At 53.4% G+C, this 229,355-nt stretch carries 221 protein-coding genes and 2 tRNA genes (2 of these 223 running past the window's edge); 164 read left to right on the top strand and 59 right to left on the bottom strand.

What is annotated here, in order from left to right; genetic code table 11:
- The 3 genes from EAW52_RS14680 to EAW52_RS14670 form a co-directional block, all read left to right on the top strand.
- A protein-coding gene (locus tag EAW52_RS14680) for a GTP 3',8-cyclase MoaA (protein ID WP_122043045.1) crosses the window boundary here: on the top strand, nt 1-167 show its final stretch. Its footprint begins 802 nt before the window's first position; 167 of the gene's 969 nt are visible here — the last part of the coding sequence; the start codon falls outside the window, past its left edge; it ends in the stop codon at nt 165-167.
- 72 nt (nt 168-239) lie between these two features.
- Nucleotides 240-842, top strand: a complete 603-nt coding sequence (locus EAW52_RS14675) for a DUF4823 domain-containing protein (RefSeq protein WP_074827447.1) — start codon at nt 240-242, stop codon at nt 840-842.
- Between the two features lie 9 nt (nt 843-851).
- Complete coding sequence (locus EAW52_RS14670; RefSeq protein ID WP_122043044.1) at nt 852-1,418, top strand: DUF1285 domain-containing protein; 567 nt, start codon at nt 852-854, stop codon at nt 1,416-1,418.
- 33 nt (nt 1,419-1,451) lie between these two features.
- On the opposite strand, the gene EAW52_RS14665 is transcribed toward EAW52_RS14670, so the two are convergent.
- A complete protein-coding gene (locus tag EAW52_RS14665) occupies nt 1,452-3,104 on the bottom strand; it encodes an electron transfer flavoprotein-ubiquinone oxidoreductase (RefSeq protein ID WP_122043043.1) in 1,653 nt (550 codons plus the stop codon).
- A 440-nt stretch (nt 3,105-3,544) separates the two neighbouring features.
- Between EAW52_RS14665 and EAW52_RS14660 the strand changes: the two genes are divergently transcribed.
- The 7 genes from EAW52_RS14660 (at nt 3,545) to EAW52_RS14630 (ending at nt 9,165) form a co-directional block, all read left to right on the top strand.
- Nucleotides 3,545-4,294, top strand: coding sequence for an electron transfer flavoprotein subunit beta/FixA family protein (locus EAW52_RS14660; protein WP_122043042.1), 750 nt, complete (start codon nt 3,545-3,547; stop codon nt 4,292-4,294).
- The gene (locus EAW52_RS14655) at nt 4,294-5,229 is read left to right on the top strand and encodes an electron transfer flavoprotein subunit alpha/FixB family protein (protein WP_010797747.1); all 936 of its coding nucleotides are present in this window, start codon (nt 4,294-4,296) and stop codon (nt 5,227-5,229) included. The genes EAW52_RS14660 and EAW52_RS14655 overlap by 1 nt, the downstream gene beginning before the upstream one ends.
- Before the next feature lie 147 nt (nt 5,230-5,376).
- Nucleotides 5,377-5,733: a DUF4398 domain-containing protein gene (locus EAW52_RS14650; RefSeq protein ID WP_074827442.1), complete on the top strand. Its 357-nt coding sequence runs from the start codon at nt 5,377-5,379 to the stop codon at nt 5,731-5,733.
- Nucleotides 5,730-6,545: an OmpA family protein gene (locus EAW52_RS14645; protein ID WP_122043041.1), complete on the top strand. Its 816-nt coding sequence runs from the start codon at nt 5,730-5,732 to the stop codon at nt 6,543-6,545. The genes EAW52_RS14650 and EAW52_RS14645 overlap by 4 nt, the downstream gene beginning before the upstream one ends.
- Before the next feature lie 185 nt (nt 6,546-6,730).
- On the top strand, nt 6,731-8,170 hold the full coding sequence (locus EAW52_RS14640) for a PLP-dependent aminotransferase family protein (protein ID WP_122043040.1): 1,440 nt from the start codon (nt 6,731-6,733) through the stop codon (nt 8,168-8,170).
- 59 nt (nt 8,171-8,229) lie between these two features.
- Nucleotides 8,230-8,586, top strand: coding sequence for a hypothetical protein (locus EAW52_RS14635; RefSeq protein WP_125912962.1), 357 nt, complete (start codon nt 8,230-8,232; stop codon nt 8,584-8,586).
- Nucleotides 8,587-8,595: 9 nt separating this feature from the next.
- Nucleotides 8,596-9,165: a hypothetical protein gene (locus EAW52_RS14630; protein WP_122043039.1), complete on the top strand. Its 570-nt coding sequence runs from the start codon at nt 8,596-8,598 to the stop codon at nt 9,163-9,165.
- Between the two features lie 16 nt (nt 9,166-9,181).
- On the opposite strand, the gene EAW52_RS14625 is transcribed toward EAW52_RS14630, so the two are convergent.
- Genes EAW52_RS14625 through eat form a run of 4 tightly spaced genes read right to left on the bottom strand, consistent with a single transcriptional unit; the run spans nt 9,182 to nt 12,998 of the window.
- Nucleotides 9,182-9,349 (bottom strand): DUF2897 family protein, encoded by a 168-nt coding sequence (locus tag EAW52_RS14625; protein WP_122043038.1) that lies wholly within the window; start codon nt 9,347-9,349, stop codon nt 9,182-9,184.
- 48 nt (nt 9,350-9,397) lie between these two features.
- Nucleotides 9,398-10,174 (bottom strand): ethanolamine ammonia-lyase subunit EutC, encoded by a 777-nt coding sequence (eutC, locus tag EAW52_RS14620; protein ID WP_010797754.1) that lies wholly within the window; start codon nt 10,172-10,174, stop codon nt 9,398-9,400.
- Entirely contained in the window at nt 10,174-11,568 is a 1,395-nt protein-coding gene (locus EAW52_RS14615) for an ethanolamine ammonia-lyase subunit EutB (protein ID WP_122043037.1), read from the bottom strand. Before EAW52_RS14615 ends, eutC begins: the two co-directional genes overlap by 1 nt.
- A 59-nt stretch (nt 11,569-11,627) precedes the next feature.
- The gene (gene eat, locus EAW52_RS14610; protein WP_122043036.1) at nt 11,628-12,998 is read right to left on the bottom strand and encodes an ethanolamine permease; all 1,371 of its coding nucleotides are present in this window, start codon (nt 12,996-12,998) and stop codon (nt 11,628-11,630) included.
- Nucleotides 12,999-13,224: 226 nt separating this feature from the next.
- Here eat and pyrF point away from each other — a divergent pair, with 226 nt between their 5' ends.
- The 4 genes from pyrF (at nt 13,225) to EAW52_RS14590 (ending at nt 17,929) form a co-directional block, all read left to right on the top strand.
- On the top strand, nt 13,225-13,923 hold the full coding sequence (gene pyrF, locus EAW52_RS14605) for an orotidine-5'-phosphate decarboxylase (protein ID WP_074827430.1): 699 nt from the start codon (nt 13,225-13,227) through the stop codon (nt 13,921-13,923).
- 126 nt (nt 13,924-14,049) lie between these two features.
- Complete coding sequence (locus EAW52_RS14600) at nt 14,050-14,967, top strand: MoxR family ATPase (RefSeq protein WP_122043035.1); 918 nt, start codon at nt 14,050-14,052, stop codon at nt 14,965-14,967.
- 5 nt (nt 14,968-14,972) lie between these two features.
- A complete protein-coding gene (locus tag EAW52_RS14595) occupies nt 14,973-15,929 on the top strand; it encodes a DUF58 domain-containing protein (RefSeq protein WP_122043034.1) in 957 nt (318 codons plus the stop codon).
- The gene (locus EAW52_RS14590; protein WP_122043033.1) at nt 15,926-17,929 is read left to right on the top strand and encodes a DUF3488 and transglutaminase-like domain-containing protein; all 2,004 of its coding nucleotides are present in this window, start codon (nt 15,926-15,928) and stop codon (nt 17,927-17,929) included. The genes EAW52_RS14595 and EAW52_RS14590 overlap by 4 nt, the downstream gene beginning before the upstream one ends.
- Nucleotides 17,930-17,942: 13 nt before the next feature.
- Here the strand turns inward: EAW52_RS14590 and EAW52_RS14585 are convergent, their stop codons facing one another.
- The 3 genes from EAW52_RS14585 to EAW52_RS14575 form a co-directional block, all read right to left on the bottom strand.
- Nucleotides 17,943-18,152: a hypothetical protein gene (locus EAW52_RS14585; RefSeq protein ID WP_122043032.1), complete on the bottom strand. Its 210-nt coding sequence runs from the start codon at nt 18,150-18,152 to the stop codon at nt 17,943-17,945.
- Nucleotides 18,153-18,247: 95 nt separating this feature from the next.
- Nucleotides 18,248-19,711 carry a methyl-accepting chemotaxis protein gene (locus EAW52_RS14580; RefSeq protein WP_122043031.1) on the bottom strand — a complete coding sequence of 488 codons (1,464 nt, stop codon included), beginning with the start codon at nt 19,709-19,711 and terminating at the stop codon, nt 18,248-18,250.
- A 118-nt stretch (nt 19,712-19,829) separates the two neighbouring features.
- The gene (locus EAW52_RS14575; RefSeq protein ID WP_122043030.1) at nt 19,830-20,654 is read right to left on the bottom strand and encodes a TatD family hydrolase; all 825 of its coding nucleotides are present in this window, start codon (nt 20,652-20,654) and stop codon (nt 19,830-19,832) included.
- A 174-nt stretch (nt 20,655-20,828) separates the two neighbouring features.
- On the opposite strand from EAW52_RS14575, the gene EAW52_RS14570 reads away from it, so the two are divergent.
- Nucleotides 20,829-22,250 carry a transglycosylase SLT domain-containing protein gene (locus EAW52_RS14570; protein WP_122043029.1) on the top strand — a complete coding sequence of 474 codons (1,422 nt, stop codon included), beginning with the start codon at nt 20,829-20,831 and terminating at the stop codon, nt 22,248-22,250.
- Nucleotides 22,251-22,432: 182 nt separating this feature from the next.
- The gene (locus EAW52_RS14565) at nt 22,433-22,747 is read left to right on the top strand and encodes a hypothetical protein (RefSeq protein ID WP_122044815.1); all 315 of its coding nucleotides are present in this window, start codon (nt 22,433-22,435) and stop codon (nt 22,745-22,747) included.
- Here EAW52_RS14565 and greB read toward each other — a convergent pair.
- From greB to EAW52_RS14550, 3 genes are read right to left on the bottom strand one after another with little or no spacing between them, the layout of a single operon-like run.
- Complete coding sequence (greB, locus tag EAW52_RS14560) at nt 22,738-23,235, bottom strand: transcription elongation factor GreB (RefSeq protein ID WP_010797766.1); 498 nt, start codon at nt 23,233-23,235, stop codon at nt 22,738-22,740. The two genes, EAW52_RS14565 and greB, sit on opposite strands and share 10 nt — an antisense overlap.
- 25 nt (nt 23,236-23,260) lie before the next feature.
- Nucleotides 23,261-25,768, bottom strand: coding sequence for an ABC transporter permease (locus EAW52_RS14555; RefSeq protein ID WP_122043028.1), 2,508 nt, complete (start codon nt 25,766-25,768; stop codon nt 23,261-23,263).
- Nucleotides 25,769-26,449, bottom strand: coding sequence for an ABC transporter ATP-binding protein (locus EAW52_RS14550; RefSeq protein ID WP_010797768.1), 681 nt, complete (start codon nt 26,447-26,449; stop codon nt 25,769-25,771).
- Nucleotides 26,450-26,460: 11 nt separating this feature from the next.
- On the opposite strand from EAW52_RS14550, the gene EAW52_RS14545 reads away from it, so the two are divergent.
- From EAW52_RS14545 to EAW52_RS14535, 3 genes are all read left to right on the top strand, one after another.
- Nucleotides 26,461-27,090, top strand: a complete 630-nt coding sequence (locus EAW52_RS14545) for an arylesterase (RefSeq protein ID WP_122043027.1) — start codon at nt 26,461-26,463, stop codon at nt 27,088-27,090.
- 102 nt (nt 27,091-27,192) lie between these two features.
- Nucleotides 27,193-27,474 (top strand): hypothetical protein, encoded by a 282-nt coding sequence (locus EAW52_RS14540; RefSeq protein ID WP_010797770.1) that lies wholly within the window; start codon nt 27,193-27,195, stop codon nt 27,472-27,474.
- Between the two features lie 70 nt (nt 27,475-27,544).
- Nucleotides 27,545-28,525 (top strand): L,D-transpeptidase family protein, encoded by a 981-nt coding sequence (locus EAW52_RS14535; protein WP_122043026.1) that lies wholly within the window; start codon nt 27,545-27,547, stop codon nt 28,523-28,525.
- 93 nt (nt 28,526-28,618) lie between these two features.
- On the opposite strand, the gene EAW52_RS14530 is transcribed toward EAW52_RS14535, so the two are convergent.
- Nucleotides 28,619-28,870 (bottom strand): Lpp/OprI family alanine-zipper lipoprotein, encoded by a 252-nt coding sequence (locus EAW52_RS14530; RefSeq protein ID WP_026003970.1) that lies wholly within the window; start codon nt 28,868-28,870, stop codon nt 28,619-28,621.
- A 458-nt stretch (nt 28,871-29,328) separates the two neighbouring features.
- Here EAW52_RS14530 and EAW52_RS14525 point away from each other — a divergent pair, with 458 nt between their 5' ends.
- Nucleotides 29,329-29,613, top strand: coding sequence for a GNAT family N-acetyltransferase (locus EAW52_RS14525; RefSeq protein WP_010797773.1), 285 nt, complete (start codon nt 29,329-29,331; stop codon nt 29,611-29,613).
- A 53-nt stretch (nt 29,614-29,666) separates the two neighbouring features.
- Here the strand turns inward: EAW52_RS14525 and EAW52_RS14520 are convergent, their stop codons facing one another.
- A complete protein-coding gene (locus EAW52_RS14520; RefSeq protein ID WP_122044814.1) occupies nt 29,667-30,743 on the bottom strand; it encodes a 3-deoxy-7-phosphoheptulonate synthase in 1,077 nt (358 codons plus the stop codon).
- Nucleotides 30,744-30,927: 184 nt separating this feature from the next.
- Between EAW52_RS14520 and EAW52_RS14515 the strand changes: the two genes are divergently transcribed.
- The 4 genes from EAW52_RS14515 (at nt 30,928) to EAW52_RS14500 (ending at nt 34,245) form a co-directional block, all read left to right on the top strand.
- A complete protein-coding gene (locus EAW52_RS14515; protein ID WP_019365962.1) occupies nt 30,928-31,254 on the top strand; it encodes a thioredoxin family protein in 327 nt (108 codons plus the stop codon).
- 157 nt (nt 31,255-31,411) lie between these two features.
- Entirely contained in the window at nt 31,412-31,903 is a 492-nt protein-coding gene (locus tag EAW52_RS14510; RefSeq protein WP_019365963.1) for a universal stress protein, read from the top strand.
- A gap of 84 nt (nt 31,904-31,987) precedes the next feature.
- Nucleotides 31,988-32,962: an HTH-type transcriptional regulator CysB gene (gene cysB / locus EAW52_RS14505; protein WP_122043025.1), complete on the top strand. Its 975-nt coding sequence runs from the start codon at nt 31,988-31,990 to the stop codon at nt 32,960-32,962.
- Between the two features lie 125 nt (nt 32,963-33,087).
- Nucleotides 33,088-34,245, top strand: coding sequence for an aldose epimerase family protein (locus EAW52_RS14500; protein ID WP_122043024.1), 1,158 nt, complete (start codon nt 33,088-33,090; stop codon nt 34,243-34,245).
- Here the strand turns inward: EAW52_RS14500 and EAW52_RS14495 are convergent.
- A complete protein-coding gene (locus tag EAW52_RS14495) occupies nt 34,235-35,197 on the bottom strand; it encodes a LysR family transcriptional regulator (RefSeq protein ID WP_122043023.1) in 963 nt (320 codons plus the stop codon). The two genes, EAW52_RS14500 and EAW52_RS14495, sit on opposite strands and share 11 nt — an antisense overlap.
- Nucleotides 35,198-35,307: 110 nt before the next feature.
- Between EAW52_RS14495 and araD1 the strand changes: the two genes are divergently transcribed.
- Nucleotides 35,308-36,303 (top strand): AraD1 family protein, encoded by a 996-nt coding sequence (araD1, locus tag EAW52_RS14490; RefSeq protein WP_122043022.1) that lies wholly within the window; start codon nt 35,308-35,310, stop codon nt 36,301-36,303.
- A 212-nt stretch (nt 36,304-36,515) separates the two neighbouring features.
- Nucleotides 36,516-38,102 carry an aldehyde dehydrogenase (NADP(+)) gene (locus tag EAW52_RS14485; protein ID WP_010797781.1) on the top strand — a complete coding sequence of 529 codons (1,587 nt, stop codon included), beginning with the start codon at nt 36,516-36,518 and terminating at the stop codon, nt 38,100-38,102.
- 47 nt (nt 38,103-38,149) lie between these two features.
- Here EAW52_RS14485 and EAW52_RS14480 read toward each other — a convergent pair whose 3' ends face one another.
- Nucleotides 38,150-38,863, bottom strand: coding sequence for a FadR/GntR family transcriptional regulator (locus tag EAW52_RS14480; RefSeq protein WP_122043021.1), 714 nt, complete (start codon nt 38,861-38,863; stop codon nt 38,150-38,152).
- Nucleotides 38,864-38,949: 86 nt separating this feature from the next.
- Nucleotides 38,950-40,689 carry an IlvD/Edd family dehydratase gene (locus tag EAW52_RS14475; RefSeq protein ID WP_122043020.1) on the bottom strand — a complete coding sequence of 580 codons (1,740 nt, stop codon included), beginning with the start codon at nt 40,687-40,689 and terminating at the stop codon, nt 38,950-38,952.
- Between the two features lie 169 nt (nt 40,690-40,858).
- Here EAW52_RS14475 and EAW52_RS14470 point away from each other — a divergent pair, with 169 nt between their 5' ends.
- Nucleotides 40,859-42,154 carry an MFS transporter gene (locus EAW52_RS14470; RefSeq protein ID WP_122043019.1) on the top strand — a complete coding sequence of 432 codons (1,296 nt, stop codon included), beginning with the start codon at nt 40,859-40,861 and terminating at the stop codon, nt 42,152-42,154.
- 50 nt (nt 42,155-42,204) lie between these two features.
- Here the strand turns inward: EAW52_RS14470 and EAW52_RS14465 are convergent, their stop codons facing one another.
- From EAW52_RS14465 to EAW52_RS14440, 6 genes are all read right to left on the bottom strand, one after another.
- Nucleotides 42,205-42,825: a phosphoadenosine phosphosulfate reductase family protein gene (locus EAW52_RS14465; RefSeq protein WP_010797785.1), complete on the bottom strand. Its 621-nt coding sequence runs from the start codon at nt 42,823-42,825 to the stop codon at nt 42,205-42,207.
- Nucleotides 42,826-42,848: 23 nt separating this feature from the next.
- Nucleotides 42,849-44,252 carry an aminodeoxychorismate synthase component I gene (pabB, locus tag EAW52_RS14460; RefSeq protein WP_122043018.1) on the bottom strand — a complete coding sequence of 468 codons (1,404 nt, stop codon included), beginning with the start codon at nt 44,250-44,252 and terminating at the stop codon, nt 42,849-42,851.
- Between the two features lie 4 nt (nt 44,253-44,256).
- On the bottom strand, nt 44,257-45,249 hold the full coding sequence (locus EAW52_RS14455; protein WP_122043017.1) for an alpha-L-glutamate ligase-like protein: 993 nt from the start codon (nt 45,247-45,249) through the stop codon (nt 44,257-44,259).
- A gap of 1 nt (nt 45,250) precedes the next feature.
- Nucleotides 45,251-46,786, bottom strand: a complete 1,536-nt coding sequence (locus EAW52_RS14450) for an inactive transglutaminase family protein (protein ID WP_019365368.1) — start codon at nt 46,784-46,786, stop codon at nt 45,251-45,253.
- Between the two features lie 16 nt (nt 46,787-46,802).
- On the bottom strand, nt 46,803-47,324 hold the full coding sequence (locus tag EAW52_RS14445; protein WP_122043016.1) for an ATP-dependent zinc protease: 522 nt from the start codon (nt 47,322-47,324) through the stop codon (nt 46,803-46,805).
- A 119-nt stretch (nt 47,325-47,443) separates the two neighbouring features.
- Nucleotides 47,444-48,262: a pyruvate, water dikinase regulatory protein gene (locus EAW52_RS14440; protein ID WP_010797790.1), complete on the bottom strand. Its 819-nt coding sequence runs from the start codon at nt 48,260-48,262 to the stop codon at nt 47,444-47,446.
- Between the two features lie 206 nt (nt 48,263-48,468).
- On the opposite strand from EAW52_RS14440, the gene ppsA reads away from it, so the two are divergent.
- The 9 genes from ppsA to EAW52_RS14395 all read left to right on the top strand — a co-directional run bounded on the left by ppsA (nt 48,469) and on the right by EAW52_RS14395 (nt 56,709).
- On the top strand, nt 48,469-50,838 hold the full coding sequence (gene ppsA, locus EAW52_RS14435) for a phosphoenolpyruvate synthase (protein WP_122043015.1): 2,370 nt from the start codon (nt 48,469-48,471) through the stop codon (nt 50,836-50,838).
- Between the two features lie 55 nt (nt 50,839-50,893).
- Nucleotides 50,894-51,862 carry an alpha/beta hydrolase gene (locus tag EAW52_RS14430; protein WP_122043014.1) on the top strand — a complete coding sequence of 323 codons (969 nt, stop codon included), beginning with the start codon at nt 50,894-50,896 and terminating at the stop codon, nt 51,860-51,862.
- Nucleotides 51,863-51,920: 58 nt separating this feature from the next.
- On the top strand, nt 51,921-52,220 hold the full coding sequence (locus EAW52_RS14425; protein WP_010797793.1) for a Rieske (2Fe-2S) protein: 300 nt from the start codon (nt 51,921-51,923) through the stop codon (nt 52,218-52,220).
- Between the two features lie 20 nt (nt 52,221-52,240).
- Nucleotides 52,241-52,732 carry a ribonuclease E activity regulator RraA gene (gene rraA / locus EAW52_RS14420; protein WP_074827384.1) on the top strand — a complete coding sequence of 164 codons (492 nt, stop codon included), beginning with the start codon at nt 52,241-52,243 and terminating at the stop codon, nt 52,730-52,732.
- A gap of 20 nt (nt 52,733-52,752) precedes the next feature.
- Nucleotides 52,753-53,754 carry a zinc transporter ZntB gene (locus EAW52_RS14415; protein ID WP_122043013.1) on the top strand — a complete coding sequence of 334 codons (1,002 nt, stop codon included), beginning with the start codon at nt 52,753-52,755 and terminating at the stop codon, nt 53,752-53,754.
- A gap of 55 nt (nt 53,755-53,809) precedes the next feature.
- A complete protein-coding gene (locus EAW52_RS14410) occupies nt 53,810-54,058 on the top strand; it encodes a hypothetical protein (RefSeq protein ID WP_010797796.1) in 249 nt (82 codons plus the stop codon).
- Between the two features lie 2 nt (nt 54,059-54,060).
- Entirely contained in the window at nt 54,061-54,885 is an 825-nt protein-coding gene (locus tag EAW52_RS14405) for a mechanosensitive ion channel domain-containing protein (protein ID WP_019365376.1), read from the top strand.
- Between the two features lie 79 nt (nt 54,886-54,964).
- Nucleotides 54,965-55,549 carry an RNA polymerase sigma factor SigX gene (gene sigX / locus EAW52_RS14400; RefSeq protein ID WP_019365377.1) on the top strand — a complete coding sequence of 195 codons (585 nt, stop codon included), beginning with the start codon at nt 54,965-54,967 and terminating at the stop codon, nt 55,547-55,549.
- Between the two features lie 104 nt (nt 55,550-55,653).
- Complete coding sequence (locus EAW52_RS14395) at nt 55,654-56,709, top strand: OmpA family protein (RefSeq protein WP_074827376.1); 1,056 nt, start codon at nt 55,654-55,656, stop codon at nt 56,707-56,709.
- Between the two features lie 97 nt (nt 56,710-56,806).
- Here EAW52_RS14395 and gltA read toward each other — a convergent pair whose 3' ends face one another.
- Nucleotides 56,807-58,090, bottom strand: coding sequence for a citrate synthase (gene gltA, locus EAW52_RS14390; protein ID WP_122043012.1), 1,284 nt, complete (start codon nt 58,088-58,090; stop codon nt 56,807-56,809).
- Nucleotides 58,091-58,430: 340 nt separating this feature from the next.
- On the opposite strand from gltA, the gene sdhC reads away from it, so the two are divergent.
- The 10 genes from sdhC to brnQ all read left to right on the top strand — a co-directional run bounded on the left by sdhC (nt 58,431) and on the right by brnQ (nt 71,301).
- A complete protein-coding gene (gene sdhC, locus EAW52_RS14385) occupies nt 58,431-58,817 on the top strand; it encodes a succinate dehydrogenase, cytochrome b556 subunit (protein WP_010797801.1) in 387 nt (128 codons plus the stop codon).
- Nucleotides 58,811-59,179, top strand: a complete 369-nt coding sequence (sdhD, locus tag EAW52_RS14380; protein WP_010797802.1) for a succinate dehydrogenase, hydrophobic membrane anchor protein — start codon at nt 58,811-58,813, stop codon at nt 59,177-59,179. Before sdhC ends, sdhD begins: the two co-directional genes overlap by 7 nt.
- 3 nt (nt 59,180-59,182) lie before the next feature.
- Nucleotides 59,183-60,955: a succinate dehydrogenase flavoprotein subunit gene (gene sdhA / locus EAW52_RS14375; protein ID WP_122043011.1), complete on the top strand. Its 1,773-nt coding sequence runs from the start codon at nt 59,183-59,185 to the stop codon at nt 60,953-60,955.
- 11 nt (nt 60,956-60,966) lie between these two features.
- Nucleotides 60,967-61,671, top strand: coding sequence for a succinate dehydrogenase iron-sulfur subunit (locus EAW52_RS14370; protein WP_010797804.1), 705 nt, complete (start codon nt 60,967-60,969; stop codon nt 61,669-61,671).
- A 196-nt stretch (nt 61,672-61,867) separates the two neighbouring features.
- On the top strand, nt 61,868-64,699 hold the full coding sequence (locus EAW52_RS14365) for a 2-oxoglutarate dehydrogenase E1 component (RefSeq protein ID WP_026003888.1): 2,832 nt from the start codon (nt 61,868-61,870) through the stop codon (nt 64,697-64,699).
- Between the two features lie 36 nt (nt 64,700-64,735).
- Nucleotides 64,736-65,959 (top strand): 2-oxoglutarate dehydrogenase complex dihydrolipoyllysine-residue succinyltransferase, encoded by a 1,224-nt coding sequence (odhB, locus tag EAW52_RS14360; RefSeq protein ID WP_122043010.1) that lies wholly within the window; start codon nt 64,736-64,738, stop codon nt 65,957-65,959.
- A gap of 65 nt (nt 65,960-66,024) precedes the next feature.
- Nucleotides 66,025-67,461, top strand: coding sequence for a dihydrolipoyl dehydrogenase (gene lpdA / locus EAW52_RS14355; protein WP_010797807.1), 1,437 nt, complete (start codon nt 66,025-66,027; stop codon nt 67,459-67,461).
- A gap of 151 nt (nt 67,462-67,612) precedes the next feature.
- Nucleotides 67,613-68,779: an ADP-forming succinate--CoA ligase subunit beta gene (gene sucC, locus EAW52_RS14350; RefSeq protein WP_019365384.1), complete on the top strand. Its 1,167-nt coding sequence runs from the start codon at nt 67,613-67,615 to the stop codon at nt 68,777-68,779.
- Entirely contained in the window at nt 68,779-69,666 is an 888-nt protein-coding gene (sucD, locus tag EAW52_RS14345; RefSeq protein ID WP_003087428.1) for a succinate--CoA ligase subunit alpha, read from the top strand. The genes sucC and sucD overlap by 1 nt, the downstream gene beginning before the upstream one ends.
- Before the next feature lie 315 nt (nt 69,667-69,981).
- Nucleotides 69,982-71,301: a branched-chain amino acid transport system II carrier protein gene (gene brnQ, locus EAW52_RS14340; RefSeq protein WP_122043009.1), complete on the top strand. Its 1,320-nt coding sequence runs from the start codon at nt 69,982-69,984 to the stop codon at nt 71,299-71,301.
- 55 nt (nt 71,302-71,356) lie between these two features.
- Here brnQ and EAW52_RS14335 read toward each other — a convergent pair whose 3' ends face one another.
- Complete coding sequence (locus EAW52_RS14335) at nt 71,357-71,641, bottom strand: hypothetical protein (RefSeq protein WP_122043008.1); 285 nt, start codon at nt 71,639-71,641, stop codon at nt 71,357-71,359.
- A 277-nt stretch (nt 71,642-71,918) separates the two neighbouring features.
- On the opposite strand from EAW52_RS14335, the gene htpG reads away from it, so the two are divergent.
- A complete protein-coding gene (gene htpG, locus EAW52_RS14330; RefSeq protein WP_122043007.1) occupies nt 71,919-73,817 on the top strand; it encodes a molecular chaperone HtpG in 1,899 nt (632 codons plus the stop codon).
- A 63-nt stretch (nt 73,818-73,880) separates the two neighbouring features.
- Nucleotides 73,881-74,615 (top strand): dienelactone hydrolase family protein, encoded by a 735-nt coding sequence (locus EAW52_RS14325; RefSeq protein ID WP_122043006.1) that lies wholly within the window; start codon nt 73,881-73,883, stop codon nt 74,613-74,615.
- Between the two features lie 74 nt (nt 74,616-74,689).
- Here EAW52_RS14325 and bfr read toward each other — a convergent pair whose 3' ends face one another.
- The 4 genes from bfr to pyrC form a co-directional block, all read right to left on the bottom strand.
- A complete protein-coding gene (gene bfr, locus EAW52_RS14320; protein WP_019365389.1) occupies nt 74,690-75,166 on the bottom strand; it encodes a bacterioferritin in 477 nt (158 codons plus the stop codon).
- A gap of 186 nt (nt 75,167-75,352) precedes the next feature.
- A complete protein-coding gene (locus tag EAW52_RS14315) occupies nt 75,353-75,568 on the bottom strand; it encodes a bacterioferritin-associated ferredoxin (protein ID WP_073450677.1) in 216 nt (71 codons plus the stop codon).
- A 125-nt stretch (nt 75,569-75,693) separates the two neighbouring features.
- A complete protein-coding gene (gene rnt, locus EAW52_RS14310) occupies nt 75,694-76,341 on the bottom strand; it encodes a ribonuclease T (RefSeq protein ID WP_372238922.1) in 648 nt (215 codons plus the stop codon).
- Nucleotides 76,342-76,370: 29 nt separating this feature from the next.
- Nucleotides 76,371-77,414, bottom strand: a complete 1,044-nt coding sequence (gene pyrC, locus EAW52_RS14305) for a dihydroorotase (protein ID WP_122043004.1) — start codon at nt 77,412-77,414, stop codon at nt 76,371-76,373.
- 244 nt (nt 77,415-77,658) lie between these two features.
- Here pyrC and EAW52_RS14300 point away from each other — a divergent pair, with 244 nt between their 5' ends.
- Nucleotides 77,659-78,609, top strand: coding sequence for an OmpA family protein (locus tag EAW52_RS14300; RefSeq protein ID WP_122043003.1), 951 nt, complete (start codon nt 77,659-77,661; stop codon nt 78,607-78,609).
- 109 nt (nt 78,610-78,718) lie between these two features.
- Nucleotides 78,719-79,936, top strand: coding sequence for an argininosuccinate synthase (locus tag EAW52_RS14295; protein WP_019365393.1), 1,218 nt, complete (start codon nt 78,719-78,721; stop codon nt 79,934-79,936).
- Nucleotides 79,937-80,034: 98 nt separating this feature from the next.
- Here the strand turns inward: EAW52_RS14295 and EAW52_RS14290 are convergent, their stop codons facing one another.
- From EAW52_RS14290 to metG, 7 genes are all read right to left on the bottom strand, one after another.
- The gene (locus tag EAW52_RS14290; protein WP_010797819.1) at nt 80,035-80,214 is read right to left on the bottom strand and encodes a PA3496 family putative envelope integrity protein; all 180 of its coding nucleotides are present in this window, start codon (nt 80,212-80,214) and stop codon (nt 80,035-80,037) included.
- A 144-nt stretch (nt 80,215-80,358) separates the two neighbouring features.
- Nucleotides 80,359-80,997 (bottom strand): endonuclease III, encoded by a 639-nt coding sequence (nth, locus tag EAW52_RS14285; RefSeq protein WP_074827356.1) that lies wholly within the window; start codon nt 80,995-80,997, stop codon nt 80,359-80,361.
- Between the two features lie 44 nt (nt 80,998-81,041).
- Nucleotides 81,042-82,421 (bottom strand): RnfABCDGE type electron transport complex subunit B, encoded by a 1,380-nt coding sequence (locus tag EAW52_RS14280; protein ID WP_122043002.1) that lies wholly within the window; start codon nt 82,419-82,421, stop codon nt 81,042-81,044.
- A gap of 140 nt (nt 82,422-82,561) precedes the next feature.
- On the bottom strand, nt 82,562-83,344 hold the full coding sequence (locus tag EAW52_RS14275) for an ABC transporter ATP-binding protein (RefSeq protein ID WP_122043001.1): 783 nt from the start codon (nt 83,342-83,344) through the stop codon (nt 82,562-82,564).
- Nucleotides 83,344-84,417, bottom strand: a complete 1,074-nt coding sequence (locus EAW52_RS14270) for an iron ABC transporter permease (protein ID WP_122043000.1) — start codon at nt 84,415-84,417, stop codon at nt 83,344-83,346. Before EAW52_RS14270 ends, EAW52_RS14275 begins: the two co-directional genes overlap by 1 nt.
- Nucleotides 84,414-85,562 (bottom strand): ABC transporter substrate-binding protein, encoded by a 1,149-nt coding sequence (locus EAW52_RS14265; protein ID WP_122042999.1) that lies wholly within the window; start codon nt 85,560-85,562, stop codon nt 84,414-84,416. The genes EAW52_RS14270 and EAW52_RS14265 overlap by 4 nt, the downstream gene beginning before the upstream one ends.
- A gap of 133 nt (nt 85,563-85,695) precedes the next feature.
- Nucleotides 85,696-87,741 carry a methionine--tRNA ligase gene (metG, locus tag EAW52_RS14260; RefSeq protein ID WP_122042998.1) on the bottom strand — a complete coding sequence of 682 codons (2,046 nt, stop codon included), beginning with the start codon at nt 87,739-87,741 and terminating at the stop codon, nt 85,696-85,698.
- 162 nt (nt 87,742-87,903) lie between these two features.
- On the opposite strand from metG, the gene apbC reads away from it, so the two are divergent.
- The 4 genes from apbC to EAW52_RS14240 all read left to right on the top strand — a co-directional run bounded on the left by apbC (nt 87,904) and on the right by EAW52_RS14240 (nt 91,779).
- Complete coding sequence (gene apbC, locus EAW52_RS14255; protein ID WP_010797826.1) at nt 87,904-88,998, top strand: iron-sulfur cluster carrier protein ApbC; 1,095 nt, start codon at nt 87,904-87,906, stop codon at nt 88,996-88,998.
- A 125-nt stretch (nt 88,999-89,123) separates the two neighbouring features.
- Complete coding sequence (gene dcd / locus EAW52_RS14250; RefSeq protein ID WP_010797827.1) at nt 89,124-89,690, top strand: dCTP deaminase; 567 nt, start codon at nt 89,124-89,126, stop codon at nt 89,688-89,690.
- A gap of 256 nt (nt 89,691-89,946) precedes the next feature.
- Complete coding sequence (locus EAW52_RS14245; protein ID WP_019365402.1) at nt 89,947-90,876, top strand: chemotaxis protein CheV; 930 nt, start codon at nt 89,947-89,949, stop codon at nt 90,874-90,876.
- Between the two features lie 96 nt (nt 90,877-90,972).
- On the top strand, nt 90,973-91,779 hold the full coding sequence (locus tag EAW52_RS14240) for an MOSC domain-containing protein (RefSeq protein ID WP_122042997.1): 807 nt from the start codon (nt 90,973-90,975) through the stop codon (nt 91,777-91,779).
- A gap of 43 nt (nt 91,780-91,822) precedes the next feature.
- On the opposite strand, the gene rapA is transcribed toward EAW52_RS14240, so the two are convergent.
- Complete coding sequence (gene rapA, locus EAW52_RS14235) at nt 91,823-94,645, bottom strand: RNA polymerase-associated protein RapA (RefSeq protein WP_122042996.1); 2,823 nt, start codon at nt 94,643-94,645, stop codon at nt 91,823-91,825.
- A gap of 115 nt (nt 94,646-94,760) precedes the next feature.
- Here rapA and EAW52_RS26420 point away from each other — a divergent pair, with 115 nt between their 5' ends.
- The 4 genes from EAW52_RS26420 to ccoM all read left to right on the top strand — a co-directional run bounded on the left by EAW52_RS26420 (nt 94,761) and on the right by ccoM (nt 96,071).
- Complete coding sequence (locus tag EAW52_RS26420) at nt 94,761-95,027, top strand: hypothetical protein (protein ID WP_074827344.1); 267 nt, start codon at nt 94,761-94,763, stop codon at nt 95,025-95,027.
- A gap of 99 nt (nt 95,028-95,126) precedes the next feature.
- Nucleotides 95,127-95,708, top strand: coding sequence for an alpha-ketoglutarate-dependent dioxygenase AlkB (locus tag EAW52_RS14225; protein WP_122042995.1), 582 nt, complete (start codon nt 95,127-95,129; stop codon nt 95,706-95,708).
- The gene (locus EAW52_RS25970; RefSeq protein ID WP_162997644.1) at nt 95,705-95,863 is read left to right on the top strand and encodes a hypothetical protein; all 159 of its coding nucleotides are present in this window, start codon (nt 95,705-95,707) and stop codon (nt 95,861-95,863) included. The genes EAW52_RS14225 and EAW52_RS25970 overlap by 4 nt, the downstream gene beginning before the upstream one ends.
- A gap of 100 nt (nt 95,864-95,963) precedes the next feature.
- Nucleotides 95,964-96,071, top strand: coding sequence for a cytochrome c oxidase subunit CcoM (gene ccoM / locus EAW52_RS26660; RefSeq protein WP_019365407.1), 108 nt, complete (start codon nt 95,964-95,966; stop codon nt 96,069-96,071).
- Nucleotides 96,072-96,179: 108 nt separating this feature from the next.
- Here ccoM and EAW52_RS14220 read toward each other — a convergent pair whose 3' ends face one another.
- From EAW52_RS14220 to EAW52_RS14205, 4 genes are all read right to left on the bottom strand, one after another.
- The gene (locus tag EAW52_RS14220; RefSeq protein ID WP_010797835.1) at nt 96,180-97,415 is read right to left on the bottom strand and encodes a sugar MFS transporter; all 1,236 of its coding nucleotides are present in this window, start codon (nt 97,413-97,415) and stop codon (nt 96,180-96,182) included.
- Between the two features lie 225 nt (nt 97,416-97,640).
- On the bottom strand, nt 97,641-98,858 hold the full coding sequence (gene fabB, locus EAW52_RS14215) for a beta-ketoacyl-ACP synthase I (protein ID WP_122042994.1): 1,218 nt from the start codon (nt 98,856-98,858) through the stop codon (nt 97,641-97,643).
- 12 nt (nt 98,859-98,870) lie between these two features.
- A complete protein-coding gene (gene fabA, locus EAW52_RS14210; RefSeq protein WP_122042993.1) occupies nt 98,871-99,386 on the bottom strand; it encodes a 3-hydroxyacyl-[acyl-carrier-protein] dehydratase FabA in 516 nt (171 codons plus the stop codon).
- A 180-nt stretch (nt 99,387-99,566) separates the two neighbouring features.
- Nucleotides 99,567-101,450 (bottom strand): ATP-binding protein, encoded by a 1,884-nt coding sequence (locus tag EAW52_RS14205; protein ID WP_122042992.1) that lies wholly within the window; start codon nt 101,448-101,450, stop codon nt 99,567-99,569.
- 196 nt (nt 101,451-101,646) lie between these two features.
- Here EAW52_RS14205 and EAW52_RS14200 point away from each other — a divergent pair, with 196 nt between their 5' ends.
- The 7 genes from EAW52_RS14200 (at nt 101,647) to EAW52_RS14170 (ending at nt 107,255) form a co-directional block, all read left to right on the top strand.
- A complete protein-coding gene (locus EAW52_RS14200; protein ID WP_122042991.1) occupies nt 101,647-102,675 on the top strand; it encodes an NAD(P)H-dependent glycerol-3-phosphate dehydrogenase in 1,029 nt (342 codons plus the stop codon).
- A gap of 8 nt (nt 102,676-102,683) precedes the next feature.
- Nucleotides 102,684-102,977, top strand: a complete 294-nt coding sequence (locus EAW52_RS14195; protein ID WP_122042990.1) for a DUF4389 domain-containing protein — start codon at nt 102,684-102,686, stop codon at nt 102,975-102,977.
- Nucleotides 102,974-103,429 (top strand): phosphohistidine phosphatase SixA, encoded by a 456-nt coding sequence (sixA, locus tag EAW52_RS14190; protein WP_122042989.1) that lies wholly within the window; start codon nt 102,974-102,976, stop codon nt 103,427-103,429. Before EAW52_RS14195 ends, sixA begins: the two co-directional genes overlap by 4 nt.
- Before the next feature lie 96 nt (nt 103,430-103,525).
- Nucleotides 103,526-103,963 carry a hotdog fold thioesterase gene (locus tag EAW52_RS14185; RefSeq protein WP_122042988.1) on the top strand — a complete coding sequence of 146 codons (438 nt, stop codon included), beginning with the start codon at nt 103,526-103,528 and terminating at the stop codon, nt 103,961-103,963.
- 159 nt (nt 103,964-104,122) lie between these two features.
- Nucleotides 104,123-104,989: an alpha/beta fold hydrolase gene (locus EAW52_RS14180; protein WP_122042987.1), complete on the top strand. Its 867-nt coding sequence runs from the start codon at nt 104,123-104,125 to the stop codon at nt 104,987-104,989.
- Between the two features lie 248 nt (nt 104,990-105,237).
- Nucleotides 105,238-106,038 (top strand): DUF4892 domain-containing protein, encoded by an 801-nt coding sequence (locus EAW52_RS14175; protein WP_122042986.1) that lies wholly within the window; start codon nt 105,238-105,240, stop codon nt 106,036-106,038.
- Between the two features lie 164 nt (nt 106,039-106,202).
- Nucleotides 106,203-107,255: an AI-2E family transporter gene (locus tag EAW52_RS14170; protein ID WP_122044813.1), complete on the top strand. Its 1,053-nt coding sequence runs from the start codon at nt 106,203-106,205 to the stop codon at nt 107,253-107,255.
- A gap of 45 nt (nt 107,256-107,300) precedes the next feature.
- Here EAW52_RS14170 and EAW52_RS14165 read toward each other — a convergent pair whose 3' ends face one another.
- Entirely contained in the window at nt 107,301-108,506 is a 1,206-nt protein-coding gene (locus EAW52_RS14165) for an MFS transporter (RefSeq protein ID WP_122042985.1), read from the bottom strand.
- Between the two features lie 540 nt (nt 108,507-109,046).
- Here EAW52_RS14165 and selD point away from each other — a divergent pair.
- The 3 genes from selD to EAW52_RS14150 all read left to right on the top strand — a co-directional run bounded on the left by selD (nt 109,047) and on the right by EAW52_RS14150 (nt 111,518).
- The gene (gene selD / locus EAW52_RS14160) at nt 109,047-110,081 is read left to right on the top strand and encodes a selenide, water dikinase SelD (protein ID WP_019365417.1); all 1,035 of its coding nucleotides are present in this window, start codon (nt 109,047-109,049) and stop codon (nt 110,079-110,081) included.
- Nucleotides 110,081-111,172, top strand: coding sequence for a tRNA 2-selenouridine(34) synthase MnmH (gene mnmH / locus EAW52_RS14155; RefSeq protein WP_122042984.1), 1,092 nt, complete (start codon nt 110,081-110,083; stop codon nt 111,170-111,172). Before selD ends, mnmH begins: the two co-directional genes overlap by 1 nt.
- A gap of 64 nt (nt 111,173-111,236) precedes the next feature.
- On the top strand, nt 111,237-111,518 hold the full coding sequence (locus EAW52_RS14150; RefSeq protein ID WP_010797849.1) for a hypothetical protein: 282 nt from the start codon (nt 111,237-111,239) through the stop codon (nt 111,516-111,518).
- A 57-nt stretch (nt 111,519-111,575) separates the two neighbouring features.
- Here the strand turns inward: EAW52_RS14150 and EAW52_RS14145 are convergent, their stop codons facing one another.
- The 4 genes from EAW52_RS14145 to EAW52_RS14130 all read right to left on the bottom strand — a co-directional run bounded on the left by EAW52_RS14145 (nt 111,576) and on the right by EAW52_RS14130 (nt 115,144).
- On the bottom strand, nt 111,576-112,319 hold the full coding sequence (locus EAW52_RS14145) for a YciK family oxidoreductase (RefSeq protein WP_019365419.1): 744 nt from the start codon (nt 112,317-112,319) through the stop codon (nt 111,576-111,578).
- A 38-nt stretch (nt 112,320-112,357) separates the two neighbouring features.
- Nucleotides 112,358-113,029 carry an N-acetylmuramic acid 6-phosphate phosphatase MupP gene (gene mupP / locus EAW52_RS14140; RefSeq protein ID WP_122042983.1) on the bottom strand — a complete coding sequence of 224 codons (672 nt, stop codon included), beginning with the start codon at nt 113,027-113,029 and terminating at the stop codon, nt 112,358-112,360.
- Between the two features lie 4 nt (nt 113,030-113,033).
- Nucleotides 113,034-113,732 (bottom strand): bifunctional 2-polyprenyl-6-hydroxyphenol methylase/3-demethylubiquinol 3-O-methyltransferase UbiG, encoded by a 699-nt coding sequence (ubiG, locus tag EAW52_RS14135; RefSeq protein WP_122042982.1) that lies wholly within the window; start codon nt 113,730-113,732, stop codon nt 113,034-113,036.
- A gap of 89 nt (nt 113,733-113,821) precedes the next feature.
- Nucleotides 113,822-115,144, bottom strand: a complete 1,323-nt coding sequence (locus EAW52_RS14130; RefSeq protein WP_019365420.1) for a TRZ/ATZ family hydrolase — start codon at nt 115,142-115,144, stop codon at nt 113,822-113,824.
- A gap of 182 nt (nt 115,145-115,326) precedes the next feature.
- Between EAW52_RS14130 and mtnA the strand changes: the two genes are divergently transcribed.
- The 4 genes from mtnA (at nt 115,327) to pheA (ending at nt 121,522) form a co-directional block, all read left to right on the top strand.
- Nucleotides 115,327-116,403, top strand: a complete 1,077-nt coding sequence (mtnA, locus tag EAW52_RS14125) for an S-methyl-5-thioribose-1-phosphate isomerase (RefSeq protein ID WP_010797854.1) — start codon at nt 115,327-115,329, stop codon at nt 116,401-116,403.
- A 116-nt stretch (nt 116,404-116,519) separates the two neighbouring features.
- A complete protein-coding gene (gyrA, locus tag EAW52_RS14120; protein WP_122042981.1) occupies nt 116,520-119,339 on the top strand; it encodes a DNA gyrase subunit A in 2,820 nt (939 codons plus the stop codon).
- Nucleotides 119,339-120,424, top strand: a complete 1,086-nt coding sequence (serC, locus tag EAW52_RS14115) for a 3-phosphoserine/phosphohydroxythreonine transaminase (RefSeq protein ID WP_122042980.1) — start codon at nt 119,339-119,341, stop codon at nt 120,422-120,424. The genes gyrA and serC overlap by 1 nt, the downstream gene beginning before the upstream one ends.
- A gap of 3 nt (nt 120,425-120,427) precedes the next feature.
- The gene (pheA, locus tag EAW52_RS14110; protein WP_122042979.1) at nt 120,428-121,522 is read left to right on the top strand and encodes a prephenate dehydratase; all 1,095 of its coding nucleotides are present in this window, start codon (nt 120,428-120,430) and stop codon (nt 121,520-121,522) included.
- An 18-nt stretch (nt 121,523-121,540) separates the two neighbouring features.
- On the opposite strand, the gene bamE is transcribed toward pheA, so the two are convergent.
- Complete coding sequence (bamE, locus tag EAW52_RS14105) at nt 121,541-122,074, bottom strand: outer membrane protein assembly factor BamE (RefSeq protein WP_162997643.1); 534 nt, start codon at nt 122,072-122,074, stop codon at nt 121,541-121,543.
- 302 nt (nt 122,075-122,376) lie between these two features.
- On the opposite strand from bamE, the gene mgtE reads away from it, so the two are divergent.
- Nucleotides 122,377-123,810 carry a magnesium transporter gene (gene mgtE / locus EAW52_RS14100; protein ID WP_122042976.1) on the top strand — a complete coding sequence of 478 codons (1,434 nt, stop codon included), beginning with the start codon at nt 122,377-122,379 and terminating at the stop codon, nt 123,808-123,810.
- A 48-nt stretch (nt 123,811-123,858) separates the two neighbouring features.
- Here the strand turns inward: mgtE and EAW52_RS14095 are convergent, their stop codons facing one another.
- Nucleotides 123,859-124,176 (bottom strand): Arc family DNA-binding protein, encoded by a 318-nt coding sequence (locus EAW52_RS14095; RefSeq protein ID WP_010797860.1) that lies wholly within the window; start codon nt 124,174-124,176, stop codon nt 123,859-123,861.
- Between the two features lie 282 nt (nt 124,177-124,458).
- Between EAW52_RS14095 and EAW52_RS14090 the strand changes: the two genes are divergently transcribed.
- The 9 genes from EAW52_RS14090 to EAW52_RS14050 all read left to right on the top strand — a co-directional run bounded on the left by EAW52_RS14090 (nt 124,459) and on the right by EAW52_RS14050 (nt 133,202).
- Nucleotides 124,459-124,535, top strand: a tRNA-Arg gene (locus EAW52_RS14090).
- Between the two features lie 511 nt (nt 124,536-125,046).
- Nucleotides 125,047-126,072, top strand: coding sequence for a glycosyltransferase (locus EAW52_RS14085; protein ID WP_010797861.1), 1,026 nt, complete (start codon nt 125,047-125,049; stop codon nt 126,070-126,072).
- Nucleotides 126,073-126,086: 14 nt separating this feature from the next.
- A complete protein-coding gene (locus EAW52_RS14080) occupies nt 126,087-127,193 on the top strand; it encodes an FAD-dependent oxidoreductase (protein WP_122042974.1) in 1,107 nt (368 codons plus the stop codon).
- Nucleotides 127,174-128,823, top strand: a complete 1,650-nt coding sequence (locus EAW52_RS14075) for a hypothetical protein (protein ID WP_256680594.1) — start codon at nt 127,174-127,176, stop codon at nt 128,821-128,823. The genes EAW52_RS14080 and EAW52_RS14075 overlap by 20 nt, the downstream gene beginning before the upstream one ends.
- 5 nt (nt 128,824-128,828) lie before the next feature.
- Nucleotides 128,829-129,626: an NAD(P)-dependent oxidoreductase gene (locus tag EAW52_RS14070; RefSeq protein ID WP_122042972.1), complete on the top strand. Its 798-nt coding sequence runs from the start codon at nt 128,829-128,831 to the stop codon at nt 129,624-129,626.
- A complete protein-coding gene (locus tag EAW52_RS14065) occupies nt 129,626-130,465 on the top strand; it encodes a sugar phosphate isomerase/epimerase (RefSeq protein WP_122042970.1) in 840 nt (279 codons plus the stop codon). The genes EAW52_RS14070 and EAW52_RS14065 overlap by 1 nt, the downstream gene beginning before the upstream one ends.
- Entirely contained in the window at nt 130,462-130,821 is a 360-nt protein-coding gene (locus tag EAW52_RS14060; protein WP_010797866.1) for an EamA family transporter, read from the top strand. Before EAW52_RS14065 ends, EAW52_RS14060 begins: the two co-directional genes overlap by 4 nt.
- A 7-nt stretch (nt 130,822-130,828) precedes the next feature.
- A complete protein-coding gene (locus EAW52_RS14055) occupies nt 130,829-131,641 on the top strand; it encodes a glycosyltransferase family 2 protein (RefSeq protein WP_230382325.1) in 813 nt (270 codons plus the stop codon).
- 187 nt (nt 131,642-131,828) lie between these two features.
- A complete protein-coding gene (locus EAW52_RS14050; RefSeq protein WP_122042968.1) occupies nt 131,829-133,202 on the top strand; it encodes an MFS transporter in 1,374 nt (457 codons plus the stop codon).
- Here EAW52_RS14050 and EAW52_RS14045 read toward each other — a convergent pair.
- From EAW52_RS14045 to flgA, 4 genes are all read right to left on the bottom strand, one after another.
- Nucleotides 133,199-133,933, bottom strand: coding sequence for a flagellar brake protein (locus tag EAW52_RS14045; protein WP_122042966.1), 735 nt, complete (start codon nt 133,931-133,933; stop codon nt 133,199-133,201). The genes EAW52_RS14050 and EAW52_RS14045 overlap by 4 nt on opposite strands.
- Nucleotides 133,934-134,007: 74 nt before the next feature.
- Nucleotides 134,008-134,475 carry a flagella synthesis protein FlgN gene (locus EAW52_RS14040; RefSeq protein WP_122042964.1) on the bottom strand — a complete coding sequence of 156 codons (468 nt, stop codon included), beginning with the start codon at nt 134,473-134,475 and terminating at the stop codon, nt 134,008-134,010.
- A gap of 41 nt (nt 134,476-134,516) precedes the next feature.
- On the bottom strand, nt 134,517-134,843 hold the full coding sequence (gene flgM / locus EAW52_RS14035) for a flagellar biosynthesis anti-sigma factor FlgM (protein ID WP_010797871.1): 327 nt from the start codon (nt 134,841-134,843) through the stop codon (nt 134,517-134,519).
- A 146-nt stretch (nt 134,844-134,989) separates the two neighbouring features.
- Entirely contained in the window at nt 134,990-135,715 is a 726-nt protein-coding gene (gene flgA / locus EAW52_RS14030; protein WP_122042962.1) for a flagellar basal body P-ring formation chaperone FlgA, read from the bottom strand.
- A 98-nt stretch (nt 135,716-135,813) separates the two neighbouring features.
- Here flgA and EAW52_RS14025 point away from each other — a divergent pair, with 98 nt between their 5' ends.
- The 13 genes from EAW52_RS14025 to EAW52_RS13965 all read left to right on the top strand — a co-directional run bounded on the left by EAW52_RS14025 (nt 135,814) and on the right by EAW52_RS13965 (nt 149,201).
- Nucleotides 135,814-136,746, top strand: a complete 933-nt coding sequence (locus tag EAW52_RS14025; protein ID WP_122042960.1) for a chemotaxis protein CheV — start codon at nt 135,814-135,816, stop codon at nt 136,744-136,746.
- 43 nt (nt 136,747-136,789) lie between these two features.
- Nucleotides 136,790-137,617 carry a protein-glutamate O-methyltransferase CheR gene (cheR, locus tag EAW52_RS14020; protein WP_162997642.1) on the top strand — a complete coding sequence of 276 codons (828 nt, stop codon included), beginning with the start codon at nt 136,790-136,792 and terminating at the stop codon, nt 137,615-137,617.
- Nucleotides 137,618-137,843: 226 nt separating this feature from the next.
- Nucleotides 137,844-138,257, top strand: coding sequence for a flagellar basal body rod protein FlgB (gene flgB, locus EAW52_RS14015; RefSeq protein WP_026003857.1), 414 nt, complete (start codon nt 137,844-137,846; stop codon nt 138,255-138,257).
- Nucleotides 138,258-138,259: 2 nt separating this feature from the next.
- A complete protein-coding gene (gene flgC / locus EAW52_RS14010) occupies nt 138,260-138,703 on the top strand; it encodes a flagellar basal body rod protein FlgC (RefSeq protein WP_122042956.1) in 444 nt (147 codons plus the stop codon).
- A gap of 13 nt (nt 138,704-138,716) precedes the next feature.
- Nucleotides 138,717-139,433 (top strand): flagellar hook assembly protein FlgD, encoded by a 717-nt coding sequence (locus EAW52_RS14005; RefSeq protein ID WP_122042954.1) that lies wholly within the window; start codon nt 138,717-138,719, stop codon nt 139,431-139,433.
- 28 nt (nt 139,434-139,461) lie between these two features.
- On the top strand, nt 139,462-140,769 hold the full coding sequence (gene flgE / locus EAW52_RS14000; RefSeq protein ID WP_122042952.1) for a flagellar hook protein FlgE: 1,308 nt from the start codon (nt 139,462-139,464) through the stop codon (nt 140,767-140,769).
- Between the two features lie 174 nt (nt 140,770-140,943).
- Entirely contained in the window at nt 140,944-141,681 is a 738-nt protein-coding gene (gene flgF, locus EAW52_RS13995; protein ID WP_010797879.1) for a flagellar basal-body rod protein FlgF, read from the top strand.
- Between the two features lie 52 nt (nt 141,682-141,733).
- Complete coding sequence (gene flgG / locus EAW52_RS13990) at nt 141,734-142,519, top strand: flagellar basal-body rod protein FlgG (protein WP_122042950.1); 786 nt, start codon at nt 141,734-141,736, stop codon at nt 142,517-142,519.
- Between the two features lie 29 nt (nt 142,520-142,548).
- Complete coding sequence (gene flgH, locus EAW52_RS13985; RefSeq protein ID WP_122042948.1) at nt 142,549-143,244, top strand: flagellar basal body L-ring protein FlgH; 696 nt, start codon at nt 142,549-142,551, stop codon at nt 143,242-143,244.
- Nucleotides 143,245-143,255: 11 nt separating this feature from the next.
- Nucleotides 143,256-144,356, top strand: coding sequence for a flagellar basal body P-ring protein FlgI (locus tag EAW52_RS13980; RefSeq protein WP_122042946.1), 1,101 nt, complete (start codon nt 143,256-143,258; stop codon nt 144,354-144,356).
- A gap of 13 nt (nt 144,357-144,369) precedes the next feature.
- Nucleotides 144,370-145,596, top strand: a complete 1,227-nt coding sequence (flgJ, locus tag EAW52_RS13975) for a flagellar assembly peptidoglycan hydrolase FlgJ (protein WP_122042944.1) — start codon at nt 144,370-144,372, stop codon at nt 145,594-145,596.
- 9 nt (nt 145,597-145,605) lie between these two features.
- Nucleotides 145,606-147,597, top strand: a complete 1,992-nt coding sequence (flgK, locus tag EAW52_RS13970) for a flagellar hook-associated protein FlgK (protein WP_122042942.1) — start codon at nt 145,606-145,608, stop codon at nt 147,595-147,597.
- 11 nt (nt 147,598-147,608) lie between these two features.
- Complete coding sequence (locus EAW52_RS13965) at nt 147,609-149,201, top strand: flagellar hook-associated protein 3 (protein ID WP_122042940.1); 1,593 nt, start codon at nt 147,609-147,611, stop codon at nt 149,199-149,201.
- Between the two features lie 31 nt (nt 149,202-149,232).
- Here EAW52_RS13965 and EAW52_RS13960 read toward each other — a convergent pair whose 3' ends face one another.
- Both EAW52_RS13960 and EAW52_RS13955 read right to left on the bottom strand, forming a co-directional pair.
- Nucleotides 149,233-151,098: an FkbM family methyltransferase gene (locus tag EAW52_RS13960; RefSeq protein WP_122042938.1), complete on the bottom strand. Its 1,866-nt coding sequence runs from the start codon at nt 151,096-151,098 to the stop codon at nt 149,233-149,235.
- Nucleotides 151,099-151,128: 30 nt separating this feature from the next.
- Nucleotides 151,129-152,769, bottom strand: coding sequence for a tetratricopeptide repeat protein (locus EAW52_RS13955; RefSeq protein WP_122042937.1), 1,641 nt, complete (start codon nt 152,767-152,769; stop codon nt 151,129-151,131).
- Between the two features lie 219 nt (nt 152,770-152,988).
- On the opposite strand from EAW52_RS13955, the gene EAW52_RS13950 reads away from it, so the two are divergent.
- The 11 genes from EAW52_RS13950 to EAW52_RS13900 all read left to right on the top strand — a co-directional run bounded on the left by EAW52_RS13950 (nt 152,989) and on the right by EAW52_RS13900 (nt 165,400).
- Entirely contained in the window at nt 152,989-154,119 is a 1,131-nt protein-coding gene (locus EAW52_RS13950) for a flagellin (protein ID WP_122042931.1), read from the top strand.
- Nucleotides 154,120-154,368: 249 nt separating this feature from the next.
- Entirely contained in the window at nt 154,369-155,502 is a 1,134-nt protein-coding gene (locus EAW52_RS13945; RefSeq protein WP_122042935.1) for a flagellin, read from the top strand.
- Nucleotides 155,503-155,752: 250 nt separating this feature from the next.
- Nucleotides 155,753-156,892 (top strand): flagellin, encoded by a 1,140-nt coding sequence (locus tag EAW52_RS13940; protein WP_122042933.1) that lies wholly within the window; start codon nt 155,753-155,755, stop codon nt 156,890-156,892.
- A gap of 249 nt (nt 156,893-157,141) precedes the next feature.
- Nucleotides 157,142-158,272, top strand: a complete 1,131-nt coding sequence (locus tag EAW52_RS13935; protein ID WP_122042931.1) for a flagellin — start codon at nt 157,142-157,144, stop codon at nt 158,270-158,272.
- A 76-nt stretch (nt 158,273-158,348) separates the two neighbouring features.
- Nucleotides 158,349-158,705, top strand: a complete 357-nt coding sequence (locus EAW52_RS13930) for a flagellar protein FlaG (RefSeq protein ID WP_122042929.1) — start codon at nt 158,349-158,351, stop codon at nt 158,703-158,705.
- A 70-nt stretch (nt 158,706-158,775) separates the two neighbouring features.
- A complete protein-coding gene (fliD, locus tag EAW52_RS13925; RefSeq protein WP_122042927.1) occupies nt 158,776-160,227 on the top strand; it encodes a flagellar filament capping protein FliD in 1,452 nt (483 codons plus the stop codon).
- A gap of 171 nt (nt 160,228-160,398) precedes the next feature.
- The gene (gene fliS / locus EAW52_RS13920; protein ID WP_122042925.1) at nt 160,399-160,782 is read left to right on the top strand and encodes a flagellar export chaperone FliS; all 384 of its coding nucleotides are present in this window, start codon (nt 160,399-160,401) and stop codon (nt 160,780-160,782) included.
- 20 nt (nt 160,783-160,802) lie between these two features.
- Nucleotides 160,803-161,099 carry a flagellar protein FliT gene (locus tag EAW52_RS13915; RefSeq protein ID WP_122042924.1) on the top strand — a complete coding sequence of 99 codons (297 nt, stop codon included), beginning with the start codon at nt 160,803-160,805 and terminating at the stop codon, nt 161,097-161,099.
- Nucleotides 161,100-161,224: 125 nt separating this feature from the next.
- On the top strand, nt 161,225-162,706 hold the full coding sequence (locus EAW52_RS13910) for a sigma-54 dependent transcriptional regulator (RefSeq protein WP_122042922.1): 1,482 nt from the start codon (nt 161,225-161,227) through the stop codon (nt 162,704-162,706).
- Between the two features lie 91 nt (nt 162,707-162,797).
- Nucleotides 162,798-164,003: a PAS domain-containing sensor histidine kinase gene (locus EAW52_RS13905; RefSeq protein ID WP_019365173.1), complete on the top strand. Its 1,206-nt coding sequence runs from the start codon at nt 162,798-162,800 to the stop codon at nt 164,001-164,003.
- On the top strand, nt 164,000-165,400 hold the full coding sequence (locus EAW52_RS13900) for a sigma-54 dependent transcriptional regulator (RefSeq protein WP_122042920.1): 1,401 nt from the start codon (nt 164,000-164,002) through the stop codon (nt 165,398-165,400). Before EAW52_RS13905 ends, EAW52_RS13900 begins: the two co-directional genes overlap by 4 nt.
- 29 nt (nt 165,401-165,429) lie before the next feature.
- On the opposite strand, the gene EAW52_RS13895 is transcribed toward EAW52_RS13900, so the two are convergent.
- From EAW52_RS13895 to EAW52_RS13885, 3 genes are all read right to left on the bottom strand, one after another.
- Nucleotides 165,430-166,947: an amino acid permease gene (locus EAW52_RS13895; protein WP_177411913.1), complete on the bottom strand. Its 1,518-nt coding sequence runs from the start codon at nt 166,945-166,947 to the stop codon at nt 165,430-165,432.
- 271 nt (nt 166,948-167,218) lie between these two features.
- Nucleotides 167,219-167,294: transfer RNA gene (locus tag EAW52_RS13890), tRNA-Asn, on the bottom strand.
- A 66-nt stretch (nt 167,295-167,360) separates the two neighbouring features.
- Nucleotides 167,361-168,557 (bottom strand): amino acid aminotransferase, encoded by a 1,197-nt coding sequence (locus tag EAW52_RS13885; protein ID WP_122042918.1) that lies wholly within the window; start codon nt 168,555-168,557, stop codon nt 167,361-167,363.
- Between the two features lie 297 nt (nt 168,558-168,854).
- Between EAW52_RS13885 and uvrB the strand changes: the two genes are divergently transcribed.
- The 32 genes from uvrB to flhB all read left to right on the top strand — a co-directional run bounded on the left by uvrB (nt 168,855) and on the right by flhB (nt 202,014).
- Complete coding sequence (gene uvrB, locus EAW52_RS13880; protein ID WP_122042916.1) at nt 168,855-170,864, top strand: excinuclease ABC subunit UvrB; 2,010 nt, start codon at nt 168,855-168,857, stop codon at nt 170,862-170,864.
- Nucleotides 170,865-170,983: 119 nt separating this feature from the next.
- Nucleotides 170,984-172,465: a glutamate--tRNA ligase gene (gene gltX / locus EAW52_RS13875; RefSeq protein WP_122042914.1), complete on the top strand. Its 1,482-nt coding sequence runs from the start codon at nt 170,984-170,986 to the stop codon at nt 172,463-172,465.
- Nucleotides 172,466-172,676: 211 nt separating this feature from the next.
- On the top strand, nt 172,677-173,789 hold the full coding sequence (gene hisC, locus EAW52_RS13870) for a histidinol-phosphate transaminase (protein WP_122042913.1): 1,113 nt from the start codon (nt 172,677-172,679) through the stop codon (nt 173,787-173,789).
- A 16-nt stretch (nt 173,790-173,805) separates the two neighbouring features.
- Nucleotides 173,806-176,013 carry a bifunctional prephenate dehydrogenase/3-phosphoshikimate 1-carboxyvinyltransferase gene (locus EAW52_RS13865; protein ID WP_256680829.1) on the top strand — a complete coding sequence of 736 codons (2,208 nt, stop codon included), beginning with the start codon at nt 173,806-173,808 and terminating at the stop codon, nt 176,011-176,013.
- On the top strand, nt 176,010-176,696 hold the full coding sequence (gene cmk, locus EAW52_RS13860; protein WP_074825215.1) for a (d)CMP kinase: 687 nt from the start codon (nt 176,010-176,012) through the stop codon (nt 176,694-176,696). Before EAW52_RS13865 ends, cmk begins: the two co-directional genes overlap by 4 nt.
- A 147-nt stretch (nt 176,697-176,843) precedes the next feature.
- Entirely contained in the window at nt 176,844-178,523 is a 1,680-nt protein-coding gene (gene rpsA / locus EAW52_RS13855; protein ID WP_010797902.1) for a 30S ribosomal protein S1, read from the top strand.
- A gap of 200 nt (nt 178,524-178,723) precedes the next feature.
- Nucleotides 178,724-179,005, top strand: a complete 282-nt coding sequence (gene ihfB, locus EAW52_RS13850; RefSeq protein WP_019365163.1) for an integration host factor subunit beta — start codon at nt 178,724-178,726, stop codon at nt 179,003-179,005.
- A gap of 299 nt (nt 179,006-179,304) precedes the next feature.
- Nucleotides 179,305-179,523 carry a hypothetical protein gene (locus EAW52_RS13845; RefSeq protein ID WP_122042909.1) on the top strand — a complete coding sequence of 73 codons (219 nt, stop codon included), beginning with the start codon at nt 179,305-179,307 and terminating at the stop codon, nt 179,521-179,523.
- A gap of 125 nt (nt 179,524-179,648) precedes the next feature.
- Entirely contained in the window at nt 179,649-180,662 is a 1,014-nt protein-coding gene (locus tag EAW52_RS13840; RefSeq protein ID WP_256680590.1) for an SDR family oxidoreductase, read from the top strand.
- Nucleotide 180,663: 1 nt separating this feature from the next.
- The gene (locus EAW52_RS13835) at nt 180,664-181,680 is read left to right on the top strand and encodes a glycosyltransferase family 4 protein (protein WP_122042907.1); all 1,017 of its coding nucleotides are present in this window, start codon (nt 180,664-180,666) and stop codon (nt 181,678-181,680) included.
- Between the two features lie 37 nt (nt 181,681-181,717).
- Nucleotides 181,718-183,694: a nucleoside-diphosphate sugar epimerase/dehydratase gene (locus EAW52_RS13830; RefSeq protein ID WP_122042905.1), complete on the top strand. Its 1,977-nt coding sequence runs from the start codon at nt 181,718-181,720 to the stop codon at nt 183,692-183,694.
- 306 nt (nt 183,695-184,000) lie between these two features.
- Nucleotides 184,001-185,065 carry a dTDP-glucose 4,6-dehydratase gene (gene rfbB / locus EAW52_RS13825; RefSeq protein WP_122042903.1) on the top strand — a complete coding sequence of 355 codons (1,065 nt, stop codon included), beginning with the start codon at nt 184,001-184,003 and terminating at the stop codon, nt 185,063-185,065.
- Between the two features lie 60 nt (nt 185,066-185,125).
- Nucleotides 185,126-186,007 (top strand): glucose-1-phosphate thymidylyltransferase RfbA, encoded by an 882-nt coding sequence (rfbA, locus tag EAW52_RS13820; RefSeq protein ID WP_122042901.1) that lies wholly within the window; start codon nt 185,126-185,128, stop codon nt 186,005-186,007.
- The gene (gene rfbC, locus EAW52_RS13815; RefSeq protein ID WP_010797915.1) at nt 186,007-186,543 is read left to right on the top strand and encodes a dTDP-4-dehydrorhamnose 3,5-epimerase; all 537 of its coding nucleotides are present in this window, start codon (nt 186,007-186,009) and stop codon (nt 186,541-186,543) included. The genes rfbA and rfbC overlap by 1 nt, the downstream gene beginning before the upstream one ends.
- On the top strand, nt 186,540-187,469 hold the full coding sequence (gene rfbD / locus EAW52_RS13810; protein WP_122042899.1) for a dTDP-4-dehydrorhamnose reductase: 930 nt from the start codon (nt 186,540-186,542) through the stop codon (nt 187,467-187,469). Before rfbC ends, rfbD begins: the two co-directional genes overlap by 4 nt.
- A gap of 153 nt (nt 187,470-187,622) precedes the next feature.
- On the top strand, nt 187,623-187,991 hold the full coding sequence (locus EAW52_RS13805; protein ID WP_256680589.1) for a ComEA family DNA-binding protein: 369 nt from the start codon (nt 187,623-187,625) through the stop codon (nt 187,989-187,991).
- Between the two features lie 326 nt (nt 187,992-188,317).
- On the top strand, nt 188,318-188,656 hold the full coding sequence (fliE, locus tag EAW52_RS13800) for a flagellar hook-basal body complex protein FliE (RefSeq protein ID WP_010797918.1): 339 nt from the start codon (nt 188,318-188,320) through the stop codon (nt 188,654-188,656).
- A gap of 11 nt (nt 188,657-188,667) precedes the next feature.
- A complete protein-coding gene (fliF, locus tag EAW52_RS13795; protein WP_122042897.1) occupies nt 188,668-190,479 on the top strand; it encodes a flagellar basal-body MS-ring/collar protein FliF in 1,812 nt (603 codons plus the stop codon).
- Nucleotides 190,466-191,479 (top strand): flagellar motor switch protein FliG, encoded by a 1,014-nt coding sequence (gene fliG / locus EAW52_RS13790; RefSeq protein WP_010797920.1) that lies wholly within the window; start codon nt 190,466-190,468, stop codon nt 191,477-191,479. Before fliF ends, fliG begins: the two co-directional genes overlap by 14 nt.
- A gap of 119 nt (nt 191,480-191,598) precedes the next feature.
- On the top strand, nt 191,599-192,381 hold the full coding sequence (gene fliH / locus EAW52_RS13785; RefSeq protein ID WP_122042895.1) for a flagellar assembly protein FliH: 783 nt from the start codon (nt 191,599-191,601) through the stop codon (nt 192,379-192,381).
- Nucleotides 192,371-193,717 carry a flagellar protein export ATPase FliI gene (gene fliI, locus EAW52_RS13780; protein WP_010797922.1) on the top strand — a complete coding sequence of 449 codons (1,347 nt, stop codon included), beginning with the start codon at nt 192,371-192,373 and terminating at the stop codon, nt 193,715-193,717. Before fliH ends, fliI begins: the two co-directional genes overlap by 11 nt.
- Before the next feature lie 6 nt (nt 193,718-193,723).
- On the top strand, nt 193,724-194,170 hold the full coding sequence (fliJ, locus tag EAW52_RS13775) for a flagellar export protein FliJ (RefSeq protein ID WP_010797923.1): 447 nt from the start codon (nt 193,724-193,726) through the stop codon (nt 194,168-194,170).
- Nucleotides 194,171-194,595: 425 nt separating this feature from the next.
- Nucleotides 194,596-194,949: an Hpt domain-containing protein gene (locus EAW52_RS13770; protein ID WP_122042893.1), complete on the top strand. Its 354-nt coding sequence runs from the start codon at nt 194,596-194,598 to the stop codon at nt 194,947-194,949.
- Nucleotides 194,950-195,023: 74 nt separating this feature from the next.
- Nucleotides 195,024-196,343 (top strand): flagellar hook-length control protein FliK, encoded by a 1,320-nt coding sequence (locus tag EAW52_RS13765; RefSeq protein WP_122042891.1) that lies wholly within the window; start codon nt 195,024-195,026, stop codon nt 196,341-196,343.
- Nucleotides 196,344-196,502: 159 nt separating this feature from the next.
- Nucleotides 196,503-197,015, top strand: a complete 513-nt coding sequence (gene fliL, locus EAW52_RS13760; protein WP_010797926.1) for a flagellar basal body-associated protein FliL — start codon at nt 196,503-196,505, stop codon at nt 197,013-197,015.
- Between the two features lie 8 nt (nt 197,016-197,023).
- Nucleotides 197,024-197,995, top strand: a complete 972-nt coding sequence (gene fliM, locus EAW52_RS13755) for a flagellar motor switch protein FliM (protein ID WP_010797927.1) — start codon at nt 197,024-197,026, stop codon at nt 197,993-197,995.
- A gap of 67 nt (nt 197,996-198,062) precedes the next feature.
- Nucleotides 198,063-198,518, top strand: a complete 456-nt coding sequence (fliN, locus tag EAW52_RS13750; protein WP_010797928.1) for a flagellar motor switch protein FliN — start codon at nt 198,063-198,065, stop codon at nt 198,516-198,518.
- Nucleotides 198,519-198,522: 4 nt separating this feature from the next.
- Complete coding sequence (gene fliO, locus EAW52_RS13745) at nt 198,523-198,936, top strand: flagellar biosynthetic protein FliO (RefSeq protein WP_010797929.1); 414 nt, start codon at nt 198,523-198,525, stop codon at nt 198,934-198,936.
- A gap of 82 nt (nt 198,937-199,018) precedes the next feature.
- Complete coding sequence (gene fliP / locus EAW52_RS13740; protein ID WP_026003850.1) at nt 199,019-199,801, top strand: flagellar type III secretion system pore protein FliP; 783 nt, start codon at nt 199,019-199,021, stop codon at nt 199,799-199,801.
- 13 nt (nt 199,802-199,814) lie between these two features.
- Complete coding sequence (gene fliQ / locus EAW52_RS13735; protein ID WP_010797931.1) at nt 199,815-200,084, top strand: flagellar biosynthesis protein FliQ; 270 nt, start codon at nt 199,815-199,817, stop codon at nt 200,082-200,084.
- Between the two features lie 3 nt (nt 200,085-200,087).
- Nucleotides 200,088-200,864, top strand: coding sequence for a flagellar biosynthetic protein FliR (gene fliR, locus EAW52_RS13730; RefSeq protein WP_010797932.1), 777 nt, complete (start codon nt 200,088-200,090; stop codon nt 200,862-200,864).
- 13 nt (nt 200,865-200,877) lie between these two features.
- Entirely contained in the window at nt 200,878-202,014 is a 1,137-nt protein-coding gene (gene flhB, locus EAW52_RS13725) for a flagellar biosynthesis protein FlhB (protein ID WP_122042889.1), read from the top strand.
- Nucleotides 202,015-202,047: 33 nt separating this feature from the next.
- Here flhB and sodC read toward each other — a convergent pair whose 3' ends face one another.
- The gene (gene sodC, locus EAW52_RS13720; RefSeq protein ID WP_122042887.1) at nt 202,048-202,575 is read right to left on the bottom strand and encodes a superoxide dismutase family protein; all 528 of its coding nucleotides are present in this window, start codon (nt 202,573-202,575) and stop codon (nt 202,048-202,050) included.
- A 279-nt stretch (nt 202,576-202,854) separates the two neighbouring features.
- Here sodC and flhA point away from each other — a divergent pair, with 279 nt between their 5' ends.
- From flhA to EAW52_RS13650, 14 genes are all read left to right on the top strand, one after another.
- A complete protein-coding gene (flhA, locus tag EAW52_RS13715) occupies nt 202,855-204,954 on the top strand; it encodes a flagellar biosynthesis protein FlhA (protein WP_122042885.1) in 2,100 nt (699 codons plus the stop codon).
- A gap of 10 nt (nt 204,955-204,964) precedes the next feature.
- Nucleotides 204,965-206,293: a flagellar biosynthesis protein FlhF gene (gene flhF, locus EAW52_RS13710; protein WP_122042883.1), complete on the top strand. Its 1,329-nt coding sequence runs from the start codon at nt 204,965-204,967 to the stop codon at nt 206,291-206,293.
- 175 nt (nt 206,294-206,468) lie between these two features.
- Nucleotides 206,469-207,296, top strand: a complete 828-nt coding sequence (gene fleN, locus EAW52_RS13705) for a flagellar synthesis regulator FleN (RefSeq protein ID WP_010797937.1) — start codon at nt 206,469-206,471, stop codon at nt 207,294-207,296.
- Entirely contained in the window at nt 207,293-208,033 is a 741-nt protein-coding gene (gene fliA / locus EAW52_RS13700) for an RNA polymerase sigma factor FliA (protein WP_019365144.1), read from the top strand. Before fleN ends, fliA begins: the two co-directional genes overlap by 4 nt.
- Before the next feature lie 79 nt (nt 208,034-208,112).
- The gene (locus tag EAW52_RS13695) at nt 208,113-208,487 is read left to right on the top strand and encodes a chemotaxis response regulator CheY (protein ID WP_173869067.1); all 375 of its coding nucleotides are present in this window, start codon (nt 208,113-208,115) and stop codon (nt 208,485-208,487) included.
- Nucleotides 208,488-208,506: 19 nt separating this feature from the next.
- The gene (locus EAW52_RS13690) at nt 208,507-209,292 is read left to right on the top strand and encodes a protein phosphatase CheZ (RefSeq protein ID WP_019365142.1); all 786 of its coding nucleotides are present in this window, start codon (nt 208,507-208,509) and stop codon (nt 209,290-209,292) included.
- Nucleotides 209,293-209,318: 26 nt separating this feature from the next.
- Complete coding sequence (locus EAW52_RS13685; RefSeq protein ID WP_122042881.1) at nt 209,319-211,544, top strand: chemotaxis protein CheA; 2,226 nt, start codon at nt 209,319-209,321, stop codon at nt 211,542-211,544.
- A gap of 28 nt (nt 211,545-211,572) precedes the next feature.
- Nucleotides 211,573-212,676, top strand: a complete 1,104-nt coding sequence (locus EAW52_RS13680; protein WP_122042879.1) for a chemotaxis response regulator protein-glutamate methylesterase — start codon at nt 211,573-211,575, stop codon at nt 212,674-212,676.
- Between the two features lie 85 nt (nt 212,677-212,761).
- The gene (locus EAW52_RS13675; protein ID WP_122042877.1) at nt 212,762-213,502 is read left to right on the top strand and encodes a flagellar motor protein; all 741 of its coding nucleotides are present in this window, start codon (nt 212,762-212,764) and stop codon (nt 213,500-213,502) included.
- A gap of 4 nt (nt 213,503-213,506) precedes the next feature.
- Entirely contained in the window at nt 213,507-214,328 is an 822-nt protein-coding gene (motD, locus tag EAW52_RS13670) for a flagellar motor protein MotD (protein ID WP_010797944.1), read from the top strand.
- 92 nt (nt 214,329-214,420) lie between these two features.
- The gene (locus tag EAW52_RS13665) at nt 214,421-215,212 is read left to right on the top strand and encodes a ParA family protein (RefSeq protein ID WP_122042875.1); all 792 of its coding nucleotides are present in this window, start codon (nt 214,421-214,423) and stop codon (nt 215,210-215,212) included.
- A 77-nt stretch (nt 215,213-215,289) separates the two neighbouring features.
- Entirely contained in the window at nt 215,290-216,177 is an 888-nt protein-coding gene (locus tag EAW52_RS13660) for a CheW domain-containing protein (protein ID WP_122042873.1), read from the top strand.
- A 93-nt stretch (nt 216,178-216,270) separates the two neighbouring features.
- Nucleotides 216,271-216,750 (top strand): chemotaxis protein CheW, encoded by a 480-nt coding sequence (locus EAW52_RS13655; RefSeq protein WP_010797947.1) that lies wholly within the window; start codon nt 216,271-216,273, stop codon nt 216,748-216,750.
- Nucleotides 216,750-217,148 carry a DUF2802 domain-containing protein gene (locus EAW52_RS13650; protein WP_122042871.1) on the top strand — a complete coding sequence of 133 codons (399 nt, stop codon included), beginning with the start codon at nt 216,750-216,752 and terminating at the stop codon, nt 217,146-217,148. Before EAW52_RS13655 ends, EAW52_RS13650 begins: the two co-directional genes overlap by 1 nt.
- A 126-nt stretch (nt 217,149-217,274) precedes the next feature.
- On the opposite strand, the gene EAW52_RS13645 is transcribed toward EAW52_RS13650, so the two are convergent.
- The gene (locus tag EAW52_RS13645; protein ID WP_122042869.1) at nt 217,275-217,589 is read right to left on the bottom strand and encodes an EscU/YscU/HrcU family type III secretion system export apparatus switch protein; all 315 of its coding nucleotides are present in this window, start codon (nt 217,587-217,589) and stop codon (nt 217,275-217,277) included.
- Nucleotides 217,586-219,109: a flagellar hook-length control protein FliK gene (locus tag EAW52_RS13640; RefSeq protein WP_122042867.1), complete on the bottom strand. Its 1,524-nt coding sequence runs from the start codon at nt 219,107-219,109 to the stop codon at nt 217,586-217,588. The genes EAW52_RS13645 and EAW52_RS13640 overlap by 4 nt, the downstream gene beginning before the upstream one ends.
- Before the next feature lie 143 nt (nt 219,110-219,252).
- Here EAW52_RS13640 and ccmA point away from each other — a divergent pair, with 143 nt between their 5' ends.
- The 12 genes from ccmA to pepN form a co-directional block, all read left to right on the top strand.
- Entirely contained in the window at nt 219,253-219,876 is a 624-nt protein-coding gene (gene ccmA / locus EAW52_RS13635) for a cytochrome c biogenesis heme-transporting ATPase CcmA (RefSeq protein WP_122042865.1), read from the top strand.
- Nucleotides 219,873-220,544, top strand: coding sequence for a heme exporter protein CcmB (gene ccmB, locus EAW52_RS13630; RefSeq protein WP_122042863.1), 672 nt, complete (start codon nt 219,873-219,875; stop codon nt 220,542-220,544). Before ccmA ends, ccmB begins: the two co-directional genes overlap by 4 nt.
- 12 nt (nt 220,545-220,556) lie before the next feature.
- Nucleotides 220,557-221,318: a heme ABC transporter permease gene (locus tag EAW52_RS13625; protein ID WP_122042862.1), complete on the top strand. Its 762-nt coding sequence runs from the start codon at nt 220,557-220,559 to the stop codon at nt 221,316-221,318.
- Nucleotides 221,315-221,491: a heme exporter protein CcmD gene (gene ccmD / locus EAW52_RS13620; RefSeq protein WP_010797954.1), complete on the top strand. Its 177-nt coding sequence runs from the start codon at nt 221,315-221,317 to the stop codon at nt 221,489-221,491. The genes EAW52_RS13625 and ccmD overlap by 4 nt, the downstream gene beginning before the upstream one ends.
- Nucleotides 221,488-221,946, top strand: a complete 459-nt coding sequence (ccmE, locus tag EAW52_RS13615) for a cytochrome c maturation protein CcmE (RefSeq protein WP_122042860.1) — start codon at nt 221,488-221,490, stop codon at nt 221,944-221,946. Before ccmD ends, ccmE begins: the two co-directional genes overlap by 4 nt.
- Before the next feature lie 47 nt (nt 221,947-221,993).
- Complete coding sequence (locus EAW52_RS13610) at nt 221,994-223,967, top strand: heme lyase CcmF/NrfE family subunit (RefSeq protein ID WP_122042858.1); 1,974 nt, start codon at nt 221,994-221,996, stop codon at nt 223,965-223,967.
- Complete coding sequence (locus EAW52_RS13605; protein WP_122042856.1) at nt 223,964-224,500, top strand: DsbE family thiol:disulfide interchange protein; 537 nt, start codon at nt 223,964-223,966, stop codon at nt 224,498-224,500. The genes EAW52_RS13610 and EAW52_RS13605 overlap by 4 nt, the downstream gene beginning before the upstream one ends.
- Nucleotides 224,500-224,970, top strand: coding sequence for a cytochrome c-type biogenesis protein (locus EAW52_RS13600; RefSeq protein WP_372238921.1), 471 nt, complete (start codon nt 224,500-224,502; stop codon nt 224,968-224,970). The genes EAW52_RS13605 and EAW52_RS13600 overlap by 1 nt, the downstream gene beginning before the upstream one ends.
- Entirely contained in the window at nt 224,970-226,175 is a 1,206-nt protein-coding gene (ccmI, locus tag EAW52_RS13595; RefSeq protein WP_122042852.1) for a c-type cytochrome biogenesis protein CcmI, read from the top strand. Before EAW52_RS13600 ends, ccmI begins: the two co-directional genes overlap by 1 nt.
- A gap of 122 nt (nt 226,176-226,297) precedes the next feature.
- A complete protein-coding gene (locus EAW52_RS13590) occupies nt 226,298-226,561 on the top strand; it encodes a YeaC family protein (protein ID WP_010797960.1) in 264 nt (87 codons plus the stop codon).
- Between the two features lie 74 nt (nt 226,562-226,635).
- The gene (locus EAW52_RS13585; RefSeq protein WP_177411912.1) at nt 226,636-227,463 is read left to right on the top strand and encodes a DUF2797 domain-containing protein; all 828 of its coding nucleotides are present in this window, start codon (nt 226,636-226,638) and stop codon (nt 227,461-227,463) included.
- A 47-nt stretch (nt 227,464-227,510) separates the two neighbouring features.
- On the top strand, nt 227,511-229,355 hold the 5' portion of the coding sequence (gene pepN / locus EAW52_RS13580; RefSeq protein WP_122042850.1) for an aminopeptidase N. Its footprint extends 813 nt past the window's final position; the window shows 1,845 of its 2,658 coding nt (coding positions 1-1,845); it begins with the start codon at nt 227,511-227,513; the stop codon falls past the right edge of the window.

The following is a 229,355-nucleotide window of genomic DNA, read 5'->3' as shown; positions in this document are numbered from 1 at the left end:
ATGGCTGCTTGTCATCCAGTAATCGCCACTTTGTTGGTGATTTGCTGGACAAGCCCCGTCATCTAGCGCTTCCGGCGCTACAGCGGTTGCTGGTCAAGGCTTTGGGCGATAAGCAGGACGTTGCGTTCTCTGGTGGTGTAACGGTGATGAAGATCATCGGGGGCTAGCGTATAGATTGGCCTGGAAACTGCTAGACGCGTGTCAGCGCCGGTTTTTCGTCGCCGGTTCAGGAGAAAGAGATGCGTCGTTTCCTCGCCATTTGTGCGATTGTATTGTTGTCCGGTTGTATGAATGTCAGCGATATGGCTGCTGGTACTACTTATCACCTACGGGATGCTGGGTTTCTCGACTACAGCCATACACAGCGATTGAACAACTTCCGGTTGCAGCCGGACTCTTATATCTATATCGCACAAGGTGCGTTCGTGCCGCCAGGGCATCCATATGCCAGGCCCAATGTCGTAGCGGAACAGGCCTTCAATGGTTTCGTGGAATATTTTCCACGGGTACGTCGTGCCAAAGGGCCCATTGGATTGGACGAAGCCATACTCGAGGCACGTAACCTGGGGGCTCACTATCTGCTGTATACCCGCTTTGCAGCCGCTGATGATGCCATTGGCAACTGGCAGGAGTGGGAAGATCAGGAAGCGTTGGATCGAGTAGGTCGGGACCGCAGTGTGGTTCAGGTCATGCTGATCGAAACGGCAACTTATTATCTGGTCGATACGGCCCGTATTCGCAGCCGGGGCGGTTTCCTGACATTTTACAATGAGAAACCCGAAGACCTGCTAGCGCCTCCGCTTGCGGAGTATGCTCAGCATCTGTTGGGTTTGACGCGATAAGGAGTGTTCATGAGTGAGTCGCATAAGGTTGATGACCTGATCGCCCAGTTACCGAACGGGGAAGGTAAGGCATTGCCGCCGGTTCATTCATGGAATCCCCCCTTCTGCGGCGATATCGACATGCGTATCGCGCGCGATGGCACTTGGTTTTACCAAGGCTCTGCTATAAATCGACCTGCCATGGTCCGGCTATTTTCAACCATCCTGCGTAAGGATGAGCAAGGCTATGTGTTAGTGACGCCTGTTGAGAAGGTAGGTATTCAGGTTGAGGATGCTCCCTTTGTGGCCATTGATTGTGATGTACAAGGTCAAAGGCAAAATCAGGTTTTGTGCTTTACAACCCAAGTAGGCGATACGGTGGAAGCCAATGCTGATCATCCCCTGCGCGTGGTCATTGATCCTAGTACGCAAGAGCCTTCGCCATACGTGCTTGTAAGGGATCGCCTCGAAGCCTTGATTCATCGTAATGTCTTCTATCGGCTCGTCGAATGTATGTCGCTGGAACATTATGAGGGGGCGATGTGGCAGGGCCTATGGAGTGGCGGGGCGTTTTTCCCGGTGGCTCGGCAGGACTGAAATAAGAAAGGGCTCCCTGGGGAGCCCTTTTTGTTACATGTTGGGGTAGTTGGGGCCGCCAGTGCCTTCTGGCGGTACCCAGGTGATGTTTTGGGAAGGATCCTTGATATCACACGTCTTACAATGCACACAGTTTTGGGCATTGATCTGGAAGCGTTTCTCGCCGTCTTCCTGCGTCACAACTTCGTATACACCAGCGGGGCAATAACGCTGCGCAGGCTCGTCGTAGAGCGGAAGGTTGCGGTCGATCGGAATGGACGGGTCCTTGAGCTTCAGGTGAACAGGTTGGTCCTCTTCATGGTTGGTATTGGAGAGAAACACCGAAGACAGTTTGTCGAAGCTGATTTTGCCATCAGGCTTGGGATAATCGATCTGTTTGGATTCAGACGCCTTTTTCAGGCAGGCATAATCAGGCGTTGTGTCATGCAGCGTAACGGGTAACTTGCCGCCAAACAGGTTCTGCTCGATAAAATTAAAGGCGTTGCCCTTTATTGCTCCATATTTATGGATGGCGGCGCCGAAGTTGCGGCTCTTGTAGAGTTCCTCGTATACCCAACTGTTCTTAAACGTATCCAGATAACGGGTCAGCTCATCGGCTTCACGTCCGGCTACCAGGGCTTCGGCAATGGCTTCAGCGGCCAGCATGCCGGTTTTCATCGCTGTGTGGCTGCCCTTGATCTTCGAGAAGTTGAGCGTACCGCCGTCACAACCGATCAATGCACCGCCTGGGAACGTCAGTTTGGGAAGTGAGTTCAGGCCGCCCTTAGTAATGGCGCGAGCGCCATAAGATACACGCTTGCCGCCCTCCAGATATTGCTTGATTATCGGGTGATGCTTGTAGCGCTGAAATTCATCAAAGGGCGAGAGGTAAGGGTTGCTGTAGGAAAGATCCACGATCAGGCCCACTACGACCTGGTTGTTTTCCAGGTGATAAAGGAATGAGCCACCTGGGTTATCATCGTCTAGCGGCCAGCCTGCTGTATGCACAACAAGGCCCTGCTCATGCTTGGCAGGGTCGACATCCCAGATTTCCTTGATGCCTATCGCGTAGTGCTGCACATCGGCATGGGCGCCCAGGTTGAAACGCTGACTTAATTGCTTGCCAATATGCCCACGGCTACCTTCGGCGAATAGCGTGTATTTGGCACGTAGTTCCATGCCGGGCGTATAGTAGCCTTCCTTGGGGTTTCCTCCGCGGTCTACGCCCAGGTCGCCGGTTACGATACCTCGCACGATGCCGTTCTCATCAATCAGGGCCTCCTGCGCAGCGAAGCCTGGATAGATTTCTACACCCAGTCCTTCAGCCTGCTGGGCTAGCCAGCGGCACAGGTTCCCAAGGGAAATGATGTAGTTGCCTTGGTTGTGCATGGTCTTGGGGACAAGAAAGTCGGGCAGCTTCCTGGCACGTTCGGCGTCCTTGAGCAGGTAGATATCGTCGCGCTTGACTGGCGTATTCAGCGGGGCACCCAGTTCCTTCCAGTTGGGGAACAGTTCATCGAGTGCGCGCGGCTCGAACACGGCGCCAGAGAGAATATGAGCACCGACCTCGGAGCCTTTCTCTACAACGCAGACGCTGATTTCCTGACCGGTCTCAGCCGCCTTTTGCTTCAATCGGCAGGCAGCGGAAAGGCCTGCCGGGCCGGCGCCGACAATAACAACGTCGAACTCCATAAATTCGCGTTCCACGGACAGTCTCCTCAAGGCATTGATGCTAGTTATATTTTGGCGGCTGTAATAAAGAAAAACATTATATAGGGGTCTTTCCAGAGGTCCAATACAAACGTTTGTTTGAATTTTCTCTCGGACTGGTACATTCTGCTTGTGCTGCCTCCAGAAGCGGCTAGGGTTATGTCGGGTAACTGCCTGTTTGCATTATGGCTTGGTTAAAAAAGCGTTCGGACGGCCTTTGCTAAAGGCAAGTACCCTTTAACTGTGATGCCTTTAGCCTATCGCATTTCCTTCTGGCAGCACGCCGACTTGCCTTGGAGCGTTGACCCTCTCGACTGATGCAGTCAACATACGGCGGTTAATGGTTATTTGTAAGCCGAGAGCCGTTATTTGGTCGATTCGATCGGCTAGGCCTGCCTGGCTACCGTATTTATTCACTACAGAATAATGAGGAACTCATGAAGGTTCTTGTAGCTGTAAAAAGAGTGGTGGACTACAACGTCAAGGTCCGCGTCAAACCCGATAACTCCGGTGTTGACCTGGCCAACGTCAAGATGTCCATGAACCCCTTCTGTGAGATCGCCGTTGAAGAAGCGGTGCGCCTGAAGGAAAAAGGTATCGCTACCGAAATCGTGGCCGTGTCTGTAGGTCCGACTGCTGCACAGGAGCAATTGCGTACGGCGTTGGCTCTGGGAGCGGACCGTGCCGTTCTGGTCGAGACCAATGAAGAGTTGAGCTCGCTGGCGATTGCGAAGCTGCTCAAGGCGGTTGTCGACAAGGAACAACCCCAGCTGGTTATCATGGGCAAGCAGGCTATTGACAGTGATAACAACCAGACGGGTCAGATGCTGGGTGCACTGACCGGCTTTGCCCAAGGGACTTTCGCTTCCAAGGTCGAGCGTGACGGTGACGTATTGAACGTGACCCGCGAAATCGATGGAGGGCTGCAGATCGTTGCTCTGAACCTGCCTGCTATCGTGACCACTGACCTGCGCTTGAACGAACCGCGTTATGCCTCGCTGCCAAACATCATGAAGGCCAAGAAAAAGCCGCTGGATGTTTTAACGCCGGACGCTCTGGGTGTTAGCACGGCTTCGACTGTCAAGACGCTGAAGGTGGAAGCACCGGCTAGCCGTCAGGCAGGTATCAAGGTGAAGTCGGTTGCTGAACTGGTCGAAAAACTCAAGAACGAAGCGAAGGTGATCTGATGGCTATTCTGGTCATTGCCGAACACAGTAATGCTGCGCTCAATGGCGCAACGCTCAATACCGTGGCTGCAGCCAAAGCCATTGGTGGTGATATTCATGTTCTGATCGCCGGTCAGAGCTGTGGTGGTGCGGCTGAAGCTGCTGCCAAAGCCGAGGGCGTTTCCAAGGTGCTGGTTGCCGATAATGCTGCTTACGCCTACCAGTTGCCAGAAAACGTGGCTCCGTTGGTTGTTGAGCTGGTTAAAGGCAATGGGTACACCCACGTACTATCGCCAGCCGGTTCGAACGGCAAGAATTTCATGCCACGTATTGCTGCGCTACTAGACGTGGATCAGATTTCCGAGATCATTTCGGTAGAAAGTCCGGATACCTTCAAGCGGCCCATCTATGCCGGTAATGCGATCGCAACCGTGCAGTCATCCGCTCCGGTAAAAGTTATTACCGTGCGCGCTACTGGTTTTGATCCGGTTGCTGCCGAAGGTGGTTCTGCCGCTATCGAAGCGGTTTCTTCCGTACAGGATGCAGGTATTTCCCGCTTCGTGAACGAAGAATTGGCCACGACAGGTCGCCCGGACTTGGGCGCTGCGAAAGTGGTGGTATCGGGCGGTCGTGGTTTGCAGAACGGTGATAATTTCAAAATTCTGTACTCCCTGGCAGACAAGCTGGGTGCTGCCGTAGGCGCTTCTCGCGCAGCGGTGGACGCAGGCTTCGTACCCAACGACATGCAGGTTGGTCAAACGGGCAAGATCGTTGCGCCGCAGTTGTACATTGCGGTAGGCATCTCCGGTGCGATTCAGCACCTGGCCGGTATGAAAGACTCGAAAGTCATTGTGGCCATCAACAAGGATGAAGAGGCGCCAATCTTCCAGGTGGCTGATTATGGACTGGTAGGTGACCTGTTCGAGTTAATCCCTGAGCTTGAAAAGTCGATATAAGCAATAGCCTCCTAAAAAACCCGCTCGATCGAGCGGGTTTTTTATTGGGTAGATTTTTGTTGACGGACAAATGCCTTTCAACATGACAAAATTCTGGTTTTAGGCAGCGTCATAGAGCTGTCGCCTGACTCTGCAGGAAACCAGATAGTGAAAAAATCTTATTGTTGGGCAGCTTCTGTTTTGGCCCTGTTGCTTGCCGGGTGCGCCAATGATCCCGCACCATCCGAGCAAATGAAACTAACCACCCAGGCATTCGACCAAGCCCATGACATTGGGGCGGATGACTCCATTCCTGAATACAGCCTCGCCAACGACAAGCTTGAACGGGCCCGAAAAGCCATGCGGGTTGAAGATTACAAAAAAGCTCGTGTATTGGCGGAACAGGCTGAACTCGACGCTCGCCTGGCCGAGGCCAAGGTGCTCAATAGCAAGAGCCAGACACATGTAGATGAACTCAACAAGCAGATCGCCCGATTACAAAAGCGTTTGGAGAGCACGCCATGATACGTTCGGTACTGTCGGTGGCTGGACTTGCGCTGGCGTTTTCAATGATCACAGGGTGTACGAGCAGCAGCACCACTACTCGGCAGGCGTTACAGGACGCCAAATCCAGGTATGCCACGGTTAAGACTGATTCCGACGTGCTGCGTAGCGCACCCAAGGATGTAAAAAGAGCCGAGGAAACCCTGGACAAGGCGGAGCAGCTGGCTGGCTATTGGGGAAGCAGCAAAGATGTACGCCACTTTGCCTACCTGAGCCAACGCTACAGCGATATCGCCCGAGAGCATGCAAGCCTTCGCTTGAGCCAGGACAAGGCGACCCAGTTACAACTGCAGATCGAACGCCTGCAATTGCAGTTGCGGGAAAAAGAACTCCGTTCTGCACGAGAGCGTAACGTATGGCTTACCGATCAGCTGTTTAACCTGGGTACGACTCAGACAGAGCGCGGTCTCGTCATGACGCTGGGCGATGTGTTGTTTGCTCCGGGGCGATCACAACTCAATCCAACGGCTAATGAAACGGTTCTCAAGCTTGCCCAGTTTCTTCAAATCAACCCCAAGCGGGAGATCCGAATCGAAGGCTACACGGATAACTCCGGTGATGAGGATCGCAATCTTTCCCTCTCCAAACAGCGTGCCCATGCCGTCGCCAGGGCCTTGAGTGCATTAGGTGTAGAGGCAGGCCGCCTTCAGGTCATTGGATATGGCGAGGATTATCCGGTGACATCCAACGGGACGGCCGAGGGCCGCGCCAAAAATCGCCGAGTCGAAGTGGTGTTTTCTGACGAAAACGGTAATTTCATACCGGCACGTTGAGCGTAAACGGCAGGTTTAAACGGCCTGCCTGTCGCGCTCATGCTTAAAAGCGGCATCCCTTGTTTCATTGCCGACTGATTATCTGTTAGCACTGGCTGTATTGTCCTAAATTTACCAAGCTGTACCGGTGCAATCTGGTAAGACGATGCTACTGTTTCGGTTCAGTGACCAAGGGAATGCGTGCCATGACGAATCTGTTGCTCTATCAACGTATCGCTCATCAGTTGGCTGAAGATATTCGCCGGGGTGTCTACCAACCAGGCGAGCGCGTTCCCTCTGTTCGCAAGATGAGTCAACAGCTGGGCGTCAGTCACGCAAGTGTTTTGCAAGCTTATGCCACACTGGAAGACCAAGGGCTTATCCGGGCTCGTCCCCAGTCAGGGTTTTACGTACACCAGACGCCTGCCTTGACAGCGCCTACACCTGAAATCGGCAGGGTAGAGCGGCCGACCCTGGTCACTCGCGGTGACATTATCAATCAAGTGCTTCTGGAGTCCCGACGAGATGACGTGGTTCCTTTCGGGGCTGCCATTCCTAATGTGGATTTTCTACCTATCCGGGCCCTGCATCAGCAGATTAGCAAGGTGACGCGCTTTCATAGTCAGCGTGCGTTCAGTTATATGTACAGCCCGGGTTACGAGCCCTTGCGCCGCCAGGTTGCGATCCGTATGCGGGATGCCGGGGTCTCGGTGGCGCCTTCTGAGGTTGTTATTACCCATGGCTGTGTGGATGCCTTGCAGATGTCCCTGCGTGTGCTGACCAAACCGGGTGATCTGATCGCTACCGAATCGCCTACCTATTACGGCTTGCTGCAATTGGCTGATGTGCTAGGTCTCAAGGTCGTCGAGATTCCCTGTGACCCACAGACCGGTCTAAGCGTAGAGGCATTGCAGCTGGCCGCGCGGCAGTGGCCTGTAAAGGCGCTGGTCATGACCTCCCGGCTGAGCAATCCCCTGGGCAGTACAATGCCTGAGGCGCGTCAAAAGCAGCTGCTAAGGCTTGCCAATGAGCGTAACTTCATGATCATTGAGGACGATATATACGGTGAGTTGTTCTATGAGGTCGGTGCGACGAAGGCGTTGAAAGCCCATGATCGGAACGGCAGGGTTATCTATTGTTCAAGTTTTTCCAAGACGATCTCACCTGGTGTGCGTATCGGTTGGGTCATTGCCAATCAATACCAGTCGGACATTCAGCGCTTACAGACCTTTACCACCCACTCTGCCTGTAGTCTCACGCAAATGGGGGTAGCGGCTTATCTTGAAAATGGTGGATATGACCGTCATCTACGCTCCATCAGGCAGGAATACCGCAAGAATATGACGGCCTGGCAGCTGGCCGTTCAACAGTACTTCCCAGAGGGAACCCAAATGAGTCGACCTATCGGCGGCTTCATTCTCTGGGTGAGCCTTCCAGCCAGGGTCAATACGAAGGATCTCCACCTCCGGGCGTTGCAGGAGGGCATCAGCATTGCGCCAGGCATCATTTTCAGCAATACGGATCAATTTAACAATTGTATTCGGCTCAATTGCGGGATGGCGTGGAATCGACAAACCGAGCGCGCTTTGATGACGATCGGAATACTGGCCAATCAGCTCTGCCAAGAGGCTCAGGTAGCTGCTTAACGGTGTGAACTCGTTCGCCATTTTGTGAGTCTGTTTACATTAGGCGTGAAGAGGTAAAGGTGTCGATGGGCTCGACCGAGGCCGCAAGCTGGCTGCCGATGATTGGAGTGCTAGGCAATGTACCGCTGGTGCTTGTCTGGCTGACAGGGCTGCTGGTGGCTTGCCTGAAATGGCGAACGCACCGCAAGGCGAGCCTGTTATGCCTGTTGAGTATGGTCATCCTGCTTGTCTGGCTTGCAGCCTATAGCGCGCTTACGCTGGCATTGCCCGTTTTACTGCCGCTCTGGCAGATCCCACTGGCGCCAGGGTGGGCGTATGCGTTACTCAACGCCGTCGGCAACTTGGTCACCGCAGTGTGCTATGCGCTATTGCTGTGGGCCATCTTCACAGGAAGGAGTTCACGACGTTCTGCCTGAGGCTTTCTTATGGGGACTCTACGTTGGATGGTGAGTGGTCATAAGCTGTGCTGGCTGGCGCTGGTGTTGATACTCAGTGGGTGTGATAAGCCGGAAAAGGAACCGCCCAAAAAGCCAGCCGAACCGCAGGCGGCCTCTGTAGAGCAGACCGCGACAAAACCAGTATCGCCATCAGCTTCCCATGCCAAGCCAGTACCGGACACTTCGGCCCGGCAGGAACCCATCCTCACCTCCCGTGTCCCTGAAAGCTTTGATGAGGAGCCTGTGCCGGCTCCTCAGCCGGACAAAAGGCCTGAGCTGGTTATTGAAAAAACAAAGCCCAAACCGGTGCCCAAGACTGTAAAACAGAAGCTTCCCGAACCGGAGGAGCCACTCAAGGTTGACCTGAGTATCCCCAAAGAACTTATCGAGAGCGCAGTGCCTGTTACAGCAGAGCAAAAGGAGCCGACGGGCATGCTTCCTCCGCTGTTCGACAAGCATGAGGAGAATGATCGATTCAACCTGAGCGGTCGAATACTAAATCGCGAACGCTCAGATGATTTCGAAGGTGCTGAGTTGCAGTTTGAGTTCAGGCGTTAGGTCATAACGCAGATACTTAGCGATTCCGGACATCCTTGGCGTCCATTTCCGCGTTTCGCTGGCGGATTCGCTGGCGCTGCTCCTCGGTGAGCTCTACCTTGTTGGCCGAGCCGCGAAGCATCAACAGGCTACCTACAATCGAGCCCACCGCAATAATCAAGAAAAGCCAGGCATACCAAGGCATGGTGCAGTCCTCCGTGCAAATGACACAGTCTATGCTGCTTAGACCCGCCTAGGCAGTAGGAGTGCTTTTAAGCAAGGGTAAAACACTATCGTCTTTCAAGTTGACCCCGGTCAGTTTTAGCTTTAGGGCCTGCTTGATCAGATAGTCGAGTTTATGAACCGCCAAGCGGTACGGGAGCCCCTCGGGCCGTACATTGGAAATACAGTTACGCTCGCTATCCATACGTCCGCGGCGGGGCTGGTAGGTAACGTATAATCCGAGGCTGTCAGGTGATGTAAGACCAGGTCGCTCTCCGATCATCACGATTACCAGCTGGGCATTGAGCCGCTCTCCAATCTCGTCACCCAAGGCCACGCGGGCTTGCTCGGCAATGACCACGGGTATTTGGGACCAGTCGGTATCGAAACGCTCCTTTAGTAGCTCAAGTATGGGAACTGCATGGCTACTGGCCGCAAAGGACGACAGCCCATCGGCAATGACGATAGCGATGTCCGGGGCAGGCGCTTCAGCCATTAACTGCTCACGGCTGGCGATATCCAGCATTCGGCCATGATCCGGGCGTAATAGATACTGCTGCCGATCCGCAGCCTGGCTGTGTACATGAATCGTGCGAAAACCTTTTGACTGGAGTTGCTCGCTCAGCATGTGGACATCCAGCGGATGGTGTACGGCATCTCTTGCCTGCGCATGAGCCAAGCCGAATCGAAGTACTTCCGCCGTGGGGAGGCTTGAGCCAACACGGCCCAATGCTATACGTGCCGACGTATGGGTGCGCAGTTCGTCCCAGGGGTTTGTCTGGACCAGCGTAGGTTTGGCGGTCGTCATCATGCGGCTCCCGGCAGGTGGGGCAGGGCACGTAGCAGCTGGTGCTCGCGGTTGATGTCTCGTAGCTGTCCGGAGGGCTCTGTAATGGACATGCGAGTCAGCCAGGCTTCAAATTCGGGGGCACGCCTTAAATCCAGTACGCTGCGCAGATAAAGTCCGTCATGAAAGGAGGTGCTCTGGTAGTTGAGCATAATGTCGTCAGCGCCTGGAATGCCCATTATGTAGGTCAACCCGGCGACGCCCAAAAGCGTCATGAGTGTGTCCATGTCATCCTGATCCGCTTCGGCATGGTTGGTGTAGCACACGTCGCAGCCCATCGGGACGCCCAGCAGCTTGGCGCAGAAATGGTCTTCAAGGCCGGCCCGGATGATCTGCTTTCCATCGTAGAGGTACTCGGGACCGATAAAGCCAACCACCGTATTGGTCAGCAGCGGTTTGAACGTCCGCGCGACCGCGTAAGCACGTGCTTCGCAGGTCTGCTGGTCAACACCATGGTGTGCGCTGGCGGAAAGGGCGCTGCCTTGACCTGTCTCGAAATACATGACGTTATCGCCCAGTGTGCCCCGCTTGAGTGAACGGGCCGCATCATGGGCTTCCTGTAACAGGCTCAGCGTTACACCAAAGCTATCGTTGGTCTTTTGCGTGCCGGCAATGGATTGAAAGACCAGATCAACCGGAGCGCCTTTTTCGATCGCCTTGATTTGGGTGGTGACGTGGGTCAGTACACACGTCTGCATGGGAATATCAAAGTGTTGACGCAGCTCATCCATCATCTCCCACAGCGGCGTCAACGTTGAAAGCGAGTCACTGGCCGGATTGATACCGACAACGGCATCGCCTGCACCGTAGAGCAAGCCATCCAGCATGCTGGCCGCAATGCCTTGCAAATCGTCAGTAGGGTGATTGGGCTGCAGGCGCACCGAAAGATGGCCAGGTAAGCCTATCGTATTGCGGAAGCGGGTTATGACTTGGCATTTTTTGGCTACCAGGATCAGATCTTGATTGCGCATCAGTTTGCTGACAGCGGCAGCCATTTCAGGCGTGATGCCTGGCGAGACCGCTGTCAGGGTTTTGCTGTCCGTACTGTCGAGTAGGAGCCAGTCACGAAAATCGCCTACGGTGAGATGGCTGATAGGGGCAAATGCAAACGCGTCGTGACTGTCGATGATCAGGCGTGTTACGTCGTCTTGCTCGTAGGGAATCAAGGCCTCCTCAAGAAAGCGTTTGAGCGGGACATCCGCCAACGCGATCCTGGCAGCCATACGCTCCTCTGCCGAGCCGGCCGCAAGCCCGGCCAGTGCGTCACCCGAGCGCGCCGGACTGGCCTTGGCCAGAAGTGTTCTAAGGTCTTCGAAGCGATAGGCCTGATGGCCGATGATGGTCTGGTAGATCATACACACTCCGGTTCTGTGACTGTCTCAGAGGACCATCCCGAGGACAGGTGCTATCAGGCTCATATGGCGTTGATCTTCAGCAGGCTATCCGTGGGTGCCTGGGCACGCTGGCGTGCGGTAAAAAGAAAGTAGACGAAGCCGACGCCCATGAAGGTTAGGAAGACGAGGCCTATGACGGGGTTGAACCATGCCATGGCGACCAGGCAGACCAGTGCAATCACCAATGCCAGCGCGGGTACGAAAGGGTAGCCGGGCGCACGGTAACTGCGCAGCAGGTTAGGTTCGGTGCGGCGCAGCCTGAACAGGCTCAGCATACTCATGATGTACATGACGATGGCACCAAATACCGACATGGTAATCATGGCGGCAGTCAACGACATGCCTTGGAGGTTGATGAACCCGTCGCTATAGATAGCCGCAACGCCCACGACCCCACCTGCAATGATGGCGCGATGGGGCGTCTGGAAGCGTGACAGTTTGGCGAGCCCGACGGGCAGGTAGCCTGCTCGCGCTAAGGCAAAGAACTGGCGGGAGTATCCCAGAATGATTCCGTGGAAGCTGGCTACCAGACCAAACAGGCCGATCCATACGAGCATGTGTAGCCAACCGGAATTTTCGCCTACCACCATCTTCATGGCCTGCGGTAAGGGATCATTGATGTTGGAAAGCGTACGCCAGTCTCCCACGCCGCCTGCGAAAAGCATGACGCCAATGGCCAGTACCACCAGTGTCAGAATGCCCGTCGTGTAGGCTTTGGGAATGGTGCGCTTGGGATCCTTGGCTTCTTCGGCCGCCATTGCAGCGCCTTCGATGGCAAGAAAGAACCAGATTGCGAAAGGGATGGCAGCGAAAATTCCAGTAATGGCGGGCATACCAAAGGTATCCGAGCCTGCCCAGCCATTAAGGGCAAAATTGCTGAAGCTGAAACCGGGTGCTACTACGCCCATGAAGACCAGCAGCTCCAGAACGGCCAGTACGGTCACGACCAGCTCAAAGGTGGCTGCCAGCTTTACGCCCAGAATATTGAGTGTCATGAACGTGATGTAGGCGCCTACGGCTGCAAGTTTGGGATCAAGCGCAGGGTACTGAACATTCAGGTAGGCACCGATGGCCATGGCGATGGCAGGCGGTGCAAAGACAAACTCGATCAGCGTGGCAAGACCGGCAATCAGACCGCCTTTCTCGCCAAAGGCACGGCTGCTGTAGGCAAAAGGGCCTCCTGCATGGGGAATGGCTGTGGTGAGTTCGGTAAAGCTGAAAATAAATGCGGTATACATGGCGGCGATAATAAGCGCCGTTACCAGAAAGCCGAGCGTTCCGGCTACGCCCCAGCCGTAACTCCAGCCGAAATACTCCCCCGAAATGACCAGGCCTACAGCGATACCCCAGAGATGCAAGGTGCCCAAGGCGGGTTTTAATTGTGTAGTCATCTTGTCTTCTCACCGAGTGGGTTCACGGGTAACCATTGCAGCGAGCATGCCAGCCTGTTATTGGCTTTTTGGCGGCTTTCTAACACCATAGCTGCCCAAACGTAGGGCGCCAGCCAAAAAGTGACTCTTTGTTTTGGTGCATGGGTGTAGCAGACAAGCAATCCTTTTGCCGGGAAATGGCTTTCTGCGACAATAGGGCTTCCCTGGATTCATATGTGAGAGTGCCATGCCTGCTTGCCAGACACCGATTATTGTCGCCCTGGATTTTCCTACTGCCGAGGGCGCCCTGGCGTTGGCGGATCAACTCGATCCGGCGCAGTGCCGCGTCAAAGTGGGCAAAGAGCTGTTTACTTCCCACGGCAGACCTGTCATCGAAGCGCTGCATGCCAAGGGCTTCGAGGTCTTTCTGGATCTCAAATTTCATGACATTCCCAATACCACAGCCATGGCCGTCAAGGCTGCTGCCGAGCAGGGCGTCTGGATGGTGAACGTCCATTGCTCGGGTGGTTTGCGTATGATGACAGCCTGCCGGGAGACGCTCGACACCCTTTCCGGTCCCAAGCCACTGCTTATTGGCGTGACGGTACTGACCAGCATGGAGCGCGAAGACCTGGCAGGTATCGGTCTGGACATCGACCCCAAGGAGCAAGTCCTGCGTCTGGCCGGATTGGCTGAGCGCGCTGGCATGGACGGGCTGGTATGTTCGGCTCAGGAAGCCTCTTCGCTCAAGGCTGCTCACCCCAGCCTGCAGCTGGTCACTCCGGGTATTCGCCCAGCAGGCAGTGCGTTGGATGATCAGCGTCGTATTCTTACGCCTCGTGAGGCGCTGGACGCCGGATCCGATTATTTAGTGATCGGCCGCCCCATCAGCCGCGCCAGTGAACCCGCGGCGGCATTGACGGCTATCCTGGCTGATCTACGCTGAAATCAGGAGAAGCTCGCATGGCTCGCTCTAGCATGAGCGTTGCCTGCGAGCGTCACAAAAGATTTCAAGCCCTGTTCTTCGCTTGTACGGTTCAAGTAGCATCGGGCTGTTCAAAAGGAGAACGTAATGCACGCGCAACTGGAAACCTGTCTCCAAGCAGTCGACAGGGTCCTGCTCGGCAAGGACAAGCAAGTCCGCCTGGCCATGACCTGCCTGCTCGCCAAAGGTCACTTACTGATTGAAGACTTGCCCGGTATGGGCAAGACCACGCTGAGCCATGCCCTGGCCAAGGTACTCGGCCTTTCGTTTCAACGTATCCAGTTCACCTCCGATTTGTTGCCTGGCGATATTTTGGGTACCTCTGTCTTTGACAAGGACACTGGGCAGTTCGTCTTTCACCAAGGCCCGGTTTTTACCGAGTTGCTATTGGCCGACGAAATAAACCGGGCAACGCCAAAAAGCCAGAGTGCACTACTGGAGGCGATGGAGGAGGGGCAGGTCACTATTGAGGGTGCGACTCGCCCACTACCGGAGCCGTTCTTTGTCATCGCTACCCAGAATCCTGTTTCCCAGGGGGGAACGTTTGCACTGCCCGAGTCCCAGCTTGATCGCTTTTTGATGCGGCTTTCGCTGGGCTATCCAGGCCGGGCAGCCGAGCGAGCATTGCTGTTGGGTGGGTCGGGTAGAGACCAGCTTCCCAAGCTGGAACCCCTGCTGGATCATCGGCAGCTGGCCGCTATCCAGAACGAAGTGCCTAATATCCATGCCAGCGATGCGGTGGTGGACTATGTGCTGCGTCTGGTCGAAGCAACCCGTACGCAACCTAACTTTGCCCTTGGTCTCTCGCCAAGAGGCAGTCTGGCGCTACTGGGTGCCGCCCGCGCCTGGGCGCTGTTGGACGGTCGTGACTATGTCATCCCTGAGGATGTTCAGGTTGTACTGCCTGCCGTAGCCGGGCATCGTCTGCGGGATCAGGCTGATCCTGCCGGTCATGGGGGAGGGGCGCTGGTCCAGTGGCTACTCCGTGAAGTCCCGGCACTCTGACGCTTATGAAGGCAGGTTCTTTCCGTCGTCAGTGGGGCGCCTGGCTCGATCGACGCATACCCGCTGCGCCATCCATGGTATTGCACCAGAAGCGCATTTTTATCCTTCCCACCCGCCAGGGCACAGCGTTTGGCGTTGCGTTGATTTTGATGCTGCTTGCAGCCATCAACTACCAGAACAGCTTGGCGTACGGCCTGACGTTTCTGCTGTTTTCGGTTGGGATCGTCACCATCCTGCATACCTATCGAAATCTGGCGGGGCTGCGGTTGACGGCAGCTGGGTCAGCGCCAGCGTTCGTCGACGAACCCGTGCGATTTCGGGTGCGTCTGGACGATGAGGGGCGCGCCCACCAGGCCATTGCAATAGGGTGGGGTAAGGACACACTTCAATACACCGATGTCGAGGCAGGTAGCGCCAGTGAGTTGGACCTCTTCCTGACACCCGTGAGTCGGGGATGGTTGAGGCCCGGCAGGCTGCGGGTAGAAAGCCGATTTCCGCTGGGGCTGATGGTGGCATGGAGCTGGCTTGATCTGGAGCAGAAAGCCTTGATCTACCCAAAACCGATACCGGGTGATTTGCTGTTGCCGGCGGGTCTTGACGCAGACGCTGACGAAGGTGCCCGCACTCAAGGGCAGGGTGCTGATGATTTTCTGGGGCTCAGACCTTACCAACCAGGGGACTCACGTCGCCGGCTGGACTGGAAAGCGTACTCGCGTGGGCAGGGCCTATTGGTCCGGGATTTCGCCATGCTGACAGGCAGTGATTTATGGCTCGACTTTTCTGTATTGGACGGAGATGTCGAAGCACGACTATCCCAACTGTGCCATTGGGTTCTGGTTTGCTCCGCCAAGCAGCAACGGTTTGGACTGCGCTTACCAGGAACCGTGCTGGACCCTGATATCGGTGAGGCACATCAGTCGGCATCGCTCAAGGCACTGGCTCTGTTCGGACAGCCCTCATGACAGCCGTTCAACCTATCCCCCGTATCGCGCTGACCTGGTTGCTGGTTGCCCAGGCATTAGTCATTGCGCCCCACTTGTTTCATCTGCCGTTCTGGATCGTCGGGCTGTGGCTGGGGTGCGCGTTCTGGCGTGTTCAGCAGTTCAGGATGAGGGCTCGGGCGCCTACCCGGATTGAAAAAGCCGGCTTGCTGATTGTAGCTGCCGCTAGTGTCTGGTTCGCTCAGGGTACTGTGATCGGGCTGGACGGCGGAACCGCGCTGCTCATCTCAATGTTTGTGCTCAAACTGGTCGAAATGAACACAAGGCGGGATGCCTTGGTAGTGATCTTTCTGGGCTTTTTTGCGGTTGTCATTGCTTACCTGTTTGATGACAGCTTTCTTGCCGCCTTGTATAGCCTGTTGCCCATCTCTACGCTGCTGGCGGCGCTCATTGGCCTCCAACAGAGCGGCATGGCGCATCGGCCATGGCCTACCTACAGGTTGGCCGGAAGCCTGGTGCTTCAGGCACTGCCACTCATGCTCGTGTTGTTTCTCTTTTTTCCACGCATGGGACCGTTGTGGTCAATGCCACAATCGGGTGACAAGGCCGTAACGGGGCTTTCGGACAATATCGCTCCCGGCGAGATTGCCGAACTTTCCCAATCTGCCGAGCGGGCATTTCGAGTCAGCTTCGAAGGGACGCCTCCGCTACGCAATACGCTTTACTGGAGAGCAGTAACTTTCGAGCGCTTCGATGGCCAGCGCTGGTCGGTCAGCCAGGAAACTGCCTACAGCACCGTCCCACAATGGCAACCGGCTGGCGTTGCTATTCACTACACGGTAGTTATGGAGCCAAGCCAGAAGCCTTGGCTGTTTGCGCTAGACGTGCCGCAAACCAATCAGAGTGACGTCAGGCTGGTCGGAGATTTCCACCTGCAACGCCGAAGACCCGTTGATACACCTTTGATGTACGAAGCGACATCATGGCCGCAGGTGATACGCGAGGAGGCTATAAATCCGGCCAACTCACGGCGCGCACTACAACTACCTTCCAACAACGACCTGCAAGCGCGTGCCTGGATTAAAGATCTGCAGCAGCGCTATCCCGAGCCTCAGGCATTGGCAGAGGCGATACTGCGCTATTTTCGTGAGGAGCCTTTTATTTACACCCTCAAACCGCCAGTCGGAGGGACGAATGCTATCGATGCCTTTCTCTTTGAGCATCGTCGTGGCTTTTGCGCCCATTATGCTGGTGCGATGACATTTCTCCTGCGTGTCGCCGGTATCCCTGCACGTATGGTGGCGGGTTATCAGGGAGGAGAATACAACCAGGCAGGCAATTACTTGACGGTCCATCAATTTGATGCACACGCCTGGGTAGAGTACTGGGTTTCCGGAAAAGGCTGGGTAAGCGCCGACCCTACGGCCCAAGTCGCGCCCGAGCGGGTAGAGCGTGGCCTTGAGGATGCGTTGTCAAGTGCACGAGGTGAAGGTGCTTTTCTAGAGTCGTCACCCTTCTCACCGATGCGCTATCGACAACTCGCTTGGCTTAACGAAGCCCGGATGGCGTGGGACAGGCTCAACTATGGCTGGCAACGCTGGGTTCTAAATTATCAGGCTGAGACGCAAGGCGACCTGCTGCGGAATTGGTTTGGCAAGGTCGATAGTGCCACGTTTGTTGCGACGCTTGTTGGCGGTGGGGGACTGTTGATGGGGCTATTGGCGGTATGGCTGCTCAAACCCTGGAAACAGGCAACTGACCCACAAACACGGCTATTCAATCAGTTCGAACGAGTGGTAAGGCGCTACGGACTGACTCGTGAGAAAGCTGAAACCGTCCGTCATTTCATGCAGCGTACTATTCAACGACTCCCTCACCAGCAAGGCGAAATTGAAGCGTTCTGCCTGACCTTCGAACGCCAGCGCTACAGCCGCGAAACTGTGGATGAACATCTTCTTAAAGCGCAGCTAAAGGCTTTGAAAAACGCTCTAAGAGCTTCAAAAAGCGCTAATCAGGCCTAGATAGAGCGCTCGATCAGCTGACAAAAAGCGAGTGGGACTTCTTGCTCGGCTCGTGAGACTGGATCGCCATTGCCGCTACGATACCTACGACGCCCACTGCAACACTGGTAAGACTATGGCACAGCAGGCCGCTGGTAACAGTCAGCGCAGACAGGCTGACAAGCGGGACCGACAGCATCAGTGCCGTATCGCGTGAGGAGGCCCGATTCATCATATGGCGCATGATTGCACTCCTGTTAATTGATACACTTACTGTAAGGGCTTTGATAATGTGGTCGCGAATCGTTCCTCACTATCAAAGCCATAGATTGCTTGTGCTTAAAGCTTGAGCTGTTGGATGGCCCTGTTCAGGTCGCCCGCCAATGCGGCCAGCTCCTGACTGGTTGCCGATGCATCGGATGTCTGCCGTACGGTATGCTCGGTAACGTCTCGTATACCGACCACTGAGCGGCTCATTTCCTCTGCTACGTGAGACTGCTGCTCGGCGGCAACCGCAATCTGCGTGTTGCTGTCGCGCATCTGCGCCACGGCTCCAGCAATCGCCGCCAAGGCCTGTCCGGCTTCGGCAGCTTCTTCAACACATCCATCTGCTTTGATCGAACTTTCGTTCATGAATTCAACCGCATCGCGCGTTCCTGCCTGAAGCGTTGCAATCATCTGAGTGATTTCGTTGGTTGAATCCTGTACACGCTGTGCCAGATTACGGACCTCGTCAGCCACGACGGCAAACCCGCGACCCATTTCGCCCGCGCGAGCTGCTTCAATGGCGGCATTGAGTGCCAGCAGGTTTGTCTGTTCGGCAATACCATGAATGACGCTGACGACGCTGCTGATTTTCTGGCTGTTGTCAGCCAGATGCTGGATCATTTCAGCCGTCTGCTGAACGCCCTGGGAAAGTCCGGAGATCGACTGGCTGACGCGCTCGACTATGGCCTGTCCGGCACCGGCTAAACGATCGGCTTCCTTGGATTGATCTCGAGTGTCGGCGGTGTGCTGGGCGATGTGATGGACCGTTGCAGACATCTCATTGATGGCTGTTGCCGTCTGGTCCGTTTCGCTCTGCTGATTCAACATGCCGCGCTGTACTTCCCGCATCGTGCTGGCCAGACGTGCTGCGCCCTCATCCAGTCGAGTGGCGGTCTCGGTCACCGTCATGACAATACGTTGATAGCCCCCCTGCATTGCATTGAACGCGTTGGCCATCTGGCCGACTTCGTCACGGCTGTTGAGCGGTACTCGTGCCGACAGGTCACCACTGCGCTCTACGTGCAGCATGACATCCTTGAGTGTATGCAGGTTGGTCAGGATGAAACGGATCAGAAGCTGAGAGGCGCACAGTAGTACCAGCATTAGCACGAAAACGGCCACACCGTATTCGAAGGCGCGATGCATAAAGACCTCGCCAAAGCTCACCCGCTCCACGGTTATGGCAAACGGCTGACCATCGGAGGTCTGGGCAACCCAGGCTCCTGCCAGCGCTTCGCTGCGCTCCAATTCCACCCAGTCCCGCTTTCCACTCAGCGAGACTGCATCGACTCCAAGACGCGCTAGCGCAGCGGTATCGTTGAGTTTCACCGCTGTGTCTGTAACCGGGAATTGAGCAGCCGCTAACGTCGATAGATGGCTGGCTTCCAGTCTGGCAGCGTTCTGACCGGCATCAAGGCGGGCATTCTGCTCAAGATGCATGGCAAACAAGACCAGTAACAACGTCGTAAAGAAAGCAACGGCGTTGACGGCCCAGAATTTGTACTTCAGGGAAATGTCTCGAATCCAACCACTCATGGAATGTTGTGTCCGTAACGGGAGTTTTTCCAGCATAGAGCCGGAACAAAATGTCGAAGCGGTCTATAGAAGCGACCGCTTCTTTCCACTCAGGTTAACGGCACAATAAAAAGCAGCTTTAGGCCGGATCTTCAAAACTCGCTTCAATCACCGGCAGGTTGAAAAACTGCCGGGCTGTGACTGTGGTATGTGCGGCGAGGGCCCGAGGCGACTCGTGACGATGGCGAGCCACTTCATGCAGTACTTCAGTCAGGAATGCTGGTTCGTTATGCCCACTCTTGGGTTTGGGGCGTAGCGTGCGCGGTAGCAGATAAGGCGCGTCGCTTTCCAGCATCAGGCGGCCCATGGGAATGTCATTCATCAGCGGATGAAGGTGGGTACCGCGACGCTCGTCACAAATCCAGCCGGTAATACCGATGTGCAGGTCCAGATCCAAGTATTGATAGAGGGCCTGTTTTTCGCCGGTAAAGCAGTGCACGACAGCCGCGGGAAGCTTGTCGCGAAAATCGCGTATAATGGCCAGCAGACGTTCGCTGGCGTCTCGTTCATGCAGGAAGACCGGAAGTTGTAGTTCAACGGCTATGGCCAGTTGTTCTTCAAGCGCTTTCTCTTGCACGGAGCGGGGAGCAATGTCGCGGTTGAAGTCCAGTCCGCATTCGCCAAGAGCACGTACTTTCTGCTCTTTTGCCAGCGCCTTGAGGCTGTTACCTGTTGTGGCGGTCCAGCTTGCTGCTTCGTGTGGATGAATGCCGGCTGTTGTAAACAGCGTGTTCGAGTCATCCAGCGTGCGGCAAAGTTCGAGCGCAGCCTCGCTTTCAGCAAGGCTTGTGCCGGTCAGTACCATTTGAACGACACCCGCTGTGTGCGCTCGCTCAATAACGGCTTCGGCTTCTCGCACTAGGCTGGGATGAGTCAGATTGACGCCGATGTCGATCAGTTGCATGAGAAATACCTAATAAACGGTGGCCAGCTGAGTATCAGTCTGTCCATTTAATAAAAAAGTCGATCATGAACAGGATTATGTCGGTGTTCATGGGTAGTTCGGCTTCCATTGCCTCCTGGAAAGGGAGGGCATCGTTGCGCCTTGTCTTGCGCTTGGCCAACCATGGAGAACCGGATGGCGCGTCATCTTATTGTTGTGTGTTGTCTGCTATTGTTGTCACCTTTTCCTGCCCAGGCACGGGTCGGAAGTACAGAGCATTGGAAGCAGGAGAAGACCGTACGTGACCTGTCTGCGATTCGAACGGCAGGCGTGCTGCGTGTCCTGGTCAATCAGAACCGTAACAGCTCCGGCGAACTGGACGGCAAGCCCATCGGCATAGAGTACCGTCGTCTTGATGCCTTCGAGCAGTATCTCAACGCCAAGGGCAAAAAGGCTCAGCCGCTCAAGGTTGTTTTCATCCCAAAGCCTAAAGAGGAATTACTGGCTGCGCTAGAGCGGGGTGAGGGTGATATTGCTGCTCCGGGTGAGCTGTTTTCGGGGCCTATCGGGAACAAGATCGTACGCAGCAATCCACTGATGACCAATACGCCACTTGTAGTCGTCAGCCGATCAGGGCAGCGTCGCTATACTCGTCTGGATCAGCTGTCGGGGCGCCAGCTCACTCTGCCAGCCGGTAGCGCAGCCGAACCCGCGTTGCGCGAGCTGAATGCGCAACTGGCTAAGCGTAAGCTCAAGCCCATCGAGCTTGAGCGGGTTGATTCCAGCCTGGGTGTTGAGGATGTACTAGAAATGGTTTCCGCTGGAATCTTCTCCCTTACGGTCGTTGAACAGCCTATTGCAGACCGCTGGGCCAAGGTCTTGCCCAAGCTTCATGTAGAGCGGCGGCTAGTAGTGGCCAAGCAGCAGGACATGACTTGGTTTGTCCGGCGCGATACCCCTGAACTGCGTAAAGCGGTGAATGGCTTTCTGGCTGAACATCGTATGCCGACCGGCAGCGATGTGGCGTTTCAAAAGGCCTACAAAGGCAGTTCCAAGGTCCGGAATCCGTTAGGTGCAGACGATCACCAGCGGCTTACCGAAGTTCGTCCGGTCCTGAAGCGATACGCGAACACTTACAATCTGGATTGGCTAACCCTGGCGGCTATGGCTTACAAGGAATCAGGTCTGGATGGCGCTGCCAAGGGTAGCGGTGGCGCAACAGGGCTGATGCAGATCACACCATCGGCGGCCCGAAGCGTTGGGGTCAAGGATATTCGCACGGTTGACGGCAATGTGCAGGCTGCTGCTCGCTACATGGCAAAGCTGCGCCGCCAATTCTTTTCAAGCCGCACGCTGGATGAGCGTGAGCGTCGGGCTTTTGTTCTCGCAGCTTACAACTTGGGACCAGAGCGGGTTCAGCGGCTGCGGACCGAAGCGAAGCGACAGGGGCTTAACCCTAACAAGTGGTTCTTTCAGGTCGAGCGAATTGCCTCTGAAAAATATGGGATGGGCGTTGTCAATTACGTCAGCAGCGTCAATAAATACTATCTGGCGTATGCCCGCGAGCGTGACCGGCTGGAAGAGGGCAAGCGCAGCATCCGTATTACCAGTCGTTAATCCGGTTGGCAAACCGCCGTGCTTGACAGCATGAGTACCGCTTGCCTAGCATTCGAATGCGCCGATTTAAACAGCAACTTGCGGGGCGCGAGTCTATCGAGACTCAAAAAATACCGCTAAAGCGCTGGCCGGTGATTGCCTCACCGCTGACCAGCGGGACTTATGAGGCGGATACCATCACCATGACCATTTCTCACTGCCAATTGCGCCTGACCCCCATTACTCACGGATCGCTCAGCTCGCATCCTTCTATTTTACTTGGCGGACTGCATCAGCCCACACTGCTCCGGTATCTGGAAGGCTGGCCAAGGCGTTGGCCTGCTTCTCGCTCCTTCCAGATCCGTTTTGCCCAGCAACCGCAGGAGTTGAGCCAATTTGCCAAGGACATGTTTGACTTCGCCGTCATCGAAGCGCCTTCCAGGGAGCAGGTGGCTGCGGTCGTGCATGAATTGACACGGATCGCCCGGCAAGGCGTGATTACCCGGCGTCAGGGATAATCAATTTCTACGATGTACCAGCGCTTCTCGCCGGTTGGTGTCTGCACGGTAATTTCCGCATCCAGCGGTTTACCGACCATGGCGCGAGCCAGCGGGGCGTCGATGCTGATCTGGTTGAGTTTTATGTCGAACTCATCCGGTCCTACGATTCGATAGCGAGCCTGTTCACCCTCGTCATCTTCCAGGGTTACCCAGGCGCCAAAATACACCTTGTTGGGATCTGCCGGCCGCTCGCTGATAACCTTGAGGTTCTCCAATCGCTTACGCAAAAAACGTACACGGCTATCGATTTCACGCAGCATTTTCTTGCCATAGGTGTACTCGGCATTCTCTGAACGATCACCCTGGGCCGCCGCTTCGCTCACGGACTGCGTGACTTGTGGTCGACGGACATTCCAGAGCTCATGCAGCTCGGCACGCAGGCGCGCTTCGCCTTCGGGCGTAATCAAAGGGGTGCCTGCACTACGAGGCGGTCGGTATCGACTCATACATCCATTCCATATAAAAACCTGATTAACCTTCCCGCAGAATGCGTAGCGGACTGACCGTCAATGCCCGTCTCGTTCCCAAAAGACCGGCTGCAGCAATCATTGCTGCGCCTATCAGGGGAAGCAGCAAAAGCCATGGGTGCGGTTGCCATGGCATATCGAACACAAGGCGATACAGCAAAGCTGTAATGATCTCACACCCTAATGCTGCCAAAACTCCACTGGTTGCGCCAAGCAAGGCAAATTCAACCCGGCGGGTGCGTATCAGGAGTCGTCGCTCCGATCCCAGTGCCCGCAAAAGTGCACCCTGGCGTATGCGCTCATCTAGTGTGGATTGAAGACCGGCAAACAAGACCGTCATTCCAGCGGCCAATACAAAGAGCAAGACGAATTCTACCGCAATGGTTACTTGGCCTAGGATGCTGCGTAGTTGCGCAAGGATCGCATCGATAGGCAATAACGTCGCGGCTGGAAACTGACGTGCCAACTCAACCATGGCCCGGTCATGGCCAGGCGGAATGTAAAAGCTGGTGAGATAGGTGACGGGAACATTGGTAAACGTTCCCGTCTGAAAGATCATGAAGAAATTGGGCTGAAAATTATTCCAGTCCACGGTTCGCAGACTACTCACCTGCGCCTCTATGATCTTGCCGGCAATATTGAAGCTGAGATGATCGCCTATCCCTACCTTGAGGCTCTTGGCTAGTTCTGCCTCTACGGATACGCCCGGCAGATCACGTGTTGGTGGTGTGGCGTCCCACCACCGTCCGGCAGTGATGACATTGCCTGAGGGCAGCGTGTCAGCCCAGGTAAGACTAAGGTCGCGACGCGTGGCGCGGTCTCCGCGTGACTCGCTTTCTACGACCTCGCTGGCAGGCTCGCCATTGATCAACACTAAACGACCCTGCACGATGGGATATAACGGTTTCGGATTGGGCGACAGCTGGCCGATCTGTGCCGCAAAGGCGTCCTTCTCAGCAGGGAGGATATTGAGTGCAAAGTAATTGGGGGAGTCCGCTGGCAGCTGGTCCTGCCAGCGGTCCAGTATTTCTCCGCGCAACAAGGCAATAAGCGCCATCGCCAACAAAATCAGGCCAAATGCCAGGGCCTGTCCGGCAGCAGCGACTGGATGACGAAGCAATTGGCCCAGCCCCAAACGCCAGGCAAGCGGTGCCGAGACCAGCAGGCGGCGTAATCCTTTCAAGCCCAGCAGCATTAGTCCGCCAAGCACCACTGTGGCAATCAGTCCGCCACCTAGCAGTGCCAGGGTTAGCCTGAGGTCCAGCGATAACCGCCACATAATCAGCCCTAAGGCCAGCAGGGCCGTACCATAGACGATCCAGCTTCTAGGAGGGACAGGAAGAAGGTCGCTGCGCAGAACGCGCAGGGGCGGGACTCGGCCCAGTGCAGCCAAGGGCGGCAACGCGAAACCAGCAAGCGCGATCAGGCCCGTCCCCATACCCGCAAATGCCGGGAATAGACCTGCGCTGGGAATCGTTGCGGGCAGCAATCCTGCCATCAGGTGGAAGAGCAGAAATTGGGCAAGCCAGCCCAGTACAGCACCCAGTACGCTGGCCGCCAGTCCGAGCATGGCCAGTTGCACGCTATACAGAATCAAGGCTTCCCGGCGCGAAAGCCCAAGGCAGCGGAGCAGAGCGCTCGCATCGAAGCGCCTGACTGCGAAGCGATTGGCCGACATGGCAACTGCTACGCCAGCCAATAATACGGCGGCGAGGCTCGCTAATCCCAGGTAGCGTTGAGCTCGGTCCAGGGCGCTGCCGAGCTGACGATTACCGTCGCGTGGGTCCTCGATTCGCTGATTGACATCGAGACTACGTTCGAGCGTTGCCCGGTAACGCTCCAGCTGATCGGTCGCTCCACTCCAGAGGTCTCGGTAGCGAACCCGGCTGCCCGGCTGGATGACTTCAGTGGCCGGCAGGTCTGCACTGTTCATCAGGACACGTGGCGTCAAACTGTAAAAGTCCCCAGCGCGATCGGGTTCGTAGGTCAGGATGCGAGAGATACGTAGTGTTTTACGACCAACATCGATCGTGTCACCTATCTTCAGTTCAAGTGCCGGTAACAGACGAGCCTCGACCCAGGCCTCCCCAGGATCTGGAAGGCCTCCAACAGTTTCCTGACCTTGTGGAGTGAGCGTGCTCTTGAGCTGTCCCCTGAGCGGATAGGAGCCGCTGACGGCTTTGACGCTGGACAGTTGAATGGCCTGTTCGCCGGCAATGACGCTGGAAAACTCTATGGTTTGAGCATGTTTCAGCCCTTGGGCAAGGCCGACGTCGATCTGCTCCTGACGAGCTGCCGAGGTACCTCGCAGTGCCAGGTCACCGCCTAGAAACTCCGTGGCCCTCAACACCATGGCTTCATTCAGGCGAGCCGTGAAATAACCGATCGCACAGCTTGAGGCAACCGCAATCACCAGTGCAAAGAAGAGCACTCGCAGCTCTCCGGCTCGAACTTCTCGCATAAGCTGCCGGCTGGCTTGACGCAATAATCGGAAGAAGGGGAGGCGAGTCATTCAGGCCTCCAATGTGACTAGGCGGCCGCTTTCCAGACGTATCAGACGATTGCATCGCTGCGCGAGTCGCTCATCATGGGTCACCAGCACCAGGGTGGTTCCAAGCTCTGTGTTCAGTTCGAACAGCAGGTCACTGATACGGGCGCCAGTAGTGGTATCCAGGTTCCCGGTAGGCTCGTCGGCAAACAACACTTTGGGGTTAGCAGCGAACGCCCGTGCGATGGCGACTCGTTGCTGCTCACCTCCAGAAAGCTGGCGCGGATAATGACTCAGGCGATGCCCCAGATTGACTCGTTCCAGAAGAGACTCGGCGCGATCACGCGCATTTTTGTAACCTTCAAGCTCCATGGGGAGCATGACATTTTCTAAAGCGGTCAGGCTGTCGAGCAGTTGAAACGACTGAAAAACGAATCCGACATGCTCGGCACGTATTCGCGCACGCTCATCCTCTGACAATGCGGCCAAAGCATGCCCCGCCAAAACAACATCCCCCTCACTCGGCTGATCTAACCCGGCCAACAGGCCTAGCAGAGTGGATTTGCCGGAGCCTGAGCTGCCTACGATGGCCAGGCTGTCGCCCTTTGCCAATTCAAGGTCGAGGCCATGAAGGATGGTGAGTTCACCTTCCGCGCTGGGTACAACCTTGCTAAGGTTCTGGGCAACTAGAATGCTGGCGCTCATGAGGATTCCGCATGCGTAAATGGTTATCGGGCGGCTGTCTCGCGCTGTTTCTAATCGCGCAACACGCCGCAGCACAGACACTTTTGATCGTTGGAGATAGTATCAGTGCCGGTTTGGGGATAGAAACGGGCCAAGGATGGGCTTCGCTGCTTGAAAAACGGCTGGACGAACAGAAGGGCAGCTACAAGGTCATCAATGCCTCGATCAGCGGTGACACCAGTGCCGGCGGGCTTTCCCGGCTATCGCCGTTACTTAATGAGCATAAGCCTGATGTTGTGCTGATTGAGCTGGGCGGCAATGATGGTTTGCGAGGCCAGCCCCCTGCGCAATTGCAACAGAATCTTGCATCAATGATTGACCAGTCCAAGCAGGCAGGTGCCAAGGTACTGCTTCTAGGAATGCGGTTGCCGCCCAACTATGGCATTCAGTATACCGAGCGTTTCGCTGCGGTTTATTCTAGTCTGGCTGAAGAAAAAAAGGTCGCACTGGTGCCCTTCTTTCTGGAGGGGGTTGGAGGAATAGAGCAGTACATGCAGCCAGACGAAATTCATCCCAATGCAGCCGGACAGCCAAGACTACTGGAAAATGCCTGGCAAGCCTTACAGCCCTTGCTTGAGCGGCCGCAGAATGCAAAGCACTGACATTTTGTAAGATTTTACAGTTTGGGGCGGTTAAATCCGGTTCACCTGCTTTTCAGGTCAACGCCTTTCCGTTAAGGTTGCGCCCCCCTTCTGGAGCCTCAAATGTCGCGTCACGCCTGGTCCTTGTTTGGCTTTCAACTTATCGTGCCTGATTCACAGCTCGATCTGTTCGCCTGCCGGACAACACGGCTGCACATCGTTGCACGCCAGCTTGAGCTAGGCGGACATGCTGATCGTACATTGTGCGGCAGCCTTCTCCCGGCCGAGCCCAAGTTTCAGCCATTAGCTCGGCATTGGCTGAGACACTCGCAGTTATGCCCCCAATGCATGGAACGTCTGGAAGCAGATAAACGGGGTGAAGTGGGTACTGTTTCGTTCCTCTGAGGTCTCACGACCTTATAGGCGCAGTGTTACACTGACACTATTTACAGCATTCTTTTCAAAGGATTTTTCGATGTTGTCTCGCGCATCATCTATCGCCTGTTTATCGCTTGCCGTTAGCCTAACTGCCGGTACGGCTTGCGCCCTGGAATTGCCGCTTCCACCGCCTGGTGAAGATATCGTGGGCGAGGTGCAGGTCATCAAGGCTGCTTACGAAGACACGTTTGCAGACCTGGGTGAGAAATACGATCTTGGCTATTCGGAGATGGTGGCAGCGAACCCGGGCGTTGATGCCTGGTTGCCAGGGGCGGGCACCGAAGTGGTTTTGCCTACACGGTTCATCCTGCCGCCTGGGCCGCGTGAAGGGGTTGTCATTAATCTGGCTGAGTACCGTATGTACTACTACCCCAAAGGGGGTAATACGGTTTTCACCTACCCATTGGGAATTGGACGTGAAGGATGGGGGTCGCCTGTTGGGACTACCCGAATCACCGCCAAGACCAAGGACCCCAGCTGGTATCCGCCTGCATCGATTCGTGCCGAGCACGCCGCCGACGGTGATCCGCTTCCAGCCGTGGTTCCGCCTGGGCCGGACAATCCGCTTGGACCCTACAAGTTGAACCTTGCGCTACCAGGTTATCTGATCCACGGTTCCAACAAGAAATTTGGTATCGGCATGCAGGTCAGCCACGGCTGTTTCCGGATGCTGAATGAGGATCTCAAGGAGTTCGTTGGAATGATTCCGGTGAACACCCCTGTACGCATCATCAACGAGCCTTACAAGTTTGGTATCAGCCAAGGCAAGCTATATCTGGAGGCGCATGAGCCGCTCTCGAGCGAAAATGGCAAGCCGGCCATGATCGACCAGCACACGGCTGTGGTGAATGCCATGATCCGTCGCGAGGACTTGAGTGGTCACGCTGAGCTGAACTGGGAATTGGTAAAGGATATCGTCACAGCGCAGGATGGTCTGCCCGTAGAGGTGGCTCCTACCATCAATCAGGCTTCGCAAACGGCTGTGACTGCCGCTGATCAGCCTGCTGCAGCGCTATAAAACAGTGTGGCAACAAAAAGCCCGCCAAAATGGCGGGCTTTTTGTTGCTCGCAAAAGCCGACCCGAGAGTCGGCTTAACAGGTCAGAGACCTATTATTTGCGGCTGGCTTTTTCCAGCATACGCAGAGCGCGCTCGTTAGCTTCGTCAGCAGTCTGCTGAGCTTTCTGAGCAGCAGCCAGAGCGTCGTCAGCATGACGATAAGCTTCGTCTGCACGAGCCTGAGCGCGAGCAGCAGCGTCTTCAGTAGCGGTCAGACGGGCTTCGCTTTCTTTGGAAGCGTGGCTGCAACCAGTAGCCAGGGCAGCTGCCAGAGCCAGAGCGGCAAATTTCAGAGCGTTGTTCATCATTATCCCCTTGAGGTGGACTTCCATATAGAGTGCAAATTTCCCAGCGGAAAATTGCGCGCTACATACTACTCATAACGTGTAGTAAGTAAACTGAGCGAATGCAAGGTTCGCGAGTTTTTTTCACTTTCCCTTTCATAAGCTCGATAAATTGACATTGCGTTGCTTAAAAAGTGTCCAAGGGTGACTGATGACGGGTTTTCTGACGGTATAAGGAGCGCGACTAAGGTAAACAGTTACAAGGCTAATGGGTTGTATTAATGCAAACTTCAACGCACTATTAAGCTCTGAGTCTTGCGCCAGATGCTCGTTGTATTAAGCCTAAGGTCATGATTGTTATGCGATGGCCGGCCCGAACGGGGCAGCCATTTCTGTAGTCTGAAAATAGGCTCGGCAGCAATGTCGCTTCCCAATAAGAGAGATAAGGCGGGTAATCGGTTTTCCGCCAAGGAGCAGATATGAACGAGTCGTTTTCAATCGACCACGACCTCTCATCTCACCAGTTTGTCATCCACGTCGATGGGCAGCGCGCGTATCTTGCCTATATGGATCTTGGTAAGCAGACCATGGATTTTTACAGAACCTTTGTGCCCGATAATCTGCGGGGCAGGGGAATAGCCGCAGCGTTAGCCGAACACGCACTGACGTACGCGGAGTCACGTGGCTACAGCGTCATTCCATCCTGCTCCTATGTCGAGCGTTATATCGAGCGGCGTCAGCAGAAGCTAACGGCTCCTCACTAATCGACAGGCATAAAAAAGCCGGGTAAAGAACCCGGCTATAAGAAGACTAGCAATCAATCGCGCTTGCGCTTGGGCAGTACGTCCTTGAGCTTGTTATGCATGCTCATGATGCTCTGTTCTGTCATTTCCCAATCGATGCAGGCATCTGTAACCGAAACGCCGTATTTCAGTTCGTTGAGATCCTTAGGAATCGGCTGGTTGCCATAGCCCAGATGGCTCTCCACCATCAATCCGATAATGGACTGGTTGCCTTCGATAATCTGGTTGGCAACGTTATCCATTACCAGCGGCTGCAGTGAGGCATCCTTGTTAGAGTTTGCATGGCTGCAATCCACCATGATATTAGCCTTGACCTTGGCTTTGCTTAATTCACGTTCGCATACCGCAACGCTGACCGAGTCGTAGTTCGGTTTGCCGTTACCGCCGCGCAGAACCACATGACCGTAGGGGTTACCTTTGGTCTGCACGATCGAGACCTGTCCCTGCTGATTGATGCCGAGGAAACGATGTGGGTTTGAGACCGATTGCAAGGCGTTGATAGCAACGGTCAGGCTGCCATCGGTGCCGTTCTTGAAGCCAACGGCCGATGAAAGGCCGGAAGCCATTTCACGGTGCGTTTGGGACTCCGTGGTCCGGGCGCCAATTGCAGACCAGCTGATCAGGTCCTGAAGATACTGTGGTGAGATGGGATCTAGTGCTTCGGTGGCAGTAGGCAAGCCTTTCTCGGCCAGCTCCAGCAGCAATTGGCGACCAATGTGCAAACCATCCTGAATCTTGAAGGAGTCGTCGAGGTAGGGATCGTTGATAAGCCCTTTCCAGCCGACTGTCGTCCGCGGCTTCTCAAAATACACCCGCATGACAAGGAATAGGGTATCGGAAACTTTTTCGGCCAGAACCTTCAGGCGGTCGGCGTACTCGTGGGCTGCCTTGATGTCATGAATGGAGCAGGGGCCAATCACGACAAAAATCCGATGATCCTTGCCATCAAGGATATCACGCACCACCTGGCGACCCTGAGCAACTGTCTTGGAGGCGCTCTCGGTCAAAGGAATCTCTAGCTTGAGTTGCTCAGGCGTTATCAGGGGGTCGTTTGATACGACGTTTAGGTCATTTATAGGTAAATCGGCCATAGTGTTCTCGGAGGCCACGGTGCCTGCTTGGGCATAACCGGCTGGCGTTACGCGGTAAAAGGTGGACAAGAGGCTAACCATAACGTGTCTTCATAGGAGGCGACAATGGCCTTTTCCGGTTCGAGAGACGAAGCGGCCTGTTGCGTCCTTGAATGTCTTGACCAGTACGAAATAGCGAGGCTTTGTGGAATTAAGTGATCTTGATGCGGATCAGGCGTTGTTGGCGCTTTCGGGAGTAACGTTGCTTATCTTCACCAGTGAAGGGTGCTCAAGTTGCCGGTGGGCGCGAGAGCGCTTGCCGGAGATGAACTTGCCATGCGATCGAATCGCCTGGGTCGATGCGGAGCGAAACGGAGGAATGGTGCAGCGCTATGAGGTATTTCACTTGCCTGCTCTGTTCGTAGTACGTCAAGGGCTATTTTATGGTGGGCTGAAAACGCGGATGACCGAGTCTGAATTGAATCAGGGAATTCTGGCTTGTCTGAGCCGTGATGCTGATGATTTACCTTGATGAGAGAAGTGTGGTGTTAACTAACCAAGTCGCAAATTAAGGCATTTACCAGCATTTTGCACGGCGAAGTGGCAGTACGCTGCTACGCTTTCCTATGATGAATAAGCATTCGGCATGTCGTATGACGGCCATCCACGTCAGTAGTTGAGGGGGCCAATTGATCCAATCGATTCTTTATGCAACTGATCTGGGCATCTACTCATCCTCTGTCTTGCAGCATGCGCTTTCCTTGGCGCGAGCGCATGATGCTAAGTTGTATGTCGTACATGCGGTTGAACCCTTGGGGTTGTTCGCTGACTCGATTTTGCAAACCTATATGGATGCCTCCACGTTGGCACAATTGAACAAGCAGGGTTTCAATACCGTTTTAGCCAATATTGAGCAGCGCGTGATCGAGTGTCTGCGCGATGAAATGGGGGAGACTGCGCAGGAGTTTGACCGTATCCGTTTGGTGCGGGTCGTTCAGGGAGATCCCGCTCAGGTCATTCTTGATCAGTCCCATGATCTGGCTGTCGATTTGATTGTGTTGGGCAGTCATAGTCATGGCAGTACTTGGGATACACCGCTGGGACGTACTGCAGGCAAAGTTCTGCAAATGGCGGATGTGCCTGTCTATCTTGTACCCATGTTGCAGCATCGCAGCCATTGATAATTACCAATGGCTATAAATATTTTCGTAGTACGTTAATATAGGTTATAACAACGGTGCTGTTAGCTATAGCAAGGAGCCATCATGAAGCTTCAGCAATTGAGGTACATATGGGAAGTGGCGCATCACGATCTCAATGTTTCTGCGACAGCGCAAAGCCTGTATACCTCCCAGCCAGGCATCAGTAAGCAGATCCGGTTGCTTGAGGATGAGTTGGGGGTAGAGGTGTTTGCTCGAAGCGGCAAGCACCTGACACGCATTACGCCAGCGGGTGAGCGGATTATCCAGACCGCTGGTGAGATCCTGCGTAAGTGCGAAAGCATCAAGCAGATCGCCCAAGAGTTCTCCAACGAGAAGAAAGGCACGCTTTCAATCTCCACGACGCACACCCAGGCCCGCTATGCCTTGCCGGATGTGATCAGTGATTTCATGAAGCAATATCCGGATGTCGCTCTGCACATGCAGCAGGGTACACCTATGCAGATTGCTGAAATGGCAGCAGATGGCACAGTTGATTTTGCCATTGCAACGGAAGGCCTTGAGCATTTTGGTGATCTGATCATGCTGCCCTGCTATCGATGGAATCGATGTGTCATCGTGCCCCATGGTCACCCCTTGGCCAAAGTGCCCAAGCTCACCCTGGAAGCCCTGGCTGAGCATCCCATCGTCACCTACGTTTTCGGTTTTACAGGACGTTCCAAGCTAGATGAGGCCTTTAGCCGGCGAGGATTGGAGCCAAAAGTCGTTTTCACCGCAGCCGATGCCGACGTTATCAAGACCTATGTAAGGCTCGGTCTGGGGGTGGGAATCGTGGCGGATATGGCGGTTGACCATAAGCTCGACAGTGACCTTGTTGCGCTGGACGCCAGTGAATTGTTCGAGGCCAGCATTACCAAGATCGGCTTGCGTCGGGGGACCTTCCTGCGGGGATATATGTGTGACTTCATCAGTCGTTTCGCCCCGCATCTGACGCGTGAAGTCCTGGTGCAGGCGATGCAGTGCCATAGCCGCCAGGAAGTTGAAGACCTGTTTGCTGATGTCACATTGCCGACCTACTAGATTCGCTTAATCATCGTATGAAAGAAAGGGAGTCACTTCGTCTCATTTTGTGTCAGAGTGACGGGGTGAGCTTTCCAGCGGCTCACAGGTGTCCCTTACAAGAAAAACAATACGAGGTTCATACGATGAAAGTGTCCCGAAAGTCTGCTGTTCTGCTAGGTATAGGTTTCGCTCTTATGTCCGGACTCTCCCAAGCCAGCTCGTTGCATGTTGATCGTGCCCCGTTCGGGTCACTTCCTGATGGCCGTGCCATCGAGCGCTATACGCTACAAAACAGCAACGGGATGCGAGTTGGCATCATTACCTATGGCGGTATCGTCCAATCCATTGAGGTGCCCGATGCAAAAGGGCATATGGAAGATGTCGTTCTAGGTTTTGATGATGTGAAAGGCTATCTGGATAACGGAACCGTTTACTTTGGTGCGCTGATCGGCCGATTCGGCAATCGCCTGGCCAAAGGCAGGTTCGAGCTTGATGGCAAGACGTATCAGGTGCCGATCAATAATGATCCAAATGCCCTGCATGGCGGACCGGAAGGCTTTAATACCAAGGTATGGCAGGCCAAGCCTATCGAGGGCAAGGATTGGAAGGGCGTATCGCTTAGCTATGTTTCGTCTGATGGTGAGATGGGCTTTCCAGGCACGCTCACTACTACTGTGCGTTATACCCTCAACGAGCATAACGAGTTGCAGATCGAATATACCGCAACGACGGATAAGCCTACGGTAGTCAACCTGACCAATCACAGTTATTTCAATCTGGCGGGCGCTGGCAACGGGACCATTCTCGACCAGAAGGTGACTATCCATGCGTCCAAGTTCACCCCGATTGATTCAACGCTGATTCCGACCGGAGAACTGGCTGAGGTGAAGGGTACGCCCATGGACTTTGTCCATCCGACTGCTATCGGTGCGCACATTCGTGACAACGACCAACAGCTGAAATATGCCGAGCCCAAACAGGGTGGTTTTGATTTCAACTGGGCATTTGATAAGCCGGGGCAGCTCGATGCCGTAGCGGTTACGGCTTTTGATCCATCATCCGGGCGGCGTCTAGAGATGTATACAACCGAGCCGGGTGTGCAGTTTTATACCAGCAACTTTCTGGATGGCACTATCAAAGGCAAGCAGGGCAAAGTTTATCCGCACTGGGGAGCGTTTACGCTGGAGGCTCAGCACTTCCCCGATGCACCAAACCAGCCCAACTTTGCCAGCACTCGCTTGAATCCCGGCGAGACATACAAGCAGACTACTATCTACAAATTCTCGACCCTCAAGCAGTAATCTCCTGCCTATGGGGCTGCACCGTCAGCCCCATATCCTGCCTTAATTCTTCAATCAGCATTTTGGCCGGTGCGGTGACGTCCATGCCTTGGCGAATGACAACGCTATAGGGCTCGCTGTTGATTTGCAGGTCAATGGAAAAGCGCTTGAGCAGGCCAAAGCGTTCACTGAAGAGCGCTACATCGCTAGGCATCACAGCCAGAAGATGCGGATCTTCCTGCAACAGGCTAAGCATCGTGAACGTAGAGGCCGTTTCGATGGGATAGCGCGGAAAGTCGAGCCCTGCAAGGCGAAACTGCTGTTCGAGCGCGAGGCGCATGGGCATGTTGGAGGGATAGACAACCCAGCGATAGCCTATCAGCTCGTCCAGACTGGAAAGTGATGCGTTGGCCAGCGGATGGTTGGGATGAGCCACCAGCGCCAGGCTTTCTGGATGTTCGATCAGCTTTTCATACGCATCAGGCCGGGTGCTTACGCTGGTTCGGCAGATCACTACGTCTACCCGCCCCTGGTCGAGAAGAGCAAGCAGTCGCGCGCTGGTGTCCTCCGCGATATGAATCGACAGTTCCGGCTGTTTCTGGCGAAGCCGATTGAGCGACTGCATGAGCAGCGGCACCGCACCCATGATAACGCCAATGGACAACCGGCCACCCTGACCATGCAGGATGCCAATCATTTCTTCCCTGAGGTGGGCAATGTCGGACTGAATAAGGCGCGCATACCGAATCACGCAGCGTCCCAGATCGTTAGGCACCAGTCCCTGACTGGTACGTGTAAAAAGAGTGGCGCCTAGTGTCGCTTCAATTTCATGGAGGGCTTTTGTTGCACCCGGTTGAGTAATAGCAACCTGCTCGGCAGCCTTGTGCAGTGAGCCATGCTCCTCAAGGGCAATGAGAAGCTTGAGTTGACGTACGCGTAGGCGCGATGAAATGGAATTCAAAGATGGAATCATGGGAATAACCAAAGGTTATCACTTAATCAGTACCTCTCATTAGGCAGCGTTCTGCGCGCGCCGTAAAGTATGCGCTATCCATTCAGCCCATAACGATAAGAGCAAATCCCATGAGACTGATTCAATTTGAGACTTCAGAAGGCCAGCGACATGTAGGAGTGGTTGAAGGCGAGAATCTCCAGATTGTACGTAATGTTCGCACGACACGTGAGCTGGCACTGAATGCAATACGAAACGGACGTGATCTGGTTGCTGAGGTCCAGGCGCAGGATACTGAGCCAGGGCCGAGTTATGACAGTGTGCTTGAAGCCCGTCGCGTATTGCCTCCGCTGGATCATGACGATACGGCCCACTGCCTGGTTACCGGAACGGGGCTTACGCATCTGGGCAGTGCTTCTACGCGAGACAAGATGCATCAGCACAACAACCAGGACGAAGCCAAGCTGACTGACAGTATGCGTATGTTCAACTGGGGACTTGAAGGCGGACGGCCTTCTGCTGGTGAAGTGGGGGCGCAGCCAGAATGGTTCTACAAGGGTGACGGCAGCATTGTTGTCCGTCCGGGCGAGGATTTTTCCCTTCCCGAGTTTGCCGAAGATGCCGGTGAAGAGCCTGAATTGACCGGCCTGTATGTCATCGGTGATGACGGGCAACCTTATCGGGTAGGTTTTGCGCTGGGAAATGAGTTTTCCGATCATGTCATGGAACGGAAAAACTACCTTTATCTGGCGCACTCCAAACTGCGCTGTTGCGCATTTGGGCCTGAATTACGAGTAGGTGAGCTGCCTCGCCACCTTTCAGGTATGAGCCGGATTCGCCGTAACGGTGAGGTCCTTTGGGAAAAGGAATTTCTTTCAGGCGAAGAGAACATGTGTCACAGCCTGGCGAATCTTGAATACCACCATTTCAAGTACAACCAGTTTTTGCGTCCGGGCGACGTACATGTACATTTTTTCGGAACGGCTACACTGTCCTTCGCTGACGGTATCAAGGCGCAGCCGGGAGATCGGTTCGAAATCAGCATGCCTGAATTCGGTAAACCTCTGATCAATGGCATCGCTTCCCATAAGCCGGATTTCGTAATAGGCAACATCAAAGCGCTATAACTTTCTGAACATCAAGTGCTTTAAACGTGGGTTGTCAGCTAAATCTGCCTTCATAAGAGGCCGGTTAAATCACTAAATTGCTATGTTGTATGATGACTTAAAGTCCGACAGGATGTACCTTTAGTGCCTGACACCGATGTTCTTCTCATTTTATCTGCGTGAGCATTGGCTCGCGCAGTGTCCTGAAACCCTTTACGGTCAAGGAGTTAAGCATGCAGATCACAGGGCATAACTATGTTGGCGGAGCGCGTAGTGCTAAAGGCGAAACTATCGTCTATAGCGTGGATGCGACCTCTGGAGAACAGTTATCGTATAAGTTCTATCAGGCTACGCCTGAAGAAGTTGATGCTGCTGCACGTGCTGCGCAAGAGGCTTATCCCATCTATCGCAGCCTGAGCGCTGAAAAGCGTGCCAGCTTTTTGGAAGCCATTGCAGACGAACTAGACGCATTGGGTGACGATTTCGTGCAGCTGGTTTGCCGCGAAACCGCATTGCCTGCTGGCCGTATCCAAGGCGAGCGTGGACGTACCAGTGGACAGATGCGCCTATTCGCTCAGGTCCTGCGTCGTGGTGATTTCTACGGGGCGCGCATCGACCGTGCCTTGCCTGACCGCAAGCCGCTGCCTCGTCCAGACCTGCGCCAATACCGTATCGGTCTTGGTCCAGTAGCCGTATTCGGTGCAAGCAACTTCCCGCTGGCATTCTCTACCGCAGGCGGCGACACCGCTTCGGCGCTGGCTGCCGGTTGCCCGGTTGTGTTCAAGGCCCATAGTGGTCACATGGGAACAGCTGAATATGTGGCTGAAGCCATTGTTCGTGCGGCTGAGCGTACTGGCATGCCGGCTGGCGTCTTCAATATGATCTACGGCGCTGGCGTCGGCGAGCAGCTCGTCAAGCACCCAGCCATTCAGGCGGTCGGTTTCACGGGCTCGCTGCGAGGTGGCCGCGCACTGTGTGATATGGCTGCTGCACGTCCTCAGCCGATCCCGGTTTTTGCTGAAATGTCCAGTATCAACCCGGTTCTGCTGATGCCTGAAGCGATCAAGCAGCGCGGCGATAATGTGGCTAATGAGCTGGCCGCTTCGGTCGTGTTGGGATGTGGTCAGTTCTGTACCAACCCGGGCCTGATCATTGGCATTCGTTCGCCAGAGTTCTCTGCATTCCTGGAGCGTTTCGCCGCGACCATGAATGACCAGCCGGCGCAGACCATGCTCAATGCAGGCACCCTGAAGAGCTATGTCAAAGGTCTCGAGCATTTGAATGCTCACTCCGGTATTACTCATCTTGCCGGTGCAACCCAGCAAAATAACAATCAGGCTCAGCCACAGTTGTTCAAGGCTGATGTCAGCTTGCTGCTGGAAGGTGATGAGTTGTTACAGGAAGAGGTTTTTGGCCCAACTAGCATTGTGGTAGAAGTTGCCGATAAGGCCGAGCTGATTCGCGCATTGCATGGCCTGCATGGCCAGCTGACCGCGACGCTGATTGCCGAGCCGGGTGACTTGGAAACCTACGGTGCTGAGCTGACAGCTGTGCTTGAGCAAAAAGCAGGGCGCCTATTGATCAATGGTTATCCAACCGGCGTAGAGGTCTGTGACTCCATGGTTCATGGTGGTCCTTACCCGGCAACGTCCGATGCTCGCGGAACCTCCGTAGGTACGTTGGCTATCGATCGCTTCCTGCGCCCGGTCTGCTACCAGAATTACCCGGATGCACTGCTGCCTGAGCCACTCAAGAACGCTAACCCGCTGGGTATTGCCCGTCTGGTTAACGGCGTTACGACACGTGATGCGCTGAGCTGATCGCTCCGTTAATGAAAAAGCCCCGGCGTGCCGGGGCTTTTTTATGGCTATTCGCCCTCTAATACCAGTGTAAGAGCCTTACGTGCGTCTTCCAGTTGTACCAGGGTGGCATGTTTGGCGCCCAGGGCATCGCCATGTTGAATAGCCGTCAGGATCGCTTTATGGCGGGGAAGGGCGAACTCATGAAGGTTGGGACGCCTGTTTGACTGCTTGAGCGATTCGCGCAATGCCAGCGATAGCATGTTGCAGAGGTTAGCCAAGAGGTCATTGTGAGTGGCTTCGGCAATCTGACTGTGGAAATCCAAGTCCGGTTGTAACCACTCTTCCGGCGTCTTGGCTGCTTCCATGCGCTGATAAGCGTTCTCAATGGCCGCTACGTCATCAGGTGTGGCATGCGTAGCAGCAAGCGCGGCGGCTGCAGGCTCTATAATGCAGCGCACGCTTGAAAGCATGTTGAAGAAATCGTTTTGTGGCGTCGTTTCCATCAACCAGTGCAGTACATCGGGATCAAGCATATGCCATTCGCGACGAGGCCTGACAACCGTGCCCACCTTGGGTTTGGAGTAGACAAGCCCTTTGGCTACCAAGACTCGGGTTGCTTCGCGCAGCACCGGGCGGCTGACAACATACTCCTCGCACAGTAACGCTTCAGGCGGAAGCTTGGAGTCTGCTGGAAAGTGACCAGAAACGATATGCCGGCCCAACTCCTGAACGATTCGGGCATGCATGCTTTTGCGAAGTGAAGGTTTGCGATATTCCATGAGGCGCGACGTGGCGATCCTGTTTCGAGGCCGCGCATCATAACATTCGCCCCTCGCCAATGCGGAAAGGGGCGTTGAGAACTCACTCAATGTGAATGTCTCGGCACCTCGGAGCCACGGCAGCCAACGAGGAAGTCGAAATCGCAGCCCTCATCGGCCTGCAGCACGTGATCCACGTACAGCTTGCGGTAACCGCCACCGAGCAGGTTGGCGTTCGGGTCCTGCCAGTCCGCTAGGCGGGCCTGCAGCTCTTCATCGCTGATATCCAGATGCAGGCGGCCGTTCTCGCAGTCCAGCTCGATCATGTCACCGTCACGCACAACCGCCAGCGGACCCCCTGCCGAAGCCTCCGGCGCTACGTGCAGCACCACCGTCCCATAGGCCGTCCCACTCATGCGCGCATCGGAAATACGCACCATGTCGGTAATGCCCTTGGCCAGCAGCTTGGGCGGCAGACCCATGTTGCCCACCTCAGCCATGCCCGGATACCCTTTTGGTCCGCAATTCTTGAGCACCATGACGCAGGTCTCGTCGATATCCAGGTCCGGGTCGAGCACACGCTCCTTGTAATGCTCCAGGTTCTCGAACACCACCGCACGGCCCCGGTGCTGCATCAGCTCCGGTGTGGCAGCAGAGGGTTTGAGCACCGCGCCCTTGGGTGCCAGATTACCACGCAGTACACAGATGCCGCCGTCCTTGCGGATGGGGTTGTCCAGCGTACGGATCACTTCGTCCTGCGCGTAGATCGGCGCCTCGGCACAGTTCTGCCAGATCGATTGGCCATTGGCAGTCAGGGCATCAGGGTGCGGCAGCAGGTTGGCTTCGCCCATCCGGCGAATCACTGCCGGCAGGCCACCAGAGTAGTAGAACTCTTCCATCAGGAAGCGACCGGACGGCTGCAGGTCGACGATGGTGGGCGTACCGCGACCGACCCGCGTCCAGTCGTCCAGCTCAAGGTCTACGCCCATACGGCCAGCGATGGCCTTGAGGTGAATCACGGCATTGGTCGAACCGCCGATGGCAGCATTGACGCGGATGGCATTCTCGAAGGCTTCCTTGGTCAGGATTTTCGACAGGCGAAGGTCCTCATGCACCATGTCCACGATGCGCATGCCAGAGAGGTGCGCCAGTACATAGCGACGCGAATCCACGGCTGGGATCGCAGCGTTATGCGGGAGCGAGGTGCCCAGGGCTTCAGCCATGCAGGCCATGGTGGAGGCAGTACCCATGGTGTTACAGGTACCGGCCGAGCGGGACATGCCGGCTTCAGCAGAGAGGAACTCGTTCAGGTCGATCAGCCCACCCTTATAGGCCTCGTGCATCTGCCAGACGATGGTACCGGCACCGATGTCGCGACCGTGGTGCTTGCCGTTAAGCATCGGCCCGCCGGTTACCACGATGGCGGGTACGTCGCAGCTGGCAGCGCCCATCAATAGCGCAGGGGTGGTCTTGTCGCAGCCGGTCAGCAGCACCACGGCATCGACCGGGTTGCCGCGGATGGCTTCCTCCACGTCCATGCTGGCCAGGTTACGGGTCAGCATGGCGGTGGGGCGCAAGTTGGACTCGCCATTGGAGAAGACGGGAAACTCGACGGGAAAGCCGCCGGCTTCGTAGACGCCGCGCTTGACATGCTCGGCAATCTTGCGGAAGTGGGCGTTGCAGGGGGTAAGTTCGGACCAAGTGTTGCAGATCCCGATGATGGGCTTGCCCTGGAACTCATGGTCCGGGATGCCTTGGTTCTTCATCCAGCTGCGATACATGAAGCCGTTCTTGTCGGCATTGCCAAACCACTGGGCCGAGCGCAACTGGGTTTTTTTCTCAGACATGTTGTTAACTCTTATTTGTCATACTAAACGGAAGTATTGATCCGAATTTAGACTTAATAAGCTTTCATGTGAAGTGTTGTTGAGTAAAAAGTATTACTTTATAGTCCATATCACCAGTGCGGCTGCTATGCTCAAGCCGTACATAACAAAAACAATCGGAGACTTGGCTATGAGCCCAGAAATGCGGCTGATCCGCCTCATCACACTCAAACTTATTCCCTTCCTTATCCTGCTGTACCTTGTAGCCTACGTGGACCGTTCCGCTGTCGGGTTTGCCAAGTTGCATATGGGGGCAGATATCGGCATCAGCGATGCGGCTTATGGGATGGGGGCAGGACTGTTCTTTATCGGATATTTCCTGTTCGAAGTGCCAAGCAATTTGTTCCTGACTCGCTTTGGAGCGCGCCGCTGGTTTGCACGGATCCTCATTACCTGGGGTGCCATTACGATTGGCATGGCCTTCATCCAGGGGCCAACCAGCTTCTATGTAATGCGGTTTCTACTTGGTATTGCGGAGGCGGGATTCTTTCCTGGGGTGCTGTACTACATCACGCAGTGGTATCCCATACGTCACCGCGGCAAGATCCTGGGATTTTTCATCCTGTCGCAACCCATTGCCATGATGGTGACTGGTCCGCTCTCGGGCGCCTTGCTAGGCATGGAAGGCATAATGGGTCTGCATGGCTGGCAGTGGCTGTTCATTCTTATCGGTACGCCTGCAGTATTGCTCGCATGGCCAACCTTGCGTTTTCTGCCAGATGGTCCGGCAAAGGTGAAATGGCTATCAGCTGATGAGAAACGCTGGTTGGCAAACGAACTTGAAAAGGATTTGCAGGAGTATGGTCAGACACGTCATGGCAATCCACTGCATGCACTCAGGGACAAGCGCGTCCTGCTACTGGCACTCTTCTATCTGCCGGTGACCTTGAGTATTTACGGCCTGGGCTTGTGGCTGCCGACGCTGATTCATCAGTTTGGCGGAAGTGACATCATGACCGGCTTTGTCTCGTCCGTTCCTTATCTCTTTGGCATTATTGGTCTTTTGCTTATTCCTCGCAGTTCAGATCGCCTGAATGATCGTTATGGTCATCTGGCGGTCCTGTATGCGCTAGGTGCCATAGGCTTCTTCTTCAGTGCTTACCTAAGTGCACCAGCACTGCAATTGGGGGCTTTGTGTCTGGCTGCCTTCAGCCTGTTTTCCTGCACTGCAATCTTCTGGGCGCTACCAGGTCGTTTTTTCTCGGGTGCCAGTGCCGCCGCTGCCATTGCGCTGATCAATTCGGTGGGGAACCTGGGAGGTTATATCGGGCCATTTGGTATTGGCGCACTTAAAACCTATACCGGGACATTATCGTCCGGTTTGTACTTCCTGGCAGGAGTACTTTGCATAGGTCTTTTGATGACATGGGTCGTGTATAACCAGCTGGAGCGGCGCCTTTCGCTCAAGACTGCCCCATCTTCCTGAGCGGCAGGCTGCATAAAAAAGCCACTCTTGATGAGTGGCTTTTTGCTTTATCAGTGCTGGATATGCAAGCCGCACTCACGGTTTTCTTCGCCCTTGGTGGGGTCGAAGTAATCGAAGTTGTTTGGCAGATTGTGCTCCACCAGATATTGATACAGGTCTTTAGAGGTCCAGTTCAGCAGGGGGGCAACCTTGATCAGGCCATCCTGGTTGATGCTGACCGGCTGCATTTGGGCACGTACTGCAGTATCGCTTGCACGCAATGCGGTAAACCATACGCTGGGTGCCATTTCCCGCAGCGCGCGGGTAAACGGCTCAAGTTTGACTTCTTCGGTAAAGGCCTCATGGCGTGGATCATCTAATCCAGGCACAGGACCTTCAATAGCTTCGCGATGGGCCCGCGAGCGCTTGGGTAGATAAGTGATCAAGTTGAGATTAAGTGCGCGGGCGACCTCATCGGCGAAGCGATAAGTCGCCTCGGTATTATAGCCATTGTCCATCCATACCACAGGGATGTCGGGCTTTACGCGCGTTACCATGTGAAGAATGACCGCTTCAAACGGACGAAAATTGGTCGTGCAGATAGCCGGCTTGCCAAGACCCAATGCCCAGGCAACAAGCTGCTCAGGCTGATTGGCGAATTCGGCATTGATGCGGTCCAGATCAAGTGACATGGCAAGGCTCCAACGCTAATAAGTCAAGACGAGCATGGTAACAAAGCCCCGTCTGGGCTGCACGACGTAGCGGCATCCCTCAGGCTATGCATCTCAAGGGTATTCAATAACACTCGTACCTTGGCAATGGATTCCTCATACTCGTCTTGCCATTCTGAGTCCCTGACGATTGCACCGCCGCCCCAGCAGCTGGCCATCCCGTCTTTGATCAATACACTGCGAATAGCGATGGAGCTGTCCATCTCGCCCCGCACGTCGATATAGAGCAGGGAGCCACAGTAGATGGAGCGGCGAGTCGGCTCCAGCTCATCGATGATTTCCATTGCCCGAATCTTAGGGGCTCCGGTGATTGAGCCGCCTGGAAAGCTTCCGGCCAGCAGATCGAATACATCGCAACCGGATGCAAGCTCACCCGTTACACTGCTCACCAAGTGATGCACGTTTGGATAGCTCTCCAATGTAAATAGCTCAGGGACTTTGACCGAGCCTATTCGGCAGCTGCGTCCCAGGTCATTACGCAAAAGATCAACGATCATTACATTTTCGGCACGATCTTTTGGACTGGCCAGCAGTTCATCTGCCAGGGCGGCGTCTCGTACGGGGTCCAGGCTGCGTGGTCGCGTCCCTTTAATGGGGCGTGTTTCTACCCGACCGTCATGCACCTGAATGAAACGTTCAGGTGAGTGGCTGAGGATGGCACCGCCCTGGATGGGCAGATAACCGGAAAAAGGCGTAGGGCAGGCGGCTCGCAAGGTGCGGTAGGCTTGCCAGTCCGATCCAGAGCAGGGCGCCTGAAAGCGCTGTGTGAAGTTGATCTGATAACAGTCCCCGGCGTTTATATAAGCCTGGGTTCGCTCGATTTGTTCGCGATAGCGCTCTTTAGTCAGATTCGCCTGGAATGGGGTTTTCAGGCAAAAAATTTGATCCTGGCTTGGAGTAACCGGGCTCGTGAAGAGATCAATCAGGCGCGAGCGTTCAGCGGCATTCAGTACCGGATGAAATACTAACTGGCTGGTCTGTCTTTCATGATCGCTAATCAATGCCCAGCCATACAGACCCAGTCTGGCCTCAGGCAACATCAGATCATCTTGGGCCTGAGCCGGTAGACGCTCCAGCTGGCGACCAAAATCATAGCTCAGATAGCCCATCACGCCACCTGCAAAGGGCAGATCTACTTCGGTGGGAAGCTGCGCCGCTCCGAGCCTGCCGAGTGCGTGGCGAAGCCGAGCGAAAAACGAATGCCCTGATTCCTCCGCTAAAGGGGTGAGCTGCTCCAGCGGCCAGGCACTAAGCAGGTCATATCGTCCACGTGTGGCCGTTGGTCTGCCAGAGTCCAGCAGAATAGCACCCTCCGCATTACGGATGCGCTCGAAGAAATCACCGGGATCTGCTTGGTAGTCAAGCGGATAAAGTATGCAGGTGAGCATGTGTTCAGCGCGTTACGGTAGATGAGGAGACATGACCGAATAACCGTTGAGAAAAGGTTACACGCTCTTCCGCTGTTTCAACGATACCCTGGGCCTGCATTTCGGCGAGACGAGTCTCTACTGCCTGAGCTCTTAAGGTAAGTCCGCTGTCATTGGCAATCTGAATATTCAGGCCAGGCCGTGCATTGAGCTCAAGAATCAGAGGTCCTTTATCCTTGTCGAGCACCATGTCAACACCAATGTAACCCAGCCCGGACAATTCATAACAGGAAGCCGCCAAGCGCATGAATCCGTCCCAGTCCGGCAGCTGTACGCCGTCTACAGGATGGGCGGTATCCGGGTGCTTTTCGATCTTGGCGTTAAGCCAGGTACCACGCAGCGTAAGTCCGGTTGCCAGGTCCACTCCGACACCAATGGCACCCTGGTGCAGGTTGGCCTTGCCGCCGGACTGGCGTGTAGGTAGACGTAACATGGCCATTACGGGATAGCCCATCAAGACGATAATTCGAATGTCCGGAACACCTTCATAGCTGATATTGCGAAACAGCTCATCAGGGATGACCCGGTACTCGATGAGTACTCGATCTCTATGGCCACCGAGTGAATAGAGACCCGAGAGGATGCTGGAGATGTGATATTCCATGTCCGAACGGCTAACCATCTTGCCGGAGACTGTTTTCAATCGCCCCTCAAAGCGGTCGGCAATGACCAGAATGCCGTCGCCACCAGCCCCCTGTGCAGGTTTAACAACGAAATCCTGATGGTTCTCAATAATCGTATCGATCTTCCCGATGTCGTGCTCTGTCGAGATGATCCCGTATAAATCCGGCACATGGATGCCTGCCTCGATTGCTCGCTGCTTGGTCAGGATCTTGTCATCTACGACCGGGTACAGGCTGCGCTTGTTGTACTTGAGTACATAATCGGCATTACGCCGGTTGATACCCATGATCCCGCGAGCCGAAAGGGCCTTCCATGTTTTGATCAAACCGAACATGTCAGTCTTCCTTCAGCAGGGCCTTGAAGCGAACCAGTTCCGTCAGGCGATAACCGCGATAACGACCCATTGCCAGCATGAAGCCCACCAGAATCAACAGGACGGCCGGGAACGTAAACACGAAATACACCAGCTGTGGGATTTTCATCAGAAGATAAGCCAGCGAGCCGGCGAACAACGTGCCGATGGCGACCTTGAGAGCATGGTTGGCGCCACGCTCCTCCCAGGTTATCGAGAGTCGCTCAATGGTCATGGTCAGAATAACCATTGGGAAGAGCGCAACCGAAAGGCCGTTTTCAAATCCCAGTTTGTGACTGAACAGGCTGATGGCGGCAATCATGACTACGACGAACGTCAGTACAACCGACAGTCGAGGCAGCATCTGCAGGCGGAGGTGTTCCAGGTAGGAACGCAGGGAAAGGCCCAGTGCAGTGATCACGGTAAAAAGCCCGATGCCCCACTGCAGGCCGGTTTCCCGGAAAGCCAGTGCAATCAGAACCGGTGTAAAGGTTCCCAATGTCTGCAGACCTATAAGATTTCTCAGTATGAGAATCACGAGCACGCCAAGCGGGATCATGATCATCGTCTGGTAGGTCTGCTGAGTCTGGAGGGGCAGGCCGTACAGGGAATAATCCATGAAGGCCGTCTCCACACTCGAATTGGTGAGCTGAGCCAGACGAATGGCATTCATCTGGCTGCTGTCCAGCGTGAACGTCACATTCGCTTTACGACCGCCATCGAGGTTCAGCAGTTGACCGTCACCGCTCCACCAGATCATGCGATCGGACGGTAGGCCGCGCTCGCCTGTTTCAGGATTGAAATAGATCCAGTCCTTGCCGTTATAGCTGCGCAGCCAAAGTTCCGGATTTTGCTGAATGTGGGCGGCAAGGCGCAGGGTGTGAACCTTTTCCAGGGGGACACGTGCCAGCGACACCAGCAGATCGATGGTCTGTGCCCGCTTGGTGATGCTGGTATCGCCATTGAGTAACAACTTTACGTTGTCGTCATTGACGTTATTGACGCGCCTGATGGCTTCGCTGATGAATGTTTCCACATCGGCTGAATGTTGGCGGATAGGCGCGATCAAGGCTTCAGCAGCCAGACGCTCAGGACCTTCCGGCAGAACAATAGGGTCTCGAGTAACCGGGCCTTTTTCTTCACGTGGCTTGTCACTTCCAAAACGCTTGGTCATAACCAGACGGTAATACAGGGTCTGGTCGCCTTTGGCGCGTCGCGCAGACCAGGTCAGCTGTCGGTTACCCTCTATGCGGCTGACGTTAACGCCGTAGTTATTAGAGACAAAGCTCTCGTTAAGGCTGACGTAGCCTTGCGTCAAGGGTGGAACGAACAGTTGTACTTTGACGGGCACGTGGGGTGTGGCAGTAAACGTAACCTTGGCATCAATGCTCCATAACTCATCCGTTTCATCCTGAGTGATCGGAATGCCTAGCCCAAAGATCTGGTAGGCGGTAATGGATACGCCAAGTAGAACCAGAACAGTGATAAGAATCTTCAGATGCAAATTAATGGAGCGCATGCAGGTTACTCGACTTTCAAATAGGGCATGCCGGAGTACCGGCCAGATAAGAGCGGGAGACGTCAATCAAGGCGTCATAGCGCCTGAGTGCCTTGCTGCCAATCAGCAAGGGAAAGTCAAAGTGGCTACGGTTCGTAAGATTAACCTCAATCGTATGCCTCTCATTTCCCATACAGATAACCATTGGAATAACGGGACGACTGGTATGCATCTTGGGTTCGACCCCTGGTGTGTGGTCTGCATGCCGCCGCTTGATATGGCTTACACGAAGCAGAGGGCGCTCCAGCGTAAGGTCATGGGCCTGATCAATAGCCAGAGAAAAGCGCACCCAGCGCTCCCCGCTACGGGTAAATAGATGGATGCGGTGTGCACTCAAGGAGGCGGTTTCTGCACCCGTATCAAGCTTTGCTTTAAGGTGTAAATTCAGCTCCGGCAGATACACATTTTCATGCAGGCCATACGTTCGCTTCTCGCTTGAAAAGCACAGGGGGCTCCATAGCAGGGGCACGCTAAACAGTAGATAAATTAAAGATTTCATCAAGCTAGTGCAGGCCTGGCATGTGCCAGCTGAGGATGGCTTCCGGCACAGTGCGTCAGTTAAAAGGGCGCATTCTAGCATGGGCCCCTTTCTAAACCAGTGAAGCCTGCCGCGACGTATCACTTCAGGCGGCGCTCAACACCTTTCTCTACCAGAATCTTGGCGGCGATCTCTTCAACAGAGAAATGGGTTGAATTGATAGACGGAAGATTTTCACGTCGGAACAGGCTTTCTACTTCCCGGACCTCAAACTCGCACTGGGCAAAACTGGCATATCGGCTATTGGGCCGGCGCTCGTGCCGAATCGCCGATAGGCGGTCAGGGTCGATTGTCAGACCAAACAGTTTGTTTTTTTGTGCCTTGAGCGAGGCAGGCAGTTGCAAGCGCTCCATGTCCTCCTCGGTTAAAGGATAGTTCGCTGCTCGAATTCCAAACTGGAGCGCCATATAAAGGCAGGTGGGCGTTTTGCCGCACCGGGAGACACCGACCAAAATCAAATCAGCCTTGTCGTAGTGTTGCGTACGCGCGCCGTCGTCGTTTTCCAGAGCAAAATTCACGGCCTCGATACGTTGCATATAATTGGCGTTGTGCATCATGGAGTGTGATTTACCGACCGAATATGACGATTCAGCACACAACTCCTGCTCAAGCGGGGATAAAAAAGTGGAAAAGATGTCAATCATGAACCCATTCGACTGGTCGAGAATCGCGCGTATTTCCCGATTGACGATGGTGTCGAAAATAATGGGGCGCGCACCGTCTGACACGGCGGCGTTGTTGATTTGCTGTACCATGGCCCGGGCTTTTTCCACGGTGTCGATATAGGGCCGGGTCAGTTTTGTAAAGCTGATGTTCTCGAATTGAGCGAGTAAGCTTTGGCCGAGGGTTTCGGCAGTAATGCCGGTGCCGTCGGAAATAAAGAAGGCGGTTCGTTTCATCAGGGTGAAACTCCCGAGACAGTGGTTTTTGATTTTATCGTAAGGTGCTTCGTAAAGGCTGCTGGAAGATTGGCACTTTTTTAAAAGTACTTGGCGCCTGTAGCCAGTCGATAAAACGAATCCTACTGATTCTGGAATAAAGACCCAGTGTGAACGTGCCAGTTGCGTACGAGCTTTCCCACAAATACAAATATGGAGAGATCACCTTGGACGAGTACGTAGTTTCCCTGGATAAACTCGGGGTGCACGATGTTGAGCAAGTGGGCGGCAAAAACGCATCCCTTGGCGAAATGATCAGCAACCTGGCGGGCGCAGGTGTTTCGGTTCCTGGCGGTTTTGCTACTACTGCACAGGCCTATCGGGACTTCCTTGAGCAAAGCGGGCTTAATGACCGTATCCATGCCGCTCTGGACGCGCTAGATGTCGACGATGTTAACGCGTTGGCTAAAACAGGCGCCGAAATCCGGCAGTGGATCATGGACGCCGAATTTCCGGCTCGCCTGGATACTGAAATCAGAACGGCCTTCGCACAGCTGTCGGCAGGAAATGACAATCTGGCGGTTGCCGTGCGGTCTTCCGCTACGGCAGAAGACCTGCCGGATGCCTCCTTTGCCGGTCAGCAGGAAACGTTCCTGAATATACGCGGTGTAGACAACGTCATCCGAGCGGCCAAAGAGGTCTTTGCATCGCTGTTCAACGACCGGGCCATTGCTTACCGCGTACACCAGGGCTTCGATCACAAGCTCGTCGCGCTATCGGCTGGGGTGCAGCGCATGGTTCGCTCCGAAACAGGGGCGGCAGGCGTGATGTTTACACTGGACACCGAGTCGGGTTTCCGGGATGTGGTCTTTATCACAGGTGCTTATGGCCTGGGTGAAACCGTCGTCCAGGGTGCCGTCAACCCTGATGAGTTCTATGTACACAAGTCCACACTAGAGGCGGGGCGGCCTGCAATCCTTCGCCGTAATCTGGGTAGCAAGGCTATCAAGATGATCTATGGCGAGGAAGCCAAGGCGGGGCGCTCTGTCAAAACCGTCGATGTTGAGGCTGCCGAGCGTGCACGCTTCAGCATTACTGATGATGAGGTCACCGAGCTTGCCAAGCAGGCACTCATCATTGAAAAGCATTATGGTCGCCCGATGGATATCGAGTGGGCCAAGGATGGAGATGATGGCAAGCTCTATATCGTTCAGGCGCGTCCCGAGACCGTCAAGAGCCGTGCCAGTGCAACAGTAATGGAGCGCTATCTGCTCAAGGAAAAGGGGCAGGTCATTGTTGAAGGGCGTGCGATCGGCCAGCGTATCGGTGCAGGCCCGGTCAAGGTCATCCGTGATGTTTCCGAAATGGATCGCGTCATGCCGGGCGATGTCTTGGTTTCCGATATGACCGATCCCGACTGGGAGCCGGTCATGAAGCGCGCCAGCGCTATCGTCACCAACCGCGGCGGCCGGACGTGTCACGCAGCAATCATCGCTCGTGAGCTGGGTATTCCTGCTGTAGTGGGGTGTGGCAATGCAACCGAGCGCCTTAATGATGGGCAGGTCGTAACCGTCTCATGCGCAGAGGGTGACGCGGGCCTGATCTACGAAGGTGAATTGAGCTTCGATGTCCGTCAAAGCTCGGTAGATGCCATGCCTGATCTGCCATTCAAAATCATGATGAACGTAGGAAATCCAGATCGAGCATTCGACTTCGCCCAATTGCCCAATGCAGGCGTTGGACTGGCGCGCCTTGAGTTCATCATCAATCGCATGATCGGCGTGCATCCCAAGGCGCTACTCAATTACGAAAGTCTGCCGCTGGATATCAAGGAAAACGTCGACAAGCGTACGGCTGGCTATAGCGATCCGGTAGGCTTTTACGTCGAAAAGCTGGTCGAGGGCGTTAGCACGCTGGCTGCAGCGTTCTGGCCCAAAAAGGTCATTGTCCGCCTGTCCGACTTCAAATCCAATGAGTACGCCAACCTCATTGGTGGCAAACTGTACGAGCCTGAAGAAGAAAACCCGATGCTCGGGTTCCGTGGTGCTTCTCGCTATATCAGCGAGTCTTTCCGCGACTGCTTCGAGCTTGAATGCCGTGCCATGAAAAAAGTGCGTAACGAAATGGGTCTGACCAATGTCGAGCTTATGGTTCCTTTCGTTCGTACTCTTGAAGAGGCCTCCCAAGTAGTTGATCTGTTGGGGACCTACGGGCTCAAGCGTGGCGAAAATGGCCTGCGCGTGATCATGATGTGCGAGCTGCCTTCCAATGCGCTTCTGGCTGAAGAGTTCCTTGAGTATTTCGATGGTTTCTCCATCGGCTCTAATGACATGACTCAGCTGACGCTGGGCCTGGATCGTGATTCTGGCATCATTGCTCATCTTTTCGATGAGCGTAATCCAGCCGTCAAGAAGCTCCTGGCTCAGGCCATCGCGGCTTGTAACAAGGCCGGTAAATACATTGGTATTTGCGGTCAGGGCCCGTCCGATCATCCCGACCTGGCCAAGTGGCTGATGGATCAGGGAATCGAAAGCGTATCGCTCAATCCGGACTCCGTGCTCGATACATGGTTCTTCTTGGCCGAGGGACAGGCTTAAAATAGCGCGTCATTCACAGGCGGGGGTAACCCCGCCTTTTTATGTAACGGTAATTATGCAAAGCAGTAGCCAGCTTTTCCCTGTTGCGCTCGTGCGCGCCGAGTTATACGGGGACTTAACCGAAGATGTGTACCTTCTCAAGCCCAACAATAGCTCAGACCTTAGTGTTGAACTGTCTCTGACACGCCTTGGGCGGCTGAACCGGCAAGCGCCCTACAGACCTCCCGTTATCCTCGTTCATGGTGCCTTTGGTAATCGTTTTACGTGGTATTCCGCGAGCGGTACTGGGCTGGGTGTCGAACTTTTCGATGCCGGATTCGACGTCTGGATTGCCGAGATGCGCGGTCATGGCTGCTCACCACGCAACCTGGAGTATGTGAGCAATCAATTATCTGACTATGCACGCTATGACCTTCCAGCAATTGCAGCCTTTGTAGAGGAGCAATCGGGGTTGCCGGGTCACTGGATAGGGCACGGGCAGGGCGGGCTTGCGGTTATTTTGGGCGTGCTCAACGAATGGCTGACCGAGCGCTCAGTCAAGTCGCTGGGCTTGTTGGGCGTTGCCACGTCCGACCGTCTGTGGGGGCTGCTATCGTGGCGGGAAAAAATGCGCTCGACTATTTCCGGCCATGGAGTAGGCGTTGGTCCTGAAGATGAGCCAAAGGTGCTGTTAAAGGCACTTCAGGATGAGCGTGCACTGGGCAGTAGTCGCTCCGAGCGGGACCGGCTGCTAACGCGATTGTCTTCGCTCTCAATACCTGTGCTGGGACTGGCAGCTGCCAATGACCCACTGGTGAGCGCTGAGGCGTGCCGAATGCTGTTTGACCGTTTCGGAGGGCAGTATAAGGATTTCATCTCTCTAGGTCAGCTTCTTTCCCGCGAAAACGGTATGAGTCATGCCTCGCCTTTCATGGCACGGGAAGCACATCGGCACTTTAGCGGGCTAATTTCAGAATGGCTGACCAGTATCGAAAAAGCTTCACAAAAGCAGGATGTTGCACCTAGTATCGAACTGACTGAATAGTAGCCCTGGATTCACTCAGGAGCCCAATGCGCAGCGGGCGATATCGTTAGGAGAGCCCATGTTCGTGCCGCTTGAAAGGTTATTGAATCTTGAGGAAGGATATCGTCAGCGCTTCCTGATCAAAGGGTTGCCAATCGTACTGATGGTCATCGAGGGCAAACATATCCTTTTTGAAGACAGGTGTCCCCATCAGGGCGCTTCACTGTTTCAGGGCGCCTTAACCTCGGACTCGATACGATGTCCCAGGCATGGCTTTGAGTTCGATGTGCACACAGGCAAGGCAGTCAACGCCAACTGTCCTGAGTTGAAATTGCTCAATCCTGCCTATGAGCGGGATCGTATCGGTATCGACCTTTAACGTCTCGAGAGAGGCCTCATATGCGCTACGTCACACCTGATCTCTGTGATGCCTATCCCGACCTGATACAAGTGGTAGAGCCATTGTTTAGTAATTTTGGTGGCTGCGACTCGTTTGGTGGGCAAATTGTCACCATCAAATGTTTTGAAGATAATTCGTATGTAAAGGAGCGGGTCGAGGAAGACGGTTCGGGAAAGGTCATGGTCGTGGATGGCGGTGGGTCCATGCGCTGTGCGCTTCTGGGCGATATGCTGGCTGAAAAAGCAGCAGCCAATGGATGGGCTGGTATCGTGATTTACGGATGCGTTCGGGATGTGGATGTACTGGCTGAGACCAACCTAGGTATCCAGGCACTGGCTTCGCATCCCAGAAAATCCGAAAAGCGTGGAGTAGGGCAGCGCGATATACCCCTTGTGTTTGGCGGAGTCACTTTTGAAGTTGGCCATTATCTATATGCTGATAACAACGGCATTATCGTCTCCTCGCAGCGGCTTGAGATGCCAGGCGAATGAAAGAGTAACGAGAATCTGGAATGCAGGATTACGAAAGCGGTAACGAACGCGGCCTCGTATATGGCTATGTATTGAATGGACGAGGTGGTGCCCGCCGGATTCAGCGCAACGAGCTCGATATTCTTGACCTGCAGCCCGACGAAACCCTGTGGTTGCATTGGGACCGAAGTGTACCTGAGGCCCAGCAGTGGCTTCGTCAGTCCAGCGGACTCAATGAGTTTGCCTGTGATCTTCTTCTGGAAGAGGCCACCCGTCCTCGTATCGTTCCCTTGATCGGCGAGAGCCTTCTCCTGTTTCTACGCGGCGTGAACCTGAACCCCAACGCTGTTCCCGAGGATATGGTATCGCTGCGTGTTTATGTGGATGCCCAGCGCGTTATTTCTCTTCGCTTGCGTCCCCTCAAGGCGGCAGCTGAAATCCAAGAGGATCTCGAGGAGGGAATAGGGGCTGAAAACACGCGGTCGCTTATCCTTCAACTGGCTACTTACATGACAAGCCGGGTCGATACGCTGGTCGTTGAGCTTGCTGAACAGCTCGATGAAATGGAGGAACGGGTAGAAGAAGATGAAACAAACCTGCCCGAGCACAGCCTGATCCTAGGTCTGCGCAAGCGCGTCGCCAGCCTCAAGCGTTATCTGGCTCCTCAGCGCGACATTTACTTCGATCTGTCGCGCCAGAAACCAGCCTGGCTGGTGGCCGGAGGAGAGGCCGAGTACTGGAGTGAGCTTCATAATAGCCTGACGCGGAATCTGGAGGAGCTTGAGCTTATGCGAGAGCGAGTCAGCTTCCTGCAGGAGGTCGAGCAGCGCAGTGTGGCTGAGCGGACCAATCGGACCATGTATCTGCTTGCCATCATTACCGGATTCTTCCTGCCCATGAGCTTTGTGACGGGTCTGCTTGGCATGAATGTAGGCGGCATTCCCGGGTCGACATTCTCGATGGGCTTTGTTGTGGCATGCGGTGCCATCCTGGTTATTGCTGCCTTTCAGTGGTGGCTCTTCAGGCGGTTGCGGTGGTTGTAAGTGTGACTTGCTGTTTTGGACGGCCGTCTAGCATGAAAGTGGCGAGGGGTGCGCTATGCCAGATCCTTTCGAAGAATCATTAAAAGATATGCTCAAGTCGGGAGCCGAGGCTCCGACGGATTACGACAGACTGGATCGCGTCCTGAAGACTGCCAATCGGCAGGTGGGTGCAGGTGATCTGTTCGGGCTGATGGGGCGTTGGGGATCCGCTGTCCTCATGGCTATCAATAATGGCTCGGGGCACGTCAAGCCTGTGCGTGGCTCTTCTCGTAGCTCTCGTTCTTCTAACAAACAAGCCGAGTAATCATGGAATTTGATATCTGGACGCAAAGCCTCCTGTCCGCGATGACAACCCTATGGAGCAAGGTGGCAGGCTTCATTCCCAATCTTCTGGGTGCTTTGCTGGTTGTTATTCTCGGATTCTTTTTTGCGAAGCTGCTTGATCATCTTCTTTCCAAGCTCTTGGCCAAGCTAGGCCTGGACAGGTTGATGACCGGGACTGGTCTTACCAAGATGTTGGCCCGGGTTGGGATCAAGATTCCTGTCAGTACATTGATCGGTCGCATCGTCTACTGGTTCATTCTGCTGGTTTTTCTGGTATCGGCTGCAGAGTCGCTTGGCCTGCAGCGCGTTTCGTCTACGCTTGATGTCATGGCCTTGTACTTGCCCAAAGTGTTTGGCGCTGCTCTGGTTCTAGTCATAGGCGTGCTGCTGGCGCAGCTGGTCAATGGAATCGTGCATGGCGCGGCTGAAGGTGTTGGGCTGGATTATTCCGCAGGCCTTGGGCGCGTTGCCCAGGCGCTGGTCATTATCATTAGCATTTCTGTAGCCATCGGGCAGCTTGAAATAAAGACTGAGTTACTCAATACCGTTATTGCAATCGTGTTGGCATCACTTGGTCTGGCAGCCGCATTGGCGTTGGGGTTGGGCAGTCGCGACCTGGTCGCTCAGATCCTGGCTGGAATCTATGTGCGAGAAATTTTCGAGGTCGGGCAAGTCGTACAAATCGATGAGGTTGAAGGCGTTATCGAAGAGATCGGTACGGTTAAAACGTTGCTGCTTACCGCGGACGATGAATTGATATCGGTTTCAAACAAGCGCCTTCTTGATCAGCGTGTAAAGGCTCGCTAACAAGTGAAAAAGTTGCCGACAGCGAGCTGTGAGACGGATATCATGCCGCCCACTGAACGGCAGTCCGGCACCGTCCGCTTTGAACGAAACCTTGTCTACAGCCTATGACCCCCGCCAGCTCACTGATGAGGAGCTGGTGCAGCGCGCACATACCGAGTTGTTCCATGTGACGCGTGCCTACGAAGAACTGATGCGGCGGTATCAACGTACGCTGTTCAATGTATGCGCACGCTATCTGGGGAACGACCGAGATGCAGATGATGTCTGTCAGGAGGTCATGCTGAAGGTGCTGTATGGACTTAAGAACTTTGAGGGCAAGTCAAAGTTTAAGACCTGGCTCTATAGCATTACGTACAATGAGTGCATTACCCAATACCGGAAGGAGCGTCGTAAGCGTCGTCTGGTAGATGCTTTGAGTCTAGAGCCGATAGAAGAAGCTTCGGATGAAAAAGCGCCAAAGTTGGAAGAGCGGGGTGGTCTGGATCGCTGGCTAGCCCATGTGAATCAGATTGATCGAGAAATTCTGGTGTTACGCTTTGTGGCGGAGCTTGAGTTCCAGGAAATTGCAGACATCATGCACATGGGGCTCAGTGCGACCAAGATGCGTTATAAGCGGGCACTGGATAAGCTGCGTGACAAGTTCGCAGCAGAAGTTGAGGGCTAGGTAACACCATAGTCTACTGTTTTTTATGAACTTCTGAATAACTTGTTGTCAAAGCCTCCGGAGATTGCCGGAACACTAATATCATTAAGATGGGGATACATAGGATGAAATTGAAGAGCACCTTAGGCGTCGTCATTGGCTCCCTGGTCGCCGCTTCTTCTCTGAGCGCCATGGCTCAGGGTCAAGGCGCAGTAGAGGGCGAGCTGTTTGGCAAGCGCTACTTCACCGACAGCCAGCGTGACATGAGCAATGCCAACCTGTATGGCGGTTCGGTGGGTTACTTCCTGACTGACGACGTCGAGCTGGCGCTGTCCTATGGTGAGTACCACGACGTACGTGGCGACCACGATGAAGGTCACAAAAAGATTCACGGTAGCCTGGCTGCCCTTGATGCCTACTACCACTGGGGTACTCCTGGTGTAGGTCTGCGTCCTTACGTTTCTGGCGGTTTCGCTCACCAGTCCCTGACTGATGCGCATGCTGACCATCATGGCCGCAACCACACTACGTTCGCAAACGTAGGTGCGGGCCTGAAGTACTACTTCACCGAGAACCTGTACGCTCGCGGTGGCCTGGAAGGCAACTACAACATCGATGATGACCAGGGTGAATGGTCTGCTGTCGTAGGTGTGGGTGTGAACTTCGGTGGTTCTTCCCGTCGTCAGGAAGCTGCACCAGCACCGGAGCCGGTTGCTGATGTGTGCACCGATTCTGACAACGATGGCGTTTGCGATAACGTCGATCAGTGCCCGAACACTCCGGCTAACGTAACTGTTGATGCCAACGGTTGCCCGGCTGTTGCAGAAGTTGTTCGCGTTGAGCTGGACGTGAAGTTCGACTTCGATAAGGCTGTTGTGAAGCCTGAGAGCTATGGCGATATCAAGAACCTGGCTGACTTCATGCAGCAGTATCCGCAGACTTCTACTACAGTAGAAGGTCACACTGACTCTGTCGGTACTGATGCCTACAACCAGCGTCTGTCCGAGCGTCGCGCAAACGCAGTTCGTAACGTTCTGGTTAACCAGTACGGTGTTTCTGGCAATCGTGTGAACGCTGTAGGTTACGGCGAGAGCCGTCCTGTAGCTGACAACTCCACTGAAGCTGGCCGTGCCGTTAACCGTCGCGTAGAAGCTGAAGTTGAAGCTCAAGCTAAGCAGTAATTAGTTACTGTCTAGTAAAAAGCCCGCATCGTAAGATGCGGGCTTTTTAATTTAGGCTTATTAAGGCAATAAAAAAGCCCCTTTCGGGGCTTTTTTATTAACGATTATTAATCGGATTAATATCGCGCTTGGTTGGGCCGGTATAAAGTTGGCGAGGACGACCAATCTTATAGGGGCCGGAAAGCATTTCTTGCCAGTGAGAGATCCAGCCTACTGTTCTGGCTAGGGCGAAGATCACAGTAAACATACTGGTGGGTATGCCGATTGCTTTTAGGATAATGCCTGAATAGAAGTCAACGTTGGGGTAAAGATTTCTTTCAATGAAGTAAGGATCTTTGCGCGCAAGTTCTTCCAACTGCATGGCAAGTTCAAGCTGAGGATCATTAATGCCAAGTTCAGCAAGAACTTCATCGCATGTCTGTTTCATAACTTTGGCGCGAGGGTCAAAGTTCTTGTAAACACGATGGCCAAAGCCCATTAGCTTGAATGGATCGTTCTTATCCTTGGCCTTGGCGACGAATTTATCAATATTGCTGACATCGCCAATCTCATCCAGCATTCGCAATACTGCTTCGTTTGCTCCGCCGTGAGCGGGGCCCCAAAGCGCTGCAATACCGGCTGCGATGCAGGCGAATGGGTTTGCACCCGAGGAGCCTGCCAGCCGAACTGTCGAGGTGGAGGCGTTTTGCTCGTGGTCGGCATGCAGAATAAAGATTTTGTCCATTGCCTTTGCGAGAACCGGGCTGACCGGCTTAATTTCGCAAGGTGTATTGAACATCATGTGAAGGAAGTTTTCTGCGTATCCCAGGCGATTATCGGGATACATCATTGGCTGACCCATGGAGTACTTGTAAACCATGGCGGCTAGGGTTGGCATCTTGGCAATCAGGCGCATGGCCGAAATTTCACGATGATGCGGGTCCTGGATGTCCAGGGAGTCATGATAGAAGGCGGAAAGTGCGCCCACTACGCCACACATGATGGCCATTGGGTGAGCGTCACGACGAAAGCCATTGAAGAACGTCTTGAGCTGTTCATGAACCATGGTGTGGTTCTTGATGATGCTTACAAAGTTCTGCTTTTGTTCTTCGTTAGGCAATTCACCTTTTAGTAAAAGGTAACAAGTCTCAAGGTAATCGGACTTTTCTGCCAGTTGTTCGATGGGATAGCCGCGGTGCAAGAGGATCCCATTATCACCGTCGATGTAGGTGATTTTCGATTCACAGGAGGCCGTCGACATAAAGCCTGGATCGAACGTGAAAACGCCAGCATTCGTAAGATTACGAACATCGACTACATCAGGTCCGAGGGTTCCAGACATTATGGGCAGCTGTACCGGGTCTGCGCCCTCAATGATTAGCTGCGCTTTCTTGTCAGCCATTAAGGCCTCCTTATTTATGCTTGAAATCATTTATACAACCCCCACGCAGGGCCAGGGCCACTATAGAGGCAATCATTTGAAAGTCAATTTACGAACATATTGCGCCAATTATTACTTAGGTTTCAAACGTGCTCATAACTTACACTATTGAGCGCCGTTTAGGGCAGCGACATTAGTCTATTTGTATGGAATTGGTGCGTTGTCATGAGCAGCCTAACTGTCTATACTTCATGGCCGACCGCCTCAGGCTGTGTGCCTCTCCAGCGCGGTTGTCAATCCAGTAATGGATGTCTATTAAAGCAATTCCCAATAACTAGCCCGGCAACTTTGGGCTCTCAGTGTGAAAGAAGCCGTGAATAGTAAACGACCTGTAAATCTAGACCTCAGGACCATAAAACTCCCTATCACAGCTTACACCTCGATCCTTCACCGAATTTCCGGCGTTATCCTCTTCATCGGCCTTGCTGCGCTGCTTTATGGGCTCGACCTGTCGCTGAGTTCTGAGGATGGATTTGCTCGTGTGAAAGCGTTCTTGGCGTATCCGTTGGTCAAGCTCGTGATCTGGGCCGTGTTGTCCGCATTGCTGTACCACCTAGTAGCAGGCGTGCGCCATTTAATTATGGACATGGGTGCCGGTGAAACATTGCAAGGCGGCAAGTTGGGCTCTCAGATCGTATTGATTGTATCTGCGGTGCTGATCGTTCTGGTGGGGGTCTGGATATGGTAACTAGCGTCACTAACTTCTCGCGCTCAGGTCTCTATGACTGGATGGCTCAGCGCGTATCCGCAGTAATTCTTGCGATTTATACGCTTTTCTTACTTGGATATGTCGTGCTTCACCCCGATATGTCGTTTGAGCAATGGCATGGGCTGTATAGCAACGGCTGGATGCGAATCTTCAGCTTGCTCGCCTTAGTTTCGGTTGGGGTTCATGCCTGGGTAGGCATGTGGACCATCTCTACCGATTATCTGACCCCTATGGCCTTGGGTAAGGGCGCCACGACGGTGCGTTTCCTGTTCCAGGCTGTGTGTGGTGTTGCCATGTTCGCCTTCTTTGTGTGGGGCGTACAGATTCTTTGGGGTGTGTGAGTCATGTCCAGTATTCGTACTCTTTCTTTTGACGCCATCATCGTAGGTGGCGGCGGCGCAGGCATGCGTGCAGCGCTGCAGTTGGCCCAGTCAGGTCACAAGACGGCTGTTGTTACTAAGGTTTTCCCTACTCGTTCCCATACCGTATCCGCTCAGGGCGGTATTACCTGTGCCATCGCATCGGCTGACCCGAATGACGATTGGCGCTGGCACATGTACGACACTGTAAAGGGGTCGGACTACATTGGCGACCAGGATGCCATCGAGTACATGTGCTCTGTGGGTCCCGAAGCGGTTTTCGAACTGGAGCACATGGGCCTCCCGTTCTCCCGTACTGAAACAGGCCGTATCTATCAGCGCCCGTTCGGTGGGCAGTCCAAGGACTATGGTAAGGGCGGCCAGGCGGCGCGTACGTGTGCTGCGGCTGACCGTACCGGTCATGCGCTGTTGCATACCCTTTATCAAAACAACCTGAAAAACAATACAGTCTTCTTGAATGAGTGGTATGCAGTCGATCTGGTAAAAAACCAGGATGGCTCTATTGTTGGGATCATTGCGGTCTGCATCGAAACGGGTGAGACCGTTTACATTCGTTCGAAAGCCACTGTTCTGGCCACCGGCGGTGCTGGACGTATTTACGCTTCTACTACCAACGCGCTGATCAACACCGGCGATGGTATCGGTATGGCATTGCGTGCAGGTGTGCCTGTTCAAGACATTGAAATGTGGCAGTTCCACCCAACCGGTATTGCCGGTGCGGGCGTGCTGGTAACCGAAGGTTGCCGTGGTGAGGGTGGTTACCTCATCAACAAGCATGGCGAGCGCTTCATGGAGCGTTATGCGCCTAATGCCAAAGACTTGGCTGGACGAGACGTTGTTGCTCGGTCCATGATCAAAGAGATCATTGCAGGCAACGGCTGTGGTCCAGACGCTGATCATGTATTGTTGAAGCTGGATCACCTGGGTGAAGAAGTACTTCACGGTCGTTTGCCAGGCATTTGCGAGCTGTCCAAAACATTCGCGCATGTTGATCCGGTCAAGGCGCCTATTCCTGTTATTCCGACCTGCCATTACATGATGGGTGGTATCGCTACCAATATTCATGGACAAGCGATCACTCAGGATGCCGACGGCAATGATAAGATCATTGAAGGGCTTTTCGCCGTGGGCGAGGTAGCCTGTGTGTCGGTTCATGGTGCAAACCGTCTGGGTGGTAACTCTCTGCTGGACCTTGTTGTCTTTGGTCGCGCAGCGGGTCTGCATTTGGAAAAAGCATTGAAGGAAGGTGTTGAGCATCGCGACGCCAGCGCCAGTGATATCGAGCACTCCCTGGCTCGCATTTCTGGTGTCAACGAACGCAGCACTGGAGAGGACGTAGCGCCTCTGCGCAAAGAGCTTCAGAGCTGCATGCAGAACTACTTCGGTGTATTCCGTACGGGCGAGTACATGCAGAAGGGTATCGCACAGCTTTCCGAGCTGCGCGAGCGAATCGCCAACGTGAAGATTGCAGACAAGAGCCAGGCATTCAACACGGCCCGTATCGAGGCACTCGAGCTACAGAACCTTTTGGAAGTTGCTGAAGCCACTGCTATTGCAGCGGAAACCCGCAAGGAAAGTCGTGGAGCGCATGCTCGCGAAGATTTTGAAGAGCGGGACGACGAGAACTGGCTCTGCCATACCTTGTACTTCCCAGAAGACAAGCGTGTTACCAAGCGCGCTGTCAATTTCTCTCCGAAGACAGTTCCTACGTTCGAACCTAAAGTTCGTACATACTGAGGTTTGCCGTTATGTTGCAAGTCAGTGTTTACCGCTACAACCCTGAAAAGGATGAACTTCCTTTCATGCAGGAATTTCAGATCGAGACCGGTGGTAAGGATCTGATGGTTCTTGACATCCTAGCCTTGATCAAAGAGCAGGATGTTACGTTCTCTTACCGTCGCTCTTGCCGCGAGGGTGTTTGCGGCTCCGATGGTATGAACATCAATGGCCAGAATGGCTTGGCATGTATTACACCGCTTTCAAGCGTTGTAAAAGGTAACAAGCTGGTTGTTCGTCCTTTACCGGGTCTGCCTGTCATCCGTGACCTCGTGGTCGATATGAGCATCTTCTATAAGCAGTACGAGAAGGTGCAGCCCTATCTGCAAAACGAGACGCCTGCGCCAGCTATCGAGCGGCTGCAAACACCTGAAGAGCGCGAAAAGCTTGATGGCTTGTACGAGTGCATCCTGTGCGCCTGCTGCTCTACGTCTTGCCCGTCGTTCTGGTGGAACCCTGACAAGTTCCTGGGCCCTGCTGCGCTGCTGCAAGCCTATCGTTTCCTGGCTGACAGCCGTGATACGCATACTCAGGAGCGTCTTGCTGCCATGGACGATCCCTTCAGTGTCTTCCGTTGCCGTTCGATCATGAACTGCGTGACGGTATGTCCGAAGGGGTTGAACCCAACGAAAGCAATTGGTCATGTGCGTAGCATGCTGCTTCAAAGCGGTACTTAATTAGTGATTTGCACCGACAAAGGAACAGAATCCTTTGTCGGTGCTCTAAAGCGACCTGCAAGGCGTAGGCTCTGCCGGTTGATTGAATACATATTAGGGGCAACCGGGCTGGTGCCCGGACATCAATGAATGCTGTATAGCTTTCTGGCGCGCAGTATGACTCGATGGTGTTGTCCCTGACCGAGGGGTGACTTAAATGCACGAAAGCGTTATGCAGCGGATGTGGGAAAGCGCTCACCTATCAGGTGGGAATGCCTCCTATGTCGAAGAGCTCTATGAGCTCTATCTGCACGATCCCAATGCTGTTCCTGAGGAATGGCGCTCCTATTTCCAGAAGCTTCCTGCAGATGGAAATTTCTCCCCTGACGTATCGCACTCAGCGATCCGTGATCACTTCGTTCTCCTGGCAAAAAATCAACGCCGTGCCCAGCCTGTCTCAGCAGGTACAGTTAGCAGTGAGCATGAGAAAAAGCAGGTCGAAGTTCTGCGCCTTATTCAGGCTTATCGTATGCGCGGCCATCAGGCTGCGAGTCTGGATCCGCTGGGGTTGTGGCAGCGTCAAGCGCCTGCCGACCTGTCACTCAATCACTATGGGTTGACTGACGCAGATCTCGATACGACCTTCCGCACCGGCGAGTTGTACTTCGGCAAAGAAGAGGCAACTCTGCGGGAAATACGGGATGCTCTGCAAGAGACATATTGCCGCACTGTCGGTGCGGAGTTCATGCATATTGTCGATTCTGAGGAGCGCCGCTGGTTCCTGCAGCGTCTGGAAAGTGTCCGTGGGCGTCCTCAATATTCCGCCGAAGCCAAGACACATCTGCTCGAGCGCTTAACGGCCGCAGAGGGTTTGGAAAAGTATCTGGGTACCAAGTATCCGGGCACCAAGCGCTTTGGCCTGGAGGGTGGAGAAAGCCTCATTCCGCTGATTGACGAAATCATTCAGCGCTCCGGCTCCTATGGCGCCCAGGAGATCGTAATCGGTATGGCCCACCGCGGCCGCTTGAACGTACTGGTTAACACGCTAGGCAAGAATCCTCGCGATCTTTTCGATGAGTTCGAGGGCAAGAAAATCGTTGAGTTGGGCTCCGGTGATGTGAAGTACCACCAGGGTTTCTCCTCTAACGTAATGACTGAAGGTGGAGAGGTTCACCTGGCGCTCGCCTTTAACCCGTCACACCTGGAAATCGTTTCTCCAGTGGTGGAAGGATCGGTACGCGCACGTCAGGATCGTCGTAGCGACAAATCCGGCGACAAGGTTGTTCCGATTTCCATTCATGGTGATGCGGCCTTTGCAGGGCAGGGTGTAGTGATGGAAACCCTGCAGATGTCCCAGACCCGGGCTTACAAAACCGGTGGCACGCTGCATATCATCATCAACAACCAGGTCGGCTTTACCACAAACCGCCAGGAAGATGCCCGTTCTACCGAGTATGCAACTGATGTTGCCAAAATGGTGCAGGCGCCTATCTTCCACGTGAATGGTGATGATCCGGAAGCGGTTCTCTTCGTGACACAGCTGGCGGTCGACTACCGCATGCATTTCAAACGTGACGTAGTCATTGACCTCGTTTGCTATCGTCGTCGTGGCCATAACGAAGCTGACGAACCCAGTGGTACTCAGCCGCTGATGTATCAGCAAATCACCAAGCAGCGCACCACACGTGACCTTTATGCGGATGCGTTGGTACAGGCCGGTGTGATGAGCGCCGAGCAGGTACAGGCTCAATTCGAAAACTATCGTAGTGCCTTGGACGAAGGGCGCCATGTGGTGGCGAGCCTGGTCAAGGAGCCGAACAAAGGTCTGTTCGTTGACTGGCGCCCCTACCTGGGACATGCCTGGACCGCACGTCACGACACTCGATTTGACCTGAAGACTTTGCAGGAACTATCCAACAAGTTGCTGCAGCTGCCGGAAGGCCTGGTTGTACAGCGTCAGGTTGGCAAAATCCTCGAAGATCGCCAGAAGATGAGTGCTGGTGGACTCCCGATCAACTGGGGCTACGCGGAAACCATGGCCTATGCCACGTTGCTGCATGAGGGCCATCCGGTTCGTATTACCGGTCAGGATGTTGGCCGTGGTACGTTCTCGCATCGCCATGCTGTGCTTCATAACCAGAAGGATGGTGTGCCTTATGTTCCGCTGCAACATCTGAGCGAAGATCAGCCAAGTTTCGAGATCTACGATTCCTTGCTGTCCGAGGAAGCTGTACTGGCGTTTGAGTACGGCTACGCCACGACGACACCAAATGCACTGGTGATCTGGGAAGCGCAGTTTGGTGATTTCGCCAACGGCGCGCAGGTTGTCATCGATCAGTTTATTACCAGTGGCGAAATCAAGTGGGGCCGCTTGTGTGGCCTGACCATGCTGCTGCCTCATGGTTATGAAGGACAGGGCCCCGAGCATTCCTCTGCTCGTCTGGAGCGCTACCTGCAACTGTGTGCCGAGCAGAACATCCAGGTATGCGTACCGACCACGCCCGCTCAGATCTACCATCTGTTGCGTCGCCAGGTTATTCGTCCGCTGCGTAAGCCACTTGTGGTTCTAACACCCAAGTCGCTTCTGCGTCACAAGCTTGCCATTTCCACACTGGAAGATTTGGCTGAAGGCTCGTTCCAAACTGTTATACCGGAAATCGATGCGATCGATCCGCAAAAGGTAACCCGTCTGGTCATGTGTAGCGGCAAGGTCTATTACGACCTACTTGAGAAGCGCCGTACCGAAGGTCGTGAAGATACAGCGATCGTACGCATCGAACAGCTTTATCCGTTCCCTGAGGATGACCTGACAGAAGTCATGTCTGCCTACAGCAATCTGACGGATATTGTTTGGTGTCAGGAAGAGCCTATGAACCAGGGTGCCTGGTATTGCAGTCAGCATCATATGCGTCGCGTCATTTCAGCGCTCAAGCCTGAGATTGGCCTTAAGTACGCAGGACGTGATGCCTCCGCTGCGCCGGCAGTTGGTTACGCTTCGATGCATGCCGAGCAGCAGGAAAAACTGCTGAACGATGCTTTTAATGGTTAACGCGCGCGCATAAAACGAATTAAGGAATCCAATAGAATGGCTATCGAGATCAAAGCCCCAACATTTCCAGAGTCGGTTGCAGATGGCACCGTCGCTACTTGGCACAAGAAGCCTGGTGAAGCCGTAAAGCGGGACGAACTGCTGGTCGATATCGAAACTGACAAGGTTGTCCTGGAAGTTGTGGCTCCCGCTGACGGTGTGTTGGCCGAAGTCTTGAAAAACGAAGGCGACACCGTGCTGAGCGAAGAAGTCATTGCACGCGTGGAGGAGGGTGCTGCAGCTGCTGCGCCAGCCGCTAGTGCTCCGGCCGTAGCGCCGTCTGCTGCGCCTGCTGCTGCAGCTCAGGATGAAGAGGATCCGATTCTGGCGCCAGCCGCTCGTAAGCTGGCAGAAGAAAATGGTCTGGATCCAGCCAGCATCAAGGGCACCGGAAAAGGCGGTCGCGTAACCAAGGAAGACGTTGTAGCCGCTATCGAAGCCAAGAAAGCTGCGCCTTCCGCTCCGGCAGCCAAGCCGACTGCAGCGGCTGCGCCGGCACAGACCTTTGCTGCAGGCGATCGCGTCGAGAAGCGTGTACCGATGACACGTCTGCGTGCCAAGGTCGCCGAGCGTTTGGTCGAGGCTCAGTCAAGCATGGCCATGTTGACTACATTCAATGAAGTCAACATGAAGCCGATCATGGAGCTACGCGCCAAGTACAAGGACATGTTTGAGAAGAAGCACAATGGCGTACGCCTTGGCTTCATGTCTTTCTTTGTTAAGGCGGCGACCGAGGCTCTCAAGCGTCAGCCAGGCGTCAACGCCTCTATCGATGGTAGCGACATCGTTTACCACGGTTATCAGGACATTGGTGTTGCGGTTTCCAGTGATCGTGGCCTGGTTGTTCCGGTGCTGCGCAATGCCGAACTCATGAGCCTGGCTGAAGTCGAGGGTACCATTGCTGATTTTGGCAAGAAGGCGAAAGCCGGCAAGTTGACCATGGAAGACATGCAGGGCGGTACTTTTACCATCTCCAACGGTGGTGTTTTTGGCTCGTTGCTATCCACTCCGATCGTTAACCCGCCGCAGACTGCCATCCTTGGCATGCACAAAATCCAGGAACGGCCTATGGCAGTGAATGGTCAGGTTGTCATTCTGCCGATGATGTACCTTGCTCTGTCCTATGATCACCGTCTGATCGACGGTAAGGAAGCCGTAACCTTCCTGGTCACCATGAAGGATCTGCTGGAAGACCCGGCCCGTCTGCTGCTGGATATCTAATCTGGTCCATATATAGAGACGGCTTCGTAAGAAGCCGTCCGGTTTATCGAAATAGGATGAAACTTATGAGCGAAAAATTCGACGTAGTCGTGATCGGTGCCGGCCCTGGCGGCTATGTGGCTGCCATCCGTGCTGCGCAGCTCGGCCTGAAAACTGCCTGTATCGAGCGATACAAGGGTAAGGAAGGCAAGGTCTCCCTGGGTGGTACCTGCTTAAACGTAGGTTGCATTCCTTCTAAGGCGCTACTGGATAGCTCTTACAAGTTTCATGAAGCGCATGAAGGCTTCAAGGTTCACGGCATCGATGCACCCAACGTGACTATCGATGTACCTGCCATGATCGGTCGTAAGGATCAGATCGTTAAGAACCTGACAGGTGGTATCGGCACGCTATTCAAGGCCAACGGTGTAACGCTGTTGGAAGGACATGGCAAGCTGCTAGCCAACAAGCAGGTTGAAGTGACAGGTCTGGACGGTCAGACTCAAGTTGTCGAAGCGACAAATGTCATCCTGGCTTCGGGCTCGCGTCCGATCGAAATTCCGCCGGCTCCGCTCGTTGAAGGCATTGTTGTTGACTCCACGGGTGCTCTTGACTTCACTGAAGTTCCGAAGCGTCTGGGCGTTATTGGTGCAGGCGTTATTGGTCTGGAACTGGGCTCGGTATGGGCTCGTCTGGGTGCCGAAGTAACTGTTCTGGAAGCGCTGGACAAATTCCTGCCGGCTGCCGATGAGCAAATTGCGAAGGAAGGCCTGAAGATTCTAACCAAGCAAGGTCTGAACGTTCGTCTGGGTACACGTGTAACCGGTTCGGAAGTCAACGGAAACGAAGTGACCGTGACCTTTACCGACTCTACCGGTGAGCAGAAGCAGACGTTCGACAAGCTGATCGTAGCCGTAGGCCGTCGTCCCGTGACGACCGATCTGCTGGCTTCTGATTGCGGCGTGGAGAGCGATGAGCGCGGATACATCTATGTTGATGACTATTGCGCTACCAGCGTACCCGGCGTTTACGCAATCGGTGACTGTGTACGCGGCCTGATGCTGGCTCACAAAGCTTCCGAAGAAGGTGTCATGGTGGCCGAGCGTATCGCAGGTCACAAGGCTCAGATGAACTATGATCTGATTCCTTCGGTTATCTATACCCATCCGGAAATGGCATGGGTCGGCAAAACCGAGCAGGCTTTGAAGGCTGAAGGCGTTGAAGTAAATGTCGGCACCTTCCCGTTTGCTGCAAGTGGCCGAGCCATGGCGGCCAACGATACGGCTGGCCTGGTCAAGGTAATTGCCGACGCCAAGACCGATCGCGTTCTAGGTGTTCATATTATTGGCCCAAGTGCAGCGGATCTGGTTCAGCAAGGCGCCATCGCCATGGAATTCGGCACCAGTGCCGAAGACCTGGGCATGATGGTGTTCTCGCACCCAACACTGTCTGAAGCGCTGCATGAAGCGGCCCTGGCAGTGAATGGCCACGCCATTCATATTGCCAACCGCAAGAAGCGTTAAGACGGTAGACCAACGGTGAGCAGCCCGCCGCTACTCCAGGGGAGGGCCGCAGGAACGCTCACCGGACTGCCAGAGGGCAGTTACAGGTGGCGCGGCGCCAGTGAGCGCAGCGCCGAAAATGCGCAATACCTAACGAAGACGGTAGATAAGCATGAATCTCCACGAGTATCAGGGTAAGCAGCTGTTCGCTGAGTACGGCCTGCCTGTATCCAAGGGCTTCGCTGTAGACACCCCGGAAGAAGCGGCGGAAGCCTGCGACAAAATCGGCGGCAGCGAGTGGGTCGTTAAAGCACAAGTTCATGCGGGTGGCCGTGGTAAAGCCGGCGGTGTGAAGCTGGTCAAGAGCCGTGAAGACGCCAAGGCGTTTGCTCAAAACTGGCTAGGCAAAAATTTGGTGACCTACCAGACTGATGCTAATGGTCAGCCGGTTAGCAAGATCTTGGTTGAGTCCTGCACGGACATCGACAAGGAACTGTACCTCGGTGCGGTCGTTGACCGTTCCAGCCGCCGTATCGTTTTCATGGCCTCCACCGAAGGTGGCGTGGACATCGAAAAAGTTGCGCACGACACGCCTGAGAAAATTCTGAAGGCAACCGTTGATCCTCTGGTAGGTGCTCAGCCTTATCAAGGCCGTGAGCTGGCTTTTCAGCTAGGCCTGACCGGTAACCAGATCAAGCAGTTCACCCAAATTTTTGTTGGTCTGGCCAAGCTGTTCCAGGACTATGACCTGGCTCTGCTGGAAGTGAACCCGCTGGTCATCAAGAAAGATGGCGACCTTCACTGCCTGGATGCCAAGATCAATATCGACAGCAACGCCATGTATCGTCAGCCCAAGCTGCGTGCAATGCATGATCCATCCCAGGATGATGCTCGTGAAGCCCATGCGCAGAAGTGGGAACTGAACTACGTTGCACTTGAAGGTAACATTGGCTGCATGGTCAATGGTGCAGGTCTGGCCATGGGTACCATGGACATCGTTAACCTGCATGGCGGCAAGCCGGCCAACTTCCTGGACGTAGGCGGTGGCGCGACCAAAGAGCGCGTAACCGAAGCGTTCAAGATCATTCTGTCCGACAGCAATGTTAAAGCCGTACTGGTTAATATCTTCGGCGGTATCGTTCGTTGCGACATGATTGCTGAAGGCATCATCGGCGCAGTGAAAGAAGTCGGCGTGAAGGTTCCCGTCGTTGTGCGCCTGGAAGGCAACAATGCTGAGTTGGGTGCCAAGGTCCTGGCCGAAAGCGGTCTGAACATCATCGCGGCAACTAGCCTGACCGACGCTGCCCAGCAGGTCGTCAAGGCCGCGGAGGGTAAGTAATGAGCGTCCTGATTAACAAAGACACAAAAGTTATCTGCCAGGGCTTTACCGGTAGCCAAGGTACTTTCCACTCCGAGCAAGCTATTGCCTACGGCACCAAGATGGTTGGCGGTGTAACACCAGGCAAAGGTGGTACTACTCACCTGGGACTGCCCGTATTCAATACGGTCAAGGAAGCAGTAGAAGCGACCGGCGCCGAGGCTTCGGTCATCTATGTTCCGGCTCCTTTCTGTAAGGACTCCATTCTTGAAGCCGCGTTTGGTGGTATCAAACTGATCGTTTGCATCACCGAAGGCATTCCTACGCTGGATATGCTGGATGCCAAGGTCAAGTGCGATGAGTTGGGCGTACGCCTGATTGGTCCAAACTGCCCAGGCGTAATCACACCCGGCGAATGCAAGATCGGCATCATGCCTGGTCACATTCATTTGCCAGGTAAGGTTGGTATCGTTTCTCGCTCCGGCACGCTGACGTACGAAGCGGTTAAGCAAACCACTGACGCAGGTTTCGGCCAATCCACATGTGTGGGTATCGGCGGTGACCCGATTCCGGGTTCCAACTTCATCGATATTCTGAAGCTGTTCCAGGAAGATCCCCAGACCGAAGCGATCGTCATGATTGGTGAGATCGGTGGTTCTGCCGAGGAAGAGGCTGCAGCCTTCATCAAGGCCAATGTGACCAAGCCTGTTGTGTCCTACATTGCCGGTGTTACTGCACCTCCTGGCAAGCGTATGGGTCATGCGGGCGCAATCATCTCTGGCGGTAAAGGTACTGCTGACGAGAAGTTCGCTGCGCTGCAAGACGCAGGCGTCAAGACCGTACGTTCCCTGGCTGATATCGGCAAGGCCCTGGCCGAGCTGACTGGTTGGGAAGTCAAGAAGGCGTAAGCCTTACCTTGATGCAAAGGCCACCTTTAAGGTGGCCTTTGTTTTTATAGGGCTGATAAATTTTTAGTTCTGTAAATCGCTGATCGATCGACAATACTGCTACACGAGGGCCTGATTTCGGCCCGTTTAGTCGGGGTGTAAGACGTTTTTGCTGCCTTTGCCTGCAGATTTCGTTAGGATGTGCACCCTTCACAGCCACCGTCTCCAAAAGAGTAGGGTAGCCATTAGTGGTCCGCTTTAGCCAAGCGGGCGTCGTTCCTAATAAGCAACGGGAACCCTTCGCGATCAATCTGTCTGAATCCGGTATTCCCTTAAATGAAATCTCTGAAAGGCCAGGATATCCTGGCGCTTGGCTTTATGACCTTCGCTCTCTTTGTAGGCGCGGGTAACATCATTTTCCCTCCGATTGTAGGCTTGCAAGCCGGTCCCCACGTTTGGGCTGCGGCTATTGGCTTCCTTATTACAGCGGTAGGCTTGCCTGTACTAACAGTGGTTGCCTTAGCTCGTGTAGGCGGCGCCATGAATGCGCTGAGTTCACCAATCGGACGGGTAGCCGGTGGCTTGTTGGCAGCGGTCTGCTATTTATCAGTCGGTCCGCTGTTTGCCACCCCACGTACTGCAACTGTCTCATTCGAGGTTGGGCTTGCGCCCCTTACAGGTGGTGGGGCGCTACCGCTGTTTCTCTACAGCCTTGTCTATTTCTGTGTTGTATTGCTGGTATCGCTTTATCCAGGTCGGTTGTTGGATACGGTGGGCCGTTTCCTGGCGCCGTTGAAAATCCTGGCGCTTGCCATTCTGGGAGCAGCGGCATTCCTATGGCCTGCCGGCGGGACGGGCGAGTCCGTCAGAGCTTACCAGGCACAGGCGTTTTCCCAGGGCTTCATCAACGGTTACCTAACCATGGATACCTTGGGCGCTCTGGTGTTTGGCATCGTCATCGTAAATGCGATCAAGGCGCGCGGCATAGAATCAGCAACACTGATTACGCGGTACGCTGTTATTGCGGGACTGATTGCAGGTGTCGGGTTAGCTCTGGTTTACGTCAGCCTATTCCAGTTGGGCTCTACCAGTCATTCCCTGGTACCAGCGGCCACTAATGGGGCAGAGGTGCTCCATGCCTATGTACAGTATACGTTTGGTGAGCCTGGCAGTATCTTCCTTGCCTGTCTGATTTCGCTTGCCTGTCTGGTCACTGCGGTTGGATTGACCTGCGCTTGTGCGGAATATTTTAGTGAAGCCCTGCATCTGCCTTACAAAGTTTTGGTTGTTGCACTGGCGCTTTTTTCTCTACTCGTTTCGAATCTGGGTTTGACTCACCTGATTCAAATATCCGTACCTGTGCTAACAGCCATTTATCCGCCGTGCATTGTCTTGGTTGTGCTTAGCTTCTGCTCCAGGCTGTGGCATTCATCCTCACGCGTTGTAGCCCCGGTTATGCTGATTGCGTTTCTCTTCGGCATTGTAGATGGCATAAAGGCGGCAGGTTTTGATGCCAGCTGGATTATATGGCTGGAAGCCAAGCTACCGTTGGTAGATCAAGGGCTGGCGTGGCTCATTCCATCGGTTGTAGTGGGTGTATTGGCTACGCTCTGGGATAGACAGCAAGGCCAGCCACAGGCCGTGCGAGCTTCATAAGAGCTTTTTCCCGGTAATAAAAAAGCCCGCTATTGCGGGCTTTTTTATTACAAGCTTACTGCTGCTTGGTATTCGGATCACCACCTTGCAAAGGCTTGTCCGGATTTCCCTGAGGAGAAGTATTGGTGCCGGTATCCTGAGCTTCTTTAACTTGCTCTTGGGCGGCTTCAGTACGCTCTTGAGCAGCCTGATTGCTTTCCTTGGCTGCTTCATTCATGTGTTCTTGAGCTTTCTGCTCGGATTGCTGTGCGTCTTGTGCCTTTTCTTCGGAAGGCTTGTCACAGGCAGCTAAGCCAAGGGCTGCAGCAAGCAGCAGGGCGTAAGCGAAAGGTTTTTGCATGGTCTTCTCCTTGTTTAATTCACGGCAGCACTTCGAGCATACGTATACAGCGAAGTTCCGCGTAGACCTTCTTAGCGTCTATGGCGGTATGCGAGCCTAACAGGTACGGCTGCCAGACCTATTGGCAGCAATCATGGCCAGGTAGTTCCTGACATTTGCTTAAATGGCCCGGATATGAGACCTACAATCCGTTTTGGGTTGAAAAATAAGGACTTGCCCCCATTTTGCGTCCATCACCGCTATCGCGGCTCAACCGTCATCTGTGGAGTTCGTAACCATGAGTGTGGAGACTCAGAAAGAAACATTAGGTTTTCAGACTGAAGTGAAGCAGCTGCTTCATCTCATGATTCATTCTCTGTATTCCAACAAGGAAATTTTTCTTCGGGAGTTGGTTTCCAACGCATCCGATGCGGCGGACAAGCTCCGCTTTGAGGCCCTGGCCAAGCCGGAGCTGCTTGAGGGCGGCGACGCGCTCAAGATCCGTATCAGCTACGACAAGGATGCACGCACTGTCACGATAGAGGACAACGGCATCGGCATGAGCCGTGAGGATGTCGTTACGCATCTGGGAACTATTGCCAAATCAGGCACCGCTGATTTCCTCAAGAATCTGTCGGGCGACCAGCGCAAGGATTCCCACTTGATCGGCCAGTTTGGGGTCGGTTTTTATAGTGCCTTTATCGTAGCGGACAAAGTGGATGTCTTTACCCGCCGTGCTGGGCAGCCTGCTGCGGAAGGGGTCCATTGGAGTTCGAAAGGCGAGGGCGAGTTCGATGTTGAAACCATCGAAAAACCTGAGCGTGGTACTCGCATCGTTCTGCATCTAAAAACAGGCGAAGAAGAGTTCGCTGACGGCTGGCGTCTGCGTAATATCATCAAGAAGTATTCTGATCACATTGCACTGCCGATCGAGTTGCCAAAAGAGCATCACGGAGAGGACGCACCCTCAGAGCAGGAGTGGGAAACGGTCAACCGGGCCAGCGCGTTGTGGACACGGCCGCGTACTGAAGTCAAGGATGAGGAATACCAGGAGTTTTACAAGCACGTCTCCCATGATTTCGAGAACCCTCTGACCTGGAGTCACAATAAGGTAGAGGGCAAACTTGAATACACCTCGCTGCTTTATGTACCTGCACGCGCGCCCTTTGATCTGTACCAGCGTGAAGCGCCGCGTGGATTGAAGCTTTATGTGCAGCGTGTATTCATTATGGATCAGGCTGACGAGTTCCTGCCCCTTTACCTGCGCTTCATCAAGGGTGTGGTGGATTCCAACGATCTCTCGCTTAACGTCTCTCGTGAGATTCTTCAGAAGGATCCGGTCATCGACTCCATGAAGTCGGCGTTGACCAAGCGGGTCCTGGATATGCTGGAAAAGCTGGCCAAAAACGAGCCGGAGCAATACAAGCAGTTCTGGAGTGCTTTTGGACAGGTTCTGAAAGAAGGGCCGGCGGAGGACTTTGCCAACCGTGAGAAGATTGCCGGCTTGCTGCGTTTTGCATCGACTCATGGAGATGCGGGTGAGCAGGACGTCGCGCTCGCTGACTACATTGGTCGCATGAAGGAAGGACAAGACAAGATCTATTACCTGACGGGCGAAAGCTACAATCAGGTGAAGAGCAGTCCACACTTGGAAGTGTTCCGTAAGAAGGGTATCGAAGTCCTTCTGCTAACGGATCGCATCGATGAGTGGCTGATGAGCTACCTGACTGAGTTCGATAGTAAGGCATTCGTTGACGTCGCTCGTGGCGATCTGGACTTGGGCAAGCTTGACTCAGAAGAAGACAAGAAAGCTCAGGAAGAGATAGCCAAGGCCAAAGAAGATCTTGTTGGTCGCATCAAGAAGGCACTGGATAACGAGGTCAGCGAAGTGCGGGTTTCTCATCGCCTGACAGACTCACCGGCTATTCTGGCAATCGGCGAACAGGACCTGGGTCTGCAGATGCGTCGCATCCTTGAGGCGAGCGGCCAGAAGGCCCCTGAATCCAAGCCGATTTTTGAAATCAATCCACAGCATCCTTTGATTGAAAAGCTGGACATGGAGCAGGATGAAGACCGCTTCGTAGACTTGGCTCATGTCTTGTTCGATCAGGCAGCTCTCGCTGCAGGTGATAGTCTCAAGGATCCGGCTGCGTACGTACGCCGTCTCAACAAGCTTCTGGTAGAGCTTTCTGCCTGATGCGCTGATAAAGCCCGCTTCTGGCGGGCTTTCTTTTAACACCCAACGACGAAGAGGTAACCCATGGCCGAAATGACGGTTAAGGCAATCCAGTATGAGATCGATGGACAGCCGTTCGAAGGGCAGCTGGTCTACGATGCTGATCAGCCCCAGACGCGGCCAGCAGTTCTGCTTTCGCCTAACTGGATGGGCGTATCGCAAGGTGCTATTGATTTAGCCAAGCGCCTTGCCAGCGAAGATGGGCTGGTTTATTTCATCGTGGATTTTTATGGTCAGAAGGTGCGTCCTGCTAATGCAGATGAGGCGCTGGCAGCCATGATGCCGATTCGTAATGATAGGGCTTTACTACGCAAGCGCCTGCAGTCTGCTTATCAGGCGCTTGTTGCTCAAGCAGGCACTGTTGCAATAGACACGAAACAAATTGCTGCCATTGGCTTTTGCTTTGGTGGCTGTGCTGCGCTTGAGTTGGCGCGTGAAGGTGCAGAATTGGCTGCTGTTGTCACTTTCCATGCCAATCTGGATACGCCAAATCCTGAAGATGCCCGTAATATCAAAGCACCCGTTCTAGTGCTGCACGGGGCTGCTGATCCGTTAGTGCCTAGCGAACAGATTTCTGCTTTCGAGGCAGAAATGACCGCAGCCAATGTCGATTGGCAAGTTGTCAGTTACGGTAATGCTGTCCATTCCTTTACTGATCCGGAGGCCAATAATCCAGGCAAGCAGCAATACAATCCGGTTGTTGCCAAACGCGCCTTCCTGGCTATGCACAATCTGTTTGATGAGGTCATGTCGCGCTAGTATGCGAAGACCCACAGCAGTGCCTGGTCTAAGAAAAGCCCGCCAATAGGCGGGCTTTTTATGACCTGTAAAATTTAATCGTCGTCATGCATATTGGATTGCAGGTAGTTCTCAATCCCTACCTTGTCGATCAGCCCCAACTGAGTTTCGAGCCAATCGATATGCTCCTCTTCAGACTCCAGGATGTCTTTGAGCATATCGCGACTTACATAGTCTCGAACACTTTCACAGTACACAATTGCATCTCGTAGGTCGGCAACCGCTGCGATTTCCAGGCGAAGGTCACATTCAAGCATTTCCTTGGTATTTTCACCAATCATCAACTTGCCAAGATCCTGAAGGTTTGGAAGGCCTTCAAGAAACAGAATTCGCTCAATCAGACGATCCGCATGCTTCATCTCGTCGATTGACTCATGGTATTCATGGTGGCCAAGTTTTTTCAGGCCCCAGTCGTTATACATGCGCGAATGGAGGAAGTACTGATTGATGGCAACAAGCTCGTTTCCAAGTATCTTGTTGAGATGCTGAATGACTTTAATGTCGCCTTTCATAACGGCTCCGCCCAAGGATTATGTAATACAAGTCTGGGCGCGAAGCGAGGGCTTGTCAAACGTAAGTTATTGAATTGATTATGAAAAACATCTGTGAATAACACGCTTTCGCAACTGATTCATAACCTACTGATTTTAGACATAAAAAAAACCGGGCCAAATGCCCGGTTCTTAAAAATCTGTTTATCAAGCTTGGGATAATCCGACAGGGTAGGCCAGACTTTGAGCCGCCTGAAGCTCGCCAAGGGTTTCTCTGACAACCGTTTTAGCCAGGCAGGCACATTTACCGCATTGAGTACCTACTCCTGTGCATTCCCTTACTTCCCGATAGCTGCAGCATCCTTCGTAGATAGCTTCACGGATTTGCTTATCGGTGACACCTCGGCACAAACATACGTACATGGCGATTCGTCTATGGCTGAAAAGAGATATCGGCAGACTAATCGTAGTGAGAATGATTGTCAAAGCGTTATAGGAGGGAATGTTATTAACCTGCCGAGCGGCACGATGGCCGCTCGGCAAAAGGTTTATTCAGGGTCCATCCAGCCGCCCAGCTCACGCCAGCGATTGACGATACCGCAGAACAGATCGGCCGTTTTTTCCGTGTCATAACGGGCAGAGTGCGCTTCCCGATTATCAAACTCGATTCCAGCGCTTTGGCAGGCTTTGGCTAGTACCGTTTGCCCATAAGCCAGTCCGGCTAATGTAGCCGTGTCAAAGCTTGAGAAGGGGTGAAAGGGGTTTCGTTTGATACCACAGCGCAAGACCGCAGCGTTGAGAAACGCAAGATCAAAGCTACTGTTATGACCTACCAAAATGGCTCGCTTGCAACCGTTGGCCTTCAAAGATTTCCGCACCCCACGGAAGATCTCCGTAAGGGCATGTTCTTCCTTGACGGCCATTCTCAGCGGGTGATCAAGCTTGATGCCAGTAAACTCGAGCGCGGCAGGTTCTACATTGGCCCCTTCGAACGGCTCGACCCGAAAGAAATGGGTGTGCTCAGGGAAGAGAAAACCTTTCTCATCCATCCCAATGACAGTAGCGGCTATTTCCAATAGCGCATCGGTGGACGCATTGAAGCCACCGGTTTCCACGTCCACGACTACAGGTAGATAGCCACGAAAGCGTCGGGCCATTGGAATACGCGAGTCGGACATTGGCGCGGTGTTTTCCATTTCTTCCGCGAACAGTTCTTCATCATCACTCATGCAGAGGTCTCCAGACGCCAACGCAACGTTTCTCCGGCACGCAGCGGCACAACTTCAAAATCGCCAAAAGGCAGGGAGCTAGGTGCTTTCCACTCTTCACGCACCAGCGTTACGGTATCGGTATTATGCGGAAGGCCATAAAAGTCGGCGCCAAACAGGCTGGCGAAGCCCTCTAATTTATCCAGCGCGTCACGGCTTTCGAAGGCTTCGGCATACAGCTCAAGTGCTGCATAGGCGGTATAGCAGCCAGCGCAGCCGCATGCAGACTCCTTGGCGTGTTTGGGGTGTGGTGCTGAGTCCGTACCCAGAAAGAACTTTGGACTTCCGCTGACAGCGGCATCCAGTAACGCTTCCTGATGCGTATTGCGTTTAAGGATAGGTAGACAAAAAAAGTGCGGACGGATGCCGCCAACCAGCATGTGATTACGATTATAGAGCAGATGATGCGCGGTGATGGTGGCGGCTACGTTCGCCGACGCATCACATACAAATTGTGCTGCATCGCCTGTCGTGATGTGTTCAAGCACGACCCGAAGCGCGGGGAAGCGTCTGACGATGACGCTAAGCTGCTCGTCGATAAAGCGCTTTTCACGGTCGAAAATGTCGACTTCTGAGCGTGTAACTTCGCCATGTACCAGCAGCGGCAGTCCTACCTCGGCCATCGTTTCCAATACCGGAAAGATATTGTCCAGCGAGGTGACCCCTGAGTCGGAATTTGTTGTGGCGCCAGCAGGGTAGAGCTTGACGGCATGTACGAAGCCGCTCGCCTTGGCAGCACGGATTTCGTCTGGTGTGGTGCGGTCAGTCAGGTACAATACCATCAGCGGTTCGAAGCGGTTGGCGGCGGGGCGGGCAGCCAGAATACGCTCGCGATAAGCCGCGGCTTGTTCCGCATTGCGTACAGGTGGTACCAGGTTGGGCATGATGATGGCACGGGCAAAGGTGCGAGCAACATCGGCTACGGTTTGGCTCAAGGCCGCACCATCACGGAGGTGTATATGCCAGTCATCGGGACGGCGAAGCGTTATCCGGTCGGACATGCTGATTTCCAGGCGAACAAATGTGGAGAGAATGCTACCGGAAAAGGCGGACTCGGGCACGCCGCCCAGCCTAGAAGTATTTCAGAATAGCTGATCCATTGGGTGAAACAGGCAGAGTTGTTCTAAAGCAATGCCGCCTGCGTAGCGTTGGCGTACTATCCAGGTGCTGATTGTATTCAAGTTTTCTGGGTAATGAACCGATATCACAAGGGTAAGATTCTTCTATTGGATTCGGAGCCTCCCCGTGCGCCTTCGTTACTTGACCCTTCTACCGCTCCTGGCCAGCCTGCCGGCAATGGGCATCACATTCCAGGACCGCATTGAAAAAGCGGGATGGAAAGTGGAGGGCGATCAGTTTGAATGCCGGCTTTCTCAGGATGTTCCCCGCTTTGGTACGGGTGAGTTTGTTCGTCGTGCCGGAGAGCAACCTACCTTCAGGCTCAAAACATCTGAAAACTGGCTTTCCCAAGGCTCTGCGACGCTGCTGGCTGCCGCTACGCCATGGCAGCCGGGACGAGGTGATGAGTCGCTGGGTTCAATCAGAATTCAAAGTGGCAATACTCCGCTCAATACGAGCGAGAGTCAGGGGCGGCGCCTGCTGACCGGATTGATGGAAGGTCGCAGTCCATTGATCAAGTCGCGTAGCCGTAATGGCGACCCGCTTGAGGTTCGTATTTTACCCGCGAGGTTTGAGTCGGCGTATCAGGATTTCCAGCTGTGTGCTGCCAAGCTTCTGCCAGTCAACTTTGATCAAATTCGTCACTCCCTGGTTGGCTTTCCCAAGGGGGGAAGTGATCTGGATGAAGTGGCACGTAACAAGCTGGACATCATTCTTCAGTATCTCAAAGCCGATCCCACTGTAAACCATGTAGTGATTTCTGGCTTTACCGATAATTCTGGTAATCGACTCGATAACCGCCAGGAATCGCGGCTGCGTGCAATGGCTGTCATGCAGTACCTGAAAGCCAGCGGCGTTCCTGAGGAGCAAATGGAAATTCGCTTTTTTGGAGAGCAGTATCCTTTGGTCGCCAATAACAGCAAGGCAAATCGAGCCAAGAACAGAAGGGTGTCGATGGTGTTTACCCGTGAGCCTGTAGCCTCTGACTCCAAGCCAGAGTCTTCTACGGCAGCGCCAGCCAACGCGCCGGCGGCCGTTCCAGCTACAGCTTCGCAAGGTGGTAAGCCAAGCAGTTAATAGCGCACCGGGTGTCGCCTAGGCAACTTCTTGTGTCGCGCCTCTATAAATAGCTCCGCTTGGCAAGTAGAATCATCTTCTTTCTAAGCAATGCGTGGGAGCGAGTGGCATGACGGACGTCAAGAAGGTAGTCCTGGCGTATTCGGGCGGCCTGGATACTTCGGTGATCCTCAAGTGGCTGCAGGATACCTATAACTGTGAAGTCGTAACATTTACAGCGGACCTTGGCCAAGGGGAAGAAGTGGAGCCCGCTCGCGCTAAAGCCAAGGCTTTAGGCGTCAAGGAAATCTTCATCGAAGACCTGCGTGAAGAATTCGTTCGTGATTTCGTTTATCCGATGTTCCGGGCGAATACGGTATACGAAGGCGAATATCTGCTGGGTACTTCCATTGCTCGTCCGCTTATCGCCAAGCGATTGATCGAAATTGCCAACGAAACGGGCGCTGATGCCATCTCCCACGGTGCAACCGGCAAGGGCAATGATCAGGTACGCTTCGAACTGGGAGCCTATGCGCTCAAGCCTGGCGTAAAGGTTATTGCACCCTGGCGTGAGTGGGATTTGTTGTCCCGCGAAAAGCTCATGGATTATGCAGAAAAGCACAATATCCCGATCGAGCGTCACGGCAAGAAAAAATCGCCTTATTCCATGGATGCTAACCTCCTACACATCTCTTATGAAGGTGGTGTGCTGGAAGACACATGGACTGAGCATGAGGAGGACATGTGGCGCTGGACCAAGTCGCCAGAGGCTGCTCCGGATCAGCCGACGTATATCGAATTGACTTACCGTGCTGGTGATATCGTGGCTATCGATGGCAAGGACATGACGCCTGCCCATGTGCTGGCTGAACTCAATCGCATCGGTGGCGAAAACGGTATTGGCCGTCTGGATATCGTTGAGAACCGTTACGTGGGAATGAAGTCGCGTGGCTGCTATGAAACGCCTGGCGGCACCATCATGCTCAAGGCCCACCGGGCTATCGAGTCCATTACCCTGGATCGTGAAGTCGCCCACCTCAAGGATGAGCTCATGCCTCGCTATGCGAGCCTGATCTATACTGGCTATTGGTGGAGTCCCGAACGCCTGATGCTGCAGCAGATGATCGATGCTTCCCAGTCCAACGTAAACGGGGTCGTACGTCTGAAGTTGTATAAAGGCAACGTAATTGTCGTTGGTCGTAAATCTGACGACTCCCTGTTTGATGCGAATATCGCTACGTTTGAAGAGGACGGTGGTGCTTACAACCAGGCTGATGCAGCAGGTTTCATCAAGCTCAATGCACTGCGTATGCGTATCGCCGCTAATAGCGGCCGCAAATTGTTTTGAGTGATCTTGCCCCGGATCAATACCTGGGCAGCCCTTCCGTCTGGAGGGGCTCTCGCTCTTAAACGCTAATAAAAAAAGCCCAACCGGGCTTTTTTTATTTACAGATCGAAATCGTATTCCGAGATCTGACGCTTCAAGCGACGCTCTTCAAGCATATTGTCTATCAAGCGGCGCTTGGTAAGGTTGGTTTTGCTGACAGGCACATCAGCAGCCTCAACGTCACCCTCGGTTTCTACGAAGTCATCATCAAGTTCGATATCACTTTTCTCGCTCGCCATGAAAAAACTCCTAGCATGAGGTGGTCAAGGAGCGGGTGCAGTTTGAGAGGACTACACAGCCCTTTTGGCGCACCTTATAGCGACAAAGTGATGAGTCGTAAAAAAGATTTTTTTAATCGATCAGCTTGAAAGTTACGGTACTTATCAATTATCCGATGTCTTGGCTTTGTATTCGCACAGGTCCTCAATGCGACAGCTCCCACAGCGGGGTTTTCGCGCCTGACACACGTAGCGCCCATGCAGAATCAACCAGTGGTGTGCATCCAGCAAATATTCCTTCGGAACCACCTTGAGAAGCTTTTGCTCCACCTCAACTACATTTTTTCCTGGAGCAAGATTGGTCCGGTTGCTGACACGGAAAATATGCGTATCAACGGCCATTGCAAACTGCCGAAACGCTGTATTTAAAATGACATTTGCAGTTTTACGACCTACGCCAGGAAGGGCTTCCAGTGCCTCACGTGTCTGTGGGACTTCACCGTTGTGCTGCTCGATCAAAATACGGCAGGTCTCGATAACGTTCTTGGCTTTTGTGTTATAGAAATTGATTGTATTGATGTATGCAGAAAGCCCATCTACACCAAGGGCATACAGGGTTTCCGGAGTGTTGGCCACTGGGAACAACTTTGCGGTTGCCTTATTGACCCCTTTATCGGTGGCTTGTGCCGATAGCATTACGGCAATCAGTAATTCGAAAGGCGTCGTGTAGGACAGCTCGGTCTTGGGATCAGGGTTGTCCTCGTGGAGACGACGAAAAATTTCCAGGCGTTTGGCGGCATTCATGGGAATAGTGGCTCGGCTTTCGCGGTATAAGGGCTAACGTATCATTACGATGCCAAATGCTCTGACAGTTTATTTTCAAGCTCAGTCAATCGGCCACGCACTTCCAACAAGACATTCTCGGAAGTGTCCCTGTCGCGTTCAAGGCGTTTTACTTCTGCCTTGGCATAAGCGATCTGCGTCTTAAGGGTCCGCGTTAGAGGGTCGACAGGGCTTTTCTGTATCCGAGTATGCTCCGGCAGAGGTCTGTCTGAAGCCTTTTCAGCCATGTCCAAAGCGTTCTCAGCCTGATGAAGCATTTGGCGTAGTTGCGAAAGCTCCTCTTGAGGCGCACCGTTACGCTCTGCCGAGAGAAACGCGGCACGGGCACTTACTAGACCCAACTTTGCCTGTTTCAATGCGTCCGGCGTCTTGGAGGGCGTCTGATCTTCAAGATTTGCCAGGGCTTGTGCAGCAGCGGCAGCTGAACCGTGAAGCATGCTCAGCTGCTCTTGCTGTTCCGGGGTTGGCTGTTGCCCGAATGCTTTCTCAGCTTTACTGAGTTGCGCTCGTGCCATGGCAGCGTTGATTTTGGCTCGCTTTATTTCAACAGAAACATCAATCGGTTGGGCTTGGCTTGAAGGGCGGCTACCACTCAGCGCTTCATCCAGCGCTTGCTGAGCGGCTTCAGCGGCCTGCTTGAGCCATTTAACCTGATCTTCCAATTGTTGTGTAGCACGCTGAGCCAGCTGCTTTTCAGCCTTCTTGAGCGCCATTTGGGCTGTAGAGGCATTGATCTTGAGTTTTTTAAGTATTACGTCCGCATCAGTGGATGGATCTTTCTGAGCTTTAATGCGCGATATTGCTGCCTGGACAGGATCGACTGACGTGGCAGTTTGAACCGCCTCTGTCGACAATTGAGAGCGTGCCAGACGTGCATCTCGCTCGGCCTGTTTACGCTGCTCTTCACGCGCCAGACGTGCGTTGTGTGCGTCATAGCGTAAGCGGTAATGAGCCGCTTGCTGCCGTTGCTGTTCGTGAGAAGGTTGTACAGGTAGCGGGTTCAGGTCGATGCAGTCGACAGGGCAAGGCGCAATGCACAGTTCACATCCGGTACATTCAGCCGCCATGACCGTGTGCATCAGCTTTGCTGCGCCTACGATGGCATCTACCGGGCACGCCTTTAAGCATTTGGTACAGCCAATGCACTCTGCCTCACGAATGAACGCTACCTGAGCAGGTGTGGGCGGGTAGGGTGAGTCCAAAGGCGTGGCCTCGACGCCCAGCAGCACGGCTAGATCATGAATGGTTTCATCCCCACCGGGAGGACATTTGTTAATGGCTTCGCCCGCCGCAATGGAAGTGGCATAAGGGAGACAGCCAGGATGGCCACATTTACCGCACTGGGTTTGCGGTAGAAGCGCGTCGATTGCATGTATCAGGCTCATGCACATACATCCAGTGACGTGCGCATGGCGCCAAAAACAAATTCAAGCATGGTCAGCAGATAAAGCGGATAGCCAGACAGGGGCGTATTATCCGGGATATGGCCACGAATGAACACCTGCCGCTGGCCAGCGGCAGGTTGCTAGATCAACGAGGCACTATGGAGGCCATCGATCAGGACTTGCGGTCGCCCTTTGGAGCAAGACTCAATCCGTGCGCGAACTCCATAAACTTCTGCCAGACTATCTGCATCGATCACGCTCTGCGGAGTGCCGTGAGCCGCCAAGCGTCCATTCTTGAGCATGACAATATGGTCGGTTTGTCTCAAGGCGATGTTGATATCGTGCAACACGATAAGGGTAACCATATCGCGCTGACGTGTTTCCTGGGCTATCACGTCCATCACATGAAACTGGAAGTTCAGATCGAGTGCGCTCAGGGGCTCATCAAGTAAAAGCAGTGTCGGTCTGCGGATCAGGGCCTGTGCCAAGCCTACCAACTGTTTTTGTCCACCAGAGAGCTGGTCAAGGTAGTGCATACCCAGGTGTTCGATCTCAAGGCGCCTAAGCAGGGTAAGCGCGTCCTCAGTGTCTTTGGCATGTGGCTGCCCGGAGGCGCGGCGTGCAACCAGAAGCGACTCGAAAACACGCAGATGGACACTAGCGGGCAATGTCTGGGGAAGATAGACCACTTTTTCCGCGCGTTTGGCAAAGCTCAGGCTGGTAAGCGCCTCTTCGTCCAGCGTGATGGTGCCTTTGGCTGGCGTCAGGCCAGCGATGGCCTTGAGTAAAGTTGACTTGCCGCTTCCGTTGGGGCCGAGCAAGGCGGTTACCTTGCCATGCGTAATGCCATTAAGAGTAAGGTCCTGAATAATCGTTTTTTTGCCATAGCTAACATTCAGCCCCTGCATAGATAACGCGTGCATTACAGGCCTCCCTTGTTACGCAGGACAACCGTGAGGAAAAAGGGAATACCCACAAGAGCCGTTACGATTCCAACCGGTATCAGCACGCCGGGGAGCAGGTTCTTGGATGCAACAGATGCAAGTGAAAGAATCAACGCACCGGCCAAGGCGCTGGCAGGTAGATAGAACCGATGGTCTTCGCCAAACATCAGGCGAGAAATGTGCGGGCCTACCAAGCCAATGAAGCCGATGGTGCCTACAAACGCCACAGCTAGGGCGGTAAGAATACTAACTCTCAGCAGGGTCCCTAGCCTTAGGCGCTTGACATTGATTCCAAAGCTGGCTGCACGATCCTCACCGAGTCGTAACGCTGTCAACTGCCATGCCCGACGGAGCGACAAGGGAAGTGCGATGGCAAGTGCTAGCGCCAGAATGCCGAGCTTGAGCCAGGTGGCTCGGGCAAGGCTTCCCATGGTCCAAAAGACCAGTCCTGAAAGCGTATCTTCACTGGCAACAAATTGAACCAGCGATACTAGTGCCTGAAAAGTAAAGCCCAAGGCAATACCGAACAGCACAATGGCGCTGGTTGTGGCTTGACGAAGCCGTGCGACAACGTCGAGTAGAAGGGTTGCTGCCAGAACAAACACAAAGGCGTTGATCGAGATAAGCCACTCGCTGGGTACACCCGGAATGCCCAGATTCAACACAATGGCCAGGGCCGCTCCGAACGCGGCGGCGTGTGAAAGCCCTAGCGTGAAAGGACTGGCCAGTGGGTTATTCAGTATTGTCTGCATTTCGGCGCCGGCAAGGCCTAACGCTGCGCCGACACAAACGGCCATGAGCGCTTGCGGGAGCCGAATATTCCAGACAATAACCGCCTGGCTGGGACTGACCGACTCGCGGTGCACCAGGGTTTGCCAGAGATCGCTGACGCTCAGGCCGGCCGGCCCGAGCGTAAAGTCCAGTAATAACGAACAACCAATCGCGATTACGAAGATCGCCAGAATAAGGAGTCGCTTACTCAGGAGCGAGCGGTAATCGTTAAAGAGAGAGGCATCCAGGGCAGGATGCTCAATCGATTGCTTGGCGTTCATGGATTACTCTTGGCTTGCGTCCAGTAGGCGCCACGGATATCGACAGGAAGGAACTGATTGTTCAGCTCATCCAGCGTTTGCTTGGGGTCGACGTCCTTGAACGCGTCCGGGTAGAACCATTTGGCAAATGCCTCGATGGCCAAAATGTTGTAGGGCGAGTTATAGAAATTATGCCAGATGCCGTACGTACGGCCTTCATGAACAGCTCTGAGCGGCGCGATTTCCTGACGCTTGAGCAGACCTTGCAGGCTGGCGGTCGCGGCATCATCCGTAACGCCTGTGCCTGACTTCAGGCCGTTGTCAGTGGAGCTCATGTCCCGAGTACCACTTGCAATGTAGATATCTGGATTAACACTCAGAAGGGTCTCGGCATTGATGTCGCCGATTACCCCAGGCAGTAGGGGGGCGGCCAGGTTGTTGCCTCCAGCCGCTTCGATAAATTCGCCAAAGTTGCCTTTACCGGCCGTATGGCAGCACGCTGAGCCAGGCCAGATACCTGCCAGCATTTCGATGAAGACATTGGGACGTTTGTCGCTAGGGATGGTTGATACGGTTTTCTGAATTCTATCTAGATGACGTTGATAGAACGCGATGTAATCTTCAGCCTGCTTTTCTCGATGCACAGCCTTGCCAAGTACACGCATGCTGGGAATGGTGTTTTGCATGGGGTGCTGACGGAAATCAATGAAAACAACCGGCACACCTGCAGCCTTTAGCTGCTCTACCAGCTCATTCTTGACGCCCGGGCCGTGGCCAGCAATCCCAAAGATTGCAATATCAGGCTTCAGAGAGATTGCTTTTTCATCGTTGACACTGGCTTCAGACGTTTTGCCAATAGTCGGGATCTTGTCGATTTGAGGATACTTGGCCTGATAGGCCGCGTAGCCCTGCTTGTCTACGGTACTGAGTTCACCTTGCCAGCCAACAATACGGTCGAGTGGCTTGTCGCCTTCCAGTAGAGCCAGTGCATAAAGCATCCGTCCTTCGCCCAGAAGGATACGGTCAACCTTGGCAGGAATTTCTACCTGGCGGCCAGCGATATCAGTAATAGTCTCAGCATGAAGACCGCTCGACATCATGGCAGCCAGAGAAAAGCCTGATAGAAGGCCAAGCCAGCGCTTGCCAGACAATATGGAATTAAACATTACTCTTCCCTGCAAATGAGATGCTTTATTATTAGGCGACTAACAGCTTATGTTTTCAAGTCTCTTTGCAATATTTAGCCGTTATTGTTCAACCACTTATAAGAAAAACGGCCGCTTATAGCGGCCGTTTTGATTACTTCACTCGCTGCCCTGGCAAGGCACCCGCGTCTGGACTTAACAGAAAAATATCCTTCCCACCAGGACCGGCTGCCAACACCATGCCTTCGGAAACACCAAAGCGCATCTTACGGGGAGCCAGATTGGCAACGTACAGAGTAAGGCGACCTTCCAGCGTAGCGGGGTCATAGGCGCTCTTGATCCCAGAGAACACATTGCGCAGTTCGTCGCCAATATCCAACGTGAGTTGCAGAAGCTTGTCGGCTCCCGCTACCGCTTCAGCCTTGACGATACGTGCTACTCGCAGATCTACAGCGGAAAAGGCATCGAAGTCGATGGTTCCTGCAATAGGCTCCTTAGCCAGTTCACCATTATTGGAGGCCTGAGGCGCTGTAGTGCTGGCAGTCAGGTCTTCTTTTGATGCTTCGATCATCTCGGTCACTTTTGCAGATTCGATTCGTGTCATGAGGGGTGCAAACGGGTTTAGCTGATGATTCGCCAATGCCGTTGAAAGATCTTCCCAGCGCAGCGGAGCTATATTCAGGAACGTTTCGGCGGCCTCTGCGAGCCTGGGGAGTACGGGCTTGAGGAAGATGACCAGTTGACGGAAGAGATTGATGCCCAATGCGCAGATTGCCTGGACTTCATCCTGTTTGCCTTCCTGCTTGGCCAGTGCCCAAGGCGCTTTTTCAGCAATCCAAGCGTTAGCCTGGTCGGCCAGCGCCATGATTTCACGCATGGCACGCCCAAACTCCCGACCTTCATAGGCTTCGGCGATGCTGGGCGCAGCGGCCTGAAATGCCTGCCAGAGTTCAGGTGCCGGGTTTGCCTCGATCAAGAGCCCGTTATTACCCTTGTGAATGAAGCCGGCACAGCGGCTGGCGATATTGACAACCTTGCCCACCAGATCGGAATTGACTTTCTGGACAAAATCTTCAAGGTTCAGGTCCAGATCATCTACACCGCGACCCAGCTTGGCGGCATAGTAGTAACGCAGGTATTCAGGCGAGAGATGCTCAAGGTAAGTGCGCGCTTTAACGAAAGTGCCACGCGACTTGGACATCTTTTGGCCGTTGACTGTAACGTACCCGTGGACGTTGACAGCGGTAGGCTTTCGGTAGCCTGCGCCTTCCAACATGGCAGGCCAGAACAAGGCATGGAAGTTGACGATGTCCTTGCCAATAAAGTGATAGAGCTCTGCGGTTGAGTCCTTGCCCCAGAATGCATCGAACTCAAGGCCTAGTTCCGGGCGATGAGTGATCAGGTTCTGGAAGCTGGCCATGTAGCCAATTGGAGCGTCCAGCCAGACATAAAAATACTTGCCAGGCGCATCAGGGATTTCGAAGCCAAAGTAAGGCGCGTCACGGCTAATGTCCCACTCCTGCAGACCAGCATCGAGCCATTCGGCAATTTTGTTGGCTACTGATTCCTGCAAGGCGCCGCCTCGCGTCCAGCCTTTGAGCATGGCGTCGAAGTCAGGTAGCTTGAAGAAGAAGTGTTGCGATTCCTTGAGAACAGGTGTCGCGCCGGAGATGGCTGACTTTGGATTGATCAGATCCGTTGGCTCATAGGTAGCGCCACACTTTTCGCAGTTATCACCATATTGATCCTCGGTGCCGCATTTAGGGCAGGTGCCCTTGATGAAGCGGTCAGCCAGGAACATGTTCTTGTCCGGGTCGAAGTACTGGGTCACTGCACGTGTAGCAATGTGGCCAGCATCCCGTAGCTTCAGATAGATCTGGCTTGCCAGCGCACGGTTCTCTTCCGAGTGCGTCGAATAGTAATTGTCGAAATCAATAAGAAAATCGGCGAAATCCGCCATGTGCTCGGTACGAACGCCATCAATAAGCTGTTGCGGCGTAACGCCTTCACGTTCGGCGCGCAGCATGATGGCGGAGCCATGGGCATCATCGGCACAGACATAGATGCACTGGTTGCCGCGCAGTTTTTGATAGCGCACCCAGATGTCAGTCTGGATGTACTCCAACATATGGCCAAGGTGAATCGAACCGTTGGCATAGGGGAGGGCGCTAGTGACAAGAATCTTCCGGGGTTCGGACATAGGGCTCGACTGTCAATTAAGGCTAAAAATAATTGAACACTATAAAGGCCGAACCGTTTTTTTTCACGCCTGGTCCAATAGCTGAGTATTCGGGTAGGTTTTATCCTGTCTGACCGGTAGCATAGTGACTACGATTACACCGTACCCTTGTTTGGAGCTGTTATGAGCGCACTTACCCGCGAAGTGGTAGAAGCCACTCTGCGCCAGTACACCGATCCCTACCTCAATCAGGACCTGGTCACCGCAGGTTGCCTGCGCGATGTCACCCTTAACGGCGGACACATCGTCGTTAGCATCGAACTGGGTTATGCGGCGGGACTGTTCAAGAATGGCATGGCACAGGTGCTCAAGAATTCGCTGGAAAACCTGCCAGGTGTGACCCAGGCGGATGTCCAGATCCAGTGTGTCATCAAGCCCCATGCGGCTCAGCCTCAGGTTGAGGCGATGTCGAACGTAAAGAATATTATTGCGGTCGCGTCTGGTAAGGGTGGGGTCGGCAAGTCCACGACTTCTGCCAACCTCGCGCTGGCCCTGGCACGTGAAGGGGCTCGAGTAGGTATCCTGGATGCCGACATCTACGGCCCCAGCCAGGGCATCATGTTTGGTTTGCCTGAAGGTACACGTCCCAAGATCCAGGATGAGAAGTGGTTCATTCCGCTGGTGGCACATGGGGTCGAAGTCATGTCCATGGCTTTCCTGACCGATGAGCGCACACCTGTGGTGTGGCGTGGTCCGATGGTGTCGGGCGCGCTGCTGCAGCTGATTACTCAGACCGCCTGGAATAATCTGGATTACCTCGTCATCGATATGCCGCCAGGCACGGGTGACATCCAGCTTACGCTGGCCCAGAAGGTTCCTGTAGCTGGTTCTGTCATCGTAACGACTCCGCAGGATCTGGCCCTTCTTGATGCCAAGAAGGGCGTTGAGATGTTCCGTAAGGTCAATATTCCAGTGTTGGGCGTAGTCGAGAATATGGCTGTGCACATCTGCTCGAATTGTGGTCATGCCGAGCATTTGTTTGGCGAGGGCGGCGGCAACAAGCTTGCCAGTCAGTATGGGGTTGATCTTCTAGCCTCTCTGCCGCTATCCATGGCTATTCGCGAGCAGGCGGACCAAGGACGTCCTACGGCCATTGCTGATCCAGACAGCCAGATCGCCATGATTTATCAGGATATGGCGCGTCATGTTGGCGCACGCATTGCCCAGAGTGGGAAAAAGGCTGCCATCATGCCCACCATCACGGTTTCGGACGACTGATACCATTGACGAACGAGGGACTGAATAGCGTTGGTCCTTCGCTTTCTCATGGTTTAGGTCTTTGATGAGTGCCGCCGTACCGGTAAGATGTGCGGTTATGTTTTTACCCCTGACAGGACAGTGCCATGAGCATCAAAGCAGATAAGTGGATTCGCCGCATGGCCCAGGAACACGGCATGATCGAGCCGTTCGTTGAGCGGCAGATGCGTGGGGAGGGAGCCGACCGGCTGATCTCTTTTGGCGTGTCCAGCTACGGTTACGATGTGCGCTGCGCTGATGAGTTCAAAGTATTCACCAACATCCATTCAGCTACCGTCGACCCGAAGAATTTCGATGAAAAAAGCTTCGTCGATATCAAGGGAGATGTTTGCGTTATTCCGCCAAACTCCTTTGCGCTGGCGCGTACCGTCGAGTACTTCCGTATTCCTCGTAACGTATTGACCATCTGCCTTGGCAAAAGCACTTATGCCCGCTGTGGCATTATCGTGAATGTCACGCCGCTTGAGCCGGAGTGGGAAGGGCACGTAACACTGGAGTTCTCCAATACTACAAACCTGCCAGCTAAGATCTACGCTAACGAAGGCGTGGCTCAAATGCTGTTCCTGGAATCTGACGAGCCTTGCGAGGTGTCCTACAAGGACCGTGGTGGAAAGTATCAGGGGCAACGCGGCGTAACACTGCCGAAAGCCTGATTGACAATAGTGGCCGAAGCCGGGCGTGTCCCGGCTTTTTCATGCCTGTTGATCTAACCAGTCTGCTCAACCGTATTAAGAGGCCGGTTAGACGGAGGCATAATAAACGCTTTAAGTAGACCCTACCGCATGCCGATACAGTAAGAGCCATACAGCCATCTATCGTGGCTGAGCGGACGGGCTTTTACAGAGTTTCGCTTCAAGGTCCTTGCAAATTGGCCGATATCTAGGAAACGCTATTCTTAGGAGATTTGGCATGGCTAGCATTCTTGACTCTGTCGACCAGCGCACGCAGCTGGTAGGCGAGAACCGTCTGGAAATTCTGATGTTTCGTCTGTCCAGTCGGCAGATGTTTGCCATCAACGTGTTTAAGGTGCAGGAAGTGCTGCACCTGCCCAAACTGACTTTAATGCCCAAGCGTAATCCGATGGTCTGCGGTGTCATTCATCTGCGCGGACAAACACTGCCGGTTATTGACCTGGCATGTGCCATTGGCATGAGGCCGATTGTGCCTGATCAAAACAGCACGATTATCGTCACTGAGTACAACCGAACCGTCCAGGCGTTCCTGGTAGGAAGCGTGGATCGCATCATCAACCTTAACTGGGACAGCATCCAACCCCCTCCGGGTGGAGCCGGTCGTCAACATTATCTAACGGCTATTACCAAGTTTGAGGACAAGCTGATCGAAGTCATCGATGTAGAAAAAGTACTAGCTGAAATCGTGCCTTATAACGTCAAGGTCTCCCGCGAGCGCTTGGACGACTCGTTGCTAACCAAAGCGAAGTCACGTGAGATTATGTTGGTGGATGACTCCAGCACCGCGCTCAATCAGATGCACGACACGTTGACGCAGCTCGGTTTGACGTTCCATATCGCTACGGATGGTCTTAAGGCGTTGCAAAAGCTCAAGCAATGGGCCAAGGACGGGGTCAATGTCTCTGAAAAGCTGTTAATGCTTATTACAGACGCTGAAATGCCGGAGATGGATGGCTATCGTCTAACGACGGAGATCCGTCAGGATCCTCAGCTCAGTAGCCTTTACGTTGTACTTCATACCTCGCTGTCCGGTAGTTTCAACGAGGCGATGGTCAAGAAAGTAGGCTGCAACGCATTTCTGTCCAAGTTCCAGCCTGATTTGTTGGTTGAGGCGGTACGAACCCGATTGAGCCTGCTAGACCAATAAGTGTAGGTCCTGACGATAATTTTGACCGTCAAGTCTGCACACAGGCACTGATCTTTTCTAGACTCACGGCTTCTTTGGTCGACAGGAAGCCGTGCCATGCTTCATCTCAGCGGACTCTATCGTTATCCCGTCAAATCTACTGCGCCTGAGCCTCTTGAACGTGCCGATATTGATTGCCTAGGCGTGGCGGGAGATCGGCGATGGATGGTGGTAGAGGCTTCGACAGGACGTTTCCTGACCCAGCGATTGTTACCCAACATGGGGCAGATTGTAGCCCGTTGGATCAGTAACGTTTGCCTCTCGCTTAATGCCCCTGGAATGCCAGCGCTTGAAGTTTCCGTTCCTCTGCCAGATGAGGCCCTGCAGGGCGTCACACTCTGGCGAGACACGTTCCAGGTTCCAGAGGCAGGAGAGGAAGCCAATGCCTGGTTAAGCACCTTTCTGGACAGGCCTTGTCGCTTGGTGCACATGCCCGAAAGTCGGGCGCGTCAGGTTGATACTGCTTATGCCAGTCCTGGTGATTACGTTAATTTCGCAGATGGTTTTCCATTGCTACTGATTGGCCAGGCCTCTCTAAATGATCTGGCTCAGCGCGTGGGCCGGCCTTTGGATATGAGGCGGTTCAGACCTAATCTGGTCGTTGAAGGTAGTAAGGCTTACGCGGAGGATGACTGGGCGCATATACGAATAGGTGAGGTTGAATTTCGTATTGTGAAGCCTTGCTCTCGGTGTGTACTGATTACTGTTGATCCGGTTACCAGCTTACGCAGTCATGACCGGGAGCCTTTAGCAACACTGAAAACTTATAGAGAGCGTGAGGGCGCCGTTTACTTTGGGCAGAATCTGATCCAGCTTAATCCAGGCGCAGTGAATATCGGCATGCCTGTTGAGGTGCTGGCATAGCGCAGTGGAAATGAAAAGGCCCTTCTGAGAAGGGCCTTTGTCATCAACCAGCTACTAGAACTCGTATGGATTCGAGGCGTAGCGATGCTTTGTCCAAATGGGCAATACCTTCTTCACGCTGCTGACGCAGGGTGTCGATTTCAGTATCACGAACACTTGGGTTGACGGCTTGCAATGCCGTCAAGCGAGCCAGTTCCTCGTCCATATTGGCAACGAAACGCTGACGTGCCAGTTCGACGCGCTCGTTATGACGAGGCAATACCTTGCCTTCGCCAGCCGCCACGAGTTTGCTCAAGGCGTCACGCTGGGCTTGAACAAACTTGTTGGCGCTTCCGCGTGGTACGCTTTCCAGCTGATCATTAAGCGTCTCGAACGAAACGCGTGCAGCCAGATCATTGCCGTTTGCATCCAGCAGGCAACGAAGGGCAATAGGGGGCAGGAAGCGAGTCAACTGAAGTGAACGTGGGGCTACCGCCTCGCTGACGTAAAGCAGTTCAAGCAGTACTGTGCCAGGCTTGAGTGCCTTGTTCTTGATTAGCGCTACTGCCGTGTTGCCCATCGAGCCTGATAGCACAAGGTCCATGCCGCCCTGGACCATAGGGTGCTCCCAGGTTAGAAACTGCATGTCTTCACGTGCCAAGGCCAGATCCCGATCATAGGTAATCGTCACGCCTTCATCGTTACCCAGCGGGAAGCCTGCATCGAGCATTTTTTCGCTGGGCTTGAGGATGAGCGCATTATCGGAGTGGTCTTCACTGTCAACACCAAAGGCATCCAATAGCTTCTCCATATAGATCGGCAGTGCAAACTCGTCATCCTGTTCCAGGATCGCCTCCTGAAGCTCTTCACCTGCGCCGGAGCCACTGGAGTTAAGCTCAAGTAACCGATCGCGGCCTGTATGCAGCTCGGCTTCAAGTGCTTCACGTGTGCGGCGACCCTCTTCAAGCAGAGCTTGCCAGCTGTCTTCATCTCCACCAGGGAGCAGCGTGTTGAGCTGTTCACCGAAGCGCTGCTCTAGCGTATTGCCGGTAGGGCAGGTTGACAGAAACGCATTCAGGGCATGGTGGTACCACTGGAACTTGCGCTCCTGTGCGCTACCTTCGAGGTAGGGAACATGCAGCTGAATAGTGTGGCGCTGACCGATCCGGTCCAAACGGCCGATTCGCTGCTCCAGCAAGTCAGGGTGCGCGGGTAGATCGAACAACACGAGATGATGGGCAAACTGGAAGTTGCGTCCTTCACTACCAATTTCAGAGCAGATCAGTACCTGCGCCCCAAATTCTTCGTCAGCGAAGTAGGCGGCAGCCCGGTCACGCTCAAGAATGCTCATCCGCTCATGGAAAACCGTGGCCGGAATACCCGAGCGCAGTCGCAAGGCGTCTTCCAAATCCAGTGCAGTCTCTGCATGTGCGCAGATGACTAGAACCTTGAATTTTTTCAAGCCTTTGAGGGTTTCAATCAGCCACTCTACACGTGAGTCATGGCGCCACCAGCGATCGTTTTCATCCTCTGGAACATACAGTGTTTCAGGATACAGCGAGGCGCTGGCATCCATGTACTGATCCGGGAAGGGCAAGGCTGATGCATCCAGGTTTCGCTCTGGAAAGCCCAGCACTGCAGCGCGAGTATTACGGAAAAGAACCCGACCTGTCCCGTGACGGTCCAGCAGCTCACGAATAAGACGTGAGCGAGCCTCTTCATCACCAGCCGCAGCGGATGTAAGCAGCGTGTCGCCTTCCTCGCCCAGGAAGCCATGAATGGCAGCACGTGAAGCATCGCTCATCGTGCCGTGGTCCAGCAGCTCTTGAACAGCTTCGGCAACCGGGCGGTAATTGGCACTTTCATTACGGAATGCTTCAAGATCGTGGAAGCGATTAGGGTCCAGCAGGCGCAGGCGGGCAAAGTGGCTGTCTTGGCCAAGCTGTTCGGGCGTAGCGGTCAGAAGCAGGACGCCAGGGATGACTTCAGCCAGCTGCTCGACCAGAGCATATTCGGGGCTCACCTGTTCCGGGTGCCATACAAGGTGATGGGCTTCATCCACAACCATAAGGTCCCAGCCGGCTGCAAACGCGGCGTCCTGGGCGCGCTCATCACGCTTTAGCCAGTCCAAAGAGACCAAAGCAATTTGATTATCTTCAAAAGGATTGGTCGCGTCACTGGCGCGGAAGCGCTCTGAATCGAACAGGGCGACTTCCAGATTGAAGCGCCGGCGCATCTCTACCAGCCACTGATGCTGGAGGTTTTCAGGCACAAGAATCAGAATGCGGCGCGCACGACCACTGAGCAGCTGGCGATGGATAACAAGACCTGCTTCGATCGTCTTGCCAAGGCCCACTTCGTCGGCCAAAAGGACACGCGGAGCAATACGGTCGGCTACACTACGGGCAATATGCAGCTGGTGTGGGATAGGTTGGGCTCGAGCGCCTGCCAGCCCCCAGAGCGGCGATTGTAAGAGACGACTGCTGTGTTCAAGTGTGTGGTAACGCAGGCTGAACCAGGAAAGCGGGTCGATTTGACCTGCGAAAAGACGATCACTTGCCAGACGGAACTGAATAAAGTTGGACAGTTCAGCCTCGGTCATCGTGCGAGGTTCGTTTTTGGCATTCAAACCGTGATAGGTGAGCAGGCCTTCATTTTCTTCCACCTCACGAACGGTGAGTTTCCAGCCTTCGAAGTGGGTGATTTCATCACCTGGTGCGAAGCGTACGCGGGTCAAGGGTGCGTTGCGTTGAGCATACTGGCGTGTTTCTCCGGTAGCCGGATACAGTACGGTCAGAAGGCGTCCATCCTGTGCCAGGATGGTACCGAGCCCCAGCTCGGCTTCACTGTCACTGATCCAACGTTGCCCAGGTTGATACTGCGCCATGTAGTAGCTTCTCCCGCCCATTCAAAAAGCCGGTTATGTTAACGAATGCGCCCGCCGAGGCCAAAGCCTGATGGCATAAAATCTTTAAATAGGTATATCGCGAGAGGACAAGTTGATGTTACCGCCCATACCGCAAGCCTTGATTCCGATCACTACGCAGCACGATTCCGTAAAGCCTCGACCGGACATCGCTCCAGTAACAGCTGTCGCTCATGCAAAGGAAGCAGGCTTTCAATCCGTTCTGGATGAACAAAAGTTGGAGCAGGAAAGCGAAAAACGTCGCAAGCGTAAGCGGGGACTGCAGGTTTTACTGCCGGATGAGCGTGCCGAAGCATTGATGGAACCTTCCGAAAAAGGGCAGTGTGTTGATATCAAAGTTTAGGCGGCGGCTGGGTTCTATCAAGCCATATATAGCGCTCTGTATAAGTCAATGCCAAGAGAGGGTCGGCCGCAAGCCCTCTCGGGAAGGAGAAGGGAGGCCATGACTCAGACAGGTTTGGCGAATGCCGATGTGACGCTCTATGAGTCTTGGGTTGTTTCTCAGGAAGCTGACGACTGGATGGCGGAGCTGATTAAACAAACGCCATGGGAGCAGCCGCAGGTGCAGGTTTACGGCAAGAGCTATCCAACCCCCAGGCTCGTTGCTTGGTATGGTGATCCTGGAATCAGTTATGGATATTCCAGTCTTGCGCATCCTTCTTTGCCTTGGACGGAGCTTCTTGGCGATATTCGTGGTCGAGTGAGTCGGTTTTGTGAACACCCATTCAATGGGGTGTTGATCAACTATTATCGTAACGGCCAAGATGCCATGGGTTGGCATAGTGATAACGAGGCTGTGCTGGGCCGAAACCCTACAATTGCTTCGTTAAGCCTGGGAGAGGCGCGACGTTTTGATCTGCGTCGTCGCGGTGTGCAACGTATCGAGCATTCCATAGAGCTAACGCACGGCTCGCTTCTGGTTATGCGAGGTGCTACCCAGCATTATTGGCAGCATCAAATTGCCCGTACAAAACGGTCCATGTCTTCTCGACTCAATCTTACTTTTCGTTGGATACGAACGTGAGCGATAACAACCTGATTGATTTTACTTCCGAGCGAAGCAAGCGCGTCCATGATTTGAATGAAAAACGGCTGAATGAGATGCGGCAGGCGTTCGAACAGGCTCTGCCATTGGCGAAGCCCAAAAAGAAAGGCAAGTCAAAGCCCAAGAAACGTTGAGTGTCAGTTACCTACCTACCCAACCATTGACTGAGGTCAATAATCCGAAGCTGTCTCTCGTTTAACGTATACCCATTGCTTGGCCGCAGAGATCATCACCATGTTTATCGATGATGTCATCACAATGGGTATCGGCGCGTTGGCTTCGATTTCGCTGTTTGTTGCGGTTGTAGGTTTCATTGTCTGGAAGGATATGCATAAACGCTGACCTTCTGTACAAAGGGCACGCAAGGCACTTGGGCGACTTCGGTCGCCTTTTTTTTGCTTTATTTTCAGGGATTAGAAAAAGGCTGGCTAAAAAGCCAGCCTTTTGTGTTTAGTGAGCAACTACAGGTTTGGTGCGATAGCCTTTCAAACCGTAGAAGAGAATGTAGACATAGCCCAGCATCGGAACAAAGAACGACATTAGCAGGCCGATAGAGTCAGCAAACATAGCCTGGATAAACGGAACCAGTGCGCCGCCAACGATGCCCATGCACAGCAGGCCAGAGCCCTTACTGGTGAACTTGCCTAGGCCGTCTAGAGCCAGGGAGAAGATGGTGGGGAACATAATGGAGTTGAACAGACCAATGCAAAGCAGAGCCCACATTGCTGCCTTACCACTGACTGCCATGGCAATCGCAAGCAATACGACGTTTGCAACGCTGTTGAAGGCCAGCACATAGTTAGGTCTGACGCGTGCCATGATCACACCACCGACAAAGCGGCCTACCATCGCGCCACCCCAGTACAGAGCCAGGTAGCGTCCAGCTACATCACTCGAGAGGCCTGCCACGTCAGGGCTTTCCATCAGGCTGATCAGGTAGGTGCCGATCGATACCTCGGAGCCTACATACATGAAAATACCGATAACACCGAGAAGAAGGTGCTTGTACTGCCAGATGCTTTTGGCTTCGTGCTGAGGAGCGCTGTTCTGCTGGGTCTGAACTTCGTCATTACCGCCCTTGATTTGCGGCAATTTGATAAAGCCAATGATCACGGCAATTGCCAGAAGCATACCGGCCAGAATCAGGTAGGGCATCTGTACCGAAGAGGCATCTGTGCTGTGCTCGACCAGTGCCAGAATGGTTACGGCGCCAATCAGCGGGCCTACGGTTGTGCCCAGGGAATTGAAGGCCTGAGTCAGCGTCAGACGGCTTGCAGCGGTTTCCGGCTTACCAAGAACAGTAACGTAGGGGTTGGCTGCCACCTGTAGGACAGTGATACCGCCCGCTAGTACGAATAAGGCCAGTAGGAAGAAGGCGTAGGAGTGCGCTCCGGCAGCTGGATAAAACAGCAAACAGCCAACAGCAGCTGTACATAAACCGAAGATAATTCCCTTCTTGTAGCCAAGCCCCTCAACCAGGCGACCTGCCGGGAACGAGACGATGAAGTAGGCAGTAAAGAAACAGAACTGAATCAGCGAGGCTTGAACGTAGCTCAGCGTGAAGACAGCCTTGAGGTGAGGAACCAGAATATCATTCAGCGAGGTAATCAATCCCCACATGAAGAACAGTACTGTCAGTACCGACAGGGGGCCTCTGTAATTTGGAACTTCGTTGGAATTATTCATCTTCTCTCCAAAGGGGTAGGCGACTCAAATAAACGCCCGTTTAAAGCTCGCATATGATTGATCCAATCCGTTTCGGTTCAATCCGCGCGGAATAATAGTTATGAACCGTGCAGAAATCGATTCAGCGAGAGGTTAAATTTTTAAAAAGTTCGTCTAAAGTCATGTTTTGGTTGTAAAAAAACCCGCACGGTGTGCGGGTTTTAGGATGTTGCACGCGGCGCTGGATCAGCTATTCCAGCGCTTGAGAATCAGCGTGGCGTTGGTTCCACCAAAGCCAAAGCTGTTGCTCATGACGACGTCGAGCTTGGCATTCTCCTGAGTCTCACGAAGAATGGGCAAGTCTGCTACCTGAGAGTCGAGCTCATCGATATTGGCTGAGCCAGCGATGAAGTTACCCTCCATCATCAACATGCAGTAGATCGCCTCATGAACACCAGCGGCGCCCAAGGAGTGACCTGACAGGCTCTTTGTAGAGCTGATGGCCGGGGCCTTGTCACCAAAGACTTCCCGTACCGCCTTGATCTCCGCAACATCACCCACCGGGGTGGAGGTGCCGTGGGTATTCAGGTAGTCAATCGGGGCGTCCACTGTAGACATCGCCTGGCGCATGCAGCGCGCAGCGCCTTCACCGCTCGGCGCAACCATGTCATAGCCATCGGATGTTGCACCGTAGCCTACGATTTCTGCATAAATCTTGGCACCACGAGCAAGGGCATGCTCGAGTTCCTCGACTACGACCATACCGCCGCCGCCAGCGATGACAAAGCCATCACGATTGGCATCGTACGCGCGGGAAGCTTTTTCAGGGGTTTCGTTGTACTGGCTAGAAAGGGCGCCCATGGCGTCGAACAGGAAGGACTGGGACCAATGTTCCTCTTCACCGCCACCGGCAAACACGACGTCCTGCTTGCCCAGTTGAATCTGCTCCATCGCCAGGCCAATGCAGTGCGCACTGGTTGCGCAGGCCGATGCCACGGAATAGTTCAGGCCTTTAATTTTGAAAGGCGTTGCAAGGCAAGCCGATACCGTGCTGCTCATAGTACGAGTAACCCGGTAGGGGCCGACACGCTTGACGCCTTTTTCGCGCAGGATATCCAGCGCTTCCATCTGGTTGAACGTAGAGGCGCCCCCAGAGCCGGCAATCAGGCCGGTACGTGGGTTTGAAACCTGCTCTTCGGTCAAGCCTGAGTCTTTGACAGCCTGTTCCATTGCCAGGTAGGCATAGGCGGCTGCATCACCCACGAAGCGCTTGACCTTGCGGTCGATCAGCTCTTCCAGGTTCAGGTCGATGGACCCGGACACTTGGCTGCGAAGCCCCATTTCGGCATATTCCGGATTGAAACGAATGCCGGGACGACCTGCGCGCAGGTTGGCGGAAACGGTGTCTTTGTCATTGCCGAGGCAAGAAACAATGCCCAAGCCGGTGATCACGACGCGACGCATGCGGAAGGACCCTTAGAAACTTTCTGTTGAAGTGAATAGGCCGACACGAAGACCTTCGGCCGAGTAAATCTCGCGACCATCAACGCTAACCGTACCATCTGCAATGGCTAGAATTAGCGAACGTGTAATGGTGCGCTTGATATGTATGTTGTAGGTTACTTTCTTGGCAGTGGGCAGTACCTGGCCAAAAAACTTGACCTCTCCTGAGCCCAGCGCACGGCCGCGGCCAGGATTTCCCTGCCAGCCAAGATAGAAACCTACCAATTGCCACATGGCATCCAAGCCCAGGCAGCCTGGCATTACCGGGTCACCTTCGAAATGGCATTTAAAGAACCAGAGATCTGGATTGATATCCAGCTCGGCGACCAGTTCACCCTTACCGTACTTGCCGCCTACATCGCTGATATGACTGATCCGATCGATCATCAGCATGTTCGGGGCGGGCAGTTGCGCATTACCCGGGCCGAATAGCTCGCCACGGCTGCAGCGCAGCAAGTCTTCGTGGGTGAAGGCGTGTTGTTTGGTCATGCAAGCTCCTGTAGCTGGCCTGGTGATCAATGTCGGCGATTATAGTGTCGCTCTCGCTATTGGACAGCCACCACATAGACAGCCAAGCCATTTTGAAAGTCACAGCGAGGCGGTAAAACCTCGCGAAAGACGAATTGTGCACGTTGGAGATCAAATACTCCAATAGTGATGCATATCCGATTACAAGGACGTTGCTCCTCGAGACCGCTCGGGCTGGCTAATCCAGCGTTGCAGCATCTGCTGAAGATCAGCTCGCTTGAAGGGTTTTGCCAGATAATCATTCATTCCGGCAGCCAGACAATTTTCCCGGTCCCCCTGCAGCGCATTGGCCGTCAGTGCAATGATGGGAACCATAGGTCCAGGCTGTTGGCGGATCAGGCGAGTAGCCTGATAGCCATCCAGCACCGGTAAGCGACAGTCCATGAGAATTGCACTGAAAGACTGCTGCTCGGCCAGACTTACCGCCTGGGCTCCATCCCCTGCGATAGTAATATGATACCCCAGGCTGCGTAACATGGCTTCGATAACTGTCTGATTGACCGGGTTATCCTCAACCAGCAAGACGTTCAGTCCATTGACCTGAACCTCCTGAAGAGGAGACTGGTTGCGCTCTGTCTGCTGGACGTGTCGGAAGGGAAGCGGCAATTCGAGCGTAAAGGTTGATCCCTGGCTTTCCTGGCTTATGGCATGAAGCGATCCACCCATCCGTTCCGCCAGTGTACGTGCGATGGACAGGCCAAGCCCGGTACCTCCGTAACGGCGGCTGATGGTTGGGTCAGCCTGCTGGAAGGCATCAAACATGCGCTCTAGACGTTCTGCCGAAATACCTATGCCGCTATCGTGTACCGAGCAGGTGAGCCAGAGCAGGCGCTCATCCAGAGGTTGGCAGTAGCATTTAACCTCGATTGAGCCGCTCTCGGTAAATTTGAGTGCATTGCCCACTAGATTCACCAGGATCTGTCTCAGGCGCGTCGGGTCTCCGGTAACCTCCAGTCGCTCCAGACTTTCGGCGCCTTCAAGCGTCAGCTGCAGACCACGTTGTGTTGCACTGTGCTGAAAAACCTGCACCGAAGCTGTAATCAGGTCGGCCAGATTGAATGGAATGCTTTCCAGCTCCAGCGCACCACGCTCGATGCGTGAGAAATCCAAAACATCGTTGATGACTTTCAGCAAATGCTCTGTGGATTCGGTAGCAAGGCTGGTGTATTCACTTTGCTCGCGGGATTGCTCTGTGGTTTCAAGGAGCTGCAACATGCCCAGTACGCCATTGAGTGGTGTACGAAGCTCATGACTCATCATGGCGAGGAAGTCTGATTTGGCGCGGTTGGCCTGCTCGGCCTCTTCACGTGCCGCAACCAGCTGATCAATGCTGCGCTGTTGCTCTTCACTGGCCCGCTGCAGGGCTTGGGCAAGATCATTGATCAGATGCGCCAATACGCCCATTTCGGAGTTGTCTGGTACCGGAAGACGGCTGTGGTAGTCGCCTGCGCGAATGGCATTCACGGTACGACCCATGTCGCTTAGCGGCGCGGAAAGGCGCTTGGCCAGGCGCCAGGCCAGCAAGAAGGTAAGCCCAAGTGCCAGTAAGGCCAGTGCGCCTGCCTTGGTCAAAATAGCCTGTTGGCGCTCATGGAAGGCTTCGTTGGTCACGCCAACGGCAACACGGCCAAGGGACCCATTCGAATTGGGTGTGCCCGAGCGGCTGATGCTTGCGTGAAATATCTCTACCTGTGAAGCCGATTGCGCATTGGGGGGCGGATTATGCGCATACATGATGATGCGCTCCTGACGATCGCGGATTTCGATAAAGCGAACGTAGCGGGTCGCCAGTGTGGCCTCCAGGAGGTTGCGTAGCATCGGCAGGTTGTCGGTCGAGACCCCGTATTCACTGGCAGATGCCAACTGAATTGCAATCAGCTGACCTGTGTGACTGAGTTCGTGATGCAGATCCTGAAGGCGGGCGTATGTGAAATAGCCCGTCAGTACCAGTGTAATAATCAGGGCAGGTCCCAGGCTGATGGCTAAAGTACGGGTACGTATGCCCCAGCCGCGTCGCTTGTCCAATAGAGCGTTCTCCGTGAGCCTTGAGCTCGATGCTCTTACTACAATAGGCCATTCTGGCCGTTATGGTGTTAGCGTCCACCTTTAGGAAGAAGGATACGGTAATTACACATGGTTCAATAAAAGAGAGCGAAATGTTAAATAGGGGCTTCGTATAATGTGGATACCGTCGCACATTGCGGCATAAATGGATAACCCGATGAGTGTAAAGCAACCTATAGCAGTCTTGGGCGGAGGCAGTTTCGGAACAGCCCTGGCCAATCTGCTGGCGGAGAATGGTCATCCTGTAAAGCTCTGGATGCGCGATCCTGAGCAGGCTGAAGCTATTCGTCAAGTTCGTGAGAATCCGCGGTATCTAAAGGGCATAAAGGTTTATCAATCTGTCGAGCCGGGATGTGATCTTGATGCCTCTCTGGCAGGGTGTGACATTGTCTTTGTCGCGCTGCCCTCCAGTGCGTTACGTAATGTGCTTGCCCCGGTAGCCGATCGCCTGGCTGGTAAGGCGTTGGTCAGCCTCACCAAAGGAATTGAAGCGCATACCTTCAAGCTGATGAGCCAGATTCTTGAGGAGATCGCCCCGAAAGCGAGAATTGGTGTGATTTCAGGACCTAACCTGGCGCGAGAGATTGCAGAGCACGCACTGACGGCTACCGTTATTGCCAGTGAAGATGATGCGCTCTGCCAGCAGGTGCAGGCTGTTCTTCATGGGCGTACCTTCAGGGTCTATGCCAGCCGTGACCGGCTGGGAGTAGAGCTGGCCGGAGCCTTGAAGAACGTATATGCCATCATGGCGGGGCTGGCAGCTGCGCTGAATATGGGTGAAAACACTCGCAGCATGCTGATTACCCGCGCGCTTGCCGAGATGACTCGTTTCGCCGTACAGCAGGGTGCCAATCCCATTACATTCATGGGTTTGGCCGGAGTAGGCGATCTTATCGTCACCTGTTCTTCGCCCAAGAGCCGCAACTATCAGGTAGGGCACGCGCTGGGTGAGGGCCTTACGCTTGAAGCGGCAGTTGTTCGAATGGGGGAGACGGCGGAAGGAGTTAACACCTTGCGTGTTCTCAAGGAAAAAGCCGATGAACTCGGCGTCTATATGCCGCTGGTGCAAGGCCTGTATGCGGTACTGTTCGAGTCCCGCACGCTGGATCAGGTTATTGCTGCGTTGATGCGTGGGGAGCCGAAAACCGATGTCGATTTCTATTTGCCGATAGGCTCCGAAACTTAGGAGAGAATATGTCAGCAGACACTCATGAACGCGAAAGCCTCGCGTTGCGTCTTATCTGGATGGTGATTTTCCTGCTTGTATGGTTAGTGTCGCAGTACATTTTTGCAGGCGTGGTAATTGCTCAGCTGGGCTATCGCCTCGTCAAAGGCACACCAAGTGGCGCCCTAAGTGAATTTGGTTCGAGTTTGTCCTGCTATCTGGCGCAGATTGTTCGTTTCGGAACCTTTGCTACAGAAGAAAAGCCATGGCCTCTTGCTGACTGGCCCGATACCGCTTCCTCTATGCAAGAGAAGCAGCCATGACGCTCTGGTTGTTAAGGCATGGTGAGGCGGAGCCGCGTTCAGAGGGCGATGAGTTCAGGCCGTTGACGGATAGAGGGCGTACTGAGGTCAGGCGCAGTGCAGAGCGGCTATTAGGGCAAAGAATCGATGTGATTTATGCCAGTCCATACGTCCGAGCCCAGCAGACAGCCGAGCTGGTCAGGGGTGTTCTAGGGCACAAAGAGTCCATTGTCACTTTGCCCTGGATAACGCCTGATGATGACGTGATCAAGGCTATTGATCTTCTGGATGATCTTTCCGGCAGTAATATCCTGTTAGCCACCCATAATCCCTTTGTCAGCTACCTGGCTGGTCTTCTGGTTCATGGAAACCTACAGCAGCCACTGAGTATGGCTACAGGCTCACTGGCTACGCTTGAAGGGGAAATGCGCATTGCAGGTGCCATGGAGCTGGTTGAGCTTTTCCATCCTTGACTGATTCGACGATTCCATAATTTCTAACAAAAAAGAGGTCGTTATGTTAATTGATGCATTAGGTGTGTCTTTACGGGTCTATGCGGAGTACCTGGTATGAGTATCTGGTTCACCGAGCCGGACCTCGCTGCGCTGGATGAGAGTTTGCAAAACACTATTTGCGAGCGCGTGGATATTCATTTTGAGGCTTATGATGAAGATTCGCTCACTGCAAGCATGGCGGTAGATGAGCGTACCCACCAGCCGTTTGGGTTGCTTCATGGAGGGGCTTCTGTTGTCTTGGCAGAAACCGTCGGCTCCATTGCCAGTCTGCTCTGTATCGACAGGAGCCAGTACACCTGCGTGGGGCTTGAGGTCAATGCCAATCATTTGCGCGCTGTTAGACGTGGACGGGTGACCGCTGTGGCAAAGCCTGTCCATCTAGGTCGAAGTACTCATGTATGGGATATCCGATTGTCAGATGAAGCGGGGCGTGCAACCTGTATTTCGCGTTTAACGGTAGCTGTCATCCCCAAAAACCGCATTTCGTCCTGATGCCGCGCCTGGACCAGCCCTTCCGGTTATTAGGTGTTGGTCTTGCGCCTCTTTATATCTAGAGCATTTACTGGTTCACCGAGCATGAACGCCATTGCTCTACGAAGCCCTTCTGCTTGCTTTATTGTCTGATCTGAAAATCAATTATGAGAACTAGACATGACTGCCCATGTACAGGAGTTGCGCCTTAACTTACCCCACCTTGAGCTTGCGGCTCGTTTATTCGGCCCTGAAGATGGGCGGCCAGTGCTGGCTTTGCATGGCTGGTTAGATAATGCCATGACGTTCTCGCGATTGGCCCCTTATCTGGAGGGGTTGCGCATTGTTGCAGTCGACCTGCCGGGGCATGGTTTATCCGCTCATCGCCCGGCTGGTGTTGGCTACCTGTTGCAAGACTACGTGCAGGACGTCTTGATGGCAGCAGAGCAGCTAGGGTGGGAGCGCTTCTCGTTACTGGGGCACTCACTCGGGGCCATTATTTCAGTGCTTTTCGCAGCGGCATTGCCGGAACGTGTCGAGCGTCTGGCGTTAATCGACGGGCTGCTACCGTACACGACAGAGCCGGATGAGGCGCCTGAAAAACTAGGTAATGCCTTGCGTGCTCAGCTTAATTTGCCCAATAAGCGCAAGCCGGTTTATGAGACTGTTCAGCAGGCCGCTCAAGCCAGGCTCAAAGGTGTGGGATCGGTCAGTATGGAGGCTGCGGAACTACTGGCAGAGCGAGGGTTGATGCCTATTCCAAGAGGGTATACCTGGCGCTCCGATGCTCGTTTAACCTTGCCGACCACATTAAGGCTGACGCATGAGCAGGCCTTGGCGTTCATTAAAAAAGTGCAGTGCCCCGCGAGTCTCGTTGTGGCTGACAAGGGGCTGCTCGTCAATATTCCCGGTATCGATGGACTTCTACAGGAGCTTGCTTGCTATGAAGTTACCCGTTTGGCTGGGGGGCATCACTTGCATCTGGATAATGAGATTGGCGCAAGGGCAGTAGCAGATTGTTTCAATCGCTTTTTCTCTGCAGCTTGACTCGAATACGGGTATTGATAAGGCTTGTTATGCATAAAGGATCAATAGCGATCAAGTCACAGGGAGCCATGCCTCTAAAGGATGCAGCCTTTGGGTGGTTTTTGAACGTGTATTCGCTCTGTCAGATTCGCCTGTCAGTCCTCAGGCAGGAAAAAGCGCGTGCCGGTATAACACGCCACTCCAGGTAAACATGTCCCCGCTATTATTTATGGGTCTTTAAATTAATTCAGGGTGATTCACTAATATATATGCGACTTTTTTTTGCGCTTGGTCTGGGATTCATGACGTGTGCTGCTGTTGCGGCAGATATGCCAGGCAGTGTCGATCTTCCAGTGCTGGCGCGACCTGCCCATGCCGAAATTATTGATTATCGTGAGGCTGGGTCTGTCGAGAAAATGTACCCACAGGGCGCTGTAAGTCGTATAGGGGGCAAGTTGCGCCTGGAGGGAGACGTCCAAGCAGAGGGTAAGCTCGTCACGCTGACTTATGAGTTGCCCCGTGGACATGACCCTATTGCGGCACTCAATGAGGCTAGAAGTACATTGCAGAAGCAGTCTGCGATACCGTTATCGTGGTGTGAAGGGCGCGATTGTGGCTCCAGTAATGTGTTTGCCAATGCTATTTTTGGCAAATCGCAGTTGTATGGGCCGGACGAGCAGCAGTCGTATCTTCTATTGCGTCTCGCTCCACCACAAGACGAGACATTGCTGGCGCTTTACGCGATCACTCGGGGTAATCGAAGGGGTTATCTGCACGTGGAACAGCTCGAGGCTTCCACACCTTTGGGCAAGCTGGTAGCAAGTCCTGCAACATTGCTTCGTCAATTGCGGCAAGATGGTGAGTTACATCTTCCTGCGTTAGCCGATCCACCAGACGATATTTGGCTGGACCTGGTAGGGCAGTGCCTTAATCTGGACACAGGTACCCGAGTGATCATTGGTGGGCCGCAAGCGGGCAAGTGGGAGAAAGCGTTGCTGGCCAAGCGTATACGAGCGGCCCGGCTTGAGGCTGACCCGAATCGTGAGCCTGGGCTCTATCTGCAGCCATAATCCATCTAGCGGTAACGACAGGTATCTGCCGGGGCGTTAAGCTCTGACACTATCGCTTGCCTATCCGGCGGATGGAGCCGCTTAAGCAGGACAGTGATTCGATTGTCATCTTAGGAATTTATATGCGGCTTCCTGCTGGTCAGTCTCCCCAATTACCTCCGCCCATGTATGAGCACGATCGCCTGCTCGTCCGCATACTTCTCCTGTCACTCCTTGGTGCCTGTCTATGGGTGTTGCTGCCATTCATGTCGGCCCTATTTTGGGCTGCGGTACTGGCTTACGCCAGTTGGCCTCTGATGCGGGGCTTGACCCGCAGGCTGAACGGCCGTAATACGGTGGCCGCTGCGATTCTTACGATCGGTTGGATATTGTTGGTGGCATTGCCGCTTGTATGGGTCGGTATCGGACTTGCTGATCATGTGCGTGGAACGATGGAGTTAGTTCGCAGCATCCAAGTGGGCGGTTTGCCGCCTGTGCCAGAGTGGGTAGTGCGGTTGCCTTTTGTTGGCGACCGGCTGGCCAGTCTATGGCAAACCCTGGATGCGCGAGGTACTGCCTATTTTGACAGCTTGAAGCCCTATCTGGGGCAGATGGGGAATTGGCTTCTGGCGCGAAGTGCGCGCGTAGGTGGCGGCTTTTTAGAGCTGGCGCTAAGTCTTGTCCTAGTGTTTTTCTTCTACCGTGACGGACCTCGGCTGGCTACCTTGGTTGAAAAGCTGCTCGTCAGGCTGATTGGTGCTCAAGCCGGCCATTATATGCAACTGGTCGGCGGCACAGTGCATCGGGTCGTTAATGGAATTCTAGGAACGGCGGCGGCTCAAGGTGTCTTGGCGATGATAGGCCTAATGATCGCTGGGGTGCCCGGCGCGTTAGGATTGGCGTTGTTGACCTTTGCATTGAGCTTGATCCCTGTGGGGCCTCCGCTGGTCTGGATACCTTCAACGATCTGGCTGGTGCTCCAGCAGGAATATGGATACGCCATATTCATGGGACTTTGGGGGCTCTTTGTCATTAGCGGTGTAGATAATATTCTCAAGCCGTATTTGATTAGTCGGGGAGGGGACCTGCCATTAGTAGTCGTATTGCTTGGTGTCTTTGGCGGCCTGCTGGCGTTTGGTTTTATGGGATTGTTTCTGGGACCTATTCTTTTGGCCGTTGCCTACAATCTGATTCGTGACTGGATGGCAGGCGCTGCAGATCAGGTCCCAAAGCCATAACCAAACGAGTGGGGCAAACAAGACGTTTTACCCCACTCAAGCCAGTTATAGCGGAAGGCTCTTGGCGTTTACATGCAGGTTGCGTCCTGCAAGCAGGCCAAATAACGCGGCTGAAATGGCGATTCCTATAAACAGGATGCCCACACTGCTCCAGCCGCTGCTCATGTCATGGATCACGCCTACCAGCAGGGGACCCATGGCTGCCAATGTATAGCCTACGCCTTGGGACATTCCTGACAGGCGAGCTGCAATATGCGCATCAGGCGAACGAAGTACGATCAAGGCCAAGGCTATACTGAAGGTTCCGCCTTGGCCCAGGCCTAGAATGCAAGCCCAGAACCATAGACTGCCAAGGGATCCGTACAGGCAGCCAAGAAGACCGGTTAGCGTCATGCTCAGCACCAGGATGATGGCCAGGCGCTGGTCCTTGCCTCGAGTAGCCAGCCAGGGCGTGATAAGCGCGGTTAGTAATTGAAGTAGGACTGAAATGGACAGCATGAGTCCTGCCTCTACAGCGCTGAGACCTCGATCAATCAGGATGGAGGGTAGCCATCCAAAAACAATATAGGCGAGCGATGATTGAAGCCCCATATAAAGGGTAACCTGCCAGGCCAGCTTATCCTGCCATAAGCCTACCACCTGCCATTTCTGGCTGTTCGCATGATGATTAGCGCGGGTTTGCGGCAACCAGGCGATTGCTGCCAGGATCGCTGGCGTTGCCCAGAAAGCCAAGGCCGGTTGCCAGCGGTCGTTGAACATATGCTCCAGTGGGGCTGTTGCACCGGCGGCGAGGGCGGCACCCAGGCATAGCGCCATGGTATAGGCGCCCATGAGCATGCCTGCCTGCTTTGGAAAGTCCCGCTTGATAATGCCGGGTAATAGAACGCCTATGACTCCAATGCTGGCACCTGCAACAAGACTGCCTATAAACAGGCCGGCAGGGGGTAACAGACTACGTAAGACAATACCGCCTGCCAGTGTAAGCAGTATCACCAGCACGGTTCTTTCGCTGCCCAGCCATCGGGAGAGGCGAGGCGCCAATGGCGCAAAAAGTCCCAGGCACAGGACGGGTGCTGTAGTCAGTAGCCCAGCTGCTGAGCTGGACAACCCGGTCGAGGCCTCGATCTGACGAAGCAGAGGGGAAAGACTTGATAAGGCGGGCCTTAAATTAAGTGCGACAAGAAAGAGTCCCAGCAGGAGTAACCACGCACGTGCGGGTACAGATGAGGTGTGGGTTGATGGGGCAGACATTAAGTAATCCAAATGTATAAACATGCTCATCCTACCTCAAACAATCGGCAGGACATTTTTGTAGTTGGGGTAGCGAGATATACACACCCGACTAAAACGCCATTGGGCGTAATGTCAAGGGGTTGTAATGCGTAGTAAAGCTATACTCTAAAATTATAAATGACTGAAAAGGCACAGAATTTATGGATTGCCTAAAAAAACGACAGTTTAGTTAAAGGTGGCGTGGCTACTGGCGTTGCGGTGATTTCCACCATCTTTTCCACGAACTTATCCACAGCTTTTGTGGATTAAAAACGTTCATGCCAGGTACTTTAAGGCGTTTATACAATGTTTTTTCGCGACATTTTGTCCTTGTAAATAGCTGGCAAGTTCCATCCGTGGCTCCATACGAGCCTCGAATCAGGCATATAGCAGGCGTATGCTGGCTATTTAGTCTGGTTCACTCACCAAGCAAGCCTAACCTTATCCAGGCTTTGTTAGAATACGGACCTATAAGCGCGCCTCGCGCGTATGAAATTCTTAGCCTTCAGCGGAGTACTTATGTCCGAGCCGATTCGCCTTACCCAATACAGCCATGGAGCCGGCTGTGGTTGCAAGATTTCGCCTAAGGTATTGGAAATCATTCTGGCCGGCAGTGGTGCCCAGCATCTGGACCCGAATCTTTGGGTGGGAAATGCCTCGAGGGATGATGCAGCGGTATATGCCCTTGATGCTGAGCGAGGTGTGGTTTCCACAACTGACTTTTTCATGCCCATTGTGGATGATCCCTTTGATTTCGGTCGTATCGCGGCGACCAACGCCATTAGCGATATCTATGCCATGGGTGGCGATCCTTTGATGGCAATTGCAATTCTGGGCTGGCCTGTCAACGTGCTTCCGCCTGAGGTTGCACGGGAAGTGGTGGCAGGTGGCCGTAAGGTTTGTGACGAGGCGGGCATCCCGTTGGCTGGTGGGCACTCTATCGATGCGCCTGAACCTATTTTTGGTCTGGCAGTAACAGGTGTCGTCGAAAAGCGAAACATGAAGCGAAACGACACGGCTTCGTTAGGCTGCAAGTTGTTCCTCACCAAGCCTCTGGGCATCGGCATTCTGACTACCGCTGAAAAAAAATCAAAATTGCGTGTGGGAGACATGGGTGTCGCACGCGATTGGATGTGTCAACTGAACAAGCCGGGTAGTCGCTTTGGCAAGTTGGCTGCCGTCACCGCAATGACAGATGTAACGGGCTTTGGGTTACTGGGACATCTAGTGGAAATGGCTGACGGCAGCGGCTTGACTGCCCGGGTCGAATATAACGCAGTTCCACGTTTGCCTATGGTTGAGCAGTATCTGGAGTGGGGGTGTGTGCCTGGTGGCACCTTACGCAACTTCGATAGCTACGGTGACCGTATTGCATCGCTATCCGAGCAGCAGAAATTGCTTTTGTGCGATCCCCAGACCAGTGGCGGGCTGTTAATCGCGGTCGAGCCGCAGGGCGAGTCAGAATTCATGTCGGTCGCTCGAGAGTTAGGCCTGTCACTTCAGCCTATTGGCGAAATGGTTGATCGACAGCGGCATGCGGTTGAGGTGTATTGATGCGCGATGACGCTCGGGACTACCGCTCCCTCTTTCTTTCTGGTGTGCCGCTAATGGATGTGCGCGCACCCGTCGAGTTTTCCAAGGGCGCTTTTCCGGGCGCAACCAACCGGCCGTTGATGAATGACATCGAGCGGCAAAAGGTGGGTACCTGTTACAAGCTGAAGGGGCAGCAGGCTGCTCTGGAGCTTGGACACTCCCTGGTTTCCGGCAAGTTGAAGGAAGCGCGGGTACAGGCGTGGGCCGAGTTTGCCGAGGCCAATCCGGAGGGCTATCTGTACTGCTTCAGGGGTGGCCTGCGGTCGCAAATTACTCAGCAATGGCTGCTTAGTGAGGCAGGTATTGCCTATCCACGTGTAGCCGGCGGCTATAAGGCCATGCGTACGTTTCTCATGGAAACACTGCTTCAGTCTGTTGAGGAATGCCGCTTTGTATTGGTGGGCGGTATGACTGGAACTGGCAAAACAGAAGTCATCGCTCAGCTCGACGATAGTGTTGATCTGGAAGGGCATGCCAATCATCGCGGCTCAAGTTTTGGTAAGCGCGCTACCGTACAGCCATCACAAATCGATTTTGAAAACAGTTTGGCCATTGACCTGTTGAGGCGTCGTGCAAAGGGGCAGGATCGTTTTGTGCTGGAAGATGAGTCTCGGTTGATTGGGCGGTGCTCCTTGCCTTTTGAGTTGCACCAGGCCATGCAGCATTTTCCCATGGTATGGCTGGAAGACACCCTGGAGGGGCGTGTTGAGCGAATACTAAAGGACTACGTGACTGATCTGGCAGCCGAGTTCAATCGTGAGCATGGCGACAGCGGATTCGATTTGTTTGCTGAACAGCTTTGTAAGAGTCTTTCCAATATTGCCAAAAGACTGGGCGGCGAGCGCTATCAACGGCTAGCGGAGATCATGAATGAAGCACTCGCGGTGCAGAAGGTCAGTGGCGATATAGGGCAGCATCGTGAATGGATTCGAGCGTTGCTAAGTGAATATTACGACCCTATGTATGCCTATCAACGCGAGAATAAGTCAGGGCGCATCCTCTTTGCTGGAGATCAGCAGTCGGTCGTGAGTTATCTCAAGGCAAGCCGTTGAACAGGCTAGTTAAAACGAGGTCTTTAATGCGCCGGATTTACTTATCCATTGAAGGAGTCAAATCATGAATCGCTGGCTTGCAATGATGCCTGTCGCGGCGCTGGTACTTGCTGGATGTGCGGCCAAAACGGTCAACCGAGACAGTTGTGCGGCAGAGGTGAACGCTGCATGGAAAGAACTGGATATAGCTAAAACCGAAGGGTTTGCAGGTACGGTCAGCTATTCCAAGGCGCTGGGCTTGATTTCAACCGCCAAGACTCAGCAGCAGGTAGAGGCCTATAACGGCTGCGTTCAGAATGCTCAAAAGGCGCGCTTCTATATTCGCGAATCACGCGCTGGTCGTTGATTGATCCAAGGATGAACATCTCACATGTTCATCCTTTCTAGCTTCCCTTTCCTCTATCTAGCCTTGAGCGTTGAACGCTTGCCCATTGACGTGTGCGCTGTCTGGTCCCATCAAATAGAGGTAGACAGGCATGATCTCCTGGGGTGTTGGGTTGCGTGCAGGGTTTTCAGCAGGGTAAGCGAGAGCACGCATGTCGGTTCGGGTTCCGCCGGGATTGATACTGTTTGCCCGTACGGCCGCAGTGCCATCCATTTCATCGGCAACCACCTGCATAAGGCCTTCGTTGGCAAATTTAGAAACGGCGTATGCTCCCCAATAGGCACGTCCTTTTCGCCCCACACTGCTGGAGGTGAAAATGATCGAGGCATCGTTCGATTGTCTGAGTAATGGCAGTAGCGCACGCGTTAGCATGAAGACTGCGTTGACGTTGACTTGCATAACCTGCATGAAGGCTTCTCCGCTGGTCTGCTCAACGGAGGCGCGAGGGCCTAGAATGCCTGCATTGTGCAAAAGACCATCAAGTCGACCAAACTCCGTCTCTACCATGGCAGCCAGCTCTTCGAACTGCTCAGGCCGTGCGGCTTCAAGGTCAAAAGGAACGACTACCGCTTGTGGATGGCCAGCAGCTTCGATTTCATCGTAGACCTCGTTGAGGTTCTCTTCTGTCTTACCCAAGAGCAGGATGGTTGCGCCATGGGCAGCATAGGTTTTTGCCGCTGCCCGGCCAATGCCTCGTCCGGCACCTGTTACAAGGATGATTCGATTTTTGAGAAGGTCTGGGCGGGCCTTGTATTCAAACATCTTGACTCCCAGCCGCTCGCTTGAGCGGCCCTACTGTTTTAACAGCCGCAAATGGCGCGGTCCAAGGCGTCACGCAGCTCAAGCGGGTGATCTACTACCAGATCGGCGCCCCAGTGAGCAGGATTGTCCTCTGGATGGATATAGCCATATCGCACGGCCGCTGTTTTGGTGCCCGCTGCGCGCCCCGATTCGATATCTCGACGATCGTCACCGACAAAAATGACGGCTTGCGGCTCGACATTGATTTGTTTACACGCTAACAACACGGGCTCTGGATCAGGTTTGCTGTAGGTGACATGGTCAGGGCAGACCAGAACGGCTGAACGTTTAGCAAGGCCAAGTGCCTGCATGATGGGCTCTGCATAACGGACGGGCTTGTTGGTGACTACGCCCCAAGTCAGACGAGCCCGTTCCAGGTCCGCCAACAATTCTTCCATGCCCTCGAATAGGTGAGAGTGGATGGCGCAGTGATCCTGATAGCGGTCAAGAAAGTCCAATCGTAGTGGGTCAAACTCATCGCTCAAGGGATCTACTTCGAACGCGCTGGCTACCATGGCTCGCGCGCCACCCGATACGACGTCCCGGACAGTTTTCTCATCGACGGCTGGCAAGCCTCGATCAGCGCGCATGGACTGGATCACGGCGATAAAGTCAGGTGCCGTGTCGAGCAATGTGCCGTCCATATCGAACAGTACTGCTTTTATTCGCATCCTATTACTCCTCGCGGATGGTGCGCAGCATGTAGTTTACGTCGACATCATTGCCCAACTTGTAGACCTTGGTAATCGGGTTGTAAGTCATACCGATGACATCGCGTACGTGTAGGCCGGCGTTTCGGCACCAAGCGCCTAATTCGGATGGACGAATAAACTTGCGGAAGTCATGAGTGCCGCGCGGCAGCAGACGCAAGACATATTCGGCGCCCACAATGGCAAATAGATAGGATTTGGGGTTGCGGTTAATCGTAGAGAAAAAGACATGGCCGCCAGGTTTGACTAGTGTCCAGCATGCTTGAATCACAGATGCCGGATCTGGGACATGCTCAAGCATTTCCATGCATGTGACGACATCGTAAGCGCCGGGCGCTTCAGCTGCCAGCTCCTCAGCGGTAATGCGGCGGTAGCTGACGGGCACACCTGATTCCAGTTGGTGAAGCTGTGCAACTGAAAGCGGCGCTTCGCCCATGTCGATTCCTGTGACGTCCGCGCCCCGTACTGCCATGGCTTCGCTCAGGATGCCGCCGCCGCAGCCTACGTCGAGTACTTTTTTGCCGGCGAGGTTGGCGTGTTGGTCAATCCAATTGACGCGCAACGGATTGATATCATGAAGCGGCTTGAATTCACTCTCTCTGTCCCACCACCGCGAGGCCAGGGCTTCGAATTTGGCAATCTCGGCATTATCGACGTTGGACATCCCTTACACTCCATTCTCTAAATTCGTTGTGCAAATGCGCTTGTGATTTGGCATTTGCTAGATGAACGCACCACTGGCGCAGCCAGTCGTTAGCGAGCGGCTATCTTTTGGCCCCAGGTGCGAGCGTTCTCGATAAGTTCTTGTTCATCCAGGCGGGTCAGCTTGCCGTCCTTTAACAGGGGGCGACCACCCACCCAGACATGCTTCACACAATCACGGTTGCTGGCATAAATCAGTTGAGACACTGGGTCATAAATGGGTTGCTGAGCCAATCCGCTCATATCGAAAGCGACCATGTCAGCGGCCTTACCCACCTCAAGGGAGCCCAGGCAGCGCTCAAGGCCCAGGGCGCGTGCCCCATTGAGCGTGGCCATACGCAAGGCTCTGTGTGCATCCAGTGCTGTTGCGGAGCCGGCTACGGCCTTGGCCAGGAGAGCGGCGGTACGGGTTTCGCCCAACAGATCCAGGTCATTGTTGCTGGCTGCCCCGTCCGTACCTATCGCGACGTTCACGCCTGCCTGCCAAAGCGTTTCTACCGGGCAGAAACCGCTGGCTAGCTTGAGATTAGACTCAGGGCAGTGGATTACATGAGTGTTGGTCTCAACCAGATTTTCCAGGTCTTCCTCGTCGATCTGGGTCATGTGGACAGACTGGAAGCGGGGGCCTAAAAGTCCTAGCCTGCGCAGGCGAGCAAGCGGACGTTCCCCTGTCTTTTCGATTGCCTCCTGCACCTCGCCAGCCGTTTCATGCACATGCATGTGGATGCATGCGTCAAGTTGATCGGCCAACATCAGGACATTGGCCAGCTTGTCATCGCTGACGGTGTAGGGGGCGTGAGGCCCAAAAGCGACCTTGATGCGCTCATGGAGCTTCAGGTCATCAAAAAGCTCAAGTCCCCGGCGTATCGCCTCATCTGCAGTCCTTGCCCCTGGTACAGGAAAGTTCATGATCGGCAGGGTGACTTGCGCCCGCATACCTGACTCGTGGATGGCCTCACACGCTACCTGCGGAAAAAAGTACATATCCGAAAAGCAGGTTATGCCGCCTTTGATTTGCTCTGCGATGGCCAATCGGGTGCCGTCGCGGACAAAATCCTCGCTTACCCATTTGGCTTCAGCGGGCCAGATATGCTCCTGTAGCCAAGTCATGAGCGGAAGGTCATCCGCAAGGCCACGAAACAGTGTCATCGCAGCATGGCCGTGCATATTGATGAGGCCCGGACTCAGTAGCATGCCGGGAAGTTCGACTGACTCGGCCGCCTGATAGCGTCGCAGATCAGAGCGGGGTGCCAATACGGCGATTTGCCCATCCTTGATGCCGATAGCGTAGTCAGTCAGTACCACCCCGGCCGGTTCCACCGGAACGATCCAGGTGGGGAAAAGAAGCAGGTCAAGGGGCACGACACCGGGCATGGAAGGGCTTCCTGAAAGTAAATAAATGAAAGTATAACTGGCGTCAGCCCAATGGCGGGACTCAGTCGGGCCACATTATCGATAAAAGCGTTTATAAACCCATGTATTCGCGATGTCCTGTCACAGCGGCTTGTATCAGCCCTGTATAATCGACTTTTTTGTTTCAGGCGATGAGGGTGATCATGCGCGAGCGACTTCTGGCCGCAGAGAAGGTCAAGGCTATCGAGTGGAAAGAGGGCGTACTGCATCTGCTGGATCAGCGTTTATTGCCCATGCAGGAAGTCTGGCTCACGTATGACTCGGCCAGTGGTGTGGCCGAGGCAATCAGGCAGATGGTCGTGCGAGGAGCACCGGCAATCGGTATTAGTGCAGCCTACGGCGTTGTGCTAGGCGCTCGAGCGCGCCAGCAGGCAGGAGAGGACTGGTTGCAAACGCTGGATGAGGATATGCAGATGCTCGCAGAGTCCCGTCCTACAGCGGTCAACCTGTTCTGGGCGCTTAACCGTATGCGAGAGCGCCTGAAGCGACTCAAGCCGGGCGAGGAGGCACTAGCGGCCCTTGAAGCGGAGGCCGTTGCCATCCATGAGAGCGATCGCGAAGCCAATCTGACCATGGCGCAGCTCGGGGTCGAGTTGATTCGCAAGCATGGCGATGGCGTTCAGACGCTTCTGACCCATTGTAATACCGGTGCGTTGGCGACCGGAGGGTTTGGAACCGCCCTGGGGGTTATTCGTGCGGCTCACCTGGAAGGACTTGTGGACAAGGTATTTGCCGATGAGACGCGCCCGTGGCTACAAGGTGCCCGCCTTACTGCCTGGGAGTTGGCTGGCGAAGGCATTCCTGTCACTTTGAATGCCGATGCGGCAGCGGCCCATCTGATGAAAACCGGCAATATCTCCTGGGTCATCGTAGGGGCTGACCGAATCACAGCCAACGGTGACGTTGCCAACAAGATCGGGACCTATCAGCTGGCCGTCAATGCAATGCACCATGGGGTACGCTTTATGGTTGTGGCACCCAGCTCGACCATCGACATGAATCTGACGTCCGGTGAGGACATCCCCATCGAGCAGCGTGAGGGACGCGAACTGCTTGAAATAGGCGGTGTTCGGATTGCGGCAGAAGTCGATACTGTAAATCCTGTTTTCGATGTAACGCCAGCTGATCTGATTGATGCGATTGTCACGGAGCGAGGCGTCGTGGAGCGGCCCACTGCAGAGAAAATGGCTGCACTTATGAACCGCAAGCGCTTGCACTGATTTTTCCGCTTAACACGACTCACTCATCGCCTGCGGGAAACCGCAGGCAACCCTTGGTTTGTGGTAGTATTTACTGCTTTCCCGCAGGGTGTTGAAACTAAGGAACCAGGCTTCTCATGGGCGAACTGGCCAAAGAAATCCTCCCGGTCAATATTGAAGACGAACTCAGACAGTCTTACCTCGATTATGCGATGAGCGTAATCGTCGGACGCGCATTGCCGGATGTGCGCGACGGCTTGAAACCTGTGCATCGCCGTGTGCTTTATGCCATGAGCGAGCTGGGTAACGATTGGAACAAGCCTTATCTGAAATCCGCCCGTGTCGTGGGCGACGTAATCGGTAAATACCACCCTCACGGCGACTCTGCGGTATACGACACGATTGTACGTATGGCGCAGCCGTTCTCCCTTCGCTACATGCTGGTGAATGGTCAGGGTAACTTCGGTTCGGTTGACGGTGACTCCGCAGCCGCTATGCGATACACCGAAGTGCGCATGTTCAAATTGACCCACGAAATCCTGGCGGACCTGGATAAGGAAACCGTTGACTGGGTAGACAACTATGACGGGTCCCTGAAGATCCCGGCAGTCATGCCTACAAAGGTTCCGAACCTTCTGGTCAATGGCTCCAGTGGTATCGCGGTGGGGATGGCTACTAACATTCCGCCTCACAACCTGACCGAAGTGATTGATGGCTGCCTGGCGCTGATCGAAAACAGTGAGCTGACTGTCGACCAACTGATGCAGTATATCCCGGGACCTGATTTCCCGACGGCAGGCATCATCAACGGCCGGGCAGGTATCATCGAGGCTTATCGCACAGGACGTGGCCGTATCTATGTACGTGCACGCGCTGACGTCGAAGATATCGACAAGTCAGGCACTCGCCAGCAGATCGTCATCACCGAGCTGCCTTATCAGCTGAACAAGGCTCGTCTGATCGAAAAGATTGCCGAGCTGGTGAAAGAACGCAAGATCGAAGGTATCACCGAACTGCGTGATGAGTCCGACAAGGATGGCATGCGTGTCGTAATTGAGTTGCGCCGCGGTGAAGTGGCTGAGGTCGTGCTGAACAATCTGTATGCACAAACCCAGCTGCAAACAGTGTTTGGTATCAATATCGTTGCGCTGGTGGATGGCCAGCCCAAGGTCCTTAACCTAAAGGACATGCTTGAGGCATTCATCCGTCACCGTCGCGAAGTGGTTACCCGCCGAACCATTTATGAGCTGCGTAAAGCGCGTGAGCGTGGTCATATTCTCGAAGGCCAAGCGGTAGCGCTGTCCAATATCGACCCGGTTATTGAGCTGATCAGGTCCTCTCCAACCCCAGCTGAAGCCAAAGAGCGTCTCATTGCGACCGGCTGGGAGTCCAGTGCTGTCGAGGCGATGGTGGAACGCGCTGGTGCGGATTCTTGCCGGCCGGAGAACCTGGATCCGCAGTATGGTCTTCGTGATGGCAAATACTGGCTGTCTCCTGAACAGGCGCAGGCCATCCTTGATTTGCGACTGCATCGCCTGACCGGCCTGGAGCATGAAAAGCTGCTGGCTGAATATCAGGAGATCCTGAAACAGATTGCAGAGCTGATCCGAATACTCAACAGCCCTGAGCGTCTCATGGAAGTCATCCGTGAGGAGCTTGAAAAGATCAAGGCAGAGTTCGGTGATGCACGTCGTACTGAAATCGTCGCGTCTCAAGTCGACCTGACCATTGCTGACCTGATCACAGAAGAAGATCGTGTCGTCACCATTTCCCATGGCGGCTACGCCAAGTCCCAGCCCTTGCATGCCTACCAGGCTCAGCGCCGTGGTGGTCGCGGCCGTTCTGCCTCGGGCGTAAAGGAAGACGATTACATCGAGCATCTTCTCGTCGCCAATAGCCATACCACACTGCTGTTGTTCTCCAGCCTGGGTAAGGTGTACTGGAAAAAGACCTACGAAATTCCTGAGGCTTCTCGTGCTGCACGTGGTCGTCCGCTTGTAAATCTGCTGCCATTGGCTGAAGGCGAGCGTATCACTGCGATGTTGCCAGTAGATCTGGAGGCCGTGCGTCAACAGGCACCTGAAGATGAAGACCTGGGTGATCAGGACGATGTCGTTGAAGACGTGGTGCTTGAAGATGATGTTGAGGTCGATGAGAGCGCAGAAGGGGTTGAAGATAGCGGCAAGGATGAGCCTACCGGATCCTATATCTTCATGGCTACTGCTTACGGCACGGTCAAGAAAACCCCGCTGGTGCAGTTCAGTCGTCCTCGTAGCAATGGCCTGATTGCGCTGAAGCTGGAAGAGGGCGATAGCCTGATTGCAGCGGCCATTACCGATGGCGCCCAGGAGGTCATGCTGTTCTCTGACAACGGTAAGGTCATTCGCTTCAAGGAGCGTCATGTCCGCACGATGGGACGTACGGCCCGTGGTGTCCGCGGTATGCGTCTGGGTGATGGGCAGCATCTGATTTCCATGCTGATTCCAGAAGAGCAGGCGCAGATACTGACAGCCAGTCTGAATGGTTATGGCAAGCGTACTGCTATTGCTGAGTATCCGCAGCGTGGTCGTGGTGGTCAGGGCGTGATAGCCATGGTAACCAATGAGCGTAATGGCCCGCTGATTGGCGCTATTCAAGTCCTTGAAGGTGAGGAAATCATGTTGATTTCCGATCAGGGTACGCTGGTGCGTACACGAGTTGATGAAGTTTCCCTGCAAGGCCGCAACACGCAGGGTGTGACACTGATCAAGCTTGGCAAGGGCGAGAAGCTCGTAGGCCTTGAGCGTGTGCAGGAGCCCTCAGTTGACGACGAATTGATCGAGCATGAGGGCGAGCTTGATGACGAGTTGCTTGAAAAGGAGCTTCCTGTCATTAGCGAAGAGCCAAGCGATGAGGATGTCCTGCCGGGCGCCAACGATGTTCCCTCTGATGACATGCCCAATGAGGACGATGAGTGATGAGCAAGCGAGCGTATAACTTCTGCGCTGGCCCGGCTGCGCTGCCGGAGGCGGTACTGAAACAAGCTCAGGCCGATCTGCTCGACTGGCAGGGGCGCGGCTTGTCTGTCATGGAGATGAGTCACCGTGGCGACGACTTCACTGCAATCAGCTCGAAAGCCGAGCAGGACTTGCGGGATCTGCTTGTAATCCCCGCTGATTACAAAGTGCTTTTCCTGCAGGGTGGGGCAAGCTTGCAGTTCGCTCAGATTGCACTGAACCTGCTACCTGAAGGTGGAAAGGCTGATTACATCGATACAGGGATCTGGTCACGCAAGGCTATCGAACAGGCGCAAAACTATGGCGCAGTGAATATTGCCGCCAGCGCCAAGAAATACGATTACCTGGCTATCCCTGGGCAGAATGAGTGGCAGCTTTCCAAGGACGCGGCCTATGTTCATTACACTCCGAACGAAACCATTGGCGGCCTTGAGTACAACTGGATTCCTGAGACAGACGATGTTCCTCTAGTTGCTGATGCGTCCTCGAACCTGCTGTCACGTCCTTTGGACGTGTCACGGTTTGGGTTGATTTATGCGGGCGCGCAGAAAAACATCGGACCCAGTGGGCTTGTAGTGGTGATCGTTCAGGAGGAGTTGCTGGGGCGGGCACGTTCCTCTTGTCCCAAGCTCCTCGATTATAAGGTCGAGGCAGACAACGGTTCGATGTACAACACGCCCGCCACGTTTTCCTGGTATCTGTCTGGCCTAGTATTCCAGTGGCTGAAAGATCAGGGTGGACTACCTGCCATCGAGCGGATCAACCGTCAGAAGCAGGAGCTTCTGTATGGCTTCATCGATAGTAGTGAAATGTATATGAATCCGATTGCGGTAAATGATCGCTCCTGGATGAACGTGCCTTTCCGCCTGGCAGATGAGCGTCTGGACAAGACTTTCCTGTCGGGTGCCGAAGAGCGAGGCCTTCTATATCTTCAGGGGCATCGCTCGGTAGGTGGCATGCGCGCATCCATCTACAACGCTGTCAGTCTTGAGGCTGTGCAAGCACTGGTCGCCTATATGACAGAGTTTGAAAAGGAGCACGGTTAAACCATGGCGGAACAAGAGCTCAAGGCCCTGCGCCTCCGTATCGATAGCTTGGATGAACGGATTCAGGAACTCATCAGTGAGCGCGCCCGCTGCGCTCAGGATGTGGCTCGCGTGAAAATGCAGTCGCTAGGTGAGGGTGAAAGTCCGGTTTTCTATCGACCGGAGCGCGAAGCGCAGGTGCTCAAGCGGGTAATGGAGCGTAACCAGGGCCCGTTGGGTAACGAGGACATGGCTCGTTTGTTTCGAGAGATCATGTCGTCGTGCCTTGCGCTTGAAGAGCCATTGAAGGTTGCCTATTTGGGGCCGGAAGGTACGTTTTCGCAGGCGGCTACGCTTAAGCATTTTGGTATGGCGGTAAAGACACGGCCAATGGCCGCTATCGACGAAGTCTTTCGTGAGGTGGCGGCTGGGGCCGTAAATTTTGGTGTGGTTCCTGTTGAGAACTCAACTGAAGGTGCCGTCAACCATACGCTTGATAGTTTTCTAGAGCATGATCTGGTTATCTGCGGCGAGGTGGAATTGCGTATCCACCATCATCTGCTTGTGGGTGAAACGACCAAGACAGATAGCATTTCGCGTGTTTACTCACACGCGCAGTCCCTAGCTCAGTGTCGTAAATGGCTAGACGCGTATTTCCCTAACATCGAACGAATCGCAGTTTCGAGCAATGCCGAGGCTGCGAAGCGGGTTAAAAGTGAATGGAATAGCGCGGCGATAGCAGGGGATATGGCCGCTTCCCTGTATGGTTTGTCAAAGCTGCATGAGAAAATCGAAGATCGTCCAGATAACTCTACGCGGTTTTTGATTATCGGAAATCAGGAGGTCCCGCCTAGCGGCGATGACAAGACGTCTGTGATCGTGTCGACTCGCAATAAGCCGGGCGCCTTGCATGATTTGTTAATGCCGTTTCATGCCAACAACATTGACCTGACGCGCATCGAAACACGTCCATCCCGCAGTGGTAAGTGGACCTATGTTTTCTTTATAGACTTCGTCGGTCATCAGCATGATCCTCTCATCAAGGATGTGCTGGAAAAAATCAATGGCGATACGGTCGCCTTGAAAGTTTTAGGGTCGTATCCTAAAGCAGTGTTGTAACGCTCGAAAGCCACACCGTTAAGGTGTGGCTTTTTTATATTTGCTTCCTGTGTCTGTAACGCATCCCGCATTATCAAAACTAATGACGCGTGAATGCTTCTTGCGCTGCGTTACATAGTAGTAGCGGGCGCGATTATTGTTCTCGATGATCCTGTCTGGCTTTCCCAGGGCGCTTTCGACATCCTCTTTCGTCATGCCCGCTATAACCTTTTTGTGGATGACCGCCGTTCTTCTTTCCGAGCCTGAAAGCACGTTTGGGCAGGCTCCTTCCTTGGCTCCCACAACTGCTAACTCATGGTAGGTAGGCAATTGATCCTTTGAGGGGGAAGGCAGGGATAACGGTTGTGTCGATATCGGTGTTTTGGGTCCGTTGCCGCCAGGCTTGGGGTTATCAGCGGTTTGGTGGCTGATCGTATCGCCTTTAAGGCAACCATTTGCGGAAAAGCTGATATGGCCGTCTTCGCTTACACACCGAAAGACGGTTGTGGCAGTAGCCGTATTTGAAAAAAACAACGTTGCCAAACATAGAAGTGTAACGGGATTACGGTACATAGCTGTCCTCCATGACATCTGTTCATAGCGTAGTGCGAGATGCGCCGTGCCGCTGTGATTGGCTCCGCAGATCAACGGCCAGGCTCGGTCAGGCATGAGCATTAGCTGCCAAATGATTGTTTTTAACTGTTTTACATCGCCGATTCAGCGCATGCAGTGCTATGATTCCGCTTGTCAGCCCCGCCGGGGCTCGTGGACCCTTTCCATGGACATACCCCGATCTAACAAACTTCGATCGCTGTTTCGTTTATTAAAGATTTGATTCCCGCAGCGCGCTCCGTTGCCGGGGATGGAGTGCGCTTATGAGTGAAGTGGAAGCAAGAAAGCCACAGGAAAGTCTGCAGGAGCGACTGGCTCAAGTCGTTGAGCTGCTCCATCAGTATCGTTTCGTTGAAGGTCCCGCTCACGACGAGCAGGTTGTGCAGCCTGATGAGGCGCTGCATGAAGAGGGGCTGTCCGAACTTCGTCGCCGTCTGGATGAACTGCATCCGGCCGATATTGCCTTTATCCTTGAGGCGCTTCCACTTCATGAGCGTCTGACCGTCTGGAGCTTGGTTAAGACCGAGCGTGACGGCGACATCCTTCTTGAGGTCTCCGACTCTGTTCGTGAAACACTGATCGCCGACATGGATGATCAGGAAATCCTTGCAGTGGCAGGACAGCTGGATGCTGATGAGCTGGCCGACCTGGCGCCCGACCTGCCTCGGGATGTTGTGCATGAGCTTATGGAGGCTTTGGACGCCCAGCAGCGTGAGCGGGTGCGCTCAGCGCTCTCATATGAAGAGGATCAGGTTGGCGCACTGATGGACTTCGAGATGGTGACTATCCGCGACGATGTCACGCTTGAGGTTGTTCTGCGGTATTTGCGTCGCTTGAAGGAGCTGCCAGGCCATACGGATAAGCTGTTTGTTGTCGATTATGACGGCATATTGAAGGGCGTGCTTCCTGTGAAGCGGCTTTTGGTCAATGACCCGGAAAAGCAAGTCGCTGAGGTAATGGCTAACGACCCGGTAGCGTTTCATCCTGATAAGGATGCCTACGAGGCCGCTCAAGCGTTTGAACGTTACGATCTAATTTCTGCGCCTGTCGTTGACAAGAATGGCAAATTGATAGGTCGTCTCACTATCGATGAAATGGTGGACTTGATTCGCGAGGAAAGTGAATCTGAGGTCCTCAACATGGCGGGTCTTCGTGAAGACGAAGATGTTTTTGCTTCTGTTTGGAAGTCGGTCGGCAATCGTTGGACTTGGCTTGCTACGAATCTAGTAACAGCGTTTGTTGCATCTCGTGTAATCGGGCTTTTTGAAGGCAGCATTGAAAAGTTAGTAGCGCTGGCCGCCTTGATGCCTATCGTTGCAGGTATTGGCGGTAATTCGGGCAATCAGACGATCACTATGATTGTGCGTGCTATCGCGCTGGGTCAGCTCAATGCCAGCAGCACCATGAGATTGTTGAGGAAAGAGCTAGGTGTTGCGCTCTTCAATGGATTGATTTGGGGTGGGGTAATTGGCCTGATTGCCTATTACCTTTATAACAGTTGGTCGTTAGGGGTCGTCATGACGGCTGCCATGACATTGAATCTCTTGCTAGCCGCGTTCATGGGAGTATTGATTCCCATGACGTTACAACGGTTTGGGCGAGATCCCGCAATGGGGTCCAGCGTGCTGATTACAGCAATGACAGACAGCGGCGGCTTTTTCATCTTCCTTGGTCTTGCCACTATGTTCCTTCTGTAACTTCAAGCGAAAGGATCAGGGCGTATCCCTGATCCTTTAACAAATACTTTATTCCTGTGATGACTCGACGTCATTGGCAATCAGAGAGAGGAGAGCGTTTTGCTGGCGTCCAGAAAGTTGCCTGAAGCGCTGTAGCAGTTCCCGTTCATGAGCGCTTAGCTCTGGACTATCCATACGCATGCTCGGATCTGTATCGATAGCGCCTTCTTGAATGAGACTCTGCTCCAGTCGAGCAATGATTTCAGAATTCATGCTGCGATGATGGTTGCGTGCAACTTCGGCGATACGTTCGCGCATTCCTTCGGGAAGACGGACGACGAATTTGTCAGCTGTGCGACTGGAGTACGATCTAATTGCCTGAGTCATGAGTACATTCATCTAAGTGGTCAAGGACGATGCCAACAAGGCTTTCATGAAGCTTGGGACAGCATTTGTTATTTGCTCTCAACGCCATTACTTGCGTGAGCTTATTGGCGTCAATTTAGTGACAATTTTCAAAAAAAGCAAAGTGGCTTCTCTCTAAATCAATGCTAATGAGAAGCTTAGCAATGATTTCTGGGAATAGCGGTCTTTAACGCTAGGTTTTACATAACGCATGACAAAGCGCGCTCTTGTCGTTAACATTCTGCTCTCGCACGACGTCATTTGGTCCCAGTAGCTCAATTGGATAGAGCATCCCCCTCCTAAGGGGAAGGTTGTGAGTTCGAACCTCGCCTGGGACACCATAAAACTTGCAATACCTCACGCACTTCTACTCTTCGCATCCTTGACTAACGCATAAACTGGGCTTTATGGTCTTTTATATTATTGCGCGTTAACGGTTGTCCTTTCATTTTTATGTCAACTATTAATATGACTTTTACCGTAAAGTGATATTAATAGTTAGTCGTCCTATAACCGATATATAAATATGTGATGGGGTTGGCAGGCTGAAGGGGAACCTTTGGTGGGCATGAGAATCTATCGCTGGCGCTAGTATTAAGGGGTAACAAGATTCCTTAATTATAGTTATGTTATTCCGGTGCTCATTGGGCTGAGCGTGTTGGCCTCGATAACGATTCGAACAAGCAGAGCCCAGCAATGAACTTGTTTTACAGGCACGGCCAATTGAGTTGGCTGTGATGGTTTGTTCGTTATGTCGCGCCCATTCTTAATGAAGCCGCAATATTAAAGTTTATCTAGACAGCTTTGCTGAATATGGATCAACCCACTTGGGCTCTCTGAGAGGAAGCGTGAATGTCTTATTATCCCGTTCTGTTATCAATCGTCTTTGTTGTCCGTAATCAGTCTAGGGAGCTTGCAGAGTCACTGACTAATGCGGCGAGTATTATCGCCTCACTAGTGAGTGACTATGAGTTGATCATTGTTGACAACGCCTCTACCGATGACAGTGTAGCCATGTTGAAAGGGTTAACCAGCGAGAAGGGTTTGCCGAATCTTCAGGTGTATGCTCTGACCAAAGAGGTCGATACGGACACCGCTTGCTGGGTGGGTTTGGAAAATGCACTTGGCGATTATGTAGCCGTCATTGATCCACTGACGGACGATGTCGGGTTCTTGCCTGCAATGCTGGAAAAGGCAGCGGAAGGAAGTGATGTCGTATTTGCGGCCAATTCTCAAAAGCCTAAGCGTACCTTAGCCTACAAGGCCTGTTTCTCCAGCTTTAACTCTTTGTACAAGCGTCTAGGCGGCATCGACCTTGCAAACGATGCCCCTCAGTATCGCCTGTTGAGCAAGCGCGTAGTTAATTTTATTCTGCAACACCCTGTTCCTGCTTTGACCTATCGTCATTTGCCGGCAACAGCGGGCTTTGCTCAGACCAAGTTGACCTATAGCTCTACGCCCAAAGCGCCTCAGAACAAGCGTCTGGGAGACAGTATCGAGCGGGGAATCCGTCTTCTGATCTCCACAACGCGTGCCCCTATGCGACTGGTCAACATGCTTTGCATGTTTGGTGCTGCAGCGAACCTTATCTACTCGGCATACGTCATCGCGGTTGGACTTCTCAAGTCGGATGTTGCGCCAGGTTGGGTAACGCTATCCCTGCAACAGTCAGGCATGTTCTTCCTTTTGTCCCTCGTGCTGCTGGTATTGGGCGAGTACATCTTGCAAGTGGCTACCCGTACCAATGAAGGGCCGGCATACCATGTTGCTCAGGAGTTTACGAGCGCCATCATGACGCGACGCGAGAAACTCAACATCGAGGTCGTTAGTGACCCACAGCCGTCTACCGTGACTGCTGCTGCCTCTAATATGGCTTAAGGCATACATACATCATGCAGGATGCTATTGTCATTGGTGGCGGTTTCTACGGATCCATGATTGCCTTGTATTTGATGAAGGTACGAGGTTTCAAGGCTGTGACGTTGATTGAGCGAGAGGCGACTCTGCTCAATCGTGCGTCTTATAACAATCAGGCCCGTGTGCATAACGGCTATCATTATCCGCGTAGTTTCACGACTGCCTTCAGAAGTCGCGTCAACTTACCCCGCTTTATAAAAGATTATCCTGACGCTGTAGTCACAAACTTCACAAAGCTCTACGCCATAGCCCGTAATAACTCGAAAGTTACTGCCAAGCAGTTCGAGCGGTTTTGCCATGAAATTGGTGCAAAGCTTGAGCCTGTACCTGCGTCAATGGAAAAGCTCTTTGAGCCACGGCTTATTGAGGCTGTTTATCTAACGGAAGAGTACGCGTTCAATTCTAGAGAATTGGCAGGGGAGGCGAGGCGCGAACTCAATGAAGTTGGAGTCGAGGTATTACTTAATACTAGGGTGAAATCTATTCATCGGCAGGGCAGTGATACACTTTCGGTCACTTATGAGCAGGATGGAAAATCGGTAGAGCGCTCCACGCGGTTCATTTTTAACTGCACCTATAGTGGCCTGAATCAGTTTTCTGGCGACTTTCCTGGCACTCAAACCAAGTTGAAGCATGAGTTAACAGAAATGGCCTTGGTTGAGATGCCGGATGCGCTTAAGGGCCTAGGTGTTACGGTGATGGATGGGCCTTTCTTTTCCATGATGCCTTTCCCTGCGAGAGGGCTACATACGCTATCCCATGTACGATACACGCCGCATATGCAGTGGAATGATTCACCGGATCTCGATCCTTATCATCGCCTTGAGCATTATCATCGTGACACACGCGTTGATCGCATGATTCGAGATGTAACGCGCTACATGGCGCCTGTGGCCAATGTTCAGTACAGGGACTCGCTTTTTGAAGTCAAGACCATTCTCGTTAAAAACGAAGGCGATGATGGTCGTCCCATCCTTTTTGAGCAACACGCTCAACTGCCCAATTGTTACTCGGTTCTAGGCGGAAAAATCGATAACATTTTTGATGTTCTGGAGAAGCTAGATGCCGAACCCATCCACTGATGCAACAAGTTTTGCGGATGTTACCCCGGCTCGGACGGCCCGCTGGCTGGGAATTATTGCTCTACTCGCGTTTGCTTTCGTCAGTCATTTCACGCTAGGTCCAGGCAATATTGTCGATCCTTTCCATCAAGGAGAGTTTTTTGCCACTTTGCCTAACATGTTGCATGGCCAGGCAGGTGAGCATGCTTTTACTATTCATGGTGCGCTCGATTATTTGCCTGCCTGGATCGCCACTCACTTCAGCGGGCCGGATAATAACTTTCTCTATACCCAGGTTGCCTACGCACTGTGCAACCTAGGTGCGGCTTGGCTGTTTTACTTGATAGCGTCTTTATTCATTGAGCGTGGCGCTAGATATGAGTTGCTGACACTCGTTGCAGTGGCGGTGGTAGCCAGTCAACTGGTTGGTTACCGTGACCTGTGCTTGCTGCTTTCGATCTATTTATTCCTGCTGTGTTTGCGAGCCAATCGCTCCTCCGATTTTTTTGTTAAAGCGACTCTCTTGGGTATTGCTGCAGCATTCAACATGTTTTGGTCTTATGACCGGGGCATTACCGGGTTTGGGGCGATAGGGTTGGGCGTGCTTCTGGCCAGCTTTTATGATCGCCGTTTCATCTATGCCATGGCCATCTTTGTTGGGACGTTTCTTGTACTGTCCCTGATGACTGAGGTGTTTTCCCTTAGCGATTATCTACGGAACTTCGACTTTCTACTCAGTACATCCTCGCAATGGACGTATCACAGTCCACGCTTCATCATTCAGAGCGCGCTACTGACCGTACCGACAGTGCTGGCCTATTATGCACTGTTCAAAGCGCTGCCTAAGCCGTTCCATTTCGGCTCTGCGTTTGCCATTGCTGGAATGCTGGCTGTCCTGATGTTGGTTTTGTACAAGATCGCGACCAACCGTGCAGATTTCATCCATGTTCCGATGGGTATGTGGGCGCCTTTGCTCAGTTTCCTCTTTGCTTATGACCAGCTGCGTAAGACGGGCCGAAAGCAGGAATTTGTGCTGCTGAAAAAGCCCGTAGCCGTGGCGGTGGTTGGGTCCATGCTGCTTCTAGGGCTGATTGGTAAGAACCCGATGCCCTTTTTTGCAGTTCTGCTGGGTTTGGTACTCATTAGCAGCAACCGCAAGCCCTTGGGGTATGTAGCCCTGGTAGGTCTCTCGGGGTTGCTGGCTGCCTTTACACTTTACAAATCGCCAGTCCCCAATGTTCTTGTAAACGGCTACAAGTGGCTACCCAATATGGCGTCGCCCCCTGATAACTCTCTGCTGGTCTCTGACGGTGCGCGTTGGGCGGCCAGCCAGATCAAGGGGTCAGGATCGCAGTGTGTGTTTGATCTTTCCAATAACGGAATTATCAATGGCGTGACAGGTTTGCCCGCGTGTACGAAATACATTTATCCGGTGTATGCAACGCGCGTGTATGAGCAAGACATGATTTCGGATCTGAAAAAGTCAGACCCCTCTGTCGTGGTCTACTCCACAACGTTCTGGTCGTTCAATATCAACGACATATCAATGCACGACAAATTTCCTGAACTCAAAAAGTATCTGGATGAAAAGTATCCGTACGAAAAGTGCGAGTCGGAATATTGTCTTCGTTTTAAAAATACTCAGGGGTGATAGGAATGAGTTTGCCAGACGCGCTTATAGGATATAGCGGCTTTGTCGGTTCGACATTGCTCAAGCAAAAAGACTTTGAGGGCCAGTTTCGCTCGACCAACATCTCTGAAGTAGGCGAAAAGGCTTATCACACGCTTGTATGCGCCGGTGCCCCCGCTCAGAAATGGATCGCTAACAAGGATCCCGAGGCTGACCGTGAGAAGATCAACGGTTTGATCGATCACTTGAAGCAGGTTAAATGCGAGACATTTGTTCTTATCAGCACTGTTGATGTATTCGGCTCGCCCGTTGGAGTCAATGAAGAAACGCCTGTTGTTGAAGAGGGCCTGCATGCGTATGGCTTGAATCGCAGACGCCTTGAGAAATTCGTAGAAAGTCATTTCCCCAATTACCTGATTGTTCGTTTGCCAGGTCTAGTCGGACCAGGACTTCGCAAGAACGTTATTTTTGACTTCCTGAACGATAATAATCTTTCGGTCATCGATAGCCGTGGGGTATTCCAGTTCTATCCCATGGTCAATCTCTGGTACGACATCCAGACTGCCCTAAAAGCCAATCTCAAACTGGTGCATTTCACCTCGGAGCCTGTCAGCGTTGCTGATATTGCCTGCTATGGCTTTGGTTTCGAGTTCGCCAATGAGTTAAGCAACACTCCAGCTTCGTATGATTTTCAATCCCTTTATGCTGAGGAGTTTGGCGGTCGTGCTGGCTACCAGTACAGCAAACGTGAGACGCTTCAGGCAGTAAGAGCATATGCACAGTCCGAGCCGTTGAAAGCGAAGACTGCTTCGGAGGCTCATTGATGCGAGTCGCCATTTCCAATATCGCTTGGGATGTTTCCAATGACGAAGAAGTAGCGCAGCTGCTTTCTCGTTACGATGTAGATGCAATCGATATAGCCCCCGGTAAGTATTTCCCGCAACCCAAGGATGCGTCGTACGCAGAAATCCAGGCGGTCAAGCAGTGGTGGCAGTCCCGTGGTGTTTCGCTAACAGGTATGCAATCCCTGTTATTCGGAACTACTGGATTAAATGTTTTTGGCTCCGCTGAGTCACAGCAGGCAATGCTGGATCACTTGGATGCCGTCTGCCGTATTGCGGCAGGCCTGGGCTCTACGCGTTTGGTATTTGGCTCTCCCAAGAACCGTGATCGCTCTGCAATTGCGGATGAACAGGTAGATAGCGTAGCTATCCCTTTCTTCCGCCGCTTGGGTGATATTGCTGCTCGTCATGGTGTGCTGATATGCCTGGAGCCAAATCCCACCTGTTATGGGGCTAACTTCATGATCAATAGTGTAGAGACTGCTCGTGTAGTTGAGGCAGTTGATCATGACTCTATCCGGATGCAACTCGATACCGGTGCCTTGGCGATCAATGACGAAAGTCCTGAAGAGATCATTGCCCGCTTTGCACCTTTCATTGGGCATGTACATGCCAGTGAACCCAATCTGATTACGTTGGGTGATGGCAGTTCGAAGCATGCGCAGGTTGCCCAGGCATTGGCAAAACACCTTCCCGATCATGTCGTGACTATCGAGATGCTCCCTGCCAAGGGAGAGTCGAACATGGCATCTATCGAAAGAGCATTGGGCGTTGCTACACGGCTCTATCGAAATGGTGTGCAAGCAGGGGTAACGGCATGAAGTGGATGATCCTCATACTGGGCATCCTGTCCAATGCATCTGCTAGTGTCCTTGTAAAGATGGCCATGATGCCACCAAGAAAGTTTCCAAGTCTTTCCGATCCTATGGGAGCGTTAAGCAACTGGCCATTCTGGCTTGGGCTGTTTCTTTATGGATTGGCGTTTCTGCTGTATGCCGCTGCGCTTGCACGTTTGCCGCTGAATGTGGCGCATCCCGTTTTGACCGCTGGTGCCATAGCAACCGTGGCGATCATGTCGGCAGCGATATTCAAAGAACCTTTCCCATGGACGACCATTACCGGGATCATCATGGTAATCGCCGGTGTTGCGCTGATTACGGCCCGTGTAAGCTCATAACGTAGACATGACTATGACAGCAGATATTTCCGAACACATACGCACTTCCTGGCAAGTGCCTGCGTATGAAAAAACGATGTGGTTGGGCAAGCAGCACGCCACATGCATCATCATTCCTGTGATCAATGAAGGAAGCCGTATTGTCAGTTTGCTGACTCGGATGAAGGATCTGAACGTTGATCAAGCGTCGGATGTAATCATTATCGATGGCGGCAGCACAGACGGCTCATTGGAGCTGGAGCGCCTCAAGTCCAAGGGTGTTAGAGGCCTGTTGCTCAAAAAGGGACCTGGTAAGCTAAGTGCTCAGTTGCGTTGTGCCTATGCCTTTGCATTGGAGCAGGGCTACGAGGGCATTGTGACGATTGACGGTAACGACAAGGACGACCCTGAGGCTATCCCGCGGTTCATCAAGGCGTTGGAGGAGGGGGCAGACTTCGTTCAGGCGTCGCGCTTCCTGCAAGGCGGTGTTGCTGAAAACACGCCAAAGTCCCGTGATTTCGCTATTCGCTTCATTCATGCGCCTATGCTGAGCATGGCGTCAGGCTTTCATTGGACCGATACGACCCAGGGGTTCCGGGCCTATAGCCGCAAAATGTTGTTGGATCCGCGCGTCGCTCCATTCCGTGATGTGTTCATGACCTATGAGCTGTTGGCTTACCTGTCCTATCGAGTGCCCAAGCTGGGTTATCGTTGTGTAGAGCTGCCTACCATCCGCCGCTACCCTAAAGGTGAAGTGCCCACCAAGATCAGTAGCGTGAGAGGAAATCTCTCTGTTCTTCAAGTTCTCTTCAAGGCGTGTACGGGACAGTACAACCCTTGAGGGACTATAAACACGGCGGCTTAGGCCGCCGTGTTTATTTCGGCTAAAAATCCCTCCTGACTCGACCGAACTCTTGGGCTTGCTGCCCATCGAAGGGGTACATCAACGTCAAGGCAACAGGCCTTCGTATCAAACGCATAAGAATCTGTCTTCGAAGCGCATTGTGCTGCCTTCGTAAGGAGCTGTAATGGGACGTACGTTATCTGCCTTCCGAGCGCTTTATGCTGCTACGTTGCTCATGCTGATCGGCTCAGGTCTGCTTAGCACCTATATGGCACTAAGGCTTGCGTCCGAGGAAGTTCCGGGGGCCTGGATCGGTGCATTGACAGGTGCTCAATACCTGGGTCTGGTGTTGGGGGGCAAGGTAGGGCATCGTCTTATTGCGCGTGTAGGGCATATAAGGGCTTACGTTGCTTGTGCGGGAATCGTAACTGCTGCAGTGTTGGGAACTGGTATATTGCCCTTTCTGCCCGTATGGCTGCTGCTGCGTATGCTGGTAGGGATGGGCATGATGTGCCAGTACATGGTGTTGGAAAGCTGGTTGAATGAGCAAGCTGAGCCCAACCAGAGAGGCAAGGTATTCTCGGGGTATATGACGGCTTCCTACTTTGGTCTGGTGCTAGGGCAAGGTGTACTGATTGCCTGGCCTGAGCTCGGTAGCGAAAAGCTTATGCTGGTTGCGCTCTGTTTTGCGCTCTGTCTGGTGCCTGTTGCGATCACTGCAAAGATCCACCCGGCCCCGATGAGTCCGGCTCCTCTTGATCCTGGATTTTTCTTCAAACGAATCCCTCAATCGTTAACAACAACTGTAGTGAGTGGCCTCGCTATCGGTTCGTTTTATGGTCTTGCGCCTGTTTACGCCGCGGCCCAAGGGCTGCCAACCGAGCGAGTCGGCTTATTCATGGGGGTTTGTATTTTCGCAGGGCTGCTGGCTCAATGGCCTATTGGTTGGCTTTCCGACCGCCATGATCGTAGTTGGCTGATCAATAAGGTTGCGCTTGTTCTGGTGGTGGCTGCACTACCGCTGGCGTTATTGCCCAAGGTCCCCTTATTACTGCTGCTTGCTCTTGGCTTTGCAGTCAGCATGTTGCTTTTTGTGCTTTATCCTCTAGCCGTTGCGCTTTCCAATGACCATGTGGAAGGGGAGCGACGGGTATCCCTTACCGCCATGCTCCTGGCCACCTTTGGCGTGGGGGCCTGTATCGGTCCGCTATTGGTAGGTGCCTTGATGAATTGGTTCGGCGCCAACATGTTGTACGCGTCCATTGGTGTGTGCGGGTTGATTCTGGTATGGCGTATCAGGCCGCAGGATGTAAAAGGCTTGCACCGTGTCGACGAGGCCCCGCTGCAACACGTGCCTATGCCGGATAGCCTGGCCAGCTCACCTTTGGTTGCGGCACTGGACCCGCGAGTAGATGAGCAGGTAGTCCATGATCAGATGCAGAATGCAGAGGCGGTGGCAACTCCAGCGGAGGCTGCAGATGAAGAGACTTCCTCATCTGCAATGGAGGCTATGGCTGAAGAGAGCAATCCTATACTTGAGGATGAGCCCAAGCGTTAGTCTATCCGCCGTGTTTCGCGTTGAAGTTGATAGACGAAGCGTTCGACCTGACGTTGAGTTAGGCCCGACATGCGATAGAAGCGCAGGCCTACCTCGGTACAATCTAGCCTTTCGTTATAAGAAACGTGGCGGACTTCTACTGTTGAGCTAAGAGCGCTGCCAGGGAGGGCTACGGAGAATTTTTCCAGTAGCTCACCAGGAGACACCATGGACGTTGCATTCTTGGCGATACGGATTTTGCAGCCGGTCGCCGAGATGTCCAGGAGCGAACCTTTCAGGAATTTTTTACTGGGAAGGTCTGAGAGCTCGGCTGTTGGCTGGCGATTAAGCTGAAGGCGGACCCGAAAAGCATTTCGGCGCTGGTGATAGCTTACTTCCTTCGGGAGTGGAAACCAGTAGCAGCGGCTGTCGTTCAGCTCGCTCAAGCTGCCTGGAACGTCGTATTCCCAGGTAATTTGCACGCCTTCATGGGAGCTGTCGATGCGAAAACGCTCTCCCTGAAGCAGTAGCCGTTCCCCTTCGGTAGGGATGAGCTCATCCAGCGCGATCAAGCCTTGTTCGGTATTGATGTCGATCAGAAAGCTCTGGAACTGTCTGTTACGTTCCAGAAAGGTTACGCGGAGTGGACTACGGGTTTCCACCAACGGTTTTAGGTATGCAGCTATCTCAATAGGTGTCTTGAGCAGCTTGGGTGGCTGAGGACCCTGCACATCATTAAATGCGTTGGACACGCCCTGTCTCCATTTCTTGACAAATAAATAAAGAATGGCTGGGATGATGTAATCCCAGCCATTGTTTCAACAATTCATACCTGACTTAACGGGCGTTGGTAACTCGAGCGGGGCAGATGGCCGCGTCTGTTGTACAGACTGGGCACAGGAGGGCCCTGCAAAATTTCGAGCATGCTGGCCACAGTATACTGGTTGGCCTTGATGATCTGGCCATTCCGGTTGTTGGCTTCCTTGCACTGCTCAATAACGGTCGTGAGCTGGTCTGCCGCCTCGATCAACTGATCGTCCTGCTCGAAACGTTCGGCATAGGCTAACAGGCCTTCACGGCTCAAGGGTAACCCCAGGCGCTGCAATTGTGCGGAGCGCAAGTGATTATGCTGATCCAGTTGAACCAGGAGTGGCTGCTTTTCATCCAGCAGCAGGCCAAGCAAATCGAACTTGCGATTTACCAGGGCTTCGTGTTCTAACTCGATCAGTTCCAGCAACCTTTTAGCGATGTTCAAATCGCTAAGGGTTAGCTCAAGCAAGCTGGCGTTGTGCATACGATCTACACTCGTGCGTCATATTTCCAACGCTGCGTCGCTTAGCGCTGGGATTCAAAATCAAGCAGTTTGGAAGCTACGCGCTGGCTATCGACTTTATAGCTGCCATCAGCAATGGCCTGCTTCAGGCGATTAACACGCTCGCTATCAACCACCGGCTCTTGGCGAATCTTTTCGACAGCCTTCTGAAGCGTTTGGGCTTCATCACTCAGCTTTACATTTTCGCCTGCTGGCTGGGTTGGGGATACGGCAGCTGCCTTGGCAACTTCACTGGTTTTGTTAGTTGCATTGGTCGCTGCAGGTCCAGTAGTCCGGCTAGTGCTGGCGGTGCTGGAAGTGCTGTTCGTTCTATTGAAATCAATAACCATGATGGAGAACCTCGGACAGTTTCGGTCGCATGCCCAGCTTTTCGGCTTAGCCCAAAAAAACTTTAGGCTAAATTTTGTGCTCCGTTTGGCAAAAAGCTAATGGGTCAGTATAAACCATCTGTTAGAGGCCATGGTGGCTGTTTGGCTTACATGGCGACCTCAACCATTCCCGGGCCAGTCACGCGCGCTTTAATGACGCGCTTGGAATTCAGATTCTTGACACGAATCTGCTCTCCCTGGGCACCATCAATCAACGCCTCTCCCTGCATCCGTACAGTGAAGCCTCCCGATCCCGCACTAATAACAACCTGATCGCCCTTGCGCACCACTTCGGCTGCCTGGAGAAAGGAGGGAGCCAATATTTGATCTGCCACTACCTGCCGCTTGAGTTTCTGACCCATCACTAGATCGATATCTGTTAGATAACCTTGAGGCAATTTTCCGACGTCTCGCTCCAGTAGAGCTACATTCTGCGGATCTATAATCGTATCGCGCAGCAATGGTCGGGTGGTGACTACGACATTTCGATACAGGCGAACCTCCGCAGGGATGTAGACGGTCCAGGGGGTACTTCCTTCGCATCGAACACGTACCGAAACACGGCCTAGCGGTGCTTCAAGGCCCTGCTGTGCAACGGTTAATGGTCGATCGCAAGCCGCCAGCCGTAAACGTGGGTCCAAGTCTTTCACCTGAACTTCATGCCGACCCTCAGCATGACTCTCGATCAAATATTCCTGAACGCGCTCCTCAAGAAATCCTTGAGCTGCGCCGATAAGTTCCTCAGGCAGGGTTAGCTCGGCAGCTGCATAGGTCTGGCTTGCAGAGCAGAACCCTACAAGAGTTATCAGTAATGAGATGTGGCGTCTGTTCATGCGTCGAGAAACTGTCTTCGGCGGTTCATGAATCTACCTAAGCAATCCCTGTGCCGTCTTCTGTCATCCGATAGGCCGGCCTTTTCAGGAGTTCACAAATGGCTGGCGTATTAGATGCAGTCAACCAGCGTACTCAGTTGGTCGGGCAGAATCGGCTGGAACTGCTGTTGTTCCGTTTGGACGGCCCGCAGCTTTATGGAATCAACGTCTTCAAGGTACGGGAGGTGCTGCAGTGCCCCAAACTTACCGTGATGCCAAAATCCAGTGCTGTTGTGCGTGGCGTTGCAAGTCTTCGTGGGGGCACCTTCCCGATCATGGATTTGGCGTTGGCAACGGGTCGCCGTGGTCTGGATGATCTGACGAATAGCTTCGTCATCATTACCGAATACAACACCAAGGTTCAGGGCTTTCTGGTGCGCTCTGTCGAGCGAATCATCAACATGAACTGGGATATGATTCAGCCGCCACCCAAGGGAACCGGTCGTGACCATTACCTGACGGCTGTCACGCGTGTCGATAATCAGCTGGTTGAAATTATCGATGTGGAAAAAATCCTTTCAGAAGTGGCGCCTTCGGTCGAAACCATTTCGGAAGGTATTATCGATACGGCTGTACAAGCTAAGGCAGTTACCAAGCATGTATTGATTGTCGATGACTCGTCTGTGGCGCGTAAGCAGGTAAGCCGCTGCCTTGAAACCGTTGGCGTGGAGGTAACTGCGCTCAACGATGGGCGTCAGGCGCTGAATTTTCTAAAAGATATGGTCGATAACGGCGAAAAGCCGGAGCAAGAGTTGCTCATGCTGATTTCGGATATCGAGATGCCCGAGATGGACGGCTATACTCTGACAGCAGAAATCCGTAACGATCCCCGGATGAGTAAACTCCATATCCTTCTTCATACCTCACTGTCTGGTGTATTTAACCAAGCTATGGTTAAGAAGGTGGGAGCTAATGATTTCCTCGCTAAATTCCGTCCCGACGATCTAGCATCCCGGGTCATTGAGCGTATCAAGGCAGCTGATGAAGGCTGAAATGATTAACGCTCTTCTTTTCTGATTCAGGAGCAGAACGGAAGTGTCAGCAGTTAATGCAGATTTTATGCAGTTCCGTGTCTTTCTTGAAAAGACGTGTGGAATCCTGCTTGGTGATAATAAACAGTATCTGGTTTCCAGCCGCCTCAACAAACTGATGGAGGCGGAAGGAATCAAGTCGTTGGGAGAGCTGGTGCAGCGTATCCAGACCCAGCCACGCAGCGGACTCAAGGAGAAGGTCGTCGATGCGATGACGACCAATGAAACCCTATGGTTTCGTGATACCTATCCGTTTGAGGTTCTAAAGAATCGCCTGTTGCCGGAGCTGACCAAAGCCAGCCCGGGACAGCGGCTGCGTATCTGGTCGGCAGCCTGTTCGTCGGGTCAGGAGCCTTACTCGCTATCAATGACCATAGACGAGTTTGAGCGTGGCAGCCCAGGCCAACTACGCAGCGGTGTCCAGATCGTGGCAACAGATTTGTCCGGTGTAATTTTGACAGCGGCTAAATCGGGTGAGTATGACTCACTGGCAATCGGGCGTGGCCTTTCCCAGGAAAGACTGCAACGTAATTTTGACGTGGTTCCGCCGAATCGGTGGTCAGTAAAGCCCGCTATTAAAAGCCGCGTTGAATTCAGAGCGCTTAACCTGTTGGACAGTTATGCCAGCTTGGGCAAGTTCGACATGGTCTTTTGCCGCAACGTGCTGATTTATTTCTCGGCTGATGTGAAGAAAGATATCCTGACGCGTATTCACGGCACGCTCAAACCGGGAGGCTACCTGTTCCTAGGGGCGTCGGAAGCCTTGAACGGGCTGCCGGAACTCTATCAGATGGTCCAGTGTAATCCTGGCATCATTTACAAAGCGAAATAAGCCAAAGGCCCGACATGTTGGGCCTTTTCTTTTCCTGCCTTGCCATCCTTCCTGTCAAAGTTTTGCCGTCATCCTTGCCGCTTGCCTCTTCAAATACGGAAAAACCTTGCCGCTTTTGGCGCTGTAGCGCGCCTTGTTTTACTAACTCATTGATATTTAAAGTTTTTAATAGTTGGCATGTGCATTGCTAAAGGGAGATAGCCCTTCTGGCAATAGGTTCATGACCATGAGTATCAGTTTCGATAAAGCATTGGGTATCCATCAGCAGGCGTTGAATTTCCGTTCTCAACGCGCCGAAGTGTTGGGCAACAACATTGCTAACGCCGACACGCCTGGATACAAGGCGCGCGATCTGGATTTCTCGGCCGTTCTGGCAGAGCAAGCCAACAAGTCGTCGCATAGCAAGTTCAACCTTGATACGACCAACACTCGTCATATCGAGGCTGAAGGTTTCGGTGATCTGTCAGCGGATGCTGCGATGCGCTATCGCATACCCACTCAGCCTTCGCTGGATCAGAACACTGTGGATGAGCAGGTAGAGCAAGCCAATTACGCAGAAAACTCTGTGCAGTTCCAGGCCAGCTTCACGTTGCTTAACAACAAATTCAAAGGGCTCATGTCTGCCCTTCGTGGAGAGTAACCATGTCCCTGAGTAATGTATTCAACATTGCTGGTACAGGTATGAGCGCACAGACCACGCGCCTGAATACCATCGCCAGTAACATTGCTAACGCCGAGACCGTTTCGTCCAGCGTGGATGAGACCTACCGTGCCCGTCATCCTGTGTTTGCAACCATGTTGAACCAGGCGCAGAGCGGTGGCAGCGCTTCTCTGTTCGATGAACAGGGCGAGGCCGGAACGGGTGTGCAGGTACTGGGCATCGTTGAAGACCAAAGCAATCTTGAGGCCCGTTACGAGCCTAATCATCCGGCTGCTGATAAAGACGGCTATGTGTACTACCCGAATGTCAATGTCGTGGAAGAGATGGCGGACATGATTTCGGCAAGCCGCGCATTTCAGACCAACGCTGACATCATGAACACTGCCAAGCAGATGATGCAGAAAGTCTTGACGTTAGGTCAGTAAGCGGAGATCACGCATGTCCACTATCAATACGAATACCAATAACGCAGGCGTTGCAGCATCGGCATTGACGAGTCTGACCAGTAGCGGTTCTTCTACCAGCAGCACAACTAGCTCGGACTCTTCAACTAGCGCGTTAGGAAAGGATGATTTTCTAAAGCTGCTAGTAACGCAGCTCAATAATCAGAATCCGCTTGATCCTCAGGACAATAGTGCTTTCGTTGCGCAATTAGCCCAGTTCAGTAGTGTAGAAAGCTTGCAGAATCTGAACTCCACTGTAAGTGGCCTGGCTACTAACTATCAGTCTTCTCAGGCGCTGCAGGCATCTTCGCTTGTAGGGCGCTCAGTAATTGCCCAAACGAATTCTACGCTTGTAGATACTACCAAGAGTATGAGTGGGGCAGTAGTCATGCCAGCTACTGCTGATGATGTAAAAGTAGGTATCTATAACAGTAGTGGTGAGCTAATAAAGACTATTTCGATGGGCACCCAGCAGACTGGCAACGCTGATTTTATTTGGGATGGTAGTACCGATAACGGCATTGAAGCCCCCTCGGGTACCTACACTTTCAAAGCCACTGCGACAATAGAAGATACGCAGACAGCTTTGAGTACTTATCTACCGGCTACGGTTAACAGCGTGACGCTGGGCCAGGACGGTAATGAAATGCAACTTAATCTAGCTGGGCTGGGCAGTGTGTCGCTGTCACAAGTTCAGATGATCGGTCAATAAGCCGGCAGCCCGGCATAGGAGAATAGTAATGTCTTTCAATATCGGTCTTAGCGGTCTCAACGCAGCAAGCAAGCACCTTAACGTCACCGGCAATAACATTGCTAACGTGGGCAGCACTGGTTTCAAGGCCTCCCGCGCAGAGTTCGCCGATATCTACGCTACGTCCATGTTTGGAGTGGGTAACAATACTACTGGCAGCGGTGTGCAGACGGCCGCCGTGTCCCAGCAGTTCACTCAGGGCACGATCAACAACACTGGTAACAGCCTGGACATGGCTATCAACGGCAACGGCTTCTTCGTGCTGAGCGACAACGGCTCGACGATCTATTCCCGTAACGGTACCTTTAAGACTGACAAGAACGGCAACGTGGTCGATAATGCCGGCAATAAGTTACAGGGCTATGGTGCCGACACTGACGGTAACATCAAGACTGGCATCGTGACCAACCTGGTCGTGGAAACCCAGAATCAGCTGCCTAAGGCAACAACTAAGGTCGAGCAAACGTTGACTCTGAATTCTACCGCCACGATTCCGACGGCTACAACGTTCGATCCAGATAACTCCCAGAGCTATAATTGGTCCACTTCGGCCAGTCTGTATGATACCCAAGGCAACGAGCACACTATGACCCAGTACTTCGTGAAAAACGACACGAACAGCTGGAGCATGTACGTGACCATCGATGGTCGCAACCCAAGCGACCCGACTTCCACGACCCCAGCCTCTGCCACGATGAGCTTTACGCCGTCAGGCACCTTGGCGTCGCTGGCTTCAGACGACTTCAGCGTCGATGAAAACAACGTTATGACTATGTCTAACTGGGTGCCAGCTACCATCACCAACAGCACCACCAACCCAGTGACATGGGGTGCAAACGGTGCGCAGGCCAGCGGTACGGGCATAGCTATGGACATCACTGATATCACACAGACCAATAGCAGCTTTGCAGTGACGGCCGTCAACCAGGACGGCTACACCACCGGCCAGCTTTCGGGCTTGTCAGTAGGTGACGATGGCACCTTATTCGCCGCCTACAGCAACGGCCAGAACAAAGCCATCGGTCAAGTGATCCTGGCGACTTTTGCCAATATGCAGGGTCTTACCCCGATCGGCAACACCGACTGGATCCAGTCGCCTGCGTCAGGCGAGCCAGTGATTGGTACACCTGGCTCTGGTACCCTGGGTGTGCTGGCTTCCGGCGCGCTGGAGGAGTCCAACGTGGATTTGACGGCTCAGTTGGTAGACCTGATCGTTGCTCAGCGCAACTATCAGGCTAACGCTAAAACTATTGAGACTGAAAACACAGTCTCTCAGACCATCATTCAAATGACATAAGGGAAGCGTTGCCGGTTGAGGCAACAATATTCCGGCGCTCTGACAAAAAGGCCTCATTCGAGGCCTTTTCTTTTTAGATCAAGTGCTTAACTAATTTAAATAATATGGCACAGGCCTTGCTATAGATCCTGCATCGAAGCAATTCGCTGCAAAAAACCGTCGCTAGAGGATTCTATGGACAAGTTGCTTTACGTCGCTATGAGCGGTGCCAGCCAGAATGAAATGGCACAGCGTGCCCACGCCAACAACCTGGCGAACGTTTCCACTTCAGGATTTCGTAAGGATCTTGAGCAAGCACGCTCGATGCAGGTATTTGGTGATACTCATCCTTCACGCGTCTATGCCATGAGCGAGCGTCCGGCAACGGACTTTACGCCTGGCTCGCTTCAAGAGACCGGACGGAACCTGGATATCGCTATCGAGGGTAACGGCATGATTGCTGTCCAGGCGCCGGATGGTAGCGAAGCGTATGTGCGTACCGCCAGTCTTCAGATTGATGCATTGGGTCAGCTGCGTACTAGCGGTGGTTTTCCGGTCATCGGCAATGGCGGACCGATTGCAGTGCCTCCGCAAGCCAAGGTGGAAATCGGTCAGGACGGCACAATCAGTATCCAGGCGCTAGGCGAGAGTCCCCGCGTACTGGCTGAGGTTGACCGCATCAAGCTGGTTAACCCTGATACCAAGCAAATGGAAAAAGGTCTTGATGGCCTAATCCACACCAAGAACAACCAGCCTGCAGCGCCGGATGCCAATGTCCGTGTGGCTTCGGGGTTCGTAGAAAGCAGCAATGTGAATGCTGCTGAAGAAATGACCTCTGTTCTTGCCCTGGCCCGTCAGTTCGAGCTGCACATCAAGATGATGCGTTCGGCTGAAGACAACTCGGCTGCGATGGCAAAGGTTTTGCAATCCTAATTACCAGTTTGCATGAAATGCCGTAAAGCCGGCGCTTGAGGAGAACGCAATTATGATGTCTGCATTGTGGGTCAGTAAAACAGGTCTGTCCGCTCAGGACATGAACCTGACCACTATTTCCAACAACCTGGCCAACGTCTCCACGACGGGCTTCAAGCGCGACCGTGCCGAGTTCCAGGATTTGCTGTATCAGGTACGTCGCCAGCCAGGCGCCCAGTCCACTCAGGACAGCCAGCTGCCGTCAGGCCTGCAACTGGGTACCGGTGTACGTATTGTGGGTACTCAGAAAAACTTTACCGAGGGTAGCCTGCAAACCACGGATCAGCCGTTGGACATGGCCATCAACGGTCGTGGTTTCTTCCAGGTTTCCATGCCGGACGGCACGATTGCCTATACCCGTGACGGTACTTTCCACCTGAACTCTGATGGTCAGGTCGTTACCGCTAATGGTTTCGCTCTGGAGCCGGCGATTGTTGTTCCTGCTGAGACCAGAACCTTTACTGTGGGTGAAGACGGTACGGTGTCGGTAACCACGGCTAACAATGCAACGCCGCAGGTGATCGGCAACCTTCAGACGGCTGACTTTATCAACCCGGGTGGCCTGCAGGCCGTAGGCAACAATCTGTTCATGGAAACCGCTGCCAGTGGTGCTCCGCAGAACGGTACCCCTGGCCTGAATGGTCTTGGCACAGTCATGCAGCAGACATTGGAAAACTCTAACGTAAGCACCGTGGAAGAGTTGGTGAACATGATTACGACTCAGCGCGCTTACGAGATGAACTCTAAGGTCATCTCCACGGCTGACCAGATGCTTGGCTTCGTTACTCAGAATCTGTAACCGCTTTTATTCGCGAGGTCGTTGTTTGTATGAACCGCCTTCTTGCTCTTGTTCCCGCGCTTGGCGCTGTATTGCTGGTTGGCTGCGTAGCACCTGCTGCTCAGCCCAACGATCCGTATTACGCGCCGGTGCTGCCGCGTACGCCGATGCCGGCTGCGCAGAACAATGGCTCCATTTACCAGCCTGGGTTCGACCAGAACCTGTATACCGACCGTAAGGCGTTCCGCGTGGGTGACATCATTACCATTACGCTGGAAGAAAGGACTCAGGCGAGCAAGAACGCGAGTTCGGATATTTCTAAGGACAGCTCGGCCGATCTAGGCGTCAGCTCACTGTTTGGCACCAAGGCACAGATTGGCAACCCGCTTTCAAGTGGCAACCTGAACCTGGGCGCTCAATTCGAGGGGACACGTGAATCCTCTGGAGATGCCAAAGCCGCACAGAGCAACAGCCTGACGGGTTCTTTGACTGTGACAGTAGCTGACGTGATGCCCAACGGTGTGTTAGCTGTCAGGGGTGAAAAATGGCTGACGCTCAACACAGGCAATGAGCTGATGCGTATTGCTGGACTGATTCGTGCAGACGATATCAGCACCAATAACACTGTGTCTTCCACTCGGGTAGCGGATGCACGGATTACCTATTCTGGTACAGGGGCATTTGCCGATGCGAGTCAGCCGGGTTGGTTGAGCCGCTTCTTCACTAGTCCGCTATTTCCGTTCTGAGGCGTGAAATCATGTTGAAACATCTATGCGTTGCTTTCGCACTGGTACTGTCGGCAACGGCAGCCCAGGCAGAACGCCTCAAGGACATCGCTACCATTCAAGGCGTGCGGACTAACCAGCTGATTGGTTACGGCCTGGTTGTGGGCTTGAATGGTACAGGTGACCAGACGACGCAAACGCCGTTTACTGTCCAGACCTTCAATAACATGATGGCGCAGTTCGGTATCAAGGTACCCAGCGGCGGAAACGTCCAGCTCAAGAACGTGGCAGCTGTATCCATTCATGCGGACCTGCCAGCGTTTGCCAAGCCAGGCCAGACTATTGACGTTACCATTTCGTCGATCGGTAATGCCAAGAGCCTGCGTGGCGGTAGTCTGTTGATGGCTCCGCTAAAGGGTATCGACGGTAATGTGTATGCCGTCGCGCAAGGCAACTTGGTTGTAGGTGGTTTTGACGCAGAAGGTAAGGACGGCTCGCGTATCACTGTCAACGTTCCGTCAGCAGGGCGTATCCCTGGCGGGGCCACCGTCGAGCGTCCGGTTCCGAGCGGCTTCGATCAAGGCAACTCGCTAACGCTGAACCTCAACCGTTCGGACTTCACGACCGCCAAACATATCGTTGACAAGATCAACGACCTGCTAGGTCCGGGTGTAGCAACGGCAGTAGATGGTGGCTCGGTTCGTGTGACGGCTCCGCTCGATCCCAACCAGCGTGTGGACTACATCTCTGTGCTGGAAAACCTGGAAGTCAGCCCAGGCGAAGCAGTTGCCAAGGTCATTATCAACTCGCGTACCGGCACTATCGTCGTCGGGCAGAACGTAAAAGTTGCGCCTGCAGCTGTTACGCACGGCAGCCTGACGGTCACCATCAGTGAAGATCCTATTGTCAGTCAGCCCAATCCGCTCTCGGACGGCCAGACAGCAGTGGTACCCAACTCGACGGTCAAGGCCAAACAGGAAGCCAAGCCGATGTTCAGGTTTGGTCCTGGCACGACTCTTGATGAGATTGTACGGGCCGTCAACCAAGTTGGCGCAGCACCCAGTGATTTGATGGCGATCCTCGAGGCGCTTAAACAGGCTGGCGCCTTGCAGGCCGATCTGATTGTAATTTAACGGAGCAGTAGTCATGGACTCTCGTTTGGGCGGAACCTACAGCAGTAACGTCGATTCCGGCGCATATACCGACCTGAACCGCCTTGCCCAGATGAAGGGCAAGAACCGGGACAGTGAGGAAAACATCAAGAAAGTGGCTCAGGAGTTTGAGTCGCTCTTCCTGAACCAGATGATGAAGTCCATGCGCTCGGCTAATGAAGTACTGGCCGATAAAGACAGCCCGTTTCAGAGCGAAACGACCAAGCAATACCAGAGCATGTATGACCAGCAAATGGCCGTGTCGCTCTCGCGAGAGGGCGGTGGCCTTGGATTGGCAGCAGTGCTTGAGCGTCAGCTCTCGAAGACGGGGCAGGCCAGCCATCGTCCGAATCCATTCGCGCAGGTAGGGCAGGCAGCGGCGGCGCCGAAAAGTGAGGCTTCAGCGGCTGCCCAGCCCTCAACGCTTCGCTCCGATCACAAACTGGCCACTGTAGATCCTGCGCGTGATGACTCCAAGTTTCTCAATCAACGCCGCCTAGCGTTGCCTGGAAAACTGGTTGATCGCGTCATGGCCGGTATTGTGCCGGATGTACAAAATCCGACCAATCACGTTGCCGGCACGGCTAACACTGCACTGTCAAAAAATGATTGGAAGCCTGCTCAAGCCCTGGCCGTTTCGGCCGATAAAGGTCTGAGTACGGGTGTGTCCCAGGACATTAGTGGACGTCGGTATGCACAACCGCCTCTGGCCAGTAAATCATCCTTCAGTAGCCGTGAGGACTTCGTTAATACGATGCTGCCAATGGCGAAGGAAGCTGCTGAGCGGATCGGCGTCGACCCGCGTTTCCTGGTAGCCCAGGCTGCACTGGAGACCGGCTGGGGCAAATCCATCATCCAGCAGCAGGACGGCTCCAGTAGCCACAACCTGTTTGGCATCAAGGCTCATGGCTGGCAGGGTGGTTCGGCGCGTGCACTGACTACCGAATATGTGAACGGGCAGCCCGTTAAAGAGGTAGCCAAGTTCCGTGCATATGACTCGTACGCAGACAGCTTCCATGACTATGTGAGCTTTCTGCAGGACAATGATCGGTATCAGAAGGCGCTCAACAGCGGAGGCGATTCAGAGAAGTTCATGAAAGGACTCCAGCAAGCCGGCTATGCCACTGACCCGAACTATGCACGCAAGGTAACGCAAATTGCTCAAGGCATTGGTACTTACCAGAATATTGCCGCGAATAGCACAACATCTATCCGCTCATAAGGCCTGACTATGTCGAACTTACTTTCTATTGGCGTTTCAGGGCTATCGGCCAGCCAAACAGCCCTAAATACAGTTGGTCAAAACATTACTAATGCGGATACCGCAGGCTATTCTCGGCAGTTAACTGTTCAAACTAACAACGCCGGTATGAAGACTGGCACCTATTTTGTAGGTACTGGTACAACGATTGCTGATGTGCGACGTGTATATAGCGCCTATCTGACTACACAGATGCAAACTAGTACCGCGTTGGATGCTGATGCGCAGACATATCTTGCTCAGACCAATCAGGTCAACTCTCTTCTGGCTGATAGCACTACAGGGCTGTCTAAAGTTCTACAGAATTTTTTTGCTTCTGTACAGACGGCGTCGTCTTCGCCGACTGATGCTGCGTCTCGTCAATTGGTACTAACTCAGGCCGCTAACTTAACCCAGCGGTTTAATTCTGTATCTAGCCAGCTGAGTGCGCAAAACGACTACGTTAACACGCAGATGGAGAGCATTGCCGAGCAAGTTAATTCTCTTGCATCGACCGTTGCGGGTTACAACCAGGCGATAACCAACGCTTCAGGTGGCGGTTCTGTACCCAATGATCTCTTGGACAAGCGCGACCAGGCAGTGACTGAACTGTCCAATCTGATTGGCGTCACTGTAGTCCAGCAGGACAACAACTATAATTTGTTTCTCGGTACGGGCCAGCCGCTTGTTACTGGTAACAATGTAGCCACGCTGCAGGCTGTTCCAGATCCGAACAACCCGTCTCAGGACATCCTGAAACTGGCGTCAAATAATTCATCAGTAGATATTACTTCGGTCGTAACCGGGGGGCAGATGGGCGGCCTGCTGCGTTACCGTGCGGACATTCTTCAACCGACCATGAACGATGTGGGTCGGATGGCAATTGTTCTGGCAGACAGCGTCAATAATCAGCTAGAGCAGGGTATTGATCTCGACGGCGACTTTGGTACAGGCCTATTCAAAGATATTAATGATCCTAGTGTAGTGAGCCAGCGTAGCTTGGCGAGTGGTCTTAATACAGGTACCTCTAACCTCAATGTAACTATTGAAGATAGCGGCGCGCTGACGACCAGCGACTACCGGGTTACCTTTAGCAGCGAGACAGGTTATACCGTGTCACGCCTGTCTGATGGCAAGCAGCTGGGCAGTGGCGACCTGAACGACGATCCGCCTAAGTCTTTTGACGGTTTCTCACTGAGCAAGCAAAGCATTGGTACCATGGCTAATGGCGACACGTTCACCGTGATCCCAACGCGTACCGGTGGCAGCAACATAGCGGTGGAAATGACCAACGCAAATGATTTGGCTTTAGCAACGCCGATTTCTGGTACTACTACAACGTCAAATTACGGTAGTGCCACGATCACCGCGCCGGTGCTGACAACAGACCTGAGTGGAAGTGATAGTGCTGCGCTTAAGACCAGTCTTCAGGCGAACTTGCCAGTTAAGATGGTTTTTAGCGCAGCTTCGGGCGGCACGCAAAGTTATACCGTTTACGATGCGGCCGGAAACAACCTAAGCACTGGTAGCATTATTCCTGGACAGGCTAACAATCTCAGTCTATCCGTGGGCTCGCCCAGCCTCTCGTTTACTACAACGGTAAACGGCTCGCCGGGTGCTGGAGATAGCTTCACGTTCTCGTTTAACCAAAATGGCGCTGCGGACAACCGTAACGCTCAGAATATTGTCAACCTGCAGACTGCTAAAACAGTTGGTAAGAACGCGGGGGGTGGCATGAGCATAACGGGAGCTTATAGTAGCCTTACGGAAACTGTAGGCGCCAAAACTAACCAGGCGGACCTTGATGCTAAAGCCACTACAGCCGTTCTGACCCAAGCAACTAACAGTCGCGACTCTCTTTCAGGTGTAAACCTGGATGAAGAGGCGGCGAACTTGGTGAAATTCCAACAGTATTATTCAGCCTCGGCACAAATCATCAAGGCTGCCCAACAAACTTTCGATACCCTAATTAGTAGCTTGTAAGGTGCTGAACCATGCGCATTTCTACTTCGCAATATTATTCATCCAGCATCTCTGGCTACAACAAAGGGTATGCTGATATTACTAAGACTCAGCAGCAGATCTCCTCAGGTAGCCGTATCCAGACCCCTGCAGATGATCCGGTGGGCTCAGCACAGTTACTGCAGCTTAAGCAGCAAGAGGCACTGTTGGGGCAATACTCAGCGAATATGACAACGGCTGCTAATAGCCTGAATCAGGAAGAGAGCGTACTGAGCTCTATGGGTAATGTGCTGCAGCGCGCCCGTGAATTAACACTCCAAGCGGGCGATGGGTCGTTGACTGACGATGATCGCAAAGCGGTTAGTGATGAACTTGGACAGATTCAAGAGCAGCTTCTGACTCTAATGAACAGTAAGGATGCTAGCGGTAACTATATTTTTGCCGGGAGCAAAACCGGTACGGTTCCGTTCGTAAAAAACTCTGACGGCACATACAGTTACCAGGGGGATCAGAATACACTATCTTTGCAAGTATCGGATTCTTCAACCCTGCCTACTAACGACAACGGTTGGAGTATCTTCGAGGCATCAACGAATGCCAGTCGTACTACAGCCAGTGTAACGGCTAATCCTGCAACTGACGGTACCCAACGTGTTTTCGTTTCACAAGGTACTGTTAGCAACGATACCAGTTATAACAAGGCATACCGCGATGACACGCCTTACACACTCGAAGTTGTAAACGATAAGCAATACAAGCTTTACGATAAGGATGGAAATGACATCACCAGCGAGGCGGGTACAAACGGTGTTTATGACGCCAATTCGTCTACTAGTAACAGTGTTACTTTCCGCGGAGCTACCTTCCAGCTCGATGTATCCCTTGCGAAGGGAGATGATGGTGGCGACATCAGCAGCCTAACTGCTGGCTATAAGTTCTCGCTGGGCTCTGCGAATACAAGTTTTTCTACTGTACGCTCGGCAACCAATACATCCTCTGCTCAGATCAGTTCTGTGTCGCTGACTGACCAGAGTGCTTATAGCACTACATTTCCGGCGGGTGGAGTTACACTTAAATTTACCAGTAATACGGATTATGCAGTCTACTCATTACCAACCAGCTCCACAGCAACTCCTATCGGTAATGGTAGCCTGGGCGGATCGACTTATCCCCAAACGATCTCGGTAAAAGGCGTAGATATGAGCATTAGCGCTGCGCCAGCGAGCGGGGATCAGTTCTCCATTACGGCAAAGTCTTCTGAAAAACAGAATATTTTGGATACGATTGGCCAGCTTCGCTCTGCCTTAGAGGCAAGTTCAAGTGAGGATCCTCAATCCCAGTTGACTCTGCGCAACAGTGTTGCCTCAGCGATTAGTAACCTGGACAATGGGATGACCCAAATCCAAAAGACTCAATCCTCGGTAGGTGCGCGCCTGAATACAATCGATACGTTAAAAGAAGAAAACCAAAGTTTGATGCTAGTTAACAAATCAACGCAATCGACTATTAATGATACGGATATGGCTGCTGCCGTATCGCAATTGACTCTACAAAAGACAAAGCTAGAGGCAGCCCAGCAAGCATTTGTAGCAGTAGCGCAGTTGAGTTTGTTTAATAAGCTTTAATAAAAAAGCCGGGCTTAATGCCCGGCTTTTTTTACCGAGAGAAGTGAAGAAGGGTAATTCGGTTGCTCAGCTGATCATGTACTCTAAAGGCAGCTTTATGAGGCAGCTTTAAATAGTTCTTCAGTTTGTAACCACGCTGGTTGGCTTGGATTAAATAATATTCAGAGTCACGGAATCTGCTGGGTAGGTCAAAAGCATTGTTCCAGCGGGCATCCATAATATCGAAGAGAACAATTTCGCGGACCCCGCTGCTAACAAGAGAGTCGAGAAGCTTTATTAGCTCACTGTCTGAAAGTGAGCCTAAAATTTCACCTAACAAAATAATATTGCCAGGATATTTTTTTGGTAGCTCTTTGACGCCTCCCCGTAGGGTGACGGTTTGCCGATTTGCCGGATTAAATAGAACCAACTCCTCTTTTTCTTCTTTAACTATTTCAATGGCTCGCTGCTTATCGAAGTAGCCTTGGAAAAAATCAGCTATAGACCAGCCACAAGGTGCTTGCTGTGGACCTAAGGGGACTCTGGGCGTCCAAGGAATGGCGGCGGCTAATCCATTAGAATAAAATTCAGGCCTTATTTTGTTAGGTAGAATAATGTAGTTTGATGCGTTAACAAGCTCAAAGGCCCGATGGACTCGATAACCGCTTTTTTTCATCCATGCGAAGAAGAAGCCTTTATTTTCATTGGCAACCTCTATAAAAATTATAGGTTTGCATCGCTCGATAAGATTGCTGCCTCCTCTTAATGCTTCTAATTCCATTCCCTCAATATCTATCTTCAAGATGTCATAAGATTCTTTGGGGTATAGGTCGTCAAGTGAGTTGACTTCGATATTTCCTAGTGTACTTACTTGAATGCTTGATGCGCCTAGGTTGCCTTCATCGAACCTGTTAATGTTAGCGAGCCCTTTTTGGGAGCCTACACCCATTCTTCTAATTTTGTATTTATTGATATCAATATTATTTAATTTGAAATTGTTTTCTAGGATGTTGGCTGTTTCTTCTATAGGTTCAAAGCATTCGATATAACTGGCTGAGCCTATAATTGTTAAAAAAAGGCCGTGATTTCCGATATTACTACCTATATCTAGAACTCTAGCCCCTTTGGGCATGCAGAGCAGCATTTCAGAAAGTTCTTGCGCTTCGAAGAAGCGCTCTTTAGCCAATTGATTCTGAATAAGGTCTAAAGGATTGCTTATATTGAATTTTACAACGTTGCCATTGAAGGTTACGCTGGATATAACCTCATTTTCTTTACAAAATCTAGAAAATACATAATTAATGGACTTGCGCCAGTCTGCTCCAGTAGCAGAGCGGGGGCCTGTAGAGTGTTCACCTCGAACATTTAAGAATAAAGGTTGATTGATTTTTATACAGCGGTTCTCTTTCCATACTCTTAGGTAATAATCAAAATCTTCGCCTGAGTTCAATTCAGTGTCAAAGGGGTATTGACGCGCTACCTCTGTTCTTACGAAATGCCCCATTTGTAAAGTTAAATAGGGATCGTTAGTTAATACCTGCTCTAAAGTGGTAACCGGAGAGACTTGATGCTCACGTCTAGTCGCTTGCTGGGTTGCTAAATCGGCTACATAAATTTCGCCCCAAATAGCATCGTAATCATCCAAAAGCGCCGCTACAGCTTGAAAAGCTGATTCAACCATTAAATCATCGGCATCTAGAAAGAAGAGCCAATCTGAAGAGCTTTCTGACGCTAATTTTACGGCCTCGTTACGCGCATGGGAGCGTCCAAAAAAACCTTGGGTGTCATCGAACTCAAGTATTTCAACTTCGTCAAAAGCGCCTATCCCGTTTTGTATAGCCGAATTAACCGAGTTTTTAGCTCTTTGAACAAGTGATTGATGACCAGGGCCAATAGGAATAATTACTGTACATTTCATGATGGAGTACCAAATATCTTGTTAATAATGTTATATGACTGAATCGGATTTCATCTGTTTAACGATAGTTTCAAGTAGGCTTTCCCATCCTCTGATGGTATTGTTCCTAAATGTTTGGACGCTACCATACCAATAACTTCTTCCGCCATTAAGGCCCCAGCGCCAGTTGGGTGACAGTTGTAGTAATACATAAGTAGGGGTGCCTAAAGCGCCTGCTATGTGAACACTGGTGTTATCAATGCTAACAACTGCATCAAGTGCGGAAATTTGAGCGGCTTGAGTATCGATGTCTTTAAGTGGATTGACTTCTTCGTCATGAAATATATGGATGCCGTGTCGGAAAGCCTCATCTCTGTCAGAGCTAGTATCTCCATATTGAAGACTAATCAGTTGTACGTTTTTTTGGTTTGCGAGAACTTTAAGATCATGCATGGGGATCTTGCGGCTCTGCTTGTCATTTGAAATAGTGAAGCCACCTTTCCAGGAGATTCCTATTAGCTTTTTGTCTGGAAAGAGCTTTTGGTATTTTTCTTTAAAGGCTTTTATACGTTGTTCATCAGCATATAGGTAATGGTTCTTGACGGGAAAGCTTTCTAAATTTGGTCTAAAAAAAGATCCTAGACTTCCCATTGGAATATGGTAATCGCTCTTTGGCCAACTCTGCCTATGTAAAATTTGCTGACCGTCATGTGAGGTTCCTTCTTGTGTACGCCGGATGAAATTAATGTCAGGAAAGCTTCGTTTGAATAAAGGGTCTAGCCTTTCATACGTCTCAAAGTAAATGGTGCCGCCCATTTTTTTCAGGTCATCTAGCATGCTGGCGAACATAATGTGGTCTCCAACGCCTTGCTCTGCCCAGACAAGAAGCGTTTTCCCTTCTAAAGGCTCACCGCTCCAGCGAGGAATATTGAAATGTTGTTCATGGTCTTTTAAGACTTTGGCCCACCGCCATTCATAATGCTTCCAGCCTTCTTCAAACTGACCTAATCGCAACATTATATAAGCTAAATTATTATGAGTTTCTATGTGGTCGGGATCTTGTTCTAGTATTCTGGCATAATTTTTAAAAGCTTCTTCGTATCGCCCTACGCTTTCAAGAGCAATGGCCAAATTAAAATGTAATTGTTTATTGTTAGGACTTTTTTCAAGTCCTAACTGGCTACAGGCAATGCTGTCGTAAAACCTTGCGGTGTTGTAGTAGATCTGTGCTAAAAGTGAAAGTATTTGTGCTTGTTGTGTGGTGTCAAGCGGGCTTTCAAGCGTATTTAATATAAGATTTTCGGCTTCATCATAACTTTCTGTCTTTAATAATGCTTCATGGAAAAGTTTGAACCGATAAAGGTTCGGCGATTGCTGATACCACGCTCGAACTCTATCTAAATCTTTTGTAAAAAACTCCAACTTATGAATTTTTTCAAATAACAAGCTATCAACGGCCTCGCTCGGTTCATAAGAAAGAGCCTTTTCTATGTAAGGAATAGCAGCTGATTTGTCATCTGAATCTAATAGTAGTTTGGCAAGTTTTGCGTATGCGAGAGGTGAGTCAGGGATGATTTTTAAAAGTTTTTGATGTAGACGAACTTGGACTGTTTTATCTTTTCTACGCTCTGCTTCCTTCAGTGCGCTTTCTATGCGTTTTATTTCATTAGCTTGGTTTGATTTCTGAGACATGAAAGACTGCTCGCCTGTGGATGTTTGATGAAATTGCCGTAGATTTAAATAAGATACAATTTAAAAGTGTAGCCGATGAATGGATGCTGAAAAAAAAATCAGTGGGGCTAAAGCATTGGCAGGGCGGGACGATAACCATAACGAAGGTTCTGTAGGCCACACCGGGCGGTAGCCGGGCCAGGAACCACTAACTCCAGTTGTATTAGTGAAGGTATCATCATGGCCCTTACAGTTAACACTAACATTGCCTCCTTGTCTGTTCAGAAGAACCTGACCAAGGCCTCCGACTCACTCAGCACCTCCATGAGCCGCCTGTCCACTGGCCTGCGTATTAACAGCGCCAAAGACGACGCCGCCGGTTCCCAGATCTCCAACCGTCTGACCAGCCAGGTTAACGGTCTGAACGTTGCAACCAAGAACGCTCAGGATGCCAACAACATCGCTCAGGCTGCTGAAGGCGCTCTGCAAGAGTCCACCAACATTCTGCAGCGTATGCGTGAACTGTCTCTGCAGGCTGCTAACGGTAGCAACAGCAGCGACGACCGCAGCTCGATCAACCAGGAATTCAAGTCGCTGACTGCAGAACTGACTCGTATCTCCAAGACCACGAGCTTTGGTGGCGGCAACTCGGGCATCAAGCTACTCGACGGTACCGCTGGCAACAACGGCACCATGACCTTCCAGGTCGGCGCCAACGCCAACGAAACCGTAAGCTTCAGCCTGGGCGACATGAGCGCCGCTGCACTGAAAGGCGAATCCAAGCTGGCCTCCGCTAACCTAGATCTGAGCGCTATCGTAGCTTCAGCAGGTGCAGTTGCTGCCACTGCCGGCTCTGTCACAGTCAACGGTACCAAGGTTGACTATGCCAAAGGCGCCTCTATGAAGGATATCATCAGCGCAATCAACACCAACGTCAGCGGTGTAACTGCTGTAGTGAGCGGTAGCGCAGGTAAGATTGCCCTGAACTCTGGCAGTGACTTTACTTCGGCTGTAGGTACAGCGGCAGCTGCTACTGCCAGCACAACTGCCTCCTCTTCGACTGTGCAGGATCTGGACGTTACCACGGCCAAGAATGCTCAGGCAGCGACTCAGGTGATCGACGCTGCACTGAAGATGATCGATACACAGCGTTCAGCGCTGGGTGCGGTACAAAACCGTCTGGACAGCACCATCTCCAACCTGCAAAACGTGTCTGAGAACGCCACCGCGGCGCGCAGCACCATCCAGGATGTGGACTTTGCGGCTGAAACGGCCGAAATGACCAAGCAGCAGACGCTGCAGCAGGCTGCAACCGCCATTCTGGCTCAGGCCAACCAGCTGCCATCTGCTGTGATGAAGCTGCTCGGCTAATCCCCGATACGTTTCAACGCAACACCAAAAGGGGCGCTTCGGCGCCCCTTTTGCTTTAGCGTAAGCAAACCGGCAAGCGGCTAGAGTTAATACGCAAGTTCTCAAACAACAAAAAACTAAAAATTTAGAGAAGAGGGCTAAAGCATTGGCAGGGCGGGACGATAACTATAACGAAGGTTCTGTAGGCCACACCGGGCGGTAGCCGGGCCAGGAACCACTAACTCCAGTTGTATTAGTGAAGGTATCATCATGGCCCTTACAGTTAACACTAACATTGCCTCCTTGTCTGTTCAGAAGAACCTGACCAAGGCCTCCGACTCACTCAGCACCTCCATGAGCCGCCTGTCCACTGGCCTGCGTATTAACAGCGCCAAAGACGACGCCGCCGGTTCCCAGATCTCCAACCGTCTGACCAGCCAGGTTAACGGTCTGAACGTTGCAACCAAGAACGCTCAGGATGCCAACAACATCGCTCAGGCTGCTGAAGGCGCTCTGCAAGAGTCCACCAACATTCTGCAGCGTATGCGTGAACTGTCTCTGCAGGCTGCTAACGGTAGCAACAGCAGCGACGACCGCAGCTCGATCAACCAGGAATTCAAGTCGCTGACTGCAGAACTGACTCGTATCTCCAAGACCACGAGCTTTGGTGGCGGCAACTCGGGCATCAAGCTACTCGACGGTACCGCTGGCAACAACGGCACCATGACCTTCCAGGTCGGCGCCAACGCCAACGAAACCGTAAGCTTCAGCCTGGGCGACATGAGCGCCGCTGCACTGAAGGGCGAATCCAAGCTGGCCTCTGCTGACATGACCTTAACTGGCGTGATCAATAGCTCAGGTGTTGCTGCCACTGCCGGCTCTGTTACCGTCAACGGTACCAAGGTTGACTATGCCAAGGGCTCTTCACTTAAAGATATTGTCTCTGCGATCAACACCAACGTTAGCGGTGTAACCGCTGTAGCTGGTACCAGCAGCGCAGGTAATGTTATTACCCTTTCCTCTGGTAGTGACTTCACTTCAGCTGTGGGTACAGCGGCAGCTGCTACTGCTACTGCAACCACTTCAGCCTCGACTGTGCAGGATCTGGACGTTACCACATCCAAGAATGCTCAGGCAGCGACTCAGGTGATCGACGCTGCACTGAAGATGATCGATACACAGCGTTCAGCGCTGGGTGCGGTACAAAACCGTCTGGACAGCACCATCTCCAACCTGCAAAACGTGTCTGAGAACGCCACCGCGGCGCGCAGCACCATCCAGGATGTGGACTTTGCGGCTGAAACGGCCGAAATGACCAAGCAGCAGACGCTGCAGCAGGCTGCAACCGCCATTCTGGCTCAGGCCAACCAGCTGCCATCTGCTGTGATGAAGCTGCTCGGCTAATCCCCGATACGTTTCAACGCAACACCAAAAGGGGCGCTTCGGCGCCCCTTTTGCTTTAGCGTAAGCAAACCGGCTAGTGGCTAGAGCTAATACGCAAGTTCTCAAACAACAAAAAAACTAAAAATTTAGAGAAGAGGGCTAAAGCATTGGCAGGGCGGGACGATAACCATAACGAAGGTTCTGTAGGCCACACCGGGCGGTAGCCGGGCCAGGAACCACTAACTCCAGTTGTATTAGTGAAGGTATCATCATGGCCCTTACAGTTAACACTAACATTGCCTCCTTGTCTGTTCAGAAGAACCTGACCAAGGCCTCCGACTCACTCAGCACCTCCATGAGCCGCCTGTCCACTGGCCTGCGTATTAACAGCGCCAAAGACGACGCCGCCGGTTCCCAGATCTCCAACCGTCTGACCAGCCAGGTTAACGGTCTGAACGTTGCAACCAAGAACGCTCAGGATGCCAACAACATCGCTCAGGCTGCTGAAGGCGCTCTGCAAGAGTCCACCAACATTCTGCAGCGTATGCGTGAACTGTCTCTGCAGGCTGCTAACGGTAGCAACAGCAGCGACGACCGCAGCTCGATCAACCAGGAATTCAAGTCGCTGACTGCAGAACTGACTCGTATCTCCAAGACCACGAGCTTTGGTGGCGGCAACTCGGGCATCAAGCTACTCGACGGTACCGCTGGCAACAACGGCACCATGACCTTCCAGGTCGGCGCCAACGCCAACGAAACCGTAAGCTTCAGCCTGGGCGACATGAGCGCCTCTGCACTGAAGGGCGAGTCCAAGCTGGCCTCTGCTAGCCTGACTATGTCTGCTAGCATGTTTAATAGCGCTGGTACTACTACTACTGCTGGCTCCATCACAGTTAACGGCACCAAGGTTGACTATGCCAAAGGTTCTTCTTTGAAGGATGTGGTTGCTGCGATCAACACCAACGTAAGTGGTGTGACTGCAATTGCCGGTAGTTCTGGCAGTGCCGGTAGCGTGATCAGCCTTTCTTCCGGTAATGACTTTACTTCGGCTATAGGTGCAGCTTCAGCAAGTACTGCTACTGCAACTGCTTCCTCTTCGACTGTGCAGGATTTGGACGTTACCACGGCCAAGAATGCCCAGGCAGCGACTCAGGTGATCGACGCTGCACTGAAGATGATCGATACACAGCGTTCAGCGCTGGGTGCGGTACAAAACCGTCTGGACAGCACCATCTCCAACCTGCAAAACGTGTCTGAGAACGCCACCGCGGCGCGCAGCACCATCCAGGATGTGGACTTTGCGGCTGAAACGGCCGAAATGACCAAGCAGCAGACGCTGCAGCAGGCTGCAACCGCCATTCTGGCTCAGGCCAACCAGCTGCCATCTGCTGTGATGAAGCTGCTCGGCTAATCCCCGATACGTTTCAACGCAACACCAAAAGGGGCGCTTCGGCGCCCCTTTTGCTTTAGCGTAAGCAAACCGGCAAGCGGCTAGAGTTAATACGCAAGTTCTCAAACAACAAAAAACTAAAAATTTAGAGAAGAGGGCTAAAGCATTGGCAGGGCGGGACGATAACTATAACGAAGGTTCTGTAGGCCACACCGGGCGGTAGCCGGGCCAGGAACCACTAACTCCAGTTGTATTAGTGAAGGTATCATCATGGCCCTTACAGTTAACACTAACATTGCCTCCTTGTCTGTTCAGAAGAACCTGACCAAGGCCTCCGACTCACTCAGCACCTCCATGAGCCGCCTGTCCACTGGCCTGCGTATTAACAGCGCCAAAGACGACGCCGCCGGTTCCCAGATCTCCAACCGTCTGACCAGCCAGGTTAACGGTCTGAACGTTGCAACCAAGAACGCTCAGGATGCCAACAACATCGCTCAGGCTGCTGAAGGCGCTCTGCAAGAGTCCACCAACATTCTGCAGCGTATGCGTGAACTGTCTCTGCAGGCTGCTAACGGTAGCAACAGCAGCGACGACCGCAGCTCGATCAACCAGGAATTCAAGTCGCTGACTGCAGAACTGACTCGTATCTCCAAGACCACGAGCTTTGGTGGCGGCAACTCGGGCATCAAGCTACTCGACGGTACCGCTGGCAACAACGGCACCATGACCTTCCAGGTCGGCGCCAACGCCAACGAAACCGTAAGCTTCAGCCTGGGCGACATGAGCGCCGCTGCACTGAAAGGCGAATCCAAGCTGGCCTCCGCTAACCTAGATCTGAGCGCTATCGTAGCTTCAGCAGGTGCAGTTGCTGCCACTGCCGGCTCTGTCACAGTCAACGGTACCAAGGTTGACTATGCCAAAGGCGCCTCTATGAAGGATATCATCAGCGCAATCAACACCAACGTCAGCGGTGTAACTGCTGTAGTGAGCGGTAGCGCAGGTAAGATTGCCCTGAACTCTGGCAGTGACTTTACTTCGGCTGTAGGTACAGCGGCAGCTGCTACTGCCAGCACAACTGCCTCCTCTTCGACTGTGCAGGATCTGGACGTTACCACGGCCAAGAATGCCCAGGCAGCGACTCAGGTGATCGACGCTGCACTGAAGATGATCGATACACAGCGTTCAGCGCTGGGTGCGGTACAAAACCGTCTGGACAGCACCATCTCCAACCTGCAAAACGTGTCTGAGAACGCCACCGCGGCGCGCAGCACCATCCAGGATGTGGACTTTGCGGCTGAAACGGCCGAAATGACCAAGCAGCAGACGCTGCAGCAGGCTGCAACCGCCATTCTGGCTCAGGCCAACCAGCTGCCATCTGCTGTGATGAAGCTGCTCGGCTAATCAAGTGAGCGCTTGAACTAAGCAGGAGAGGGCGCCAAGTGTGCCCTTTCTTGCGTTGCGTAATTGAGGATAAGAGATGGATACGAACGTTATCTCAGGTATAGCACAAAGTTCTACCTCTCCAGTCGCTTTATCAACAGCCAGCCTGGCAGCTCCTAAAGTCGCTGCTCCGCAGGGCGCTACGGATGCGGTAAGCCCAAAGGCTCTTTCTCGGAAAGAATTGGAAGAGGCTGTAAAAAATATCAATGAAGCGGCTCAATCCTCTCGGCGAAATCTGGATTTTTCTATCGATGATGCTACAGGGGAGACGGTTGTTAAGGTGATCGCAACCGAGAGCGGTGAAGTGATCAGACAAATACCTTCCGAAGTGGCTCTTCGATTGGCCGAGAGTTTTAAAGAGTCGAACAGCTTGCTGCTCAATGAAAAGATTTGAGTTGGCATAGATATTGATGCGTCAGGTCTAATCGATTAGACCTGACGGATATTTGGCTTCGGAGGCTAAAATGGGAACATCAGTCAACGGTATTGGTACAGGGCTCGACATTGATTCAATCGTGTCGTCTTTAGTCACCGCACAAAAAACACCAAAACAAAGTCAAATAACCGAGCAAAAAACAGCTGCGACTACGAAGCTTTCTGCTATTGGCAGCTTGAGCAGCGCGCTTGATACCTTCCAAACGGCGCTAAAAAATTTAAATTCGACTTCGACTTCGACTTCGACTTCGACTTCAAATAGTAACTTTGCTCCTTTGAAAGTCTCATCTAATGATGAAAAGATCGCCACAGCATCATTGGGTGCAAATGCGACTGCGGGTACGTATGAAATAAAAGTTACTAACTTGGCTACTAGCTCAAAAGTAGCCACCGCATATGTAGCTTCAAGTTCAACGTTCGGTTCAGGTAGCCTAACAATTTCTCAGGCTGGCACGAGTTATAATATTGACGTGGCCAGTGGGTCGAGCCTTTCTGCTGTCCGTGACAATATCAATAATAACTCTTCGTTAAAGTCTGCAGGCATTACTGCTAACATTATTACTGACTCTTCAGGTCAGCGCCTAGTCTTGAGTTCTACCAAAACAGGTGCGGGTACAGACATTGGAGTTACGTCAACTGATGCAAGTACAGGCGACGGTCAATCTAGTCTCAGTAGCTTGAATATAAGCACCACGTTGAAGGCTAGCAGTAGTCAAGGCGGCTATGTTTCCGCCCTTGCGGTTGACGCTAGCTATACCATTGATGGCCTTTCAATGACTAGCTCTACCAATAAGGTCAGTAATGCTATCACAGGCGTTGATTTCACGTTGGTAAAAGCCGATACAGCTACTATTACTGTAGCGCCGAACAAGGACGGTCTTACTACTTCGATCAATAGTTTTGTGTCTGCTTATAATGCGCTTGTTAATACAATTACTTCATTAACAAGCGTCTCATCTACAACCGATAGCGATGGTAATTCGACATCAAGCGCTGCAGCATTAACGAGCGACTCAACAACTCGTGAAATATTGAATAAATTAAGAGACCAACTGGTTGGCTCTTCAACCAATGGTGGAGCAATTTCAATGCTCTCTCAGTTGGGTGTTACTACTAATAAGGATGATGGGACATTAAGCGTTGACTCAACAAAGCTGAGTGATGCCTTAACAAATAATTTTTCATCAGTGCAAGGTTTTTTTACCGGCAGTGGTGGTTTGCTCACCCGTATGTCTTCAAGTTTGGATAACTATACGAAGACTAACGGCTTGCTTGATCAGCGTACGGCTTCCCTTAACGATACACTAAGTGACCTGGCGGACCAGCAAACCAAACTGGATAGTCGCATCGCAAAGTATGAAACGATAATGTACAACAAGTACAATTCGATGAACACATTGGTAAATCAACTTACTGCAACAAGGAGCAGCGTGCTGACTACACTTAATGCACTAAATAATAGCTCCTCTGACGATTCATAAGAGGCGTTAGCACTCCTAGGACTTGCAGCACAGAAAGCAGGCAAATGCCTGCTTTCTGTGCTGTCAGCTTTAATTCAGCTTTGTGAGCCGTGTTTCTGGTGAAGTGTTAAAGAACTTGGCAGCTCAGCCGATACCCTCAACATCAGTAATGTTCGTCATGAGGATTCATAAATGAACATGTCATCCGCATTGATGCAATACCAGAGTGTAGGTGCTCGAACACAAGTAGAAGATGCGTCTCCGCACCGTTTGATCCAGCTTTTGATGGAAAGTGGCTTAAGTAGAATTGCGCAGGCGAAGGGGGCGATGGGGCGTGAGCAATACGCAGCCAAGGGTATGGCTATTTCAAAAGCATTAGCTATTCTCAGCGGCTTGCAAGAGGCACTTGATTATGAAAAAGGTGGTGATTACGCCCGTAATCTTAACGCTCTTTACGTGTACATGGCTCAAAAGCTGACTGAGGCTAATAGAAATAATCAAGCGGAGCTGTTAGATGAGGTAGCCGGCCTTCTACGTAAAGTAAAAGAGGGTTGGGACGCCATTGCGCCGGTCTAGGTATCCTTGGAGGAACAGTCATGTCATTGGCAATTCAAAAAATAGACGAAACGCGGGAAGCGTTGTCAGCCGCGCTGGATAGTCAAGATTGGGATGCGATTGGGCCCTTGGATTTTGCTTGCCGTATTTATATAGATGAAGCGATGAGAGAGCAGCCGCGTAATGATTACGATTTGCGTTTAAGCTTGGAGCAGCTATTGGCTTTTTACGGAAAGTTAATATACGCAAGCCGTATGCAGCGTAATGAAATTGCTAAGGAAGCTTCTAAAGCGAAGCGTTCTCAAAAAGCGGCCAATGTTTATAAGTTATTTGGCTAAGAATACGACCAGCGGAATAAATTTAAAGTAAGAAAAACACGTCATAAAATTGACTCTGTTCCCACTTTTGACTTTACTAGGGCTATGCCTGTTAGTGGTCTTTGGCGGAAAGGGAATAATTGAAGATGTGGCGTGAAACTAAAATCCTCCTGATAGAAGATGACGCGAAGCGTCGCCACGATCTTGCCGTCATTCTGGCCTTTCTAGGCGAAGAGCATGTCGCCTGTACGAGCGCTGATTGGGAGCAGGCTGTCGAGTCGTTTGAAAGTAGTCGAGCGGTACTGTGTGTTTTGCTGGGCCAGGTCGACGCGCAGGGGGGGAGCGTCGAGCTGCTAAAAAAGCTTGCAGCGTTTGACGAGGTCCTCCCTATTCTATTGCTGGGTGCCGTCACGTATAGCGACTGGCCGGATAATGTCCGGCGGCGCATCCTGGCGACCTTAGAGGTTCCGGTTAAATACAACCAGCTGCTCGACTCGCTCCATCGCGCTCAGATCTATCGAGATATGTATGATCAGGCGCGAGACCGGGGGCGCCAGCGTGAGCCCAATCTTTTCCGCAGTCTGGTCGGCACCAGCCGTGCCATTCAGGGTGTGCGGAAGATGATGCAGCAGGTCGCGGATACCGAAGCCAGTGTCTTGATTCTCGGTGAGTCAGGTACAGGCAAGGAGGTTGTCGCGCGCAACCTGCATTTTCACTCAAAACGTAAAGACGGCCCTTTTGTTCCAGTGAACTGCGGCGCTATTCCGGCTGAACTGCTGGAAAGTGAGCTGTTCGGTCATGAGAAGGGTGCGTTTACTGGGGCCATTACCAACCGCGCCGGGCGGTTCGAGCTGGCCAACACCGGTACGCTTTTCCTGGACGAGATCGGCGATATGCCACTCAACATGCAGGTCAAGCTGTTACGTGTGTTGCAGGAGCGTACCTACGAGCGTGTGGGCAGTAACAAGACTCAAACAGTCGATGTGCGCATCATTGCAGCGACTCACAAGAACCTCGAGAAGATGATCGAGGAGGGGTCCTTCCGTGAGGACTTGTTCTATCGTCTTAACGTTTTTCCAATCGATATGCCGCCCCTGCGGGATCGTGCAGAAGATATTCCGCTGCTCATCAATGAGTTGATTTCCCGTATGGAGCATGAAAAGCGCGGCTCCATCCGCTTTAACTCGGCGGCTATTATGTCGCTGTGCCGGCACAGCTGGCCGGGTAACGTGCGTGAGCTTGCCAACCTGGTTGAGCGACTGGCGATCATGCATCCCTATGGTGTTATCGGTGTAGCTGAGCTGCCACAGAAATTCCGTTACGTAGAAGATGAAAACGACGCAATGACCACATCCTTGCGTGAAGAACTTGAAGAGCGTGAAGCGGTAGCGCTAGCCAGTCTCCCGGGTCCGGCAGCATCCTCTGCACTACTGCCGTCAGAAGGGCTGGATCTCAAGGATTATCTGGCGAATCTTGAGCAAAGCCTTATCCAGCAAGCCCTTGATGATGCTGGCGGTGTGGTCGCTCGGGCGGCCGAGCGCTTGCGTATCAGGCGTACTACCCTGGTCGAAAAGATGCGCAAGTATGGTATGGGTCGCCGTGAGGACGAACTGGCGGATGAGGAATAACGCTTGCCTCTGAGGCGCCTCTACTAACGGCACGCAGCTTGCACACTCTCTGTTTGGTGACGACTTCCTGTCATTAAACAGAGAGTACCGCATGAGTTCATCTGTAACGCCGGTTCCTTCTAATACGCCTTCTACGGATGACGTCAGACGAACACTTGAGCAGGCTAGTGTTCTGTTTGAGCCCATCTCCGATCTGTTCAATGAGCCGTATGGCTGGCTTGAAGATCGTCTATCGGATCTGAAAGGTGAGCTTGCACGCGAAACCGCCCAACGTGTTCAGGAGTTGGCAGAGAAGGAGCGGCTGGCTAACCGACTGCAAAGTCTTCTCGATATTCTTCCGGCCGGCATCATCGTTCTGGATGGGCAGGGCGTTGTCTGCGAGGCCAATCCTATTGCAGTCGATCTACTAGGCGAGCCGCTGGTAGGAACGCTTTGGCGGGACGTTATCGGTCGCTGCTTCGCGCCTCGCAAAGATGATGGGCATGAGGTATCACTCAAAAGTGGTCGTCGGGTGTCATTGGCGACACGCTCGCTGGACGGTGAACCCGGTCAGCTCATCATGCTGAGCGATATGACTGAAACACGCCGCCTTCAGGAGCAGTTGGCTCGCCATGAGCGCTTATCCTCCATGGGGCGCATGGTTGCTTCGCTTGCACATCAGATTCGTACACCCTTATCTGCCGCCATGTTGTATGCAGGTCACCTGTCTGAGCGATCCCTACCATTCGAGCAGCAGCAACGATTTGCCGGCCGACTCAAAGATCGCCTCCATGAGCTTGAGAATCAGGTTCAGGATATGTTGATCTTTGCGCGCGGTGAGCTGCCGCTCAATGATCGAGTTTCTCCCGTTCAGTTGTTCGCTGCCATCCAATCAATTGCCAATCCCTACCTGGAAGATCTGCAATTGCGATGGCAATGCGACGCATTTGTAGGAGAAGTGCTTTGTAACCGGGACACCTTTGTAGGTGCCGTCATGAATGTTGTCCATAACGCTGTGCAGGCCGCAGGCAAGACCGCGCGGTACAAGATTCACGCGTACGCCAGGCAGGACACCCTGAGGTTGTCCATCAGTGACAGCGGCCCCGGTATGACCGTTGAAACGGTAAGGCGACTTGGCGAGCCATTTTTCACCACCAAACCCATGGGAACCGGCCTTGGCATGACTGTAGCCAGGACCATAGCCAAGGCTCACTACGGTGACCTGTTGATTCGCTCCAGGCCAGGCAGGGGAACCTGTATGACATTTGTCTTGCCGCTTCATGGACCGCGACTGGTGCTGATGGAGAATCCCCTATGAGCGCTCGTATTCTGCTGGTAGAAGACGATGCGGCCCTGCGCGAAGCACTGGAGGATACGCTAGAGGTCGGTGGCTTCGATTTCGACTCGGTCGACAGTGCAGAGTCTGCACTGGTAGCACTGGGTCAGAGCGCTTATGGGCTGGTCATCAGTGATGTGAACATGGGCGGCATGGATGGTCATCAGCTCATGGCATGTATTCAGCAGAGACAATGGCATATACCGGTCCTGCTGATGACCGCGTTTGGCTCCATTCAGCGTGCTGTGGACGCTATGCGGCAAGGCGCTGTGGATTATCTGGTCAAGCCATTCGACCCTCGGGTGCTGCTGGAGCGAGTCGAGCGCTATGTAAGCCATTCAGCCGCTGATGAACAAGACAGCCCTGTTGCCCAGGAGCCGGCAAGTCGTCAGCTCCTGGCCTTGGCGGCCCGGGTTGCAAAAAGTGACTCAACCGTGCTGATTTCTGGCGAATCCGGTACAGGGAAAGAAGTATTGGCTCGTTATGTCCATCTGCAATCAACGCGTGCAGCTGGACCTTTTGTAGCCATTAACTGCGCAGCCATCCCAGATAACATGCTTGAAGCCACCTTGTTTGGTCATGAGAAGGGCGCTTTTACCGGTGCCATCGCCTCACAGCCAGGCAAGTTCGAATTGGCTGATGGAGGCACCATCCTGCTGGATGAAGTATCCGAGATGCCACTAGGGTTACAGGCCAAACTTCTGCGGGTGCTTCAAGAGCGAGAAGTAGAGCGTGTTGGTGCGCGCAAACCCAAGCAAGTGGATATTCGAGTATTGGCAACCACCAACCGGGACCTTTCCTCTGAAGTAGCCGCCGGGCGCTTTCGAGAAGACTTGTATTATCGACTGTCTGTTTTTCCCTTGGCATGGCGACCGCTTCGTGAGCGCCCTGCGGATATTCTGCCGCTTGCAGATCGGCTTTTGAAAAAGCATGCCGCCAGGACAGGGCAGAGCGGTATTGTGTTTTCGGAAGGAGCTGCAAGGCTGCTTCAGCACTACGGTTGGCCGGGAAATGTTCGCGAATTGGATAATGCGGTTCAGCGAGCCTTGATTCTGCAGCAGGCGGGTACCATTGAGCCTGAAGACCTATGCCTTGACGGTGCTCCCGGATTTTTTGCGCGTGATATCGCTCCGCCAGTGGCTGCAGTCAAAGCGCCTTTAAGTTCTACCGCTCTTGATGAATCACTAACTGCGGGAGCGTTGGGGGATGACCTGCGTCGTCGTGAATTCGAGGTCATCATGGAAACGTTACGTGCTGAGCGAGGAAGGCGTAAGGAAGCGGCTGATCGGTTGGGTATCAGTGCACGCACCCTACGTTACAAGCTTGCACAGATGCGTGAAGCCGGTATTGATATCGAAGCCTATCTCTATGCCAGCTAGACCCCGGCCGTGAGCCGGGGTCAAAGGTGTTAATCGCCAGAGCTCAGGTCCATCTCTTTGTACCGAACCAGTCGGCTGCGGTGCTTGAAGCGGTAGCCCAGCCAGATCAGCAGGAACAGAGGAATGCTGATGTAGGTTGCTGCCAGACCTGCCCAGTCGATCTGCTCGCCAATAAGCGCCGTGTAGTTCTGCCCCATGGTAATGAATAGGCACAGAGCGAACGCAAGAAGCGGCCCGAAGGGGAAGAGTTTGGCCCGGTAGGGCAGGTCTTCGAGTCTTCCACCCTGAGCGACATAGCCTTTGCGGAATCGATAATGGGAAATGGCAATACCCAGCCAGGCAATGAAGCCACACATGCCTGAGGTATTCAGAAGCCAGGTATAAAGCACCTTATCGCCAACAATCGAAGTCAAAAAGCACAGGGCGCCTACCAGTGTAGTCGCGTACAGAGCATTACGTGGAATGCCGTTTCGCGAGACCTTGGCAAACAGGCGGGGGGCTTTACCCTGCTCGGCCAGGCTAAACAGCATGCGCGTCGAGGCGTACATGCCAGAAGTTCCGGCAGAAAGAATGGCAGAAAGAATGACAGCATTCATGACGCCAGCTGCAGCAGCGAAGCCTGCACGTTCAAACAGCAGCGTAAACGGGGAAACGCTAATGTCACTGGCTTCGTTTTGCAGCAAGCGTGGGTCGGTATAAGGGATTAGCATGGCAATTACAAAAATCGCCAGAATGTAGAACATCAGGATGCGCCAGAAAACCTGGCGGATAGCGATCGGAATGTTCTTTTTCGGATTTTCGGACTCACCTGCTGCCACGCCAATCAGCTCGGTTCCCTGGAAAGAGAAGCCCGCAATCATGGCCACGCCTACCATGGCCTGAAGACCACCCACGAAAGGCGCTTCACCAAGCGTGAAATTGGAGAAACCTGGGGCTTCAACGCCGTGCATGATGCCAAAGATGCTGGCTAGACCAATGCCAATAAAGATGACTACTGTCAGGACCTTGATCAGGGCAAACCAGAATTCGCTTTCTCCAAATCCGCGCGCTGAAAAGACATTGAGCAGGAACATCAAGGCAAGAAAGCCCGCGCTCCAGATGATTCCGGGAACATCCGGAAACCAGAAGCTCATGATCAGCTGCGCAGCGACAAGCTCGGCTGCAATCGTCACCGCCCAGTTATACCAATAGTTCCAACCCAGGGCGAAGCCAAAACCATCTTCAACGAAGCGGCTTCCATAGGTGCTAAAGGAACCTGAGACGGGCATATAGGCCGCCATCTCGCCGAGGCTCGTCATGAGGAAATACACCATCAGACCAATCAGGGCATAGGCGAGCAGGGCACCACCAGGACCTGCTGAGGCGATAGTCGCGCCTGACGCAACGAAAAGTCCTGTGCCGATAGAGCCCCCAATGGCAATCATGTTCAGATGCCTGGGTTTTAGTACCCGGTTCAGGTGGGGCTTTTCCGCCGTGGTGGCTTGCTCTGCTGTAAATTGCCCCTGCGAGGCGGTCGGTTGTTCCGGAGGGAGGGAGACGGCAGTCATAAACAAAAGGTCCAACTAGGGCAGCAAGGGTCTGGTGATAGGTTCCAGACTCGGATAGTGCTCACCGGTATTGCCAGTGAAGGGTTTTACAGTGCAGGCGACTGGCTATGGCAGCACCTGATTGCAAAGCAGAGTTTGCAAAAAGGGCGGGAGTGTACAGTAAAAGGAAAACACGGGGCGCTTGATCGCCATTGAATTTCTGCATGAACGCTACCGTATGAGGCCTGGATGCGCCCATAAAAAAACCCAGCCACTGGCTGGGTTTTGAATTTGGCTCCGCGACCTGGACTCGAACCAGGGACCCAATGATTAACAGTCATTTGCTCTACCGACTGAGCTATCGCGGAACAACGAAACGTATCTTACTGATTGCTAAGGAGAAGTCAACACTTCTCCTTAGACAAAAAACACGCTTAGAGAACTTCGGCGATAGCCTTGATAACCGCGTCCAGATTGTTCCTGTTCAGTGCCGCTACACAGATTCTGCCAGTTCCTACCGCGTAGATACCAAACTCAGCTTTCAGGCGATCAACTTGGTCGGTCGTCAGCCCTGAATAAGAGAACATGCCGCGCTGTTCATTGACGAAGCTGAAATCGCGTTTGGCACCGGTTGCACTGAGTCCTTCCACCAGGGCGTGGCGCATGCTACGAATGCGATCACGCATTTCTGCCAGCTCGGCCTCCCACATTGCGCGTAGCTCTGGATCGCGCAGAACAGTCGCAACGATCGTGGCACCGTGCGTCGGCGGATTGGAGTAATTGGTGCGTACCACACGCTTGACTTGCGACAGCACTCGAGCGGTTTCCTCGCGATCGGCCGTTACGATCGAAAGTGCGCCGACGCGCTCGCCATAGAGAGAAAATGATTTTGAGAACGAGCTAGAAACGAAAAAGGTCAGACCTGATTCGGCAAACAGGCGGACAGCTGCAGCATCTTCCTCGATGCCATCGCCAAATCCCTGATAAGCGATATCCAGGAAGGGCACGTGCTCGCGCGTCTTGATGACTTCCAGCACTTCCTTCCAGTCGTCCAACTGCAGATCGACACCGGTCGGGTTATGGCAGCATGCATGCAATACCACAATGGAATGCGGAGGAAGGGCGTTAAGGTCTTCCAGCAGGCCGCCGCGGTTCAGACCATTCGTGGCGGCATGGTAGTAGCGATAGTTTTGTACGGGAAAGCCTGCCGCTTCGAACAGGGCGCGATGGTTCTCCCAGCTCGGATCACTGATGGCTACCGTGGCATCAGGCAGGAGACGCTTGAGAAAATCAGCGCCAACCTTTAATGCACCGGTTCCACCCAATGCCTGAATGGTAGCAACACGGCCTTCACTGATCAGTGAAGAGCCCTGACCGAACAGCAGGGTTTGCACTGCTTCGTCATAAGCGGCAATACCGTCAATGGGCAGGTATCCACGCGGCGCGCGGGCTACAACGCGTTTCTTTTCCGCTTCTTCCACGGCGCGTAGCAGGGGGATGCGGCCCTGCTCGTCGTAATAGACACCAACGCCCAGGTTGACCTTGGTAGGGCGGGCATCGGCATTGAAGGCTTCGTTTAGGCCCAAGATTGGATCGCGGGCAGCCATTTCGACGGCAGAGAACAAACTCATTGTGCGCAAGCTCGATTTAGAAGAATGAAAACACGCACAAGACCCGATTGCCGTTGTGCGCAAGCGGGGAGACAGTATAGCGGGCATCGTCTGTCGGGGCGACAAAAAACAGGTCCCGCCTGGCAGTAACTAGACTAATGTTCAATGCTTGAAAAATATGCTGTCAGGACGCATCTAAAAGAGTCTGGATAGCAATGTCATTCCAGGAGTACAGACAACGAAACGCTGGGTTCGTGTTGGTTATTTGGGGTGCATCTCGGGCAGGATGGCTCTCTGCACCTCCTCTTGAGGAAGCTCATGTCTGCATTTCAATTGTCTACACGTTATACCCCGGCTGGTGACCAGCCGGAGGCGATTCGCCAGATGGTCGAAGGGATCAATGCTGGCCTGTCACATCAAACCTTGCTGGGTGTGACCGGTTCGGGCAAAACCTTCAGTATCGCCAACGTCATCGCTCAGATTCAGCGACCCACGATCGTGCTGGCACCCAATAAAACATTGGCGGCTCAGCTGTACGGCGAATTCAAGGCCTTTTTTCCTGATAATGCCGTCGAGTACTTCGTCTCTTACTATGACTACTATCAGCCAGAAGCCTATGTGCCTTCCTCGGATACCTTTATCGAGAAGGATTCGTCAATCAATGATCACATCGAGCAGATGCGACTGTCGGCAACCAAGGCATTATTGGAGCGCCGTGATGCAATCATCGTAGCGTCAGTATCCTCCATCTACGGCCTGGGCGATCCCAAGGCTTACCTCAAGATGGTGCTGCATCTGGATCGCGGAGACCGTATCGACCAGCGCACGCTGCTACGGCGTCTGACTGAATTGCAATATTCGCGCAACGATATGGAGTTCTCCCGTGCAACGTTTCGGGTGCGCGGTGATGTGATCGATATTTACCCGGCTGAGTCTGACCTTGAGGCTATTCGCGTAGAGCTATTTGATGACGAGGTGGAAAATCTTTCTGCCTTCGATCCCTTGACGGGGGAGGTCATCAGAAAGCTGCCGCGTTTTACCTTCTATCCCAAGACGCATTACGCCACGCCACGCGATACGCTGCTTGAGGCCATTGAGCATATCAAGGCGGAGCTCAAGGATCGGCTGGAATTCCTGCGTACGCAAAACCGCCTGCTTGAGGCGCAGCGACTTGAACAGCGAACCCGCTTTGATCTGGAAATGATCATGGAGTTGGGTTACTGCAATGGCATCGAAAACTACTCACGGTATCTGTCCGGGCGTGCTCCTGGTGAGCCGCCGCCAACCCTGTATGACTATCTACCTCCTGATGCGCTGCTGGTGATCGACGAATCTCACGTAACCGTGCCGCAGATAGGGGCGATGTTCAAAGGCGATCGCTCACGCAAAGAGACGCTGGTCGAGTATGGCTTCCGACTGCCTTCGGCTCTGGATAATCGCCCGCTGCGATTCGAGGAGTGGGAAGCGGGGAGTCCGCAAACCATATTTGTATCAGCAACGCCAGGGCCTTATGAAGCAGAGCATGCCGGCCGTGTTATTGAGCAGGTGGTGCGCCCGACAGGCCTGGTCGATCCGGAGATTGAAATCCGCCCGGCAACGACGCAGGTAGATGATCTGCTTTCTGAAATCCGCTTGCGAGTAGCCAAGGATGAGCGTGTCCTGGTGACAACCCTTACCAAGCGCATGGCTGAAGACCTGACGGACTATCTGGCCGATCATGATGTTCGGGTTCGCTATCTGCATTCTGACATCGATACGGTAGAGCGGGTCGAAATCATTCGCGATCTCCGAATGGGAACGTTCGATGTGCTCGTCGGTATCAACCTGCTCCGTGAGGGACTGGATATGCCGGAGGTTTCGTTGGTTGCCATCTTGGATGCTGACAAGGAAGGCTTCTTGCGTTCAGAGCGTTCTCTTATCCAGACGATTGGTCGTGCAGCACGTAACCTGAGCGGCAAGGCGATTCTCTATGCCGATTCGATGACAGGCTCCATGCAGCGTGCCATTGATGAAACAGAGCGGCGCCGAGCCAAGCAATTGGCCTTTAACGAGGCTAACGGTATTGTGCCCAAGGGAATCAAGAAGGATATTCGCGATATCATGGAGGGTGCGGCTGTTCCGGGTGCCCGCGGTAAGCGTCGTGCCGCCAAGGCAGCCGAGGGCAGCGGTCGTTATGAGGCCGAGCTGCGTTCGCCGGCGGATATCACCAAGCGGATCGCTCAGCTTGAAGAGCGTATGCTCAAGTTGGCGCGTGATCTGGAATTTGAAGCCGCAGCCAAACTGCGTGATGAAATCCAGCAACTGCGTGAGCGCCTCATGACGGCTTGAGTGAGTGTCAAACACAAAGGCCCGGTCCTAAAGCCGGGCCTTTGTGTTTTCGGCGCTGGAAGCCAAGGCTTGCCCGCTGCTACCATCTCCTTTTGTATTGTTCTGTGTCGAGACCTCCCATGACCACTGTTCGCACGCGTATCGCACCGTCGCCTACTGGCGATCCCCATGTCGGTACCGCTTACATCGCCTTGTTCAATCTCTGCTTTGCTCGTCAGCATGGCGGTCAGTTCATCCTGCGTATCGAGGATACCGATCAGCTTCGCTCTACGCGTGAGTCTGAACAGCAGATCTATGATGCGCTACGTTGGCTGGGTATCGAATGGGACGAGGGTCCTGACGTAGGAGGTCCACATGGGCCTTATCGCCAGAGTGAGCGGGGTGAGATTTATAAGAAGTACTCCGACGAGCTTGTCTCCAAGGGACATGCGTTCCCATGCTTCTGCTCGGCCGAGCGTCTGGATCAGGTGCGTGCCGAGCAGACGGCCCGCAAGGAAACGCCCCGTTATGACGGACACTGCATGCATATCGATCCTGCCGAGGCGCAGCGTCGTATTGCTGAGGGTAAGTCTCATGTCATACGAATGAAGGTGCCAACAGAAGGCATCTGCGTCGTGCCGGATATGCTGCGCGGCAATGTCGAAATTCCGTGGGACCGCATGGACATGCAGGTTCTAATGAAGGCAGACGGCTTGCCGACATACTTCCTGGCTAACGTGGTCGATGACCACCTGATGGGCATTACTCACGTTTTGCGTGGCGAAGAGTGGCTGCCTTCCGCGCCCAAGCTCATCAAGCTGTACGAATACTTTGGCTGGGAGCAACCTGCACTGTGTTATATGCCGTTGCTGCGTAATCCAGATAAGAGCAAACTTTCCAAGCGCAAGAACCCGACGTCCGTAACGTTCTATGAGCGTATGGGATATTTGCCCCAGGCCATGCTGAACTACTTGGGCCGGATGGGTTGGTCAATGCCGGACGAGCGTGAAAAGTTCACGTTGGCTGAAATGATCGAGCACTTCGATATCAATCGTATCTCGCTTGGCGGCCCCATTTTCGACATTGAAAAACTATCTTGGCTAAACGGACAGTGGGTCCGTGAGCTGAGCGTCGAAGCGTTTGCTGCCGAGGTGCAGAAATGGGCGCTCAATCCTGACTACTTGATGAAGATCGCGCCTCACGTACAGGGGCGTGTTGAAACCTTCAGTCAGATTGCACCGCTGGCCAGTTTCTTTTTTGCCGGCGCTTTGCCACTAGATGCGGGATTGTTTGCTCACAAGAAGCTTTCTCCAGATCAGGTGCGGCAGGTAATGCAGCTGATTCTCTGGAAATTGGAATCGCTACGGCAGTGGACCAAGGATAATATTACAGCATGTATTCAAGGTGTAGCCGAGGGACTTGAGCTCAAGCTGCGAGACGTGATGCCATTGATGTTTGCAGCTATCACTGGGCAGGCCAGCTCCGTCTCGGTCCTTGATGCTATGGAGATTCTTGGTCCCGACCTCACACGCTTCCGCTTGCGTCAGGCCATAGAGCTGCTCGGGGGGGTATCCAAGAAAGAAAACAAGGAATGGGAAAAGCTCCTGGCTACCTTGGGGTAATAGAAAAGGGCGACGTGAGCAATTACGGCGCCCTTTTTTCTGGCCTTTTGAAGTGGCTGATTACCTTGCATCAAGGTGATGAGCATTACTCATGTAGATCGGTTGTTGTTGAGTAATCCAGCGCCTTGGGCTGGGTTCCCGCGGCTGCATGGTCTACCATGGCGCCCATTCGTTTAATGGGTGCCGGGAGTCCGGCCATTATGAGGTTACAATGAGCTGCGATTTTCTAGCGCAAGCCCTGCCAGGCGTGCAGAAACTTTCACCTTATGTTCCAGGCAAGCCAGTCGATGAGTTGGCGCGCGAATTGGGACTGGATCCTCAGCGTATCGTCAAGTTGGCGAGCAATGAAAATCCATTAGGCCCGAGTCCCAAGGCAACTGAGGCGATAAGAGCCGAGCTGGCTGAGCTGACACGTTACCCGGATGGCAATGGGTTTGAGCTCAAGCAGAAAATTGCCAGTCGATGCGGCGTCAATATCGATCAAATAACCTTGGGCAACGGTTCTAACGATATTCTCGAGCTGGTTGCACGCGCTTACCTAGCTCCTGGTCTTAATGCGGTATTTAGCGAGCATGCATTTGCCGTATATCCTCTGGTGACGCAGGCAATTGGTGCCGAAGGTCGTGCAGTTCCCGCCGTGAATTGGGGGCATGATCTGGATGCAATGCTCAAGGCTATCGACGAGCATACGCGAATCGTCTTTTTGGCTAATCCCAATAACCCAACAGGTACCTGGTTTGGTCCACGCGCTTTGGCGGCCTTTCTGAAGGCAGTACCCGAGAATGTGTTGGTGGTGCTTGATGAAGCCTATATAGAGTATGCCGAGGGAGACGAGTTGCCGGATGGTTTGAGCTATCTGGCGGACCACCCCAATCTCATGGTTTCACGTACATTCTCCAAGGCTTATGGCTTGGCCTCGTTACGGGTGGGGTATGCCATTTCTTCAGTGCAGATTGCGGATGTATTGAATCGCGTACGACAGCCATTCAATGTCAACAGCCTTGCCTTGGTTGCAGCATGCGCGGCTATGGATGACGCTGATTACTTGGCTAAAAGTCGTCAGGTCAATGACGAGGGAATGGCTCAGTTTGAACAGAGTTTTCAGCAGCTGGGACTTTCCTGGATTCCTTCCAAGGGAAACTTTATCGCCGTTGATCTCGGGCAGCCGGCCGCGCCTGTTTATCAGGCATTGCTGCAAGAGGGTGTGATTGTCCGTCCGGTCGCTGGATACGGCATGCCAACATTCCTTCGTGTTTCTATTGGTACGAAAGAGGAAAACAGTCGTTTTCTTGAGGCGCTTGCCAAGGTGCTGGCTCGTGGTTGAATCGCAAAAAGTCCCCCTGTTTGGTCGTCTCGTCGTAGTAGGACTTGGACTGATTGGCGGCTCGTTTGCCAAGGGCATGAAGGAGAGCGGCCTGTTTCATGAAGTGGTCGGCGTAGATCGGGATAGAGAAACACGGCGTCTAGCGGTTGAGTTAGAGGTTGTTGATAGCGCTGAGGCAGAGCTGGCCGTTGCTTGTCAGAATGCAGACGTTATCCAGTTGGCGGTTCCCATTCTTGCCATGGAACGAGTCCTTGCAGAGCTTGCGGCTCTCGACATCGGCCAGGCTGTGCTAACCGATGTTGGGAGTGCAAAAGGCAGCGTTGCCCGGGCAGCCAGAAAGGCCTTTGCCGGCAAAGCGTTCCGCTTCGTCCCAGGGCATCCAATCGCTGGTTCTGAAAAGAGTGGTGTTACGGCGGCTAATGGTCAGCTATTCAAGCGGCACAAAGTCATTCTTACACCCCTTGATGAGGCGGATGCTGAGGCGCTTGCAAATATTGATCTACTTTGGCGGGCACTGGGTGCTGACGTTGAATACATGACGGTTGACCACCATGATGAGGTGTTGGCTGCAACCAGTCACTTGCCGCATCTGCTGGCTTTTACCCTGGTTGATTCGCTTGCCCAGCGTAGTGAGAACCTTGAGATATTTCGTTATGCCGCTGGTGGCTTTCGAGACTTCACCCGTATCGCTGGCAGTGATCCGGTCATGTGGCACGATATTTTTCTAGCCAACCGGGAAGCCGTACTGCGGACACTGGATACATTTCGTGACGACCTGGATGCATTGCGTCAGGCTGTCATTACACAGGATGGGCATCAGCTGCTGGGTGTCTTTACCCGCGCCCGGGTTGCCCGCGAGCATTTCGGCAAAATACTGGCCCGCCGGGCCTATGTGGACGCTATGCAAACTAAAGATCTTACCTATATCGCCAATCCTGGCGGCTCGTTGTCCGGACGCGTTCGAGTGCCCGGAGATAAGTCCATTTCGCATCGATCAATCATGCTGGGCTCCCTGGCGGATGGAACGACAGAGGTGGAAGGGTTCCTTGAGGGTGAGGATGCCCTCGCTACGCTGCAGGCGTTCCGTGATATGGGGGTCGTCATCGAGGGGCCCACCAATGGTCGTGTAACCATTCATGGTGTGGGATTGCATGGCCTCAAGGCGCCTGCAGGTCCGCTATACTTAGGAAACTCAGGCACCTCAATGCGACTGTTGTCCGGGATTCTTTCCGCTCAGGCATTTGATACCACCCTGACCGGTGATGCCTCGCTCTCCAAGCGCCCCATGAACCGGGTTGCCGATCCATTGCGGGAGATGGGGGCTGTTATCGAAACAGCAGAGCAGGGACGGCCACCGATGACCATTCGCGGCGGACAGAAGCTCAAAGGTATCCATTACGACATGCCCATGGCCAGCGCCCAGGTTAAGTCCTGCCTATTGCTGGCAGGCCTGTATGCCGAAGGGGAGACATCGGTTACTGAGCCTGCTCCGACGCGTGATCACACCGAGCGAATGTTGCAGGGGTTTGGTTATCCGGTGACGGTAGAAGGTAATGTGGCAAGAGTGCGCTCGGGCTCCAGGCTCACTGCCAATCGTATCGAAGTACCTGCAGATATTTCCTCGGCAGCTTTTTTCCTGGTGGCCGGAAGCATTGCGGAAAACTCCGAGTTGGTTCTTGAGCACGTGGGTATCAATCCTACTCGTACCGGGGTCATCGATATCCTGCGCCTGATGGGTGGCGACATTACGCTTGAGAATCAGCGTGAGGTAGGGGGAGAACCTGTAGCTGATCTGCGCGTCCGTTCAGCTACGTTGAAGGGAATCGAAATACCGGAAGCGTTGGTGCCGCTGGCAATTGATGAGTTCCCGGTTCTGTTTGTTGCCGCCAGTTGTGCTCAGGGGCGTACCGTTCTGCGAGGTGCGGAAGAGTTGCGTGTCAAGGAATCTGATCGTATTCAGGTCATGGCTGATGGTTTGAAAGTACTGGGTGTAAGTGCTACTCCTACGCCTGATGGAATCGTGATCGAGGGCGGCTCCATGGGTGGCGGAGAAGTGGAAAGTCATGGTGATCATCGCATCGCAATGGCGTTTAGTGTGGCCTCGCTGCGAGCGAGCGCACCGATACGAATCCGTGATTGTGCAAATGTTGCAACTTCCTTTCCCGGCTTTCTTGAACTGGCAGCTAAAGCTGGGATTCGTGTGAAAGAAGAGGCTTCCGTATGATGAGTACCGCTCCGGTTATTACAGTCGATGGGCCTGGAGGCTCTGGGAAGGGCACTATCGCGGCACTTCTTTCCCGCCGTCTGGGCTGGAATCTGCTGGACTCCGGAGCGCTTTATCGCCTGCTGGCCTTCGCAGCGCGCAACCATGGCGTTGACCTGACGAATGAGGAATCACTCAAGGCGTTGGCAGCGTATCTGGACGTGCAATTCCAGGCTGGGCATGAGCATGGTCAGCGCATTGTCCTAGAGGGGGAGGATGTTACCGACTTCATTCGAACCGAAGATATCGGGGCAGGCGCTTCACAGGTGGCGATCCTGCCGGCTGTACGTGAAGCGTTGTTGCAGCGACAGAAAGCCTTTCGCGAGGCGCCTGGCCTTATTGCGGATGGTCGGGATATGGGAACCGTGGTTTTCCCAGATGCGGAATTAAAGATATTTCTGACCGCTAGCGCCGAAGAACGCGCCAGACGGCGCTATCTTCAGTTGAAGAAAAAGGGCGAAAGTGTTACTTTGCCGGGTCTCCTCGAAGAGATTCGTGAGCGCGACGAGCGTGATACTCAGCGCACCGTCGCTCCACTCAAGCCGGCAGATGATGCCATTGTCCTGGATTCGACGAATCTCTCGATTGAACAAGTGCTCGACCACATCCTCGCATTGGCCGCCGAGCGTGACCTGGCAGGATGACAGCCAGATTATCCTATCCTGGGATATTTGGTGAAGGCAGGCAGGAACCAGTCTCAACCTGTCTGCTGGATATTGATAACGAACCCCGCATTGGCTGGTGATGCGGTAGATCGGGTGCATCGTGTACCCAACATTACAGGTATAAACATGAGCGAAAGCTTCGCAGAACTCTTTGAAGAAAGTCTGAAATCCCTCGACATGCAACCGGGTGCCATCATCACAGGTACTGTGGTTTCCATCGATGGTGACTGGGTAGTTGTCGACACTGGCCTGAAATCTGAGGGTCTTGTTCCGCTCGAGCAGTTCTACAACGAACAAGGCGAGCTGACCATCAACGTGGGCGATGAAGTCCATGTAGCTCTCGATGCCGTGGAAGACGGTTTCGGCGAAACCAAAGTGTCTCGCGAGAAAGCCAAGCGCGCTGAGTCCTGGCTGGTCCTGGAAGCTGCGTTCAACGCTGACGAAGTGGTCAAGGGTGTTATCAACGGTAAGGTCAAGGGTGGTTTCACTGTTGACGTTAGCGGCATCCGTGCTTTCCTGCCAGGCTCCCTGGTTGATGTCCGTCCTGTGCGCGACACTGCCCACCTGGAAGGCAAAGAGCTGGAGTTCAAGGTCATCAAGCTTGACCAGAAGCGCAACAACGTTGTTGTTTCTCGCCGTAGCGTTCTTGAGGCTGAGAACAGTGCCGAGCGTGAAGCGCTGTTGGAGTCCTTGCAGGAAGGTCAGCAGGTTCGTGGTATCGTCAAGAACCTCACCGACTACGGTGCGTTCGTTGATCTGGGCGGCGTAGATGGCCTGCTCCACATCACTGACATGGCATGGAAGCGTATCAAGCATCCTTCCGAGATTGTTAATGTTGGTGACGAGATCGACGTTAAGGTTCTGAAGTTTGATCGCGAGCGTAACCGCGTATCCTTGGGCCTGAAGCAGCTGGGCGAAGACCCATGGGTTGCTATCAAGGCGCGTTACCCAGAAGGTACACGTGTTCAGGCTCGTGTTACCAACCTGACTGATTACGGCTGCTTCGCTGAGCTAGAAGAAGGCGTTGAAGGTCTGGTACACGTATCCGAAATGGATTGGACCAACAAAAACATCCACCCGTCCAAAGTCGTACAGGTTGGCGACGAAGTGGAAGTTATGGTTCTGGATATCGACGAAGAACGTCGTCGTATCTCTTTGGGTATCAAGCAGTGCCGTCCGAACCCATGGGAAGAGTTCTCCGGTCAGTTCAACAAGGGCGATCGTATCTCCGGTACTATCAAGTCCATCACTGACTTCGGTATCTTCATTGGTCTGGATGGTGGCATAGACGGTCTGGTTCACCTGTCCGATATTTCTTGGAACGAGCCGGGCGAAGAAGCCGTACGCCGCTTCAAGAAGGGTGATGAGCTGGATACCGTTATCCTGTCCGTTGATCCTGAGCGTGAGCGCATTTCTCTGGGCATCAAGCAGTTGGAAGACGATCCGTTCTCCAGCTACGCTGCTTTGAACGAGAAGGGCACCATCGTTCGTGGTACTGTGAAGGAAGTTGACGCCAAGGGCGCCATCATCACTCTAGGCCATGAGATCGAAGGCGTTCTGAAGGCTTCCGAAATCAGCCGTGACCGCGTTGAAGATGCGCGTAACGTTCTGAAGGAAGGCGACGAAGTTGAAGCCAAGATCATCAGTATCGATCGTAAGAGCCGCGTGATCAGCCTTTCCGTCAAATCTAAGGATGTTGACGATGAGAAGGAAGCGATGACTTCCCTGCGTAACAAGCAGGAGCCGAGCGCAGGCCCGACTACTATCGGTGACCTGATCAAGGCGCAGATGGAAAACCAGGGTTAATCACCTTAGGTTTTCTAAGAAAAGGGTGGCTTAGGCCACCCTTTTTTATTGCCTGAAAAAAGCTTCTCAGATCTAAAGGGTTGTATGTCTAGCGTCAAATAAATTTACAGCCTTTTGTTGGCTACATGCTTTTCAAAGCCAAGCGGTCATGCTAAAAGAGTTAAAAATGATCTAGCCGCTTGAAAAAGAAGGAAAATTCCATGACCAAGTCGGAGTTGATCGAACGTATCGTTTCGGAGCAGGGGCAGCTGTCATCTCGCGATGTTGAGCTGGCTATCAAGACAATGCTTGAGCAAATGGCTCAAGCGCTTTCAACCGGAGATCGTATTGAAATACGAGGCTTCGGCAGCTTCTCTTTGCATTATCGTTCACCTCGTACAGGTCGAAACCCTAAAACAGGGGAATCTGTAACGTTGGATGGAAAATACGTTCCGCATTTTAAGCCGGGTAAAGAGCTTAGAGACAGGGTTAATGAGCTTTAGGTAAAGCTTGGCATTATTCGGTTTCTAGGTTTAAGGCATGGTTTATTGCTGATGTATTAGCGAGCGGCTTTTATGCTCGTTTTTGAAAAGCTCGTAATTGATACAGCAATATCAGAGTTTGTTTGGGAAAGATGTCTGCCTGTATTTTGACTTTTTCCTGTGCTGAATCATAAAATTGGCACTTTTAAAAAAATCAAGTATTTTTTTATTTTTTTATTGGACATATCTCTCGCTTTAAGCAAGAATCCTCACGTCTGGTCGCTCATGGCCTCGAAGTCCACGCTAGTGAGGATGTCATCATGCGTCATTACCTGTTTATTTGGCTCGGTATCGCTGCCTGTTTTGCCTTTATACAAATTGACCACGCGATGCTTGCCGTATTGAGTCTTATGGTTAGCTGGGTGGTGGCGCTGTTTGTTAAACCTTCTGTTCAGCGTGATACGTTTTCATCTATGTATATGAGTGATGCCTTGATTAAAGTTGAATCATCCATTACATCCAACATTAAAAGCGCCTAAATACGTATTCTAAAAAAAGCCCAGCCTAAGGTTGGGCTTTTTTGTGCCTGTTATACAAGTATTGTAGGTGGCAGGCCATGAGCGCTGGTAAACATGCTGACTGATATTTTTGTGACTCGTGTAAGATGGCTGTAGGGGAAAACAGTCAAGAGAAGCGGGCAGTGCAAGATAGTGCGACGATAATAGAGCGTTCTGGGGTACTCGTTACAGGGGCGAATGGATTTGTTGGGCGTGCAATTGCCCAGCAGCTAAGGGAGCAAGGTGTTTTCGTTCGCACTGTTGTACGCCAATCTCGAAGGGATTCATACCCGAATGAGCTAGTCCGCATCATTGATGGCGATACCTGTTGGGCTGATGCCTTCGAAGGAATCGATACTGTTATTCATGCTGCCGCACGTGTCCATATTATGCGAGAGTCAGCAGGTAAGTCTGATGATGAGTTTTATCGTATCAATGTGGCAGGTACGCTAAATTTAGCTCGACAGGCACATAGTGGCGGTGTCAGGCGCTTCATTTTCTTAAGTAGTATCAAGGTAAACGGCGACTTTACGCATCCAGGAGTGCCATTCAAGGCGAACGATATTCCCAGCCCTTCTGATGCTTATGCGCGTACTAAACTACAGGCGGAGAAAGAGCTCCTGCAATTAGGGGGGTGTACCGGTCTGGAAGTTGTCATCATTCGTCCTCCATTGATTTATGGGCCTGGTGTCAAGGCAAATTTCAGAAGCATGCTGAAGTGGACCGCCTCTGGGGTGCCTTTACCTCTTGGTGCTATACACAATCAGCGCAGCCTTGTATCGCTCGATAATTTAACTGACCTGATTTTTCTGTGTATAAAGCATCCTGCCGCAGCGGGTAAGGTTTTCCTTGTTAGCGATGGCGAGGATATCTCTACAGCGGAACTGCTTCGTATTTTGGCTCAGGGCATGTCTCGCTCTCCAAGGCTCATTCCTATTCCTTCAAGTTGGTTAAGTGGCGTTGCGCGTTGTATTGGTCGTAGGGATCTGGTTGTCCGGTTATGTGGTTCGTTGCAGGTTGATATTTCTAAAACGTCTGAAATATTAAACTGGGTGCCACGATATAGGACCCGTGATGCTTTAATTAAAGTTGCAAAAGCTTATCTGGAATCAAAGAACTAAGATGGTTTTGTGGATTTTTCCGGCTGCTATCATAGTTGCCTTGTTGGGAACGGCCGCATTGCGCCGCTATGCATTAGCTCGTCAAGTAATAGATATACCCAATGCACGAAGTTCTCATACTACGCCTACTCCACGTGGGGGAGGGGTCGCTATCGTTCTGGTATTTCTGTTCGCGCTCCCCTTACTTGCAAAGCAAGGTCTAATTTCTACCGATGAACTTATTGGTTTTTTTGGCAGTGGCTTTCTGGTTGCGTTACTTGGTTTTATCGATGACCACCGGCACATTCCTGCCCGATGGAGGCTTTTAGGACATTTTGCTGCTGGATGCTGGGGTGCTTTCTGGCTTAACGGTCTGTCTCCCCTGGAGCTGGGATCACTGTATTTAGCAGCGGGTATCATGACTCAAGCTATTGCAGTGTTTTACCTAGTCTGGTTGCTTAACTTGTACAACTTTATGGACGGTATTGATGGCATTGCTAGTGCTGAGGCGATATGTGTCACCTTGGGTGGTGTGCTTTTATATATCTTGACGGGCCACATGGATGCAGCCTGGTTACCCGGATTGCTTTGTTGTGCGGTGCTAGGGTTCTTATTCTGGAATATGCCCCCTGCTCGTATATTTATGGGGGATGCAGGCAGCGGGTTCCTAGGCATTATACTTGGACTGATGTCAATTCAAGCTGGATGGTTTAAGTCCGAGCTGCTATGGGCTTGGTTGATTTTGCTTGGTGTCTTTGTCGTTGATGCTACTTGGACCTTGCTTCGACGTCTGTTTCGGGGAGATAAGGTCTATGAAGCTCATAGAAGTCATGCTTATCAATGGGCTTCACGTCACTTTGCCAGCCATAAAGTGGTAACGTTGAGTGTCATGGTCATCAACGCCTTATGGTTATTACCATGTGCGCTATTGGTAACCTTTGAATACATAACAGGTTTTTGGGGGCTTGTTATTGCTTACGCCCCCTTGCTGGTTTTGGCTATACGCTTTAGAGCCGGCGAAAAAGAAGCGCGATCGTAGCTGATCGTTTGCGATTGTAGTTAAAATAGAGGTAGGCATGCGTGAGCGACTGGTTAAGCTGAATCGCCGTACGAAGCGTCTGATACAGGTCAGCGTAGATCTGCTGCTTATCTGGCTTGCGCTTTGGTTAGCTTTTTATATTCGGCTTGGGTCGGCCGGAATGATAGAGCCTTTTGGCGGGCACGCTTGGCTCTTTGTTGTGACGCCTATTATCTCTATTCCTTTATTTATTCGCTTTGGTATGTACCGAGCGGTCATGCGGTATTTGGGTAATGACGCACTATTAGCGATTACCAAGGCTGTTACGCTTTCAGTCTTGATTCTTTCACTGGTGATTTATTGGTATCGCGACCTTCCCGAGATAGTGCCGCGTTCCATGATCTTCAACTATTGGATATTGAGTCTTTTATTCGTGGGCGGACTACGCCTAGCTCTGCGTCAGTATTTCTTGGGAGATTGGTATGCTGCCGTGCCGTTTATTAAACAGCAGGACAGCCTCGTTCGCGTAGCCATCTATGGCGCAGGTTCTGCTGGAAATCAATTAGTAGCTGCGCTGCGTATGGGGCGCGTGATGCGCCCGGTGGCCTTTGTTGACGACGATAAAACGATTGCCAATCGGGTTATTGCAGGTATCCAGGTTTACTCGCCTAAACATATTCAACAAATGATCGATGATACTGGTGCCGAGGAAATCCTACTGGCTATCCCCTCCGCTAGCCGAGGGCGACGGAAAGAAATTCTGGAATTATTAAAAGCTTTTCCATTACATGTTCGTAGCGTACCCAGTGTTGCTGACCTGGCTAATGGAAGGGTAAAGGTCGAGGATATTCAGGAAGTAGATATTGCTGATCTACTCGGACGTGATTCCGTAGCGCCCAGACAAGAATTATTCGATCGATGCATTAGAGGGCAAGTTGTTCTGGTAACAGGTGCAGGCGGGTCGATCGGCTCCGAACTTTGCCGACAAATTATTAAAACATTACCGCAAACACTTCTTCTGTTTGAGCAGTCAGAGTTCAACCTTTATACGATTCATTCCGAGTTAGAGCAGCGTATACAGCGAGAATCATTGCCGATTATTTTAATCCCTATATTGGGGACAGTGCGTAATGCCGAGCATATGCTGCATGTGTTAGGTACGTGGGATGTCAATACGATCTATCATGCTGCAGCCTATAAGCATGTGCCTATGGTGGAGCATAATATTGCCGAGGGCTTCCTTAATAATGTCATCGGTACCTTGTATGCCGCGCAGGCCAGTATTCAGGCAGGGGTGCAGAACTTTGTCCTCATTTCTACCGACAAGGCCGTTCGTCCTACTAATATTATGGGTAGCACGAAACGTCTATCGGAAATGATCCTGCAAGCCTTGAGTCGTGAGCAGGCGCCTGTCTTTATCGGTGATAAAAACGCAGTTCATCATGTTAACAAAACTCGCTTTACAATGGTGAGGTTTGGAAACGTACTGGGATCGTCTGGCTCGGTCATTCCGCTGTTTAGAAGTCAGATCAAACAGGGCGGTCCTGTTACAGTGACTCATCCCAACATAACTCGTTTCTTCATGACGATACCTGAGGCGGCACAGCTTGTTATACAGGCCGGCTCAATGGGGGAAGGGGGCGATGTATTCGTTCTGGATATGGGGGAGCCGGTCAAAATTGTTGAACTGGCAGAAAAAATGATCAACCTCTCTGGAATGACGGTACGTTCGGAAAGTAATCCTTATGGTGACATAGAGATCATTTTTACTGGTTTAAGGCCCGGTGAAAAACTCTATGAGGAGCTTTTGATCGGCGATAACGTAAGCCCAACCGAGCATGCCATGATTATGCGTGCCAATGAAAAATATCTGCCGTGGGATCGTTACAGCAAAGTACTTATGGAATTGATGGCCTGCATTCATAGCGAGGACTATTCCCGGCTGCGACAGCTTCTACGGGAGACGGTGGACGGTTACGCTCCAGAAGGGGAAATTGTCGATTGGCTTCACCTGCAGCGTCGTCGTGATGCCTGATCCAGAGACGCTAAAAGCTTTTCATAAAATCGCCCCAAGAGATCTTGATCGCTGTAATTTGATCTTCTCCACACAAAATCTCGACGGTCCTGTGTACGGTTGAACTTTTCAAAGGGAAAGCTGTTTAACTCGAGTCTTCGTCGCAACACAAAGCAGTGACGAGTCATGCAGTACGTTGTTGCTGTGTAATGATGCCGCTTGCAGGCTGCGAAAAGCTCGGGTCGGTAAGTTTTCCATGTGTTTTTCTGCAGCTAGTTCTCTATGGGATCTATCGTGCGGGAAGTTTAACTATCAGGCAGGTTCAGGATGAAAGTTCTGGTAACAGGTGGTGCGGGATTCATTGGGTCTGCAGTGGTCCGCTTTCTAATCAATGAAACCGATTGTCACGTTGCTAACATTGATAAGCTGACTTATGCAGGCAATGTGGAGTCTTTGAGCGAAGTCTCAACGTCCGATCGGTACGAATTTCATCAGGTCGACATCTGCGATAAGACTGCTCTAGAAAAAGTATTTACCTCTTTTAAACCAGATGCAGTCATGCATTTGGCTGCTGAATCTCACGTTGATCGCTCCATTGAGGGGCCAGCTGAGTTCATTCGTACCAATGTACTTGGTACGGGCACATTGCTTGAGGTAGCTCGTGCCTATTGGTCTGGTCTTGAGGGCGGAGCCAAGCAAGCATTTCGTTTCCATCATATCTCTACCGATGAGGTATTTGGTGACCTGCACGGTACGGATGACTTGTTTACCGAAACGACACCTTATGCGCCAAGCTCTCCCTATTCAGCCAGCAAGGCGGGCAGTGATCATCTGGTACGCGCATGGGGACGCACCTATGGATTGCCGGTGCTGATTACTAATTGCTCGAATAACTATGGACCGTTCCACTTCCCGGAGAAGTTGATTCCCCACGTTATTCTGAACGCCATGCATGGCAAGCAGTTACCCGTATATGGTGACGGCTCGCAGATCCGCGATTGGCTATTCGTTGAAGACCATGCCCGTGCGCTCTACACCGTTGTAACCAAAGGTGTTGTAGGTGAGACCTATAATATTGGCGGACATAACGAAAAGCGTAACCTGGAAGTGGTAGAAGCTATTTGTGATTTGCTCGAAGAGCTGGCGCCTGAGAAGCCAGCTGGTATCACAGCATACCGAGATTTGATTACCTTCGTGAAAGATCGCCCAGGCCATGACCTGCGCTATGCAATTGATGCCAGCAAGATTGAGTCGGAGCTTGGTTGGGTTCCGCAGGAAAGCTTTGAAACAGGGCTTCGCAAGACAGTCCAGTGGTACCTCCACAACCGTTCCTGGTGGCAGCGCGTTCTTTCTGGTGCTTACCGTCTCGAGCGATTGGGTGAAGCTGTTTAATTTCAGCCAGGGTTAATTTGTATTTAGATCCTTAAGCCTATCGATTGAGAGGGACGCGTAATGAAAAAGTATAAAGGGATATTATTGGCGGGCGGTTCGGGTACCCGTTTGCATCCCATCACACTAGGTGTTTCTAAACAGTCTCTGCCTGTCTATGACAAGCCGATGATTTACTACCCATTGTCTGTACTGATGCTGGCAGGTATTCAGGAAATACTAATTATTTCTACACCAACGGACTTGCCAGGTTTTCAGCGTATGCTTGGCGATGGCAGTCAGTTTGGCATCAAGCTGAGTTACGTCGAGCAGCCAAGCCCTGATGGATTGGCTCAGGCGTTCATTATCGGCGCTGATTTTGTGGGTGACGATAATGTTTGTCTGGTCCTCGGCGATAACATTTTCTATGGTCAAAGCTTTACTCAAACATTGGTAAGTGCCTCGACACGTGAAAAGGGCGCAACGGTATTTGGTTATTACACGGCTGATCCAGAGCGTTTCGGTGTCGTTGAATTCGATGAAAATGGCAAAGCCATCAGCATCGAAGAGAAGCCTAAAAAGCCTAAGTCCAATTATGCAGTGACTGGTCTTTACTTCTACGATAACGACGTACTTGAAATTGCAGCCAATATCAAGCCGTCACCGCGTGGTGAGCTTGAAATTACCGATGTCAATAATGAGTACTTGCGTCGTGGCGATCTGAACGTTTCCGTTCTTGGCCGCGGCTTCGCTTGGCTTGATACCGGGACTCATGATGCGTTACTGGAGGCTGGGCATTTTGTCCAGACCATCGAAAAGCGTCAGGGCCTAAAGGTTGCCTGCCTTGAAGAGATCGCCTTTCAGAAAGGGTGGGTTACTCGCGAGCAGGTAGCGCTGCAGGCCGAGGCCCTGAGCAAGACAGGCTATGGTCAATATCTGGCCCGCTTGATTGCAGGAGATCGATGATGGAAGTGATCGATACGATCATTGCAGACGTAAAGATCATTCAACCGCGAGTCTTTGGCGACTCGCGGGGGTTCTTTTTAGAAACGTTTCAAGCCGATCGCTATGCGGAGCTGGCAGGCATAACGTTGCCTTTTGTGCAGGACAATCATTCACGCTCAACGAGAGGTGTGTTGCGTGGCCTGCATTTTCAGCGAAGCCGTCCGCAAGGAAAGCTCGTTCGTTGCGTGAAAGGCGAAGTGTTGGATGTGGCTGTTGATATCCGCCAGGATTCGCCTACGTTTGGTCGCTGGGTTGCGGAAATTCTTTCTGAAGATAACAAGCGGCAGCTTTGGATTCCGCCAGGGCTTGCTCATGGTTTCGTTGTTCTTTCTGAGACAGCGGATTTTGAATATAAATGTACTGACTATTATGATCCTTCCGCTGAAGGATGCTTGATCTGGAATGATCCTGATTTGGGTATTGACTGGAAGATCTCTGATCCTCAGTTGTCAGCCAAGGATGCTCAAGGCCTACGCTTGGTGGAGCTTTATAAATGAGAGTCATGGTCGCAGGGGGAAATGGTCAGGTAGGACAATGCCTGATTGATCGCTTGAAGCGCAGTGACTTGGCGTGGGAGGCGCATGGTCGTGCCACGTTGGACATTGCAGACGAGCGCTCTGTGGCCGAGCACCTGCAGCGTTTCAAGCCATCTGTGCTTATAAACGCTGCAGCCTATACTTCAGTTGACAAGGCGGAAATGGAGCCTGATGTGGCGGCACGCGCCAATATCAAGGGTCCTGCTACGCTAGCCAAGCTTTGCCGTGAGCATGGCTGTTCGATACTACATATCTCTACCGATTATGTATTTTCGGGCGATGCTTCCGTTCCGTATACACCTGATGATCCCGTAGGGCCATCAGGTGTATACGGGGCGACCAAGCTGGAAGGCGAGTATCGTATTCAGGATGCCTGTCCAAATCATGTCATCATGAGAACGGCTTGGGTGTTTAGCGAGCATGGAAATAACTTTATGAAAACCATGCTCCGTCTGGCCTCGGAGCGAGACAAGCTACAGGTAGTAGATGACCAGCAGGGGACGCCAACTTATGCGGGACATATTGCAGATGCCTTGCTTTTAGTGGCTAATCGTATCTCCACTATTGATGATTCCAGGTTATTTGGTCTCTACCATTATGGGGGTAGCGATGCTGTTACCTGGTGTGGGTTCGCGCGGTATATTCTTGATGTTGCGCTTGAGAAAGGGCTTATCAATAAGCTTCCCAAGGTGAATGGAATTACGACTGCTGACTTTCCTACACCAGCGCGTCGTCCCTCCTATTCGGTGCTGGACAGCACGTTGCTTAAGAAACGGTTTGGTATTGATCCAAGCGATTGGAAGGCAGGGGTTAATGACTCCCTTAATGCATTGATAGCTGCGAGTGCTGTTCGCGCGAAAAATGCGCCCAATCAGGTAAGTGCGTAACAGTAATATGTAATGCTGCCAGTAGTTAGCCTTTTTGATAAGGCGTGAGTGGTTGGTAGCATATGCATTTAATTTGGAGCGAGGCCAAGGATACAGGCTTAAACTCTTCTGTAGTTGAACGTCAATTATGCGCTTGGAAAAGGATGTCTATTTATGCGCGCACTTCTATTATTTCGTATTGCCGTCTGTTTTACTCATTTTACGCTCACTTCTGTTGCCTATGCTGAGACGTACGGTGATCCGCTGCATTACCAGTTACCTAAACCCATGCCTATCGCGCGAACCTCTCCAGAGGTGTCCAGATCTTTTGGGTCTGTTTCCTCCAGTAAGGTTAATATCAACACGGCAGATGCCGCTACGCTGGACAAGGGACTTAAAGGTATTGGAGCTGCCAAGGCGAAAGCTATCGTTGATTACCGTAATACGCACGGCCCGTTCCAGGCTATTGACGAGTTGATAGAGGTAAAGGGTATCGGCCCCGCAATTCTGGAAAAGAATGCTGATGTCCTGACAATCAATTGACAAAGCCGTGCTGATAGCTAATGGACTGTAGCTATTCTTTTGGCACAAGATAGTTATCTCGCCGCGTCTTATTGATTGCGTTTTTTGCAAGGTGTCCAAACCATCTCCTCTCCTAGGCGCCTGGCCTCAATCCAAGGCTAGGCTGCCCTCGCCCAAAAGCCTTTCTGGCCTGTTAATTGCTCTAGCCTTGTTAGTGATTGAAACCTGGCGCCAAGCCGGTTTTGTCAGCCAATTTCAGTTGACAGACAAAACTTGGCATCGCCATTGCTACATCAAGGTATAGCTAAAAGCGCGGCGTCAAAAATCCGCGCTGGTTGGAGGGTGAAATGGTTCAAGGTGTTGAGTTCAATCGTTTAATGCTGGAGATGCGCTCCATGCAGACAGAGGCAATGGCGCGAAAGCCCGTTGCGAGCCCTGTCGGTGTTGAGGGTGCTGCAAATGTTCCCAGCTTTCCGGATTTACTTGGACAGGCTGTCCGTAAAGTCAACGAGACGCAAAAGGTTTCCAATGAGATGGCCACAGCGTTCGAGCTTGGTCAAGGCGGCGTTGATCTGACGGAAGTCATGATTGCCTCGCAGAAAGCTAGCGTTTCCTTCCAGGCCATGACCCAAGTCCGTAACAAGATGGTCCAGGCCTACCAAGACATTATGCAGATGCCTATCTGAGGATAGATTGAATGGCCGACACCGCCCTCAATAATCAGGTTCCCGCTAAGGTAGACGCCTCTGGCGCATCCAAGAAGCCTTTTCCGGGCCTGGGCTTTCTAGACAACCTGTCTGAAATGCCGATCTTGCGTCAAGTAGGCCTTATGGTTGGCTTGGCTGCCAGCGTTGCCTTAGGGTTTGCAGTAGTGCTGTGGTCACAGCAGCCTGATTACCGCCCCTTGTATGGCAGCATGTCAGGCCTGGATGCCAATCAGGTAGTTGAAGCGCTGACTTCAGCCGATATCAATTACAAGGTTGACCCTAATACCGGTGCCTTGTTGGTAAAGGCAGACGATCTGGGCCGTGCTCGTTTGAAAATGGCTAGCGCTGGCGTAGCGCCTACTGACGGTATCGTTGGTTTCGAGCTATTGGACAAGGAGCAGCCTCTGGGAACCAGCCAATTCATGGAAGCGGCAAATTACCGTCGCGGCCTTGAGGGTGAACTGTCTCGTACGATTGCCAGCTTGAATGGCATTAAAAGTGCACGTGTTCACTTGGCGATTCCGAAGAGTTCTGTATTCGTACGGGATGAGCGCAAGCCGACGGCTTCGGTTCTGGTCGAGTTGTATCCAGGCCGTACCTTAGAAACTGGGCAAGTAATGGCGATCGTTAATCTGGTTGCTACCAGTGTTCCAGAGTTGACGAAGTCTCAGGTAACGGTAGTCGATCAGAAAGGACAGCTCCTGTCGGATCAGCTGAACCAGTCTGAGTTCAGTGTTGCAGGTAAGCAGCTGGATTATACGAACCGCATCGAAAGCACATTGACTCAACGTGTGCAAAACATGATGCAGCCAGTCGTAGGAAGCGGTCGTTTCAAGGCAGAAGTATCGGCAGATATAGATTTCAATGCGGTTGAGTCAACGTCCGAGCAGTTTAACCCTGATCAGCCCGCACTGCGCAGCGAGCAGATCAATACCGAACAACGTCAAACTGCCGGCGGTGGGCCGCAGGGTGTGCCGGGAGCCTTGTCGAACCAGCCGCCTGGACCAGCCACTGCACCTGAGAACGCAACAGCGGCAGCGGGTGCCAACTTCACGGCGCCGGGTCAGCTGATTCGTGACCCTAATGATCAGTTCATTACTGATCCGAAGACAGGTCTGCCGGCGACAGTGCCTTATCCGACAGACAAGCGTGACCAAAGCACACGTAATTATGAATTGGATCGCAGTATCAGCTACACCCGCCAGCAGCAAGGTCGAGTACGTCGTCTCTCTGTAGCGGTAGTGTTAGATGATCAAGTGAAAGTGGATGCAGCGACAGGGCAGGTAAGTCATACGCCCTGGAGTGCGGATGACCTGGCTCGCTTTACTCGCCTGGTGCAAGACGCGGTAGGTTTCGATGCAAGTCGTGGTGATAGTGTTAGCGTGATCAACGCTCCCTTTGCTCCGATCGCTGCTGATGATGTGGAAAGTATTCCCTTCTACTCGCAGCCCTGGTTCTGGGATGTCGTTAAGCAAGGTCTGGGTGTGTTGTTTATCCTGGTCCTGGTGTTTGGTGTCCTGCGCCCTGTTCTGAACAACCTGGCAGGTACCAACAAGAGCAAGGACTTGGCACTGGCTGATGGTATGGGTGGTGCTGGAGATTTGGCGGGTAGTGGAGCGGGTGGCCTGGGTGGTGGTGATCTGGCCGATGACAAGGTAAGTCTGGCAAGTCCTGCAGCGCTGATGTTGCCTGGACCTAGCGAAAACTACGAAGTACAACTCAATGCCATCAAGCAATTGGTGACTGAAGACCCGGGCCTGGTTGCCCAAGTTGTGAGGGACTGGATCAATGCCGACGAGTGAATTCAACAGCATGAGCAATGTCGATAAAGCCGCTGTTCTGCTGCTCTCCCTGGGTGAGGCAGACGCTGCCCAGATCCTGCGTCACCTGGGCCCTAAAGAAGTACAGCGCGTCGGTACTGCGATGGCTCAAGTGCGTAACATTAGTCGTGACCAGGCCGAGCATGTACTGGGCAACTTTATCGAGGTGGTAGGTGAGCAGACCAGCCTGGGTGTAGGCACTGACGGTTATATCCGCAAGATGCTGACCCAGGCCCTGGGCGAAGACAAGGCTAACGGCCTGATCGACCGAATCCTGCTGGGCGGCAATACGAGCGGCCTAGATAGCCTCAAATGGATGGAGCCTCGTGCGGTCGCGGATGTCATCCGTTACGAGCACCCACAAATCCAGGCGATTGTGGTGGCTTACCTGGATGCGGATCAGGCTGCCGAAGTTCTGGCGCACTTTGATCAGAAGATTCGGTTGGACATTATCCTGCGGGTGTCTTCGCTGAATACGGTCCAGCCAGCAGCGCTGAAAGAATTGAATATGATTCTGGAGAAGCAGTTCTCGGGTAGTGCAAGCTCCGCCCGTACGACGCTGGGTGGCGTGAAGCGTGCAGCCGACATCATGAACTATCTGGATAGCGCGGTTGAGGCTCCGCTCATGGACGCTATTCGCGAAGTGGACGATGCGCTGTCTGCTCAGATCGAAGACCTTATGTTTGTCTTCGGCAACTTGGTCGATGTGGATGATCGGGGTATTCAGGCGCTGCTGCGTGAAGTCTCGTCCGATATCCTGGTCCTGGCGCTCAAGGGCGCAGATGACGGGATCAAGGACAAGTTCTTCCGTAACATGTCCAAGCGTGCAGGCGAGTTGCTGCGTGATGACTTGGAGTCCCGTGGCCCGGTTCGTATCTCCGAAGTGGAGGGCGCGCAGAAGGAGGTTATCGCAGTGGCCCGCCGTATGGCTGAGGCTGGCGAGATCGTCCTGGGTGCCAAGGGCGGCGAAGAAATGGTGTAAATCACCAAGTGGGTTTCGAGCCCGGTCACTGTATTTGCAGTGGTCGGGCTTTTTTATTCTGAGTTGGCCCAAGCTTTGCTATCTACCTGGCATACCATAGCTTTTCTGTCAGGTGAGTCATGAACAAAGAGGGCGCTAGCGATCTGATTCGCGCGAAGGAAGTCAGTATCTTCGAGCGATGGCTTTTGCCTGATCTGGATAGCAACCATGTTGAAGACGTGGCCGTTGAGCCTGATCCAGAGCCGGAAGTAGCGGAAGAGGAAACCGTCGCCGTTGAAGACGTTCCGGTAGAGGAAGTCAAGCCGTTGACGCTGGAAGAGCTGGAGGCCATTCGGCAAGAGGCTTATAACGAAGGCTTCGCCGCCGGTGAGCGCGATGGTTTTCACTCCGGGCAGGTGAGAGCTCGGCAAGAGGCTGAAGTAGCATTGACAGCCAAGCTGCGAAGTCTGGAAATCGTTATGGAGCAGCTGCTCGAGCCAATCGCCCAGCAGGATCGCGAGTTGGAGCAGGCGTTGGTTCGTCTGGTTGAGCATGTCACCAAACAAGTGATCCAGCGTGAGTTAAAAGACGATTCTACGCAGCTGCAACGTATTCTGCGTGAGGCGCTGAAGCTTCTGCCCATGGGGGCTGAGAATATCCGCATTCATCTCAACCCGCAGGACTTCGATTTGGTGAAGGCCCTGCGTGATCGGCACGATGAGCGTTGGAAGTTGCTGGAAGATGAAAATCTGCTGCCGGGTGGTTGCCGTATCGAAAGCGAGAACAGCGTAATCGATGCAAGTATTGAAACGCGACTGGCCCAGGCACTGACGCAGATTATGGAACAGCAACGCCATCAGGCTACACAGCCTGCCGACCCCGACCTGCATATTCCTTTGGAGGATGCTGCTGATGCATCTTGATCGCCTGAGTTTCCAACGTCGACTGGGTGGTTATATTGACGCGGTAAGCCTCCCGGGTGAGCCCGTAATCGAAGGGCGTCTGCTGCGCATGGTAGGTTTGACGCTTGAGGCAGAAGGCTTGCGTGCTGCAGTCGGAAGTCGCTGCCGGGTCATCAATGGCGGTACCTACCAACATGCTCAGGTAGAAGCCGAGGTCATGGGGTTTTCAGGTGATAGAACCTTTTTGATGCCGATTGGCAGTCTGGCAGGTATTGCCCCTGGGGCGCGTGTCGTGCCCCTGCCTGATACCGGACGCCTGCCGATGGGAATGTCGATGTTAGGGCGTGTGCTCGATGGGTTGGGTAATGCCCTTGATGGCAAAGGGCGGATGCGCGCCGAGGATTGGGTGCCGATCGACGGTCCGACCATCAACCCGCTCAAGCGTGAGCCTATTCATGAGCCGCTTGATGTTGGTGTGCGCAGTATCAATGGTTTGTTGACGGTAGGACGCGGCCAGCGTCTTGGACTGTTTGCCGGTACTGGTGTTGGTAAGAGCGTGCTGCTCGGCATGATGACCCGCTTTACCAAGGCGGACATCATCGTTGTCGGACTGATCGGTGAGCGGGGTCGTGAGGTTAAGGAATTTATCGAGCACATCTTGGGCGAAGAGGGCATCAAGCGTTCCGTCGTTGTTGCCTCGCCAGCGGATGATGCGCCTCTGCTGCGTCTGCGTGCAGCCATGTATTGCACACGTATTGCAGAGTATTTTCGTGACAAGGGTAAAAACGTTCTGTTGCTGATGGACTCTCTGACCCGGTATGCACAGGCTCAGCGTGAAATCGCACTGGCTATTGGTGAGCCGCCAGCGACAAAGGGTTATCCGCCATCCGTGTTTGCCAAGCTGCCCAGCTTGGTGGAGCGCGCGGGTAATGCTGAAAAGGGTGGTGGTTCGATCACGGCGTTCTACACTGTACTCTCAGAGGGTGATGATCAGCAGGACCCGATCGCTGATGCGGCGCGAGGGGTGTTGGATGGTCACTTTGTTTTGTCCCGCCGTCTGGCGGAAGAAGGCCATTATCCTGCCATTGACATTGAAGCGTCGATCAGCCGAGTGATGCCACAGGTCGTAAGTCCTGAGCATTTGCGTAATGCCCAGCGTATGAAACAGTTGTGGTCTCGCTTCCAGCAAAGCCGCGATTTGATCAGTGTGGGCGCCTATGTACCAGGCGGCGATCCTGAAACTGACCAGGCAATCAAACGCTACCCTGCGATGCAGCAGTACTTGCGCCAAGGACTGAATGAAAGCGAGTCGCTCGAGCAGAGCGGGCAAAATCTAGGCGTATTGCTGGAGAGCTGATGAATCATGAAAGGTCGTGCTGAGCGGTTGACCCCAGTGATAGATATGAGTGAGCAGGAGGAGCGGGACGCTGCTCGGCAATTAGGTAAGTGTCAGACACAACTGATGCAGGCAGAGCAAAAACTTGCTGACCTGCAGCGCTACCGGGACGATTACCACAAGCAATGGCTGAATGCGGGAAGTCAGGGTGTGTCAGGCCAGTGGATGATCGGTTATCAGCGTTTCCTCAGTCAGTTGGAGGATGCCATTGCGCAGCAGGAGCGGAGCACTAACTGGCACCGCGATGTTGTCGAAAAGGCACGCCAATCCTGGCAGCAACGATACGCACGCTTGGAAGGTTTGAAAAAGCTGGTAGAGAAATATCGCCAGGAACAGCGGCTGGTTGAAGATAAGCGAGAGCAGAAGCAGATGGATGAGTTTTCCCAACGGCTTTTGCAACGGGTTCGGATGTAAGGAAAAAGGGCCGGCCGTTTTGCTGGCCCTTTTTATTTCTTGCCAAACCTTCTAAAAAAGATCCTGACGGTTAGCAGCCAAATTTCCAGCAACATAGATCCTCTGTTGCTCATTCGTTGGAATTTTGACGTCAGGCTTATGTTTACCTTCCAAAGTCTGGTAAAAGAGCAATTACCAGAGCGCCTTCCAGCGTAAGTCCACTGATATAAACGGTAGTAATGAGCGCTTTAGGACAAATTATTGTGTTCCAGGGGTGCCATTAGAGTGCCAGCTTTGCCAAAATCGCACCGACAGAAGGTTTGTTTAACCTAACTCCTAACGGAGGGCTTGATATGTCAGCGTTGTGTAGCAGAGCTCTTACGTTTCATCCTCATGTTACTTTGCCATTTCGTCTGGCACCTTCGGCCTGATGAGTGAGTCCTACCATGTCATTGCCACATTTAGATACCGATACTCTGCTTGCCCTGCAGGAAATTATGGAGGACGAGTACGGTAATCTGCTCGACACCTATATTTCCGACTCGGAAGAGCGTATCCGTGCGTTGAAGGAGGCCTATGCCGAACAGGAGCTGGTACAGCTTCGGCATGTGGCTCACAGCTTCAAGGGAAGCTCCAGTAACATGGGCGCCGTCGTTCTGACAAATCTTTGCCGGGATTTGGAGGAAGCTGCCCGTCGAAACGCTCCCTTGGCCGTTATAGATGAAAAGATCGAAAGCGTTCAGCGCGAGTTTGCCATTGTGCGCATTCTGTTCAAGTCGGAACGGCAACGGCACGCGTGATTTTCAGCCGTTTTTCTTAAAGCTGGCCCAGCGTTTGCTTCTCTAGCTCCAGATACCTTAACTGGAGCAATTTTATGGCTGTCGCCTCTGACTTCATTTTGTCGTCGACGCCTGATATCAGCTCGGCCAAGACCGCGTTCAAAGCGCCGTTCAAGCCCGCTGAGTCAACTCGCAGCGATACCCCACGTTTCTCGGATGTTTATGCCAAAGAGCAGCAGCCTGCTCGTAATGAGGTGCGTACTCGCGATGCGGATACAAAGTCCGTGAAGCGCGAGGCTTCCGCATCGCGTCACGATAGCAAGGTTAACGACAGCCAGACTGGCGAGTCCGTTTCTTCAGACGTAAAGCAGAAAGAGACCTCTGGATCTGCCGATAGCGGCAAGGCCTTGCCGGTAGCCGATGAGCACGCATCTGTTCCAGACGCGCAGCTGGACCCGTTATTGCTGCTTGGCATGACTGGAACCCTGCCTGCGGAAGTGGCGCCTTTGCCAGTTTCAAACGCTGTCAGCTCTTTGACGTCCCTGACGGAAGATACGCTGACATCGGGTATTGCGTCAGCGCTTCCACAGGGGCTGGATCAGGTGGCTTCCTCGAATGGCCAGGCTGCCTCTTCTGATGATACTGCTGGCCAGCTGCTGGCCCAGGCCGGTAGTAAGCTACTTCAGACTACCGATACAGCATCTGGCACTGCTCAGGCCAATACAAGTCAAGGCTCATCTAAACAGGCCGAGGTTGTAAGTGCTCTTCTGGCTGCGGCCACTGAAAGTCAGCCTACTGAGGGTGAGGCCGCCCTTGAAGCATTGCAGGGGTTAAAAGATATCGATGATAGGGCCTTGCCTGACGGTCGAAACGAGACCTTTGCAGACAAGCTGAATAGCTTGTCCCAGACAATGGGAACGCCTGTGCAGACGGCTCGTCCCGTTGCGCCTACAGTGCCGGGTCAACCGCTGGCAATGAATCAGTCCGACTGGCATGAAGGTGTAATTGATCGAGTCATGTGGATGTCGAGTCAGAACCTCAGGAGTGCTGACATTCGGCTCGAACCGGCCGGGTTGGGGCGTCTTGAAGTTCGTATCGATATGACTAACGACCAGGCTCAGGTCACTTTTGCTAGTCCGCATGCGGATGTTCGTGATGCACTCGACAGCCAGTCTCATCGCTTACGAGACATGTTCGTGCAGCAGGGGATGACGCTTGATGTAAACGTCTCGGATCAATCAGCGCATCGTAACTGGCAGGCAGCACAGCAGGACACGGGAACCGGAGGGCGACGGTCTTCGAATACTGGGTCAGGTAGCGAAGATCGTGCGATTGATGAAGTGGCAGGTACCTCAAGTGAGACGGTAGCGCGCGCAATAAAGAGAAATGATGGAGTGGTGGACTTCTACGCTTGACCGGGACGCCTCCCGCAGGTGATGAGGTCCGTCTTACCAAAGGCGAATCTGACGGCTACGCCTCAAGCGATTGGCTAAAGATGAATGTATCAACAAAACTGCTGTTATTCCCTCTGCGTTTTAGGGCTGTAGGCGGTTCACTCAATTACGGATGTAAGCATGGCCAAGAAAGAACAAGCGGCTGATGACGCGGCCAAACCCGCTGGCAAAGGCAAGCTCAAGCTCATCATCATTATCGTGGTCGCATTGTTGTTGACGATAGGGGCTTCGGTAGGTGCAACATGGTTCATCATGAACAAGAAGGTTCATGATGCCGAGGCCGCAAAGGCAGAGCCCACCACTCCTGTCCGACTGCCTGCCATCTACGAAAAATTAACGCCGTCTTTTGTGGTCAACTTCAATGTGAACGGCAGGCAGCGTTATATGCAGGTGGGTGTGGCGCTGATGGGACGCGATCAGGCAAAGATGGATGAACTCAAGGCTCATTTGCCCCAGGTACGCAATCAACTGGTCATGCTGCTTTCTGCCCAGAGTTATGACGCCTTATTGACGCCGGTTGGCAAGGAGTTGCTACGTCAACAGGCAACTTCCAAGATTCAGGAGCTTGCTCAGAAGCAGGTGGGTCAACCTACGGTCGAGCAGGTTTTGTTCACTAACTTCGTCCTGCAATAGGGATTGCCATGTCTGTACAAGATTTACTGTCTCAGGATGAAATCGACGCGCTTCTTCACGGAGTCGATGATGGTCTTGTCGAAACGGATCCTATAGCGCCCACAGGCTCGGTCAGGGGATATGACCTGACCAGCCAGGATCGTATCGTCCGTGGGCGGATGCCGACATTGGAGATGATCAACGAGCGCTTTGCCCGCTATACCCGGGTCAGCATGTTCAACCTGCTTCGTCGCTCGGCTGACGTGTCCGTAGGGGGTGTGCAGGTCTTGAAATTCGGTGAGTATGTTCGCTCGCTGTATGTACCGACCAGCTTGAACATGGTGAAGATCAAGCCTTTGCGTGGTACGGCACTGTTTATTCTGGATGCCAAGTTGGTGTTCAAGCTGGTAGACAACTTCTTTGGTGGCGATGGCCGTCACGCCAAGATTGAAGGTCGTGAGTTTACGCCGACCGAGCTGCGTGTTGTACGCATGGTGCTTGATCAGTGCTTCGTTGACCTTAAAGAGGCCTGGGGCGCAATGTTGGCGTGTCAGTTCGAGTACATCAACTCCGAAGTCAACCCGGCCATGGCAAACATTGTCAGTCCGAACGAGGTGGTAGTGGTCAGCTCGTTCAGCATCGAGCTGGATGGCGGTGGCGGTGAGCTGCATATCGCCATGCCATACTCAATGATCGAGCCTATCCGCGAAATGCTGGACGCCGGCTTCCAGTCGGATGTGGATGATCAGGACGAGCGCTGGGTCAAGGCCATGCGCGAAGATCTGCTGGATATCCGTGTACCGCTGGAGGCAACAGTGGTGCGTCGTCAGCTCAGACTACGTGACATTCTGCATATGCAGCCTGGCGATGTAATTCCGGTCGAAATGCCGGAGGAAATGCTGATGCGCGCCAATGGTATGCCAACTTTCAAAGTAAAGATGGGGGCTCGTAAAGGAAACCTGGCCTTGCAAATCATTGAACCGGTCAAGAACTCTCGCTGACGCGATTTTGACTGAATGCTTTTATTTCTTTCGAGCCGTAGGCTCACCGTTTTAGATTGAGGTTAAGATGGCAGATCAAAACACCAACAGCGAAGAACAGGCTCTGGCTGATGAGTGGGCCGCGGCGATGGCAGAGGCAGGCGACTCCAATCAGGATGAAATCGATGCGATGATGGCTCAGGGTTCGAACCCGGCTTCTCGCGCGCCTGTAGAGGAATTTGCCGGAATCCAAGGTAACAATCAGCAGATTACAGGTATGGAAGGTCCGAACCTGGATGTGATTCTGGACATTCCTGTCATGATTTCGATGGAAGTCGGCCATACCGACATTTCCATCCGGAACCTGCTACAACTGAATCAGGGCTCGGTTATCGAGCTTGATCGCCTGGCGGGAGAGCCGCTCGATGTACTGGTCAACGGTACCTTGATTGCTCACGGCGAGGTGGTGGTGGTTAACGAGAAGTTCGGTATCCGGCTGACCGATGTCATCAGCCCCAGTGAACGTATCAAGAAACTACGCTGACCTTATGCGAATGCTTATTGCTCTACTGGCTACCTTGCCGCTTGTCTCCCAAGCGGCTGAAACAGCTGCACCGTCAACCAATATGGGATCGCAGCTGACTCAGCTTGTGTTGGGTCTGCTGCTGATTATTGGCCTGATCTTCGGGCTGGCCTGGCTTATCCGTCGGGTACAGCAGGTGGGGCCGCGTGGCAATAACGCTATCAAATTGGTAGCCACCCAGCATCTGGGGCCGCGAGAGAGGCTGGTGCTGGTGCAGGTAGGGCAGGAGCAAATACTCGTAGGGCTCACGGCTGGGCGCATTACTCCCTTGCATGTGATGAAGGAACCGGTTCGTCTAGCCGATGAGCAACCGGCTTCGCCTGAGTTTGCTCAACGGCTTTTCGAGCTGATCAGCCGCGACCCAAAGGATAAGTCATGAGATTCGACTCATTGAAGTCTTTCGCGCGAGTGGTGCGGAGAATGAACTGGTGCTGACTGGTACAAGCGGTGTGTTTACGACGTTGTTGAAATCCAATCTTCGTTTGCTTCGTAATTGCCTGCTTGTGCTGGTAGCACTGGCGGCACCTTTGGCGTTTGGGCAGGAAAATGGGGCTAACAATCCGTTGTCCATTTCCGCTATTACCATGAGTACAAACGCCAACGGCCAGCAGGAGTACTCCGTAAGCCTGCAGATCCTGCTGATCATGACGGCGCTGAGTTTCATTCCAGCGTTTGTCATGCTGATGACCAGCTTTACACGGATCATCATTGTATTCGCCATTCTCCGCCAAGCCCTGGGCTTGCAGACAACGCCGTCAAACCAGGTGTTGATCGGACTGGCACTGTTTCTGACATTGTTCATCATGGCGCCGGTCTTTGACCGCATCAACAACGATGCCTTGCAGCCCTACATGAATGAGCAACTGACGGCCCAGGATGCAATTGCGCGGGCAGAGGGGCCAATCAAGGACTTCATGTTGGCGCAGACCCGGCAATCCGATCTGGACATGTTCATGCGGCTATCCAAGCGTACGGACATCGCCACACCTGATCAGGCGCCGCTGACGATCGTGGTTCCGGCCTTTGTGACATCCGAATTGAAAACAGCCTTCCAGATCGGCTTCATGATCTTTATTCCATTCCTGGTGATTGACCTAGTGGTGGCCAGCGTGCTGATGGGGATGGGCATGATGATGCTTTCACCGATGATCATCTCGTTACCGTTCAAGCTGATGCTGTTCGTGCTGGTTGACGGTTGGTCGTTGATCATGGGTACGCTGGCTGGCAGCTTCGGTACTGTCTAAGAGGAGATACCCCATGACGCCTGAAGTAGCCGTAGATCTGTTTCGGCAAGCGCTCTGGTTGACTGCATTGCTTGTAGGCATTCTGATCGTGCCGAGCTTGCTGGTGGGCCTGGTGGTTTCAATGTTCCAGGCCGCTACACAGATCAACGAGCAGACCTTGAGTTTTCTACCTCGACTGATTGTCACGTTGTTGACGCTGATTGTCCTAGGGCCTTGGCTCACCCGTGAGCTGATGGAGTTCATGCGCAACATGATCACCAATGTTCCGATGTTGATTGGTTAAATCATGCTTGAGCTGAGTGATGCGCAGATTGGCGGCTGGGTCGGTACGTTCCTGCTGCCTCTGTTCCGTATTGCTGCCGTCTTTATGACGATGCCTATCATCGGGACCAACATGGTTCCCGCGCGCGTAAAGCTCTATATGGCACTGGCCTTTACCGCTCTGCTGGTGCCTACGCTGCCCCCCATGCCGCAGGTCGATGCCGTGAGCGTACAGGCCTTGCCGCTGATTGCAGAGCAGATCCTGATTGGCGCTCTGATGGGTTTTAGCCTCCAGCTGTTCTTTCACGTCTTCGTGATTGCTGGGCAACTGCTCTCCACCCAGGCAGGACTTAGCTTTGCATCAATGGTCGATCCGGCCAATGGGATTTCGGTGCCTGTGCTGGGGCAGTTCTTCAACGTACTGGTGACGCTATTGTTCCTGTCCATGAACGGACACCTGATCGTCATGGAAATCCTGGCGGAAAGCTTTACCACGCTACCGGTTGGTCAGTTGCTGTCTGTTGACCATTTCTGGGAGCTGGCCGGTAAATTGAGTTGGGTGCTTGGTGCCGGCGTATTACTGGTCTTGCCTGCCATTACAGCATTGCTGGTCGTGAACCTTGCTTTTGGCGTAATGACCCGCGCAGCGCCTCAACTCAACATTTTTTCCATTGGCATGCCCCTAACCGTGTCGCTGGGTTTGGTCATTATCTGGATTGGTACAGCGGATATCTTTTCGCACTACGAATCATTAGTCACTGAAGCGCTGCAATGGCTCCGAGAGCTGGTGCGGGCGCGATAGGCAGGAGGTCGTCATGTCGGACGAATCCAGTAGTGAAGACCGTACAGAGGAACCTACCGACAAACGTAAGCGAGAGGCGCGCGAGGAAGGGCAATTACCCCGATCCCGTGAGCTTGGCACGCTGACGGTTGTAATGGGAGGGCTCATAGCGCTTCTGGCGTTTGGGTCGATCCTGGGAGATGCATTACTGGATCTGATGCGTGGCAGTTTTTCACTGAACCGCGAAGCCGTTCTGGATGAGCGGAACATGGGAATCATGCTGCTGATGTCAGGCAAGACCGCCATGCTGGGCATGATGCCGGTTTTTCTCGTCCTTGTGCTAGCTGCCGTTATTGGTCCAATTGCACTGGGAGGCTTTTTGTTTTCCAGCAAATCCCTTCAGCCCAAGTTCAGTCGAATGAACCCTCTTTCAGGACTCAAGCGCATGTTTTCGACCCATGCGCTGATGGAGTTGGGCAAGGCGCTGGCCAAGTTCGTTCTGCTGCTCACCATTGCGATCATGGTTCTCTTGTCCGAGCGTGATGCTTTGCTGTCCATTGCAAAGGAGCCTTTGGGCAGTGCCATTATCCACAGTATAAAAGTGGCGGGGCATGCAGCGTTGATGGTGTCTTTAGGGCTATTACTTATCGCAGCTATTGACGTACCGTTCCAATGGTATAGCAACAAGAAAAAGCTGATGATGACCAAGCAGCAAATCAAGGATGAATACAAGGACAGCGAAGGCAAGCCCGAAGTAAAAGGGCGGATGCGCCAGATGCAGCGCGAAATGGCGCAACGTCGCATGATGACTGCCGTGCCAGAGGCCGACGTCATTATCACCAACCCAACACATTATGCTGTGGCGCTAAAGTATGACGCTGCAACCGGTGGGGCGCCGATCCTGGTAGCCAAGGGTAGCGACTTTGTGGCATTGAAGATTCGTGAGCTTGCCCAGGAGCACGCCGTTACGACGCTTGAATCACCCGCCCTGGCGCGAGCAGTGTACTATTCCACTGATATCGATAGAGAGATTCCGGCAGGGCTTTACATCGCTGTGGCGCAAGTGCTGGCCTACGTTTATCAGCTCAAACAGTACAAGGCTGGTCAGGGCCGGCGTCCAGAGCAGCCGCATGAGCCACCTATTCCGCCGGATTTACGGCGTGACGAGTAGATAAAGAGGGCCCCGCTGAACGGGGCCTTCTTGTTACTTGATAACCCCGCACGCCATCCGGGCTCCACCACCGCCTAGCGGCTTGGGATGATCCGAGTGGTTATCGCCACCTACGTGAACCATGAGGGCGTGACCTTTGATTTCATTCAAGTCCTTGAGGCGCGGCGCCAGCACAGGCTGTAAGGCTGTTCCGTCGCTTGTGACATAAAGGGCGGGCAGATCACCTTTATGGCCGTCGCCCCAGGGAGCGTCATGCTTGCCGGTATTCTCAGGGTCCCAGTGACCGCCTGCGGCGCCTGCCGGTGTATTCTTGCCATCGACTTCTGCAGCGTCACAGCTGGGTTTGGCATGAATATGGAATCCATGTGTCCCTGGCTCCAGACCTTTTAACTCAGGTGTAAATACCAAGCCGTAGTCAGTCTTTACGATGGTGACGCTGCCTACACTTTCGCCCGGACCTTTCTCTGTTGCGATATTTAATGGAACAGTCACGGCGTCATCCGCCTGGGCTATACCAGCGAGTCCTGCTGACATCAGCGTTACGGCAATCCATTTTTTCATCGGGTTCTCCTGTTATCCACTTTATGCGCGTCTTGTGAAGGGACCTCATATGCGTGTTCAGGTTTCCTTATTACGGTGCTCGTATCAACAGTGGCTAAAGGCCGGCCTCAAGAAAGCAGCCTGGCAGGCCGATATAACAGGCGCAAACGCAACAAATTCAAACAAATAAGGAACTTGGCCCGTTGCTTGCTGAATAGCTTGTATCAAGACGCTCTGACGTCAAAAGATTGATATGCAAGGCATTCAAGAGGAACGACTGTGAAAGTTAATCACGGGCAAATGTTGACCAATGTTCGCAGCCTGAGCCGCGGTAACCTGGCTGTACCGATATTGGTTCTGGCCATGCTCGGCATGATGACATTGCCGATTCCGCCGTTTCTGCTGGACGTGCTGTTTACCTTTAATATTGCGCTGTCGATCGTGGTATTGCTGGTAAGCGTTTATGCGCTACGGCCCTTAGACTTTGCGGTGTTTCCGACGATTCTGCTCGTGGCCACGTTGCTGCGCCTAGCGTTGAACGTAGCGTCTACACGTGTCGTTCTTTTGCATGGTCATGATGGCCATGCCGCTGCCGGTAAGGTGATTCAGGCCTTTGGTGACGTTGTTGTTGGCGGCAATTACATCGTCGGTGCAGTTGTGTTCGCCATCCTCATGATCATCAACTTTGTTGTAGTGACCAAGGGTGCCGGTCGTATTTCTGAAGTATCAGCACGCTTTACCCTGGATGCCATGCCCGGTAAGCAGATGGCCATCGACGCTGACCTCAATGCTGGTGTGATCGATCAGGCCGAAGCCAAGAAGCGTCGTGCCGAAGTAGGGCAGGAGGCTGATTTCTACGGCTCTATGGATGGTGCGAGTAAATTCGTGCGTGGCGACGCCGTTGCCGGTTTGTTGGTTCTGTTCATCAACCTGTTTGGTGGCATTGCTATCGGTATGTTGCAGCATAACTTGAGTATTGCTGACGCTGGCCGTATCTATGCGCTGCTGACTATCGGTGACGGTCTGGTAGCACAGGTGCCTTCGCTGCTGTTGTCCGTTGCAGCGGCCATTATGGTGACGCGTGTTTCTTCTTCGGAAGACATGGGTCAGCAGATCAACCGACAGATGTTCGCCTCGCCCAAAGCGCTTATGGTCTCAGCTTGTATCATTATCGCCATGGGACTGGTTCCCGGCATGCCACATGTGCCGTTTCTGGGCCTGGGTTTTCTGGCGGCTGGTGCCGCCTATATGATCTGGGATCGTCAGAGAAAAGCAAAGCAAGCAGTAGAATTGGAGTCTAAGCGTCAGCAGGAACTGGCCCCTGTACAGCGCCCCGCTGAAACCAAGGAGCTAGGGTGGGATGACGTAACGCCTGTCGACATGGTTGGCCTGGAAGTAGGTTATCGCCTGATTCCCCTAGTGGACCGCAACCAGGGCGGTGAGCTGCTAACGCGTATCAAGGGTGTTCGCAAAAAGCTGTCCCAGGATCTTGGCTTTCTTATGCCCGCTGTACATATTCGCGACAACCTGGAACTGATGCCCAATGCTTATCGTTTGACGTTGATGGGCGTGAATGTTGCGGAAGCCGAAATCTATCCGGACCGCGAACTGGCTATCAACCCGGGTCAGGTATTCGGCACGTTGAATGGTGTGATTGCCAAAGATCCGGCGTTTGGCCTTGATGCGGTTTGGATTGACATTAGTCAGCGTGATCAGGCGCAGTCCCTTGGCTATACCGTGGTCGATGCCAGCACGGTCGTTGCGACCCACCTCAACCAGGTTCTCCAGAAGCATGCCCACGAGCTGTTGGGGCATGAAGAGGTGCAGCAATTACTGCAGCTTCTGGCTAAGAGTTCACCCAAGCTGGCCGAAGAACTGGTGCCAGGCATGATTTCCTTGTCTACGCTTCTTAAGGTGTTGCAGCAATTGCTGCAGGAGCAGGTCTCGGTACGTGATGTTCGTACGATTGCTGAGGCTATTGCGAATGTGGCGCCGCGTAGTCAAGATCCCGCCGTCATGGTTTCTTCGGTTCGTGTGGCGCTGTCCCGTGCAATCGTCCAGAACATCATTGGATTGGAGCCCGAGCTGCCTGTTATCACGCTGGAACCGAGATTGGAACAGATGTTGCTTAATGGTATGCAGAAGGCCGGACAAGGTGTTGAAGATGGCATGTTCCTGGAGCCGGGAATGGCCGAGAAATTGCAACGCTCTCTGGTAGATGCAGCACAGCGTCAAGAAATGATGGGTAAGCCAGTCGTGTTACTGGTAGCTGGTGCGATTCGCGGGATGATGTCCCGCTTCGCGAGAATGGCAGTTCCCACGATGTCTGTGCTGGCTTATCAGGAAATTCCGGATAACAAACAAGTCACCATTATCGCAACGGTTGGCCAGAACGGCTGAGGTTTGAACCATGCAAGTTAAACGCTTTTTCGCTGCTGATATGCGTCAAGCCATGAAAATGGTTCGTGACGAACTGGGTGCAGATGCCGCGATCCTGAGCAATCGCCGTGTTGCCGGTGGTATTGAGCTGACCGCTGCCCTGGATTATCAAGCGCCGACTCCCACTGCGCCGAATGTTGCGCTGGAAGCCGAGCTGCGTAAAACCCAAGTGCGTATCGCCGAAGCCCATGCCGAGCTGGCCATTCGCTCGCCTAACCAGAGCATCGCTGCGCCGCAAGCCAACGCCAGTCAACTCTTTGGCAATGAACAGATCAGCGCTCGCCAGGAACCCGTTATCTCCGAGCCCAAAGTTGCCCAACCGGCACCTGCCGTTGCCGCAGCGCCTTCTGCCGAAGAGCGCCGCGCGTTGGATGCCATGCGCTCCGAAATTACCGGACTGCGTGAGCTGATCGAAGTGCAGCTGGGCTCCATCGCTTGGGGGCAGATGCAGGACAAGCGTCCGGACGAAGCAAATTTCTGGCGCCGCCTGCAACGCATGGGACTTCCGGCTGATCTGTGCCGTGACCTGATGGCGCGTGTGGCAAGTGTAAATGAGCCCCGTCAGGCCTGGCGTATGCTGTTAGCCCATCTGACTCAGGCAATCGATACGCCTCAGGTTGATCTGCTGGAAGAAGGCGGTATCGTCGCGTTCGTCGGTCCTGCCGGATCGGGTAAGACCACTACGCTGTCCAAAATGGCAGCGAGCTATGTTCTGAAGTATGGCGCGCAAAGTCTTGCGCTGGTCACCATGGATAGCCATCGCATCGGCGCCCAAGAGCAAATCAAGACGTTGGGTCATATTCTTGATGTGCCGGTTACCGTTGTAGATCCACGTCAGTCGCTGGCTCAGGCGCTTGAGCCACTGGCTCGCAAGCGCATGGTTCTGATCGATACGGCAGGTATCCCGGCCAATGATCCCGCCCTGCGTCTGCAAATGGAAGCGCTGGCTAATGAGCGGCTGAAGATTCGCAACTATCTGGTCATGGCTGTAACCAGCCAGAGCCAAGTACTAAAAGCGGCTTATCACAACTACAAGGGGTGCGGTCTGGCTGGTTGTGTTCTGACCAAACTGGATGAGTCCGCGACGTTAGGTGAAGCGCTCAGTATAGCCATTAGCCATCATATCCCGGTAGCCTATCTCTCCGACGGTCCTCGCATCCCTGACGACCTGCATATTGCTCGCAAGCATCAGCTGGTTAGCCGTGCAGTCAATCGTCAGCTGACCGAGGAGCCTGCTGAGGAAACCATGGCGGATATGTTTGCCGAGCTCTATCAAAAGCCAGCCAAGCGCGTCGGTTAAGTTACACTTTTTTGCAAGTTGGGTAAGGTTTTTGCAACAGAAGGTTTACAGGCGTCGTAGTGTCAGAAAGCAGTACACGCTTTAGGTTTAGTGCCAGCTGGCTCGTTAGCACAACGATCTGGCTACACCATAAATGCCCTCTACGGGCTGGCTGGTTTTTCATAGGTGTACAGCAATGGGTATGCATCCCGTACAGGTAATTGCAGTGACAGGCGGCAAGGGAGGCGTTGGGAAAACCAACGTTTCGGTAAACCTTTCGCTAGCGTTGGCTGAACTGGGCCGACGTGTCATGTTGCTCGATGCCGACTTGGGCTTGGCAAACGTCGACGTTTTGCTCGGGTTGACTCCGAAGCAGACACTCGCCGATGTGATCGAAGGTAAATGTGATCTTCGCGACGTGATTTTGCAAGGCCCTGGCGGTATCCGGGTCGTTCCGGCCGCTTCCGGTGCGCAAGCCATGGTGCAGTTGTCGTCTCTTCAACATGCCGGTCTGATCCAGGCATTCAGTGACATCAGCAACGATATCGATGTGCTTGTTGTCGATACGGCTGCCGGCATCGGTGATTCGGTTGTGAGCTTTGTACGGGCTGCCCAGGAGGTGCTTCTGGTGGTCTGTGATGAGCCTACTTCGATCACGGACGCTTATGCGCTTATCAAGATGTTCAACCGCGATCATGGAATCACGCGGTTTCGCGTACTGGCGAATATGGCATTGACGCCCCAGGAAGGTCGCAATCTCTTTGCTAAGCTGACCAAGGTAACTGATCGTTTCTTGGATGTGGCTCTGCAGTATGTGGGTGCGGTTCCTTTTGATGAATGTGTACGGAAAGCCGTCCAGAAGCAGCGGTCCGTATACGAAGCATACCCGCGCTCTAAAGCCGCTCTGGCTTTCCGGGCCATTGCCCAGAAGGTGGACGCTTGGCCCTTGCCGGCCAACCCACGCGGTCACTTGGAGTTTTTCGTCGAACGATTGGTGCAACCCACTGTAGGGCCAAATGTATGACAGCGTCCAGCGGTCTCCGTATGTACAGTAAATCTCAGACCCATTCACAGCAGGAGCAACTGATCAATCAGTATGCGCCGCTGGTCAAGCGCATTGCCTATCACCTGCTGGCGCGTCTGCCTGCCAATGTACAGGTGGAGGATCTTATGCAGGCCGGCATGATCGGCCTGCTTGAGGCCTCTAAGAAATACGATGCTGGTAAAGGTGCAAGCTTTGAAACCTATGCCGGTATCCGTATCCGCGGAGCCATGCTGGACGAGGTTCGCAAAGGTGATTGGGCACCTCGTTCGGTGCACCGTAACAGCCGTATGGTGGCCGACGCGATTCGTGCTGTTGAAGCAAGAACTGGTCGTGACGCTAAAGATCCTGAAGTTGCTGCCGAACTTGGTGTAAGCCTTGAAGAATATTACGGCATTCTCAATGACACATTGGGAAGTCGTCTGTTTAGCTTCGATGACTTGATGGAAGAGGGTGAGCACGGTCTCGAGGAGAGCGGAGCCCATGATTTCGAGCCAGGTCGAGGACTGGAAGATGAGCGTTTCAAGCGGGCCCTGGCGGAAGCCATTGCCAATCTTCCAGAGCGTGAGCGTCTCGTCTTGTCGCTGTATTACGACGAGGAGTTGAACCTAAAGGAAATCGGAGAGGTGCTTGGGGTAAGTGAATCCCGAGTCTGTCAACTGCACAGTCAGTGCGCAGCACGTTTGCGGGCTCGTCTGGCTGAATGGCGTTCGCGCTAAGGCAAAACACTAAGCATGTATGGCATGCCTTTGAAGAGGCATGTCTGGGGTAAGGATGGAGGTCGACTTGGACAAAGATATGAAAATTCTCATCGTGGACGATTTCTCCACCATGAGACGCATCATCAAGAATCTGCTGCGAGATCTGGGGTTCACCAACACTACCGAGGCCGATGACGGCTTGACGGCGTTGCCGATGCTGCAAAGCGGCAACTTCGACTTCCTGGTAACGGACTGGAACATGCCCGGCATGACCGGTATCGACCTGCTACGGGAAGTCCGTGCCGATGCACGCCTGAAGAACCTGCCTGTTCTGATGGTAACGGCCGAAGCCAAGCGCGAACAAATTGTCGAGGCAGCTCAAGCGGGTGTGAATGGTTACGTTGTAAAGCCGTTTACTGCCCAGGTGCTCAAAGAAAAGATCGACAAGATCTTTGAGCGGGTCAACGGCTGATAACCATCTCGAGGATGTTATGGACCTTGGCAGTAAATCATTCGAAGACCTGGAATCGACCCTGAAAAAGCATGCCCAAGAGCTGGTTGCCAGCCTTGAGAATGGCAATTTCAGCCAGGCAGTGCAGCTCATCAATGAGCTCAATCAGGTGCGAGATCGTGGTCTGTATCAGGAAATCGGCAAGCTGACGCGTGAGTTGCACAACGCGATCGTCAACTTCCAGATCGATCCCCAGGCGTCCTATGCCAATGAAGTCACAAACATTGCAGACGCTACCGATCGCCTAAGCTACGTTGTGGAAATGACGGAGCGTGCTGCCAACCGTACCATGGACTTGGTCGATGCCAGCACACCGCTTATCGAATCATTTGGTAAGGACGCTCATGACCTTCACGCCGAGTGGGGCCGCTTCATGCGGCGCGAGCTCAGTGCCGAGGAGTTCCGCGAGCTGGCTAAGCGCGTCGGTGCGTTTTTGGGGCGCAGCGATGAGGACGCACACAAGCTGTCTTCACTGCTGAACGACATCCTGCTGGCTCAGGACTACCAGGATCTTACCGGTCAAGTCATCAAGCGTGTGACGAACCTTGTCACACAAGTCGAGCGCGATCTCGTCAAGCTGGTCCGTATGGCCGGTCAGGTGGATCGTTATGCAGGAATTAGCCACGACCACGTCAAGGCCATCGAAGAAATTCAAAAAGAAAAGTCTTCGAAGGGTGAAGGTCCGCAGATTCATGCCGATAAAAGAGAAGACGTCGTATCCAGCCAGGATGACGTAGATGACCTTCTGTCCAGCCTTGGTTTCTAAACCTGGCCTTTTTGGAGAGTGCATGAATGAGCTTCGACGCCGATGAAGAAATCCTCCAGGATTTCCTGGTAGAGGCCGGCGAGATTCTCGAATTGTTGTCCGAGCAATTGGTGGAACTCGAAAGCCGCCCGGATGATATGAATCTTCTCAACGCCATCTTCCGTGGATTCCACACGGTAAAGGGAGGGGCAGGCTTCCTCCAGCTGCACGCCCTTGTTGAGTGCTGCCACATTGCCGAAAACGTGTTCGATATCCTGCGTAAGGGTGAGCGCCGCGTTGATGCCGAGCTGATGGACGTTGTCCTTCAAGCTCTGGATACGGTAAACGAAATGTTCGGCCAGGTACGTGAGCGTACTGAGCCGACACCGGCTACTCCTGAGCTGCTGGCTGCCTTGGCACGTCTGGCGGAGCCTGAAGGCGCCGAACCTGTTCCCGCTGTTGTGGAGCTGGTTCAGGCCCCTGTGGTTGCTGCCCAGGCACCTGCTGCCAGTGATGTAAGTGACGATGAGTTTGACCGACTCCTCGATGCAATCGGGAATGAGCCTGCACCTGTGGCAGCCGTTGGCTCGGCCGTACCTGCATCTGGCGACGAAATCACCGATGACGAGTTTGAATCCCTGCTGGATCAGCTGCACGGCAAAGGTAAGTTCGATGCTGCTGTTGCAGCGCCGTCCGAGCCTGCCAAGGCTGCTGCTCCGGTAGCCAAGTCAGGTGACGAGATCACGGATGACGAGTTCGAATCTCTGCTGGATCAGCTGCACGGCAAAGGTAAGTTTGATGCTGCTGTTGCAGCGCCGTCCGAACCTGTCAAGGCTGCTGCTCCGGTAGCCAAGTCAGGTGATGAAATCACGGATGACGAGTTCGAATCTCTGCTGGATGAGCTGCATGGAAAAGGCCGTTTCGATGGTGGTGTTGCGGCTGCTCCTGTAGCACCTGCACCCGCTCCGGTTGCCAAGGCGGTATCTGCTCCTGTGGCGAAGCCCCAGCCTGCAGCGGCCCCGGCACCGGCGGTCAGCGCAGCACCGAAGGCTGAACCACGTGCGGCGGCTGCCCCGGCAGGCGAGAAGCCTGCCAGCGAAGCTGAAACAACCGTGCGTGTGGACACCGCCCGTCTCGACGAGATCATGAACATGGTCGGCGAGCTGGTGCTGGTGCGTAATCGTCTGGTTCGTCTTGGGCTGAACAGCGGCGATGAGGCCATGGCCAAGGCTGTATCAAACTTGGACGTTGTGACAGCGGATCTTCAGACCTCGGTCATGAAGACGCGCATGCAGCCAATCAAGAAAGTATTCGGACGCTTCCCGCGTTTGGTTCGTGATTTGGCACGCAACCTGAAGAAAGAAATCAACCTTGAGCTTGTGGGTGAAGAAACCGACCTCGACAAGAACCTGGTAGAGGCCTTGGCTGACCCGCTGGTGCACTTGGTGCGCAACGCAGTTGACCATGGAATCGAGGAGCCCGCCGAGCGCGAGAAGAATGGCAAAGCCCGTGCCGGCCGTGTCGTTCTGTCTGCGGAGCAGGAGGGCGATCATATCCTGTTGGCCATTTCCGACGATGGCAAAGGGATGGACCCCAACGCTCTGCGCGCCAAGGCTGTTGAAAAAGGCCTGCTCGACAAGGATGCGGCGGAACGTCTGACCGATCTTGAATGCTACAACCTGATCTTTGCACCAGGCTTTTCAACCAAGACCGAAATCTCCGATATTTCCGGTCGCGGTGTGGGCATGGACGTGGTGAAGACCAAGATTACCCAGCTTAACGGCACGGTAAACGTCTTCTCCAATAAGGGGCAGGGCTCCAAGATTGTGATCAAGGTCCCGCTGACCCTGGCGATTATGCCAACCCTGATGGTAATGCTGGGCGATCAGGCCTTTGCATTCCCACTAGTCAACGTGAACGAGATCTTCCACCTGGACCTCTCGCGCACCAATGTGGTCGACGGTCAGGAAGTGGTCGTGGTTCGCGACAAAGCACTGCCGCTGTTCTACCTCAAGCGCTGGCTGGTCAAGGATGCGGCTTACGATGAGCAACAGCAGGAAGGTCACGTTGTTATCCTGTCGGTCGGTACGCAACGCATCGGTTTTGTTGTGGATCAACTGGTAGGTCAGGAAGAAGTAGTCATCAAGCCATTAGGCAAGATGTTGCAAGGAACGCCGGGTATGTCGGGAGCTACCATTACAGGTGATGGCCGGATCGCATTGATCCTTGACGTACCGAGCATGCTCAAGCGCTACGCGCGCCGCGGTATTTGAGTCGAAGCCCCGCCGTTAGGAGTGTCATATGGCTGTAAGAGTGTTGGTGGTGGATGATTCGGGTTTCTTCCGCCGCCGTTTGACTGAAATCCTGGCGGGTGATCCCAATATTACGGTCGTCGGTACGGCGACCAATGGGCGTGAAGGGATTGATCAGGTGATGGCGTTGAAACCCGACGTTGTTACCATGGATTATGAGATGCCCTTCATGGATGGCATTACGGCCGTTCGGCACATCATGCAGAAGTGCCCGACGCCTGTTCTGATGTTTTCGTCGCTGACGCATGAAGGCGCTCGGGTTACGCTCGATGCGCTGGATGCGGGGGCGGTAGATTATCTACCCAAGAATTTTGAGGATATTTCCCGCCATCCCGAGAGCGTAAAGCGCTTGTTGTGCGAGAAGATCCATACCATTGCGCGCAGCAACCGCCGGTTATCGTCTGGAAGTGGGTCGGCCCATGCGCCTGCACCCACCTCGACAACCCCTCGCGCGGCGGCGCGGACTGCTTCGGTACATCCGGCAGGCTCCTCGGCTTCAGCGTCGGTGACCAGTGCTGCGCCACGGCGCAAGAATTACAAGCTGGTGGCTATCGGTACGTCGACCGGTGGTCCTGTGGCGTTGCAACGGGTATTGACCCAATTGCCTGCCAATTTTCCAGCGCCAATCGTGCTGATTCAGCATATGCCTGCCGCCTTTACCAAGGCGTTTGCAGAGCGTCTAGACAAATTGTGCAAGATTTCTGTCAAGGAAGCTGAGGATGGCGATCAGCTTCGTCCTGGGCTGGCGCTACTGGCGCCTGGCGGCAAGCAGATGATGCTGGACGGGCGTGGCGGCGTGAAGATATTGCCGGGCGATGAGCGACTGAATTACAAGCCCTGCGTCGATATCACCTTTGGCTCGGCGGCCAAGGTTTTCCCGGACAAGGTATTGGCGGTGGTGCTGACCGGCATGGGCTCCGATGGCCGTGAAGGTGCTCGCCTGCTCAAGCAGGGCGGTAGCCAGATCTGGGCGCAGGACGAGGCCAGCTGCGTGATTTATGGCATGCCCATGGCCGTGGTCAAGGCAAATCTGGCAGATGCCGTCTACAGTCTTGACGACATCGGTCGACACATTACTGACGCGTGCATGTAATGGTACCGCTCTTGCCAGGCAAGAGCGGCGCCGGATTTGAATTTGACAGGTTTTGGCTTGCCGCCATGCCTTAGGGAGATGATGTGTGGATGTCTTGAGCCTGATTGGCATCCTGTTGGCCTTTATTGCCATCATTGGAGGTAATTTTCTTGAGGGCGGCACCATCGCCGCTCTACTCAACGGACCTGCTGCCCTGATCGTACTGGGCGGCACATGCGGTGCAGCCATGCTGCAGACGCCTATCCGTGTTCTCAAGCGTTCCCTGACAATGCTTAGTTGGGTTTTCCTGCCGCCAAGAGTCGACATGCCAGCCGGTATCAATCGCATCATCGGCTGGAGCATGTCCGCCCGTAAGGAAGGTCTGCTGGGGCTTGAGCCGCTCGTGGATGCCGAACGTGATCCATTCGCCCGCAAAGGTCTGCAGCTACTGGTCGATGGCGCCGAGCCTGAAGCCATTCGCAGCATTCTGGAAGTCGATATGTATGGCCAGGAAGATCGTGATATCCAGGCGGCCAAGCTGTTCGAGGCCATGGGTGGGTATGCGCCTACTATTGGTATCATCGGCGCCGTGATGGGGCTTATCCATGTCATGCAGAATCTGGCAGATCCGTCCCAGTTGGGTAACGGGATCGCTGTTGCATTCGTAGCCACAATCTATGGGGTCGCATTCGCTAACCTGCTGTTACTTCCGATTGCCTATAAGCTCAAAGGCATGGTGCTGCGTCAGACTCGCTACCGGGAAATGCTTCTGGAAGGTTTGTTGTCTATTGGCGAAGGTGAAAACCCTCGTTCTATCGAACTCAAGCTGCAAGGCTTTATGGAGTAAACCGATGCGTCGCCGTCGACACGAGGAGCATGAAAATCACGAACGCTGGCTGGTGTCCTACGCGGATTTCATCACCTTGCTGTTTGCTTTCTTTGTTGTGATGTATTCCATCTCATCCATCAATGAGGGCAAGTACAAAATTCTGTCCGAGACGCTGACCGGTATCTTTACAGAGCCGGATCGCTCCATGAAACCTATTCCTATTGGGGATCAGGTGCCTCGCAGCGTTCAGCCTACCATCGAGCAGAATACGCCTGCATCGGATAACGCGCCGGCGACTACTCAAGCAGTCGATCCGCTTGAGCAGATAGCAACCAGTATGCAGAACGCCTTTGGCGATCTCATCAACTCGGATCAGATGACTCTGAGGGCAACCGAGACTTGGTTAGAAATCGAGCTGAATTCCAATCTGCTTTTTCCTAGCGGGGATGCCATTCCAGGCGATCCAGCCTTTGGCTTGATGGCGAAGGTTGCCAAAATTCTGGCGCCTTACAAGAACCCGATTCAGGTAGAAGGGTTTACTGACAATATTCCCATCAGTACGCCCCAATATCCTACCAACTGGGAGCTTTCAGCGGCGCGATCCGCCAGTATTGCTCGGCTGCTGATTGGTGATGGCGTTACACCCGAACGGCTCGCCGTGGTCGGGTATGGCAGCTATCAACCAATAGCAGATAACTCCACCCCTGAGGGCAGGGCGCGGAACCGTCGGGTGGTGTTGCTCATTTCACGAAATGTCGACATTCACCGTGGCGTGAGTGGTTTTCAGGAGCGCTCCGCTTCTGGCAGAAATGGCACGCAAAGTGCACCTGCTCCCTCCAAGTAAGCGGTAGAACCAATCGCTGTCAAATCTCCGCCGCTGGTATGTCCAGCGGCTTGGCCTTGGCAATGCAGTACGCTGCCTGGGGAGGGTAAAACGTGAGAGTTTGGGCAATAGCCAATCAAAAGGGCGGGGTAGGCAAGACAACAACGTCTGTTTCGCTGGCAGGGCTTCTGGCTGACTCGGGCAAGCGTGTCCTGATAGTCGATCTTGACCCCCATGGCTCCTTGACGAGTTATTTTGGACAGGATCCGGATCGACTGGAGCGCAGCGCCTTCGAACTGTTCCTGCATCAGGGGCAGGTTCCGGACGGGCTACCCAAACAACTTCTGCTACCGACCAGCCATGAGCGCATCTCAATGCTGCCGGCCAGTACGGCGCTGGCGACCTTGGAGCGGCAATCGCCAGGACAGAATGGCATGGGGCTGGTGATTTCCAAAAGCCTCGCGCAGCTGTGGAATGATTTTGATTATGCCCTGATCGACAGTCCGCCCTTGTTGGGCATTCTGATGGTCAATGCATTGGCGGCAAGCCAGCAGTTGGTCATTCCCGTGCAAACGGAATTTCTGGCGATCAAGGGATTGGAGCGTATGGTCAATACATTGGCCATGATCAACCGCTCCAGAAAGCAGGCGCTTCCTTACACGATCGTACCGACTCTGTTCGACCGGCGTACCCAGGCTTCGCTGGGGACGCTTAAGTACCTCCGGGACAATTATGTCGAGCACCTGTGGCAAGCGTTCATTCCCATCGATACCAAGCTGCGGGATGCCAGCCGTGCAGGGATGACCCCCTCGCAGAACGATGCGAATAGTCGTGGTGTCATTGCATATAAGGCGTTGCTTAAGCATCTGCTTGATATGCAGCCTGCCTCGATGAACGTCGCGTGAAGACATGGTGATGCAGTACTCAAGTTTTTGCGGTATCCAGCCGATAGTTTCTTCAATCTTGAAGTGTGATACGTGACATGAGCCGTTCTACTAGCACTGAAATTCGTCCACAGCTGGCTTTGCAGTCCTATTTGGATGCGCTGCTGATGGAGGCGACACTCGAGCTGCCGGTAGAGACGCCTGCCGTCCTCCAGCATGAGGCGGTTGTCGTCTCGTTGGTTGAAGCGGCGCCCGTGTCTGCGTCTGATCCTGTTGCGCCTACGGTTCAGAGCGTGTCTTTAGACGAGTTCGAGGCGGCTGTACGTGAGGAGAAGGCACGCGATGCCCAAATCAGGGAAACGCCTGCCCAGAAGCTTGCCGAGCCCGCCAGCCTGCCTGTGGTGCCGGTTGTTAAGCCTGTAGTGGCAGAGCCGGAAAAAGTTGTTGATACCGTTATTCCGTTAAGAACTGTTCAGGCTGTCGAGCAGCAGGTGCAGCCTTTCAAGGTAAGCGACGACGGAAGGCCGGAATGGGCTGAAGAGCCGTTTGAATGTCTGTTGTTCGACGTGGCGGGGCTGACCCTTGCTGTGCCGCTGATATGTTTGGGAACGATTCATTCACTGGAAGGCCGCGAGCTGACGCCATTGTTTGGTCAGCCCGATTGGTTCCTGGGCATCCTGCCCAGCCCGCAGGGTAATTTGAAGGTATTGGATGCCGCGCGCTGGGTCATGCCTGAGCGCTACCGCGAAGACTTCAAGGAAGGCCTTCGGTTCGTTATCTCGGTTGAAGGGTATGACTGGGGAATTGCGGTACATCAGGTCAGTCGTTCGATACGCCTGGACCCTGCCGAGGTCAAGTGGCGAACGCAACGATCCCAGCGGCCATGGCTGGCGGGAACGGTAATTGAGCATATGTGTGCCTTGCTGGATGTATCGGCGCTTGCGGCGCTGATTGAAAGCGGTGCTGCAAAGCAAAGGAAACAATAGAAGGGTTGGCCTACGCTTAAGGGGTCGATTCTGGATCAACCAAGGCGGGAAGACCGCTAAGACCGCCAAGGCGGTATCAACGAGGCTGGGAAAATGAAGAAAACGTCTGCACAAGGTTCCGAAGATCCAATCCTGCAGTGGGTAACCTTCCGTCTGGACAACGAGACGTACGGTATCAATGTCATGCAGGTTCAGGAAGTGCTGCGCTATACGGAAATAGCACCGGTGCCAGGTGCTCCAAGCTACGTGCTGGGTATCATCAACCTGCGCGGTAATGTCGTGACGGTAATTGATACACGTCAGCGTTTTGGCCTGGACTCTGCCGAGATCACGGATAACACCCGTATCGTGATTATCGAGGCCGACAAGCAAGTCGTTGGTATTCTTGTCGACAGCGTGGCTGAAGTCGTTTATTTGCGTCAGTCTGAAATCGAAACCGCGCCAAACGTGGGTAACGATGAATCCGCCAAGTTTATCCAGGGCGTTTGCAACAAGAACGGCGAGCTGCTGATTCTTGTCGAATTGGATAAGATGATGAGCGAAGAAGAATGGTCTGAGTTGGAAAGTATCTAATGTTGGCAGCGTTGATCGTGCTGGTGTTCATTTGTCTCGGGCTGGCAGGTGCTTGCTTTCTGCTATGGCAGGAGCTTAAACGGCAGGCGTCAAAGCTTGCCCAGCATGAGGAAACAACCGAAAAGCGCTTGAGGGCTCTAGCCAAGCGGCTGGAAACCTATCAGGCCGGCACGGTCCGTATGGGGGAGCAATTGCATGAGATCAATGAGATTGTTGGACCCCTGCCTGACAGGCTGACTCGTATCGAACAAAGCGATCCGGCAAGCCTGTCGTTCAGTCAGGCTGCCCGTCTTGTGGGACTGGGTGCCAGCGTCGATGATCTGACCCAGTCCTGCGGGCTTTCACGAGCCGAGGCCGAGCTGATCAGCAAGATGCATAAGGCGCGTCAGCAATCCTGACAGAGTGTGCTTTGCACGCCTGTCATAAGGTCTGGCGTTATATCCGACAGGCCTTTCGCATTTCTTCATTTACCGAAAAGCCATCAGTTATTTACTGATGGCTTTTTTATGCTCAGGATAAAGTGCTTAGTATTTGACGGGTAGCGCCGGTAGGGTGGGGCCTTCCTGCCTGCAGGGCATGTTTTGCGGATGCTTGCCTTTCAGGTACCAGGCGAACGCGATGATCTCGGCAATCGTGCGGTACAGCGCTTCAGGAATGGCATCGCCAAGCTCAAGGCGTGCCAGCAGGCGTACCAGGTCAGCGTTCTCATAGATAGGGATTTTGTGCTCTCTGGCCAACGCCAGGATGGCTTCGGCAAGATCTGCATCGCCTTTGGCTGTTAGGGTGGGAGCGGTCTGGCCGTCATAGACCAGTGCGATAGCCTGCTTCGAAGTAGTCATGCGTTTTCATCTATCCAGCGTTCTTCAATGTGCGTGCGTAGTCCACGCACCGGTTTTCCCAGCGTGCATTGCAGCTCGCTTACCAGAAGCCCAGCCTCCAGCAATCGCTCCTTGAAATGCTCCAGCTCATGGGTAATGAGCGCGGCGGTTTCCTTCTGCTCGGCCCAGAACTGGCTCGAAAGCGTACCGCGAGCAAGTTTGGCCTCGACCTGCATATTGCCGAGCGGCTCAAGATCAAAGGCAAGGTCGAGCTTCCAGATGCTGTCACGCAGTTCGCCAGCGCTTTTGGAAGGGCGTTCCTCCTGCAGCTTGTATTGCAGGCAGGTGATGCGCTCACCGTTACGCATGGGGAGTTCCCCTTGCCAGGTAAGCAGCATGGACCCGTCCGAGTAGTGCTGTGTCTGTTCAACGCCAGACAGCTGGTGAGTTTGCAGGCGTGATAGGGCTGCTGTTGCCAACTTGAGCAATTCTTCAAGCTCCATGCCTCCCTGCAGCAGCGAGCTAACTATCCGTGACGGCAGAGGAAAGCTCAACGCAGCATGTTTGGGGTTCCCTTGCCCTAATGCCGTTAGAGCATTACGCAGGCTTCCTGGCAGGTTTGGCACGCCGACTTGAGGAGGAAAAGTGGAGGTCGTTGTGGTCTGGCTCAGTTGACCGATCAGGCGGAGCAGGAGCGTCTTGTAGTCCTGCGGCAGCCGTTCGGTCTCCCCTGAAATAAGGTGTCGCTCCAGCAAAATGCCGCTTCGCTCGAACAAGGTTTTTACGACATTAGGGTTCTTGAGTTCTTCAACCTCGGGTACGGAGGCGAGCAGCTGACCAAGCGTATCGCGCAACACGCCGCGCGTGGCGGGCGAGTCCGTGAGTAGCGGCAGAGCTTGAAACAATTGGGCCAGCGAGCCTTGTCGCTGGAACTGAGCCGTCAACTGGTGTCCCAGCTCAATTTGATCGAGTCTTCCGCTGGAGGGCACCAGAGCAACCTGCTGTGCATCGCGTACCGCAACCGTTATCAGGCTGCCGGGCTTAAGGGCATTTAGCGATTCGATTATCAGTTGTTTGCCTGCAAGGGCACCGTTGAGCAATGTCACAACGGATTTGAAGGATATCTGCCCCTCAGAGGCGTCGGCTGGTTGACTGCTGACCACTCGCGTCTGCAGCAGGGTGCCTGGCGGAAGCGCTTTGGTATCCAGGCTTTTCAAAGGCGTCTCTGCCTTGGCCTCGATCTGTACAGCCAGGCGGGTAGACGATAACGCCATGATGTTTAGTAGCGAACCGGTTGGCAGAGGTGAAGTGCTTTCCGCAGGTAGGGTAAGTTGACGTCCATTGGCAAGCGTCAACTGCAGCAATAACTGAAAACTCTGCAGGTTCTGCTTAAGGGCAACAACTTGCGCCTGGGCTGTTTCGCCGGGCAGCAGAGGGCTTTCTGTCGGCAAGGTAATCCGCACGACCGGCTCGGCGGGTAACGCAGCCCGCGTTGGGATAGCTGGGGCAGAAGCGGGGCGGATAGTGCCTATGTCAGCCATGTAGCCACTCTGATAGTTTCATGCAGTCGGTCGTCCAGGCTGGCGTGATGTGTATAATGCTGGCCAATTGACGGGCTTGGTCTTGTTTCCAGCCTACTATAGCGGCCGATTCCGTTCCGACTTGATGCCAATGGTTGCGTGTAGTGATACCCCCTTGTCTTGAAGCCGTTGCGCTCACCTGTGAGCGTGACGAGCGTGTGCTGTTCGAGCAGCTGGATCTTGTGCTCGAATCTGGTGAAATGCTGCAGATAATGGGGCCGAATGGCAGCGGTAAAACTAGTCTGCTACGTCTTTTGGCAGGGCTTATGGCCCCAACGGCCGGTGAGGTGCGTCTGGCTGGTAGGCAGCGACACGAGCCGTTCAGCCAGTTACTCTGGCTTGGTCATGCGACTGGAGTCAAAGGACTCCTGACTGCCGAGGAAAACCTCACATGGTTGTGCGCCTTGAACAAGCCCGCCACTCGGGAAGCGATCTGGCAGGCTCTGGACAACGTAGGGCTGTCTGGCTTCGAGGATGTTCCCTGCCATACGCTTTCTGCCGGACAACAGCGTCGTGTCGCATTGGCTCGCCTGTATCTTGACCCTCCTGCCTTGTGGATACTTGATGAGCCGTTTACGGCTCTCGATCGCCAAGCGGTGGAGCATCTTGAGCAGCACTTGAGCCAGCACTGTGAACAGGGTGGAGCAGTGGTGCTTACTACGCATCATCAAATGACGCAAACGCCGACGCGCTATCGCCAGCTAGAGCTAGGGCAGGGGGTCTCATGAGCGGGTTCTTCGTGCTTCTGCTTAAACGTGAAGCGCTACTGCTATGCCGACGCCCGGTGGAGCTGGCCAATCCGTTGGTGTTCTTTGCGATCGTGATTGCCCTGTTTCCCCTGGCGGTGGGACCTGAAAGCCAGCTGTTGAAAGAGCTGTCGCCAGGGTTGATTTGGGTCGCTGCCTTGTTGGCGGTATTGCTTTCACTGGATGGCCTGTTTCGTAGCGATTTTGAGGACGGCTCACTTGAGCAATGGGTGCTCTCGCCGCATCCACTCTTTGTTCTGGTATTGGCCAAGGTGATGGCGCACTGGGTGTTTACCGGGCTGGCGCTAATCGTACTCTCGCCTGTCCTGGCGCTCATGCTAGGGCTTCCTGTCCAGTGTTTGGGGGTGCTGCTGCTATCGTTGCTGCTCGGTACGCCTGTACTGAGTTTGCTAGGTGCTGTAGGTGCAGCGCTGACTGTAGGGCTCAAGCGGGGCGGGTTGCTGCTGGCTCTGCTTATTCTTCCGCTTTACATTCCGGTGCTCATTCTGGGCAGCGGTGCATTGCAAGCCTCTCTTCATGGAATGCCCGCCGCAGGACAGCTTTTGTGGCTGGGAAGTTTGATGGTTTTATCGCTGACGTTCTCTCCGTTCGCTATTGGCGCTGGGTTACGGATCAGTGTGGGTGAATAATGTGGAACAGTCATGAAGTGGACGTTTTTTCATAAACTGGGCTCGCCCAAATGGTTTTATGCGATCAGTAGCCGGTGGTTGCCCATCCTGGCGTGGGCGGCGGCATGCTTCGTTATGGTAGGCACGGTATGGGGCCTGGTCTTTGCGCCGCAGGATTATCAGCAGGGTAATAGCTTTCGCATCATCTATATCCATGTACCTGCTGCATTTTTGGCGCAGTCGGGGTATCTGCTTCTGGCAATTGCCGGGGTAGTAAGCCTGGTCTGGAAAATGAAGCTGGCCGATGTCGCACTCAAATGCGCAGCACCCGTAGGCGCCTGGATGACTTTTGTTGCGCTGGTAACCGGGTCGATATGGGGCAAGCCAACCTGGGGTGCCTGGTGGGTGTGGGATGCACGGCTGACTTCCATGTTAATCCTGCTGTTCCTGTATTTCGGCATCATTGCGTTGGGGCAGGCTATTTCCAATCGGGAAAGTTCGGCCAAGGCCTGCGCGGTACTCGCCATCGTAGGTGTTATCAACCTGCCAATCATTAAATACAGCGTTGAATGGTGGAACACCCTACATCAGCCTGCCACGTTCACGCTTACCGAAAAACCGGCAATGCCCATCGAGATGTGGCTTCCGCTTCTGATAATGGTGGTTGGTTTTTATTGTTTCTTCGGTGCTGTTGTCCTGATGCGCATGCGTCTTGAAATCTTACGCCGCGAATCACGAACGTCTTGGGCCAAGGCAGTGGTTGAAGAAAGCCTTGGTAAAAGGGGTAAAACATGACGTTTCATTCGATAAGCGAGTTTCTGGCCATGGGTCATCACGGACCTTATGTGTGGTCAGCTTACGGAATCACTGCACTGGTCCTGATAATCAATATCGTGATGCCACGGCTGGCACACCGTCGTTATCTGCAGAGCGAAGCACGCCGCCTGCGTCGGGAGATGAACCCGTGAATGCTGTCCGTAAAAAACGTCTTTTGATCATTCTGGCGATTCTGGCTGGCGTTGGGGTCGCCGTGGCCCTGGCTTTGTCGGCATTGCAACAGAACATCAACCTGTTCTACACGCCCAGCCAGATCGTTTCGGGTGAAGCCCCCGTGGGCACTCGTATCAGGGCGGGCGGTATGGTCGAGCGGGGCTCTCTCCAGCGATCGGCCGACTCGCTCGATGTGCGCTTCATCGTGAGTGATGGCGTTCAACACATTTCCATTAGGTACCATGGCATCCTGCCGGATCTGTTTCGCGAAGGGCAGGGGATCGTCGCGTTAGGCAAGCTCGATGCATCCGGTGTGCTCGATGCCGACGAAGTGTTGGCAAAGCACGACGAAAATTACATGCCGCCTGAAGTAACCAAGGCCCTCAAGGACAGTGGCGCCTACCAGCAGTTTAGTAACCAGAAGGGCAGCTGATGCTGCCGGGCTCTGCATTTTTGTTTTTAATGTAATGCGAGAAATTCATGATTCCTGAACTAGGCCACCTGGCTCTGATACTTGCGCTGTGCATGGCTGTGGTCCAGTCGACGTTTCCCTTGCTGGGCACATGGCGAGGCAACCGGCAATGGATGGGGCTTGCGCGGCCGGCGGCTTGGGGACAATTCGCTTTCCTTCTTTTTTCATTTGGCTGCCTGACCTGGTCATTCCTGACGAACGACTTCTCAGTGACCTATGTGGCGGAGAACTCAAACAGTCTATTGCCCTGGTACTACAAATTCAGTGCAGTCTGGGGTGCGCATGAGGGATCGCTGCTGCTATGGGCTCTGATCCTTGGCGGCTGGACGTTTGCTGTTTCCATCTTCTCCCGGCAATTGCCCGAAGACATGCTGACGCGGGTTCTGTCCATCATGGGAATGATCAGCTCAGGCTTCTTATTGTTCCTGATCATGACGTCCAATCCATTCTCACGCCTGCTGCCCCAGTCGCCTGTGGATGGAAATGACCTGAATCCCTTGTTGCAGGATGTTGGGCTGATTGTGCACCCGCCTATGTTGTATATGGGCTACGTGGGGTTTTCCGTCGCCTTTGCCTTTGCCATCGCGGCCTTGCTGGGCGGGCGCCTGGACGCGGCCTGGGCCCGCTGGTCCCGGCCCTGGACGCTGGTGGCCTGGACATTCCTGGGTATCGGTATTGTCCTGGGTTCCTGGTGGTCCTATTACGAGCTGGGTTGGGGTGGCTGGTGGTTCTGGGACCCGGTAGAAAACGCATCATTCATGCCGTGGCTGGTCGGGACAGCGCTTATCCATTCGTTGTCCGTCACGGAAAAACGTGGGGTCTTCAAGAGCTGGACGGTATTGCTGGCAATTGCTGCGTTTTCCTTGAGTCTTCTGGGTACGTTCCTGGTTCGCTCAGGCGTGCTGACCTCTGTCCATGCGTTTGCTTCAGATCCCACCCGTGGGGTGTTTATCCTTGCCTTCCTTCTGGTCGTGGTAGGCAGCTCGTTAACCCTGTTTGCCCTGCGGGCACCTGTCGTTAAAAGTCAGGTTGGATTTGAGTTGTGGTCTCGGGAAACGCTCCTACTGATCAATAACCTCATTCTGGTCGTAGCGGCGTCCATGATCCTGCTGGGTACGCTGTATCCGCTGGTCATTGATGCGCTAAGCGGTGCCAAGCTGTCTGTTGGTCCGCCTTATTTCAATGCCCTGTTTGTACCGCTGATGGTCATACTGATGATTGCACTGGCAATCGGCGTACTGGTGCGCTGGAAGAGCACCCCTGTGCGCTGGTTGCAGGGTATGCTCATGCCGATACTCATTGTCAGCGTTGTTCTTGGCGTGCTGGCAGCCTTCATGCTGGGCGACTTTCATTGGGCGGTGCTGGCGGCGTGCTCGTTGGCGTCCTGGGTTGTACTGGCTGGCCTTCGCGATCTGCAGGACAAGACGCGCCATAAAGGTTGGCTCAAGGGTATTCGCAGCCTCGGTCGCAGTTACTGGGGGATGCAGGCTGCCCATCTGGGGCTTGCGGTGTTGGCATTAGGGATAGTGCTCTCTACCCAGTTCTCCGCTGAGCGCGACCTGCGCATGGCGCCAGGGGAGTCGGTCGAGCTGGCAGGTTATCACTTCATTTTCGATGGCACTCAGCATTTCGAGGGGCCTAACTTCAAGTCGGACTATGGCACTCTGCGGGTCTCGAAAGGCAATCAGAATGTTGCGGTTCTGCATCCGGAAAAGCGTCTTTATGTAGTACAGCGCTCGGTCATGACCGAGGCAGGCATCGATGCAGGGCTTATGCGTGATTTATACGTGGCGCTTGGTGAGCCGTTGGAAGACGGGGCCTGGGCAGTCCGCATCCATATCAAGCCATTCGTACGCTGGATATGGCTGGGAGGCGTGCTGATGGCGCTAGGTGGACTACTTTCCATGTCGGACAAACGTTATCGACTCAAGGTGCGCCAGCGTGCCAGTCGGTCCCTGGGGCTCAAGGAGGCGCAGGCATGAAGCGTCGCCTGGTTCTGCTGATTCCACTCGTCCTTTTTCTCGTCATGGCTGGCTTTTTGTTCAAGGGCCTGTATCTGAATCCATCCGAGCTACCGTCCGCACTGATCGACAAGCCACTGCCGGCGTTCTCATTGCCTGCTGTTGACGACCCCGGCCGAACCCTGACTCAGGTTGACTTTCAAGGCAGGCCGGCCCTGGTCAATGTATGGGGCACCTGGTGTGTCGCATGCCGGGAGGAGCATCCCGTTCTGAATACGCTCAAAGAGCAGGGCATCGCCATCTATGGCATCAATTACAAGGACGATAATGCCAGCGCATTGAGGTGGCTGAAGGAATTCCACAACCCTTATCAGCTCAACGTTCGCGACGACAAAGGCAGCCTGGGCCTGGACTTGGGTGTATACGGCGCACCAGAAACCTATCTGATCGATAGCAAAGGCGTCATCCGTTACAAGCATGTAGGCATTGTAAGCCAACAGGTGTGGCGTGATGAGCTGGCGCCGCGTTACCAGCAGCTCATGGAGGCGCCATGATCCGACGGATAAGAGCATCGCTATTATTGCTGTTTGTATGGATAGGCGTTGCACAGGCCGCCATCGAAACCTTCGCGTACACAAACGATGCCGAGCGCGAACGCTTTCAAGCACTGACGCGTGAATTGCGCTGCCCGAAGTGCCAGAACCAGGACCTCGCCGACTCGAATGCACCCATCGCCGCTGATTTGCGAGGAGAGATTCATCGTCTGATGAACGAAGGTAAAAGCGATGAGCAGATCATCACCTATCTGGTGGCGCGATATGGTGAGTTCGTCATGTACAGGCCGCCTGTTGAACAGCGGACCTGGCTGCTTTGGTATGGGCCGGCTGCGTTTTTAATCTTAGGGTTCTGTATCATCCTGATCATTGTTCGACGTCGCCAGCAACAAACCTTGCCATCCAATGCTCCATTGTCTGCCGATGAGCAGGCACGCCTTGCATCACTTCTGAAAAAGAAAGATTCCTGATGATCGATTTCTGGCTCGCCATAGGGCTGCTGCTGCTCGTTGCCTTGGGCTTCCTCCTGATTCCCGCGATACGCCGTCAGCACGTTGCCTCTGGTAAAGACCGTGCCGCCGTCAACGTTGAGCTTTACGAGGAGCGACTGACAGAGCTCTCCCAGCAACACGCTGCAGGCTTGTTGACTGCTGAGCAGTGGGAAGAAGCCCGCTCCGAAGCTGCACGTGAGCTGCTTTCCGACACTCAGCAGGCAGACACTGACGCCACAAGCGCTAAAGGCGGGCGCGCTGCGCCGTTGATCGTGGCGTTAATCGTTCCGCTCGTTGGACTTGGACTCTACCTGCATTGGGGTGCCAGCGAACGGGTCGAGCTCACTCGCGAGTTCAGCCAGCCGCCGCGCTCCATGGATGAAATGACTTCCCGGCTAGAGCGCGCGGTTGCCGTCCAGCCTGAGTCTTCTGAAGGCTGGTATCTGCTGGGTCGTACCTATATGAGCCAGGAGCGTTTCAGCGAGGCTGCTCATGCGTTTACCCAGGCAGTCCAGCAGGCCGGGCGTCAACCTGAGCTGCTAGGGCAGCTGGCGCAGGCGCAGTATTTTGCGGACGGTAAAGTCTTGACCCCGGAGGTCAAGACGTTGGCTGACGAAGCGCTCAAGGCCAATCCCAAGGAGATGACTACGCTTGGGCTCCTGGGCATAGCGGCGTTCGAGCAGAAGGATTACGCCGGTGCAATCACTCATTGGCAAACCTTGGTCGATCAGCTGCCTACTGGTGATCCGTCCCGTAAGGCTATTCAAAGTGGTATCGAGCGGGCCCGGCGCTATATGGGCGCTAGCGGCGAAGCTGTATCTTCAGTCAGTGCTACTCAATCAGTTACCCTGAGCGTCACGGTAAGTCTTGATCCAGGCGTGAGCTCACGTGTCAAGGCGAGTGATACCGTGTTCGTGTTTGCCCGCGCTGTATCAGGGCCACCCATGCCATTGGCAGTAAAGCGTCTGACAGTAGCGGACCTGCCTGCCAGGGTATCGCTGAGTGACGCAGATGCGATGATGCCGCAGCTGAAGCTGTCAGGTTTTGATCAGGTTCAGCTGGTTGCGCGTATCTCTCGGCAGGGAAATCCGACGTCAGGTGAGTGGGTTGCGCTTGGCAAGCCGATTGCGGTGAAAGATGCCCAGCCGCAGCAGTTGAAAATAACGCAACCCGACGCCAATTAGAATATTTGCATGGCTTCTTGCAGGAGAGGCCATGCCTTGCCGGATGGCTGTGCGCAAGCATTCGCCTCCCGCTACACTTAAGCCTTTATTTGCAGGTATTTCTACTTAGCAGGAGCGGGAGCATGTCCACACCCTTTGCCCAGATGCTCGATAACATCACGCCGGAAATCTACGAGAACCTAAAACGCGCCGTAGAAATCGGTAAATGGCCGGATGGCCGCAAGCTGACGCGCGAGCAGGTCGAGCTCAGTTTGCAGGCAGTCATTGCCTATGAGGCCAGGCATGTCCCGGAGGACCAGCGAGTCGGCTACATGGGACCACAGGAATGCAGCTCAAAGTCCGAGCCTATTCCCAATCTTCTCTTCAAGTCCGACGCGATTCACTGATTCTCGCATCACCGCAGTTCCAAGCGCCGCGGCCTAAACCGTGGCGCTTTCATTTTAAAAGGTAGTGCAACACCATGACAGAGTTAGGGCGCGGCGCGCTAAGCAAGATGACGGTGCGTCTCGGCGAGCCCGTGCAGTATTCGTTTCGCCTGGGCGAAACAGAGGTTCCCATCAATCCGCTGATTGGCGAAAGAATCCGTCTGGAGTACCTGGGTGTAATCCATTGCACCCATTGTGGCCGCAAGACCAAGAAGAGCTTCGGTCAGGGTTACTGTTATCCCTGTTTTACCTCCCTTGCCCAGTGCGATAGCTGCATGATGAGTCCTGAAAAGTGCCATTTCGAGCATGGCACCTGTCGCGAGCCGGAGTGGGGAGAGTCTTTTTGCATGACGCCCCATATCGTCTATCTGGCCAACTCCTCAGGGCTTAAGGTCGGTATTACGCGTGCCAATCAGATACCTACTCGCTGGATCGACCAGGGTGCTCATCAGGCGCTAGCCATCTTGCGTGTGGCTACCCGGCAGCAATCGGGTCTGGTGGAGGACCTTTTTCGTAGCCAGGTAGGAGACCGCACCAACTGGCGCGCTATGCTCAAGGGAGAGGCAGAGCAGGCGGACCTCGCTGCGCTGCGCGACCAGATTCTGGATGCCTGTGCGCAAGGGATGCACGTGCTTCAGGAGCGTTTTGGCCTGCAGGCGATCCAACCAATAGTCGACATGGAGCCGCTTCAGATTCATTATCCGGTTACGGTGTATCCCACCAAGATTGTTAGCCACGATCTGGAGAAGACGCCTGTAGTAGAAGGCACACTGCTTGGTATCAAGGGTCAATATCTGATGTTTGATACCGGGGTCATTAATATTCGCAAATACACAGCTTACCAGCTGGCCGTGCATCATTAAGCCGCCGCGGTACAACCGCCGTCGTGAATTAGCATAAGGGTTACGTCATGCGCACCGAGCAACCGAAGACGATACATCTCAAGGACTATCAGGCCCCTGAGTACCTCATTGACGAGACGCATCTCACGTTCGAGCTGTTCGATGACCATACGCTCGTTCATGCCGAGTTGCATATGCGGCGTAACCCTGACCGAGGCGCCGGTCTGCCACCCCTTGTTTTGCAGGGGGAAGAGCTTGAGCTGTTGAGCCTATCGGTCAATGCCGAGCCCCAGACGCCTAATGAGTATCAGGTCGAGTCCGATCACCTGACGATCCAGCCCTGTGGCAACAACTTCACTCTCAGCACCACTGTACGCATCCATCCGGAAACCAATACGGCGCTGGAAGGCCTGTATACCTCTGGCAAGATGTTCTGTACGCAGTGCGAGGCCGAGGGTTTCCGCAAGATCACCTACTACCTCGACCGCCCGGATGTGATGAGCGTATTTACCACAACCATCAAGGCGGACAAGGTCAAGTATCCGATCCTGCTTTCCAATGGCAATCCGATTGCCAGCGGTGAGGAAGAGGGCGGACGTCACTGGGCGACCTGGGAAGATCCCTTCAAGAAGCCGTCTTATCTGTTCGCGCTGGTAGCCGGTGACCTGTGGTGTATTGAGGATACATACACCACAGGAAGCGGACGCGATGTAGCCCTGCGGATCTATGTGGAGCCGGAAAACATCGGCAAGCTGCAGCATGCCATGGACAGCCTCAAGCGCTCCATGCGTTGGGATGAGGAAGTCTATGGCCGCGAGTACGATCTGGATATTTTCATGATCGTTGCGGTAAACGACTTCAACATGGGCGCCATGGAAAACAAAGGGCTGAACATTTTCAATTCCAGCGCTGTTCTGGCGAGCCCGGACACTGCCACAGACGCCGCGCATCAGCGGGTCGAGGCTATCGTTGCCCATGAATACTTCCATAACTGGTCGGGTAACCGTGTCACTTGCCGTGACTGGTTCCAGCTGTCCCTGAAGGAAGGCTTTACCGTATTCCGTGATGCCGGATTCTCCTCCGACATGAACTCGGAAACAGTCAAGCGTATCGAGGACGTGGCTTTTCTGCGGACCAATCAGTTCGCAGAGGACGCCGGTCCGATGGCACACCCGGTGCGCCCGGATTCCTTTATCGAGATCTCCAACTTCTACACCCTGACTGTCTATGAAAAGGGTGCTGAGGTGGTGCGCATGCTGCACACCCTGCTAGGTGCAGATGGTTTCCGCAAGGGGACCGATCTGTACTTCGAGCGCCATGATGGCCAGGCGGTCACGGTCGAGGATTTCGTCAAGGCCTTGGAAGATGCTAACGACGCCGACTTCACTCAGTTCAAGCGCTGGTACAGCCAGTCCGGTACACCGCGTCTGGAGGTGGCTGAAGCCTTTGATGAACAGGCCAAAACCTATACGCTGACCTTCCGCCAGAGCTGCCCGCCAACCCCTGGCCAGTCCACCAAGGAGCCGTTCGTAATTCCGGTCAAGTTAGGGCTGTTGGGGGGGCAAGGGCAAGAATTGCCGCTACGCCTTGCTGGTGAGACGGAAGACGCTGTAACGGATCGCGTGATTGCCGTAACCGAGGTCGAGCAGTCCTTTACGTTCGAAGGTATTACGGAAAAACCGCTGCCCTCATTGCTGCGCGGATTCTCCGCACCGGTCAAGCTTAGCTTCCCCTATACACGTGAGCAGCTGATGTTCCTCATGCAGCACGATTCCGACGGGTTCAATCGTTGGGATGCTGGTCAGCAACTGGCTGTACAGGTCTTGCAGGAGCTGATCATTCAGCAGCAGAAGGGTGAGGTGATGGTACTCGACCAGCGTCTTGTCGAGGCGCTGCGCACGGTACTGGAAGAT

The sequence above is a fragment of the Pseudomonas sp. LTJR-52 genome, from assembly GCF_003691465.1.
GTDB classification, from domain to species: domain Bacteria; phylum Pseudomonadota; class Gammaproteobacteria; order Pseudomonadales; family Pseudomonadaceae; genus Chryseomonas; species Chryseomonas luteola.
This window is presented reverse-complemented; position numbering and strand designations above follow the sequence as displayed.

Excerpts from the sequence above, each read along its gene's own strand:
- rfbC (WP_010797915.1), top strand. The coding sequence starts at position 186,007 with ATGGAAGTGATCGATACGATCATTGCAGACGTAAAGATCATTCAACCG.
- EAW52_RS13830 (WP_122042905.1), top strand. The coding sequence starts at position 181,718 with ATGCGTGAGCGACTGGTTAAGCTGAATCGCCGTACGAAGCGTCTGATA.
- EAW52_RS13915 (WP_122042924.1), top strand. The coding sequence starts at position 160,803 with ATGTCATTGGCAATTCAAAAAATAGACGAAACGCGGGAAGCGTTGTCA.
- EAW52_RS26420 (WP_074827344.1), top strand. The coding sequence starts at position 94,761 with ATGTTACCGCCCATACCGCAAGCCTTGATTCCGATCACTACGCAGCAC.
- mnmH (WP_122042984.1), top strand. The coding sequence starts at position 110,081 with ATGCGCGATGACGCTCGGGACTACCGCTCCCTCTTTCTTTCTGGTGTG.
- EAW52_RS14075 (WP_256680594.1), top strand. The coding sequence starts at position 127,174 with ATGCCGAACCCATCCACTGATGCAACAAGTTTTGCGGATGTTACCCCG.
- dcd (WP_010797827.1), top strand. The coding sequence starts at position 89,124 with ATGAGCATCAAAGCAGATAAGTGGATTCGCCGCATGGCCCAGGAACAC.
- EAW52_RS13845 (WP_122042909.1), top strand. The coding sequence starts at position 179,305 with ATGCGTCATTACCTGTTTATTTGGCTCGGTATCGCTGCCTGTTTTGCC.
- EAW52_RS14240 (WP_122042997.1), top strand. The coding sequence starts at position 90,973 with ATGCTTCATCTCAGCGGACTCTATCGTTATCCCGTCAAATCTACTGCG.
- flgM (WP_010797871.1), bottom strand. The coding sequence starts at position 134,843 with ATGGTTATTGATTTCAATAGAACGAACAGCACTTCCAGCACCGCCAGC.
- EAW52_RS14535 (WP_122043026.1), top strand. The coding sequence starts at position 27,545 with ATGTTGTCTCGCGCATCATCTATCGCCTGTTTATCGCTTGCCGTTAGC.
- flgC (WP_122042956.1), top strand. The coding sequence starts at position 138,260 with ATGTCCCTGAGTAATGTATTCAACATTGCTGGTACAGGTATGAGCGCA.
- fliS (WP_122042925.1), top strand. The coding sequence starts at position 160,399 with ATGAACATGTCATCCGCATTGATGCAATACCAGAGTGTAGGTGCTCGA.
- rfbA (WP_122042901.1), top strand. The coding sequence starts at position 185,126 with ATGAAAAAGTATAAAGGGATATTATTGGCGGGCGGTTCGGGTACCCGT.
- flhF (WP_122042883.1), top strand. The coding sequence starts at position 204,965 with ATGCAAGTTAAACGCTTTTTCGCTGCTGATATGCGTCAAGCCATGAAA.
- rpsA (WP_010797902.1), top strand. The coding sequence starts at position 176,844 with ATGAGCGAAAGCTTCGCAGAACTCTTTGAAGAAAGTCTGAAATCCCTC.
- rnt (WP_372238922.1), bottom strand. The coding sequence starts at position 76,341 with ATGGAAAACACCGCGCCAATGTCCGACTCGCGTATTCCAATGGCCCGA.
- ccmI (WP_122042852.1), top strand. The coding sequence starts at position 224,970 with ATGATCGATTTCTGGCTCGCCATAGGGCTGCTGCTGCTCGTTGCCTTG.
- EAW52_RS14540 (WP_010797770.1), top strand. The coding sequence starts at position 27,193 with ATGTCGCGTCACGCCTGGTCCTTGTTTGGCTTTCAACTTATCGTGCCT.
- EAW52_RS14200 (WP_122042991.1), top strand. The coding sequence starts at position 101,647 with ATGAGTGTAAAGCAACCTATAGCAGTCTTGGGCGGAGGCAGTTTCGGA.
- rapA (WP_122042996.1), bottom strand. The coding sequence starts at position 94,645 with ATGGCGCAGTATCAACCTGGGCAACGTTGGATCAGTGACAGTGAAGCC.
- ccoM (WP_019365407.1), top strand. The coding sequence starts at position 95,964 with ATGTTTATCGATGATGTCATCACAATGGGTATCGGCGCGTTGGCTTCG.
- EAW52_RS14600 (WP_122043035.1), top strand. The coding sequence starts at position 14,050 with ATGCACGCGCAACTGGAAACCTGTCTCCAAGCAGTCGACAGGGTCCTG.
- fliG (WP_010797920.1), top strand. The coding sequence starts at position 190,466 with ATGCCGACGAGTGAATTCAACAGCATGAGCAATGTCGATAAAGCCGCT.
- EAW52_RS14485 (WP_010797781.1), top strand. The coding sequence starts at position 36,516 with ATGCAGATCACAGGGCATAACTATGTTGGCGGAGCGCGTAGTGCTAAA.
- EAW52_RS14630 (WP_122043039.1), top strand. The coding sequence starts at position 8,596 with ATGGGGACTCTACGTTGGATGGTGAGTGGTCATAAGCTGTGCTGGCTG.
- EAW52_RS13960 (WP_122042938.1), bottom strand. The coding sequence starts at position 151,098 with ATGAAATGTACAGTAATTATTCCTATTGGCCCTGGTCATCAATCACTT.
- nth (WP_074827356.1), bottom strand. The coding sequence starts at position 80,997 with ATGAATGCCGCCAAACGCCTGGAAATTTTTCGTCGTCTCCACGAGGAC.
- EAW52_RS14555 (WP_122043028.1), bottom strand. The coding sequence starts at position 25,768 with ATGACTCGCCTCCCCTTCTTCCGATTATTGCGTCAAGCCAGCCGGCAG.
- gyrA (WP_122042981.1), top strand. The coding sequence starts at position 116,520 with ATGGGCGAACTGGCCAAAGAAATCCTCCCGGTCAATATTGAAGACGAA.
- ccmB (WP_122042863.1), top strand. The coding sequence starts at position 219,873 with ATGAGCGGGTTCTTCGTGCTTCTGCTTAAACGTGAAGCGCTACTGCTA.
- serC (WP_122042980.1), top strand. The coding sequence starts at position 119,339 with ATGAGCAAGCGAGCGTATAACTTCTGCGCTGGCCCGGCTGCGCTGCCG.
- EAW52_RS14410 (WP_010797796.1), top strand. The coding sequence starts at position 53,810 with ATGCCAGATCCTTTCGAAGAATCATTAAAAGATATGCTCAAGTCGGGA.
- EAW52_RS14065 (WP_122042970.1), top strand. The coding sequence starts at position 129,626 with ATGCGAGTCGCCATTTCCAATATCGCTTGGGATGTTTCCAATGACGAA.
- rraA (WP_074827384.1), top strand. The coding sequence starts at position 52,241 with ATGCGCTACGTCACACCTGATCTCTGTGATGCCTATCCCGACCTGATA.
- uvrB (WP_122042916.1), top strand. The coding sequence starts at position 168,855 with ATGTCTGCATTTCAATTGTCTACACGTTATACCCCGGCTGGTGACCAG.
- EAW52_RS14335 (WP_122043008.1), bottom strand. The coding sequence starts at position 71,641 with ATGCAAAAACCTTTCGCTTACGCCCTGCTGCTTGCTGCAGCCCTTGGC.
- EAW52_RS14145 (WP_019365419.1), bottom strand. The coding sequence starts at position 112,319 with ATGTTTGAATACAAGGCCCGCCCAGACCTTCTCAAAAATCGAATCATC.
- EAW52_RS14530 (WP_026003970.1), bottom strand. The coding sequence starts at position 28,870 with ATGAACAACGCTCTGAAATTTGCCGCTCTGGCTCTGGCAGCTGCCCTG.
- EAW52_RS13605 (WP_122042856.1), top strand. The coding sequence starts at position 223,964 with ATGAAGCGTCGCCTGGTTCTGCTGATTCCACTCGTCCTTTTTCTCGTC.
- EAW52_RS14660 (WP_122043042.1), top strand. The coding sequence starts at position 3,545 with ATGAAGGTTCTTGTAGCTGTAAAAAGAGTGGTGGACTACAACGTCAAG.
- fliD (WP_122042927.1), top strand. The coding sequence starts at position 158,776 with ATGGGAACATCAGTCAACGGTATTGGTACAGGGCTCGACATTGATTCA.
- EAW52_RS13900 (WP_122042920.1), top strand. The coding sequence starts at position 164,000 with ATGAGCGCTCGTATTCTGCTGGTAGAAGACGATGCGGCCCTGCGCGAA.
- flgH (WP_122042948.1), top strand. The coding sequence starts at position 142,549 with ATGAACCGCCTTCTTGCTCTTGTTCCCGCGCTTGGCGCTGTATTGCTG.
- ccmD (WP_010797954.1), top strand. The coding sequence starts at position 221,315 with ATGACGTTTCATTCGATAAGCGAGTTTCTGGCCATGGGTCATCACGGA.
- ihfB (WP_019365163.1), top strand. The coding sequence starts at position 178,724 with ATGACCAAGTCGGAGTTGATCGAACGTATCGTTTCGGAGCAGGGGCAG.
- odhB (WP_122043010.1), top strand. The coding sequence starts at position 64,736 with ATGGCTATCGAGATCAAAGCCCCAACATTTCCAGAGTCGGTTGCAGAT.
- EAW52_RS14095 (WP_010797860.1), bottom strand. The coding sequence starts at position 124,176 with ATGACTCAGGCAATTAGATCGTACTCCAGTCGCACAGCTGACAAATTC.
- hisC (WP_122042913.1), top strand. The coding sequence starts at position 172,677 with ATGAGCTGCGATTTTCTAGCGCAAGCCCTGCCAGGCGTGCAGAAACTT.
- EAW52_RS13610 (WP_122042858.1), top strand. The coding sequence starts at position 221,994 with ATGATTCCTGAACTAGGCCACCTGGCTCTGATACTTGCGCTGTGCATG.
- EAW52_RS14525 (WP_010797773.1), top strand. The coding sequence starts at position 29,329 with ATGAACGAGTCGTTTTCAATCGACCACGACCTCTCATCTCACCAGTTT.
- EAW52_RS14395 (WP_074827376.1), top strand. The coding sequence starts at position 55,654 with ATGAAATTGAAGAGCACCTTAGGCGTCGTCATTGGCTCCCTGGTCGCC.
- EAW52_RS13930 (WP_122042929.1), top strand. The coding sequence starts at position 158,349 with ATGGATACGAACGTTATCTCAGGTATAGCACAAAGTTCTACCTCTCCA.
- EAW52_RS13685 (WP_122042881.1), top strand. The coding sequence starts at position 209,319 with ATGAGCTTCGACGCCGATGAAGAAATCCTCCAGGATTTCCTGGTAGAG.
- EAW52_RS14495 (WP_122043023.1), bottom strand. The coding sequence starts at position 35,197 with ATGATTCCATCTTTGAATTCCATTTCATCGCGCCTACGCGTACGTCAA.
- bfr (WP_019365389.1), bottom strand. The coding sequence starts at position 75,166 with ATGAAAGGCGACATTAAAGTCATTCAGCATCTCAACAAGATACTTGGA.
- EAW52_RS13765 (WP_122042891.1), top strand. The coding sequence starts at position 195,024 with ATGGCTGTCGCCTCTGACTTCATTTTGTCGTCGACGCCTGATATCAGC.
- cysB (WP_122043025.1), top strand. The coding sequence starts at position 31,988 with ATGAAGCTTCAGCAATTGAGGTACATATGGGAAGTGGCGCATCACGAT.
- EAW52_RS14455 (WP_122043017.1), bottom strand. The coding sequence starts at position 45,249 with ATGTTCGGTTTGATCAAAACATGGAAGGCCCTTTCGGCTCGCGGGATC.
- EAW52_RS13805 (WP_256680589.1), top strand. The coding sequence starts at position 187,623 with ATGCGCGCACTTCTATTATTTCGTATTGCCGTCTGTTTTACTCATTTT.
- EAW52_RS13660 (WP_122042873.1), top strand. The coding sequence starts at position 215,290 with ATGAGCCGTTCTACTAGCACTGAAATTCGTCCACAGCTGGCTTTGCAG.
- fliF (WP_122042897.1), top strand. The coding sequence starts at position 188,668 with ATGGCCGACACCGCCCTCAATAATCAGGTTCCCGCTAAGGTAGACGCC.
- EAW52_RS14150 (WP_010797849.1), top strand. The coding sequence starts at position 111,237 with ATGAATCGCTGGCTTGCAATGATGCCTGTCGCGGCGCTGGTACTTGCT.
- sucD (WP_003087428.1), top strand. The coding sequence starts at position 68,779 with ATGAGCGTCCTGATTAACAAAGACACAAAAGTTATCTGCCAGGGCTTT.
- EAW52_RS14055 (WP_230382325.1), top strand. The coding sequence starts at position 130,829 with ATGACTATGACAGCAGATATTTCCGAACACATACGCACTTCCTGGCAA.
- flgJ (WP_122042944.1), top strand. The coding sequence starts at position 144,370 with ATGGACTCTCGTTTGGGCGGAACCTACAGCAGTAACGTCGATTCCGGC.
- flgG (WP_122042950.1), top strand. The coding sequence starts at position 141,734 with ATGATGTCTGCATTGTGGGTCAGTAAAACAGGTCTGTCCGCTCAGGAC.
- EAW52_RS14590 (WP_122043033.1), top strand. The coding sequence starts at position 15,926 with ATGACAGCCGTTCAACCTATCCCCCGTATCGCGCTGACCTGGTTGCTG.
- EAW52_RS14295 (WP_019365393.1), top strand. The coding sequence starts at position 78,719 with ATGACGGACGTCAAGAAGGTAGTCCTGGCGTATTCGGGCGGCCTGGAT.
- EAW52_RS14270 (WP_122043000.1), bottom strand. The coding sequence starts at position 84,417 with ATGAACGCCAAGCAATCGATTGAGCATCCTGCCCTGGATGCCTCTCTC.
- EAW52_RS13645 (WP_122042869.1), bottom strand. The coding sequence starts at position 217,589 with ATGACTACTTCGAAGCAGGCTATCGCACTGGTCTATGACGGCCAGACC.
- flgE (WP_122042952.1), top strand. The coding sequence starts at position 139,462 with ATGTCTTTCAATATCGGTCTTAGCGGTCTCAACGCAGCAAGCAAGCAC.
- fabB (WP_122042994.1), bottom strand. The coding sequence starts at position 98,858 with ATGCGTCGCGTCGTGATCACCGGCTTGGGCATTGTTTCTTGCCTCGGC.
- EAW52_RS13770 (WP_122042893.1), top strand. The coding sequence starts at position 194,596 with ATGTCATTGCCACATTTAGATACCGATACTCTGCTTGCCCTGCAGGAA.
- EAW52_RS14570 (WP_122043029.1), top strand. The coding sequence starts at position 20,829 with ATGGCGCGTCATCTTATTGTTGTGTGTTGTCTGCTATTGTTGTCACCT.
- motD (WP_010797944.1), top strand. The coding sequence starts at position 213,507 with ATGCGTCGCCGTCGACACGAGGAGCATGAAAATCACGAACGCTGGCTG.
- EAW52_RS14675 (WP_074827447.1), top strand. The coding sequence starts at position 240 with ATGCGTCGTTTCCTCGCCATTTGTGCGATTGTATTGTTGTCCGGTTGT.
- EAW52_RS13625 (WP_122042862.1), top strand. The coding sequence starts at position 220,557 with ATGAAGTGGACGTTTTTTCATAAACTGGGCTCGCCCAAATGGTTTTAT.
- EAW52_RS14480 (WP_122043021.1), bottom strand. The coding sequence starts at position 38,863 with ATGGAATATCGCAAACCTTCACTTCGCAAAAGCATGCATGCCCGAATC.
- EAW52_RS14500 (WP_122043024.1), top strand. The coding sequence starts at position 33,088 with ATGAAAGTGTCCCGAAAGTCTGCTGTTCTGCTAGGTATAGGTTTCGCT.
- EAW52_RS13965 (WP_122042940.1), top strand. The coding sequence starts at position 147,609 with ATGCGCATTTCTACTTCGCAATATTATTCATCCAGCATCTCTGGCTAC.
- EAW52_RS13640 (WP_122042867.1), bottom strand. The coding sequence starts at position 219,109 with ATGGCTGACATAGGCACTATCCGCCCCGCTTCTGCCCCAGCTATCCCA.
- EAW52_RS14070 (WP_122042972.1), top strand. The coding sequence starts at position 128,829 with ATGAGTTTGCCAGACGCGCTTATAGGATATAGCGGCTTTGTCGGTTCG.
- brnQ (WP_122043009.1), top strand. The coding sequence starts at position 69,982 with ATGAAATCTCTGAAAGGCCAGGATATCCTGGCGCTTGGCTTTATGACC.
- EAW52_RS14195 (WP_122042990.1), top strand. The coding sequence starts at position 102,684 with ATGTCAGCAGACACTCATGAACGCGAAAGCCTCGCGTTGCGTCTTATC.
- eutC (WP_010797754.1), bottom strand. The coding sequence starts at position 10,174 with ATGACGACCGCCAAACCTACGCTGGTCCAGACAAACCCCTGGGACGAA.
- EAW52_RS13905 (WP_019365173.1), top strand. The coding sequence starts at position 162,798 with ATGAGTTCATCTGTAACGCCGGTTCCTTCTAATACGCCTTCTACGGAT.
- fliO (WP_010797929.1), top strand. The coding sequence starts at position 198,523 with ATGCGAATGCTTATTGCTCTACTGGCTACCTTGCCGCTTGTCTCCCAA.
- EAW52_RS13695 (WP_173869067.1), top strand. The coding sequence starts at position 208,113 with ATGAAAATTCTCATCGTGGACGATTTCTCCACCATGAGACGCATCATC.
- EAW52_RS14415 (WP_122043013.1), top strand. The coding sequence starts at position 52,753 with ATGCAGGATTACGAAAGCGGTAACGAACGCGGCCTCGTATATGGCTAT.
- EAW52_RS14005 (WP_122042954.1), top strand. The coding sequence starts at position 138,717 with ATGTCCACTATCAATACGAATACCAATAACGCAGGCGTTGCAGCATCG.
- EAW52_RS14265 (WP_122042999.1), bottom strand. The coding sequence starts at position 85,562 with ATGTTTAATTCCATATTGTCTGGCAAGCGCTGGCTTGGCCTTCTATCA.
- EAW52_RS14080 (WP_122042974.1), top strand. The coding sequence starts at position 126,087 with ATGCAGGATGCTATTGTCATTGGTGGCGGTTTCTACGGATCCATGATT.
- EAW52_RS14315 (WP_073450677.1), bottom strand. The coding sequence starts at position 75,568 with ATGTACGTATGTTTGTGCCGAGGTGTCACCGATAAGCAAATCCGTGAA.
- EAW52_RS14615 (WP_122043037.1), bottom strand. The coding sequence starts at position 11,568 with ATGATCTACCAGACCATCATCGGCCATCAGGCCTATCGCTTCGAAGAC.
- selD (WP_019365417.1), top strand. The coding sequence starts at position 109,047 with ATGTCCGAGCCGATTCGCCTTACCCAATACAGCCATGGAGCCGGCTGT.
- flgA (WP_122042962.1), bottom strand. The coding sequence starts at position 135,715 with ATGAACAGACGCCACATCTCATTACTGATAACTCTTGTAGGGTTCTGC.
- fliA (WP_019365144.1), top strand. The coding sequence starts at position 207,293 with ATGACAGCGTCCAGCGGTCTCCGTATGTACAGTAAATCTCAGACCCAT.
- EAW52_RS14655 (WP_010797747.1), top strand. The coding sequence starts at position 4,294 with ATGGCTATTCTGGTCATTGCCGAACACAGTAATGCTGCGCTCAATGGC.
- eat (WP_122043036.1), bottom strand. The coding sequence starts at position 12,998 with ATGACTACACAATTAAAACCCGCCTTGGGCACCTTGCATCTCTGGGGT.
- EAW52_RS14445 (WP_122043016.1), bottom strand. The coding sequence starts at position 47,324 with ATGAAATCTTTAATTTATCTACTGTTTAGCGTGCCCCTGCTATGGAGC.
- EAW52_RS14545 (WP_122043027.1), top strand. The coding sequence starts at position 26,461 with ATGCGTAAATGGTTATCGGGCGGCTGTCTCGCGCTGTTTCTAATCGCG.
- flhB (WP_122042889.1), top strand. The coding sequence starts at position 200,878 with ATGTCGGACGAATCCAGTAGTGAAGACCGTACAGAGGAACCTACCGAC.
- htpG (WP_122043007.1), top strand. The coding sequence starts at position 71,919 with ATGAGTGTGGAGACTCAGAAAGAAACATTAGGTTTTCAGACTGAAGTG.
- EAW52_RS14245 (WP_019365402.1), top strand. The coding sequence starts at position 89,947 with ATGGCTAGCATTCTTGACTCTGTCGACCAGCGCACGCAGCTGGTAGGC.
- EAW52_RS14440 (WP_010797790.1), bottom strand. The coding sequence starts at position 48,262 with ATGAAACGAACCGCCTTCTTTATTTCCGACGGCACCGGCATTACTGCC.
- greB (WP_010797766.1), bottom strand. The coding sequence starts at position 23,235 with ATGAGTCGATACCGACCGCCTCGTAGTGCAGGCACCCCTTTGATTACG.
- EAW52_RS14585 (WP_122043032.1), bottom strand. The coding sequence starts at position 18,152 with ATGCGCCATATGATGAATCGGGCCTCCTCACGCGATACGGCACTGATG.
- gltA (WP_122043012.1), bottom strand. The coding sequence starts at position 58,090 with ATGGCTGACAAGAAAGCGCAGCTAATCATTGAGGGCGCAGACCCGGTA.
- EAW52_RS13955 (WP_122042937.1), bottom strand. The coding sequence starts at position 152,769 with ATGTCTCAGAAATCAAACCAAGCTAATGAAATAAAACGCATAGAAAGC.
- EAW52_RS14185 (WP_122042988.1), top strand. The coding sequence starts at position 103,526 with ATGAGTATCTGGTTCACCGAGCCGGACCTCGCTGCGCTGGATGAGAGT.
- metG (WP_122042998.1), bottom strand. The coding sequence starts at position 87,741 with ATGTCCGAACCCCGGAAGATTCTTGTCACTAGCGCCCTCCCCTATGCC.
- EAW52_RS14550 (WP_010797768.1), bottom strand. The coding sequence starts at position 26,449 with ATGAGCGCCAGCATTCTAGTTGCCCAGAACCTTAGCAAGGTTGTACCC.
- lpdA (WP_010797807.1), top strand. The coding sequence starts at position 66,025 with ATGAGCGAAAAATTCGACGTAGTCGTGATCGGTGCCGGCCCTGGCGGC.
- flgF (WP_010797879.1), top strand. The coding sequence starts at position 140,944 with ATGGACAAGTTGCTTTACGTCGCTATGAGCGGTGCCAGCCAGAATGAA.
- ubiG (WP_122042982.1), bottom strand. The coding sequence starts at position 113,732 with ATGTCCAACGTCGATAATGCCGAGATTGCCAAATTCGAAGCCCTGGCC.
- EAW52_RS14625 (WP_122043038.1), bottom strand. The coding sequence starts at position 9,349 with ATGCCTTGGTATGCCTGGCTTTTCTTGATTATTGCGGTGGGCTCGATT.
- fliL (WP_010797926.1), top strand. The coding sequence starts at position 196,503 with ATGGCCAAGAAAGAACAAGCGGCTGATGACGCGGCCAAACCCGCTGGC.
- EAW52_RS14405 (WP_019365376.1), top strand. The coding sequence starts at position 54,061 with ATGGAATTTGATATCTGGACGCAAAGCCTCCTGTCCGCGATGACAACC.
- EAW52_RS14670 (WP_122043044.1), top strand. The coding sequence starts at position 852 with ATGAGTGAGTCGCATAAGGTTGATGACCTGATCGCCCAGTTACCGAAC.
- pheA (WP_122042979.1), top strand. The coding sequence starts at position 120,428 with ATGGCGGAACAAGAGCTCAAGGCCCTGCGCCTCCGTATCGATAGCTTG.
- EAW52_RS14575 (WP_122043030.1), bottom strand. The coding sequence starts at position 20,654 with ATGCAACTGATCGACATCGGCGTCAATCTGACTCATCCCAGCCTAGTG.
- mgtE (WP_122042976.1), top strand. The coding sequence starts at position 122,377 with ATGAGTGAAGTGGAAGCAAGAAAGCCACAGGAAAGTCTGCAGGAGCGA.
- gltX (WP_122042914.1), top strand. The coding sequence starts at position 170,984 with ATGACCACTGTTCGCACGCGTATCGCACCGTCGCCTACTGGCGATCCC.
- EAW52_RS14060 (WP_010797866.1), top strand. The coding sequence starts at position 130,462 with ATGAAGTGGATGATCCTCATACTGGGCATCCTGTCCAATGCATCTGCT.
- fliH (WP_122042895.1), top strand. The coding sequence starts at position 191,599 with ATGAACAAAGAGGGCGCTAGCGATCTGATTCGCGCGAAGGAAGTCAGT.
- EAW52_RS14290 (WP_010797819.1), bottom strand. The coding sequence starts at position 80,214 with ATGGCGAGCGAGAAAAGTGATATCGAACTTGATGATGACTTCGTAGAA.
- EAW52_RS13650 (WP_122042871.1), top strand. The coding sequence starts at position 216,750 with ATGTTGGCAGCGTTGATCGTGCTGGTGTTCATTTGTCTCGGGCTGGCA.
- sdhD (WP_010797802.1), top strand. The coding sequence starts at position 58,811 with ATGGTAACTAGCGTCACTAACTTCTCGCGCTCAGGTCTCTATGACTGG.
- EAW52_RS14430 (WP_122043014.1), top strand. The coding sequence starts at position 50,894 with ATGCAAAGCAGTAGCCAGCTTTTCCCTGTTGCGCTCGTGCGCGCCGAG.
- EAW52_RS14565 (WP_122044815.1), top strand. The coding sequence starts at position 22,433 with ATGACCATTTCTCACTGCCAATTGCGCCTGACCCCCATTACTCACGGA.
- sixA (WP_122042989.1), top strand. The coding sequence starts at position 102,974 with ATGACGCTCTGGTTGTTAAGGCATGGTGAGGCGGAGCCGCGTTCAGAG.
- fliN (WP_010797928.1), top strand. The coding sequence starts at position 198,063 with ATGGCAGATCAAAACACCAACAGCGAAGAACAGGCTCTGGCTGATGAG.
- EAW52_RS13690 (WP_019365142.1), top strand. The coding sequence starts at position 208,507 with ATGGACCTTGGCAGTAAATCATTCGAAGACCTGGAATCGACCCTGAAA.
- EAW52_RS14050 (WP_122042968.1), top strand. The coding sequence starts at position 131,829 with ATGGGACGTACGTTATCTGCCTTCCGAGCGCTTTATGCTGCTACGTTG.
- EAW52_RS13585 (WP_177411912.1), top strand. The coding sequence starts at position 226,636 with ATGACAGAGTTAGGGCGCGGCGCGCTAAGCAAGATGACGGTGCGTCTC.
- EAW52_RS13590 (WP_010797960.1), top strand. The coding sequence starts at position 226,298 with ATGTCCACACCCTTTGCCCAGATGCTCGATAACATCACGCCGGAAATC.
- EAW52_RS14025 (WP_122042960.1), top strand. The coding sequence starts at position 135,814 with ATGGCTGGCGTATTAGATGCAGTCAACCAGCGTACTCAGTTGGTCGGG.
- EAW52_RS14470 (WP_122043019.1), top strand. The coding sequence starts at position 40,859 with ATGAGCCCAGAAATGCGGCTGATCCGCCTCATCACACTCAAACTTATT.
- EAW52_RS13840 (WP_256680590.1), top strand. The coding sequence starts at position 179,649 with ATGGCTGTAGGGGAAAACAGTCAAGAGAAGCGGGCAGTGCAAGATAGT.
- EAW52_RS14580 (WP_122043031.1), bottom strand. The coding sequence starts at position 19,711 with ATGAGTGGTTGGATTCGAGACATTTCCCTGAAGTACAAATTCTGGGCC.
- pyrC (WP_122043004.1), bottom strand. The coding sequence starts at position 77,414 with ATGTCCGACCGGATAACGCTTCGCCGTCCCGATGACTGGCATATACAC.
- EAW52_RS14520 (WP_122044814.1), bottom strand. The coding sequence starts at position 30,743 with ATGGCCGATTTACCTATAAATGACCTAAACGTCGTATCAAACGACCCC.
- EAW52_RS14040 (WP_122042964.1), bottom strand. The coding sequence starts at position 134,475 with ATGCACAACGCCAGCTTGCTTGAGCTAACCCTTAGCGATTTGAACATC.
- sodC (WP_122042887.1), bottom strand. The coding sequence starts at position 202,575 with ATGAAAAAATGGATTGCCGTAACGCTGATGTCAGCAGGACTCGCTGGT.
- flhA (WP_122042885.1), top strand. The coding sequence starts at position 202,855 with ATGTTGACCAATGTTCGCAGCCTGAGCCGCGGTAACCTGGCTGTACCG.
- EAW52_RS13910 (WP_122042922.1), top strand. The coding sequence starts at position 161,225 with ATGTGGCGTGAAACTAAAATCCTCCTGATAGAAGATGACGCGAAGCGT.
- EAW52_RS14475 (WP_122043020.1), bottom strand. The coding sequence starts at position 40,689 with ATGTCTGAGAAAAAAACCCAGTTGCGCTCGGCCCAGTGGTTTGGCAAT.
- EAW52_RS13945 (WP_122042935.1), top strand. The coding sequence starts at position 154,369 with ATGGCCCTTACAGTTAACACTAACATTGCCTCCTTGTCTGTTCAGAAG.
- EAW52_RS14165 (WP_122042985.1), bottom strand. The coding sequence starts at position 108,506 with ATGTCTGCCCCATCAACCCACACCTCATCTGTACCCGCACGTGCGTGG.
- EAW52_RS14370 (WP_010797804.1), top strand. The coding sequence starts at position 60,967 with ATGTTGCAAGTCAGTGTTTACCGCTACAACCCTGAAAAGGATGAACTT.
- EAW52_RS14325 (WP_122043006.1), top strand. The coding sequence starts at position 73,881 with ATGGCCGAAATGACGGTTAAGGCAATCCAGTATGAGATCGATGGACAG.
- mupP (WP_122042983.1), bottom strand. The coding sequence starts at position 113,029 with ATGCGAATAAAAGCAGTACTGTTCGATATGGACGGCACATTGCTCGAC.
- EAW52_RS13680 (WP_122042879.1), top strand. The coding sequence starts at position 211,573 with ATGGCTGTAAGAGTGTTGGTGGTGGATGATTCGGGTTTCTTCCGCCGC.
- EAW52_RS14085 (WP_010797861.1), top strand. The coding sequence starts at position 125,047 with ATGTCTTATTATCCCGTTCTGTTATCAATCGTCTTTGTTGTCCGTAAT.
- EAW52_RS14425 (WP_010797793.1), top strand. The coding sequence starts at position 51,921 with ATGTTCGTGCCGCTTGAAAGGTTATTGAATCTTGAGGAAGGATATCGT.
- fliR (WP_010797932.1), top strand. The coding sequence starts at position 200,088 with ATGCTTGAGCTGAGTGATGCGCAGATTGGCGGCTGGGTCGGTACGTTC.
- flgB (WP_026003857.1), top strand. The coding sequence starts at position 137,844 with ATGAGTATCAGTTTCGATAAAGCATTGGGTATCCATCAGCAGGCGTTG.
- fliQ (WP_010797931.1), top strand. The coding sequence starts at position 199,815 with ATGACGCCTGAAGTAGCCGTAGATCTGTTTCGGCAAGCGCTCTGGTTG.
- EAW52_RS13935 (WP_122042931.1), top strand. The coding sequence starts at position 157,142 with ATGGCCCTTACAGTTAACACTAACATTGCCTCCTTGTCTGTTCAGAAG.
- EAW52_RS14365 (WP_026003888.1), top strand. The coding sequence starts at position 61,868 with ATGCACGAAAGCGTTATGCAGCGGATGTGGGAAAGCGCTCACCTATCA.
- EAW52_RS13950 (WP_122042931.1), top strand. The coding sequence starts at position 152,989 with ATGGCCCTTACAGTTAACACTAACATTGCCTCCTTGTCTGTTCAGAAG.
- pabB (WP_122043018.1), bottom strand. The coding sequence starts at position 44,252 with ATGCTCACCTGCATACTTTATCCGCTTGACTACCAAGCAGATCCCGGT.
- EAW52_RS13980 (WP_122042946.1), top strand. The coding sequence starts at position 143,256 with ATGTTGAAACATCTATGCGTTGCTTTCGCACTGGTACTGTCGGCAACG.
- EAW52_RS14645 (WP_122043041.1), top strand. The coding sequence starts at position 5,730 with ATGATACGTTCGGTACTGTCGGTGGCTGGACTTGCGCTGGCGTTTTCA.
- EAW52_RS13655 (WP_010797947.1), top strand. The coding sequence starts at position 216,271 with ATGAAGAAAACGTCTGCACAAGGTTCCGAAGATCCAATCCTGCAGTGG.
- EAW52_RS14465 (WP_010797785.1), bottom strand. The coding sequence starts at position 42,825 with ATGTCACTTGATCTGGACCGCATCAATGCCGAATTCGCCAATCAGCCT.
- EAW52_RS14180 (WP_122042987.1), top strand. The coding sequence starts at position 104,123 with ATGACTGCCCATGTACAGGAGTTGCGCCTTAACTTACCCCACCTTGAG.
- rfbB (WP_122042903.1), top strand. The coding sequence starts at position 184,001 with ATGAAAGTTCTGGTAACAGGTGGTGCGGGATTCATTGGGTCTGCAGTG.
- EAW52_RS14130 (WP_019365420.1), bottom strand. The coding sequence starts at position 115,144 with ATGCCCGGTGTCGTGCCCCTTGACCTGCTTCTTTTCCCCACCTGGATC.
- flgK (WP_122042942.1), top strand. The coding sequence starts at position 145,606 with ATGTCGAACTTACTTTCTATTGGCGTTTCAGGGCTATCGGCCAGCCAA.
- fleN (WP_010797937.1), top strand. The coding sequence starts at position 206,469 with ATGGGTATGCATCCCGTACAGGTAATTGCAGTGACAGGCGGCAAGGGA.
- EAW52_RS14280 (WP_122043002.1), bottom strand. The coding sequence starts at position 82,421 with ATGAGCCTGATACATGCAATCGACGCGCTTCTACCGCAAACCCAGTGC.
- fliE (WP_010797918.1), top strand. The coding sequence starts at position 188,318 with ATGGTTCAAGGTGTTGAGTTCAATCGTTTAATGCTGGAGATGCGCTCC.
- EAW52_RS14275 (WP_122043001.1), bottom strand. The coding sequence starts at position 83,344 with ATGCACGCGTTATCTATGCAGGGGCTGAATGTTAGCTATGGCAAAAAA.
- EAW52_RS14640 (WP_122043040.1), top strand. The coding sequence starts at position 6,731 with ATGACGAATCTGTTGCTCTATCAACGTATCGCTCATCAGTTGGCTGAA.
- fliM (WP_010797927.1), top strand. The coding sequence starts at position 197,024 with ATGTCTGTACAAGATTTACTGTCTCAGGATGAAATCGACGCGCTTCTT.
- sdhA (WP_122043011.1), top strand. The coding sequence starts at position 59,183 with ATGTCCAGTATTCGTACTCTTTCTTTTGACGCCATCATCGTAGGTGGC.
- fabA (WP_122042993.1), bottom strand. The coding sequence starts at position 99,386 with ATGACCAAACAACACGCCTTCACCCACGAAGACTTGCTGCGCTGCAGC.
- pyrF (WP_074827430.1), top strand. The coding sequence starts at position 13,225 with ATGCCTGCTTGCCAGACACCGATTATTGTCGCCCTGGATTTTCCTACT.
- araD1 (WP_122043022.1), top strand. The coding sequence starts at position 35,308 with ATGAGACTGATTCAATTTGAGACTTCAGAAGGCCAGCGACATGTAGGA.
- bamE (WP_162997643.1), bottom strand. The coding sequence starts at position 122,074 with ATGTACCGTAATCCCGTTACACTTCTATGTTTGGCAACGTTGTTTTTT.
- EAW52_RS13885 (WP_122042918.1), bottom strand. The coding sequence starts at position 168,557 with ATGAGTTTGTTCTCTGCCGTCGAAATGGCTGCCCGCGATCCAATCTTG.
- rfbD (WP_122042899.1), top strand. The coding sequence starts at position 186,540 with ATGAGAGTCATGGTCGCAGGGGGAAATGGTCAGGTAGGACAATGCCTG.
- EAW52_RS14170 (WP_122044813.1), top strand. The coding sequence starts at position 106,203 with ATGTATGAGCACGATCGCCTGCTCGTCCGCATACTTCTCCTGTCACTC.
- EAW52_RS13835 (WP_122042907.1), top strand. The coding sequence starts at position 180,664 with ATGGTTTTGTGGATTTTTCCGGCTGCTATCATAGTTGCCTTGTTGGGA.
- fliJ (WP_010797923.1), top strand. The coding sequence starts at position 193,724 with ATGAAAGGTCGTGCTGAGCGGTTGACCCCAGTGATAGATATGAGTGAG.
- EAW52_RS13895 (WP_177411913.1), bottom strand. The coding sequence starts at position 166,947 with ATGACTGCCGTCTCCCTCCCTCCGGAACAACCGACCGCCTCGCAGGGG.
- EAW52_RS14595 (WP_122043034.1), top strand. The coding sequence starts at position 14,973 with ATGAAGGCAGGTTCTTTCCGTCGTCAGTGGGGCGCCTGGCTCGATCGA.
- fliI (WP_010797922.1), top strand. The coding sequence starts at position 192,371 with ATGCATCTTGATCGCCTGAGTTTCCAACGTCGACTGGGTGGTTATATT.
- cmk (WP_074825215.1), top strand. The coding sequence starts at position 176,010 with ATGATGAGTACCGCTCCGGTTATTACAGTCGATGGGCCTGGAGGCTCT.
- sucC (WP_019365384.1), top strand. The coding sequence starts at position 67,613 with ATGAATCTCCACGAGTATCAGGGTAAGCAGCTGTTCGCTGAGTACGGC.
- EAW52_RS14225 (WP_122042995.1), top strand. The coding sequence starts at position 95,127 with ATGACTCAGACAGGTTTGGCGAATGCCGATGTGACGCTCTATGAGTCT.
- EAW52_RS14450 (WP_019365368.1), bottom strand. The coding sequence starts at position 46,786 with ATGCGCTCCATTAATTTGCATCTGAAGATTCTTATCACTGTTCTGGTT.
- mtnA (WP_010797854.1), top strand. The coding sequence starts at position 115,327 with ATGCGCGAGCGACTTCTGGCCGCAGAGAAGGTCAAGGCTATCGAGTGG.
- EAW52_RS14175 (WP_122042986.1), top strand. The coding sequence starts at position 105,238 with ATGCGACTTTTTTTTGCGCTTGGTCTGGGATTCATGACGTGTGCTGCT.
- EAW52_RS14220 (WP_010797835.1), bottom strand. The coding sequence starts at position 97,415 with ATGAATAATTCCAACGAAGTTCCAAATTACAGAGGCCCCCTGTCGGTA.
- EAW52_RS13940 (WP_122042933.1), top strand. The coding sequence starts at position 155,753 with ATGGCCCTTACAGTTAACACTAACATTGCCTCCTTGTCTGTTCAGAAG.
- apbC (WP_010797826.1), top strand. The coding sequence starts at position 87,904 with ATGAGCGCACTTACCCGCGAAGTGGTAGAAGCCACTCTGCGCCAGTAC.